181 protein-coding genes, 4 tRNA genes, 1 other RNA gene, 8 pseudogenes, 1 CRISPR repeat array and 1 other annotated feature (2 of these 196 only partly in view) are annotated in these 230,686 nt (G+C 66.6%); of the genes and pseudogenes, 97 read left to right on the top strand and 97 right to left on the bottom strand.

The genetic code is table 11. The annotated features are described in order from the left end of the window. The 6 genes from drmA to CWT10_RS01410 form a co-directional block, all read right to left on the bottom strand. Positions 1 to 1,571: the beginning of a DISARM system helicase DrmA gene (gene drmA, locus CWT10_RS01430; RefSeq protein ID WP_103061603.1), read on the bottom strand. The gene continues 2,437 nt to the left of window position 1, outside the view; the window shows 1,571 of its 4,008 coding nt (coding positions 1-1,571); it begins with the start codon at positions 1,569 to 1,571; its stop codon lies beyond the left edge, outside the window. Then, the gene (locus tag CWT10_RS01425) at positions 1,571 to 5,914 is read right to left on the bottom strand and encodes a DNA methyltransferase (RefSeq protein ID WP_218937325.1); all 4,344 of its coding nucleotides are present in this window, start codon (positions 5,912 to 5,914) and stop codon (positions 1,571 to 1,573) included. Before CWT10_RS01425 ends, drmA begins: the two co-directional genes overlap by 1 nt. Then, on the bottom strand, positions 5,911 to 6,921 hold the full coding sequence (locus CWT10_RS17020; RefSeq protein ID WP_199176284.1) for a hypothetical protein: 1,011 nt from the start codon (positions 6,919 to 6,921) through the stop codon (positions 5,911 to 5,913). The genes CWT10_RS01425 and CWT10_RS17020 overlap by 4 nt, the downstream gene beginning before the upstream one ends. A 230-nt stretch (positions 6,922 to 7,151) precedes the next feature. Next, the gene (gene drmD / locus CWT10_RS17015; RefSeq protein WP_199176285.1) at positions 7,152 to 9,173 is read right to left on the bottom strand and encodes a DISARM system SNF2-like helicase DrmD; all 2,022 of its coding nucleotides are present in this window, start codon (positions 9,171 to 9,173) and stop codon (positions 7,152 to 7,154) included. A gap of 207 nt (positions 9,174 to 9,380) precedes the next feature. Next, positions 9,381 to 9,776: a type II toxin-antitoxin system VapC family toxin gene (locus CWT10_RS01415; RefSeq protein WP_103061604.1), complete on the bottom strand. Its 396-nt coding sequence runs from the start codon at positions 9,774 to 9,776 to the stop codon at positions 9,381 to 9,383. Positions 9,777 to 9,778: 2 nt separating this feature from the next. Further along, on the bottom strand, positions 9,779 to 10,009 hold the full coding sequence (locus CWT10_RS01410; RefSeq protein WP_103061605.1) for a type II toxin-antitoxin system Phd/YefM family antitoxin: 231 nt from the start codon (positions 10,007 to 10,009) through the stop codon (positions 9,779 to 9,781). A 768-nt stretch (positions 10,010 to 10,777) separates the two neighbouring features. On the opposite strand from CWT10_RS01410, the gene CWT10_RS01405 reads away from it, so the two are divergent. From CWT10_RS01405 to CWT10_RS17840, 7 genes are all read left to right on the top strand, one after another. Next, positions 10,778 to 13,348, top strand: a complete 2,571-nt coding sequence (locus tag CWT10_RS01405; protein ID WP_103061606.1) for a heterodisulfide reductase-related iron-sulfur binding cluster — start codon at positions 10,778 to 10,780, stop codon at positions 13,346 to 13,348. A gap of 221 nt (positions 13,349 to 13,569) precedes the next feature. Beyond that, positions 13,570 to 14,178: an ABC transporter ATP-binding protein gene (locus tag CWT10_RS01400; RefSeq protein WP_128683215.1), complete on the top strand. Its 609-nt coding sequence runs from the start codon at positions 13,570 to 13,572 to the stop codon at positions 14,176 to 14,178. 90 nt (positions 14,179 to 14,268) lie between these two features. Beyond that, positions 14,269 to 15,579, top strand: coding sequence for an ISL3 family transposase (locus CWT10_RS01395; protein WP_103062545.1), 1,311 nt, complete (start codon positions 14,269 to 14,271; stop codon positions 15,577 to 15,579). A gap of 55 nt (positions 15,580 to 15,634) precedes the next feature. Continuing rightward, on the top strand, positions 15,635 to 15,922 hold the full coding sequence (locus tag CWT10_RS01390; protein ID WP_128683214.1) for a hypothetical protein: 288 nt from the start codon (positions 15,635 to 15,637) through the stop codon (positions 15,920 to 15,922). Beyond that, positions 15,919 to 16,698 carry an ABC transporter permease gene (locus tag CWT10_RS01385; protein ID WP_103061608.1) on the top strand — a complete coding sequence of 260 codons (780 nt, stop codon included), beginning with the start codon at positions 15,919 to 15,921 and terminating at the stop codon, positions 16,696 to 16,698. Before CWT10_RS01390 ends, CWT10_RS01385 begins: the two co-directional genes overlap by 4 nt. 153 nt (positions 16,699 to 16,851) lie before the next feature. Beyond that, on the top strand, positions 16,852 to 17,493 hold the full coding sequence (locus CWT10_RS01380; protein WP_103061609.1) for a hypothetical protein: 642 nt from the start codon (positions 16,852 to 16,854) through the stop codon (positions 17,491 to 17,493). A gap of 92 nt (positions 17,494 to 17,585) precedes the next feature. Beyond that, the gene (locus CWT10_RS17840; RefSeq protein ID WP_425320998.1) at positions 17,586 to 17,900 is read left to right on the top strand and encodes a transcriptional regulator; all 315 of its coding nucleotides are present in this window, start codon (positions 17,586 to 17,588) and stop codon (positions 17,898 to 17,900) included. A gap of 136 nt (positions 17,901 to 18,036) precedes the next feature. On the opposite strand, the gene CWT10_RS01370 is transcribed toward CWT10_RS17840, so the two are convergent. Then, a complete protein-coding gene (locus CWT10_RS01370) occupies positions 18,037 to 23,445 on the bottom strand; it encodes a DEAD/DEAH box helicase (protein ID WP_103061611.1) in 5,409 nt (1,802 codons plus the stop codon). A 1,559-nt stretch (positions 23,446 to 25,004) separates the two neighbouring features. Between CWT10_RS01370 and CWT10_RS16715 the strand changes: the two genes are divergently transcribed. From CWT10_RS16715 to CWT10_RS01355, 3 genes are all read left to right on the top strand, one after another. Then, the gene (locus tag CWT10_RS16715; protein ID WP_168190747.1) at positions 25,005 to 25,160 is read left to right on the top strand and encodes a hypothetical protein; all 156 of its coding nucleotides are present in this window, start codon (positions 25,005 to 25,007) and stop codon (positions 25,158 to 25,160) included. Between the two features lie 95 nt (positions 25,161 to 25,255). Further along, entirely contained in the window at positions 25,256 to 29,095 is a 3,840-nt protein-coding gene (locus tag CWT10_RS01365; protein WP_128683213.1) for an ABC transporter ATP-binding protein, read from the top strand. Between the two features lie 1,340 nt (positions 29,096 to 30,435). Continuing rightward, entirely contained in the window at positions 30,436 to 32,976 is a 2,541-nt protein-coding gene (locus CWT10_RS01355) for an excinuclease ABC subunit UvrA (protein ID WP_103062530.1), read from the top strand. A 775-nt stretch (positions 32,977 to 33,751) separates the two neighbouring features. On the opposite strand, the gene CWT10_RS01350 is transcribed toward CWT10_RS01355, so the two are convergent. Both CWT10_RS01350 and CWT10_RS01345 read right to left on the bottom strand, forming a co-directional pair. Then, positions 33,752 to 33,997: a type II toxin-antitoxin system antitoxin gene (locus CWT10_RS01350; RefSeq protein WP_103062531.1), complete on the bottom strand. Its 246-nt coding sequence runs from the start codon at positions 33,995 to 33,997 to the stop codon at positions 33,752 to 33,754. 30 nt (positions 33,998 to 34,027) lie between these two features. Continuing rightward, positions 34,028 to 34,987 (bottom strand): SPFH domain-containing protein, encoded by a 960-nt coding sequence (locus CWT10_RS01345; RefSeq protein WP_103062532.1) that lies wholly within the window; start codon positions 34,985 to 34,987, stop codon positions 34,028 to 34,030. Positions 34,988 to 35,366: 379 nt separating this feature from the next. On the opposite strand from CWT10_RS01345, the gene CWT10_RS01340 reads away from it, so the two are divergent. Next, positions 35,367 to 36,854 (top strand): replication-associated recombination protein A, encoded by a 1,488-nt coding sequence (locus CWT10_RS01340; protein ID WP_103062533.1) that lies wholly within the window; start codon positions 35,367 to 35,369, stop codon positions 36,852 to 36,854. Between the two features lie 238 nt (positions 36,855 to 37,092). On the opposite strand, the gene pulA is transcribed toward CWT10_RS01340, so the two are convergent. Then, positions 37,093 to 39,933, bottom strand: coding sequence for a pullulanase-type alpha-1,6-glucosidase (gene pulA, locus CWT10_RS01335; protein WP_103062534.1), 2,841 nt, complete (start codon positions 39,931 to 39,933; stop codon positions 37,093 to 37,095). Between the two features lie 169 nt (positions 39,934 to 40,102). Further along, complete coding sequence (locus CWT10_RS01330) at positions 40,103 to 40,660, bottom strand: TetR/AcrR family transcriptional regulator (protein WP_103062535.1); 558 nt, start codon at positions 40,658 to 40,660, stop codon at positions 40,103 to 40,105. 117 nt (positions 40,661 to 40,777) lie between these two features. On the opposite strand from CWT10_RS01330, the gene CWT10_RS01325 reads away from it, so the two are divergent. Further along, positions 40,778 to 41,893, top strand: coding sequence for a hypothetical protein (locus CWT10_RS01325; RefSeq protein ID WP_103062536.1), 1,116 nt, complete (start codon positions 40,778 to 40,780; stop codon positions 41,891 to 41,893). A gap of 1,049 nt (positions 41,894 to 42,942) precedes the next feature. On the opposite strand, the gene CWT10_RS01320 is transcribed toward CWT10_RS01325, so the two are convergent. Both CWT10_RS01320 and CWT10_RS01315 read right to left on the bottom strand, forming a co-directional pair. Continuing rightward, a complete protein-coding gene (locus CWT10_RS01320; protein ID WP_103062537.1) occupies positions 42,943 to 44,721 on the bottom strand; it encodes an ABC transporter ATP-binding protein in 1,779 nt (592 codons plus the stop codon). Then, complete coding sequence (locus CWT10_RS01315; RefSeq protein WP_103062538.1) at positions 44,718 to 46,688, bottom strand: ABC transporter transmembrane domain-containing protein; 1,971 nt, start codon at positions 46,686 to 46,688, stop codon at positions 44,718 to 44,720. The genes CWT10_RS01320 and CWT10_RS01315 overlap by 4 nt, the downstream gene beginning before the upstream one ends. Before the next feature lie 939 nt (positions 46,689 to 47,627). Between CWT10_RS01315 and CWT10_RS01310 the strand changes: the two genes are divergently transcribed. The 9 genes from CWT10_RS01310 to CWT10_RS01270 all read left to right on the top strand — a co-directional run bounded on the left by CWT10_RS01310 (position 47,628) and on the right by CWT10_RS01270 (position 57,077). Beyond that, positions 47,628 to 49,046 (top strand): MalY/PatB family protein, encoded by a 1,419-nt coding sequence (locus CWT10_RS01310; protein WP_103061947.1) that lies wholly within the window; start codon positions 47,628 to 47,630, stop codon positions 49,044 to 49,046. A 48-nt stretch (positions 49,047 to 49,094) separates the two neighbouring features. Continuing rightward, positions 49,095 to 50,324: a trans-sulfuration enzyme family protein gene (locus CWT10_RS01305; RefSeq protein ID WP_103061948.1), complete on the top strand. Its 1,230-nt coding sequence runs from the start codon at positions 49,095 to 49,097 to the stop codon at positions 50,322 to 50,324. Between the two features lie 299 nt (positions 50,325 to 50,623). Continuing rightward, a complete protein-coding gene (locus tag CWT10_RS01300; RefSeq protein ID WP_168190746.1) occupies positions 50,624 to 50,899 on the top strand; it encodes an SAV_915 family protein in 276 nt (91 codons plus the stop codon). Further along, positions 50,896 to 51,189 (top strand): hypothetical protein, encoded by a 294-nt coding sequence (locus CWT10_RS01295; protein ID WP_103061949.1) that lies wholly within the window; start codon positions 50,896 to 50,898, stop codon positions 51,187 to 51,189. Before CWT10_RS01300 ends, CWT10_RS01295 begins: the two co-directional genes overlap by 4 nt. Further along, a complete protein-coding gene (locus CWT10_RS01290) occupies positions 51,186 to 52,373 on the top strand; it encodes a hypothetical protein (RefSeq protein ID WP_103061950.1) in 1,188 nt (395 codons plus the stop codon). Before CWT10_RS01295 ends, CWT10_RS01290 begins: the two co-directional genes overlap by 4 nt. Before the next feature lie 206 nt (positions 52,374 to 52,579). Beyond that, positions 52,580 to 53,248 carry a hypothetical protein gene (locus CWT10_RS01285; protein ID WP_128683211.1) on the top strand — a complete coding sequence of 223 codons (669 nt, stop codon included), beginning with the start codon at positions 52,580 to 52,582 and terminating at the stop codon, positions 53,246 to 53,248. Positions 53,249 to 54,296: 1,048 nt separating this feature from the next. Further along, positions 54,297 to 55,178 (top strand): hypothetical protein, encoded by an 882-nt coding sequence (locus CWT10_RS01280; protein ID WP_128683210.1) that lies wholly within the window; start codon positions 54,297 to 54,299, stop codon positions 55,176 to 55,178. Positions 55,179 to 55,244: 66 nt separating this feature from the next. Continuing rightward, a complete protein-coding gene (locus CWT10_RS01275) occupies positions 55,245 to 56,099 on the top strand; it encodes a hypothetical protein (RefSeq protein WP_103062432.1) in 855 nt (284 codons plus the stop codon). Between the two features lie 327 nt (positions 56,100 to 56,426). Beyond that, the gene (locus CWT10_RS01270) at positions 56,427 to 57,077 is read left to right on the top strand and encodes a hypothetical protein (RefSeq protein ID WP_128683209.1); all 651 of its coding nucleotides are present in this window, start codon (positions 56,427 to 56,429) and stop codon (positions 57,075 to 57,077) included. Positions 57,078 to 57,227: 150 nt separating this feature from the next. Here the strand turns inward: CWT10_RS01270 and CWT10_RS01265 are convergent, their stop codons facing one another. From CWT10_RS01265 to CWT10_RS01245, 5 genes are all read right to left on the bottom strand, one after another. Continuing rightward, positions 57,228 to 58,673: a GuaB1 family IMP dehydrogenase-related protein gene (locus CWT10_RS01265; protein ID WP_103062434.1), complete on the bottom strand. Its 1,446-nt coding sequence runs from the start codon at positions 58,671 to 58,673 to the stop codon at positions 57,228 to 57,230. A gap of 647 nt (positions 58,674 to 59,320) precedes the next feature. Then, positions 59,321 to 59,393: transfer RNA gene (locus tag CWT10_RS01260), tRNA-Arg, on the bottom strand. A gap of 161 nt (positions 59,394 to 59,554) precedes the next feature. Beyond that, positions 59,555 to 63,172 (bottom strand): S8 family serine peptidase, encoded by a 3,618-nt coding sequence (locus CWT10_RS01255; protein WP_244936765.1) that lies wholly within the window; start codon positions 63,170 to 63,172, stop codon positions 59,555 to 59,557. A 257-nt stretch (positions 63,173 to 63,429) separates the two neighbouring features. Further along, a tRNA-Ser gene (locus tag CWT10_RS01250) sits at positions 63,430 to 63,519 on the bottom strand. A gap of 104 nt (positions 63,520 to 63,623) precedes the next feature. Then, positions 63,624 to 63,712 (bottom strand) — tRNA-Ser (locus CWT10_RS01245). A 274-nt stretch (positions 63,713 to 63,986) separates the two neighbouring features. On the opposite strand from CWT10_RS01245, the gene CWT10_RS01240 reads away from it, so the two are divergent. The 6 genes from CWT10_RS01240 (at position 63,987) to CWT10_RS01215 (ending at position 71,132) form a co-directional block, all read left to right on the top strand. Further along, the gene (locus tag CWT10_RS01240) at positions 63,987 to 65,396 is read left to right on the top strand and encodes an MFS transporter (RefSeq protein WP_103062436.1); all 1,410 of its coding nucleotides are present in this window, start codon (positions 63,987 to 63,989) and stop codon (positions 65,394 to 65,396) included. Positions 65,397 to 65,536: 140 nt separating this feature from the next. After that, positions 65,537 to 66,613 (top strand): zinc-binding dehydrogenase, encoded by a 1,077-nt coding sequence (locus tag CWT10_RS01235; RefSeq protein WP_103062437.1) that lies wholly within the window; start codon positions 65,537 to 65,539, stop codon positions 66,611 to 66,613. A 77-nt stretch (positions 66,614 to 66,690) separates the two neighbouring features. Continuing rightward, on the top strand, positions 66,691 to 67,605 hold the full coding sequence (locus CWT10_RS01230; protein WP_103062438.1) for a class II fructose-bisphosphate aldolase: 915 nt from the start codon (positions 66,691 to 66,693) through the stop codon (positions 67,603 to 67,605). Continuing rightward, a complete protein-coding gene (locus tag CWT10_RS01225) occupies positions 67,602 to 69,080 on the top strand; it encodes an MFS transporter (RefSeq protein WP_128683207.1) in 1,479 nt (492 codons plus the stop codon). Before CWT10_RS01230 ends, CWT10_RS01225 begins: the two co-directional genes overlap by 4 nt. Positions 69,081 to 69,103: 23 nt before the next feature. After that, positions 69,104 to 70,156, top strand: coding sequence for an alcohol dehydrogenase catalytic domain-containing protein (locus tag CWT10_RS01220; protein ID WP_103062440.1), 1,053 nt, complete (start codon positions 69,104 to 69,106; stop codon positions 70,154 to 70,156). Positions 70,157 to 70,166: 10 nt separating this feature from the next. Then, positions 70,167 to 71,132 (top strand): carbohydrate kinase family protein, encoded by a 966-nt coding sequence (locus tag CWT10_RS01215; RefSeq protein ID WP_103062441.1) that lies wholly within the window; start codon positions 70,167 to 70,169, stop codon positions 71,130 to 71,132. Between the two features lie 1,275 nt (positions 71,133 to 72,407). Here CWT10_RS01215 and CWT10_RS01210 read toward each other — a convergent pair. The 4 genes and pseudogenes from CWT10_RS01210 to CWT10_RS01195 form a co-directional block, all read right to left on the bottom strand. Further along, positions 72,408 to 73,148, bottom strand: coding sequence for a GntR family transcriptional regulator (locus CWT10_RS01210; RefSeq protein WP_103062442.1), 741 nt, complete (start codon positions 73,146 to 73,148; stop codon positions 72,408 to 72,410). Positions 73,149 to 73,257: 109 nt separating this feature from the next. Then, complete coding sequence (locus tag CWT10_RS01205) at positions 73,258 to 74,613, bottom strand: AGE family epimerase/isomerase (protein WP_103062443.1); 1,356 nt, start codon at positions 74,611 to 74,613, stop codon at positions 73,258 to 73,260. Between the two features lie 90 nt (positions 74,614 to 74,703). Next, on the bottom strand, positions 74,704 to 75,303 hold the full coding sequence (locus tag CWT10_RS01200; protein ID WP_103062444.1) for a malonic semialdehyde reductase: 600 nt from the start codon (positions 75,301 to 75,303) through the stop codon (positions 74,704 to 74,706). 353 nt (positions 75,304 to 75,656) lie between these two features. Continuing rightward, positions 75,657 to 76,966, bottom strand: a pseudogene (locus CWT10_RS01195) (ISL3 family transposase). A gap of 1,043 nt (positions 76,967 to 78,009) precedes the next feature. Here CWT10_RS01195 and CWT10_RS17740 point away from each other — a divergent pair. From CWT10_RS17740 to CWT10_RS01185, 3 genes and pseudogenes are all read left to right on the top strand, one after another. Beyond that, positions 78,010 to 78,204, top strand: a pseudogene (locus CWT10_RS17740) (transposase family protein); the annotation flags it as partial. Positions 78,205 to 78,257: 53 nt separating this feature from the next. Then, entirely contained in the window at positions 78,258 to 78,614 is a 357-nt protein-coding gene (locus CWT10_RS17215) for a hypothetical protein (RefSeq protein ID WP_233188059.1), read from the top strand. Further along, entirely contained in the window at positions 78,608 to 79,033 is a 426-nt protein-coding gene (locus CWT10_RS01185; protein WP_103062447.1) for a hypothetical protein, read from the top strand. The genes CWT10_RS17215 and CWT10_RS01185 overlap by 7 nt, the downstream gene beginning before the upstream one ends. 56 nt (positions 79,034 to 79,089) lie before the next feature. Here CWT10_RS01185 and CWT10_RS17610 read toward each other — a convergent pair whose 3' ends face one another. The 4 genes from CWT10_RS17610 to CWT10_RS01165 form a co-directional block, all read right to left on the bottom strand. Then, positions 79,090 to 79,344, bottom strand: a complete 255-nt coding sequence (locus CWT10_RS17610; protein ID WP_168190745.1) for an integrase core domain-containing protein — start codon at positions 79,342 to 79,344, stop codon at positions 79,090 to 79,092. Continuing rightward, positions 79,266 to 79,646 (bottom strand): DDE-type integrase/transposase/recombinase, encoded by a 381-nt coding sequence (locus tag CWT10_RS17835; protein ID WP_103062449.1) that lies wholly within the window; start codon positions 79,644 to 79,646, stop codon positions 79,266 to 79,268. The genes CWT10_RS17610 and CWT10_RS17835 overlap by 79 nt, the downstream gene beginning before the upstream one ends. 119 nt (positions 79,647 to 79,765) lie before the next feature. After that, complete coding sequence (locus CWT10_RS01170) at positions 79,766 to 79,921, bottom strand: transposase (protein WP_128683204.1); 156 nt, start codon at positions 79,919 to 79,921, stop codon at positions 79,766 to 79,768. A gap of 109 nt (positions 79,922 to 80,030) precedes the next feature. Beyond that, a complete protein-coding gene (locus tag CWT10_RS01165) occupies positions 80,031 to 80,231 on the bottom strand; it encodes a transposase (RefSeq protein ID WP_103062450.1) in 201 nt (66 codons plus the stop codon). Between the two features lie 220 nt (positions 80,232 to 80,451). On the opposite strand from CWT10_RS01165, the pseudogene CWT10_RS01160 reads away from it, so the two are divergent. Then, a pseudogene (locus CWT10_RS01160) lies at positions 80,452 to 80,729 on the top strand (IS256 family transposase); the annotation flags it as partial. A gap of 14 nt (positions 80,730 to 80,743) precedes the next feature. Here CWT10_RS01160 and CWT10_RS17830 read toward each other — a convergent pair. Beyond that, positions 80,744 to 82,319, bottom strand: a pseudogene (locus tag CWT10_RS17830) (IS1634 family transposase). 94 nt (positions 82,320 to 82,413) lie between these two features. Here CWT10_RS17830 and CWT10_RS01150 point away from each other — a divergent pair. Continuing rightward, positions 82,414 to 83,619 (top strand): annotated as a pseudogene (locus CWT10_RS01150) (IS256 family transposase); the annotation flags it as partial. Between the two features lie 22 nt (positions 83,620 to 83,641). Continuing rightward, on the top strand, positions 83,642 to 84,565 hold the full coding sequence (locus CWT10_RS01145) for a transposase (RefSeq protein ID WP_103064272.1): 924 nt from the start codon (positions 83,642 to 83,644) through the stop codon (positions 84,563 to 84,565). Between the two features lie 160 nt (positions 84,566 to 84,725). On the opposite strand, the gene CWT10_RS01140 is transcribed toward CWT10_RS01145, so the two are convergent. Then, complete coding sequence (locus CWT10_RS01140; RefSeq protein ID WP_103064273.1) at positions 84,726 to 84,965, bottom strand: integrase core domain-containing protein; 240 nt, start codon at positions 84,963 to 84,965, stop codon at positions 84,726 to 84,728. A 219-nt stretch (positions 84,966 to 85,184) separates the two neighbouring features. Further along, positions 85,185 to 86,442: pseudogene (locus tag CWT10_RS17825) on the bottom strand (IS3 family transposase); the annotation flags it as partial. After that, positions 86,021 to 86,149 (bottom strand) — a sequence feature (AL1L pseudoknot). Its footprint overlaps the pseudogene before it by 129 nt. A gap of 83 nt (positions 86,443 to 86,525) precedes the next feature. Here CWT10_RS17825 and CWT10_RS01130 point away from each other — a divergent pair. The 12 genes and pseudogenes from CWT10_RS01130 to CWT10_RS17000 all read left to right on the top strand — a co-directional run bounded on the left by CWT10_RS01130 (position 86,526) and on the right by CWT10_RS17000 (position 100,795). Continuing rightward, positions 86,526 to 87,011, top strand: a complete 486-nt coding sequence (locus CWT10_RS01130; protein WP_233188383.1) for an ISAs1 family transposase — start codon at positions 86,526 to 86,528, stop codon at positions 87,009 to 87,011. An 874-nt stretch (positions 87,012 to 87,885) separates the two neighbouring features. Next, positions 87,886 to 88,125 carry a DUF6968 family protein gene (locus CWT10_RS17820; protein ID WP_416171728.1) on the top strand — a complete coding sequence of 80 codons (240 nt, stop codon included), beginning with the start codon at positions 87,886 to 87,888 and terminating at the stop codon, positions 88,123 to 88,125. Positions 88,126 to 88,412: 287 nt separating this feature from the next. After that, positions 88,413 to 89,636 (top strand): ROK family transcriptional regulator, encoded by a 1,224-nt coding sequence (locus CWT10_RS01125; RefSeq protein WP_158247708.1) that lies wholly within the window; start codon positions 88,413 to 88,415, stop codon positions 89,634 to 89,636. Positions 89,637 to 89,899: 263 nt separating this feature from the next. After that, entirely contained in the window at positions 89,900 to 90,766 is an 867-nt protein-coding gene (locus CWT10_RS01120) for an endonuclease domain-containing protein (protein ID WP_233188384.1), read from the top strand. A gap of 243 nt (positions 90,767 to 91,009) precedes the next feature. Then, positions 91,010 to 92,345: pseudogene (locus CWT10_RS01115) on the top strand (DDE-type integrase/transposase/recombinase). A gap of 252 nt (positions 92,346 to 92,597) precedes the next feature. Next, positions 92,598 to 93,989 carry an extracellular solute-binding protein gene (locus tag CWT10_RS01110; protein ID WP_103063006.1) on the top strand — a complete coding sequence of 464 codons (1,392 nt, stop codon included), beginning with the start codon at positions 92,598 to 92,600 and terminating at the stop codon, positions 93,987 to 93,989. Next, positions 93,989 to 94,924, top strand: a complete 936-nt coding sequence (locus tag CWT10_RS01105; RefSeq protein WP_103063005.1) for a carbohydrate ABC transporter permease — start codon at positions 93,989 to 93,991, stop codon at positions 94,922 to 94,924. Before CWT10_RS01110 ends, CWT10_RS01105 begins: the two co-directional genes overlap by 1 nt. A gap of 1 nt (position 94,925) precedes the next feature. Beyond that, positions 94,926 to 95,801, top strand: coding sequence for a carbohydrate ABC transporter permease (locus CWT10_RS01100; RefSeq protein WP_233188136.1), 876 nt, complete (start codon positions 94,926 to 94,928; stop codon positions 95,799 to 95,801). 70 nt (positions 95,802 to 95,871) lie between these two features. Beyond that, positions 95,872 to 98,949, top strand: a complete 3,078-nt coding sequence (locus CWT10_RS01095) for an alpha-mannosidase (RefSeq protein ID WP_103063004.1) — start codon at positions 95,872 to 95,874, stop codon at positions 98,947 to 98,949. Positions 98,950 to 99,357: 408 nt separating this feature from the next. Then, positions 99,358 to 99,705, top strand: a complete 348-nt coding sequence (locus CWT10_RS17205) for a hypothetical protein (protein WP_128683201.1) — start codon at positions 99,358 to 99,360, stop codon at positions 99,703 to 99,705. After that, the gene (locus CWT10_RS17005) at positions 99,705 to 100,580 is read left to right on the top strand and encodes a DDE-type integrase/transposase/recombinase (protein WP_244936754.1); all 876 of its coding nucleotides are present in this window, start codon (positions 99,705 to 99,707) and stop codon (positions 100,578 to 100,580) included. Before CWT10_RS17205 ends, CWT10_RS17005 begins: the two co-directional genes overlap by 1 nt. Then, positions 100,550 to 100,795, top strand: a complete 246-nt coding sequence (locus CWT10_RS17000; protein ID WP_218937333.1) for an integrase core domain-containing protein — start codon at positions 100,550 to 100,552, stop codon at positions 100,793 to 100,795. The genes CWT10_RS17005 and CWT10_RS17000 overlap by 31 nt, the downstream gene beginning before the upstream one ends. Before the next feature lie 891 nt (positions 100,796 to 101,686). On the opposite strand, the gene CWT10_RS01080 is transcribed toward CWT10_RS17000, so the two are convergent. Further along, positions 101,687 to 102,166 (bottom strand): MerR family transcriptional regulator, encoded by a 480-nt coding sequence (locus CWT10_RS01080; protein ID WP_103062946.1) that lies wholly within the window; start codon positions 102,164 to 102,166, stop codon positions 101,687 to 101,689. Between the two features lie 108 nt (positions 102,167 to 102,274). On the opposite strand from CWT10_RS01080, the gene CWT10_RS01075 reads away from it, so the two are divergent. Further along, positions 102,275 to 102,811 (top strand): nitroreductase family protein, encoded by a 537-nt coding sequence (locus CWT10_RS01075; RefSeq protein ID WP_103062945.1) that lies wholly within the window; start codon positions 102,275 to 102,277, stop codon positions 102,809 to 102,811. 906 nt (positions 102,812 to 103,717) lie between these two features. On the opposite strand, the gene CWT10_RS01070 is transcribed toward CWT10_RS01075, so the two are convergent. Genes CWT10_RS01070 through serS form a run of 3 tightly spaced genes read right to left on the bottom strand, consistent with a single transcriptional unit; the run spans position 103,718 to position 107,662 of the window. Next, a complete protein-coding gene (locus CWT10_RS01070; protein WP_103062944.1) occupies positions 103,718 to 105,340 on the bottom strand; it encodes an ABC transporter substrate-binding protein in 1,623 nt (540 codons plus the stop codon). Then, positions 105,337 to 106,383 (bottom strand): HAD family hydrolase, encoded by a 1,047-nt coding sequence (locus tag CWT10_RS01065; RefSeq protein WP_103062943.1) that lies wholly within the window; start codon positions 106,381 to 106,383, stop codon positions 105,337 to 105,339. Before CWT10_RS01065 ends, CWT10_RS01070 begins: the two co-directional genes overlap by 4 nt. 4 nt (positions 106,384 to 106,387) lie before the next feature. After that, entirely contained in the window at positions 106,388 to 107,662 is a 1,275-nt protein-coding gene (serS, locus tag CWT10_RS01060) for a serine--tRNA ligase (RefSeq protein WP_103062942.1), read from the bottom strand. A gap of 431 nt (positions 107,663 to 108,093) precedes the next feature. Here serS and CWT10_RS16930 point away from each other — a divergent pair, with 431 nt between their 5' ends. The 7 genes from CWT10_RS16930 to CWT10_RS01030 all read left to right on the top strand — a co-directional run bounded on the left by CWT10_RS16930 (position 108,094) and on the right by CWT10_RS01030 (position 114,447). Then, a complete protein-coding gene (locus CWT10_RS16930; protein ID WP_174721925.1) occupies positions 108,094 to 108,378 on the top strand; it encodes a hypothetical protein in 285 nt (94 codons plus the stop codon). Positions 108,379 to 109,227: 849 nt separating this feature from the next. After that, the gene (locus tag CWT10_RS01050) at positions 109,228 to 109,698 is read left to right on the top strand and encodes a hypothetical protein (RefSeq protein WP_103062941.1); all 471 of its coding nucleotides are present in this window, start codon (positions 109,228 to 109,230) and stop codon (positions 109,696 to 109,698) included. Continuing rightward, positions 109,695 to 109,820: a hypothetical protein gene (locus tag CWT10_RS17605; protein ID WP_269843759.1), complete on the top strand. Its 126-nt coding sequence runs from the start codon at positions 109,695 to 109,697 to the stop codon at positions 109,818 to 109,820. Before CWT10_RS01050 ends, CWT10_RS17605 begins: the two co-directional genes overlap by 4 nt. Before the next feature lie 48 nt (positions 109,821 to 109,868). Further along, positions 109,869 to 110,444: a hypothetical protein gene (locus tag CWT10_RS01045; RefSeq protein WP_103062940.1), complete on the top strand. Its 576-nt coding sequence runs from the start codon at positions 109,869 to 109,871 to the stop codon at positions 110,442 to 110,444. Continuing rightward, positions 110,441 to 111,592, top strand: a complete 1,152-nt coding sequence (locus CWT10_RS01040; RefSeq protein WP_128683200.1) for a DEAD/DEAH box helicase family protein — start codon at positions 110,441 to 110,443, stop codon at positions 111,590 to 111,592. Before CWT10_RS01045 ends, CWT10_RS01040 begins: the two co-directional genes overlap by 4 nt. A 222-nt stretch (positions 111,593 to 111,814) precedes the next feature. After that, the gene (locus CWT10_RS01035; protein ID WP_103062938.1) at positions 111,815 to 112,765 is read left to right on the top strand and encodes a hydrogen peroxide-inducible genes activator; all 951 of its coding nucleotides are present in this window, start codon (positions 111,815 to 111,817) and stop codon (positions 112,763 to 112,765) included. Positions 112,766 to 113,238: 473 nt separating this feature from the next. Further along, positions 113,239 to 114,447, top strand: a complete 1,209-nt coding sequence (locus CWT10_RS01030) for a diacylglycerol/lipid kinase family protein (protein WP_103062937.1) — start codon at positions 113,239 to 113,241, stop codon at positions 114,445 to 114,447. Between the two features lie 61 nt (positions 114,448 to 114,508). On the opposite strand, the gene pheA is transcribed toward CWT10_RS01030, so the two are convergent. Beyond that, the gene (pheA, locus tag CWT10_RS01025) at positions 114,509 to 115,465 is read right to left on the bottom strand and encodes a prephenate dehydratase (RefSeq protein WP_103062936.1); all 957 of its coding nucleotides are present in this window, start codon (positions 115,463 to 115,465) and stop codon (positions 114,509 to 114,511) included. A 557-nt stretch (positions 115,466 to 116,022) separates the two neighbouring features. Between pheA and CWT10_RS01020 the strand changes: the two genes are divergently transcribed. After that, the gene (locus CWT10_RS01020; protein WP_128683199.1) at positions 116,023 to 118,422 is read left to right on the top strand and encodes a hypothetical protein; all 2,400 of its coding nucleotides are present in this window, start codon (positions 116,023 to 116,025) and stop codon (positions 118,420 to 118,422) included. Between the two features lie 50 nt (positions 118,423 to 118,472). Here the strand turns inward: CWT10_RS01020 and CWT10_RS01015 are convergent, their stop codons facing one another. Next, positions 118,473 to 119,300 carry a glycosyltransferase gene (locus CWT10_RS01015; protein WP_103062934.1) on the bottom strand — a complete coding sequence of 276 codons (828 nt, stop codon included), beginning with the start codon at positions 119,298 to 119,300 and terminating at the stop codon, positions 118,473 to 118,475. A gap of 525 nt (positions 119,301 to 119,825) precedes the next feature. Here CWT10_RS01015 and CWT10_RS01010 point away from each other — a divergent pair. From CWT10_RS01010 to CWT10_RS00980, 6 genes are all read left to right on the top strand, one after another. Then, positions 119,826 to 120,794, top strand: coding sequence for a sensor histidine kinase (locus CWT10_RS01010; RefSeq protein WP_103062933.1), 969 nt, complete (start codon positions 119,826 to 119,828; stop codon positions 120,792 to 120,794). After that, complete coding sequence (locus tag CWT10_RS01005) at positions 120,784 to 121,506, top strand: response regulator transcription factor (protein WP_103062932.1); 723 nt, start codon at positions 120,784 to 120,786, stop codon at positions 121,504 to 121,506. Before CWT10_RS01010 ends, CWT10_RS01005 begins: the two co-directional genes overlap by 11 nt. Positions 121,507 to 121,760: 254 nt before the next feature. Further along, entirely contained in the window at positions 121,761 to 122,825 is a 1,065-nt protein-coding gene (locus tag CWT10_RS01000) for an ABC transporter substrate-binding protein (RefSeq protein ID WP_103062931.1), read from the top strand. Positions 122,826 to 123,000: 175 nt separating this feature from the next. Beyond that, the gene (locus CWT10_RS00990; RefSeq protein ID WP_103062929.1) at positions 123,001 to 124,749 is read left to right on the top strand and encodes an ABC transporter permease; all 1,749 of its coding nucleotides are present in this window, start codon (positions 123,001 to 123,003) and stop codon (positions 124,747 to 124,749) included. 103 nt (positions 124,750 to 124,852) lie between these two features. Further along, on the top strand, positions 124,853 to 126,028 hold the full coding sequence (locus CWT10_RS00985) for an ABC transporter ATP-binding protein (protein WP_103062928.1): 1,176 nt from the start codon (positions 124,853 to 124,855) through the stop codon (positions 126,026 to 126,028). A 337-nt stretch (positions 126,029 to 126,365) separates the two neighbouring features. After that, positions 126,366 to 126,836, top strand: a complete 471-nt coding sequence (locus tag CWT10_RS00980; protein ID WP_128683197.1) for a hypothetical protein — start codon at positions 126,366 to 126,368, stop codon at positions 126,834 to 126,836. Here the strand turns inward: CWT10_RS00980 and CWT10_RS00975 are convergent. From CWT10_RS00975 to nrdF, 3 genes are read right to left on the bottom strand one after another with little or no spacing between them, the layout of a single operon-like run. Next, complete coding sequence (locus CWT10_RS00975) at positions 126,774 to 127,064, bottom strand: hypothetical protein (RefSeq protein ID WP_103062927.1); 291 nt, start codon at positions 127,062 to 127,064, stop codon at positions 126,774 to 126,776. The genes CWT10_RS00980 and CWT10_RS00975 overlap by 63 nt on opposite strands. A gap of 7 nt (positions 127,065 to 127,071) precedes the next feature. Further along, the gene (locus CWT10_RS16710) at positions 127,072 to 127,230 is read right to left on the bottom strand and encodes a hypothetical protein (protein ID WP_158247633.1); all 159 of its coding nucleotides are present in this window, start codon (positions 127,228 to 127,230) and stop codon (positions 127,072 to 127,074) included. Between the two features lie 39 nt (positions 127,231 to 127,269). Beyond that, positions 127,270 to 128,244, bottom strand: a complete 975-nt coding sequence (gene nrdF / locus CWT10_RS00970; RefSeq protein ID WP_103062926.1) for a class 1b ribonucleoside-diphosphate reductase subunit beta — start codon at positions 128,242 to 128,244, stop codon at positions 127,270 to 127,272. Positions 128,245 to 128,435: 191 nt separating this feature from the next. Between nrdF and CWT10_RS00965 the strand changes: the two genes are divergently transcribed. The 5 genes and pseudogenes from CWT10_RS00965 to CWT10_RS16705 all read left to right on the top strand — a co-directional run bounded on the left by CWT10_RS00965 (position 128,436) and on the right by CWT10_RS16705 (position 133,156). Then, complete coding sequence (locus CWT10_RS00965; protein ID WP_158247632.1) at positions 128,436 to 128,939, top strand: helix-turn-helix domain-containing protein; 504 nt, start codon at positions 128,436 to 128,438, stop codon at positions 128,937 to 128,939. Between the two features lie 72 nt (positions 128,940 to 129,011). Beyond that, a complete protein-coding gene (locus CWT10_RS00960; RefSeq protein ID WP_103062924.1) occupies positions 129,012 to 129,785 on the top strand; it encodes a transposase family protein in 774 nt (257 codons plus the stop codon). An 8-nt stretch (positions 129,786 to 129,793) separates the two neighbouring features. Beyond that, a pseudogene (locus CWT10_RS00955) lies at positions 129,794 to 130,459 on the top strand (IS630 family transposase); the annotation flags it as partial. Between the two features lie 1,267 nt (positions 130,460 to 131,726). Next, complete coding sequence (locus tag CWT10_RS00950) at positions 131,727 to 132,002, top strand: hypothetical protein (protein WP_128683196.1); 276 nt, start codon at positions 131,727 to 131,729, stop codon at positions 132,000 to 132,002. Between the two features lie 1,004 nt (positions 132,003 to 133,006). After that, a complete protein-coding gene (locus CWT10_RS16705; RefSeq protein ID WP_158247641.1) occupies positions 133,007 to 133,156 on the top strand; it encodes a hypothetical protein in 150 nt (49 codons plus the stop codon). 502 nt (positions 133,157 to 133,658) lie between these two features. Here CWT10_RS16705 and CWT10_RS16700 read toward each other — a convergent pair. Next, on the bottom strand, positions 133,659 to 134,144 hold the full coding sequence (locus CWT10_RS16700) for a protein kinase domain-containing protein (RefSeq protein ID WP_158247642.1): 486 nt from the start codon (positions 134,142 to 134,144) through the stop codon (positions 133,659 to 133,661). Positions 134,145 to 134,562: 418 nt separating this feature from the next. Here CWT10_RS16700 and CWT10_RS16695 point away from each other — a divergent pair, with 418 nt between their 5' ends. Then, a complete protein-coding gene (locus CWT10_RS16695) occupies positions 134,563 to 134,733 on the top strand; it encodes a hypothetical protein (RefSeq protein ID WP_158247643.1) in 171 nt (56 codons plus the stop codon). Positions 134,734 to 134,781: 48 nt separating this feature from the next. Here the strand turns inward: CWT10_RS16695 and CWT10_RS00935 are convergent, their stop codons facing one another. From CWT10_RS00935 to CWT10_RS00905, 8 genes are all read right to left on the bottom strand, one after another. Continuing rightward, positions 134,782 to 135,801 carry a PP2C family serine/threonine-protein phosphatase gene (locus CWT10_RS00935; RefSeq protein WP_244936764.1) on the bottom strand — a complete coding sequence of 340 codons (1,020 nt, stop codon included), beginning with the start codon at positions 135,799 to 135,801 and terminating at the stop codon, positions 134,782 to 134,784. Positions 135,802 to 135,823: 22 nt separating this feature from the next. Continuing rightward, positions 135,824 to 136,453, bottom strand: coding sequence for a vWA domain-containing protein (locus CWT10_RS00930; protein WP_280525567.1), 630 nt, complete (start codon positions 136,451 to 136,453; stop codon positions 135,824 to 135,826). A gap of 764 nt (positions 136,454 to 137,217) precedes the next feature. Further along, positions 137,218 to 137,679 carry a transposase gene (locus CWT10_RS00925; RefSeq protein WP_425320997.1) on the bottom strand — a complete coding sequence of 154 codons (462 nt, stop codon included), beginning with the start codon at positions 137,677 to 137,679 and terminating at the stop codon, positions 137,218 to 137,220. A 51-nt stretch (positions 137,680 to 137,730) separates the two neighbouring features. After that, positions 137,731 to 138,567: an ISAs1 family transposase gene (locus CWT10_RS00920; RefSeq protein WP_244936763.1), complete on the bottom strand. Its 837-nt coding sequence runs from the start codon at positions 138,565 to 138,567 to the stop codon at positions 137,731 to 137,733. Between the two features lie 4 nt (positions 138,568 to 138,571). Next, positions 138,572 to 139,036, bottom strand: coding sequence for a transposase family protein (locus tag CWT10_RS17200; RefSeq protein ID WP_244936762.1), 465 nt, complete (start codon positions 139,034 to 139,036; stop codon positions 138,572 to 138,574). Positions 139,037 to 139,110: 74 nt separating this feature from the next. Next, positions 139,111 to 140,571: a hypothetical protein gene (locus CWT10_RS00915; protein WP_128683195.1), complete on the bottom strand. Its 1,461-nt coding sequence runs from the start codon at positions 140,569 to 140,571 to the stop codon at positions 139,111 to 139,113. Between the two features lie 65 nt (positions 140,572 to 140,636). Further along, on the bottom strand, positions 140,637 to 141,293 hold the full coding sequence (locus CWT10_RS18115) for a variant leucine-rich repeat-containing protein (protein WP_483396348.1): 657 nt from the start codon (positions 141,291 to 141,293) through the stop codon (positions 140,637 to 140,639). Between the two features lie 246 nt (positions 141,294 to 141,539). Next, positions 141,540 to 143,246: a variant leucine-rich repeat-containing protein gene (locus CWT10_RS00905; RefSeq protein WP_128683193.1), complete on the bottom strand. Its 1,707-nt coding sequence runs from the start codon at positions 143,244 to 143,246 to the stop codon at positions 141,540 to 141,542. Positions 143,247 to 143,998: 752 nt separating this feature from the next. On the opposite strand from CWT10_RS00905, the gene CWT10_RS00900 reads away from it, so the two are divergent. Continuing rightward, on the top strand, positions 143,999 to 145,669 hold the full coding sequence (locus CWT10_RS00900) for a Na+/H+ antiporter NhaC family protein (protein WP_233188134.1): 1,671 nt from the start codon (positions 143,999 to 144,001) through the stop codon (positions 145,667 to 145,669). A gap of 551 nt (positions 145,670 to 146,220) precedes the next feature. On the opposite strand, the gene CWT10_RS00895 is transcribed toward CWT10_RS00900, so the two are convergent. Then, positions 146,221 to 146,637: a DUF2000 domain-containing protein gene (locus CWT10_RS00895; RefSeq protein ID WP_158247637.1), complete on the bottom strand. Its 417-nt coding sequence runs from the start codon at positions 146,635 to 146,637 to the stop codon at positions 146,221 to 146,223. Positions 146,638 to 146,985: 348 nt separating this feature from the next. Between CWT10_RS00895 and CWT10_RS00890 the strand changes: the two genes are divergently transcribed. Then, positions 146,986 to 147,786: a TrmB family transcriptional regulator gene (locus CWT10_RS00890; RefSeq protein WP_103062996.1), complete on the top strand. Its 801-nt coding sequence runs from the start codon at positions 146,986 to 146,988 to the stop codon at positions 147,784 to 147,786. 396 nt (positions 147,787 to 148,182) lie between these two features. Beyond that, positions 148,183 to 149,934, top strand: coding sequence for a DUF885 domain-containing protein (locus CWT10_RS00885; RefSeq protein WP_103062997.1), 1,752 nt, complete (start codon positions 148,183 to 148,185; stop codon positions 149,932 to 149,934). A gap of 114 nt (positions 149,935 to 150,048) precedes the next feature. Here the strand turns inward: CWT10_RS00885 and CWT10_RS00880 are convergent, their stop codons facing one another. The 4 genes from CWT10_RS00880 to CWT10_RS00865 all read right to left on the bottom strand — a co-directional run bounded on the left by CWT10_RS00880 (position 150,049) and on the right by CWT10_RS00865 (position 154,680). Further along, the gene (locus CWT10_RS00880) at positions 150,049 to 151,485 is read right to left on the bottom strand and encodes an amidohydrolase (protein ID WP_103062998.1); all 1,437 of its coding nucleotides are present in this window, start codon (positions 151,483 to 151,485) and stop codon (positions 150,049 to 150,051) included. A 74-nt stretch (positions 151,486 to 151,559) separates the two neighbouring features. Further along, positions 151,560 to 152,315 (bottom strand): hypothetical protein, encoded by a 756-nt coding sequence (locus CWT10_RS00875; RefSeq protein WP_103062999.1) that lies wholly within the window; start codon positions 152,313 to 152,315, stop codon positions 151,560 to 151,562. A gap of 260 nt (positions 152,316 to 152,575) precedes the next feature. Beyond that, positions 152,576 to 153,244, bottom strand: coding sequence for a hypothetical protein (locus CWT10_RS00870; RefSeq protein WP_128683192.1), 669 nt, complete (start codon positions 153,242 to 153,244; stop codon positions 152,576 to 152,578). Continuing rightward, positions 153,241 to 154,680 carry an amidohydrolase family protein gene (locus tag CWT10_RS00865; protein WP_103062509.1) on the bottom strand — a complete coding sequence of 480 codons (1,440 nt, stop codon included), beginning with the start codon at positions 154,678 to 154,680 and terminating at the stop codon, positions 153,241 to 153,243. Before CWT10_RS00865 ends, CWT10_RS00870 begins: the two co-directional genes overlap by 4 nt. A 526-nt stretch (positions 154,681 to 155,206) precedes the next feature. Between CWT10_RS00865 and CWT10_RS00860 the strand changes: the two genes are divergently transcribed. Both CWT10_RS00860 and CWT10_RS00855 read left to right on the top strand, forming a co-directional pair. Next, positions 155,207 to 155,563 carry a hypothetical protein gene (locus tag CWT10_RS00860; RefSeq protein ID WP_128683191.1) on the top strand — a complete coding sequence of 119 codons (357 nt, stop codon included), beginning with the start codon at positions 155,207 to 155,209 and terminating at the stop codon, positions 155,561 to 155,563. Positions 155,564 to 155,620: 57 nt separating this feature from the next. Continuing rightward, a complete protein-coding gene (locus tag CWT10_RS00855; protein ID WP_103062507.1) occupies positions 155,621 to 156,472 on the top strand; it encodes a calpain family cysteine peptidase in 852 nt (283 codons plus the stop codon). A gap of 22 nt (positions 156,473 to 156,494) precedes the next feature. Here the strand turns inward: CWT10_RS00855 and CWT10_RS00850 are convergent, their stop codons facing one another. The 3 genes from CWT10_RS00850 to CWT10_RS00840 all read right to left on the bottom strand — a co-directional run bounded on the left by CWT10_RS00850 (position 156,495) and on the right by CWT10_RS00840 (position 158,964). Then, the gene (locus CWT10_RS00850; protein ID WP_103062506.1) at positions 156,495 to 157,103 is read right to left on the bottom strand and encodes a hypothetical protein; all 609 of its coding nucleotides are present in this window, start codon (positions 157,101 to 157,103) and stop codon (positions 156,495 to 156,497) included. 329 nt (positions 157,104 to 157,432) lie between these two features. Beyond that, a complete protein-coding gene (locus CWT10_RS00845) occupies positions 157,433 to 157,864 on the bottom strand; it encodes a hypothetical protein (protein ID WP_128683190.1) in 432 nt (143 codons plus the stop codon). A gap of 491 nt (positions 157,865 to 158,355) precedes the next feature. Beyond that, entirely contained in the window at positions 158,356 to 158,964 is a 609-nt protein-coding gene (locus CWT10_RS00840; RefSeq protein WP_103062504.1) for a hypothetical protein, read from the bottom strand. Positions 158,965 to 159,240: 276 nt separating this feature from the next. Here CWT10_RS00840 and CWT10_RS00835 point away from each other — a divergent pair, with 276 nt between their 5' ends. Both CWT10_RS00835 and CWT10_RS00830 read left to right on the top strand, forming a co-directional pair. Next, positions 159,241 to 159,984: a nucleoside/nucleotide kinase family protein gene (locus tag CWT10_RS00835; protein WP_416171698.1), complete on the top strand. Its 744-nt coding sequence runs from the start codon at positions 159,241 to 159,243 to the stop codon at positions 159,982 to 159,984. A gap of 197 nt (positions 159,985 to 160,181) precedes the next feature. Continuing rightward, positions 160,182 to 160,703, top strand: coding sequence for a TspO/MBR family protein (locus tag CWT10_RS00830; protein WP_199176322.1), 522 nt, complete (start codon positions 160,182 to 160,184; stop codon positions 160,701 to 160,703). Here the strand turns inward: CWT10_RS00830 and CWT10_RS00825 are convergent. Further along, positions 160,688 to 162,076: a hemolysin family protein gene (locus tag CWT10_RS00825; protein WP_233188068.1), complete on the bottom strand. Its 1,389-nt coding sequence runs from the start codon at positions 162,074 to 162,076 to the stop codon at positions 160,688 to 160,690. The genes CWT10_RS00830 and CWT10_RS00825 overlap by 16 nt on opposite strands. A gap of 202 nt (positions 162,077 to 162,278) precedes the next feature. Between CWT10_RS00825 and CWT10_RS00820 the strand changes: the two genes are divergently transcribed. Continuing rightward, complete coding sequence (locus CWT10_RS00820; protein ID WP_103062503.1) at positions 162,279 to 162,881, top strand: DUF1269 domain-containing protein; 603 nt, start codon at positions 162,279 to 162,281, stop codon at positions 162,879 to 162,881. 81 nt (positions 162,882 to 162,962) lie between these two features. Here CWT10_RS00820 and CWT10_RS00815 read toward each other — a convergent pair whose 3' ends face one another. From CWT10_RS00815 to nrdH, 4 genes are all read right to left on the bottom strand, one after another. Beyond that, positions 162,963 to 163,841, bottom strand: coding sequence for an SMP-30/gluconolactonase/LRE family protein (locus CWT10_RS00815; protein WP_103062502.1), 879 nt, complete (start codon positions 163,839 to 163,841; stop codon positions 162,963 to 162,965). 759 nt (positions 163,842 to 164,600) lie between these two features. Next, a CRISPR array of direct repeats spans positions 164,601 to 164,926; the repeat unit is 37 nt; unit sequence GTCTCAATGCACCTGGAGGTGCGAGGTGCTTCCTGAC. 1,656 nt (positions 164,927 to 166,582) lie between these two features. Then, positions 166,583 to 168,772 (bottom strand): class 1b ribonucleoside-diphosphate reductase subunit alpha, encoded by a 2,190-nt coding sequence (nrdE, locus tag CWT10_RS00810; protein WP_168190743.1) that lies wholly within the window; start codon positions 168,770 to 168,772, stop codon positions 166,583 to 166,585. Then, complete coding sequence (gene nrdI / locus CWT10_RS00805; RefSeq protein WP_103062513.1) at positions 168,757 to 169,167, bottom strand: class Ib ribonucleoside-diphosphate reductase assembly flavoprotein NrdI; 411 nt, start codon at positions 169,165 to 169,167, stop codon at positions 168,757 to 168,759. The genes nrdE and nrdI overlap by 16 nt, the downstream gene beginning before the upstream one ends. A 16-nt stretch (positions 169,168 to 169,183) precedes the next feature. After that, positions 169,184 to 169,432, bottom strand: coding sequence for a glutaredoxin-like protein NrdH (nrdH, locus tag CWT10_RS00800; protein WP_103062514.1), 249 nt, complete (start codon positions 169,430 to 169,432; stop codon positions 169,184 to 169,186). Between the two features lie 606 nt (positions 169,433 to 170,038). On the opposite strand from nrdH, the gene CWT10_RS00795 reads away from it, so the two are divergent. From CWT10_RS00795 to eccCa, 6 genes are all read left to right on the top strand, one after another. After that, on the top strand, positions 170,039 to 170,539 hold the full coding sequence (locus CWT10_RS00795) for a transcription repressor NadR (RefSeq protein WP_103062515.1): 501 nt from the start codon (positions 170,039 to 170,041) through the stop codon (positions 170,537 to 170,539). 247 nt (positions 170,540 to 170,786) lie between these two features. After that, positions 170,787 to 172,295, top strand: coding sequence for a hypothetical protein (locus CWT10_RS00790; protein ID WP_103062516.1), 1,509 nt, complete (start codon positions 170,787 to 170,789; stop codon positions 172,293 to 172,295). A gap of 75 nt (positions 172,296 to 172,370) precedes the next feature. Further along, positions 172,371 to 172,679 (top strand): hypothetical protein, encoded by a 309-nt coding sequence (locus CWT10_RS00785; RefSeq protein WP_103062517.1) that lies wholly within the window; start codon positions 172,371 to 172,373, stop codon positions 172,677 to 172,679. Continuing rightward, on the top strand, positions 172,676 to 173,983 hold the full coding sequence (locus tag CWT10_RS00780; protein ID WP_103062518.1) for an EsaB/YukD family protein: 1,308 nt from the start codon (positions 172,676 to 172,678) through the stop codon (positions 173,981 to 173,983). The genes CWT10_RS00785 and CWT10_RS00780 overlap by 4 nt, the downstream gene beginning before the upstream one ends. Beyond that, complete coding sequence (locus CWT10_RS00775; protein ID WP_103062519.1) at positions 173,980 to 174,954, top strand: hypothetical protein; 975 nt, start codon at positions 173,980 to 173,982, stop codon at positions 174,952 to 174,954. The genes CWT10_RS00780 and CWT10_RS00775 overlap by 4 nt, the downstream gene beginning before the upstream one ends. Next, a complete protein-coding gene (gene eccCa, locus CWT10_RS00770) occupies positions 174,951 to 178,952 on the top strand; it encodes a type VII secretion protein EccCa (RefSeq protein ID WP_103062520.1) in 4,002 nt (1,333 codons plus the stop codon). Before CWT10_RS00775 ends, eccCa begins: the two co-directional genes overlap by 4 nt. Before the next feature lie 214 nt (positions 178,953 to 179,166). Here eccCa and CWT10_RS00765 read toward each other — a convergent pair whose 3' ends face one another. The 3 genes from CWT10_RS00765 to CWT10_RS00750 all read right to left on the bottom strand — a co-directional run bounded on the left by CWT10_RS00765 (position 179,167) and on the right by CWT10_RS00750 (position 181,235). After that, positions 179,167 to 179,751 carry a DUF3824 domain-containing protein gene (locus CWT10_RS00765; protein WP_103062521.1) on the bottom strand — a complete coding sequence of 195 codons (585 nt, stop codon included), beginning with the start codon at positions 179,749 to 179,751 and terminating at the stop codon, positions 179,167 to 179,169. Continuing rightward, positions 179,748 to 180,188 (bottom strand): hypothetical protein, encoded by a 441-nt coding sequence (locus tag CWT10_RS00760; RefSeq protein WP_233188070.1) that lies wholly within the window; start codon positions 180,186 to 180,188, stop codon positions 179,748 to 179,750. Before CWT10_RS00760 ends, CWT10_RS00765 begins: the two co-directional genes overlap by 4 nt. Before the next feature lie 849 nt (positions 180,189 to 181,037). Then, positions 181,038 to 181,235, bottom strand: coding sequence for a hypothetical protein (locus CWT10_RS00750; protein ID WP_128683188.1), 198 nt, complete (start codon positions 181,233 to 181,235; stop codon positions 181,038 to 181,040). Positions 181,236 to 181,876: 641 nt separating this feature from the next. On the opposite strand from CWT10_RS00750, the gene CWT10_RS00745 reads away from it, so the two are divergent. After that, entirely contained in the window at positions 181,877 to 182,650 is a 774-nt protein-coding gene (locus tag CWT10_RS00745) for a transposase family protein (protein WP_128683187.1), read from the top strand. A 188-nt stretch (positions 182,651 to 182,838) separates the two neighbouring features. Here the strand turns inward: CWT10_RS00745 and CWT10_RS17195 are convergent, their stop codons facing one another. The 18 genes from CWT10_RS17195 to CWT10_RS00655 all read right to left on the bottom strand — a co-directional run bounded on the left by CWT10_RS17195 (position 182,839) and on the right by CWT10_RS00655 (position 194,296). After that, positions 182,839 to 183,327 (bottom strand): hypothetical protein, encoded by a 489-nt coding sequence (locus CWT10_RS17195; RefSeq protein ID WP_233187985.1) that lies wholly within the window; start codon positions 183,325 to 183,327, stop codon positions 182,839 to 182,841. Positions 183,328 to 183,373: 46 nt separating this feature from the next. Next, on the bottom strand, positions 183,374 to 183,631 hold the full coding sequence (locus tag CWT10_RS00735) for a hypothetical protein (RefSeq protein ID WP_103061780.1): 258 nt from the start codon (positions 183,629 to 183,631) through the stop codon (positions 183,374 to 183,376). A gap of 97 nt (positions 183,632 to 183,728) precedes the next feature. After that, positions 183,729 to 183,971 (bottom strand): hypothetical protein, encoded by a 243-nt coding sequence (locus CWT10_RS00730; RefSeq protein WP_233187984.1) that lies wholly within the window; start codon positions 183,969 to 183,971, stop codon positions 183,729 to 183,731. A gap of 287 nt (positions 183,972 to 184,258) precedes the next feature. Then, positions 184,259 to 184,828, bottom strand: coding sequence for a DNA/RNA non-specific endonuclease (locus CWT10_RS00725; protein ID WP_128683186.1), 570 nt, complete (start codon positions 184,826 to 184,828; stop codon positions 184,259 to 184,261). 55 nt (positions 184,829 to 184,883) lie between these two features. After that, positions 184,884 to 185,084 carry a hypothetical protein gene (locus CWT10_RS00720; RefSeq protein WP_233187983.1) on the bottom strand — a complete coding sequence of 67 codons (201 nt, stop codon included), beginning with the start codon at positions 185,082 to 185,084 and terminating at the stop codon, positions 184,884 to 184,886. A gap of 346 nt (positions 185,085 to 185,430) precedes the next feature. Beyond that, entirely contained in the window at positions 185,431 to 185,745 is a 315-nt protein-coding gene (locus CWT10_RS00715; RefSeq protein ID WP_128683185.1) for a DNA/RNA non-specific endonuclease, read from the bottom strand. A gap of 40 nt (positions 185,746 to 185,785) precedes the next feature. Beyond that, the gene (locus CWT10_RS00710) at positions 185,786 to 185,998 is read right to left on the bottom strand and encodes a hypothetical protein (protein WP_128683184.1); all 213 of its coding nucleotides are present in this window, start codon (positions 185,996 to 185,998) and stop codon (positions 185,786 to 185,788) included. Positions 185,999 to 186,704: 706 nt separating this feature from the next. Continuing rightward, complete coding sequence (locus tag CWT10_RS17190) at positions 186,705 to 187,214, bottom strand: hypothetical protein (protein ID WP_233188116.1); 510 nt, start codon at positions 187,212 to 187,214, stop codon at positions 186,705 to 186,707. 38 nt (positions 187,215 to 187,252) lie between these two features. Further along, positions 187,253 to 187,762, bottom strand: a complete 510-nt coding sequence (locus CWT10_RS00700; protein ID WP_128683183.1) for a DNA/RNA non-specific endonuclease — start codon at positions 187,760 to 187,762, stop codon at positions 187,253 to 187,255. A 108-nt stretch (positions 187,763 to 187,870) separates the two neighbouring features. Beyond that, on the bottom strand, positions 187,871 to 188,389 hold the full coding sequence (locus CWT10_RS00695) for a hypothetical protein (protein ID WP_128683182.1): 519 nt from the start codon (positions 188,387 to 188,389) through the stop codon (positions 187,871 to 187,873). Between the two features lie 116 nt (positions 188,390 to 188,505). After that, complete coding sequence (locus tag CWT10_RS00690) at positions 188,506 to 188,937, bottom strand: DNA/RNA non-specific endonuclease (protein WP_103062878.1); 432 nt, start codon at positions 188,935 to 188,937, stop codon at positions 188,506 to 188,508. 48 nt (positions 188,938 to 188,985) lie between these two features. Continuing rightward, positions 188,986 to 189,504 carry a hypothetical protein gene (locus CWT10_RS00685; protein ID WP_128683181.1) on the bottom strand — a complete coding sequence of 173 codons (519 nt, stop codon included), beginning with the start codon at positions 189,502 to 189,504 and terminating at the stop codon, positions 188,986 to 188,988. A 33-nt stretch (positions 189,505 to 189,537) separates the two neighbouring features. After that, complete coding sequence (locus CWT10_RS00680) at positions 189,538 to 190,059, bottom strand: DNA/RNA non-specific endonuclease (protein ID WP_128683180.1); 522 nt, start codon at positions 190,057 to 190,059, stop codon at positions 189,538 to 189,540. A 116-nt stretch (positions 190,060 to 190,175) separates the two neighbouring features. Continuing rightward, positions 190,176 to 190,667: a hypothetical protein gene (locus CWT10_RS17185; RefSeq protein ID WP_233188037.1), complete on the bottom strand. Its 492-nt coding sequence runs from the start codon at positions 190,665 to 190,667 to the stop codon at positions 190,176 to 190,178. Positions 190,668 to 190,714: 47 nt separating this feature from the next. Then, positions 190,715 to 193,135, bottom strand: a complete 2,421-nt coding sequence (locus CWT10_RS00670; protein ID WP_128683179.1) for a DNA/RNA non-specific endonuclease — start codon at positions 193,133 to 193,135, stop codon at positions 190,715 to 190,717. Positions 193,136 to 193,160: 25 nt separating this feature from the next. Further along, positions 193,161 to 193,532, bottom strand: a complete 372-nt coding sequence (locus CWT10_RS00665; RefSeq protein ID WP_128683178.1) for a DUF6507 family protein — start codon at positions 193,530 to 193,532, stop codon at positions 193,161 to 193,163. 5 nt (positions 193,533 to 193,537) lie between these two features. Continuing rightward, positions 193,538 to 193,849, bottom strand: coding sequence for a pore-forming ESAT-6 family protein (locus CWT10_RS00660; protein WP_103062244.1), 312 nt, complete (start codon positions 193,847 to 193,849; stop codon positions 193,538 to 193,540). Between the two features lie 111 nt (positions 193,850 to 193,960). Further along, positions 193,961 to 194,296: a hypothetical protein gene (locus tag CWT10_RS00655; protein ID WP_103062245.1), complete on the bottom strand. Its 336-nt coding sequence runs from the start codon at positions 194,294 to 194,296 to the stop codon at positions 193,961 to 193,963. 258 nt (positions 194,297 to 194,554) lie between these two features. On the opposite strand from CWT10_RS00655, the gene CWT10_RS00650 reads away from it, so the two are divergent. The 5 genes from CWT10_RS00650 to CWT10_RS00630 all read left to right on the top strand — a co-directional run bounded on the left by CWT10_RS00650 (position 194,555) and on the right by CWT10_RS00630 (position 198,137). Then, on the top strand, positions 194,555 to 195,631 hold the full coding sequence (locus CWT10_RS00650) for a DUF6177 family protein (RefSeq protein ID WP_103062246.1): 1,077 nt from the start codon (positions 194,555 to 194,557) through the stop codon (positions 195,629 to 195,631). Between the two features lie 2 nt (positions 195,632 to 195,633). After that, complete coding sequence (locus CWT10_RS00645) at positions 195,634 to 196,107, top strand: hypothetical protein (protein WP_103062247.1); 474 nt, start codon at positions 195,634 to 195,636, stop codon at positions 196,105 to 196,107. 67 nt (positions 196,108 to 196,174) lie between these two features. After that, positions 196,175 to 196,801, top strand: coding sequence for a LytR C-terminal domain-containing protein (locus CWT10_RS00640; protein ID WP_103062248.1), 627 nt, complete (start codon positions 196,175 to 196,177; stop codon positions 196,799 to 196,801). Between the two features lie 117 nt (positions 196,802 to 196,918). Beyond that, positions 196,919 to 197,266: a DUF4190 domain-containing protein gene (locus CWT10_RS00635; protein ID WP_103062249.1), complete on the top strand. Its 348-nt coding sequence runs from the start codon at positions 196,919 to 196,921 to the stop codon at positions 197,264 to 197,266. A 133-nt stretch (positions 197,267 to 197,399) separates the two neighbouring features. Then, positions 197,400 to 198,137, top strand: coding sequence for a glutamine amidotransferase-related protein (locus CWT10_RS00630; RefSeq protein ID WP_103062250.1), 738 nt, complete (start codon positions 197,400 to 197,402; stop codon positions 198,135 to 198,137). Positions 198,138 to 198,197: 60 nt separating this feature from the next. On the opposite strand, the gene CWT10_RS00625 is transcribed toward CWT10_RS00630, so the two are convergent. The 7 genes from CWT10_RS00625 to CWT10_RS00595 all read right to left on the bottom strand — a co-directional run bounded on the left by CWT10_RS00625 (position 198,198) and on the right by CWT10_RS00595 (position 206,148). Continuing rightward, positions 198,198 to 198,884 carry an NAD(P)H-binding protein gene (locus tag CWT10_RS00625; protein WP_103062251.1) on the bottom strand — a complete coding sequence of 229 codons (687 nt, stop codon included), beginning with the start codon at positions 198,882 to 198,884 and terminating at the stop codon, positions 198,198 to 198,200. Positions 198,885 to 199,052: 168 nt separating this feature from the next. Further along, positions 199,053 to 199,784, bottom strand: a complete 732-nt coding sequence (locus tag CWT10_RS00620) for a glutamine amidotransferase (RefSeq protein WP_103062252.1) — start codon at positions 199,782 to 199,784, stop codon at positions 199,053 to 199,055. Between the two features lie 39 nt (positions 199,785 to 199,823). Continuing rightward, positions 199,824 to 200,639, bottom strand: coding sequence for a phosphorylase family protein (locus CWT10_RS00615; protein ID WP_103062253.1), 816 nt, complete (start codon positions 200,637 to 200,639; stop codon positions 199,824 to 199,826). A 418-nt stretch (positions 200,640 to 201,057) separates the two neighbouring features. Further along, positions 201,058 to 201,672 carry a recombination mediator RecR gene (gene recR, locus CWT10_RS00610; protein WP_103062254.1) on the bottom strand — a complete coding sequence of 205 codons (615 nt, stop codon included), beginning with the start codon at positions 201,670 to 201,672 and terminating at the stop codon, positions 201,058 to 201,060. Between the two features lie 2 nt (positions 201,673 to 201,674). Further along, positions 201,675 to 204,638, bottom strand: coding sequence for a DNA polymerase III subunit gamma and tau (locus CWT10_RS00605; RefSeq protein ID WP_103062255.1), 2,964 nt, complete (start codon positions 204,636 to 204,638; stop codon positions 201,675 to 201,677). A 118-nt stretch (positions 204,639 to 204,756) separates the two neighbouring features. After that, complete coding sequence (locus tag CWT10_RS00600) at positions 204,757 to 205,413, bottom strand: hypothetical protein (RefSeq protein ID WP_103062256.1); 657 nt, start codon at positions 205,411 to 205,413, stop codon at positions 204,757 to 204,759. Positions 205,414 to 206,060: 647 nt separating this feature from the next. Further along, a tRNA-Ser gene (locus CWT10_RS00595) sits at positions 206,061 to 206,148 on the bottom strand. Positions 206,149 to 206,571: 423 nt separating this feature from the next. Between CWT10_RS00595 and ffs the strand changes: the two genes are divergently transcribed. Both ffs and CWT10_RS00585 read left to right on the top strand, forming a co-directional pair. Continuing rightward, an RNA gene (gene ffs / locus CWT10_RS00590) (signal recognition particle sRNA small type) lies at positions 206,572 to 206,666 on the top strand. Positions 206,667 to 206,921: 255 nt separating this feature from the next. Next, positions 206,922 to 208,040: a YwiC-like family protein gene (locus CWT10_RS00585; protein WP_103062257.1), complete on the top strand. Its 1,119-nt coding sequence runs from the start codon at positions 206,922 to 206,924 to the stop codon at positions 208,038 to 208,040. A gap of 60 nt (positions 208,041 to 208,100) precedes the next feature. Here the strand turns inward: CWT10_RS00585 and hisC are convergent, their stop codons facing one another. Beyond that, positions 208,101 to 209,171, bottom strand: coding sequence for a histidinol-phosphate transaminase (hisC, locus tag CWT10_RS00580; protein WP_103062258.1), 1,071 nt, complete (start codon positions 209,169 to 209,171; stop codon positions 208,101 to 208,103). 80 nt (positions 209,172 to 209,251) lie between these two features. On the opposite strand from hisC, the gene CWT10_RS00575 reads away from it, so the two are divergent. After that, a complete protein-coding gene (locus tag CWT10_RS00575; protein WP_103062259.1) occupies positions 209,252 to 209,659 on the top strand; it encodes a phage holin family protein in 408 nt (135 codons plus the stop codon). Positions 209,660 to 209,680: 21 nt separating this feature from the next. On the opposite strand, the gene CWT10_RS00570 is transcribed toward CWT10_RS00575, so the two are convergent. From CWT10_RS00570 to CWT10_RS17720, 4 genes are all read right to left on the bottom strand, one after another. Next, complete coding sequence (locus CWT10_RS00570; RefSeq protein WP_103062260.1) at positions 209,681 to 211,552, bottom strand: hypothetical protein; 1,872 nt, start codon at positions 211,550 to 211,552, stop codon at positions 209,681 to 209,683. 193 nt (positions 211,553 to 211,745) lie between these two features. Beyond that, on the bottom strand, positions 211,746 to 211,964 hold the full coding sequence (locus CWT10_RS00565) for a hypothetical protein (protein WP_103062261.1): 219 nt from the start codon (positions 211,962 to 211,964) through the stop codon (positions 211,746 to 211,748). Between the two features lie 460 nt (positions 211,965 to 212,424). After that, complete coding sequence (locus tag CWT10_RS00560) at positions 212,425 to 213,207, bottom strand: hypothetical protein (RefSeq protein WP_158247593.1); 783 nt, start codon at positions 213,205 to 213,207, stop codon at positions 212,425 to 212,427. A gap of 107 nt (positions 213,208 to 213,314) precedes the next feature. Then, positions 213,315 to 213,515: a hypothetical protein gene (locus CWT10_RS17720; protein WP_158247594.1), complete on the bottom strand. Its 201-nt coding sequence runs from the start codon at positions 213,513 to 213,515 to the stop codon at positions 213,315 to 213,317. Between the two features lie 270 nt (positions 213,516 to 213,785). On the opposite strand from CWT10_RS17720, the gene purB reads away from it, so the two are divergent. Next, on the top strand, positions 213,786 to 215,210 hold the full coding sequence (purB, locus tag CWT10_RS00550) for an adenylosuccinate lyase (RefSeq protein WP_103062263.1): 1,425 nt from the start codon (positions 213,786 to 213,788) through the stop codon (positions 215,208 to 215,210). Between the two features lie 31 nt (positions 215,211 to 215,241). On the opposite strand, the gene CWT10_RS00545 is transcribed toward purB, so the two are convergent. Next, positions 215,242 to 216,240: a substrate-binding domain-containing protein gene (locus CWT10_RS00545; RefSeq protein WP_103062264.1), complete on the bottom strand. Its 999-nt coding sequence runs from the start codon at positions 216,238 to 216,240 to the stop codon at positions 215,242 to 215,244. Between the two features lie 80 nt (positions 216,241 to 216,320). Continuing rightward, entirely contained in the window at positions 216,321 to 217,904 is a 1,584-nt protein-coding gene (locus CWT10_RS00540) for a glycoside hydrolase family 16 protein (protein WP_128683176.1), read from the bottom strand. A 316-nt stretch (positions 217,905 to 218,220) separates the two neighbouring features. Between CWT10_RS00540 and CWT10_RS00535 the strand changes: the two genes are divergently transcribed. From CWT10_RS00535 to CWT10_RS00505, 7 genes are all read left to right on the top strand, one after another. Beyond that, the gene (locus CWT10_RS00535) at positions 218,221 to 219,582 is read left to right on the top strand and encodes an ABC transporter substrate-binding protein (RefSeq protein WP_199176308.1); all 1,362 of its coding nucleotides are present in this window, start codon (positions 218,221 to 218,223) and stop codon (positions 219,580 to 219,582) included. A gap of 4 nt (positions 219,583 to 219,586) precedes the next feature. Next, positions 219,587 to 220,489: a carbohydrate ABC transporter permease gene (locus tag CWT10_RS00530; RefSeq protein ID WP_103062266.1), complete on the top strand. Its 903-nt coding sequence runs from the start codon at positions 219,587 to 219,589 to the stop codon at positions 220,487 to 220,489. Then, a complete protein-coding gene (locus tag CWT10_RS00525; protein WP_103062267.1) occupies positions 220,486 to 221,370 on the top strand; it encodes a carbohydrate ABC transporter permease in 885 nt (294 codons plus the stop codon). Before CWT10_RS00530 ends, CWT10_RS00525 begins: the two co-directional genes overlap by 4 nt. 1,149 nt (positions 221,371 to 222,519) lie before the next feature. Continuing rightward, positions 222,520 to 222,801 (top strand): metal-sensitive transcriptional regulator, encoded by a 282-nt coding sequence (locus tag CWT10_RS00520; RefSeq protein ID WP_103062268.1) that lies wholly within the window; start codon positions 222,520 to 222,522, stop codon positions 222,799 to 222,801. A gap of 102 nt (positions 222,802 to 222,903) precedes the next feature. After that, positions 222,904 to 223,167, top strand: coding sequence for a heavy-metal-associated domain-containing protein (locus tag CWT10_RS00515; RefSeq protein WP_103062269.1), 264 nt, complete (start codon positions 222,904 to 222,906; stop codon positions 223,165 to 223,167). A 24-nt stretch (positions 223,168 to 223,191) separates the two neighbouring features. Further along, on the top strand, positions 223,192 to 225,951 hold the full coding sequence (locus tag CWT10_RS00510; protein ID WP_103062270.1) for a heavy metal translocating P-type ATPase: 2,760 nt from the start codon (positions 223,192 to 223,194) through the stop codon (positions 225,949 to 225,951). A gap of 162 nt (positions 225,952 to 226,113) precedes the next feature. Beyond that, entirely contained in the window at positions 226,114 to 227,133 is a 1,020-nt protein-coding gene (locus tag CWT10_RS00505; RefSeq protein ID WP_103062271.1) for a hypothetical protein, read from the top strand. A 1,385-nt stretch (positions 227,134 to 228,518) separates the two neighbouring features. Here the strand turns inward: CWT10_RS00505 and CWT10_RS00500 are convergent. Next, positions 228,519 to 230,369 carry an SGNH/GDSL hydrolase family protein gene (locus tag CWT10_RS00500; RefSeq protein ID WP_168190741.1) on the bottom strand — a complete coding sequence of 617 codons (1,851 nt, stop codon included), beginning with the start codon at positions 230,367 to 230,369 and terminating at the stop codon, positions 228,519 to 228,521. 116 nt (positions 230,370 to 230,485) lie between these two features. Beyond that, a protein-coding gene (locus CWT10_RS00495; RefSeq protein WP_103062272.1) for a flagellar basal body-associated FliL family protein crosses the window boundary here: on the bottom strand, positions 230,486 to 230,686 show its 3' portion. The gene runs 309 nt beyond the window's last position; the window shows 201 of its 510 coding nt (coding positions 310-510); the start codon falls outside the window, past its right edge — the gene reads right to left on this strand; the stop codon is at positions 230,486 to 230,488.

Genomic DNA, 230,686 nt, shown 5'->3' with positions numbered 1-230,686 from the left:
GCGAGCTGGAAGACGCGCCAGTGGTGCGGGTGGTCGCCTCCGCGCACCTGCTGCTCGGCCTGGGCGGGGGTGAGGCTGGGGTCCTTCTGGCGCGCGGCGGCGATCTGGGAGTGCACGCGCTGGTCGGCCATGACCCGGTTCATGAAGGCGAAGCAGCGGCGGGCCTCGGGGTCGGCCAGGAGGAAGTCGACGCCGTCGGCGAGCTGGTCGCGCACCTGCCGGGCCTCGGCGACCACCTCGGCGGCGGTCTCACGCAGATGGGTTGGTAGGGCGGGGATGCGTGCTTGCTGTTCGTCGAGCCAGCCCGTGTAGGCGGTGACGATGGGCCGCAGGCCGGCCTCCAGTTCGGCGGGGGTGGCGACGGCGAGGGCCTGCATGTCCAGCATGGCCCCGGGCACGTCGGCGGCCCGGGTCTGTGGGGTCTCGGCGGTGGGGATCCACTCGGTGCACACGTGGGTGGCGCGGCGCGCGCCGGGGGCGACGGTCCAGTCGGCGGAGCAGGTGCGGCCGACGGCGAATTCGAGCCGGTCCCGGTACTGCAGTTCGAGGCGGGCCTCCTCGGGGTCGTCGGGCAGGTGGGGGTCCTCGTTGGCGTCGTGGACGGGCAGGAAGACTGCCTTCCCCTCGGCGGCGCCGGCGGGGGTGACGTCGAGGCGGGTCTGGAAGAGCCAGGCGTCGACGGGGATGCGACGTAGGGTCTCGCGGTCGTTGCACAGGGCGATCTCCACCAGGCGCCGATGCGTGGTGGTGTCCAGGTGGGTGTCGACGCGCAGGGTCACCTGATCCTGCAGCGGGTAGTCGGTGTTGGCGCCGTCGCCCTGGCGGAGGGGGACGCGCACGGGAATGGAGATGTCGGTGCGGCGGAAGTGGCGCTCCTCGCCGCCGGAGGGGAGGGTACGGCCGGTCTTTTCGGGGTGGTAGACGCCCCAGGAGGCGTGTACCGTGACGGCTTCCAGGTCGGCGGGGACCTGGAAGCGCAGGCCCATGGAGGCGGGGATCATGAGGCCGCGGCGCACGGGCTCGTCGTCGCGGTCGCCGCCGGTGTCCTCGTCCCCGTCCGGGCTGGACTCGTCGACGCTGGATACCGGTACGCCGGTGGAGGCGCGGGCGTCGAGGTCGTCCCCCAGGTAAGTGGTGGAGGCCCCGGCATCCGGGTCGGCGTCGGGACCTGTGTCTGAGGTGAGGTCGGCGGCCTCGCTGGTGGGCGGCTCGGTGGCCTGCTCGCCAGTGTCGTCCAGGCGGGTGGGGGCGATGCGGCCGATGAGGTAGCGGCCGTCCGGCGCGACGGGCAATAGTTCGTCATCGCCGCCGATGGGGCCGAGTAGTTGGCGGCGCAGGATGTCGGTGAGGTTCTCGCGGGCCGCCCAGGAGCCGGAGCCGTAGGGCTCCACCGGCTCGTAGACCGGGCCGTCTGGGCGCCGGGGGCCGTTAGAGCCGGGAGAAGCTGCGTGAGGCGAGGCGCCGGGAGAGGCTGCTTCGACGGTGTCGGTGGCCTCGGTGTTTACGGCCCTGGTGGCGACGCCGTGGGGTGCGCGGTACTCCTGCCGGGGTGAGTTTGTTGGCTCGGGCATTAGAACATCTCCTCCTGTCCGGCGGTGGGCTTGCGGCCGCGGCGGGTGCGGGCGGTGGGGGCAATGGACCCGGCGGCGTTAGCGGACCGGGGGCGTTTGCCGGGCTGGGCTGGTTTGGCAGCGGCCTCGGCGGCGGCGCGGCGGTGGTTCTCCTCCAGGAGTCGGTCGAGGACTTCGACGCGGGTGGCCGGCGGGATGGTCCAGCGAGTCATCTGGCGGTAGGTGTGGAAGCCGTGGGTGAGGTCGAGGTCGTCCCAGCCGTAGGCGGCCGCGACGGCCGCGTCGAGTTCCACGTGGATGGCGCGCATGCGGTCCACGTCCGGGTCCTGCCCGGCTGCCAGCTCGGGATCGTTAACCAGGTTGTACAACTTGGTCAGGCCCAGCTGCCGCCGCAGCATGATCTCCCGCCGCTCGGCATCCAGCGTGCGACCAATGGCATCGAGTTCGGGCGTGGCCTCGGGGCGAGGGAAGGTCAAGAAAACAGTGGTTGGGATATAACGGATTCCAATGCCCAACGTGGAGCCATTCTGAACTGCCCAGTATTGGTGCAGCGATGATGACAGCGTCGCCTGCGCACTGTACGAACACTCCGCGAAAACCACGAGCATATGCGACAAGACGCAATTATTTGGAATTCTAACCGGCATTATCGCATTGCTCGTTTGAGCAATGACAAGCACCTCGTCGATCCCGGAAATTGCCTCCCGCATGGCGGGTCGCTTGTCTGCATATTGCCACCATCTATTGGGAAGCGGCTTACGAAGCACGTAAGTACCGTCCGGCCGCACGCGCTGACGTTCCGGTCTTACCACGCTGTGTAGTCGTTCGTATGGGCGAGCATACGTGCGCGCCTCTGCCTCGCTCCTCGCGTTGAAGTCGATCACCCAGCGGGAGGCAGAGCAGTCGGGACGGGAGTTGAGGTCTTCGCCATTGAGGTACGGGAAGAGCACCTCGGCATTGCGCGGGTCCTCCGCGATCCACTCCTGCACCTCCTCCGGCTCAAGGGTGAAACCCTTGCCGAGCACATAGCAGCCAATGAAGGCAATGCCCGCGTTCTCGGCAAGGCGCTCTGCCTTGCCCTCGACGCGGCCGGCGGGTTCGAGCAAGGTGCTGAGCCGCGGCACCGGCACGTCCCGCTCCCCGCTGGCAACGGCACGCACCTGAGGATCGACCTTGGCGCGGGTGCCCCAAACGGCGGCGTACTCCAGGTTGGCGCTGTTGGATGGCCAGGAGCGCGACTGCACCGCCCGGGTAATGGTGAAGCCGGAGGCGACCATCTGGTCGAGCCCGACCTCGCGGGTGGCGCCCTGCGCCACCGTATTGGTGGCCACGAGCCCCAGCGTGCCGTGCGGGTTGAGCAGGGCGTGGGCGCGCAGGAAAAAGTAGGCGACAAGATCGGCACTTCCTCGGTTCCCATCGGCGAGCACGTGCACGAACCACTCACGCAGGTTCTCGCCCATTGATCCAGTGAGTTTCTTTCCGCCCAGGAAGGGCGGATTGCCCACAATGGCGTCGAAGCCGCCGCGTGCCGGGGTCTCCGAGAAGACCTCGGGGAAGGCCAGCGGCCAGTGCAGGCACCGCCAGCGGTCGTAGTCCGTGGCCACCGTCGGGGTCAGGCCCCGCTCCGGGATCGCCTCCAGGCCCGCCGGGTCGCCGTCGCCACCGGGCGGGAAGGCGGCGCTCGCCGCGGCGGCCAAGCGCTGGTAGGCGTCGTCACGGCGTCGACCGGGCTTGCCGGCCACGTCCGGGTCCAGACCGGAGGCGATGACGGCGTCGGCCAGGCAGGTGAGTGTGGCCAGCTGCTTCTCATTGGCGCTCTGCTGGCGCAGCTTGGTGGTGGTGGAGCGGGCGGGATCGGTGTCATTCACCTCCGAGGCGAGCTGGTGGCGGCGGCCGGTGACCTCCGCCAGGATCGCGTCCACATCCAGCTCCGGCAGCATCCGACCGGCGGCGTCCAGGTCGAAGAGCCGGTCCTTCCGCGCCGCGGCCGGGTCGATGTGCAGGGCGCGCAGCTGCTCCAGGTCGGTGATGCCGAGCAGAGAATTGCCGACGAACACCTTGTCGTCCACGAAGCTGAAGGGCAGGTTCCGGTCCAGGGACACCAGCCACATGGAGAGCTTGCACATCTCCACCGCCATCAGGTTGATGTCCACTCCGTACAGGCAGTGCGCCACCACCTGGCGCAGCGCGTGCCGCTCGATCTGTTCCGGCGACTTGTCCGGCGACGTCGTGCCCTCCTGCTCCCAGGCCTCCACCAGCCTGCGGGCCAGGTAGCGGGCCGCCGCCACCAGGAAGGCCCCCGATCCGCAGGCGATATCCGCCACGCGCAGGCGCAGGATCGCGTCGGAGGCGATAAGCCGCCACTGGGAGCGGTCCTCGCTCTGGTGCGGGCCAGGGTTGTAGACCAGTGGGGCGAGCGCATGGGCCACCACGTCCTCCGCCAGGGAACGCGGCGTGTAGTGGGCGCCGGCGTCGCGCCGCGAGGGCGTCTCCACCACCAGCAGCTCGCCGGGCAGGATCACCACCGGCCGACCGCGCAGATCGCGGCGGATCGCCCCGACCCACGGCCGCAGCCGCCCGCGCAGCCCGGCGTCGCGCGTCACCGCGAGCAGGGCCCGCTCGGCGTCCTCCATGGCGTCCCCCGCCGCGAGCGCCTTGGCGAGCGCGGGCTTGGTGCGGGGCTGGGCGGACGGCTGGTCGGCCTTGATCCAGGCGAGGATGGCGGCCGCGAGATCGGCGTCGTCGCCGTGGGTCTCGGCCAGGTCCTCCAGGACCGTCAGCGGCACCTCCGGCTCCTCACCGTTCCTGCCGAGTAGCCCCAGCACCACCTGATCGCTGCGGCGGCAGGAGTAGCCGAGCAGGCCCTCGTAGATGTAGCCGATCTGCTCCACGTCGATGTCCCGGAAGGAGACCCGCTGCGCCTCACCGCCGGTGTGGGCGACCTGCACCGAGCGCAGAACCTCCAGCATCACCCGGTCGGACACGCGCACCATCAGGGCGCCGTCGGGGCCCGTGGCGGTCAGGAAGCCGAAGCGATCCGGGTCGAACAGGGAGCCGCCGTAGGCGGGCATGCGCACGTCCTCCCAGGTGGCGCCGCCGAACAGGGCGCCGGAGGTCGCCAGCAGGCGGTGCCACACGAAGTAGGTGCCGTCCAGCGACTCCTCCCCCTCCTCGCGGGCCCGCTCGTCGAGCTCGTCGAGCACCCGGGACAGGCCGTAGCCGCTGCGGTAGAGGTCCTGTGTGGGCAGCAGGCCGCGTTCCTCGGCGAACAGCAGGAACACCACCCGCATCATCACGGTGACCACGCCTTCATACACCTCGTGGGCGTCCGCCGGCAGCGGGTCGGGGCGGCCCTGGCGCACGGCGTCGGCGGCCGACCGGGAGACGGCGGAGACCACCAGCTCCACCGCGCGGCGCACCTGCGTGCCCAGGGCCTCGGTGATCTCCTCGGCGGCCAGCACCGAATCGGCGAACAGGCGGGGCAGGCGCTCCTCCGTCCTGCCGCCCAGCAGGCGCTGCACCCCCAGCAGGGTCAGGAAGGCGTCGCGGGTGGCGGGCTCCTCGATCCAGGTCTGGGCGTCCACCACGCCGGAGGCAGTGGTGGCGCCGCGCGGGGCGCTGACCAGGGCCCACCAGCGGCCGTCGGTGACCACGCCGATCGAGCAGGTCGACTCCGGGGCGCGCAGCATGGCGTCCATGCGGTCGACCGGACTGGTGGCCCAGCCGTCGTCGCACACCTCGCGCAGCGAAGCCACCGGGTCAACCACCAGCACCAGTGCGCCCACGGCCGTGCCGGTGGTGCCTGCCGCGTCTCCCGCAGTCATGGCTCCCCTACCCGTGCCGGCCGCGTCTCCGGCCTCACGCAGCAGCGCACCACTCGGGGCCACGGTCACGGCGCCGCCGTCGCTGCGCACCCGGTGGGCCTCGACCAGGGCGGGCCGGTCGGCGGCGGCCGTGTAGTAGCCGCTCCAGCCGATCACCTCGGTGAGCACGGTGCGCACCCACGCGTCACGGGCGGCACGGTACTCCGGCAGGGCCGCCTGACGGTCCCGCGCCCGATCCCACGCGTCCCAGGCGGCGTCGAAGGCCGGCTTGGCGCGGCGCAGCACCTCCTTGCGGTCGTCCTCGAGCGGCGGGACGCCCTGCGGGTACAGGCGCGTCATCACCGGCACGGACAGGAACGGGCCCTCGGTGTCCACCAGTTCCAGCCAGTCGCGGTGCATCTGCGCGGCGGAGCGAGCTCCCCTCCGGGAGCCACCCCCACGGCCCGCGCGGGCGCCCCCGGCGGGGGCGCCCGCGCTGCGGCGGGAGGTGCGGCCTCCCCTGGTGGTGTTGCGGCTCATCGGCGTCCCTCCCACTGGTCGGCATCCTGCTCGGACACGGCGAACACCAGCCCCATGGAGGCGATGAAGGGCTGCACGTCCTCGTAGCGACGTGCCACGGCGTCGGCCTCCCGCCGCTCCTCGTCATCGAGGGCGGCCAGACGCTCCGCCATGGCGTGCATGTCGCGCTCGCGCTGGCGGCGCTGGTCATCCAGCCAGGCGGCGAGCATGTCCTGGTTGCTCTGCTCCTCGGCATGTATCCGCTCCAGCGACTCGGTCAGATTGGTGCGAAAGGCCGCATAGATGCCGTGCACCCGCGCGGTGTCCGCCCGCTGCCGCTCCCGCAGCTGGTCGTCGACGGCGTGCTGCAGCCGCTGGGCGCGTCTGCTCGTCTCCTCCTCGATGCGGGTGCGCAGGTGCGCGCCGTCCGCCCGCCATGCCTGAACCAGCCGCTCGCGCACCGCCGGTGAGGCGGCCCTGAGCTCACCCGGGTCGAGCATCCGGTCCAGGACCGCGTTCAGCTTCTCCTCCGCAACCGTGGAGCCGCGCAGCCGCACGCCGGTGACGAACACCTGCTCGTGCAACCGCAGCCCGCCGCGCCCAACCAGCACCAGGCGTGACACCGACGCCGCATAGGTCTCCTCCAACCCTGGCATCACCACCGCCGTGACCCGGTTGATCTCCGACCGGGGGCTGAACAGGCGCGCACGCAGCGTGCGGGTCGCCTTGCGCATCAGCGGGTGCCCGAGGTGCACGTGCACGATGCCGGGCAGGGAGGCGGAGCGCTCATCGAAGCTGACCGGGCGGGGCCGGTCCGGGTGCAGCAGCGGCGCCAGACCCGCCACGGCCTCATCCCAGGAGCGGTCCAGCGCCGGCACCCGGAAGGCCGCAAGACCCTCGGGCACGGCGTCGAACTCCTCCAGGCCGCCGACCTCCTCCAGCGGCCCGACCGGCTCCAGGCCGGGCTGGTTGGCGAGCCGCAGAGCCGTGTCCACCACGCGCCGCCCGGCCTGCGGTGTCAGGTGCATCTGCGCCTTACGGTCCTCATAGCCGCGCGCCAGGTCCGTCAGGGAGCGGTTGAGTTCCCGGCTGCCCGCCAGGGTCTGATTGACCGCCCGCTGATCCGCCGTCTGGGTCCTGCGGGCACGGTGGGTACGACCCAGCAGGCGCGCGGTGATCTGACCGTCGACGTCGTCGATCAGCGGGTTGAGCGCGCCCAGGTCCCGGGTCTCGGTGGTGATCTTCTCCGCGAGCCGGTTCAGGAAGTCGAGCTCACCGGAGCAAAGGCCTTGAGAGGCACCCCCCCCCGCCGCGGAATGAGGTAGGTCACCTCGGGCGTGTGGTGCTGCCCGTAACGGTCGATGCGACCGATGCGCTGCTCCAGGCGGGACGGGTTGAAGGGCACGTCGAAGTTCACCAGGCGGTGGCAGTAGGCCTGCAAGTCAATGCCCTCGCCGGCGGCATCCGTGGCCACCAGCACCCGCACCGGCTCCTGCGTGGGGTCGTCGTTGAAGCGGGCCCTGATCCGCTCGCGCTCCTCCGCCGGGGTCGACCCCTGGATCACCGCCAGCCGGTCCGCGCCGTAACCCTGTGAGCCGAGCACGCCGACAATCCAATCCAGGGTGTCCGCATACTCGGTGAAGACGACGACCCGCTCATTGGTCCAGTGCCTGCCGTCAGGGCGGCAGACGGCGTCGAGCACGGATGCCAACGCCTCCAGCCGGGAGTTCGCCCGCGCCTGGTAGCCGCCCGCCCAGTCCGCCAGATTCTCCAACTCCGCCTTGGTGGCGGCACTCAGCGCGTCGCCGCTGCGGGTGGCCAGGAGCGTGTCCGTCTCGGGCTGCTCAAGGCGGCCCTCCTCCTCATCCGACTGGCCCGAGCCCATGACCTCCGCGTAGTAGTCGTCGACGTCGTAGTAGTCCGCGCCCGCCGCCACCGGATCGGTCAGGTAGTTGCCGAGTGTGCGGGCGAAGGCCCACGGGCTGGACAGGAAACGCTTCTTCAGCAGCAGGGCGGCGATGTCCAGGCTGCGCCGCCCCTGCTGGCGGCCCGAGGCGCGCAGCAGCGAGTCGAGCTTGGCGTAGGCCTCCTCCTCATCGGCGGCGGCCGTGTACTCCACGGAGTTGACCTTGCGGCGCTTGAAGTCCCGGTCCGGAACATCCGCCTTCAGCCGACGCACCGTCACCTCATCCAGGGCCTTGCGGTCGATCTCGGCGCCGCGGGCGAAGCGGCGCGTGTCGATCATCTCCAGCAAGGCGGTGAAGGACTCGGTGTAACCGTTGTGCGGGGTGGCGGACAGGAACAGGCGGTGCTCGCACTTCTCGGCCAGGCGCCGCAGCGCCCGCGTGCGCTGGGAGTCCACCGCGTAACCGCGGCCGCCGCCGATGGCCGAGGGCGCGGCCGGGGCCACGTGGTGCGCCTCATCCACCACCAGCACGTCGAAGGCGTAGTTGTGGGCGCTGCCCGGGCGACCGGCGTCGTCCAGTACCTCGCGCAGCAGCCGCTGGGCGCGCACGCCCGGCAGCCAGGCCATGGACACGATCACCCGCGGATACAGGCGCAGCGGGTTCGCGGCCAGGCCGTAGGTGCGCCGGTCGGCGGCAATCCGGGCGGAGTCGACGATCACGAACTCCAGGCCGAACTTCTCGCGCATCTCATCGCGCCACTTCAGGGCCAGGCTCGGCGGGCACACAATGATCACCGAGCGGGCGCGGTGGCGCAGCAGCAGCTCCTCAATGACCAGGCCGGCCTCGATGGTCTTGCCCAGGCCGACGTCATCGGCGAGCAGGAGGTTGGTGCGCGGCGCCTCCAGGGCGCGGCGCAGAGGTTCGAGCTGGTACGGCTCCAGGGTCGCGCCCGAGCGGAAGGGCGCCTGGTAAGCCTTGGCGTCGGCGGAGGTGACCGCACCCCAGCGCACGGCGTCCACGAAGGCGCCCAGGGTGTCCGGGTCGTCGAAGGCATCGGTGGAGATCGTCTCGGGCAGGCCGCGGTCCGGAATGACCGAGTTGCCGACCTCCAGCTCCCAGATGACGGTGAGCTCCTCGCCCATGCGGTCCTCGGCCAGCGATTGCAGAGAAACCAGGTGCTCCAGGTCGGTGCGTGAATCGTCGGCGGGACTGTGGGGCAGGCCCTGCTCGCGCACGTCGGTGACGGCCCAGGTGACGCCCCGCACCTGCACGACCTGCCCGGGTTCGGGCAGGGCCGGAGCAGCATCAGTGCCGGAATCCTGGCTGGAGCCTGCGGTCGCGCCCGTGGACTGGGGTGAGGTCTGCGTAGTCATCGGTGCCTGTTCATGCGAGAGCGCCCGTTGCTGGTGGCGGGGGGCGCGAGACGAGCACACTGTAGTCCTAGTCACCATCGTCTCGGAGCGCGCGGACTCATTTCAGGCGACCTGAGCCTTATTTGATTCCTGCCCGCACTCCCGGCCGCCAACTGACATCCCCAAAGGGCAAGTACTCACCTCGCACCCGCAACATCGTCATCCACTTCATGCGAGACTCAGGAGTTGAACGCCACGCAAGGAGCTGAACACGCGGTCGGCGCTGACCAGCTGATGCCCCCACAGCATCGCCTGAGTCGCGATGATCCGGTCGAAGGGGTCTCTATGCTCCCAGTCCAGCTGGCCAGCGGTTTGCGCATCCCTGGCATCTACACTCAGCGACTGTAGACCCACACTCTCCACCAGATCCGTCCAGTCGTCAGCCAGTTGCCTTGCCTCATTCCACTTGCCCAGACGAACCTTCTGCGCGACTTCATACGCGCTAATGGAGGAGACAAGCAGGTCCTGTACCGGGTCTGCGAATACCTCAAGGACATCATCGGGCAGGCGCTCCGGTTCCGCGATCAGCCACGCCACGACGTGTGTATCAAGCAAGTAGGCCATGCCTACTCCCACGCTTCAAGCTCGTCTTCTGGCAGGGGCTCAAAGAAGAACTCATCAGGAACCTTGAGATCGGGGCGCGCCCCGAAGGTACGACGCCCTTCCGAAACGACGGCCTTAAGCGTGGCGATGGGCCTGCCGCCCCGAGCCACCGTGATCTCCTCGCCGGCCTCGACGCGGTCTAACAGCTCCGAAAGATGCGCCTCGGCCTCGGCAACACTGACCTGCACGCTCATGTATCTAGCGTACCGCCGGTCAGCATGAGCGACCAGGCAACGCCGTGCAAGAAGCCCTCGGATGCCCCCGTTCGCACCCCGCAGGGCCTTACAACCGTCCCTGCGCGACGTCATTGCCCACAAGCACCGACGCCTCCGCACGCTTAAGGCGCCTTCACGACTCCCCCAATTCCAGACTTTTCGCTGCAATTCCGCCATTTTGTCCCAGACTGCCGAACCCACCGCCGAGGCTCCCATGTGCGCCGACGTCCCCGCCGCACGCAGGAGGCCTCACCGGGCCGCACACCGCCTACTCAAAACCGCAAAATAAAGCCATTTCCACCAATACGCTCATTTCTTAAGCGTGCGCCACACCTGCTGCTCCCCTCCGCACCAACACCACCTTCCCCGGCCACGTCCGTCCCAACACATCCGTCGGATGCGTACCTTCGTTGCTTTCACCGGGCGAACGCCCCCGCACCTGTCACAGAATGCAGCACTTTCAGATTGCACCAGTCTCGCATCCACGCAGAAACCGCAGGAATCCGCGACTACGGTGAGCGCAGGCGGCGGTGGCGGAGCTGAAAGTGCTGCATCCTATGACACCCCCACGCCACATCAGCCGCCGCCAACCGCTGCCCACACCCGAGCCGCCGCCAACACCCGAGCCGCCACCAGCCCCGCCCCAGCCGCCTCACCCGCGCCCCGCCGTGCCTTTTCACCCGCATCCCAGCCGCGCCTTGGTGACGCCTGCACACCCTCACCCGTCCGCTTGCATAGGCTGACGCCATGAGTTGGCTGATGGGCATCCGCGTCGTGTGCACCATCATCGTCGCAGTCACGACGGTGATCGGCGTCTTCGTATTCGGCCGCGCCTGTTGCACCATCGCCAACCGCATGGGCGTGGGCCGGCCCGTCCCCCGCGAGCGCCTGCTCCCGGTGGGCCGGCGCCTGGCGCGCATGCTCGGCGAGGTCCTCGGCCACACCGCCTTCAAGGGCCGCCCCTGGATCCGGGCCGCGCACTGGCTGGTGATGGTCAGTTTCCCCCTGCTGTTCCTGACCCTGGTGACCGGCTACGGCCAGGTGCTGGCCGGCCCGCACTGGGAGCTGCCGTGGCTGGGCCACCAGGCCTGGTGGGCGTGGGTGGTTGAGCTCATCGCCTGGCTGAGCCTGGCGGGCATCGTCCACCTGATCATGGTGCGCCGCCACCTGACCCGCCGCCGCGCCGCCGCGCCCCCCTTCAACACCGACTCCGCGGGCGGCACCCGCACCCGCACCTCCCGTTTCGCCGGCTCCAGCCAGGGGCAGGCGTACTTCGTGGAGGCGGTCGTGGCCGGCGTGGTGGCCTGCGTGCTGGTGCTGCGAATGCTGGAGCACGCACAGCTTGCGCTGTCCGCCGACCCAGCCGACGCCGCCCTGGCCCACTGGACGCACTTCCCACTGACCGCCTGGACCGGCTCGCTGTTGGCGCCGCTGAGCGCGAACGCCCTGGCGGCCGCGATCACGGTGGTGGCGACCATCAAGGTCGTCATCTCCATGAGCTGGTTCGTAGTGGTGGGCCGGCAGCCGTCGATGGGCGTGGCCTGGCACCGCTTCCTGGCCTTCGTGAACGTCTACGCACGCCGCAACACCGACGGCACCAAGGCGCTCGGCCCCGCCAAGCCGCTGGCACTGCCGGACGGCCGACCGCTTACCGCCGATACCCTGGACGACCTCGACGCCGCCATGGAGGCCGCGGAGGAGGCGGGCACCGAGGTCAAGCTGGGCGTGGAGCGCATCGAGGACTTCACCTGGAAGGGCCTGCTGGACTTCTCTACCTGCACCGAGTGCGGCCGCTGCCAGGACCTGTGCCCGGCGTGGAACACCGGCAAACCCCTGTCCCCCAAACTGTTCACCTTGGCCCTGCGCGATCATCACGCCGCCGCCGCCCCCTACCTGCGGGCGGCCAGTGCGCTCGGGGTCGAACCCGACGATGTCACCGATGAGATGCTGGCGCAGCGCCGCGGCGCCCGCAGGCCGCTCGGGCGGCTGGCCGGCATGACCGACGGCCTGGAGGACGACGACGATCTGGGCCTGGCCCCGGGCAGCGCCCACACCGGTGACGTGCTGGGCGCGCTGCTGGCCGCCAAGGCCGCCCCCAGCGAGACGGGTGTGGCCACGCGCCCGGCGCCGCTGAACGGCGAGGTGATTACCGCGGACGTGCTGTGGTCCTGCACCGCCTGCGGGGCGTGCGTGGACCAGTGCCCGGTGGACATTGAGCACCTGGACCACATCATCGACCTGCGCCGCCAGCAGGTGCTCATGGCCTCGGCCTTCCCCAAGGAGCTGGGGCAGATGTTCCGCAAGCTGGAGTCCAAGGGCAATCCCTGGGGGCTGGCGGCGCGCAAGCGCATGGACTGGGCCAAGGGCCTGGACTTCGACGTGCCGGTAATCGGTGAGGACATCGAGTCGGCCGAAGAGGTCGACTACCTGTTCTGGGTGGGCTGCGCGGGCGCGTACGAGGATCGGGCGAAGAAGACGACGCGGGCGGTCGCCGAGCTGCTGCACACCGCGGGGGTGTCCTTCGCGGTCCTGGGCGACGGCGAGGCCTGCACCGGCGACCCGGCCCGCCGCGCCGGCAACGAGATCCTGTTCCAGACGCTGGCGGCGCAGAACGTCGAGACGCTCAATGAGGCCGGCGCGCAGAAGATCGTGGTGACCTGCGCCCACTGCTTCAACACGCTGGCCCGCGAGTACCCGCAGGTGGGAGGGCGCTACGAGGTGGTGCACTACACGCAGCTGCTCAGCCGGCTGGTGCGGGAGGGGCGGCTGCGCCCCGTTCCCCCGCAGGCGGGGCCGACGGCGCAGCCCGCCGCGGAGGCTGGGGCCGGCGACGCTCCGGGGGAGGGCGTCGAAGGCGTGGCGGGGCTGGCGGGAGCGGCCCGAGGCACGAGGGCCGCGGATGGTAGCCGAGACGCCCTCCCACGGGACGCCGCCCCATCCCCTACCGCCCCGACCGTCACCTACCACGACGCCTGCTACCTGGGCCGTCACAACCGCATCTACTCCCCGCCGCGTGAACTGCTGGAGGCGACCGGCGCCACCACCGTGGAGATGCCGCGCAGCCGCGACCGCGGTTTCTGCTGTGGCGGCGGCGGGGCGCGGGCCTTCATGGAGGAGTCGATCGGCACGCGCATCGCGGTGGAGCGCTCGCGGGAGGCCATTGGCACCGGCGCGCAGGTGGTCGCCACGGCCTGCCCGTTCTGCACCACGATGCTCTCCGACGGCGTCGCCTCCGAGGGCGCCGACGTGCGCGTCACGGACGTGGCCACCCTCATGCTGGAGGCCGTCCACCGCGGCCAGCAGCCGACCCCCGCGTGAGGACCCGGCGGTCGGCGAAACGAACGCAGAGTCGCTCGACACCAGACTGCACGCGCCCCATCCGGAGGGCAGGGCTTAACACGCTCGCCCCGTGGCCTTCGTAACCGCCTTGCCGGAGCGACCCAACCTTCGCGCGCGAGCACCGACGCGGACCTAATGACGCTCTTGACAGGAGCCACTCTACGCCATAGAGTCCTCTACGCAATCGCGTAGGAGGTGTCATGCGGCTTCATTTCGACACACCCGTGGCGCTAGAGAATGTAGACAAGCGCTTCGGCCAGGTGCGTGCGCTCACGGGACTCAACCTCCAGATAAGCACTGGCGGGACCGTGGGCCTACTCGGGCCGAACGGATCGGGCAAGACAACACTTCTCAGCCTCATCGCCGGCCTGCGCCGCCCAAGCGCCGGTAAGGTCAAGCTGTTCGGAGTCGATCCGCGCACCCCCGAGGCCAGAGTCCACCTCGGAGTTACACCTCAAGGCCCCGGAATCGTCAAGAACATGAGCGTCCTCAAACTCGTACGGTTCGTGGCCGAACACTTCGCTGACCACGAAGCTCCCGAGGACTTGCTCAGCGCCTTCGGCCTCGACCACCTCTCCAAAAAGGCCGCAGGCTCGCTATCCGGAGGGCAACAGCGGCTCCTGTCCGTCGCGCTCGCATTCGTTGGCCGGCCTCGCCTCGTGCTGCTCGACGAGCCGTCAACGGGGTTGGACGTGAGCGCGCGACGCCACCTGTGGGACACCATCCAGGAAAGAGCCAGTCAGGGCGTCACGATTTTGCTTACGAGCCATTACCGGCTCTTCGTGTTTGAGGGTGTGGTGGTGGGGTAGTCGTGGGTGCGCGTGTCGCAGGGGCGGGTAGGGGTCGAGGTCCCCGATGATTGGTGGTTGCTGAACACCACCGATCACGGAGACCTCGACATGGCCGAGACTACCTTTGCTGCCCCTGATTTTGCTAGTTTCCTGGGCCTGGACGCGCTGGGACTGACTGTCACCGGCATGCGCATAGATGGCGGCGGTGCACTGGTGGAGTGTCGGCTGCAGGTCTGCGAGGAGGATGCGTTCTGCCGGGTCTGCGGGGCCCAGGGCGCCCCGGTGGGGACCGTCGCGAGGCGGCTGGCGCATGTTCCGGTGGGCTGGCGCCCAACCCACTTGCTGGTGCGGCTGCGCCGGTGGCGCTGCCAGGGCTGTGGGCGTGTGTGGAGGCAGGACGCGTCTCGTGCGGCCGCCAAGCGGGCGAGGCTGACCTTGGCGGCCAAGGAGTGGGCGATCCGGGCCGTGGGGGTGGAGTTCATGTCCATCTCGCGTGTGGCGGCAGCTCTGGGGGTGTCCTGGCACACCGCCAATGAGGCCGTCCTTGAGCGGGCCAAGGACCGCTTGATCAATGATCCTGGACGTCTGAAGGGTGTGGAGGTCATCGGGGTGGATGAGCATGTTTGGCGGCACACCCGCAAGGGCGACAAGTACGTCACCGTCATCATCGACCTTACACCCGTGCGCGACCGTACCGGCCCCTCCCGCCTGCTGGACATGATCGAAGGCCGCTCCAAGCAGGCCTTCAAGCAATGGCTCCAGGAACGCGACGAGGACTGGCGCAGCCGGATCGAGGTGGTCTCGATGGATGGGTTCGCGGGCTTCAAGACCGCCGCCGCCGAGGCCCTACCCGGCGCGACGGAGGTCATGGACCCCTTCCACGTGGTCGCGCTGGCCGGGGACAAGCTGGATGAGTGCCGCCGCCGCACCCAGCGCGAGACCACCGGGCGGCGGGGCCGTAAGGACGACCCCCTGTACAAGGCCCGCAGGCTGCTGCGCACCGGGGCGGGCCTGGTGAGCGACAAGGGCTGGGAGCGTCTCGAACAACTGTTCGCCGACCCCCACAACACTCCGGTAGAGATCATGTGGGGCGTGTATCAGAAGATCATGGCCGCCTACCGCGCCAAGGCCCCCGCCCAGGGCAAGACCCTGATGGAGAAAGTGATGCAGACCCTCACCACCGGCGTGCCTGACGCCCTCGAAGAGCTGAAGTCGCTGGGCAAGACCCTGGCCCAGCGGCGCGAAGACATACTCGCCTACTTCGACCACCGCGGCACATCCAACGGACCCACTGAAGCAGTCAACGGCCGCCTGGAGCACCTACGCGGCATCGCCCTGGGCTTCAGGAATCTGACCAACTACACCATCCGCAGCCTCATCCACGCCGGAGGCTTCAGACAACAGCTACTACACCCCTAAACGCGAAGAGCCCCATTACCTCGACGAAGTTCAAGCGCTCGCTGACCGCATCGTAATGATCCGGGACGGTCATATCAACGCCGACGACGACGCATCCTCCTTTGTTCGAGGTGCGGCGACTACCGTCATCCGCCTGACGACCTCCGACGACCGCGCATTAAACCTCGCGAACATCCGCAGCGCTCAGCGGGAGGGACGAGACGTCATCCTTCACGTAGACGACGCCAGTGCCGCACTCCAATCACTGGCCGACGCTGGAGTTGACTACTCCGACATCGACATCCGCAAGCCCAGCCTGGAGGAAGCGTTCGCGCAACTATCTATCGGTCAGGAGGCATCATGAGTACTGGGACAGACACGACGGTCATTCTCCAATCGCAAATAAAACTGGCCAGAGAATGGACGCGGTTCGAGCTCGCAATATGGCTGAGAGAACCTACCGCTGTAATCCTCAACATAGCATATCCGCTGATTATGCTAATGTTCTTCTTCGTCTCGCCGATGAATATTCAGTCCGACTCCAACCTTGCTCTCTCCCTAATAGGATACCTGAGCCTCGTGGGTGTACTAATGGTGTGCACGAACTTTCCCGCCACCGGAGTGCCCGAAGCACGCGAAAGCGAGTTCTACCTATTTTCGCGCACCCTACCCACAGGACCAGGCCCGCGCCTGGCAGGTTGGCTTATCGCGCCTATAGTGTGTGCCCTCATCAGCGCGACCGGAACCTTCCTCATCGGCGTACTGGTCACCGCCGCACACCCCACACTCAACCAAGCGGTAGTAATCCTCGGCGTCGCCCTACTGCTCACCCTTCCCATCACAACACTAGGCCTAGCCCTTGGATTCCTACTCTCGAAGAAGACCGCTCTCGCAGTAAGTCTAACAGTCGCGTTTGTCATGATCCTCTTCGGTGGCATTAGCGGTATGCCCATGCCAACGTGGGTCGACGCCGTTGCCAAGTTTCTACCTACAGGCGCAGCTGGCGCCATCACTTCTGATTACCTAAGCAACCGGCCATTCATCCCAAGCAACCTAGCGATCATTCTCGTATGGACCGTTGTTGCCACCATCGGCTCAGTAGCGCTGTACCGTCGCGATGAAGGAAAGAACTTCAGATAGAGCGTCGGCACATGGTTTCCACAATCCCCTCACCACCGGCATCCCGCCACGGGGAGCCTTTTGAGGAATGCCCGCATCCGCCTCGGCCGAACAACCCTCCCGGTGCGCCCGCATCATGTAGACTCGTATGTTGGCGAAGGAAGGGAGAACAGCATGCATGATGAGAGAGATGAGGCGGCAGTCATCGTCGAGCGAATCGATGAGCTCCGTATGTTTTTTCGCCGTCGCACACAGATCAACGACCGTTTCGTGTACCTGCTCCTCGCGGCGACTTACGTCTTAGGATTCGGTGGACAGTACGCCCTGCTGCAGGTATCTCCTACTGTTGGTGGTGCGGGTTGGATAGTTGCTATCGTCGGCATGGCTTCACTGCTCATGATCTTCACCCACAGCTTCAAGCAGTACCGCGGCGTTCACGGACATGCATCCAGGCGGCCCGCCATCTTCGGAACCGCCTGGTTGATTGGTCTAATACTGACGGCGTCAATCAGCACAGCGGCGGCTGCGCTGTTACGGCTCGACAGCGTAGAACACGTCGCTTATGGGACGTCCTGCATTCTCATGGGCGCCATTTATGCATTCTCAGGCACCTATCTCAACAACAGTCTCAGGGAGCGAGGCCTAGGCCTGTGGCTGATCGCAGTCGGGGTTGTCGGCATGCTACTCGGCATGCCTCTCATGCTGCCGACTATCGGCATACTCTCCGGGGCCGGATTTCTCTTCTGCGCCCTAACTACCCGGCCTCCCGGTCATAGAACGTTATCCACATCTCCGACGGCACGCGCGCGACACTAGGTTGTTCCATATGCCCAACGCCCCGTGTTCCCGCAGAGCAAGAGCGATCCCACGAATAGGCCTCGAGGTGCAGTACAGTGTCTTCCGTTGAGATGGACGAGTTGATCCATGCCCCTACGCGTCTCAAGATAATGGCGGCATTAGTTGAGTTGGGCGAGGACAGTGAGATCACTTTCTCCCGGCTCCAGGACCTCCTCGAAATGACGCCCGGAAACATGTCCGCCCATATTAAGCGTCTTGAACATGCAGGATACCTCGCGACAACCAAGACTTTCACTCGCCGCGGCGTCGCCCAGACACGAATCAGAGTCACCGGCCGGGGCATCACCGCCTTCGATAAATATGTGAACGACTTACAGGCTCTAATCGGAAGGCCTTTGGCCACTCCTACACGCACGGAACAGTGATGGCGAGTTCTTCGATCCTGCCCGCACACCGTCCACAACGTCGGTTGCCATCGGCGGGGTCCTCCAGCCAGCCGACTCCCGGCGGGACGGGCGAGTCGAAAAGCGCTCCGGTCAGCGGGTGTGGGTCGGTCACGGCTCAGCTCCGGTAGGGGTCGATGTGCAGGCGCATGCCGCGCGGGTCGCGTACCAGCCCGGCCGTCTGAAGCAGGTCGCCGACCACCCGATCGAGTGCGGTAATGCCGTTGAGCGTCTCCACCACGCGTTTGCCCGTACGAGCAGCATCCCGCAGCGCGGCGCGGGTCTCGGCGGCGACGACGGCGGCCAGCGCGCGTTCCAGCTCCGCCGTCTCGGTGGTGTAGCAGGTCAGGGCGCGCAGCCGATCGACCGCGTGCAGCACCGGCCGCCCGCCGATCAGGACGACGCGCGTGCCCTGCCGGGCGGCCGGGCGCGGCAACTCGCCGGCATCTGGGGCGCCTGCGACATCCGCGCCCCGTGCCGCCAACTCCGGCGGCAGTACCGGCTCGGGCCAGGGGACGACGCCGCCCACGAGGCAGGCGGGATCCTTCAGGTCCAAAACCACCGGCGGCTCGGGGCGGCAGGTGGGTGGGGGTGCCGACTGCCGTCCGGTCGTGGGCTCATTCGACGCCGCAGCGGCGGACGCAACGAAGTGGTCGGCCACCTCGGAGCGCCCGTCGCCGGCGGTCGTATCCCGCACGGCCAGGGCGCGCAGCCGGTCGACGGTCTCCCGGTCGGCGAACTGACTCGGCCCGAGCCCGGCGACGAATGCTCCGCGCGCCACCACACCGGCATACTCCATGCGGCGCAGCACCGGCAGCAGCGGGCCAATGCCTCCCGGCACTCCGGCGGCGAGCGCCACGTCCCGGCCGACGACGCCGTAGCGGTCGAGCAGGGATTCGACGTCGGCGACGGCCTGCTCCTCGGCCGTGACCTGCGGCGGGGAGAGTCGGCGCCAGGATGCGGTCGCGAACGCTGCGGCGAGTACCGGGTCGTAGGTGGTTGTGGTGCCGCCGAAGGTGGGAGCTCCGCCGGTCGAAGCCGACTGCCGCCGGGGACTCGACTCCGGCGGCGCCGGCGCTGCGGGCGGGGTCGACGATGTCGATGCTGTGGGCTGCGTCGACGGCGGCGAGCCCGCTGCTCCCGCAGTACGAGCGCAGCCGGTGTAGTAGCCGGTACGGTAGCCGCCGTAACGGCGGGCACGACGACTGCGCACCCGCCGGGGCGGGGCGGCGGTCGGCCGCGGCTGAAGGAGCGCCCGCGCCGGTGCGAAGGAGTCGGCCGTGAGCCACCCGGCAAGCACCAGTCCCCACTGCTCCTGCGCCTCCAGTTCGTCCCTGCCCACGGGATCACCGACCGTGGGCGCCAGCGGCGAGTCGGAGGGGAAGAAGGCGATCTCGCCCAGCACGGCACCACCCCGGCCCGGGGCCGGCAGGTCGCGGGGCGCCCCCGGGGGAATGGTCGTCGCCGGCGACCTCGGGGAGGCCCCGGCGGAGGGCATCGCAGCGTCCGCCGCCCCGGCATCTGCTTCGGCCCGCCGTCCGGCCCCGGCCCCGCCCGGTGTCCGGCAGAGCCAGACCACTTCCCCGGATCCGATGAGCTCATCCAGCATGGCGGGACGGTAGTCGGCGACCCGGGTTGGGAAGACCACCGCCTCCCACAGTCCGGCGGGCAGCCATACGCCCTCCAGGGCGGCAATCGCCTCCGCGAGCGCCTCCACGCCGTGCGCGGGCGCGACGCCGACGCCGATTTCACCGGTGCCCTCGGCGGTATCGGCCGCTGCCGGCGCCCCCGCCGCCGCTGATACGGAACCCGCCTCCTCCGCACGGCCAGTAATGCCGGCACGCTCCAGCACGAGCCGCTGCAGGGCCGCGGCCGGCACCGGCTTCACGGCGGCGCGGGCCTTGGCCAGTGAACGGTTGCGCACCCTGGTGAACACTTCGGGCGCCATCCAGCGGGACTGATCGCCGCCGCCCAGGCGCATGAGGGTGCCCTCGTCGACCAGCACCTGCAGTACCTCCACGGCCACAGCCGGGCCCAGCCCGAAGGCCTCCGCCGTCGCCTCGGCACTCACCGCTGCGTGGGTGCGCGCATAGCGCAGCAACAGGTCGGCCAATGGTGTGCGGGACACGGTGATGGGGCTCGGCGAAACGTCGGCCGCATCCGGCCCACCCGGGGCCGCGGGGGCTTCGGCGCACACTCCCGCGGCAAGGGATGCATCCGCATCGCCCTGGCGTTGCGCCCAGTCGGGCACCGCGACACCGAGAGCACTGCGCAGCATCGCCGCGTCCTCCGCGCGGGCCCAGCACTCGCGCCCACCCACGCGCACCGGGAAGGCGCGCCGCGCCCGTTCCAGCTCCGCGAGCCCGGCGCTTACGCCGGCGTCGTCGTCGGCCCGGCAGCGTGCCACGAGCTCGCCGACCGAGAGCGGGCCCAGCTCGCGCAGCAGGTCGGCCAGGCCCTCGGCGTCGGCGCGCACCCGCCGCCCGGGCGCCAGGCGCTGCAGTTCGGAGTCGACCCGCGCCATGACCTCCTGATCCAGCAGGTCGGCGATGCCACCGTCCCCAATGAGTTCGGCGACGACGTCGGGGTCCAGGGAGAGCAGCTGGGTGCGGCGCTCGGCGTGCGGCAGGTCCTCCTGGTACAGGAAGGCGCTGGTGTAGCCGAACAGCAGCGGACCGGCGAAGGGTGACGGCGTTTGCGTGACCGCCTCCACCAGGGTGGCGGTGCCAGCGGCGAGGCGCTCCATGAGGCCGCGCAGCGCGGGCAGGTCCCAGACGTCCTGGAGGCATTCTCGCGCCGCCTCCACCGACACGGGGAAGCCCGGGAACTGGCGGACGGCCTCCAGCAGTTGGCCGGCCTTCAGGCGTTGCAGCCACAGCGGGGCCCGGCGTCCGGGGTGGGAGGCCGGCATGAGCAGGGCGCGGGCGGCGCACTCACGGAAGCGGGCGGCGAAGACCGCCGTCTGGTCGACGCGGCTGCGCACCAGCTGCTCGATGTCTGCGGCGTCGAAGGTGAACAGCTCCGCCCCCGGCGGGCGCTCACTGGGCGGCGCGAGCAGCACCATGCCGTCGTCGGCGGTGGCGATCTGCGGGTCGAATCCCAGCAGGCGGCGGGCCCGCTCCTTGACGGCCAGGGCCCATGGCTCGTGCACGCGGCGCCCGAAGGGGCTGTGCAGGATCAGCCGCCAGGCGTCGTTCTCGTCGCGGCAGCGCTCCAGAACCAGGGTGGTGTCGGAGGGGACGACGCCGGTGGCCGACCGCTGCTCGCGCAGCAGCGCCACCAGATTCGCTCGGGCACTCGCATCCAGGCCGGCGCGCTCCAGGCGCCGCGTCAGGGCCGACTCCGGCGCCTCGGCGAGGCCGCCGTCGCCGAGGACCGCCGCGGCCTGGCGCAGGAAGGCGCCCTTGGCGGCACCGGTGGCCGCCGGGCGGCCCGCCCCCTCGCCGTGCCAGAACGGCAGGCGGGCGCTGCGGCCGGGGGCCGGGTCGACGATCACGCGGTCGGGCTCGATCTGGCGGATGCGCCAGGAGGCGGTGCCCAGGGTGATCACGTCCCCCACGCTGGACTCGTTGACCATCTCCTCGTCCAGTTCCCCCACGCGGCGGCGACCGGCGGCGTCGCCCTCGGGCAGCATCACCGGGAACAGGCCGCGGTCGGGGATGGTGCCGGAGGCGGCGACGGCGAGCCGTTGTGCCCCGGGCCGGGCGGTTAGCACCCCGGTTGCGTGGTCCCAGACGATCCGCGGGACCAGGTCGGCCAGGCCGGCGGAGGCGTAGCCGCCGGCGAGCAGGTTCAGGACCGCGTCGAATGCGCTGCGCGGCAGGTTCGCGTAGGGGGCGGCGCGGGTGACGGTGGCGTACCAGTCGTCGGCGGTGCGGTCCTCGACGGCGACGGCGGCCACGGTCTGCTGGGCGAGCACGTCCAGGGCGTTGGGCACCAGGGCGGTGTGCTCGATGCTGCCGGTGCGCATGCCCTCGGCGACGACGACGGCGTCCACGAGCTGGGTGCGTTGTATGGGGTAGATGGTCCCGCGGGGCCGCCCGCCGACGCGGTGCTCGGCCCGGCCCACGCGCTGCAAACCGGCGGCGACCGACGGCGGGGGCGCCACCTGGAGGACCAGGTCGATGGCACCCATGTCGATGCCGAGTTCCAGGGAGGCGGTGGCCACCACGCAGCGCAGTCGGCCGGACTTGAGCTCCTCCTCCACCTCGCGGCGCTGCTCCTTGGAGACGGAGCCGTGGTGCGCCCTGGCGATCACGGGCGCCCCCGCGGGCAGGGGCTGGGTGTGCTGGGAGGCCCCCATCTCCCAGGACTCGTGGTGGCGGACCGGCTCGCCCGTGGCGGGCGGATCGGAGAGGTCGGCTGCGACGTCCGGAGCGTGCGGGGCAGCCACGCCAGCTGTGGCGGCGGGGGCGGCGCCCCGCTCGGCCTCCGGAGCGGGATGCCGATCCCGCTCGGCCAGGTAGGCGGCGTAGTCCTCGTTCAGGTGGGCGGTGAGGCGTTCGCAGGCGCCCCGGGAGTTGACGAATACGAGCGTGGTGCGGTGGGCGAGGATCTGCTCCAGCAGCGCGTGCTCGATATGCGGCCAGATGGAGGACGTCATGCGGGCCGGAGCCCCGGCACCGGCTCTCGCCCCGGCCGTCCCGCCGCGGCGGGGCGTGCCCCGCAGGGCCCGCTCACGGCGGTCCCAGGTGGCCGGCACGCGCGTCATGTCCGCCACGGGCGCGGCGACGGTCACGTCGGGGGTGGCGTGGGCGTCGTCGTCGGCGATGACGCTCACCGGGTGGATGCCGCCCAGGAAGCGGGCGATCTCCGCGCGCGGGCGCACCGTCGCGGACAGGCCGATGCGTTGGGCGGGGCGGGGCAGGAGCTCGTCGAGGCGTTCCAGCGATAGGGCCAGGTGGGTGCCGCGCTTCTGGCCGGCGAAGGAGTGGATCTCGTCGACGATGACGGTCTCGACGCTGCGCAGCGTCTCGCGCACGGCGCTGGTGAGCATCAGGTACAGCGACTCGGGCGTGGTGATGAGGATGTCGGGCGGGCGGGTGCCAAGGCGGCGGCGCTCGGCCGGGGTGGTGTCGCCCGTGCGCATGCCCACCGTGACGGGGGCGGCCGGCTCAGCCAGGTCTTCGGCGGCCGCGGTGATACCGGCCAGGGGACGGCGCAGGTTGCGCTCCACGTCGGCGCCGAGGGCCTTCAGCGGGGAGATGTACAGGACCCGCACGCCGCGGACGCGCGGCTGCCGCGTGCGACGGCGCTCGGCCGGGGCGGCACCGGCCGGGGCGGTGCCTGCCGGAGTGGGATCATCGCCCTGGGCCGCCTGCGCCGCGGGCCGGGAGAGGCGGTCAATGGCGGACAGGAAGGCCGCCAGGGTCTTGCCGGAGCCTGTGGGGGCGATGACCAGGGCGTTCTCGCCGCGGCCGATCGCCGCCCAGGCGCGCCGCTGGACCGGCGTCGGCCCGGCCGGGAAGGCGGCGTCGAACCAGGCGCGCGTGGCGGGAGTGAAGTCATCTGGCAGCGTCGGCGACATCGGAGCCAGGATAGGCGCGGCCACCGACGGGAAACGGGGCGGCCTGGAAAGTCCGACGACGGTGCGCCAGAGTTTCACACACGCGGCAGGCAGACTTGGGACAGCACATGCGTGAGGCGCGGATGCTCAAGAGTCTGAATCAGAAGCAACTCGCGCAAGTTCGGGTTAAGTGTCGACTGGTTCCTGTCCCCGACCGCAGCAGCCGTTCCACAGCACCGAGGCGCGGATCTGGACTACCGCGTCTTGATCCGACATATAAACGTCGAACGCGAGCGCGCAGGAAGCCGACGACATCCGGCTCTTCGTGTTTGGGGGTGTGGTGGGTGGTGTGCTCTGGTCCACCCGGGGCGGACCTCTCCCGCGCCCGAAGGCGCCGTCCCGTGTCCGAGCGCGTTCTCCCATGCCCGGACGCTGTTCCCGTGTTCGGGGGCTACCCCTGTGTTCGGACGCCGTTCCCGTGCTCGGGCGCTGCCCCTATGTTCGGACGCTGTTCCCGTGCTCGGGCGCTGCCCCTGTGTTCGGACGCCGTTCCCGTGCTCGGGGGCTGCCCCCGTGTTCGGACGCCGTTCCCGTGCTCGGGGGCTGCCCCGGTGCTTGAGGGCGGCCTTCGCGTCGCTGTTCGAAGCGACAGTGCTCTCGGGCGTGAAGTGTTGGCTTTCGACCTTGGGGTGTGGTTTACGACCCCGGGGTGGTCGTGATTCGCACCCCAGGGTCGTAAATCGACATGATAAATCGACATGAACGGCCGTCCTGCGGACCATCGCCGGGGTCTATGGGTGCCACCGACCCGGGCACAGTGCCGGACGGAGCACCGAGCACGCCCCCGGACGGGTTCTGGCGCGCAGGCCATGACGGGACGGTCACCTGGGGCGATGTCACGGAGTGCTTGTATCGGGTGATGTCGCGGCGGGAGCTCGTATGGGGTGGTGTCGCGGGGGCGGACGGTTCGTACCTTCCACTGACGGTTCGTCACTTAGCACCCACGATTCGGCACTTGTTACGACGGTTCGGCACCTAGAGGTACGAACTGTCGTAACAAGTGACGAATCGTCGACCGGAACGTACGAACCGTCGCAGGAAGTGACGAACCGTCATCCGGCACACACCAATGAACACGCGAACAGCCCGCGCTCCCAGGCAGCGACACATGCGCTCACGCCACCAAGGAGGCACGACATCAAAACCACTGGAACCACCGGAGGGCTGTTCACAGGGGGCGCCCCACCACTACGCAGTTCCCACACATTCCGCACGATCATGCGCAAAGATCATGATTGCATGGGAGCGCCGGGGCAACCACCTGACACCGTCCACACCAGCCCGAGAACGTCCCCGGCACGACCAAGAACACCCCCTCCACCCCCAGACGCCCCTTCCGGCTCCAAGCCCTCTCGGGCGTGGAGGGAGGCACTCCGAAGAGGTCGTACTCGGCACCCTCCCGGCATCCGACCGGTCACCGCATACACCTCGCCCCGGCATCCTCCCCTTGTCCTTCTTCAACCAGGCCTGATCGTGCGCAGGCTCAGCGTCGGCGCCCTCCTTCATCCAGCATCCTCCCCTTGTCCTTCTTCGACGCCTTGGCATACGCCCCCGCGTACTTCCTAGTGATCTCCGCCCTGGCCCGCATTGACAACCCACTCCCCATGCCCACCACCGTCCGCGACTCTCGCGGGCAGTTCCAGATGAGGCACCGAACCTCTCGCGCGGGCGTCTGAGATGAGTCTCGTCGCCCCCTTGCCTCGCGCCACCAAGCATACTAAGGTGGAACTAAGCGATATTGATCATTATTTTCATTAGTTAGAGGTATTTCATGGCTGCTCCGGCCGTCTCCCCTCCCACCGAAGCCTCCCAGGCACCCGATTCCGCCGCGCAGACCGCTCCCGAGGACTTCGCAGACTTCGCCGACGTCGCCGACAACCGGGCCCGCGCCGCCGCCGGCAGGCGGGCCATCAAACGTCTGGGCACGCCCGTACGCGGGCGTCTGCACCTGGCGCAGGCGCTGGTCATAATCTCCGGGCTGCTGGCCGTGGCCCCCTACCTCGCGCTGGTGCGCCTGGGCGAACTGCTGCTGGCCGCCCACCGCAGCGGACAGAGCCCGGACTCCCAGCAAGTGCGCACGGTGGTAGTGGTACTGGCAGCGGCCTACACCGCCCGCCTTACTCTTCACTTCGTCGCCCTGATGGTCGCGCACTTCGCCGATCTCACCCTGCGCGACAAGCTGCGCCGCGACATCGTCGCCCGCATCTCCCGGGCACCGCTCGCCTGGTTCACCGAATCGACCTCGGGGCGGGTGCGCAAGGCGGTGCAGGACGACACCACCACCGTGCACACCGCCATCGCACACGGGCCGGTAGACCGTCTCAATGCGGCGATCACCCCGCTGGCACTATTGATATGCGCCTTCTGGATCGACTGGCGACTGGGACTGCTGTCCGTGGCCACCATCCCCGTCTACGCCTTCATCTACTCCCTGTCCATGCGCGGCATGACCGAGAAGACCATTGAGATGGACCGTCGGCTGGCCGTGGTGTCCTCCACCATGACCGAGTTCGTCGCCGGCATCGGCGTGGTCAAGGCCTTCGGGCAGGTCGGCCGCGCCCACGCCGCCTACCTCAAGGCGGCCGATGCCTTCTCCAGCGCCTACAGCGGCTGGTCAATGCCCCTGATCACGGTCAGCTGCCTCGCCTACACCTGGGTGTCCATCCCGGTGCTGCTGCTGGTCAACCTGGGCGGCGGGAGCCTGCTGCTGCGTGCCGGAGCGGTCACCATGCCGCAGGTACTCGCCGCCAGCCTGATCGCCCTGGTATTGCCGGGCACCCTCGACGCCGTCATGACCATCTCCTGGAATTACGAGTTGGCCGGCGCCGCGGCGCAGCGCCTGTGCGACATCCTCGACGCCCCCACCCTGCCCGCCGCCGTCCACCCGCGCCGCCCCGAAGGCGCCCGGGTGGAGATCGAGCACGTGTCCTACTCCTACGGCGACACCCTCGCCGTCGACGACGCCTGCCTCACCCTGAAGCCCGGCACCGTCACCGCCCTGCTGGGACCCTCCGGCTCCGGCAAGACCACCCTGGCCACCCTGATCGCCCGCTTCGCCGACCCCGACGCCGGCGCCGTACGCATCGGCGGGGTGGACCTGCGCGACATGGACGAGGACACCCTGTACGAGACCGTCTCCTTCGTCCTCCAGGACCCCCAGCTGCTGACCGCCACCATCGCCGAGAACATCGCCCTGGGCCGCCCCGGCGCCACCAGGGAGCGGATCCGCGCCGCCGCCCGCGCCGCCCAGATCGACGAGGAGATCATGGCCCTGCCCGACGGCTACGACACCGTCGTCGGCCGGGAGGTCGCCCTGTCCGGCGGGCAGGCCCAGCGCATCGCCATCGCCCGGGCCGTCCTGTGCGACACCCCGGTGATCCTGCTCGACGAGGCCACCGCCATGGTCGACCCCGAGTCCGAGAGCCAGATTCAGCAGGCCCTTTCGGAACTGGTCAAGGGCCGCACGGTGCTGGTGATCGCCCACCGGCCCGCCGCCATCCGCGGCGCCCACCGCATCGTCGTCATGGACCACGGCCGCATCACCGCCGCCGGCACCCACGACGAACTGCTGGCCGAACCCCACTACCAGGCGCTCCTGCGGCAGTCCGAACGGGCGGACGCCCCGCGCTCAGGCAGCGCGCCCGTCCCCGCCGCACCGAACACGGATGGCGTCGACGCCGCCGACGCCACCCCCGCGGTGGACGACTCCGCCCCCGTAGCCGCTGCGAACAATCCGGACAAGCCCGACGAAGCCGCCACCGCCGTCGACGCGGCCGGCGCCCCGGAAGACGGTCCGGCGGACACGGACTCCGGCCGCACCCGGGACGAGCGGCGCACCCGTCCGGGCCCTGTCGGCCGTTCCAGCGGCGGCTCCCTGCTGCGCGGCTTCCGCCGCCTGATGACGCCGTCGGCCTGGCACAAGACGGTGGTGGGCCTGTGGCTGGGCGTGGTCAACGGGGCGTTCAGCGGCCTGGCGCTGCTGTTCCTCATGCCTGCCGCCACGGCCCTGGCCACGGGCGGTACCAGTTGGGGCCTGTCATTCGGCGGGTGGATGATCGCGCTGGTCGTCTGCGCGCTGCTGGCCACCGCCAGCGACTTCATGGGGCAGCGCCTGGGCATGATGGGGGCGCTGGGCTTCATGCACGACATCCACCACGCCGTCGGCGACCAGATCGCGCGGCTGCCGCTGCGGTGGTTCACCGCCGACACCGCCGGCGTCATGTCGCGGGCCGTCACCAAGGAGATGGTCGACCTGGCGCAGTCCGCCGCGCACTTCCTGTACGCCATCGTCTCCAAGACGGCCGGATGCGCCGCCATCTGGCTGGGCGCGTGGGCGTGGGACTGGCGACTGGGGCTGCTGCTCACGGCCGCCGTGCCGGGGCTCGTCGTCATTCTGCGCGCCTCTCAGGCACTGATCGGCCGTGGCAAGGCGGTCGCGGAGCCCGCCGAGCGCGAGTTGGCGGTGCGGATCGTGGAGTTGACCCGTTGCCAGGGCGCCCTGCGCTCCTGCCACGCCGCCTCCGGCTACGGGCGGCTGGTAGCCGCCTTCGACGACGGCATCCGCGCCCTGCGTCGCGCCATGTGGTGGGAGGGGGCCGGGGGCCTGCTCAGCGGCGTCTTCACCCAGGTGATCGTCGTCGCCATGATCGCACTCACCGCCGTCCTGGCGACCTCGGGCGCGCTGGCGGCGCTGCCCGCCGTCGCCACGATCGGCATGTGCCTGCGCTTCACCACCATGCTCAATGACATCGGCACCGGCATGATCGGGGTGGAGGACCGGCGCGAGCTCATGAAGCACCTCGACGCCGTCATGGACGCCGAGGTGCAGCCGGAGCCGGCAACGGCCGCAACGCTCCCGACTCCGGGCGCGGTGGAACTGGAGGACGTCACCTTCGGGTACCGGCGCGAGCAGCCCGTGCTGCGCGGGGTGAGCATCCTTATTCCCGCACGGTCCATGTGCGCCGTCGTCGGCCCCTCCGGCAGCGGGAAGACGACGATCGCCCGGCTGGTCGCCCGCTTCTGGGACGCGGAGGCCGGCAGTGTGCGGGTCGGCGGCGTCGATGTGCGGCAGATGCCGACCGCACAGCTCATGGCGCAGGTGTCCATGGTGTTCCAGGACGTCTACCTGTTCGATGACACCCTGGAGGCGAATATCCGGGTCGGGCGCGCGGACGCCACCGACGCTCAGGTGCGGTGGGCCGCCGAGCTGGCCGGTGTCACGGAGATCGTGGACCGCCTGCCCGGAGGATGGCAGGCCCGCGTGGGAGAGGGCGGGCGGGCCCTGTCCGGTGGGGAGCGGCAGCGGGTGTCGATCGCCCGGGCGCTGCTCAAGCGGGCCCCGATCGTGCTGCTGGATGAGGCGACCAGCGCGCTGGACGCCGAGAATGAGGCGAATATCGTGGCCGCCATGGAGCAGTTGCGGCGCACCTCGACGCTGCTGGTCATCGCCCACAAGCTGGAGACGGTCGCGGCCGCCGATCAAGTGGTTGTTCTCGGCGCCGACGGGCGGGTGGCCCAGCGGGGGCGGCACGACGAACTCGTCGACGCCCCCGGCCCCTACCAGGACTTCTGGCTCCAGCGCACCCGAGCCGCCGGCTGGCAACTGGTGTAACAGCGGGTGTAACCGGCTCTTCCGGTTTGGGGGGTGTGGTGGTTCGTCGGGCGGTGGTGGCGTGTGTGTCTGGGTTGGAGGGGGCCTGGGTTGGACGGTGCCTGCGCGGCTGGGCTGGGCGGGTTGACCGCTGAGACCGGCACTCATAACACACCGATACCGGCACATGTGACGCATCGAGACCGGTGCCTGTGACGTGCTGAGACCGGTACTTGGTGTTTGAGGGCGCGTGGGCCTGACGGTTCGTGTGTTGCCGCGACTGTGTTGACGTGACGGTTCGTTCCTTCGCGTCAGGGTTCGTATGCTCTGGCCGGCGATTCGTACCTTCTTGTGACGGTTCGGCACCCAGAGGTACGTACCGTCGTCGGAAGTGCCGAAGCGTTGGTGTCTAGTGCCGAACCGTCATGCGAAGTGCCGAACCGTCACCCCGGGGCGCGCGGGCGCACACGCCACGTCCGCGCCCCGGACGGTCATGTCCGCGCCCCTGGCGGTCATGTCTTGGCCCGGAGCGTGTCGAGTAGAGCATCAAGATCACCGGCGTGCGTCGTTCATGATCGCAATCCCGGTCCGGCGCCCAGATGATCCCAACGGCCCCAACGAATCGTCCCCACAAGCCAACACCGGCCCGAAAACGTCCTGGTCCGGTGAGAACGTCCTCGTAAGCCCGAAAACGTCCTGGTCCGGCGAGAGCGTCCTTATCAGCCCCAAACCCTCACGAACGTGGAGGGCATAGGGATCACGAGGCCGTACTCTCGCCAGATCGGCGCCCACCGACAACTACCACCGCACCCTCAAACCGGAAGAGCCACACAACCGGGGCCGGGCAACCGGCGGACCAGATTCTTTGGCCGAGCGGCTGTCCTGATCTGGGCGGACACGCGGTTGCGCCGTAGTGCCGTCAGGCGCCAAGTAGGCGGGCCCATTGGGGTTCATCAAGACCACTCGGCCCGTCAAAGATGTTCTACCCCTGCAGACTCATCGGTCAGGCGGTCCAGAATCTCCGGCACCCGCTGCGTCACCGCGGCCCAGAACAGGTCGTCATTCATGGATCGGTAACCCGTGTGGGCCGCAATGTTCCGCGTCGCACTGATCGCCAGCCGCTCCGCGCGAGTGACGGCCGTTAGATACGGCACGAACTCGGGTCGCTCGAACCCAGACTCGGCTGCCGCAGGCCGGCGCGTTCAGCCAACTGAGTCTGCGTCAACCCCACGTCACGACGAGCGGCACAGATGAACTCGGGCGCCGCTTTGGTATCGAAGCGCCTCATACACCAAGCGTATAGCAGGGATGATATAGCCATTGGGGTGTTTGTGTTGGCGACTCGACGTAGCGTGAGCCCCATGCCCGCCCCCACCGGCACCGCTCCGTCCAGCCCCACCACCATCAGTGTGCGCGGCGCCCGCGTCCACAACCTGAAGAACATCGACGTCGAGGTGCCGCTCGGGAATCTGGTGGCCATCGCCGGCGTATCCGGCTCGGGCAAGTCCTCCCTGGCGCTGGGGGTGCTCTACGCCGAGGGCTCCCGGCGCTACCTGGAGGCGCTGTCCACCTACACGCGCCGTCGGATCACCCAGGCGGGCCGTGCGGACGTGGACGAGGTCCGGCATGTGCCCGCGGCCCTGGCCCTGCACCAGCGGCCGGCCATCCCCGGCGTGCGCTCCACCTTCGGCACGGCCTCGGAGCTGCTCAACAGCCTGCGGCTGATGTTCTCCCGACTCGGCAGCCACTGCTGCCCCAACGGGCACCCCTGCCCGCCGAGCATGGACGTCGCCCTGATGGTGCCGACCAGGTGCCCCGTTTGCGGGGAGGAGTTCTTCGGTCCCGGCGCGGAGGCGATGGCCTTCAACTCCGAGGGCGCCTGCCCCACCTGCTCGGGCACGGGCACGGTGCGCACGGTGGACGAGTCGACCCTGGTGCCCGACGAGTCGCTGACCATCGACGAGGGCGCCGTCGCCCCCTGGCAGAACCTGATGTGGTCGCTCATGAAGGACATCGTCCGGGAGATGGGCGTGCGCACGGATGTCCCGTTCCGCGAACTGACGGCGCAGGAGCGGGAGATCGTGTTCCACGGCCCCGCCGAGAAGCGGCATTTCCTGTACGTCAACGAGAAGACCAACACGGCCGCCGAAATGGACTTCACCTACTACAGCGCGGTGCACACCGTGGAGAACGCACTGTCCAAGGTGAAGGATGAGAAGGGCATGAAACGCGTGGAGAAGTATCTTCACGCGGCCGACTGCCCGGACTGCGGCGGCACCCGCCTGAGTCCCAAGGTGCTCTCCACCACGCTGGCGGGCAGGAACTTGGGGCAGGCCACCGCCATGACGCTGGACGCGCTGGTTCCCTGGATGCGGGGCCTTCCCGCCACCCTGCCTAAGGACATGCGGCCGATGGCGGACAGCATCATCGCCTCCTTCCTGGACAACGCCGGGCGCCTGAACGACCTCGGCCTGGGTTATCTCGCGCTCGACCGCGCCAGCATCACGCTGTCCACCGGCGAGCGGCAGCGGGTCCAGCTCGCCCGCGCGGTGCGCAACGAGACCACGGGTGTGCTCTACGTGCTCGACGAACCCAGCATCGGCCTGCACCCGTCGAACATCGACGGCCTGATGGAGGTCGTGGACAGTCTGATCGCCGACGGCAACTCGGTGGTGCTCGTCGACCACGACGTGCGCGTCCTCAGGCGGGCGGACCACATGATCGAAATGGGTCCCCTGGCCGGAAGCCAGGGCGGCACCGTCATCGCCCAGGGCAGCATCGACGAGGTCTGCCGCAATCCGCGGTCGAAGATCGCCCCCTTCCTGGCCGAGGGTGCGGAGCTGCTGAGCCGGCGCCGCACCGACCGTTCCGAGATGTTCGACCTGGGGACGATCCTGTTGGAGACCGCCCCCATACACACGGTCCACGCCTTGAACGTGGAGGTGCCGAAGGGACGGTTGACCACAGTCACCGGTGTATCCGGTTCCGGCAAGACCACCATGGTGCTGGAGAGTCTGATCCCCGGCCTCCGGGCCCGGTGCGAGGGGCAGGCACTGCCCGCTCACGTCAGGCGCATCGAGGCGGAGGGCATTCGCAGGGCGAACCTGATCGACGCCTCGCCCATCGGTACCAACATCCGCTCGACCGTCGCCACCTACAGCGGCATCCTCGACCACCTCCGAAAGACCTTCGCCGGCACGGACGACGCCAAGGCGCGGGGCCTGAAGGTCGGCGCGTTCTCCTACAACACCGGCTCACTGCGCTGCCCCACCTGCGACGGCACCGGGCAGATCTCCCTCGACGTGCAGTTCCTGCCGGATGTGACCATCACCTGCCCGGACTGCGGTGGCCAACGCTACGGCGAAGACGCCGAGGAGATCCTCTGGACGCCGCGACACTCCAAGGAGTCTTATTCGCTGCCGCAGCTGATGGGAATGGACGTCGGCGAGGCCCTGGAGGTATTCACGGGCAGTAAGAAGATCCACGAGAGGCTCTCCGTCCTGGATGATCTCGGACTCGGGTACCTGACGCTCGGGGAGGACACTCCCGCGCTCTCCGGTGGTGAGGCCCAGCGCCTCAAGCTCGCCAGCGAGATGGGCAGGCGGCAGGAGGATGCGGTGTTTGTGTTCGATGAGCCGACGATCGGCCTGCACCCACTGGACGTGCAGGAGCTGTTGGACGTGTTCGACCGGCTCGTCGGGGCCGGTGCGACGGTCGTGGTGATCGAGCACGATTTGGACGTGATCGCGAACTCCGACTACGTCATCGACATGGGGCCCGGGGGCGGCGAGGCGGGTGGCCGCGTGGTGGCCGCCGGCGCCCCGGAGCAGTTGGTCGCCGACCCGGCTTCGATCACGGGACGCTACTTGGCGGAGCATCTGGCTCAAGACGGCGGGCGCTGAGTGCCAATGGACTATCACAGCTTCTCTTCCGGCTTCCGTCTTCGCGGCGTCGAGCTGCCACCCGGAGGACCCGACTACGAGCTCGGCAAGGAATACGGTTCCTATATGGAGACGTATCTGGTGGAACCAGGTGACGCACCCGGGTCAGGCCTTGCCCCATACACTCTCGGCATTCACTCCCCAACACCGGGGATACGGGCCCTGAGCGGGGCGTTCCCCACTCCGAACCGGTGGACGGCATGCGTTGTTGCCAGGGGAATCCCGTTTCTGGGAGATGCGCGTGATCCACACTCCTTCACCGAGGTTCGCGAGGCCCGCCGCGACGTCGTCGATGCCCGAGCGCTTCAAGATCCGCCGCTGCTATTGCTCATCACCGAACTGAGCATCGTGGCGATATCTTCAGTCGGCGTCGCTTGGTCCACTCAGCGCCTGGCACTCGACGGGTTCGATGTTTCTACGACGCCGCGTGATGGGTGGCTTGTGTGTCGTCCGCGGTCGGAACCCGGCGGCGTCCTGCTGGTCAATTTGCAGGACGGTCAAGTGACTCCTCCGGTTTGAGGATGTAGAGGCCGGTTGAGGTCGGCACCATCGGAGCTGCGCTGGTATGACCTCCACCAAGCGGTGGTCCTCCTTAGCGAGAGCCGTTGGGATACGCGCATCGAGTGTGGCACAGCTCCGGAGCGCGCCGCCAGAGTCCGCTCCGGCCCCGTTGCCGTGCCTCGCGACTGCGCCGGTGTCGCTCCCGCCACCGGTCGAGCCCACGCCACTCGCACCGTCAATCCTCGGCGCCGGCCTCCTCGGCACCGCCGCCCCCGGCGCCGTCGGCGTCCTTCCGGGGCCGGCCCCTCCCCCGCATGGGTGCGGCCCTGACGCCCCGGCCGGCGTCGTCGAGGGCGCGCCGCAGGATGATCTCGATCTGTGCGTTGACCGAGCGCAGGTCGTCGGCGGCCCACTTGGCGATGGCCGCGTGGACCGCCGGGTCGAGCCGCAGCAGGACCTGCTTGCGCTTACCGCCCATCATCGGCGCCCTCCGTCACCGAGCCGACCGACCTCAGGCGTACAGGGAGCCGGCGTTTACGACGGGCTGGGTGCGCTGATCGGAGCAGAGCACCACCAGCAGGTTGGAAACCATCTGGGCGCGGCGTTCGTCGTCCATGGAGACGATGTCATCGGCCTCCAGCCGCTTGAGGGCCTGATCCACCATGGTGACCGCACCCTCGACGATCTGCTCGCGCGCGGCAATGACGGCGCCGGCCTGCTGCCGCTGCAGCATCGCCTGGGCGATCTCCGGCGCGTAGGCGAGGGAGGAGATGCGCACCTCAATGATCTCCAGTCCGGCGATCGCCACGCGCGCGGCCACTTCCTCCGCCAGCTCGGCGGAGACCAGGTCGGTGCCACCGCGCAGTGAGGTCTCACCGGGACCGGGCTCGTCGTAGGGGTGGGTGGTGGCCACATGCCGCAGCGCCGACTCCGCCTGCGCCTTGATGAAGGCCTCGTACTCCTCGACCGCGAAGACCGCCCGGGCCGTGTCGGCCACCTGCCAGACGACGATGGCGGCGATCTCCACGGGGTTGCCGTCAAGATCGTTGACCTTGATCTCGTTGGTTTCGAAGTTGTGGACCTTGATGGATACCTTCTTGCCGGACGTCAGCGGCGGCACCAGGACCAGGCCGGTGCGGCGCACGGTGCCGATGTAGCGGCCGAAGAACTGGCGCACGCTGGTCTGCCCGGGGGAGACGATGGTGAAGGAGGTGAACAACAGCAGCGGGATGATCAGGCCCACCGCACCCACGACCAGACGCAGCACCCCGCCCGGTTCACCTTTGTCAGCAGCGATAGCACCTGCAACAAATACGGCGACAGACAGGCCAAACAGCCCCAGCAGCAGGAGCAGCACCGGGAACGCCACACCGGATCCGGAACTGGGGGCGGATCGCTCCGCAATGTCGACTCGCCCCTTGACGGCGGCAGGCTCCTGCTGGACGGTGGGGACGCGGGACTCCGTGGACATGATGACCTCCGGTTCAAACCGCCGCGGCGGAGGCGAACTCCTCCCGACTCCCGCAGCTATAGCAATATGATAGCTATTTTTCGGTCGACGGCAAGCCTCTTCCCATACCGCCATCGACCCGCAGGTCCACACCTGTCACAAAATGCAGCACTTTCATACGCACCGCGCGTACTGCAACGCCAGAAACGGCCTAACTCCGCCGGACCGCCGAAGCCTCACTACCTGGCCGGCCCATAAAGTGCTGCATTCCGTGCCACCTTGACCCAGCCCGCGCCCTGGATCCGCGCTTCTACACCGGTGAACCGGGCACGGACGCCTGGTCGGCGTGCCGCAGTGGCCACGCGCATACGGTCTCCGGGCCACCCCGTAGCCTGGAGTCATGAGTCCGGAGGACGCCCCCTCGCTCTTCGACGCCGCGGCCGATGCCGGCGGCCCGATCGTCGACGACCCCACCCGGCCGCTGGCAGACCGGCTGCGGCCGCGCACACTCGACGATGTCGTCGGCCAGGACCACCTGCTGGCCGCGGACGCTCCGCTGGGGCGGATGGTGTCCGCCGGGCGCCTGGCCTCAATCATCCTGTGGGGCCCGCCCGGCTGCGGTAAGACCACCATCGCCCGGCTGCTGGCAAACCGCACCGGCCTGGTGTTCGAGCAGGTGTCGGCCACCTTCTCCGGGGTGGCCGACCTGCGCAAGGTGTTCGCCGCGGCGGCGCGCCGCCGCGGGATCGGCCAGGGGACGCTGCTGTTCGTCGACGAGATCCACCGCTTCAACCGTGCCCAGCAGGACTCCTTCCTGCCGTATGTGGAAGACGGCACGGTGGTGCTCGTGGGCGCCACCACGGAGAACCCCAGCTTCGAGCTCAATGGGGCGCTGCTGTCCCGCTGCCAGGTACTGGTGCTGCACCGGCTCAACGACGCCGCCCTCGCTGAGCTCCTCACCCGCGCCGAGGCGCTGCTCGGGCGCCGACTCCCCCTGACCGACGGTGCCCGCCGCGCGCTGCTATCCATGGCCGACGGCGACGGCCGCTACCTGCTGGGCATGGTCGAGCAGGTCATCGGCTATGCGGATTCCCAAGGGATGACGGGCTCACAGGAGAGCAGCGGTACCAGCCCAGCCGCGACCGCACCCGCTGGTCAATCTGTGAACTCTGAGCCGGCCGCGGCCGAGGACTCCACCATGCGCACAGGCACCGCCCAGACCGGACCGGTTGACCTGAATGAGGAGGACCTGGCCGCCGTCATCGCCTCCCGCGCGCCCTTGTATGACAAGTCCTCCGAGGAGCACTACAACCTCATTTCCGCACTCCACAAGTCCATGCGCGGCTCCGACCCGGACGCCGCCCTGTATTGGCTGGCGCGCATGCTGGCCGGCGGGGAGGACCCACTGTATGTCGCGCGGCGCCTGGTGCGCTTCGCCTCCGAGGACGTGGGCATGGCCGATCCCGGCGCGCTGCAGATGACTCTGGCCGCGTGGGGCGCCTACGAGCGGCTGGGCTCCCCGGAGGGTGAGCTGGCCATCGCCCAGGCGGTCGTCTACCTGGCGACGGCGCCGAAGTCGATCAGTGTCTACCGGGCCCTGGGGCGGGCGACGAAGCTGGCGCGGCAAACCGGCTCGCTCATGCCGCCGGCGCACATACTGAACGCGCCGACCCGCCTGATGAAAGAGCTGGGTTACGGCGAGGGCTACCAGTATGACCCGGACACCCCGGAGGGATTCTCCGGCGCCGACTACATGCCCGCGGACCTCCCGCCCCGTAAGCAGCGCGAGCGCCTGTACGAGCCCACCGCTCACGGCCACGAACGGCGCATCCGCGAGCGCCTGGCCTACTGGGACGGCCTGCGCGCCAAGCTGCGCTCTGAACAATGAGCCGCCGCCATATCAACCGACCTCGGCGGTTATAACTACCGACCTCGGCACGTAACTTCAACCGACCTCGGCGGTTATATCTACCGACCTCGGCACGTAACTTCAACCGACCTCGGCGGTTATATCTACCGACCTCGGCACGTAACTTCAACCGACCTCGGCGGTTATATCTACCGACCTCGGTGAAGGGCGGCGGCGGTAAGTGCTTGCGGTCGGCGCTTGTGGCCAATGCGCATGGTCAGCGCTCGTACAGGACGGCGACGGTGCGGCCGGGGATCGTGATGGCGCCGGTGTTGGCATAGAAACGAGTGCCCTTGACGACCGGGTCCGCTCCCTCCAGCTGGATGTCGCTCAGCTCGAAGTAACGGTCCACCAGCGCATCCACCCGTTGCTCCACGGTGCCGGGCGCGGGGTTGATGACCACGAGCAGGCCGTCCAGGTCAGGGTCGATGTCGCTGTCCCCGGCGCCGTCGTCGATCAGCATAACCACCAGGCCCGGAGCGTCGAAATCACCGGTGGGGAAGGACACCCGCTCGCGGATGAGCGCGGCCGATCCCAGGGAGAACAACTGACTGGAGCGCCGCAGCCGCAGCAGGTCGAGCGCCTGCTGCCGAGCCGTGGCAATGTCCGCCGCGGTGGGGCGCAGGTCCTCGCGCATGAGAATGCCCGCCTGCACCACCCAGGCATCGAAGTTGCGGGATGCGGGCGGCAGGCCCCGTCCCCAGCCGTTGTCCTGCCCGGTCCAGTCGATCGCGTTGAAATGGTCGCCGGAGTTGTAGGAGTCGGTGTCCAGCGACTTGCTGCGCAGCAGTTCCGTGCCCGCCGCCCAGAAGCAGGGGGACTGTCCGAGCGTGACCGTGGCCAGGCACAGTGTGTTCATGCGGATGCGCTCGGCCATGGGGGTATGGAGCGGCAGCTTGTAGGCGAGCCGGTCGAACAGGGTCTCATCGTCGTGGGCGTCGACGTAGTTGATGGAGTCGGTGGGGACCAGCCCGTACGCGGCGGGCTCGTCGCCGTAGCGGATCTCCTCGCCCCTGGCCCACTGCCCATGGGAACCGGGTAGCTCGAAGTCACGCAGGTTCCCGGCCAGTGCCAGACGCACCAGGTCGGTGCGCCAGGCCAGGTCGGCGCGCTTGGTCTCCTCGGAGCGGTCGTCAAAGCCGTTTGGTTCGGTCAGCTCACCGTTGCCCAGACCCTGCGGCACGCGCGGGTCGGTGTCGTCGCTGCGTCCGTGGACGGCGTCGCGAACACGGTCGTTGAAGGTGCCGATGCCCAGCAATCCTGCCTGCCCCTGGGTGGCCTGGGTGAACAGGGCGTTGTTGGCCACCTCCCCCATGTTCCAGCCCTCCCCATACAGGTAGATAGAGTGGCCGACGGCGTCGTCCGCGACCTGCGCCAACGCATCCCGGAGCCGGGCCATGGTCTCAAGCGAGTGGTAGCCCATCAGGTCGAAGCGGAAGCCGTCGACGCGGTAGTCGACCACCCAGGACACGCAGGCGTCGATCATGAGCCGTTCGGCCATACGGTGCTCGGTGGCGATGTTGTTACAGCAGGTGGACATCTCCACGTTCCCCGCGGCGTCCAGCCGGTGGTAGTAGCCGGGCACGATCCGGTCTAGGACGCTGTGTGCCTCCTGCCCGGAAGCGCCCGTGTGGTTGAAGACCTGATCGAGCACCACCTGCAGGCCCATGCCGTGAATGGCGCCGACCATCTCCCGGAACTCATATACGCGCGCCCCGCCGTCCTGGCGTCCCTCGCGCGCATAGGAACCCTCCGGGACCAGCCAGTGCCAGGGGTCGTAGCCCCAGTTGTAGGCGTCTTGATCGGCGACGGCGGTGATGGCGGCCTGCGGGCGACGCGAGGCCGGGGAGGCATCGCGGGGAATGTGTGGGGCACGCTGGGCGGCCCGGTCCTCGGGCACGGAGCAGAAGTCGAAGGTGGGCAGCAGGTGCAGGGTGTCGATGCCGGCGGCCGCGAGACTGCGCAGGTGGCGGGTGCCGTCGGAGACGACGGCGAAGGCTCCGTAGGTGCCACGCAGCTGCTCGGGCACGGAGGCGTCAGCGGCGGAGAAGTCGCGCACGTGTAGCTCGTAGATGGCGCGGGCGGCGTCATTGGCGACGACGGGGCTCAGGTTCTCCCGCCAGCTCGAAGGCTTGAGCGCGCGCTGCCCCAGGTCGACGACGACGCTCCTGCGCGAGTCCACGGTTAGCGCGCGCGAATAGGGGTCGGTTACCAGATTCGTCTCCACACGGCCGGTGGCCGGGACGTAAACGCGTACCTCCCACAGGTACTGGGAGCCGGCGTCGATGCCGGCGGCGGTGGCGGCCGGCCCGCCCACCTTCCAGCGGCCATCCCAGGATCCGGCGTCGACCCGGTCGGCGGGCACGCGGATCGGATCGGCGTCGATCAGCGGCGCGCAGCCGGTGGGGTCGCCGGTTGGCCAGGCGAGCAGGGCCACGTCGACGGCGGTGGGCGCCCACAGAGAGAAGGTGGGGACGCCGTCGGGGCCGATGCTGGCGCCCAGCGGGGCCGAGCCGTCCCGGGCGGCGGCGTCGGCGTACAGGTGGTCCAGCAGCGGCCAGGTCTGAACACCGGTGAAGGCGGTGATCCAGCCGCCGGTGGAGGCGGCGGTGCGCTGCACGACCGCCAACTGGCCGGCCAGCAGCAGTGTTATGTCCTCGCGCTCAACACTGCGTCCGCCGAACTCGTCCTCCAATGACAGGGCGAGATAGCCGCGCAGGGCGGGGACCGCGGCCATGGCCTCCTCGCCGAGCAGGTCCTCCAAGGAGCCGACAATGGCCAGGGGGATCTCCGTGCCGCCGGGGCCACGATCCAAAATGCCATCCACAATGCGCGCACCGCCTTCGGGCGCCGTGACCAGCCCGAAGGTTACGGGCATGCGGGGCTCGGTCTCCTCCGTCGCACGCACACCCAGGGAGTGAGCGTCTACCATCGCCGGAAACATGTCGGCTGGCCAGGCCAGCGTGGACTCATCAACCCAGTAGGCGCGAGCCTCCCCCACACCGGGCAGCTCATGGCGGACCGGAGCGTCGTGATGCACCGGGGTGGTGATGGCCATGGGAACACCCTCCTGCCTGTTGACAACGAGTCTAGTCAGACGCTTCCAGGAAGGCCCCACACCTGTCAAGACACCACGGCGTTGCGGCCCGAGCGGACGCGGGCAGCGCATTTGGGTGTGCTTCTGCGGGCACCGCATTTGGGCGCGCCTCTACGGGCAGCGCCGTCGCTCATGGCCGCAGCCCCCGCAGGTAGACGTCGACCAACCAGTCCTGCCAGCCGGGGGCCATTTCATCAACAACCTCCCCCAGCGGTCGAGACACCTCGACCACGCCGACTTGAAAACGGACGGGGTCCACGTCTTGACGCACCAGCCCCGCCGCGCGGGCCTTTTCAAGCACCTGCGCGATCCGCTCAAGGGCGCGCTCGCGCAGTGCGGGCCCCGGCCCGCCCACCGCGAACAGTTCAGAGTCGGCGCCGACCTGCATCAGCAGCCGCCCTAACCGCAGCGCCGCCAACTCCCGCACAAAGCCCTCCCAGGCGGATTCGGAGTCATGCTCCCAGGCCTGTTCGCAGCGCCCCGCGGACGCATCCAGATGTTCGTAAACCTTGTCGGCAACCCCGATCACCAGGCTCATCCGATCCGGGAAGTGCCGGTACAGCGTGCCCATGCCCACGCCCGCCTGAGCCGCGATTCTCCTTACCGGTACGTCCACCCCGACATCGGCAAACAGGTTCCTAGCGGCCTCGACGATCGCCTCCCGGTTGGCAACGGCGTCCACACGCATGGTGATGCTCCTCTCCCCCGCGGGGCGGCACCGCGGGCTTGCCCAGACTACATCCGGAGCGATACGCTCCGGTACACATCCGGAGCATTCCGTTCCATTTACAGAATCGAGCAAGCGATGACCACCTCAGACACCACCCCGGCGCCGGCACCCGCCGCACCCCAGGACCCGCGGCACTCCACCCGCGGGCTCCTACTGGCGACCATCGGCATTCCCATCGTCATCATCCTCATGCTCCTGGCGTTCCTGGCGCCGTCGATCAGCTCCGGAGCCAAAGACCTGCCCCTGGCCCTGGCGGCGCCCGAGGCCGCGCGTGAGCAGTTGCTGACGCAGCTAGAGACCTCCGCACCCGGAGTGTTCGACGTGACCGTCGTCGAGGACGCCCAGGCGGTGACCAGCGCGGTTGAGAACCGCGAAACCATCGGCGGGATCGCCATCACCGCCGACGAGTCGGGCCAGCAAGTCGAGGTCGTAACTGCCTCCGGCGCAGGCAGCCCCTACGCCGCGCTACTGACTAACCTCGCCACCGCGCTGGAAGCACAGCTGGACGCACAGGCCGTGACCGCCGCCCAGGCGCAGGGTGCCGACGCCGCAACGCTCGCGCAGGTCCAGCAGGAGGCAAGCGCCTCGCAGACTGTCACCGTTACCGACGTCGCACCCCTAACCGCCGAGGACCCGTCCGGCGTGGCCCTGTCCGCGGTCGCGCTGCCACTGGTGTTCGGGGGCCTCGCCTCGGGCGTGGTCCTAAGCCTGGTGCTGCGCACTTCTCCGTGGAAGCGGGCCCTGGGGGCGATCGGAATCGCCGCACTGGGCGGCCTGTGCGTAGCCGCCGTGCTGCAGACCTGGTTCGGCGCCGTCGCCGGCTCCTTCCTGCTGCTGTGGGCGGGTCTGAGCCTGGGCATCGCGGCGATTTCACTGACGCTGCTCGGCCTGCAGGAGCTCATGGGCTACGCGGGCCTGGGACTCGGCGTGGTAACCATGCTGTTCGTGGCAAACCCGCTCTCCGGGCTGGCTACGGGGTGGCAATGGCTCCCCAGCGGGTGGGGAGTATTTGGGCAGCTGCTACCCGTGGGTGCGGCCGGAACCTGGCTGCGCTCGGCCGCCTACTTCGACGGCGCTGGCATGGGGGCAAGCCCTTGGGTACTGACGGCCTGGATCGTCTGCGGCCTCGCTCTGCTGGCGCTCGGCGCATACCTAAACGCCCGCCGCAGTCGCGGCGATCGCGTGAGTTGAGTCCACTGCACCGAACCATCTTGTCAGGCCCACTGAGACGGCCCACTGAGACAGCCCGCTGGGACGGCCCACTGAGACAGCCCGCTGGGACGGCACGGAGGCGAGCGCCTTCAGGACCGTCCCGACGGGCGTCGGTGGGGACGGTGCTCAGCTCCACGGTGGAGACGGTCCACTTGCCGCCTCCGACGGCCGCATGATCGAGGCGAGGCAAGGCCCCGGTCGGAGGCGCAGCCACGTTCGTCCCAGAGTGAGCCGCCCGTCAAAATACCACCGAGTTCGGTCGACGTTACTGCCGAGTTCGGTCGACGTTACTGCCGAGTTCGGTCGACGTTACTGCCGAGTTCGGTCGACGTTACTGCCGAGTTCGGTCGACGTTACTGCCGAGTTCGGTCGAAGTTGCATGCCGAGATCCGTAAGCGCCGACTACGGCCCTAACACCCGGCACGCGAGCGCACCCTCGACCATGTGGCCAAGCCGCCGAACACCCAATCCCGCCACGTTCACTAGTTGACCGAGCACGTAATTGAGAACTATCCCCCGTGCTCGACACTCCACCTGCCTGCATACAGGACACTCAACATACACAGGACCGTCTATCACCACCCACGCACGTCTTTTCGCCTCACGCGGTTTGGAACTTCACGACGTCCTACCGCGAGAAACCCCCAGAACTCTTAGGCGAGAGCTAAACGCGCACGTGTGCGGATAAGTCCAAGACTGCACAGGGATAGATGCGCACCGGGCCGACGGCGTGCAGGCGAACAGGTCCGAGCTTCCAGGCAGTGAGGTGAACGTAGCAGGACTGGCGAGTTCTCCCGAGGCAGCGGATGGCAAGCCGAGACTCGCTCCTTCGACCCGCTCCAAAGTTGGTGCCGCGCCAACAGACCTGTGCGCGTCATCGGTGCCATCCTCGGCCCGTAACTTCGACCGAACTCGGCAGTAACGTCAACCGAACTCGGCAGTAACGTCGACCGAACTCGGCGGTTATTTCGACCGAACTCGCGGGGGAGAGGCGGTCAGTGGGCGGTCAGTGGGCGGTCAGTGGGCGGTCAGTGGGCGGCCCAGGCGCGCCACAGGCGGGCGTACTCGCCGTCGGCGGCCAGCAGCTCGGCATGCGGTCCCAGTTCCACGATCCGCCCGTCGATCATGACCGCCACCCGGTCGGCGGCAGCGGCCGTGTCCAGCCGGTGGGCGATGGCCACCACGGTGCGGCCGGCCAGGACGGCGTCCAGCGAGCGCTCGGCGGAGCGGGCGGCGCTGGGGTCGAGCAGGCTGGTGGCCTCGTCCAGCACCAGCGTGGCCGGGTCCATCAGCACGATGCGCGCCAAGGCGACCTGCTGTGCCTGCCCGGGCGTCAGCTGCACCCCGCCGGCACCTACGCGCGTGTCCAGTCCGTCGGACAGTCCTCGCACCCACTCGGCGGCGCCCACCACTCGTAGGGCGCGTTCCAGTTCGGCGTCGGCGGCGTCCGTGCGCGCCAGGCGCAGATTGTCGGCCAGGCTACAGGCGAAAACATGGTGCTCCTGGGTCACCAACGCGACCTCGCGGTGCAGGGCCTCCTCGGTGAGCGCGGTCAGGTCGACGCCGCCATCGCCGTCGTCGACGACCACCCGCCCGCGTGTGGGCGGGTGAATGCCGGCGAGCATGCGGCCCAGCGTCGACTTGCCCGAACCGGACGGCCCGACGACGGCCAGCCGCTCCCCGGGAATCAGCTCCAGGTCGACCTCGTGCAGCACGTCGCGCCCGGGCAGGTAGGCGTAAGAGACGCCGCGCACACGCGGAGGCCGGCCCGTCACCGCCCCGCTGGTGGCCTCCCGGTCGGGAGCGACCAGCTCCACGCCCACGATGCGGGACATGGCCGCGCCCGCCGTCTGCAGGGAGTCGATCCAGAAGGTCATCTCGGACACGGGCGTGCGCAACTGGACGGCGTACAGCGCCACCGTGGTGATCGCACCGAGGGTGACGGCCCCGTGGCCCGCCAGCCAAGCGCCCCAGGCGACGACGGCGATCACCGGCGCGAAGGAGCCCAGTCCCAGGGCAGTGATCAGGACGACGCGCAGCCACAGCGTGTACTGCTCGGTGGACCAGACCTCTATCATGGCGCGGTCCAGGATGCGATTGCGGCGCGCCCCCAGGCCGTGGGCATCCACGGTGGCGGCCTGGTCGGCGGTCTCGGCGACGACGCCGTCGACCTCGGCCCACATCGCGTTCATGGCCCGGTAGGCGGGCACGGCGTGGCGCAGGTACCAGCGCGCGGCGGGCAGGACGGCCACCAGTGGGAGGATCAGCGCCGGGCTGAGCCGCGGCGAGGTGAACACGGCGGCGCCCACGATCGTGAGCAGCGTGAGCACGATGACGAGGATTTGGCTCACGCCCCGCTGCACGACGTTGCGGATGGACTCCAGGTCACGGCCGGTGCGGCCCAGCAGGTCGCCGGTGCCGGCAGATTCGACCACCGACAGCGGCAGGTGCATAACCGAGGCGACCAGCCGCTCGCGCAGCTCGGCGAAAACCCGCTCCCCCAGCACGCGCGCTAGGTACTCACCGCAGCCGGCCAGGGCGGCGTTGCCGATCGCCAGGGCGATGACGACGGCGATCAGTACCTGCAGCCGGCCGGCCGCAGAGACGGCCGCAGCACCCTCGGCGCCCGCGGCGCCCGCCACCAGGTCCACCATGGAGCCCAGCACCCGCGGGATGCCCACCGAGGCCAGGGCGGCCAGCAGCTGGATCGCCGTGACCGCCGCTACGGCGCCCTTGTGCTCCCCGATCAGTTCGACGGCGCGGCGGCGCACGGCAGCGCCGTCGGCGACGGGTAGGCGCCGGTTCATCGCCGACCTCCCGCCTCGACGCCGCGCTCGACGACGGCGCGGTAGGCCTCCAGCGCGCTCAGTTCGTGGTGGGTGCCGCGCGCGAGTTCGCGCACGTCCGCGCTTTCCCGTCGGCCACCGTGCTCCACGCCTGTCGGGCCTGCGTCGGCGCGGGCCCGGCGCGCATCGGCTGCGAGCCCGTCGTCCGCGGCGACGACGTCGAGCAGCACCACCTCGTCGCAGCGTCCCAGCAGCAGCGGCGAGGCTGTGACGACGACGGTGGTGAGTCCAAGGCGATCCTCACGCAGTCGCCGGGCCACCAGGTCCTCGGTGTGGGAGTCCAAGGCGCTGGTGGGCTCGACGAGCACCAGGACGGGGGCGCGGCGGGCGACGGCCCGGGCCAAGGCCAGGCGTTGGCGCTGTCCGCCGGAGACGTTGCGGGCCTTTTCGGTGAGCTGGCCGTCCAGGCCGCCGAGGGAGTCGTGGGCGTCGCCCGCGGCGGCGACGGCGAGGGCATGCTCGGCGCGTTCCCGCTGGGCGGCGGTCAGGGGCGCCGCACCGCCGCCGGCGGCGGGTCCGTCGTCGCCGTGGGCTCCGGCCACCGCGCCGTTGCGGATGACCTCGGCGGTTGGGCGCGGTCCGCTCAGGGGGATCTCGTCGCCGAGTATCTCCTCGGCGAGCGTCCCGGCGAAGGCCTCGGCATGGGCGCCGGAGAAGACGATCGTGCGCCGCACCTCTTCCAGGGGGACCGCACGCAGGTCGCTGCCGCCGAGCGTGACGGGCCCGTCGGCGTCGTCGGCGCGGCCGAGCCGCTGAGCCAGGGCGGCGGCACGGGCGGGGTCGGCGCAGACCAGGGCGGTCATGCGTCCGCCGCGCAGCACCACCCCGGAGCTCAGGTCGGTCAGGTCGCCGGCCGGGTCCAGGCGTGCCCCGGGCACGACGCCGGCGTCGTCGGTCAGCGGCGCAACCGCCTCGATGCGGGCCACCTTGCGTGCCCCCACCCAGGCGCGGGTGGAGAACTGGATCAGGTCGGCCATCACTCCCAGCGGTCCGACCAGGAAAGTGGTGTAGCCGTAGAAGGTGACCAGCTGACCGGGGGTGATCGCCCCGGCCAGGGCAGCGCGGGCACCCGCGCCGACGACGACGGCGGTGAACACCATGGGGGCGCCGGCCTTGACGGTGGCCAGGAGCGCCTGGGTGGAGGCGACGCGAATGCCGGCGTCACGCACCCGGTGGGAGGCCTCGGCGTAGCGGGCGGTGTACACGTCCTCCCCGCCGATGCCGCGCAGCACCCGTAGTCCGGACACGGCGTCGGTGGCAATGGTGGACAGGCGTCCCTGCTCCTCGCGCTGCACTGACAGGCGCCGGTTCAGGGGGCGGATGAAGGCGCCCACCAGCGCCAGCACGACCGGCAGGCCGATCAGCACCAGCAGCCCCAGCGGCGCGGATGTGCGCAGCATGAGCACGCCGACAGTCACGACGCTTACCAAGGCGCCGATGACGTTGACGCCGAAGTACATCAACGCACCGATGTTGTCGGTGTCGGCGTCAATGGTGGCCACGACGTCACCGCTGGCGATCTGGCGTGTCACTGCCCGCGAGCGCAGGCCCAGGCGGTGGGCGGCGCCCCGCATGGTGGGCTTCCAGGCGCTGGCCCAGGCGCCCATGCCGGTGGCGTCCTCCAGGCCGGCGGTGAGCGCGCCGAGCAGGCCCAGCCCCAACAGCGCGGCCAGCCCGGGCAGCAGCCGGGTGCTGAGGCCGGCCTCGAGACCGGCGTCGAGCAGGTCGCCCAGCGCCAGCGGGATGAGCGCCTGAGCGAGATAGGAGGCGGTGGCGACCAGGACGCCGCAGGAGATGGCGGGCAGACTCATGCGGGTTACGGCGCGCAGCAGACCGCCCGGGGTGGTGGGTAGCTCCGGGGGTGGCGTCGTCTGCACCGACAAGAAGGCGGGCCACCGGCGCGGGGCGCGGGCAACGGGGATCGACACGGCCCCAAGCCTATGCGGCCCGGAACGCGTCGGCCTGGCCCGGCCCGGAACGCGTCGGCCTGGCCCGGCCCGGAACGCGTCGGCCTGGCCCCGGCCCCGGCCGCCCGGCCCGGCCCCGGCCGCCGCCGCGGCCGACACCCTCATCACGGCCACGAACACTTGCCTCCTACTACGAGCGAATGGTAGTGCCTTGGGCTCCGCTGTGGCTGCGGGCCACCGCAGCGGCGGGACCTCGGGCCACCGCGGGCGCGAGGGCGTTGTCCGCCGACAGGGGCTTGGGGCCGCGGCGCAGGCGAGCACGAGGTGCTGCCCCTGGCTCCGTACACCGCGCGCACTCCCCACTTGAGAGCAGGCCTGCGCACAGCCGTGGTCGGTCAGCTCGTCTGCTACGCCGGTTCGACCTCTACTACGCCACTTAGGCGTTTCCTGAAGGGTTCCGAGACCTTCAACAAAGGCCTAACCGGCGTACCCAACGGCGAAGTGGCGTAGTAGACGCGCCGGCAAACCCCCACCCGCGCACCACCGCGTCACGCGGCCCGCACCAGACGGCAGATCGCAGCTGGGGCGCACTTGACACGCCCGCCACCGACTCCGCTAGCCTCATCCCATGACTACTTCGACGCCCACGACCCGTACCCTGATGGTGCGCGCCGAGAGCATGCGTCGAATGCAGATGCGCTGACAGCGCCAGCCGTCGCTGTTTCAAAGTAACGGTCAGAGTCCGAGCCGCCTGCGGGCGCTCGTTGTACTCCGCGGTCGCCGATCACGTCGGCCCGTGTTTAAGCCCCCGTTATTCCTCCATTCGGCGCCGCCACGCGCCCGTGCGCACTGCACCCACCCACCTCGCCGAGGTCGGTCGAAATAACCGCCGAGGTCGGTCGAAGTTACGTGCCCAGGTCGGTCGATGTGGCGGCAGCCCCAAGCCTTACAGGAAGCATCATGACCATCTTCGCCCCCACCACAACCTACGGCGCATCCGTCCCGCCCACCCCTGAGAACCAGGGCCGACTCGTCGACGCCGCCACGACGTCGTCCGCATATTCGTCCGCCGCCTCCCCGGATGCCTCCGACCTAGCCCCGCACGCCTCCGCCTCCCCCTTCGACGTGGTCCACGACCGCGCCGGAACCGCCAGCCTGAAATGGGACTTCGCCGCCGCCCGCCGTCGCCCCGAAACCGCCCTGCCCCTGTGGGTGGCCGACATGGACCACGCCACCGCCCCCTGCGTCGTCAACGCCCTGCTGTGGCGGGTGCGACACGGCATCTTCGGTTACACCGAGCCCGACGCCGCCTATGACGCCACCCTGGCCGCCTGGTTCGCCCGCCGCTACGACTGGCACATCGACCCGGCCTGGAACGTCGTCACCCCCGGGGTCGTTCCTGCACTGGCGACGGCGGTGCGGGCCTTCACCGAACCCGGCGACGCCGTCGTCATCGAGGAGCCTGTCTACTACCCGTTCCGGGAGGTGGTCGAGCAGCAGGGGCGCGTGGTGGCCCCGGCGCCGCTGGTGCGCGGCGCCGACGGCGTCTACCGCCGCGACCTGGACGCCCTGGAGGCCGTGCTCGCCTCCTCCGGCGCCCGCCTGCTGATCCTATGCAACCCGCACAACCCGGTGGGCCGGGTCTGGTCACGCGCGGAGCTGACCGAGCTGGCCCGGATCACCGGCCGCCACGGCACGCTCGTGGTCTCCGACGAGGTGCATGCCGACCTGGCCCTGCCCGGACACCGCACCACACCCTTCGCCACTGTCTCCGACGACGCCGCCGCCCGCACCATCACCTGCACGTCGCCGTCGAAGTCCTTCAACCTGGCGGGACTGCAAGTGGCCAATATCCTCATTTCCGACGCCGACCTGCGCGACCGCTTCCGAGCGGCCGTCAGCGCCGGCGGCTACTCCCAGCCCAACACGCTGGGACTGACCGCCTGCCAGGCGGCGTACAAGTCCGGCGACGCCTGGCTCGACGCCCTGCGCAGTCACGTCGACGACGCCCGCCGGCACGTCATCCGTCGTCTGGAGCGGGTGCCCGGCATTGAGGTCTGCCCCGGCGAGGGCACCTACCTGCTGTGGCTGGATTGCACCGGGCTGCTGGAGGCCACGGGCCTGGCGGCGGCGGAGCTGGACGACTTCATCACCGCTCAGGCCGGCTTGTGGCTCGACGACGGCGCCCTGTTCGGCACCGGCGGCGCCGGCTTCACCCGGCTGAACATCGCCTGCCCGCGGGCAACCCTGGATGAGGCGCTGGATCGCCTAGAAATCGCCGTGCACGGCCTGCTCGCACGCCCCACCGCCCTTCCACCGAGATCGGTAGAAATAACCATCGAGATCGGTAGAAATAACCATCGAGATCGGTCGATATAACGACCGGCGCACAAGTCACCACCCGCCCCAGCCGGCGAGAAAGTTCTTATGCCCAACTCCAATTCCGCCCCCGCACAGCCCTCGACCCCCGCCGTCGACCCCGCCGTCGATTATTCCGGGTGTCGTACCGCCCCGATCCAGCACCACCACTCCTGGACGGACTCGCCCACCCCCTGGCGGCTCGACACCGTCTTGGCACACGTGGGCACGGGCACCGATCCTGCCACCGGCGCCATCACCACGCCGATACACCTGTCGACAGCCTTCGGGCACCCCGGACTGGGGGCATCCACCGGATACGACTACACGCGCACCGCCTCCCCCACCCGCGACGTCCTTCAGGACGCGCTGGCCCGGCTCGATAGCGGGGCCGCCGCCTTCGCCCTGGCGTCCGGAATGGCGGCGGTGCAGCTGACGGTCACCACACTGGCACCGTACGGTTCACGGATTGTCGCCCTGGAGGACCTGTACGGCGGCACTTACCGCTATTTGAAGTGCCTGGCCGACGACGGCGCCTACCAGGTGGACTTCGTCGTCGGCGAGGTCGGGCTGCGGGAGGCGCTGCGAAAGCCGGCATCCCTAGTGCTGATCGAGACCCCCACCAACCCGATGATGGCCGAGTTGGACATCGCGGAGGTGTCCGGGTGGGCGCATGCGGCCGGCGCCCTGTTGGCGGTGGACAACACCTTCTACACCCCGGTGATCTGCCGTCCGCTGGAGCTGGGGGCGGACGTGGCGGTCTACTCGGCCACCAAGTACCTGGCTGGTCACAACGACGTAATGGCGGGCGCCGTCGTCGTGGCCGACCCGACCCTGGGCGAACGGTTCCAGTATCAGCTGAACACCACCGGGCCGACGTTAGGCCCCTTCGACGCCTTCCTGCTGCTGCGCGGCCTGAAAACGCTGTCGTTGCGCATGGAGCGGCATGAGGCCAACGCCCGGAAGGTGGCCGATTTCCTGCGCGCCGACGCCCGGGTGAGGCGGGTACTGTATCCGGGGCGCTCGGGCATGGTGTCCTTCGAACCGGTCGACGGCGTCGACGTCGCCGCATTCCTGGAGGCGGTGCGCGTGTTCACCTTCGCCGAGTCGCTGGGTGGGGTGGAGTCACTGGTGACCTGTCCGAGCGTGCAGACGCATGCGGACGTCCCGCCCGCCACTCGCGCCGCCTACGGGCTCACCGATTCCCTGCTGCGGCTGAGCGTGGGCATTGAGGACGCCGAGGATCTGGTCGCCGACCTGAAGCTGGCGCTGGAGCGAGCGGCGCGACGGCGCGATTAAGGCGGCAAAGGCACTCACGGCAACACCAAATGCGGCCCAGACCACAGACGCCAAGGTAACTGCTTAGCAACACGGCTAGGTAGCATGCCGTCATGGATTCCTCCACAGGTCCGAGCTTCCTGTTCTCGGACACAGAATTACTGGCCCGCAGGGAGCATGGACAACGGCAGACCGCAGCGGCTGCGGCCATCGAGCAACACCTGGACACGAATCGTGGGCGCCATACCGCAAACCGCCCAGATAGACGGCCCTCGCGTGGCGGCCGACCGCCACGCGGCAAGAAACCTGTTGTCCCGCCAGTGCTGTACTTGCCCTCAACCGGTGCTCCGAACACCTACGGCGCCGAGATCGAGTTGCGCAAGACGAACGACGGGCGGATGGCGCTGCTGGCCTACACGGCGCTGGATCGCCTGGCGGACTGCATGGGGCCACATCAGCCCTGGGTGCTGTATCCGACCGAGAGGCTGGGGGATCTTGAGGCTGTGGAGCACTACGACGTCATCTACCTGGACCTGCCGGTGCCGCAGGAGCTCTGGCGCACGGCAGCGGACACAGATCGAAGGCCGGCGGGATGAGCGAGGAGTTCCGCTTCGAGTATGACTCCGCGACAGAAATCGCCGCGCGGTTCGCTACTGCCCAGAACGACCTAGAAGAAAACGCGCCGACCATGCCCTATTCGGTAGACGCCGGAGACGGCAGCACCTACATCACCAGCATGATCTCGCAGCTGGCGGTGGACGCCGGTACACTGGCCCTGGCCGCCGAGCTCGGCAACACCAAAATGAAGAGTGCCATCAACCGGGTCACCGGCGCCGACGACGACGTCGCGCAGACCTTCCGCGACATGGAAAAGGACATGCCATGAGCGCCATGCAGATGTACACCGATCCCGTTGGCGGCGGTACTTTACAGATCGACACCACGATGCCCGGCGACGTAGAGTCCGTCGACAGTGCCGCCGACTGGCTCAAGAAGCTCCAAGACGGTTTCTATGATGCACGCTCCATGTTCAACAACGCCGCCACGCTCGCCAACGCGAATCTATCGGGAGAACTTGCCAGTGCGGTGGTTGCATACTCGAACGATCTGACTGACGCCTGCAGCGATGCGTACGATCGTGCGAAGAACGCCGTCGATGTAATCCGCGCCTTCGCAGATCAGTTAGGGTGGCGCAAGGATGATATGGCCGAACACCGTGAGACCGCGATTGCTGGCGGACTTGAGGTGGTTGGGAACGTCATCATGGCGCCGACGCCTGTGTCTAAGCCTGCTGATCTCGGCGATGACGCCACCGCCGCCGAGAAGCAGAAGTGGACTACCGCCAATGATGCCTACGAGGACTACCAGACCAAGAAGGCCCTATTCGACGAAGTCAGTGAGGACGTCCAGGACACCTTCGACGAGCTCGACAAATGGATTGACGAGCACCTCGTCACCGCGGAGTCCGACACGCTGGCCAACGTCCTTATGGATGGGGTCAAGGCGATGGTGGAGAACGCCATCGGCGAAGGATTTGAGGTAGGAACGCAAAACGTCTACTACAACAAGGCCACCGCGCTGTACGATGCCGCCGTCGCAGCGGCAACCGCGAAGGCAATTGAGCGCTCGGGCAACCCCGCGGTCAGATCCGGCAACAAGCCTCCCAGCCAGGACGCCGTAGACAGAAACCTGCGCCGTTCCACTAAGGCTGACGCCGCCGAACAAGTAGCCAAAACCGGCAAGAAGGTCGCTAAAGGCGCTGGCGTCACCATCACCCTCGGATTCATCGGCGTCGAACTCGCAACAGGAGACTCACCATCCGAGGTACTGATTCCAGCCGCCGCTTCGGCGGCGACAGCAGCAGCTATAGCAAGCGCACCAGTAGGGGTAACTATCGTCGCAACAGCAACTGTTGCAGCTGGCGTAGGCTACGTGTACAAGACTTATGTACCTTTGGAGATTCGCGAGAAGATAGACGAAGGCCTCAATGACATATGGGACTGGGGCGCGGACCGCGTGGATGACGCGACCGACTGGGTCTCCGAGCAGTGGAACCGGATCTTCGGATGAGCCCGGATCGCCAAGTCTTCCGCTGGGGAAGGTGGAAGTATCCCCGCGTCATCACCTGCGATCATGCCGACGTCGACCGGATCAGAGCCCCCTGGTGGGACCTATTAGCAGTAGGGATGTCATTGCTACTTTCGTGGATGATGGCAGCGTTATACAACAACATAATTTGCGCCGTCTTTTTTTGTCTACTCGCCATACCATTTGCATTGTACATTCCTGTTGCGGTCGACCATCGGTGGGCGTTGCGGCGGGCGCATGAGTACTGGCGGCACACCGAGGGCGCCACACTGTTCTTCCCAGACCGGAGCATCGCCATAGCCGAGTACGCGTTCTTCGGCATGGTATTCCTTGCCGGCGCAGCCGGCATCGGCCTTGTATGGTTCATGCAACTCACCCAGACACCGATCGGCTCCACCATGCGGGGCACCGTATTCTTCGCCTCGCTGTTCATGGGCCTGGCCACCGCGTCCTGGCGCAAGACACCGTTTACCCTGCGCCCCAGCCCGGCACTGGCCCTCACTCACCACGGCATCCACATATGGCCCGGCACCCGCCACGAAACCTTCATCTACTGGGAGAACCGGCCACAAGTAACCAAGGTGGTCGCCTACCAGCTGCTCCTAACCACCACCGCCAACGCCGTCATCACCTGCTACCGCTACGGCCACGAGTTCCCCATGGGAAGCCTACCCATGGAATACAACCAGCTACGCCGCGTCGTAGAATTCTACACCCGCCACCGCCGCCTCCGCCACGAACTGGCCAAACCCGAAGGACTCGAACGCGTACGCTCCCTCATGCAACACCCCGTCTGGGAAATCGAAGAGCAACTACCCCCACCGAAACCCAAACGACCACGCAGACACCGCAAGTGAATCGATCTGCCATATGATTCGACCTTCATTTCATCCAACGCGTCACCAGGGTAGGCGGGGGCGCTTATGAGTTGGCTATACATAGTGCGTCATAGAGCCGAACGCGCCACCGAGGAAGCGCGCACCAAGATTGTCTGCTGTGATGGCACCACAGACTGGGCGTCCGAGCAGTGGAACCGGGCATTTGGATGATCTGGACAACGCCCCCGCGCGGAACGACACAGATTGCGCAGCCCCATAGGGCGGCGCATATCGTCTCATGCGAACAAGCAGACGATGGGAGTACGAAAGCCGCCAAGCTGTTCTTTCTTATTGGCGTCACGTCCCTTGCCGGGGCAGGCGCCGCCGCCACCGTCTCAAACCTATCACTCGCTATGGCGTTAACGTCATCGGCGATCGGTTACCTGCTCTACACACCAGCATTAGTGACGCAAACCAGATTGAGACGCCGCGCAGCGCGATACTGGCGACATGAACGAGAAAGCACAGTGACATCGGCGTCATGGATCCGCCTACTGTACAGCTGTTTCGTAATCACTGCCACTTCCACAGGTCTTGTATATTCAGTGTGGCTGGCCTGGAGCCAACCCACCAACGGGTTCATCACGGGGATCAGCACCACGGGGTTCGTGACACTCATATTCACCTCTGCCGGGTCATCTCTAGGTACGAGCCAAATAGCACTTCCCAGCAGTTCCGCCATCAAACTAACCCCCGAAGGAATCCTATTTTGGCCCGAGCAGAAACACGAAACATCGATCCCTTGGCATGAGGTCCCGGCCATCAACGGCACACACAACGGTGCGTTACATATCGTAACGCGGCAAAATAAGAGCTTTATTGTCCCAGTCAGCCACTTACAGCCCGGATTTGTACAGTTATGCCGCACTATCGAGTTCTACGCCCAGCATCCAGAGCTCTGCCACGAACTTGGCACTTCTGAGGGTCTGCCCCGCGTCCAACTCCTCATGAACAACACCGTCGAACAAGTCGAACAAACCTTGCTACCCCGAAAACGCGACAGGGACAACGACGACGGAGACTTCAGATGAGTTCTGCCAGTAATGCGTCCGGTTGGCTGCGACGCCGGAAATACCCCCGCATCATCACCTGCGATCAGGCAGACATTGACAGGACCAAGGCTCTCTGGTGGGACGCATTTACCTCCGCGACGCTGCTATTCCTCTCATGGGCGGTGACAGCATGGCACAATAATGTGACCCTAAGCATCGTTACTGGACTGGCCGGCTTGGCATCGATACTGCATATTCCTGTTGCGGTCGATCATCGGCGGGCGTTGCGGCGGGCGCATGAGTTCTGGCGGCACACCGAGGGCGCCACACTGTTCTTTCCCGACCGGAGCATCGCCATAGCCGAGTACGTTTTCTTCGGCATGGTATTCCTTGCCGGCGCAGCCGGCATCGGCCTTGTATGGTTCATGCAACTCACCCAGACACCGATCGGCTCCACCGTGCGAGGCACCGTATTCTTCTCCTCCATTGCGGTCAGCTTGGCCACCGCGTCCTGGCGAAAAACCCCCTTCACGCTACGCCCCAGTCCGGCACTGGCCCTCACTCACCACGGCATCCACATATGGCCCGGCACCCGCCACGAAACCTTCATCTACTGGGAGAACCGGCCACAAGTCACCAAGGTGGTCTCCTACCAACTGCTGATAATCACTACGGCCTCCGCCGTCATCACCTGCTACCGCTTGGGCAGAGAGTTCCCCATGGGAAGCCTACCCATGGAATACAACCAGCTACGCCGCGTCGTAGAATTCTACACCCGCCACCGCCGCCTCCGCCACGAACTGGCCAAACCCGAAGGACTCGAACGCGTACGCTCCCTCATGCAACACCCCGTCTGGGAAATCGAAGAGCAACTACCCCCACCGAAACCCAAACGACCACGCAGACACCGCAAGTGAATCGATCTGCCATATGATTCGACCTTCATTTCATCCAACGCGTCACCAGGGTAGGCGGGGGCGCTTATGAGTTGGCTATACATAGTGCGTCATAGAGCCGAACGCGCCACCGAGGAAGCGCGCACCAAGGTCGTCAGCTGTGATGACGCCGATGACGTCTACGGGAAGGGGTTCCTCTCCACGCTGGCCATCACGGCGCTGTACGCTCTCTGCGCATGGTTCTTCTTCGCGATTTCCGCAATCGCACTCGGTGCAGTCTTCGCCGCCCTGGCGGTCTCCTCCGCCATGGCCGCAGCTATACTTGACCGTAAGTCGCTGCTGCGCCACGGCGCCCACGAGCACTGGTACCGGGACGGATCCGGGATCGCGATTATGCCCTCGTGGCGCCTGCTCGCCTACGATTGCTTCGCGATCACCATCTCGGTGATCGGCGTCGGCGTCGGCGTGGTACTGCCGTGGTTCATTCCCCAGGAACGGATCGGCGGGGTCGGCAGCAGCGCCGTCGCGCTGCTGATACTTCGTGCAGTGATCTCCGAGCTGAGTAGGAAACCATCAGGGATGCCGACCGGTCCTGCCATCATCCTGAACCACGAGGGGATACGTCTATGGCCGGGCCAGCGCTACGAGGCCTGGATCCCCTGGGAGGAACGCCCGCGTGAGGCCGGTGTACAGAACGGGGCATTGCTCATCACCACGCGCAGACGAGACACCATCATCTTCCCGGTCAGCTATCTACGCCCCGGCTGCACCCAGATCAGCCGCGTCTTGGAGTTCTACTGCGCTCACGCGCCCCTCCGCCACGAACTCGCCAAACCCGAAGGACTCGAACGCGTACGCTCCCTCATGCAACACCCCGTCTGGGAAGTCGAACAGCAACTACCCCCACCGAAACCCAGACGACCACGCAGACACCACAAGTGAACCAATACGTGACGACGTTAAACATATCACGACGACACCATCATGTGATCACCTACATGCACACCATTAACGTTGACTCCTGACAAACGTGCGTGCGAAAGGGAAGCACATGAGGTCACGTAAGCCACCCGTCGAAGGCGTTCTCCGCGGTAAGCAGCACTACCAACATTCAACAGTTCTGACCTTCGACCAGGTCGACCGCCAGAACGACAGATGGCTACAGGCACAGGCGGTAGGTGCGGCACTGGGCATTCTCTCAGCATGGATGGCCGCGAGTCTAGCCAGAGCATTCACCCTCGCCGTGTAATTTGGATTCACCATCCTTTATTGCCTGACGTCCTGTATTTCGATACTGTCGAGCGATCCGATCACCTGTACGCTCATCATGAGTGGCGCTCCGTCCCCGAGGGCGTGGAACTCACATCGATCAAGTCCTGGCACAGCCGGGCCTGCATGAACCTGCCGAACTCGATCATGATCGTCGGCTCCCTGATCACCCTTGCCATCCCATGGTTCGTCCCTTATCGAATCCCAGGCTCTATCGGGTCATCGATGACCGCGATCAGCCTGCTGGCAATACTCGTATTCGGCATACTTGCCGATGAGCCACGGAAACCGCGCACCCGCCCCGCGATACTGCTACAACCCGAGGGCATACTCGCCTGGCCCAACGAACCCTACAGGTGCCGCATCCCATGGACCACGTCCCCGGAAGCAACAGGGATACGCCACTACGGGCTAAACATAGTCACACGCAAGCGCCTGGAATTCGCGATCCCCCTCAAGCACCTCAACATCAGCGGCAGACAACTCGCCCGCGTCATCGAATTCTACACAAAACACATCAACCTCCGCCACGAACTGGCCAAACCCGAAGGACTCGAACGTGTACGCTCCCTCATGCAACACCCCGTCTGGGAAATCGAAGAGCAACTACCCCCACCGAAACCCAAACGACCACGCAGACACCGCAAATGAGCCAAGCACACCTAACAACCTCGCCTGCAACCATTTCGACCGAACTCGGCAGTAATATCGACCGAACTCGGCAGTAATATCGACCGAACTCGGCGGGGAGGGGCGGGGTGGGGAGGGGTGGGGTGGGCAGGGAAGGCCTCCAGGGGAGGGCTACCAGCTCACCGGCACCGGGGCGCCCTCGCGGTAGCCGGAGGCGGACTGGACGCCGACGATCGCCCGCTCGCGGAACTCCGGGATGGAGCCCGCCCCGGCATAGGTGAAGGAGCTGCGCACGCCCGCCACGATGGAGTCGATCAGGTCCTCCACGCCGGGCCGCTCGGGGTCCAGGTACATGCGGCCGGCACTGATGCCCTCCTCGAACAGCCCCTTGCGGGTGCGATCGAAGGCGTCCTCCCCCTCGGTGCGGTCCGCCACCGCCCGTGCCGAGGCCATGCCGAAGCTCTCCTTGTAGGCGCGGCCGTCGGCGTCGTACTGCAGGTCGCCCGGAGACTCATGGGTACCGGCGAACCAGGAGCCGATCATCACGTTGGAGGCGCCCGCCGCGAGCGCCAGGGCGACGTCGCGCGGGTGACGCACCCCGCCGTCGGCCCACACGTGCGCGCCGAGCCGCGCCGCCTCCCGGCTGCACTCCAGGACGGCGGAGAACTGGGGGCGGCCCACGCCGGTCTGCATGCGAGTGGTGCACATGGCGCCCGGGCCGACCCCCACCTTGATGATGGAGGCGCCGGCGTCGACCAGGTCGCGCACGCCGGCGGCAGTGACCACGTTCCCGGCGACGATCGGGAAGGCGTCGGGCAGGGCGGCGCGCACGGCCCCCACCACCTCCACCATGCGGTCCTGGTGCCCGTGGGCGGTGTCGACGACGATCACGTCCACCCCGGCGCCTGCGAGTTCAGCAGCCCGCGCAGCCGGGTCCCCGTTCATACCGATGGCGGCGCCCACACGCAACCGACCGGCGGCGTCGACGGCGGGCCGGTAGATGGTGGAGCGCACCGCCCCGGAGCGAGTCAGCAGACCCACCAGGCCGCCGTCGGCCCCCACCACCGGTGCCAGGGTGCGGCGTGCGGCCCGGAGCCGGTCGAAGGCCTCACGCGGGTCGATCCCCTCCGCCAGGGTGACGAGCTCGGTACTCATCACCCGCCGCACCTGGGTGAAGCGGTCCACGCCGGAGACATCCGCAGTATTCACCATGCCGATGGGTGCGTTGGTGTCGGCGTCGACGACGACGGCGGCCCCATGCGCACGCTTGGGGATCAGGCCCAGGGCGTAGCCGCAGGTGTGGTGCGGCTTGACCGTCACCGGGGTGTCGTAGACGAGGTGGGAGGCCTTGACCTGGCTGACCGTGTCAGCGACGACGTCGAGCGGGATGTCCTGCGGGATGATGGCGATGCCGCCGCGGCGGGCGACAGTCTCCGCCATGCGCTTGCCGGCGACGGCGGTCATGTTGGACACCACGATGGGGATCGTGGTGCCGCTGGCGTCGTCGGTGGCCAGATCCACGCCCGTGCGCGATCCCACGGCGGAACGGGAGGGGACCATGAATACGTCGTCGTACGTCAGGTCGAAGGTAGGCGTCATGCCGTTGAGGAACTTCACCAGGGGATTCTACGGCGGTACACCGCCCGCCGCTGGCCCGGGCCGCCCGAATAAGCGGCTCCTCCAAACACGACCACCACACGCATCCCTTACCGAAGTCGAGTTATCGGCGTGAATGTGGCACTTAAGATCGGGGTTTGGCTGGTGTGGTGCGGCCAAGTCGGGGTGAACATAGTCAGGGCGGTGAACCCGGGCCGGTGCTTGGCAATCGCGGGCAAACGTGCGGGGCGCGAGTGGAGCGTCTGCCTGCAGTTGGACCGCCTGGCTGCCGCTGGACCACCTGGCTGCCGCTGGACCACCTGAAACGCACTCTCTCAGACGGTCCAACCGCAGGAGCCCGGTCCAACCGCAGGAGCCCGGTCCAAGCACGAGGGCGGCAGCCAGCCGGGCCCACACCCACCACCGCCAGCGCGCACCCCGCCGGATGGGGCACCATCCCCACCCCCGAAGAAGGCCTCTGGAAACACAAAGGCTGGGCCGGATGAAACAGCTAGAACATCACGACACGCCGACCTAAAGCACCACGTGCGCGCCGATAACCCGAACCTGCGCCGCCGATAACCCGCATCGTCGGGATCGCGGCAGGCACGGACAGGTATGGAAAACGCCCCGCAACACCGACTGTTCAGCCGATGACGGGGCGTCAGTGCGCCAGGAGGGACTCGAACCCCCAACCTTCTGATCCGTAGTCAGATGCTCTATCCATTGAGCCACTGGCGCAATCCGGTGCGGACATTCCGGAAGATTACTCGGACTGCGGGCAACCCACAAATCCTCAGCCAGTGAGCCTGAGCACAACCGGGGTCGACGACACTGGGGAACAGGCTGCGGCCCGGGGGAGGTTGCTCCTCTCCCCCGGGCCGCAGCCTGTTCAGGCGATCTCAGATCCGGTGGCGGCGCCGCATCCACAGCAGGCCAGCGCCGACGCCCACCAGGGCCAGGGCGATCAGCCCAAGCGCGGTGTATGCACCGGTGCGCGCCAGAGACTGGTTGCCTACCTTGCCTACCGTTCCGGCCACCGGGTCCTTCGGTCCCGGTTCAGGGGCCTTGGCCTGAGAGCCGGAGCCGCCCGTGGGGCGCCCGGCACCGGCCGCTCCCTCAGAGGGCGAAGGCGCCGCCGTTCCCGACGGGTCTGCCGGTGTGCCGGAGGAGGGCTCAGGTGCGGGTGCGCCGGTGGCCTGAGCCGTCGGAGTCATGGACGGGTTCGCCGCATCGACCTGCTCACCGGCCACACGCAGCTCGGCCGCTGTCACCCCGACCAAGTCACCCGTACGGGTGTTGTTCAAGTCCCAGCGCACGTAACGGCCACGCACCGACTGGTTGAGCTCCAGAATCGTGGGCGCCCACCTGTTGGGGTTGATCTCCACATTACCGACCGACACCCATTCCTCCCCGTCGGCGGACACCAAGGCGGTCATGTCCGTGGCGTGCGCGGCGTCGGTGGTCTGCTCGGGGGTGTAGTGGATCTTGGTCACGTCATAGTCGGCCCCAAGGTCGACCGTGTAGCTCGCCTCGGCCGTGTCGACGGCGACAGCGCTGAAGATATTGTCATCCACGGCGGCCCCTGCCCCATCGGGAGCGACCGTCGTCAGGGATGACTGCGGCAGGTAGCCGTCGGTCTTCCAGTCGATGCTGATCTCCGGGGAGGTCCAGGCGGCCCAGTCGGAGGCCACCGACCAGTCTCCGCCGAGCGGGGACACGCGCACGGTCAGCTGGTAGTCACCGGTGGGCGCCTGCTGCATGTTGCCATCGGCATCGTAGTAGCCACCATTCCAGAGGTAGGCGGGGTTCTGCCCGCGCACACGCCACTGGGTGTCGTAGCCGGCGGGGCCCAAGTAGGTGACGCTGCCGTCGTTATAGACCCGGGACACCTCCAGTACGGCGCCGCGATAGGGGATCAGCGTCTCAATCAGCACCACGGGCAGGTCCTCGTAGGCTCCCTCGGTGGTGCGAGTGGAGTCGCCGAACACGTAGTTGCCGGTGTCCACGGGCACCACATCCATGTCCACTATGCCGGTGCGGTCACCGAATACCTGCGCGGCGGCGAGGTTGCCGGCCACACCCGAGTAAGGGATGCGAATCGGCTCGGAGTCGGCGTCAACGGGGGTCGCCACCACCCAGCCGCCGTAGAGGTCGCCGTCGGCGGCATCGGCGGGGGCGGTGATGGTGACCGATACGGCGGCGGTTCCGCCGGCCGGAACAGTCACCGTGGTGCCATCGGTCGATACCGTGGCCGGCGTGGCGGTTCCCCGCTGGGGGGCGGAGGCGGGGCCAGTGACCGTGACGGCGTCGGTGTGCGACAGCGTGTAGGTAACTGGCGTGTTCGCCAGGTTGGTGAGGGTGACCTCCTGGGTGTTGCCCTGCGGGTAGTGCTCGGACTCGCCGAGGTTGAGCACGGAATTACTGGTGGAGGTGGTGGCCTGAATGGCGGCGTCGACGTTGATCAGCCCGGCGCCCTGGCGGGCGACCGGTTCAAACACACCGGTGTCCTCGGAGCCAGACCAGGCCAGCGGGGTAGCGGTGGAGCGCAGCCGCCAGGCGACGGCGTCGGTCGGGCCGGTGCCCTCGGACTCGCGGATCTCGGGGTGCGCCTGCATGATCAGTGCGGTCGCCCCGGCCAGGTACGGGGCGGACATGGAGGTGCCGGAGGAGGAGCGGTAGCCCCCCTGCTCCAGGGTCCAGGTGGACCAGATGGAACCACCGGGGGCCACCACGTCGGGCTTCAGACCGAGGTCGGAGTTCAGACCCCAGGCACTGAAGGAAGAGACCTGTCCACCGGTGGAGAGGTTGAACTCGGCCGGCTCCTCAGCGAAGGTCAGCTGTGAGTCCTCGGCAAGTTGGGCGCGAATGGCATCTCCCGACTCCTGGTCGATGGCGACGGCCGGGATGGACGCGCTGCGCCCGTCGGCACCGATCAGGCTGACGCCCAGTCGCCCGGGAAGGGAGTTATCGAACACGATTCCTACGGCACCGGCGGCCTCGGCGTTGGCGGCCTTGACATCGAAGCCGCAACCGCCGCGTCGCACCATGACGATACGCCCGGCGAAGGCGTCCGCATCGGCGGGCTGGCACAGCAGTGAGGCGTCGGTGACCTCGTCACCGCCGTCGGCCGCCAGGTCCCCGGAGGCGACCAGCGGATACTGAACGTTGTTGTCGCGCTGCACGGAGGCAGTGGTACCTTCGGCGACGGCGTACAGGAAGCGCCCTTCGCTGCCCGCAGTTTCGGAGGAGACGGTCAGGTAGTGCCCCAGCGCAATGGTGTTGTCGATACTGCCGGCGGCCAGGATGTGCTCTCCTGCGGCTGGCGCCCCCATGCTCCACACGCCGTTCTCACCGGCGTTGCCCTGGGAGGCGGTGACGACCACGCCCTGGTTGGCCAGGGTCTCGGCGGAGGAGGTGATCGGGTAGTTGGTCACCAGCATGTAGTCGGCACTGATGGACAGGTTGATGATGTCCATGCCGTCGGCGGCGGCCCGCTGCATGGCGGCGGCCATCACCTCCGCATCGGAGCTGCCCTCGCAGCCGAAGACCCGGTAGGCGCCGATCTGGGAGTCGGGGGCCACGCCGGTGACCGCCTCGGCGCCTGCGCCGCCGGAGCCGGCGGCGATACCGGCCACATGGGTGCCATGTCCACGGCAGTCATCGGGGTATGGGTCCGGCATGGGCCGATAGGAGATCTGGGGGGCTTGCGCCGCCACCGCTGGATCGCCGTAACTGTTGCCGACGAAGTCATATCCGGCAACGACCTTGGCGTTCGGGAAGGCGGTGGAGCCGTCACCCTCGGTGGTCGGCACGCCCGGGGTGCCGGTGCCGCCGAACTCGGTGTGGTCGTAGTCGACGCCGGAGTCGATGATGCCGATCTTGATGCCCTCACCGGTGTAACCGAGCTCGGACTGGACGATGCCGGCGCCGGTCAGGTCCAGTGCGGTGGACATCTGGGGGGTGAGCAGCCCCTCTTCCTGCTCGGCCTGGCTGCGCGGATCCGCGGAAACGTTCTCCTCGGGCTCCGGAATGCGGACGACGGGTTGAACAGAGGCCACCTCGTCGAGTGCGGCCAGAGCCTCGACGGAGGCGTCGTCGACGGTCAGGGCCAGCCCGTTCCACAGGTCGCCGTATGCGGTGGTGACCTCGGCCTCAATGCCTGCCTTCTGGACGGCGACCGCGAACTGGCTCCGTTCGGCGGTGACGATTGCGGCACTGCCGCCAGCGGCGACGGCGGGTGAGTGCAGTTCGACGAACCAGCGGTTCTCGATGGCCTCGGCAGCGGTGCCGTCCGGCAGGACGATGTCGCGGGTGATCTTGGCGCTTGGGTCAAATCCCGAATCGGGAATGACCGGGACGGCCGGGCTGGCGGCGATGGCGTCGGAGTCGCCGGGCGCCGCCGCGGCCGGCGCCAGCAGGGCCAGAGCGGTAAGGGCCGCCGCCGCTGCGGCCAGCGGGCGACGGCGCACCGCACCCGCAGGGCGTTGTTCAGGGTGTTCGGATCGGTGATGGCGCAAGGTTCTTCTTCCTCGGATCGGGGACGGGGAACACGTTGTTGAACCAGAGCAGGAAGCTCCACGGCCCAAGTTACCCATCCGAGACACCGAAAGTGAAGTGGCGAAGCGATACGCGAGGCGTGGTTCGCGTCACGGAACCATCTACGCCGACCGCTATCCGAGGACATCCCGCCAGGCCACGCGCCAGCCCGCCCTATTCCCCCAGCATCCCCGACCACAGGCTGGAAACACCGGGTTTTCGCTGAAATCCAGGAGTTTGGCGGAGATGGGGAGATTCGAACTCCCGAGGGGTTTTATCCCCAACCTTCTTAGCAGGAAGGCGCACTAGGCCACTATGCGACATCTCCAGTTGCCGGATCGGCCCGATGAGCCTACCCCAGCACACGGGGCGAGGCAACGACCGCCGCGAAGCCCGCGTGTGGCGCCGCCGACGGCGACACCTCGCCTCCCGTGGCGGAGAGGGAGGGATTCGAACCCCCGGTGCGCCAGGCGCACAGCGGTTTTCAAGACCGCCACATTCGGCCGCTCTGTCACCTCTCCAGGTACGGATCGGACCCTACCACCTCCCTACCCACACCGCCGAATGGGACAACACTATAACGTCGGTCACAGAACAGGACCTTCGTCCCCTGTACGTCGCACCCGGCAACGAGTATCGTCATAGGCATGACGTTATATAACGTCATGTATCGGAGCGCACCGCCGCGCTCAATCCAGGACGGCCACACCAATGACGGTGTCAGGCCCGGCGCCCTCGCCGACGGCGAGTGTGCCGCCATACGCAAGCCCACAGGCATGACACGAAAGAGACCTCATGGCGAATCCAGCGACACTCACCCCACCCGCCACCGCACTTCCAAACGCCGGTGCCCGCCTAGACCGACTGCCCACCAGCCGCTTCCACTGGTCGGTGTACTGGATGGTCGCCTTCGGACTGCTCGTGGGCTGGAGCAATGCCATCGGCGGCCTGGTTCTGGCGGTACTGACACAGATCGGATGGACCAACACCACCTCCTCCGCGATCTTCTCCTCGCTGACCACCGCCGGGATGTTCATGGGCGCACTGATCGGCGGCGCAATCGGCGACCGCCTGGGACGTCGCAACGGCTTCCTGGGATTCGTGGCCTTCCACATCATCACCATGCTGGTTGCCGCAGCCTCCCCGAACATGACCTTCCTCATCGTGGTGCGCGTCTTCATGGGAATCGCGCTCGGTGGACTGCTCACGGTGCTGTTCGCCTCCTGGACGGAGTACGTCCCCTCACGGGATCGCGGCTCCTGGTCCTCCCGCGCCTCCTTCATCGGCAACTGGTCCTACCCGATCTGCTCACTGATTGCCTCCTACCTGGTCGGCGTGGTCAGCCCCGAGGCGAACTGGCGCATCCAGTTCATCATTCCCGCCGTCACCTCAACAATCGTGCTCGCCGTGGTCTGGCGGCTATTCCCCGAATCACCCCGTTGGCTGGAGTCCAAGGGCCGCTACCGGCAGGCCAATGAGCTACTGGACAAGATCGAGGCCGACGTGGAGCGGCACAAGGGCATAACCCTGGAGCCGGTGTCTGCGGCCGCGGAGCAACACACCAAGGCCAGGGGCCAGGTGGACCTCCCCTACAGCGCCCTGTTCAAGGGCGAACTGCTCAAGCGCGTGATCGTCGGCTCTTTCGCCTTGATCGCGATGAACGTCATCCAGTACACGCTCATCAACTGGCTACCGACCATGCTGCTCTCCCAGGGCATCGATCTGGCCGACTCCGTGGTGCTGAACACCATGAGCATGTTCGGGGCTCCCATCGGCATCTTCATCGCCGTGTTCATCATCGACCGCTTCCCGCGCCGAGTCTTCGGGATCGGCCTGCTGCTGATCATCGCCGTGCTGGGGTATGTCTACTCGCTGCAGACCTCTATGACCGCCCTGTCGATCATGGGGTTCTTCTTGATCATCTTCGTCTACATGTTCGTCTGCTTCGCCTCGGCGGTGTACGTGCCGGAAATCTGGCCGACGGCGGCGAAGCTACGTGGCTCCGGGCTCGCCAACTCCGTGGGCCGCATTAGCGGAATCCTCTCCCCCTATGCGGTGGCCGCCCTGCTGGACGCCTCGGGCGTGACCGGAGTCTTCATTCTCCTCGGGGCGACGGCGGTGGTCACCGCGGTCATCATCGGCGTCTTCGGTGTGGAAAGCCGGGGAGAGTCTATTGAGTCGATTTCCGACGTCGACCTCGGCTAATACCGACGCATCCACCTCGGCTGGCGGAAACGAACGGGGTGGTCTCCCATCTCCCCCGAGCCGCTCGTCCCACCTCCCCTTTTCCCCTCATTAAACCACTCTCACTCAGTCCTTCACACACAGCCCAGAAAGGAATCATCATGAAGGCTCTTGCACGCTACGGCAAGGAATTCGGCGGATACCGCCTAATCGACGTCCCGGTCCCCCAAATCGGGGAAGAGGACCTGCTCGTCAAGGTCGGCGCCGCCACCATCTGCGGCGCAGACATGAAGCACTTCCGCGTGGACAACGGCTCGCAGGAGTTCAACTCCATCCGCGGTCACGAGTTCGCCGGCGAGATCGTCAAAGTCGGCTCCAGGGTGACCGACTGGCACGTCGGCCAGCGCGTAGTCTCGGACAACACCGGTCACGTCTGCGGCACCTGCCCCGCCTGCGAACAGGCGGACTTCTTGTGCTGCGAAAACAAGGTGAATATCGGCCTGGACAACAATCGCTGGGGCGGCGGATTCACCAAGTACACGATCATCCCCGGTGAGATCCTACGCATCCACCGGCACGCGATCTGGGAGCTGCCCGACTGGCTGCCCTATGAGCAGGCGGCCGCCATCGAGCCGCTGTGCAACTCCTACAAGGCCGTGGCCGAGCAGACCCACCTCAGGCCCGGGCAGGACGTCGTGATCATCGGCGCCGGCCCGCTGGGCCTGTACTCCGTGCAGGTCGCCAAGCTGATGGGCGCGGTCAACATTGTGCTGGTGGGGCTCGACGCCGACGTCTCCACGCGTTTCAAGGTCGCCAAGCAGCTCGGCGCCACGCACCTGGTAAACGGCTCCCAGGAGGACGTGGTCGCCCGGTGCCAGGAGATCTGCGGCAAGGACAACCTCGGTCTGGTGATCGAGTGTTCCGGCGCCAACATCGCCCTGGAGCAGGCCATCACCATGGTGCGGCCCAATGCGGAGATCGTCCGCGCCGGCATGGGCTTCAAGCCGCTTAACTTCCCGATCAACCGCATCACGGAGTGGAACATCTCGCTCATCGGCCACATGGCCTACGACTCGACCACCTGGCGCAACGTGCTGCGATTGGTCGACCACAGACTAGTCCAGCTCGAGCCGATGATCACCCATCGCTTCGGCCTGTCCGAATGGGAGAAAGGCTTCGAGGCCATGGCCGCCAAGGACGCCATCAAGGTCGTCCTCACCTATGACTTTGAGGACTGACTTTCGAGGACTGCCCTCGAAGATCGGCCTCATCGACTGATTCCACCGACCCCGGCTTAAGGAAGGAACAACACAACATGCTGGCAGATCTGGTGTGGTGGCTGCGCCACGCGCAGGCGAAGGGATACGCGGTGCCCCACTTCAACACGTGGAACGCCGAAATGCTCATGGGCGTCATGGACGCCGCACAGGAGGCCCGCTCCCCCGTCATCATCTCCTTCGGAACGAGTTTCACGGGCAACGTCGTATTCGAGGAGTTCGCCTGGCTGATGCGCAATATGGCGGAGCATGCGAATGTTCCCACCATCGTCCACTGGGACCACGGGCGCAGCTTCGACATCGTCCACAACGCCTACATCCACGGCAACAACGCCGTCATGCGGGATGCCTCGAAACTGCCCTTCGAGGAGAACATCGCCGAGACCAAACGCGTTGTGGACTACTTCCACCCGCGCGGCGTGCCGGTGGAGGCCGAGCTGGGCCATGTGGGTGACTACGGCGACTACGAGGCGGCGCTGGCGCACTATCAGTACACCGATCCCGCCCAGGCCGCGGAGTTCGTGGAGCGAACCGGCTGCGACGCCCTGGCGGTCGCCATCGGCAACATCCACGGCCCCTACAGCTCCCCGCCGCGCATCGCCCACGACGTGCTGGCGGCGGTACGTGAGGCCGTCGACGTCCCACTCGTGCTGCACGGAGCCTCCGGCATCCCGGACGACGACGTGCGCCGAACGATCGCCAGCGGCGTCGCCAAGGTAAATATCCACTCCGAGCTGGGTCAGGCGGCCATGGCCGCCATCCGGGAGGACACATCCACCAGCTACGTGGACACGCAGCTGCGTGTGCGGGCGGCGCTCAAGCAGCGCGCCCTGGAGAAGATCGAGTTGTTGGGCTCCGCCGGGCAGGCACAGGCCATGCCCGTGGTGGCCGGCGACCTCAACCGGGTCACCGGCGGGCATCCGCCGACCACCGAGGGGTTGAGGGCACAATGAGTCGAAAGATCGGTCGGCCGGATGCGGGTCCGACGGATACACAGATGGACTCCGCGCGGGCCCTGGCCACCCTGGAGCGGCTGCCGGTGTCCCGCTGGCACTGGCAGGTGTTCTGGGTGCTGGGGCTGGCGCTTCAATTCAACGGCATCCTGAACTCCTCGGGGAACTCGGTCCTGGCCGACCTGGTGGACCGGGGATGGTCGAACAACTACTGGAACGCCTTCTTCTCCTCGGCGATGATGATGGGCTTCTTCGTGGGCTCGCTGGCCGCGGGCAGTCTCGGGGACCGGATCGGTCGCAAGCGCACCTATGAGATGTGCATCCTCGTATTCGGCTCCATGGCGTTGACGGCGGCCTGCACCCCGGGCATGATCTTCCTGATCATCTGCCGGGGCCTGATGGGGATCGGTATGGGCGGCGGCATCGTCCTCGGCTACGGCACCTTCACCGAGTTCATGCCGGCCCGGGTGCGCGGCACCTGGTCGGCCCGCATCTCCCTGCTGGGCAACCTCTCCCCCCTGATCGCCGCGATCCTGGCCGCCGTGCTCATTCCGGCGTTGAGCTGGCGGGCGGTATTCGTGGTGGCCGGGACCCTGGCGCTGGCGATACTCGTCGTCGTCCATTTCCAGCTCGAAGAATCGCCCCGCTGGCTGATCGCCTCGGGCAGAGCCGACGACGGCGTCGCCATCGTCCGCAGGGCCGCCGCCCGCTCCGGTGGTGTCCTCGTCGCCAGTCCCGACGACGCAGCCACCCGCCCGCCGGCCGCCGGCGTCAGTGACACTGCTGATGCTGCGCACGGCGGCACTGCCGAAGCCGCACCCGTCCCGCAGACCGAGGTCGCGGTTCCGCTCTCGGCGTTCTTCACCGGCGAGCTGGGCCGCCGCACCCTGGTGGCCACCGCCACCCTGATCGCCATGAACCTGTCTCTGTACACCATCACCCAGTGGGTGCCGACCATATTCGTCAACCAGGGGATCGACATTTCCAAGTCGCTGGCAATGTCGATGATCATGATGATCGGCGCTCCGGTGGGGGTGTTCATCTCCACACTGATCATGGACCTGCTGCCCCGCAAGGTCCTCGGGCCGGGGCTTATCGTCCTGGTGGCCGTGCTGGGGTACGTCTACTCCCGGCAGACCTCCGAGGCCACGATTCTCGCGGTCGGCACCCTGATGATCGTGGTCCTGTACGTCTACAACAGCTTCTCCTCGGCCGTCTACGCGCCCGAGATCTGGCCGACGGCGCAGAAGATGCGCGGCCTGGGCATCGCCAATTCCATCGGCCGGGTCGTCGCCATCGCCTCGCCCTACCTGGTGGCGTGGCTGCTGACCGAGTTCGGTGTGATCGCCGTATTCGTGGTGCTGGGCCTGCTGCTCAGCGCCTGCGCACTGGTGCTGGCTCTCTTCGGCATCGAGACCCGGGGGCGCAGCGTCGAAGAGATGGCACTACCTATCCGCACGGCTAAAGCCGCTTAGTTTCTCAAAGAGGAGATACACACATGAGCACCAATTCCAAGGCCGTACTCGACCACCCCGGCCTAATGACCATCAAGGCCTGTAAGCGCCCGACGCCCGGCCCCGGCGAGGTTCTGATCAAGATCGCCCGGGTCGGAATGTGCGGCTCGGACATGCACGGTTTCAAGTCCGGCCCCTACATCCCGCCGCAGCCCGGGCAGGAGGTGGGGCTGGGGCACGAGCCCGCGGGCGTCGTCGTCGACGTCGGTGACGGCGTGGCGGAGTTGAAGGCCGGCGACCGCGTCTGCATCGAGCCCGGCATCCCCTGCTACACCTGCGAATTCTGCCTGTCCGGGCACTACAACGTGTGCCCGAGTGTGGACTTCATGGCCACCGCCCCCAACTACCGCGGCGGCTTAACCGAGTACCTGGTGCATCCGGCCGCACTGGTGTTCCCGCTGCCCGATGAGCTCAGCCTGGATGAGGGAGCCCTGGTGGAACCGGCCTCGGTGGCCGTGCACGCCGTCGAGATGGCGGGCGCGCTCCTGGGAAAGACCGTCGTCATACTCGGGGCGGGCGCCGTCGGTCTCATGGTCGCCATGGTCGCCCGCATGGCCGGAGCGCGCACGATTCTCGCCGTCGATCTGCAGGACAGCAGGCTCCGAACGGCACGCGGCCTCGGCGTCGACGTCGTTGTCAACAGCGGCGGGGGCGACCCGGTCGCTCGAATCCGGGAGGCCGTCGGCCGGTACGGGGCCGACGTCGTCTTCGAGACCGCCGGCGCGGTGCCCACCGTGAGGCTCGGTCTGCAAGTGGTCAAGCGCCGCGGCCGCTTAATGGTTGTGGGCACGGTCCCCGGCGAGGCGCCGGTGCCGTTCCTGGCGATCAACCGTGAGGTGACGATCCAGACCGTGTTCCGGTACTGCAACTCCTACCCGACCACCATCGAGCTCATCCGCTCCGGCGCTTTGAAGGTCTCGGAGTTGATCGACCGGCACTTCGCCTATCCGGACATCCAGCAGGCCTTCGAGACGGCCGTGAGTGACCCCGGATCGTTCACCAAGGCCGTCGTCGTCGTTGATGACTCCCTGAAGTGAGGCGACGACCTTGACCATCCTCGACGTCTTGTGCGTGGGCTCCGCGGTGGTCGACATCCCGCTGCACCCGGTCGACAGACGCGTTTTCGACACCGTCTCCTACCCGGTTGACGACATCTCCATGCAGGTGGGCGGCGATGCGCTGAACGAGTCCATCATCCTGTCCCGCCTGGGCGCCCGGGTGGGGCTGGTGACCGCGGTCGGCGACGACGCGGCCGGCGCCTTCATCACAACCACCGCCCGCTCCGAGGGCGTGGACGTATCCCGGGTGCGGGTGCGGCGAGGCCTGACGACGTCGTTGAATGTCGGCCTGGTCCAGCCCGGCGGTGAGCGCACCTTCATCACCAACCGCAACGGCAGCCTGTGGCTCACCGAGGAGGGCGATCTCGACGTCTCCGGCCGCATCGGATTCGCCAAGGCCCTTACCTTCGGCTCGATCTTCAACAATCCCCTGCTGTCCGGGAAGTGGATGGCCGACCTGTTCCGCCGGGCGAAGGCCGCGGGGATGCTCGTGTGCGCGGACATGGTGCCCAGTCGTACCGGTGCGGGGCTCGAGGAGATCACGGAGGCACTGAGGTATGTCGATTACTTCTTCCCCAATGCGGACGAGGCCATCGCCCTAACTGGTGCTCGCAACGAGTTCGAGGCGGCGGCCGTACTGGGCAGCCACGGGGTGACCAATACGGTATTGAAGCTCGGGGCGCGCGGCTGTCTGGTTCACAATGCCGACGCCACCGAGATTGTCCCCGCCATCGGCCGTGACGCCGTGGACACCACGGGGGCCGGAGACAACTTTGCCGCCGGATACATCCGTGCCCTGCTGCGCGGCATGAACCCGGTGGATGCGGCCGTATTCGCCAATGGGGTCGCCGGCCTGTCGGTGACCCGCGTGGGCGGCACTGCGGCCGTGCGGTCGTTGGAACAGGTCGAGGAGTTCATCGCCGGCATCGACACCTCAACCGTACCGAACAAGTGACCGAACAGAGGGGAGTGAGGGCTCTTCGGGGTTGAGGATGTAGCGGCCGGTTTAAGGTCGGCGCGAGCAGAGCTGCGCTGGCATGCTCGCCACGTGTTGGCCATTGGTCGGCACCTGTGGACTGCCAAGCTGCGGATGGACCGCAAGAACGCGGTCCATGTACGCGGCCGGCAGCCGACCGGACCCACGCCCACCACCCCCAACACCCTCAAACTGTCAAGAGCCGGATTGGGGTGCTTCGAGGGTGTGTTCGCCGAGTTCGGTAGATACAACCATCGAGTTCGGTCGGTATGACCATCGAGTTCGGTCGATATGACGATCGAGTTCGGTTGGTGGGGCCGGCAGGATGGCTTACCGTGAGTCTTGGTGGCTCGCGGTGGATCGTGTCCGATGGTTCGGGTGCTGGCCCGACGATTCGGGTGCTGGCCCGACGGTTCGTGCCCGACGGTTCGTGCCCGACGGTTCGTGTGTTGCGGTCGACGATTCGTCACTTGTTTCGACGGTTTGTCGGGTTGCACGAGCCGTGCTTGTTCATGCCAAATCGTTGGTGGCACCTGACGAACCCTCCGTCCCGCGATGCCATCTGATGAAACCGCCCCATCGATGTCGAGAACCAGCACCTCACGCCCCAGGGCGCGGCCGCCCGGAACAACCACGCGGAGGCCATCCTCGGGCGCCTGGCCGCGTTCGAACACGGGAGGCTACGTTCGAGTGAGGGAGGGGCCGTCCCAGGGCCGACCAGAACACACCGCCCGCCACACCCCCAAACACGAAGAGCCCCAAAACGTCCAGAATCGGCACAAACACCCCACCCCTCCCAGCACACGCCCTCAGACTCGTTGGAACCATGCGGACCTGGTGAGCGGCGTCGGGCGGGGGAACATCGTTCGTGCCGAATCTGAACACTTCCCCCACCCCGCCGACCCCACCAACCGAACTCGATCGTCATATCGACCGAACTCGATGGTTATATCTACCGAACTCGATGGTTATTTCGACCGAACTCGGCGAACACACCCTTTAACCGGAAGAACCACAAATGCTTCCACGCTGCCTGACTTCCGCGTGCTCGCGGGCGGCACAGGCTGGGAGCTGTGGGGCAGACTCGCCACCGAGACGGGCAAGGACTGGCGCAACAAGGGGGCGATGGGGGATGATGGCACAGCGGCGCGACCTCTCCGGTTTCGAGATTGTTTGCACCCCCATCGTCACCGGAAGGTCGCGCCGCGCCCCCACCCAGACGGAGACTTCGCCGAGCCCCTAGCTCACGGACAGCTAGCCAATGTCGTAATTGAACCGGTAACGGGCGGCCGTGATGTGTTGACGGCCCACATAAATGAGCCGCCCCGCCTCATCGAGCATTTCCCGGTAGAAGAAGAACAGCGGGTCCCCGACCAGGATCTGCAGCACCTCCGCCTGCGAGGAGGTTGCCGCAAGCGCGTCGATATAGGAGTTGCGCGATCCGCCGATCCGTACCCCATGCTCGGCCAAGACCTCGAACAGCGAGCCCTCGAGTGGCGTCTCCATCAGGAAGGCTAAGCGACTGTATGGGTAGTAGTTGTCCTCGATCATGATGGGGACGCCGTCGGCGTAGTGCACCCGCTGGATGTTCAGCACCTGCGTGTCCGCCAGCTCGAGCGGCGGGGTGAAGGCCGAGGGCGTTTCCTTGAGAAGTGCCCGGGACAGCACCTTGGCGGAGGGCGTCATACCACTGGCCCGGCAGGACTCGGAGAAGCTGGAAATGTGCTCTATCTTCTTGGCTATTTTGCTCGGGCCGACGAAGGTGCCCTTGCCCTGGCGCTTGACGAGCAGCCCGTGCTCGCACAGCTCCTCAATGGCACGCCTGATGGTGATGCGGCTGACCCCATACATAGTGGCGAGTTCCGGCTCGGTGGGGATGCGCCCGCCGGGCTGGAACTCGCCGGAGTCAATGGCCGCGCGCAAAGACTGCATGACCTGAGCGAACAGCGGACTGGTGCTCTGCCGATCCAATGGAACAGCCCGTTTCGAGCTCATCACGTCCTCCTCATGCGGCCGGGGTCTTGAGGCCGTACCGCCGCACAAGTGCCAGTATGTCCGCCCCGATGCCGCTCAGGGCATGCAGGCGGCCGCGTTCCGCCGTCGCTCATCCCCGGCCGAACAGGCCACGACGGCGAGACTGGTTCCGCAGCTCGGTCGGCGCCTCGGGCCTGACAGGAACATCCAGAAGACCCTCGCTCAACGCCTGTCCCACCGTCGGCCAAACGGGCATGCGTGCGGCCAGCGTCATCTGCAGGGCATGGTAAATGTCCGGGTGCCCCTCCCAGGTGCGGGTGGAAAGCTCATTCGCCTGGTTCAGCTCGTGGGTCCACACGCCGGGGGAGGCGATGAGAAACTCCTCGGCGTAGTCGAGCCAGGAGCGGTAGCAGTGCTCATAGTGCTCGACGTCCATCTCCCCACGACCCGCGGCAAGCAGAGCCCGACGGATGGCGGCAGCGGCCGACACCCCCTCGCAGACCACCCAATGCATGCGCTCGTGCACAATCGGACGGCCGTCGAAGTCGGTGGTGTAGACGAAGCCGGGCGCGCCGTCGACCCGCCAACCGTCGGTACGGGCGCGGTCGAAAAGCTGTTCGGCGGCCTCCATCATCCAGTCGGGAGTCGGCAGGGAGCGGGCGATCAGGGCGGCGCGCGCCTGCACGGTCAGCCGCGACCACTCCAGGCCGTGACCGGGGGTGACGCCGTAGGGGCGGAAGGGGTGGGCGGGAACGTCACGGTTGTAATCCAGGCGCGGCTTCCACTTGGTGTCGTAGTGCTCGGGCAGCCGCCAGTCGTGGGCACGAGCCTGAATATTGACGGCGTAGTCGATGATCTGAACGGCGCGGACCAGCCAGGTGGTGTCTCCGGTGACGTCGGCGGTGGCCAGGTAGGCCTCCACCGTGTGCATGGCTGCGTTGATGCCGCGGTAGTCCTCGGGCCTGGTGAAATCGGCGGCATAGGACTCGATGGGCAGCCCGTAGGTGTCGTCCCACCAGTAGCGGTTCTGGATCTCCATGGCGTCGCGCAGCAGCTCATGTGCGCCGGGCCGGTTGGCGGCGGTGGCGGTGGCGGCGGCCAGCAACACGAAGGCGTGCTGATAGCACTCCTTGCGGGCGTCGGGATCGACCGGGATGCCGTGGCCCTCGGCGTCGAGCTCATGGCGGACGGCGGAGTACCAGCCGCCGTGCTTGTAGTCGCGCATGACCCTACTGAGGGCACGCACACCGTGGTCGACGTAGCGGCGGCAGCCGGGGATGCCCAGCAGCGCCCCCAGGGAAAAAGCGAAGGTCATGCGACCGGTGATCCACAGCTCTACCGGGTGGCTGGTGTCGACGACGCCGTCGGTGCCGATCCAGCCGAAGCCTGCGGGCACTTTGGCGGCCCGCGCGTAGCGCAATAAGGCGTGTGTTTCCGCGGCCAGCCAGCGGTTGTGCTCCGGGGCGCCGAACCATCCCAGTCCCATGAGTCCTCCTCGACCCGTACTCGCTGCCCGGACCTGCGCGCCGGGGTCACCCCGAACGTTAGCAGGCCAAGCCTTGGCAGCGCACGGGCATCAGAGTATCTGGGTGACGGCGTCGAACTCGTGGCGGCCGGCGCGGGGATGGAAGGCGTCGTCGTCGCCGTGCCCGACGGTGATGACGGCGATGGCCTGCCAGGGGCGGTCGGCGTGGAACTCGGCGTCAATGCCGGGCAAGTCGGCTCCGGTCATGACGCCGACGTCGAGTCCCTCGGCGCGCAGGGCGAGCACCAGGTAACCGAGCTGGATCAGTGCGGAGTCACGGGCGAGTCCCTGACGCATCTCCATCGAGCCGGCCAGGCGCTGGAGCATCTGCTCGGAGGCACCGAGCTCCCGCATGGACTTGTCCAGGGCGAGATCGGCGGAGACGATCAGCGCCAGTGGGGCGCCGATCACCGGCTCCTGGTTGATCCCGGCCATCAGCGGCGCTAGGCGCTGGCGAGACTCCGGTGAGGCGAGCAGGTCCAGACGCATGGGCTGAGAGTTCAGGGCGGTGGGTGCCCAGCGGGCGTTGTCATAGGCGCGGCGCACCTGCTCGATCGGCGCCGGCTCGTCCCGGAAGGAGCGGGCCGTGTGGGCGTCGGTGAATAGTGCTGCGAGGAGGGATTCATCGGCGGCGGCGTCATAACTGCTCATGGAAGGACCAACCGACGTGCACTAAAGTAAATTCCGGGCCAGTCGGCAACAACCCGTTACGGTCTCGTCACAACCAGCCACACACCGCCCACGCGTCCCTGACGCGGGGCAGCCTCAGCACTACACCACGCTCCTGCGCAGCAACACGTATCCGCCCATCAACGAAACCAGGGGGTAACCCACCGCTACAACAACAAGCGCCGGATAGCTCACGGCGTTGACCACCACCACATCAGCCGACGCCAAATAACCGAACACGTTGTTGGGGAGCCATCGGCTGATGAATTACGTCACCCCGAGCGGCATGAGCCCCAATACCATAGGCGCGATAAGGGTAATCGGGCTCTTCGTGTTTAGGGGTGTAGTAGCTGGTTGCGGAAGCCGCCGGCGTGGATGAGGCTGCGGGTGATGTAGTTGGTCAGGTTTCGGAAGCCCAGGGCGATGCCGCGTAGGTGTTCCAGGCGGGGCGTTGGTGTTCTCGGTGGGTCCGTTGGAGGTTCCGGGATGGCCGAAGTAGGCCAGGATGTCGTCGCGCCGCTGGGCCAGGGTCTTGCCCAGTGAGGCAAGTTCTTCGAGGGCGTCAGGCACGCCGGTGGTGAGGGTCTGCATCACCTTGTCCATCCGGGTCTTGCCTTCGGCGGGGGTCTTGGCGCGGTAGGCGGCCATGATCTTCTGATGCACAGCCCAGGCGGTCTGTACCGGCGTGTTCTGGGGGTCGGCGAACAGTTGTTCGAGCCGGTCCCAGCCGCTGTCGGTTACCAGCCCGGCGCCGGTGCGTAGCAGCCTGCGGGCCTTGTACAAGGGGTCGTCCTTACGGCCCCGCCGCCCGGTGGTCTCGCGCTGGGTGCGGCGCCGGCACTCATCGAGTTTGTCCCCGGCCAGCGCGACCACGCGGGTAGGGGTCCATCACCTCTATCGCATCCGGTAGGGCCTCGGCGGCGGCGGTCTTGAAGCCCGTGAAGCCGTCCATAGCGACCACCTCGATCCGGCTGCGCCAGTCCTCGGGCTGGTCCTGGAGCCATTGCTTGAAGACCTGCTTGGACCTGCCCTCGATCATGTCCAACAGCCGGGACGGACCCGTCCGGTCGCGCACGGGTGTCAGGTCAATGATGACGGTGACATACCGGTCGCCCTTGCGGGTATGCCGCCACACGTGCTCGTCCACCCCGATGACCTCCACGCCCTTCAGACGGCCGGGATCATTGATCAAGCGGTCCTTGGCCCGCTCCAGGACGGCGTCGCCCTCGGTGTGCCATGACACCCCCAACCCTGCCGCCACACGGGCAACACTCATGAACTCAACCCCCACGGCCCGGATCGCCCAGTCCACCGCCGCCCGGGTCAGCCTGGAACGCTTGGCGGCGGCTCTAGCGCAGTCTTGGCGCCACACGCGTTCGCAGCCCTGGCAGCGCCACCGCCGCAACCGCACCAGCAGGTGCGTGGGCCGCCACCCCACCGGCACGTGCGCCAGGCGCCGGGCCACCGTCCCCACCGGATCGCCCTGGGCTCCACACCGCCTGCAGAACGCGTCCTCATTCAAGGCCTGCAGCCGGCACTCCACCAGCGCCTCGTCAGGCGTTATCCGCTGACCGGTCACGGTAAGCCCCAGCGCGTCCAGGCCCAGGAAACTAGCAAGATCAGGAACAGTGAAGGCAGTACTCAGCCATGTCGAGGTCTCCGTGATCGGTTGTGTTCAGAAGCCCCCCAATCATCGGGGACCTCGACCCACACCCACCACCCCGACACGCGCACCCGCGACTACCCCACCACCACACCCTCAAACGCGAAGAGCCGGTAATCGCGATGCATACTCCTAAAGCAACAGCAGCGCGCCTGAAAAGAAAAGCAAGCCCCGCGGCGAACAGTGCGCTACATACTCCCGTGAAGCACTGAACGAAGATCTGCCTCCACACCGTCGGGTCGGCCAAGGTGATTGTGTAAGCCGAACCGGAAAGCAGCAGCGCCTCGGCCGGCACCAGCAGGACCAGCATGGCGAATAGACCTGCCGCGCTGCCGAGCACCGGCGGAAGCGATTTCGCCAAAACGTACCGCAGCGTCCTTTGGCTGGCAGTGTATGTCGTGTATATGAATTCCGAGTCCCACTCCGAGCAGATGAACACAATGGATGCTAGACCGAAGAATATCTGCGCGAATGAAAACCCGAACCCGGAAATCTCGTACAGGAACGAGGCGTCAGTCAACGGCTCCCCGGACAAATACGAAGAACGCACGGAGAACGCCACCGCACATGCCATTCCACCCATTACCACCAGGCCCGTAAGAACACTCACCCACACCGCTCGATACCCGGCCAGCACGCGGCACTGGACTCGTAGCTCCGAGAAACGCGACATCGTGAGGGTTATTCATAGGGGCAACTCGCCGCCGCGGAATTCCCGCACATTCCGCACGATTGCGTGGAAAGGTCGTGATTGCATGAGGGCTCCGCCAGCGCTGTGAATAAGCCTCCGTGTAATAGCTCATTATCAAATCACCTGACCGAACCGGACGAAACAGAGGCTCGGCAAGGTTGTTGTCTGGGTTGGGGGTTGTTAGGGGTTTTCGGTGTGTTGGTGCGGGTGCGGCGCGACCCGTCGGAGACGATGGAGGTGTTCGCAAAAAGCCATTGCCTGGAAGGTCGCGCCGCCGTGTCATCATCCCCCACTCCTGCCTTGTCGCGCCAGCCCCTGACCGGAGTGTTCAAGAGTGTCCCGGACCCGCGGCATCGGCGCGGGGTGCCGTCACCGCCTGGACACCGTGCTTGCTTTGGCGGCGGTCGGAGTGCTGGCCGGGTGCCGCACCCTGCTGGCGATCTGGGAGCACGCCCAGGACCTGACCGGCGGCCAGCTACGGCGACTGGGGCTACCGCAAGACCGGGACATCCCCTCGGAGTCCACCATCCGCCGCACCCTGCAAGACCTCGACCCGGACGACTTCGACGCCAGGGTGGCGTCGTGGATGCTCACCCGCACCGGCACCATCGAAGGGCGCAGGGTGATCGCGGTCGAGCGGGCAAGACCATGCGCGGCGCCAAACCCAAGAACAACAACAGCGGCGCAGACGCCGATAATGGCGACAGTGGCGGCGGTGATGGTGGTGGGGTGCCGCACCTGCTGGCGGCGCTGGACCAGGAGGCCGGGGCGGTACTCGCCCAGCAGCGCGTGGCCGACAAGACCAGTGAGATCCCGGCCCTGAAACAGTTGCTGGCGCCCTATGACCTTCAAGGCACTGTAGTGACTGCTGACGCCCAGCGCTCACCCAGACCGACACGGCGCAGTGGATCACCTCCCACGGCGCCGACTATGTGCTGACGGTCAAGAACAACCAGCCCGGCCTGCGAGCCAGGCTCAAGGCCCTGCCCTGGACCGGCGTCCCCGCAGCATCGAGTGTGGACACCTCCCACGGGCGCAGGGTGCGGCGCACCATCAAAGCCGTACAAGCACCCAAGTGGGTCGACTTCCCCGGCGCCGCCCAAGTACTTCAGGTGCGTCGCACCCGCACCACCACCAAGCACCAGCCCGACGGCAGCAAGAAGTCCAAGACCACCACCGAGGTCGTCTACCTCATCTGCTCCATACCGCCCGAGGACGCCCAGCCCGAGCAGGCCCCGCCCGAGACCGTGGCCGCCTGGACCCGCGGGCATTGGGGCATTGAGGTGCGCCATGAGGCGCTTTGTTTCCGGACGGAGGTGAGAGGACTCCGGGGCCCGGTTGTCGCAGCAGCCGGGTGAAGCTGAGGGCAGTGGAATGCTGGGTGTTTTTTGGACTCTTGGTTGTTGTGTGTTTGTCAGGCTGCTTTCGGGGTGGCGGCCTGTTGTAGTTCGCGTTCGAACTGGTTGGGTGTGCGGTAACCGATCCCCGAGTGCAGACGTGTCTGATTATACGTCAATTCAATCCATGACGCCACATCCCGTATCGCCTTGTCCCGGGTGGGGTAGACCATACGATGCACGCGCTCATTCTTCAGTGTCGCGCCCATCGACTCCGCCCACACACTTGTCCCAGCACACCCCCGTACGCCCCACCGACGGCCGAATACCATACTTCTTCAAATGGTCGGCGAAGGCTTGGGAAGTGTACTGCGACCCCCAGTCGGAACGGGGACGCCGTCACCCCACGGGTAGGCTTGCAGTTGCGCACCGCCATGTCAATCGCCTCACGCACCAGGTCGGTGCGCATATGATCCGCCAGAGCCCACCCCACGACCTTTTTCGTACAACAATCCAGCACGGTGGCCAGGTACACGAACCCCACCCAAGTAGGAATATAGGTAATATCCCCAACCCACTTCACGCCCGGAGCATCCGCGGCGGGAGTCTCGCTGGACCAGGTCGGGGCGCTCATCCAGGTCCTGGGCCGGCACGGTGGTGCGCACCTTTCGGCGCGGCCTAGCCGCTTTCAGGCCCAGCTCACGCATGATCGACCTGACCGTGTCCGCATCGGCGGGGATGCCCTGCCAGCCCCTATGTGGCGGCCACCCGCCTGTACCCGTAGATGCCGTCGGACTCATCGAAGATCTTCTTGATGTGCCCGGCCAGCTCCCGGCGCCTGATGGCTGTGGCGGACTCGGGCCTGGCGCGCCAGTCGTGTGGTAGCCGGACTTGGAAACCTTGGCCCACTGGCACACCCCTGCCGATCGGGAAGTTGCCCTCTTCGCTGTGAATGAACTCCTAGATGCGAGTCACTCGTGTTCCTTCGCAAGCAAGGCCGCCGCTTTCTTGTGGGAACTCACTGCTCCATCCGCGCCTTGTGCAGCTCGGCCTTCAGCCGGGCCAGTTCCTGCGCCTCGGACTCGTTTTTCTGCTCCTGGGCGTCGGCGTGCTGCTTGCGGTATTTAGCGACCCAGTTGCCCACCCTCTGGGCCACCAGACCATAACAGGCCACGACCGACGCGATCGACCGGTCCCCTTCCACCACCTCACGGGCCACTTGCGCGCAGCAGCTCTTCGGAGCACTTCGCCTTCGTCATAGTCACCCATCCTAACTATCAGATCACGGGAAATGCTAGCCATCCCCCAAGTCCCAAAACAACCTCGCGTTCCAGCCAGTCAGTTTGAGGGTCACGCCCCACGACAAGCACAACCAACATAAACGTCAGATTGTTTGTGTAAGGGTGTGGTCTGACCTGTAAGGAGACGAAACTGTGAGTGTGAATGTGGCTGCTGCTGAGGAGCGGGCTGCGGCTGGTGAGCGGCAGCGTGAGATCGCTGAGGAGTTGAAGGCCTCGGGCGCGTTGGATGAGATCTTCGCGCAGATCGATGCCGGCACTCCGTTGACCGGAGAGGATGGCCTGCCCACCGGCGTGCTAAAGGCGGCCCTGGAGCGGGGTCCTGGGTGGCCGAGCTGACCGGCCATTTGGGCTACGAGAAGGGCGCTGCGGACGCCTCAGCGCATCCCAACTCCCGAAACGGCACCAGCCGTAAGACCTGAGTCCTGACGGTTTAGTGCCCTGCGGTGTTCAGGCTGTTGAGGATTTGCTGCGCGGTCTCGGTGAGCTGGGGTTGGGCGATGACGTGGTGGCCGTTGATGGTGATGGTGACTTCCTGGAGCGGCCCCAGCTCGCGTACGAGCCGTTTGATGCTGATGCCGGTGGCGGCTTGTAGGTGGCGGGCTACCGCCAGGGATGCCATCACCACGGTCAGGTGGGCCTGGATGGCGTCGTGGGTGCGGTGGAAGACGGGCCTGGCCCGCAGGTCATGCTTGCTCATGCGCAAGGGACTGCTCCACGTGCCACAACTCGTGGTACGAGGCGATCACCTCACTGGCGGGCATCACGGTGGCGGGGATGTTGCTCACGTAGCCCTTGAGCCCCGCCAAGCGGCGTGCTCGGGCCAGAGCCTTCTCGTCCAGGACCTGGTCACCCTTACTGACGGTGACGAATCTGGTGGCCTTGGGACGCCGGTCCCCAGCAACGACCGCCCGAGCCCGGTTTTCCTGCGCGGTCAGCGTCTTGCTGGTGCCGGGCGAACCGCCTGGCGGAATACGCCCATACAGCCCGCCACGAGCCCGGAAACTCCGCTGGGCTCCAGACGGGCTCATCACGCAGCTTCTCGTTCCTCTCGGTCCAGCGCGCGCCGCGGCGTGGGGTGATCGTGTCGATCACCTGCCCATCGGCCAAGGCATCCCCGTGCCAGGCGAAGTGGGCGGCCAGGTCCGCCGGCGCCTTGGTCATGCGCGAGCCCACGATGAACCCCAAGCCGGCCTGATCGAGTGCTTCAAGGTTGGCCGCGGAGAGCATGCCGGCATCGGCGACCACGACCAGGTGCTCAATCCCCGACGCCTCCCCGAACCCCTCGACCATGGGGATCAGCGTGCTGGTCTCGGCCTTGCTGCCCTCCCAGCAGCCAACACGTAACGGGAAGCCCGTCCGGTCCACCAGCAGCCCCACGATCACCTGCGGGTCGACCCTGCGCTCCTTGGAATACCCCACCCGCCGTAGGTCGTCCTCCTTCTCCACCTCGAAGTACAGGGTCGTCACGTCATACAAACACAGACTGAGGTCGCCGCGGCCGGTGACGTGCCGCAGGCAGGCCGCCTGAATGCGGGAGCGGTAGTCACCGGTAATGCAGCGTGCCAGGGACCGGAACAGGGAGCGTGGGGTTACGGCGTCAATTCCGAGCTCGCCCAGCACGGCGGGGACCTGCTCCTTACTGGTGGGCTCCACGAGTCGGGCCAGCACCATCTGCCTGAAAGCCTCATCCCCGCCAGTGGCCTCACCCAGCCCCAGGGGCCTCATACGCGCCGGCCAGCACGTCCCACAGCAGAGCCGAACGCTTAGCTTCCACCACCGCCGGCGCGGCCTGGCGGGCAGCTTGAGGTGTCAGGCCGGCCAGGTCCAGCACACCCTGGCCGCCCCGGATCTTCTCCCTGCCGGCCTGAATCAGGGCCGCCAGCTCCGCCTCACCTGTGCGCTGAGCCCAGGTGCTCCACAATCCGTCGCACCCCGCGCTCCTTAGCCACGATCTGCACCGCCGTAGCACCAGAAGCGGTACGCACCTTACGAACATACCGGCTCACACCCCCGCACCCTACCGCCAACCGGATTAGTGCCCCACAACCACCAACCCAACCACGCCACACCAACGAAAAAGCCCATCTACTGCCACCCACCGTCAGGAGTCAGGTGACCGGCCATTTGGGCTACGAGAAGGGCGCTGCGGACGCCTCAGCGCATCCCAACTCCCGAAACGGCACCAGCCGTAAGACGATCAGCACCGAGATCGGGGATGTTGACCTGGACGTGCCGCGGGACAGGGCCGGCACCTTCACCCCGATGCTGGTACCCAACGGTGCAACGCCGCCTGGACGGCCTGGACGGGATGATCATCAGCCTGTACGCCGGCGGAATGACGGTGCGGGACATTCAGCATCATCTGGCCTCGACCATCGGCACCGAGCTGAGCCACGAGACGATCAGCAAGATCACCGACCAGATCGGCGAGGAGGTCCTGGCCTGGCCCCGCCGGCCGCTGGAGGCCCTCTACCCGGTGATTCTGCCAGGGGCGCGATCGTGGTCAAGATCCGCGACGGAGCCCATGTCTCCAACCGGGCCGCACACATCGCCGTTGGCGTGGACATGGACGGAATCAAGCATGTGCTGGGGATCTGGGTGCAGGCCCATGAGGGGGCGAAGTTCTGGGCCGGGGTGTGCGCCGAGCTGGCCAACCGCGGCGTCCTAGGGGCGTGCTGATCGTGTGCCGGGCGGGCTGACCGGGTTTCCCGAGGCGATCGAGGCGACCTGGCCGCAGGCCACCGTCCAGACCTGCGTGGTGCACCTGATCCGGGCCGCCACACGGTTCGTGTCCTACAAGGACCGCAAGGCCGTGTGCGCCGCGTTGCGGCCGATATACCAGGCCGCCAACGAGGAGGCCGCCCCGGGGTGGCCCTGGCGGCCTTCGAGGCCAGCGAACTCGGCCAGCGTTATCCGGCGGCGGTCAAGACCTTCACCGACGCCTGGGGTGCGGAACACGGACGTTCCTGGCGTTCCCGCCGATGCTGCGCCGGGTCATCTCTCCCCCACTTCGTGGGAGGTACCCCCTCAACCAACTCCATCGAGTCGCCCAGCTACCAGCTGCGCAAGGTGTCGAAGAACCGGGGACAGTTCCCCTCCGACGCCGCCGCGGTGAAGCTGCTGTGGCTGGCGATCTGCAACATCGAGGACAAGCGCGCCCGAGAACGGGACAAGGAGAAGAACCTACCCGCCAGCAAACGCAAGGCCAAGGGCCGGCTCGTGGAAGGAGCGGTAACCACCAACTGGAAACAAGCCCTCCAACAACTGGCCCTGGCCTACCCGGAACGAATCAACCCCCACCTGTGACCCAAACACTTACACAAACACATTGACAGGCTCGGTCAAGGGGCTGAACGCGATCATCGTGACCGCCTCCACGACGGCCAGCGCGCCGGTGGTGGTCGGCGCCGGCCTGCGCCGCGGGAGCATCCGCTCGGGTCAGGGCGCGGCCTGGTACCTGACCCGGTCCATGCCCGCTATCGGCGGCCTGGCCCCGGACGGGACGCGTACCCTGGTGCGGGCCGACTCCGCGTTCGCCACCCACGAGCTGATCAGCGCCGTGATTGGGATGGGCGGCCTGTTCTCGGTGACCGTCCCCCAGTGGCCCACCGTTAAGAAGGCCATCACGACCATCGCCGAGGATGCGTGGGCCCCGATCCGCTACCCGCAGGCAGTGTTCGACCAGGCCGCCGGTACCTGGGTCAGTGACGCCGAGGTCGCCCAGACCCAGTTCACCGCTTTCACCTCCCACCCGGAAGCCGAGCAGATCCCCTGCCGGCTGGTGGTGCGCCGCGTCAAGGACCAGCGCCAGCAGACCGCCACGAGCGGGCAGGCCGGCGCCCAGGGCGAACTGTTCCCAGTGTGGCGCTACCACGCCTTCATCACCAACACCGACTTACCGGCCGTGGTAGCCGACCGCATCCACCGGCGCCACGCCATCATCGAGCAGGTCATCGCCGAGCTCAAGAACGGGCCGCTGGCCCACCTGCCCTCAGGAGTGTTCAGCGCCAACGCCGCCTGGCTGCAGCTGGCGGTGATCACCTTCAACACCTCCCGGGCGGCCGCCATCGCCGCGAGCATGCCGCTGGCCCGCATGCGCACCCTCCTGACCCGCATCATCTCAGTACCTGCACGCCTGGCCCACCACGCCAGGCGCACGATCGTCCATCTGCCGGCACGCTGGCCCTGGGCCCGTGCATGGCTGCGCCTGCACCACGCCGCCAACGACCCTCCCGACAGCCGCGCGGCCTGATCCACCCAGCCCCCACCCTCCCCGGCGGGCGCGCGACCCAAGGAAGGACCTAAGCGGAAAAGGTCGGTACGAGCCGACAGACTAAACACGCCCAAACACCATCAAACAGACAAACAACACATTAACCAACCCGACCACCCCCACAACGGTGGATCAGGGCTTATCTGGCGCCGGCGGTTGCCGGCTGGGGTTGGTTGATGGTGGTCTGCTCGCCGACGTCCATGGCCTCAGCCTCTGACTCGGTTTCGGGCTCGGCGATGGTGTCGGTGGTGTCGGTGGTGTCTGGTGGTGGTGGGGTGTAGGCCTGCTCGTGCTGGATCGGAGTGTGCATGCCTATGGCGGAGTGGGGGCGGACGGTGTTGAACCAGTGCACCCACTCGGCGGTAGCGAACACGGGCATCGTCGATGCCCTGCCAGGGCCCGTGGTCGTCGAGGTAGTGCCGGTTACGGATGAGCTCGGCCTTATAGAGTGTGTCAAGCCCCGGGTTTTGTGGAGGGTGTTTTATCTGGCGCCGGTGGTTGCCGGCTGGGGTTGGTTGATGGTGGTCTGCTCGCCGACGTCCATGGCCTCTGCCTCGGGCTCGGGCTCGGCGATGGTGTCGGTGTCGTCTGGTGGGGTGTAGGCCTGCTCGTGCTCGATCGGAGCGTGCATGTCGATGGCGGAGTGAGGCCGGGTGTTGTTGAACCAGTGCACCCACTCGGCGGTAGCGAACTCGACATCGTCGATGCCCTGCCAGGGCCCGTGGTCGTCGAGGTAGTGCCGGTTACGGATGAGCTCGGCCTTATAGAGTGAGTTGAGGGCCTCGGCCAGAGCGTTGTCGTATGAGTCTCCCTTGGAGCCCACCGAGGCCACAGCATCACAGTCGGATAGGGCCTGCCCGTAGCGGATGGCCCGGTACTGGACCCCGCGGTCGGAGTGGTGAATCAGGCCCTTCAGATCCGCGCCCTCGCGCTGGCGCTGCCAGATACCCATCCTCAAAGGGGGGCGCCCCTGGGCCAGGTCGGTGTACAAGCTCGTGGAGGTCTGCCAGCCGACGATCCGACGCGAGTACACGTCAGTGACAAAGGCCACATACACCCAGCCGGACAGGGTGCGTACGTAGGTTATGTCCACACGCCCACAACTCGTTGGGCCTGAACGCGCTGAAGTGTCTTTTGACCAGATCCGCCGGGCACTGCTCCCTTGGGAGCGCTGCGCGTGGTACGCGGTGATTTGGCGCGGCGGATGCCGTGCAACCCCATGGCCCGCATCAGACGCACCCGCGGTGCAGCGTGCCGCATGCCCCAGCCCATGCCGCTCACAGGACTCAGGCCGGTTCAGCATCGCATGCATCTTGCGGGCCCCCACCCGCACAGTAGTTCTTCTCATGAACCCGCCCGATCTCAGCCTTCAGGGCCTGGTCGCGCACAGCCCTTGCTGATGGGGGACGGGTCTTGGCTGCGCAAGTAGGTGCTCGGGGCGATCTTGACATCGGCGCTGGTCAGCACCTGGCAGATCGGCTCGACCCCGAACCCCTCCTTGTGGGAGTCGATGTACTTACAGATCAGCGGGACGGGCGGCCTGGCTCCGCCGCGAAAAAAGCCGACGCGCTCCTCAAGATCGCGTTCGCCCGCCTCAGTTCGCGGCTTGTCGGCCTCCAGCTGCCTGATCCGCTCAGCATCGGATGTGGTGGTTCCTGGCCGGGCGCCCGCGTCGACCTCGGCCCCTCTATCACCCAGGTACGCAGCGCCTCGGGGTGGACGCCCAGCTCCTCGGCGATCCTTCTGATCGCCCCCTTAGACCGCTCGGGGTCCCTACGGGCCTCCACACCCCATCCTGGTAGCCCGCTCCCGCAGCCCTCCTCGGGGTACTTCCTTTGTGCACTCCCGGCAGTGATCCTTCCGTGTATTCACTGCCTCCATCAAACCCGGTGCAGTTCAAGCCAAGCTCAAGGCCCTGCCCTGGAAGGACGTCCCCGCCGTGTCGGGGGTTGACGCCTCTCACGGGCGGCGGGTGCGGCGCACCATCAAAGCAGTCCAGGCCCCCCACTGGGTCGGCTTCCCCGGTGCCGCCCAGGTCCTCCAGGTGCGCCGCACCCGCACCACCACCAAGCGCCAGCCCGGCGGCAAGAACAGCAAGCGCACTACCAGGCGCACCACCGAGGTCGTCTACCTGGTCTGCTCTGTTCCGATGCAGGACGCCCAGCCCGAGCAAGTCGCCGCCTGGATCCAAGGCCACTGGAGCATTGAGAACCGACTCCACTGGGTGCGCGACGTAATCTACGACGAGGACCGCCACCAGCTGCGCACCGGCTCCGGCCCGCAGGTCATGGCCACCCTGAGGAACCTGGCCATCAGCCTGATCCGCACCGTCTACGACGACCCGACCACCACCGGCATCGCCTCAGCCAACCGCGCCATGACACGCAAACCCACCAAAGCCATCAAACTCCTAACAACCCCCTAACCACACACCAACATTGCCGAACCCCTGCCCTCGATCCAGCCCGAGACGGTGTGGACGATGGAAACAGGTACGTCTAGGAATCGCGCGCGAGAGCGGCGCGCGGTGCTCCGTCCTGGGCCTTCAGGTCGAGACGCGTGTTGGCGGAAGACCCGCGTGCACTCACCTACGACCCACCACCTACCTTCCTTCCCGGCAGCGGCGAGAGAAGAGATTCTGACACGTCGCCATTAACAACGACACAAGTCGCATCATCCGATCGGCCTAGACACTCGGACGATGTCATCCCGCCAAGTAACCGGGATTCTAGAGTTGCAGTCGGCATCTCAATCGGGGAGTGCCGCGTCTCAAGATAGGAGGTTGCCATGCGTCGGAACTTTGCCAAGGCCCTGTTGACTGCGTCTGGTGCGCTCATAGTGGCGGTCGCAAGTTCGGGTGTTGCCACAGCTCAAGAGGATCAGCGGGCCGCGGAGGCTGTGGTCGCAGCTCAGGAGAACGTCGTAATTAACACCGGGTTGTCCATCGAGGCATACGAAGCGGGAGACGCTATCGTAACGGAGGATGGTGCTTTCAAGATTTCTGGTGATGGAGCTGAATGTGCATCGACCGGTGTCGCGCCTGTGGCAGCAGCATTTGGCGTCGACCTCCAGCACGCCGCCTACGACCTAGAGATGGCAACACTCAATCTTAAGCCGGTTGACGCACAGCAATCCGCAACGCGCGAGCTAATCTCACCCGCACACACCAGAAACTCATGTGATCGACAGTACAATCGCGACGGCAACACTTGTCGTCGCATGCGGGGCGCCCGCGCAAGAGCGATCTGCTGGAGTGCCATCACTGCTAAGTACGCCGCTTGTCTAGCCTCCGCAAGCCGATGAACACTTATCGACGACACTGCACCGACAGCACTGGGACGCCCATTGAGCTCATCCTCTCAGCACCATTCCCGAACCCCAATGGCGACTCCGCCGACTGGTGCTGCCACATCGAGACCCGGGGTTTGAACAACAATTATTCTCAAACAATATGGGGCGTGGACGCAATACAGGCACTTGAGCTCGCGTGCCAAATAATCTCGGCGGTCCAGGAACGAGAGGGGCTTCAATTGACGTAGGACTCGGAGCGGGCGACCAGGCGGACGGACCGGAGTAGGCATCCGGGCGCACAACTCAAGGAGTCGGTGTAGGCGATTTCATTCTCAATGTCCACCATCTCCCCTCTACGTCTCAGGAGTTTCGACCGGGTTATCTTGTCGCATCACGGCGAGCAACAATCATGTAGCGTTGCTCTGTGATGCCTTCCTTTCTTCCTTTGTTTGACCGCAACCGCAGAGTTTCCCCGGTACGCTGCACTTCGCGCCACCCCTCGTGGTCGGGCGCGAGCACAGCAGGAGGAGGCGCCATGGGACGCGGCAGCAACCTGCCCCGGGTAGGGGGATTCAACAGGGCCGTCGTACTGGAGGCGATCCGCCACTCCGGCGACGGACTCACCCGGGCACAACTCGGACGGATCACCGGCCTGGCACCGCAGACGGTATCCAATGTGACCCGCGAACTGCTCGACCAGCACCTGATCCGGGAGACCGGCATCGTCACCCCCGGCGGCAGGGGCCGCCCCGGCGTCGCCCTCACTCTTAACCCCGCGGGCGGCTACGCCGTCGGCATTCACATCGACCCGTCCGCCCTGGGCATCGCGGTAGTGGACCTGACCGGCGAGATCGTCGCCGAGAACTACGGTCCGCTGCCCTCACCCCAGGACTCCACGGCGGCAATCGCGCACCTGCAGCGCGAGGTCGACCGCATGGTGCAGGAGGCCTCGGTTCCGCGCGGCAGGCTGCTGGGCATCGGCGTGGCCGCACCCGGCCCCATCGACGATGACGCCGGCACCGTCAGTCCGCCCCTATTGCCGGGCTGGGGCACGGTACCGCTACGCGACCTGCTGGCCCGGCAGACAGGGCTGGACGTCGTGCTGGACAAGGACGTCACGGCGGTGGCCAAGGCACACCTGTGGACCGGCGAGTCGCCGGATCCGGCCGACTTTCTGGTGTTCTACCTCGGCGCCGGCGCCGCGATCTCCCCCGTGATCGCCGGGCAGGTGGTACGAGGGACAACCGGCAACGCAGGCGAAACCATGCACCTGCCCGGCGATCCGCTCTCCGACTCGCCCCGCGGCCGCATCCTGGGCACTTCGCTGGGTGAGCGCGAATTGGTGGCGCATGCGCGCGAACTCGGCATGATGCTTCCGGGCGCGGTCGACTCCTGGGATCCCCATGAGATCGAGGAGGGGTTCACCGACCTGCTGGACCGCGCCGGTCGGGGGGAGGCAACGGCGACCGAAGTGTTCGCCTCGGCGGGGCGTGTGCTCGGCGCTGCCGTACTGGCCGTGGCCGAACTGCTGGACATATCCGCGATCGTCATTACCGGCCCGCGCTGGGCCGCCATGCGGCCGCTGTGCGAACCCGATTTGCAACACGCGATCGCCGATCACACGCTGCACGGGCAACCGCGACCGCTGACCGTGCACACCTCCTCGCTCGGCGAGCGCGCCGGAACCGTGGGGGCCGCCTGCCTGGTGCTCGACCGCGTCTTCTCGCCGACGCCATCAACGCTGCTTATCAGCGAGTGAAGCCCTCCGAAACGAGAAGGTTTCAGCCCGTCGCCGAGGGCGGACTGTCCATATTCGGGACAAACGTCGTGGAAATCGCTCGGTACCGTTTCGGCGGTCGCATGATTCCAACGTTTTGCTACGGGTGCGCGATGACCTAGGACGCGTTTGTCCCGAATCTGGACAGTTCCACCATTATCCACAGGCGTTCTTCGCGACACCCTCATTCACAGGACTCGCCAGCCTCGTTTGCGACATCGGTGTGGATCCAGCAACTTCGTCGTATGGGACGGAGGATCGATCAAGACCTTCTGGAGCTGGTACGCGGCTGCTACGGCGCTGTGCGGCTGCGGGATCTCGACCTGGACCGCACCGGTCGACGCCATGCCCATAAGCTCATCAGGGCCGGAGAGCTCAATGAGCATCCGCATGGCGTTGTAAGCATCCCGGGCACCGACCAGGCCCTGATTCTCGCCCGCATCCACGGCGGGGTCATCACCTGCCAGCATGCCGCCATGTACTACGGCTACCCGCACCCGCGCCGATGGCAGGTAGTGCACCTGGCAGTACCGCACGGTGGAGGCGTGCCCATAGTCAAGGACGAGGTGCTGCACGTCGACCGTTCCCTGCTCCCACCGTCACCGACTGAGTACCCGGTGGCACCAATCCCCTCAATGCTGGCCCACTACCTACGCTGCGCCCCCAACCGTGAAGCACCACTCATGGCCTGCGATGCAGCCCTGCATCAAGGCCACACCAGTGTAGAGACCATAGCGGCACTACTACGCGGCCCGGGCTCACGCCAGGCCAAACACCGCCTGGCCCTGACCAGTCCACGAGCGCGCTCACCGCTGGAGACACTCGCCCGTCTGCAACTGCACGACGCCGGAATCCCCTTCGTGGATGGCATGGACATTCCCAGGGTGGGGGAAGTTGACCTGCTGGTCGCGGGCTGGCTTGTACTGGAGCTCGACGGCTACACCTACCACGAGGACGAGTTTCAGTTCGGCCTGGACCGCCGCCGCGACCGGGAACTGGTCAGGCAGGGCTACCGGGTCGCCCGCTTCACCCGCCAGGACGTCGAAGCCGGTCAGGTGGGCGAAGAGATTCGGGGCCTGCTCGCCGCGCGAAGGCGGTTGGCTGGCACCTGAAAGCCAAAGTGTCCAGATTCGGGACAAACGCTCCCTCAACGTGAACAGGTGTCCTCGGAATCGTTGGTATCACGCGGCTTCGGCGGGCGGCATCGGGCGTGAGAAAACCGTTTGTCCCGAATTTGGACACTTCTGGTGGCCGCAGGGCGTGTTATGTCTCAGGACATCGGTGACAGTTCTGTGTCAGGACATCGGTGACAGTTCTGGCTGTTTGGGTGGTGACACTTCGGGTCGGATTGGGGCATGAGTTCAGCGAACCGTCGTGTCGATCCGCGTGTGCGCCTGGAGATTGTCCGGTGGCCTGATGACGCCCCGCGCGGGGCGGTCACCACCTTCTGCGCCGAGCAGTCCATCTCACGTAAGACCTTTTATGCGATCCGTGCCCGAGCTCGCGCCGAGGGCGAGGCCGCGGCCCTTGAGCCTCGCTCCACGAGACCACGTAGGAGTCCTTCGGCCATCAGTGCTGATCAGCGCACCCAGGCCCTGGACGTGCGTGCCGCGCTAGAGAGCTCTGGCCTGGACTGCGGCCCGATCAGCGTGCACGACAAGATGCAGGCCATGGGCCTTCAGGCGCCCTCGCCGGCGTCCCTGGCCCGGATCTTCCGCGCCGCCGGCGTGGCCCGCGCCGAGCCGGCCAAAAGGCCCCGGGCGGCATGGCGCCGTTTCGTCTACCCCGCCCCGAACGCCTGCTGGCAGACGGGGCGCCACCGAATACGTACTGGCCGGCGGCCGCAAGGCCGTCATCTTCCAGCTCATCGACGACCACTCCCGCCTGGCGGTTGCGTCCCTGGTCGCCGCCTCCGAGACCAGTCAGGCGGCCATCGCCACCTTCGACAAGGCCGTCGCCCGCTACGGAGTGCCCCAGCGGCTGCTGACCGACAACGGGGTCGCCTTGAATCCCACCCGACGCGGCCGCAAAGGCAAGCTGGTCGGCCACGTGCGCTCCCTGGGGGTGGAACCGATCACCGGCAAGCCGTACAAGCCCACTACCCAGGGCAAGAACGAGCGCTTCCACCAGACCCTGTTCCGCTACCTCGACGCTCAGCCCCTGGCCCTCACCATCGCCGAGCTTCAGGCACAGGTCGACGCCTTCGACCACATCTACAACACCGAACGCCGCAACCAGGCCCTTCCCGGGAGGATGACACCCCAGCAGGCGTGGGACGCCACCCCCACCGCCATCCCGCCAAGACCCGCCCCACCCGACGAGACCGTGTCCGTGGGCGGTCCGCCCGCACCCACTGTTACCGCCTCGGGCCAGCCCACACGAGGTGCCAGACCACCCGAGCGCCGCAAGACCCCACCCTCAGGGACCCGGCAGGTATGCGTCGGCGCCAACGGGACCGTCAACCTGGCCTCGATCACGTTCCTGGTCTCCAAGGCCTACGCCGGCAGCCAGGTCATCATCGACTACAACCCCGACACGATCATCATCACCACCACCGACGGCGAGGTCCTCGCTCAACACACCTGGCCCGCACCCGGCACCCGCTACGTCTCCACCCACACACACCCAACCCCACCAACCAGCACCGACCACCACACCCCACAAGACCCAGAACTGTCACCGATGTCCTGACACACCAAGTGTCACCGATGTCCTGACACACCAAGTGTCACCGATGTCCTGACACACCAAGTGTCACCGATGTCCTGACACACCAAGTGTCACCGATGTCCTGAGACATCACAGGTGGCCGCAGGGCGGCGAACACCGCAAATATAACGACTAAACAACGTCCTCAGGGACGGCTTGACAGCGTTTTATCCATTTGATGGAGTATTTAGTGACGGCGTCACAGTGGACGCCCCGGCGCAAAGGAGCCCACCCATGCCCCACTCACCCGCACCCCTAACCCGCCCGGTCCCGAGCCGCCGCAGCTTCCTGATCGGCGCCTCACTCGCCTCGGCCGCCGCCGCGCTCGCCGCCTGCTCCGGCTCCTCAAGCGAGCGCTCCAGCAACACCCTCAAGGTCGCCTACCAGAAGACCTCCGCCTTCACCCAGCTCGAGGACCTACTGACAAAAGCCAAGGGCGAGTTCGAAGCCGCCAACTCCGAAGTCACCATTGAGCTGGTGCCCATCGAGGCCGAGCAAGACCAGTACTTCACCAAGCTCGCCCTGATGAACGGCTCGGATTCCACCGCCCCCGACGTCATCTACGAGGACTCCTTCCAGGTCCGCTCCGACGCCGCCGCCGGCTACCTCATGCCCATCGATGAGTACGTGGAGGCCTGGGAGGACTGGGACCAGTTCGTGGACTCCGCCAAAGAGGCCGGACTCGGCGACGACGGCAAACTCTACGGCGTCTCCATGGGCACCGACACCCGCGGCATCTACTTCAACAAGCAGATCTTCGCCCAGGCCGGGCTGCCCGAGGACTGGCAGCCGACCACCTGGGATGAGATTCTCGACGCCGCCCGCACCATTAAGAACAAGGTCCCCGACGTCATCCCGCTGAATATTTTCGTCGCCAAGGCCGGCGGGGAGATGACCTCCATGCAGGGCTTCGAGATGCTCCTGTCCGGCACCGACTCCGAGCTGCTGTACAACGCCGATACTCAGAAGTGGGTCACCGGCTCACAGGGCTTCGTTGACTCCCTGGCCTTCATGGACACGGTCTACGCCGAGGAACTCGGCCCCGGCCTTGATGTCGCCCTGGACGCCACCATCGGCAACCGCGTCTCCACCGAGCTGCTTCCTGAAGGAAAGCTCGCCATCGCGATCGACGGCTCCTGGATGCCCGGCGGCTGGATCTCCGGCGACAACCCTTGGCCCGAGTGGGAGGAGACGATGGGGCTGGCCATGATGCCCACGCAGAACGGCCAAGGCGAGGGCTTCACCTCCATGTCCGGCGGCTGGACACTCGCCGTCGGCTCCAAATGCGCCAACCCCGACGCCGCCTTCCAGTTCATCTCGATCGCTCTGAACTACGAGAACACCCTCAAATACGACACCGAGAACGCCCAGGTAGCCGTGCGCACGGACGTGGCCGAGTCCGAGGAATACCTCTCCTACAACCCCAGTTTCGAGTTCTTCTCCGGCCTGGTTCAGTACACCCACTTCCGCCCCACCACCCCCGACTACTCACAGATCTCCGGGAACATCCAAATCGCCTGCGAATCCGTGGTCACCGGTGACGCCACCCCGGAGCAGGCCGCCGCCACCTACGACTCCGGCCTGATCGCAATCGTCGGCGAGGACGGCACCGAGGCGGCCTCCTGATGTCCGTCCCAACCGCAACCGTTACGACGGCGGTACGCACGAGCGCGTCGTCGTCCCGCCGGCATAGCCCAGGGCGAGTTCTACAGCGCACCGCCCCACTGATTCCCGCCGTCGTCCTGCTCGGCATGTTCCTGCTCGGCCCGATTCTCTACTCGCTGTACGGCTCACTGACCGACCGGGCGATGAGCGGTTACAAGGCGGCCGCGCCACAGTTCGTGGGCCTGGACAACTACGTCGCACTCCTGTCCGATCCGGCCTTCCTGAAATCGATCCTCCTGACGGCGGTGTTCGTCTTCGCCTCGGCGATAGTCGGCCAGAACGTCCTGGGCATGGCCTTGGCCGTCCTCATGCGCCACTGCGCCCGCCCGCTGGCCTCCCTGGTGGGCGGAATCGTGGTGGTGGCCTGGGCGCTGCCGGAGATCGTGGCGGCCTTCGCCTGCTACGCCTTTTTCGCCTCCGAAGGCACTCTCAACTCGATGCTCGCCTTCATCGGCCTGACCGGCCCCAAGTGGCTGCTCACCTTCCCCATGCTTTCGGTAATACTCGCCAATGTCTGGCGCGGCACCGCCTTCTCGATGATGCAGTACAACGCGGCGCTCGCGCAGGTGCCGCCGGAGGTGAAAGAGTCCGCCGCCATCGACGGCGCCTCCGCCGCGCAGAGCTTCTTCCGGATCACGCTGCCGATCATTCGACGTTCCATCGCCACCAATCTCATGCTCACCACCCTGCAGACGCTCGGGGTGTTCACCCTCATCTGGGTGATGACCGGCGGTGGCCCGGGCACGAGCTCCTCCACCCTGCCGGTGCTCGCCTACCAGGAGGCCTTCAAATTCTCCCAGGTCGGCTACGGCACGGCGATCGCCACCGTCACCCTGCTGGTGGGGGCGGTCTTCTCCGTCGTCTACATGAAACTGCTCAAGCCGGAGGTGGACTGATATGCCCCACATGCCCGACATGCCGCAGCAGACCGCGCCGCTAAGACTGAGCGCCCCGCGCGGGCGCGGGTTGAAACTCGCCGCCTCGGCGATCATGGCACTGATCGGGGTGTGCTTCCTGATCCCGCTGGCCTGGATCATCCTGTCCGCCTTCGATCCCGCGGCCACCGTGTCCATCTCCGTGCCCGAGACCTGGACGCTGTCCAACTTCACCGAGATCGCCAACGTCGATGAGACCCTGCGGCCCCTGTGGAACTCGGTGCTGATCTCCCTGGGCACGGCGACACTCACCGTGGTGGTGGCCACGCTCGCCGCCTACCCGCTGTCGCGCTTCCAGATGCGCTTCAACAAGGCCTTCATGTACACAATCCTGTTCGGCACCTGCCTGCCGATCACGGCCATGATGGTGCCCGTCTACACCCTGTTCGTCAGCTTCCAGCTACTCGACTCGGTTGCCGGCACCATCGCGTTCATGGCGGCCACATCCCTGCCCATGGCGATTTGGATGATGAAGAACTTCATGGACTCCGTGCCGCTCTCTCTGGAGGAGGCCTCCTGGGTGGACGGCGCCTCCGCCATGACCGCCCTATGGCGGATCGTAGTGCCACTGATGAAACCCGGTATCGCCGTGGTGTTCATCTTCGTGTTCACCGGTGCCTGGGGCAACTTCTTCGTTCCCTTCGTGCTGCTGTTCGCCCCCGAGCACCAGCCCGCCGCGGTGGCCATCTACAACTTCTTCGGCACTCACGGCTCCATCGCCTACGGCAAGCTGGCCGCCTTCTCCATCTTCTACTCCACTCCCGTGCTGCTGCTCTATCTCATTGTGCAGCGCCGCGCGGGCGGGGGCTTCGCCATGGTCGGCGCCGTCAAGGGCTGATACGGCGCCAACAGCTCATCGCATAGCAGGCCACCACCGCGCCGCATACAACACCAGGAAAGACCAACACATGCATTCCAATCCCCTCCTGACTGAGCAGCGCACCGCGCGCCTGCTGCGCGACCATGTGCGCCCGGCGATCCATCGGGACCGCAGGCCCCTGAAGCTGTCGACCTGGCAGGCACCGGGTGAACCGGTCCCCTTCACCCAGGCCGTCGCCGAGACCTACTCCCCCATCGCCGTCGGCGCCCCCTGGGGACCGCCGTGGGGCACCACCTGGTTCCACGCAACCGGACGGGTGCCCGCGGCATGGCGCCAGGCGGAGGGCACCCAGGTAGAGCTGAGCATCGACCTGGGCTTCACCCCCACCCAGCCCGGCTTCCAGGCGGAGGGCCTGCTGCTGCAGCCCGACGGCACGGCGATCAAGGCACTCTCCCCCCGCAACCACACGGTCCCCTGGGACAGCGGGCCGGATGCGATCGACGTCTACGTCGAGGCCGCCTCCAATCCCGACGTCGCCGGCGACTTCGACTTCTCCCCCACGCCTTACGGCTACAAGGAGACCGCGGGCAGCAACCCCCTCTACCGGCTGGGCGCCGTGGATGTGTGCCTGCGCGACGACGTCGTGTGGGAACTGACCCAGGACCTGACCGTCCTGCTGGAGCTGGCCGCTGCCCTCCCGGATGACTCCACCCGCCGCGCCCGCATCGATACGGCGCTGGAGCGCGCCGCCGACCTGATCGACCCCGCCGACGTGGCCGGCACCGCGGCTGCCGCCCGCGCCGAACTGGCCGGAGTGCTTGCCAGCCCGGCCTATGCGAGCGCGCACCATGTGCTCGCCGTCGGGCACGCGCATATCGACTCCGCCTGGCTGTGGCCGGTGCGCGAGACGGTGCGCAAATGCGTGCGCACCTTCTCCAATGCGTTGGCGCTTATGGACCAGGACCCGGACTTCGTATTCGCCTGTTCCTCCGCCCAACAGTACCTGTGGGTCAAGCAGGCCCAACCGGAGCTGTATGAGCGCATCCGGCAGCGGGTGGCCGAGGGACGCTTCGTGCCCGTGGGCGGCATGTGGTTGGAGTCGGACACGAATATGCCCGGGTCGGAGGCGCTCGCCCGCCAGTTCATTGAAGGGAAACGTTTCTTCCTGGAGGAGTTCGGGGTGGAAACGCGTGACGTGTGGCTGCCGGACTCCTTCGGCTACACCGGCTCACTGCCTCAGATCGCCCGGGCCGCAGGGTCAACCTGGTTCCTGTCCCAGAAGCTGTCCTGGAACGACACCGATCACATGCCGCATCACACCTTCTACTGGGAGGGCATCGACGGCTCCCGCGTGCTGACGCACTTCCCCCCGGTGGACGCCTATAACGCCCGGCTGACCGTGGCCGAACTGCGCCACGCCGAGGCGAACTTCGCGGAGAAAGGCATTAGCACCAGCTCGATCGTGCCTTTCGGCTACGGCGACGGCGGTGGGGGCCCCACCCGGGAGATGCTGGCAGCCGCGCACCGCTTCCGCAGCCTGGAAGGGGTGCCTACGGTGGAGCTGGGCAGTCCGAACACCTTCTTCGAACGCACCCAGGCCGAGTCCCTGGCCGCCGGGGGTGGAGGCGGCACTCGGCTACCGGTGTGGAACGGGGAGATGTACCTGGAGTTCCACCGCGGCACCTACACCTCCCAGCTGCGCACCAAGCAAGGCAACCGCCGCAGCGAACACCTGCTACGAGAGGCCGAGCTGTGGGCGGCGACGGCGGCGGTCTACGAGGGCGCGCCCTACCCCTACGAGGACCTGCAGGAGTCGTGGCGCACGGTGCTGCGCAACCAGTTCCACGACATTCTCCCGGGCACCTCCATCGGCTGGGTGTACCAGCGCACGGAGGCCGAGTACGCCGAGGTCACGCGCACGCTAGAGGCGGTGATCGGCGACGCCGTCGCCGCGCTTGTGGGAAGCGGGGATACACCGCTGCTGCTCAACGCCGGCCCGGCGCCGCGCGACGGCGTGCCCGCACTGGGCGCCGCTGAACCGGTGCCCGCCGTAGGCGAGGTGTCGGTGGAGCGGTCCGGGACCGAATGGGTCATCGGCAACGGGCTGCTCCGCCTGGTGGTCGATGCCGCCGGGACCCTGACCTCGGTGGTCGACCTGGAGGCCGACCGGGAGCTGCTTCCGTCCGGCACCCGGGCGGGCCTGTTGCAGCTGCACCGCGACACTCCGCGACAGTGGGACGCCTGGGACATCGACGTCGAGTACCGGCACACGGGCACGGACGTGCTTGACGTACGGGGCCTGGAGGTAATGCAGGACGCGGAGGGCGCCTGCGTGCGCCTCACCCGCGCCCTCGGGCGGGCCTCCACGCTGGTGGAGCGCATCCGCCTGCGCCCGGGAGCCAAGCAGGTGGTCTTCGACTTCGACGTTGACTGGCACGAGCGGCAGCAGCTGCTCAAGCTGGCCTTCCCGTTGGACCTGGTGGCGGACGCCTCCACCGCGCAGATGCAGTTCGGGCACGTGTCCCGCCCGACGCATCAGAACACTTCCTGGGACGCCGCCCGCTACGAGGTCTGCGCCCACCGCTGGATTCATGTGGGCGAGCCGGGTTACGGGGTGGCGGTGTTGAACGACTCCACCTACGGGCATGACGTCACCCGGGACGTGGACGCCTCCGGCCACCCCACGACTACGGTGCGCCTGTCCCTGCTGCGGGCCCCCCTGTTCCCGGACCCGGAGGCCGACCAGGGGCGGCACCGGCTGCGGGTGGCGCTGCGCCCGGGGGCAACGATCGACGACGCCGTGCGGGAGGGATACGCTTTCAACCTGCCCGAACGTATGGTCACCGGCGCCCGGGAGCTCGCCCCGCTTGTGTCCGTGGAGGGCGCCGGCGTGGTGGTGGAGGCGGTCAAACTCGCCGAGGACCGCAGCGGTGACGTCGTCGTCCGCCTGTATGAGTCGCTTGGGGCTCGTACCCGCGGCACACTCACCACCGGCTTCGCCGCCGCCTCGGTGGAGGCCACCGACCTGCTAGAGCGAGCGAGCGAGGATGCCCGTCTGCGCACCGTTCCCGCCGAGGGCATCGGCGGAGAGCAGACGGGCGCGCTGACCGCCGTTTTCGAGCTGCGCCCTTTCCAGATCCTCACCCTGCGGATCGCGCAGGCCTAAGGGTTAAGCATCGGTCGACGGCGGGGCCGACCACCGCCCCGCCCATGCGTCATGAAGGTCTAGCGGGTTCTGGCGGCGAAGGCGGCGGGATGCCGCGGACCGCAGTCAGCTGCTAAACCGGCTCTTCCGGTTCGAGGCCCCCAACACCGAGTCCGGCAGATATAACCAACGAGATCGGCAGAAATAACCATCGAGTTCGGTCGGTGGAGCTGGCGAGTCGGGGAAATCTGGCTCTTCGTGTTTGGGGGTGTGGTGGGTGGTGTGTTCTGGCCTGTCCGGGCGGAACTCTCCGGCGTTCGAAGGCGCCGTCCCGTGTTCGATGATTTGCTTCAGCGTTCGTGTCCGGTTTTGGGCTGAGGATCAGACCGCATGGGTAGGGTCTTCGTGACACCTTGAGGAGGGTGCGCGATGAGCAGTGATGCTGACACGACGAGGGGTTCTGGGCGTCGGGCCAAGGTGTTCTTGTCGCCTTCGCAGAAGTATGAGATCTACGTAAGGCTGATGCGAGAGGAGGTCACGGTGGGGGCGGCTGCGACCGAGGCCGGAGTGGACCGCTCCACGATCGTGAGGCTGCGGCAGGTCGCCAGGCAAGGCGCCTTGGACGCGTTGTCGGCTTCGCGTCCGGGTTCGTCTGGCAAGTCGGCTCGTGATGTCGAGCTTGAGCAGGCCAGGGCCGAGATCGACCGCTTGACCCGTACGGTGACGGAGCAGGCGGTGAAGTTGGTGGTGCTGGAGAAAAAAGGGGGCTCGGTCTGATGCCCGGTGCCCCGGTCCCCGCCCGGGTGGATGCGCCCGTCAAACAGGGGCTTTTGGAGCTGGTGGACTACGCCACCGGTCAGGGCTGGACCGTGGCTAAGGCCTGTGAGGTCCTGGGACTGGCCGAGCGACGCTACCGGCGCTGGAAACGGCGCCAGAACGGGGTAGGACTGGCCGACGCCCGGCCTGGCGCCGCTGTCAATGCCCTGATGCCGTGCGAGATCGAGGCGATTGTGGACGCCTTCGAGACTTTCGGTGAGAAGGACTTCTCTCACCGTCGCCTGGCTCACCGAGGCTCCTACAACGGGTTGTTCTGGGCGTCGGCCTCCACCGTCCGCAGGGTCCTGAATGACCACGAGCTTCGGTTCAGGCATCCCGCCCGGCCAGCGCGCTCCAAGCGTCGTCCGTTCCCCGACTGGGCGACGTACAAGCCCAACTCGATCTGGATCTACGACTCCACTCACTTCACCGCCTGCGGCATGACTGTGCTGATCATCGAGGATCTGGTCTCACGCAAGTGGATCACCCATGTGGTCTCCAGCGAGGAGACCCACCACCAGGTCCGCCTCGCCTTCGAGCAGGCCCTGGACGCCGAAGGCCTGCTCGAGGCCGCCCTGGAACGAGCCCAGGCCCTGAAGCGCCAGCTGACGCTTGACGGAGACGATGAACTGACCCCGATCCTGTTGGCGGTGTCCGACAACGGCTCCCAGATGATTGCTGCCAACACCCGCAGGTTCATGGCCATGGTCGCCATCGCCCAGCACTTCGGACGGCCGGCGACACGCGGCCGACCAGGCCCGGGGTCGAGTCCCTCAACGGAACACTCAAGGCCGAGTGGCCTCACCTGCTGGCAATCACCGATCCCGCTGTCCTGAGGGCCGAACTCGACTCTGTGCGCACCGAGTACAACAGCCAGCGCTTGCACTCCGGAATCGGCTACGTCACACCCCTGGACGAGCACACCGGGCGCGGGCCGGCCATCCGCAAGGCCCGCCAGGAAGGCCTGAAACGGGCCGCTCAGCAGCGCCTTGCCTACAACCGCAAACAACGAGACAATCAAACCAACCAAGAAGACCACGATGATGTCTGATCCAACCGCCCCAAGCGGACATTAACGCTGAAACAGGTCATTCGAGCGCGGTCTGCCGTGTCCGGACGCTGTTCCTGTGTTTGAGGACGGCCTGTCGCCGTCGACGGGCGTGGCACCCGCAAGATCGGGCGGCCCCGGTGTCTGAGGGCTGCTCTGGTGTTTGAGGGCGGTCTGGGCGTTGCTGTTCCGGTGGCCCGTACTCTCCGGCGTGAGGTGCTGGTTTTCGACATGAACGGCCGTCTTGCACACCATCGCCGGGGGTCTATGGGTGCCACCGACCCCGGGTACAGGGCCAGACAGTTCGTACGTTCCACTTTCGGTTCGTCACCCAGCACTCCCACGATTGGGCATCTGGCACACGCCAATGAACACGCCAACAGCCCACACCCACCAAGCAACGGCACATTGGGCTGCCGCCACCAAGGCGGCACGACATCAAAACCACTGAAACCACCCCAAGGTTGTCCCCCCCCAGGGGCGCCCCACCACCCCGATTCTGGACACTTCCTCCGCCCCGCCGGCCCCACCAACCGAACTCGATGGTCATATCTACCGAACTCGATGGTTATATCTACCGAACTCGGCAAACACGGCCTCGACCGGAAGAGCCGGAAATCCAGAATCGGAACAAACGGCACGACCGTACCCTATGCCACCCGCCAGACCCGCATGATTCCAGGGCAAGCCAGTGCGTCTGGTTACCGACTCGGCCTACTGCCCGACGCCTGGATGCCCACGCGATCAACTCGGCCGTGGCCCAGGCATGCCGGATCCCAACCACGCCAACGCCCACACTACCCACCCCACCACACTCCAAGCCTGAAGAGCCGCTAAGCCAAGAACTGTCCGCCCGGGTCCGTAACCGTAGTGACCCACCAATTACATACGCTCTCATCCCTGCGCCGATTCGTGCGCGTAGCCACCCACCTTTGCATAGAAATCACGAACCCGTTGAGGCACGTCTCGCTCCGAAAGTTGCCTGAACCACCATGCATCACCACGCCTCTCGGCCTCCTGCATGTACCAGCACTTATACTCCAGGATCTCGAGCGCACCCTTCAGCGCAGCTATCTTCATGCGCGTCTTTCGACGCTGATCCTCATACATTCGAAGACGTTCCGTTATTGTCGAATCGCCCTCAAAATACAGATCCATAAAGTGTTTAATGCTAGCGAGAGACATGCCCGTCTCTTTTAGCGTGTGGATAATAAAAAGAGCCTCAAAATCACTCTCCGTGAACGTGCGCACGCCCGCCGCATTCCGTGCCACGAAGTCAAGCAGTCCACGCCTGCCGTAGTACCGCAGAGTCGTCTCTGGCATGCCCGTCCGCGCGGACACTTCCTTCACCGTATAGGTCTTACCATCTCCCATGGAGCACCTCCTGAACCTTGCCTTAGACCATGGTCTCAAGTGTAGACCGTAGGTGCGGAACGCAGGCCGGGGACCGCTCCCGGCCCACCGAGAGAGGCGAGACGTACCATGGAAAACGAGCTGTTCGAACTTACCCGCAGGCGTAGGTCCATACGCCGCTACCGAGGCGGGCCTGTAGACGACGAGGTGATTCGGGAGATCATGCGTGTGGCAATGACGGCCCCGAGTTCCTTCGGACACGATGCGGTGGAGTTCGTCGTGGTGAGGGATCCGGACATGATTCGGCGGGTCGGCGCCTGCAAAACCCTCGGCGGGTCTCAGGTGGAGGGGGCGGCCGCGGTGATCGTAACTCTGGTTCACACCGCAGACAGCCGTCAGGCCGAGTTCTGGATCGAAGACGGAGCTATTGCCTCGGTGTATGTGCTGCTTGCCGCCGAGCAGTACGGCCTGGGCGCGTGCTGGGTGCAGATCCGGAACCGTACGGGCCGTCATGACACCTCCGACAAGGAGATCCGCGACCTATTGGGCGTGCCCTCGGGATTCACGGTACTAAACCTCGTGGCTGTTGGCGAGAAGGGCGAGCACAAGCCGCCTTACACGGACGCCGACCTGACGTGGGAGGACGTGCATTACGAGAAGTTCTAAGCCTCTTCCGGTTTGATGTATGCGTGTCGAGATCGGCTGCTATAACCATCGAGTTCGGTCTGTTGGGTTGGCGGATCGGAGGAAGTGTCCAGGTTATGGACAAATGCGCCGTTTACGGGCTCTTCCGGTTTAACGGTGTAGTGGGTGGGCGTGGGGCCGGCAGGGTCCCGGCCTCGTACTTGGACCGCGCTTCTGCGGATGGACCGGGCTCCTGCGCTTGGACCGTCTGAGAGTGCGTTTCAGGCGGTCCAACCGCAGCCAGGCGGTCCGGGTGCGGGGTGCTGAATCAGGCCAGTGCGATTACCTTGGACGGTTGCCACCCGCGGTCGACAGTCAAGATGCCGCAGGCCGCGAACGTGATCAGCAGCCGGCCCGGCTGAGCCACGCGCCCGGCTGATCTGCCGGCCCGGCCGAGACACGCGCCCGGCCGGGCTGTGGGACCGGCCGGGACACGGGCCCGTTTCATTGCCAACGACGTCCAAGTCGATCGGACAAGGGGGCCCGGTCGGCGACCAGACGCCCTGGCCTGCCCACCACACCGGGACGGTAGGCGAACCCCTCCAGCCACTTGGCGCGGTACCGCGGCCTGCTCACCACACCAGGACGGTAGACCAGCACCTAAGAGCCAAAGTGTCCGGATTCGGCGCAAACACCCCGTCCCGCCCAGCGCACGCCCTCGGATTCGTTGGAATCATGCGGATCTGGTGGGCGGCGTCGGCCGGGGGATCCTCGTTCGTGCCGATTCTGGACACTTCCCCCCACCACGCCGGCCCCACCAACCGAACTCGTTCGTCATATCTACCGAACTCGATCGTCATATCTACCGAACTCGATCGTCATATCTACCGAACTCGATGGTTATATCTACCGAACTCGGCGAAGACACGCTCGAACCGGAAGAGTCGCTCACTCGGGCCAGGCGGCCTCCGCCACGCCCAACGCCTCCTTGGAGTCCAGTTCACCATTAGTCCATCGGCTCAAGGCGCTCCACAACGCCTCCGTGCCCACGGTTGACGGCATCGAATCCGAGGCGTCGAAACGAATCACGGATTGACGCGATTGCAGCAGCACAGTGGCGCGCCGAGCCACATCCGAACGCAACTTCGAGGCATCCACACTCCGGTTGGCGGTGGCCACACCTCCAAGGTCAACTCGCCTCTGCGCCCACTCGGGGCTGGTCAAATAGGTCATAACCGCCTCGACGGCCTCGGGATCAGGACCACCCTGCTCGTCGTTGCCCGCAGTCGTCTTGGGTGATACGGCAGCCAGATCCACCAGGAAGTCCCCGCCAACTATCACCGGCGAACCCGCATCGTCATCGGCCGCCCCCGGCACGAGGAAAGCGGAGACAGCACCCTGCGACGACGCCTGGGAGGCGGTGGCTGACGGCTCGGCACCACTTTGAGGAACGGCCGAACCACTAGCCCGTGTACCGGAGGCGGTGCCAGTGGCGGCACCCATTCCGCCGTCGGCGCTGACCACCGTCGCACCCTCGGGCAATAGGTTCTCATAGCCGGAGGAGGCGTGCAGCATATAGCACGACCCACCCAGCAACTGCTCGGCAGCCTCCTCCACGGTCACGGCTCCGGCGCCCTCGCCCCCGCCGGGCACATGCCCATCGGTCAGCAGCAGCTCACCGACCGTGTCCAAGGCGCCCACGGCCGAGACGTCGTCGAGGGCGACGGCGTGATTCGCCCAGGCGTCGTATGCGCCGACGCCGCGCGTGGCCAGCAGAGTTTCCTCCAGCCAGTCGCTTACGGGCCAACCGCTGGAATCGCCATCGGCCACACCCAGGCACCAGGGGGTGGCACCCGGCGTCTTGTCGGTCGCGGCGCCTTCCTCCGCGGCGCCTTCCGCCGCGGCGTCCTCATCCACAGGGTCACCGGCATTGTCCGCGGCAATGCGCTCAGTCAACGCCACCAGCTCATCCCAGGTGGTGGGAACCTGGTAGTCGGCCTGCGCGAAGGCGGCCGGGGAGTACCAGATGAAGGACTTCACCGAGGCCATCAGCGGGGCGGCGTACAGGACGCCGTTCACCGAGCCGGCCTCCAGCCAGTTGCGGTCCCAGCCAAGCTCAATATTGGCGCCGACAGAGTCCGGCAGCGCCACCAACATGCCGGAACGCGCCAGGTCGCCCACCAGACCCGGCTGAGGGACCACCGCCAGGTCCGGAAGGTCCGCAACCCCTTCCTCGGACCCGGGCTGTTCCATGGACCGCCGCAGCAACACCTCCAACTCGTCCGAGCCGGAGTGGACGACGTCGATGCCGGTGCACTCCTCGAACTGTTCCAGGGAGGCCTCGAAGCGTTCCGCCTCCGTCCCGGTGAACGCGGTGGCGATGGTGACGGTCGTACCCTCGGGGAACTCGACGCCGGCCAGATCAGCGCAGGGCTGTGCGGCCGAGCCGGTGGGATCGGGGTGGTCGGCCGAGCAGGCGGCCAGACCTCCCGTCAGCGCCAGGAACGCCGCCGCAGCCGGGGCCGCGACCTTGGCGGCGGCACGCCGTCGGGTGATCCACGACCGTTTCATGTGCTCCTCCGGGTTCTCTCCACTACGGCGTCCAGTACGGCCGCACAACCATCGTGCCATACCGTATCGGTAACAAGATCCCCCTGTTCTTTAACCCACTGTGGCGCCGACCCCATTACCGCCCCGACGCCCGCCCAACGCAGCATCTCGACGTCGTTTGTGCCGTCACCCACGGCAATGGCGTGTTCGGAATCCGTTCCGAGCCGACCAACGAGCGCCTCCAGCGCGGAGGCCTTGGTGATTCCCTGCGGGGCGACGTCGAGCCACGCCGTCCAGCCGACCGCATACTCCACCGAGTGCAGGGCGGCCCGAGCGACCACGGCACTGAACTCCTCCACCGGCATGCCCGGCGCCCGCAGCACCACCCGAGTCACCTCCCCACGGCGCAGCTCCTCCAGAGGGACCACCGTCTGCTTCTCCATCAACTCGCCGTCGGGGAAGGGCCGGGACACCCGGAAGCCCGCCCCCAGGTCTTCCACGGCGATGATTCCGTCCGGCACCGCCTCCAGCAGCGCGTCGATGGCGCTGGACGGGTTGAAGGTGCGCGAGTCGACGATCTCATAGCCACCCGGGAAGGCCGGATCCAGGCGCAGCGTGATGGCGCCATTGGCGCAGACCATCCACCCGTCGGTCATCCCCAGGCGTCGGGCTACCGGCAGGGCGGCTGTGATGCCGCGCCCGGTGGCGATCACCACCTGCACGCCGCGGTGACGCATGCGGGCGATCGAGGCCATGACGCGTTCGGAAACACGACCGTCCAGGTCCAGGATGGTGCCGTCCACGTCCAGGGCCACCACCAGCCGCTCATCCGGGAGCATGCGGGCCCGGCCGCTCCCGCCGTCGGCCTCCAGGCGGTCCAGGTCGGCCATGCGGGCACGCACCAGCGCGTGGTAGTCGTCGTGGGACAGCGTGCGGTCGTATCCGGGCCCGTAGACGCCGACCGTCTGGGAGTTCCAGGCGGCCGACCCGACCAGGGCGACGCCGTCGCCACGCCTGGGGGTCTTTCGGTCGGGCTGGGGCGGGGTGGGCGTTTCCCTGTCCATACCGTCAGGCGACCGGCTCGATGACCTCAAGGCCACCCAGGTAGGGGCGCAGTCCCTCGGGCACGACGACGCTCCCGTCCGCGCGCTGCTGGTTCTCCAGGATGGCAACCATCCAGCGGGTGGTGGCCAGGGTGCCGTTGAGCGTGGCCACCGGGGCGGTCTTGCCGTCGCGGCGCTCCCGGATAGACAGGCGCCGCGCCTGGAAGGTGGTGCAGTTGGAGGTGGAGGTGACCTCCATCCAGCGATTCTGGGTCGGCAGCCAGGCCTCACAGTCGAACTTGCGGGCCGCGGAGGAACCCAGGTCGCCGGCGGCGGTGTCGATCACCCGGTAGGGCAACCCCACCAGGGCCAGCATCTCCTCCTCCATGGCCAGCAGCCGGGCGTGCTCCTCCGCGGCGTCCTCCGGGCGGCAGTAGGAGAACATCTCCGCCTTGTTGAACTGATGCACGCGGATGATGCCGCGGGTGTCCTTGCCGGCGGCGCCCGCCTCGCGCCGATAGCAGGTGGACCAGCCCATGTACCGCTTGGGTCCGGCGGACAGGTCGATGATCTCATCGGTGTGGTAGCCGGCCAGGGCGACCTCGGAGGTGCCGGTCAGGTACAGGTCGTCGGCGGGCAGGTAGTAGATCTCGTCACTGTGGGCGCCGAGGAAGCCGGTGCCGCCCATCACCTGCGGGGTGACTAGGGTGGGGGTGATCATGGGGATGAAGCCGTGCGCAACGGCCCTGTCCAGGGCGGCATTCATCAGCGCCAGTTCCAGGCGCATGCCCCAGCCCTTGAGGAAGTAGAAGCGAGCACCGGAGACCTTGGCGCCGCGGCGCGTGTCGATGATGTCCAGGCCCTCACCCAGAGCCAGGTGATCGGCCGGCTCGAAGCCCTCCGCGGCGAAGTCGCGCGGGGCGGGGCCCTCGTGACGCAAAACCACGTAGTCCTCCTCACCGCCGGCCGGCGCCCCCTCGATGAGATTCTGGAACTGGGAGGCGAGCTCCTCCAGGGTGGTGGCGGCGTCGTCGGCGGCCGCCTGCGCCTGGCGGACCTGCTCGGCCAGCTCCTTGGCGCCGCGCAGGGCGGCCTCGCGCTCCTGCGGGTTGGCGGCCTTGCCGACCGACCGGGAGACCGTTTTCTGCTCGGCGCGCAGGGACTCGAAGGCGGCCAGGCTGGTACGACGCGTCTGGTCCGCCTCAATGATGCGGTCGACGAGGGCGACGTCGGCCCCGCGGGCACGCTGGCTGGCACGGAAGGGCTCGGGGTTCTCCCGAAGCTCACGCAGATCGATCATGAGTGCGAGTGTAACCAGGCAGGGACGGTCTGCCTGAACTGGACCGGGTTTGATGGAGGCGGTGAATGTACGGAAGGATCACTGTCGGGAGTGGTACCTGTGGGAGTATCCCGGAGAGGGTCGCGGGAGTGGGCTACCCGGATGGGGCGTGCAGGGGCCTGTAGGGACCCGGAGAGGTCTAAGGGGGCGGACCTCGAGGATCGCCGATGAGCTGGGTGCCCTGCCCCGAGGCGCTGCGTACCTGGGACACACAAGGCCGAGGTTGACGCGGGCGCCCGGCCGGGAACTACGAGCGAGGATGCTGAGCGGATCAGGCAGCTGGAGGCCGACAAGCCGCGAGCCGTGATTTGCTTCAGCGTTCGTGTCCGGTTTTGAGCTGAGGATCAGACCGCATGGGTAGGGTCTTCGTGACACCTTGAGGAGGGTGCGCGATGAGCAGTGATGCTGACACGACGAGGGGTTGGGGGCGTCGGGCCAAGGTGTTCTTGTCGCCTTGGCAGAAGTATGAGATCTACGTAAGGCTGATGCGAGAGGAGGTCACGGTGGGGGCGGCTGCGACCGAGGCCGGAGTGGACCGCCCCTACGATCGTGAGGCTGCGGCAGGTCGCCAGGCAAGGCGCCTTGGACGCGCCTGCGGCCTGGGGGTGCGGGTTCGTCTGGCAAGTCGGCTCGTGATGTCGAGCTTGAGCAGGCCAGGGCCGAGATCGACCGCTTGACCCGTACGGTGACCCAGCAGGCGGTGAAGTTGGTGGTGCTGGAGAAAAAAGGGGGCTCGGTGGGATGCCCGGTGCCCCGGTCCCCGCCCGGGTGGATGCACCCGTCAAACAGGGGCTTTCGGGGGCTGGTGGATTACGCCACCGGTCAGGGCTGGACCGTGGCCAAGGCCTGCGGGGGTCCTGGGACTGGCCGAGCGACGCTACCGGCGCCGGGGCACGGCGCCAGAACGGGGTAGGACTGGCCGACGCCCGGCCTGGCGCCGCTGTCAATTCCCTGATGCCGTGCGAGGCCTGTGGCGAATTGTGGACGCCTTCGAGACTTTCGGTGAGAAGGACTTCTCTCACCGTCGCCTGGCCCCGCCGAGGCTCCTACAACGGGTTGTTCTGGGCCTCGGCCTCCACTGCCGGCCGGGTCCTAAAGTGACCACGAGCTTCGGCCCCGGGCATCCCGCCCGGCCAGCGCGCTCCAAGCGTCGTGCGTTCCCCGACCCGGCGACGTACAAGCCCAACTCGATCCTGGGTCCACCGACTCCACTCACATCGTCTCCGCCTGCTCCATGACTGTGCAGTTCACACCGTCCGCAGGCATTCTTACTGCGACAACCTGCCCCCGAACACCTACGACAACCACTACACACCCGCGACGCCAGCCACTACGCGTGGAACACGCCGCATGAACCAAACCCCCGTGTCCACAAAACAGGGGCAAGCCCCATCGTTTTCGTGTAGCGTCCGGGTCGGGAGGTCCTGATTATGAGTGATGGTGAGTCGACGTCCTCGCCCCAGCCCGGGCGGGCCGGGGACATGCCCGGCCCGGGTTCGGGACCGGTGCCGGAGGATCTGTCCTGAGTGAAGAACTCACGATTCACAATCGAGGAGATGCGAGAGACCGCATCAGAGGTTCTGGCACGGTTTGATCGTGATCGGGAGATTCAGCGGCTGCTGCGGCAGGGACTGACCCCCCAGCAGGTGATTGAACGCACCGGCTCCGAACCCAGGTTCGTGGCCCACGTGGGCCAGCAGATGGAGCGGGGTGAGCCGGTGCGTCCCGAAACCCCGGAGGAGCTGATCTTCCGGCGCTTCCTGGGGCAGATCAGCAGCCAGGAGATGATGGACCGGCTACGCACCTGGCCCTACACCTTCGGCCGCATCCGCGACTACGACGACTACGAGCGCGGCTCCTGGGACGACGTCGACGGCCTGAGCTCATTTGGGTACTTATCCGATCAGGAGTACCACGAGTTGCGGGCGATCACTGATCCGATGCCTAAGCCGCCCGACGATCCCATGCCCTGGGATGAGGACTGGAGGCCCCAGTGACACCCCCAACCCGGCACACCGGGAACACCCCGGCGCCGGAGGTTGTGGAGGCCACCGCCACCCAGATCCAGGCCATCATCGACCGCCTGCCCGGTGTTGACGGGTCCGGGTGGTGTCGGTAGGGTCACAGCATCGTTTTCGTGTAGCGTCCGGGTCGGGAGGTCCTGATTATGAGTGATGGTGAGTCGACGTCCTCGCCCCAACCCGGGCGGGCCGAGCCGCCCGGGGACATGCCCGGCCCGGGTTCGGGTCCGGTGCCGGAGGATCTGTCCTGGGTGAAGAACTCACGATTCACAATCGAGGAGATGCGGGAGCGCGCGGCCGGGGTTCTGGCGTTGATTGACAGTGATCGGCAGTTCGAGCGGCTGCTGCGGCAGGGACTGACCCCCCAGCAGGTGGCTGAGCGCACCGGGGAGGAGGAACGCTTCGTCCTGACCGTCAAGCGCATGATGGAGCGGGGTGAGCCGGTGCGTCCCGAAACCCCGGAGGAGCTGATCTTCCGGCGCTTCCTGGGGCAGATCAGCAGCCAGGAGATGATGGACCGGCTACGCACCTGGCCCTACACCTTCGGCCGCATCCGCGACTACGACGACTACGAGCGCGGCTCCTGGGACGACGTATATCGCCTCGGAATGAAAGGATATCTAAGCGATCAGGAGTACGACGAGCTGGAGGCGATTACTGATCCGATGCCTAAGCCGCCCGACGATCCCATGCCCTGGGATGAGGACTGGAGGCCCCAGTGACACCCCCAACCCGGCACCCCGGGAACACCCCGGCGCCGGAGGTTGTGGAGGCCACCGCCACCCAGATCCAGGCCATCATCGACCGCCTGAAACCAGACCACACCCTGCCCCGCAAACCCACCCGGGGTTCGTTCTGGCACCAGCTGCAAGACGCTATCTCCAACGCCTACCGGGCTCGGGCCGGGGAGCACGGCTCACGCGGGGGCCGTGCGATCATCATGGCCGGGTCCCCAGGGGCCGGTAACTCCCAGGCCGTGGCCACCGCCCGCAAGGTCCTGGGACCAGAGCGCTCCAAACAGGTGGGGGTGGAGGAGGACGGCTACACCACCATCGACGCCGACGACATCAAACAACTCCTCCTGGGCAACCCCGTGCCCGGCCTGGACGTCAACCCCGAACTACTGGCCCAGGCCCGCACCCACTGGGACACTCTCATCACCACCCACGCCCCCACCCCCCTGGCCGACGCCCGCCCCATAACCCGCAGCGAACTGGCCACCCTCGTCCACCCCCTATCCACCAGCGCCGCCGACCTCGCCCGCAGCGACCTGCTCAGTGAGCGATTCGACGTCAAGATCGAAGGCACCCTGATCGGAAAGAACAAGGGGCCCCGTCTGATTCGTGAGCTCGAAGCCGCCCGCTACACGCGGGTGACCATCGTGGCGGTAGACACCCCCGAGCACATGTGCCTCGAAGGCGCGAGGGACCGATGGGCCGGGCCCCGCTCCCAGGGCGACCCCACCGCCCGCTACACCCCACCCACAGCCATCACCACCACCTTCACCACCAGCCCCAAACGCACCCGCACCTGCCGGTGCATCGAAAACGCCCAAACAACCCACCGGCTCGCCACCACCAGCACCACCCTGACCAACACCGACCTACTAATCACCCACCGCAAAGACCGCGGCCCCACCATCATCGACCACACCGACCGCAACGGCAACACAAACTCCTACTCCACACCCCACCCCCTCCTCAGCATCATCACACCACCACACACCCGACAAACAACCACCACGAAAAGCTCCACCGCCTCCACCGCACCAAGACAGCCACCCACCCGCCAAAACCCACTACCCAACAGCAACACCCCACGCCCCTACACCCCCAAACCACCCCAACCAAACCACGGCACCGAACGCTAACGAACCCACCACTGATCAACCACCACCACACGAGCTCCGGCACCGCGCAACCGCTGTCGACACGCGCACCACGAGCCGGTGTACCCCCTCTCCCTAACAGACCACTCCCCGCCCAACGGATGTAATCCATCCGGACGTGATCTAGAGTTAATACCGATAAACCGATCCCTTACCCACCCGGCTCATCCGGCCGGGCCACCGTCTACGGATTCAGGACCCACCATGTCCAGCACCACTCCCCCGTCCTTCTCCCAGTTGAGGTCCTTCGTCGCCCTGTGCGATCACCAGCACTTCGGCGAGGCGGCATCCGCCTTAGGGGTGAGCCAACCCAGCCTGTCCCAGGCGATCACCGCACTGGAGAAGCGCGTGGACGGGGAACTCGTCGAGCGCACCACGCGCCGGGTGCTGGTAACGCCGCTCGGCCAGGCCCTGCTGCCCTACGCCCGCGAAGCCGTGCTCGCGGCCGAAGCCTTCAACGAGGCAGTCACCAACCAGGGGGCCGCCCTGGCCGGCACCCTGCGCCTGGGCGTCATCCCCACTCTCGCCCCCTACCTGGTACCACTCGTGCTGGATGGCCTGGGTCACGAGCTGCCGCTGCTGAATCCCGAACTGCGGGAAATGGTCACCGGCGATCTGCTCGATATGCTGGGGCAGGGCCGCCTGGATGCCGCAATCATCACCATTGATGTCGATCTGCGCCGCGCCACGGCCATACCCATGTTCAGCGAGCCACTGGTCATCCTTGTCCCAGCGGACCACGCCTGGGCGGGCCGCGACGATGTCGCTCCCACCGAGCTGGACGAGCAGCGGCTGCTCCTGCTCGACGAGGACAACTGTCTACGCGACCAGACTCTGGCCCTGTGTCAACGCTACGGCGCCAACCCGCCGACCGCCGTCGCCACCACCCTGTCCACGGTGGTGCAGATGGTGTCCCACGGCGTCGGCGTGACGGTGGTCCCGGAAGGCGCCTTGAGTCTGCTCGCCGGAACTGAGTACGCCATCGCCCGCTTCGCCGCCCCGGCGCCTACTCGGCGCATCGGCATGGCTCACCGCCGCTCCTCCTCCCGCGGCGCCGACTTCTCCCGCCTCGCCGAAGTCATCACCAACCTGGCCCGGCGCGCCGGCCTGCCCGGCGCCCGCAACCTGCCCAGCGCCCGCGGCAACACTCCCTGATGCCCCCCAACCACCGAGTTCGGTCGATATAACCACCGAGTTCGGTCGAAATAACCACCGAGGTCGGTCGATATGGCGGCGGCACCGAACCTGGACATCCGACCGGCGGGGCCGGCGACTGCCGGCGCCCTCGGGCGTGACGGCGCGGGTCGGCGGGAGTTGCCGGTGTTCCGCCGTCGGTGTGCTCTCCTGCGCCGGTCCGTTCCGCACGGCCGACACGCCTGCGCGGGTCCCCATGCCCCCGCCTAGAACCACCAGCCCCACCCGGCCGCCACGCCCCCGAACCGGAAGAACCGTCTCCGGCAGGTAAAGGACGCAGCCGGTGGTCATCTGCTTGAGGATCAGGCGGCCTCCGTCCCGGGAACCCCGACCTCGCGGTCATCCGTTCGTCCACGGCCTTCCCATGCCACATCTCAGAACCAAAAGTCCCTGTATCCGGGCGCCGACACAACCGCACCGGTAGCCTTGACCGCATGACCGCCGGCCCCAACCCGGCACCCATTGCCGCCGTCGTCATCAATCCCGCCAAGCCGGCGATCACACGCCCCGTCCGGCAGGCGATTGCCGATGCGCTGCATCAGGCCGGCTACAGCACCATCTGGTTGGAGACCTCCACCCGAGAGACCGGCGCCACCCAGGCCCGGTTGGCGGTCGCCTCCGGCGCTCAGCTGGTGGTTGCCGCGGGCGGGGACGGCACGGTGCGATCCGTCGCCGCAGGGGTGGCTGGAACCGACGCCGAGATGGGGATCATGCCGCTGGGGACCGCCAATCTGGCCGCCCGCAATCTCGGCCTGCCGCTGCGCAACCACGCGGAACTCGCGCGCATCGCCGCCTCCGGCCGGGCGGCGCCGACCGACCTGTTGTGGGTGCGCACCGAGGCCGTTGGGCACACGGGTCCGCTGCAATCCGACGGCGGGACTGATACTCCCGGCGCCAACGCCCAAGGTCCCGACGGCGGGGGGAAAACTTGTGGCGACGCCGGCCCGGAAGCAGCCCCCGCCCAAGCCGGTAGCCATGCCGCGGACATCGCCGAACCGCCGCAGGGATGGGCGCGGCCGACCCTGGGTGGGGAGCATGCCTGCCTAGTGGTGGCCGGCATCGGCTTCGACGCCGGCCTGGTCGCCTCCACGCGGCCGGCTTTGAAGGAGCGTCTGAGCTGGGGCGCGTACGGGATCGCTGCACTGGAGAACCTGGGGCGACGCCGCATGGACCTGGTTCTGGGGATCAAGGACGCCACCTTGGCCGCCGTCGCACAGATCTCCGACGACGCCGGGTTCCATGCCCGTGTGACGCCCGAATCGCCGCCTGCATCATCTTGGCCTGTGCGCACCGAGCGGATGACGGCCCGCACACTGCTGATCGCCAACGGCGGGCGACTGCCGGCCGGTATCACGCTGCTGCCCGATGCGCGCCTGGATGACGGCATGCTCGACGTCGCGGCCATAGACACGCAGTACGGCCTGTGGGGGTGGGCGTCGTTGGCACGCCAGGTGCTGCCGCCGCATCCGGCCACCTACTCGCAGGGACGTGCCGCCCAGGTGCTCCTGCGGCGCGGACACGAAGTGACGGTGAGGTTGGATAGAGCCACCGCGGTGGAGATCGACGGGGACCTGGTGGCCCCCACGCGCGGAATCCGTGCCCGCCTCCAGGCCGGGGCCCTGAGGGTGCGGCGCCCCGCATAGCTCAGGGTGCGGCGCCCCGCATAGCTCAGGGTGCGGCGCCCTTAAGCGCCCGTCACCTCCTTCAGAGGGTGCGTCCGTCCAGCACGTCTGCCACCCAGGAGCGGGCCACGACGAAGTCCTTGTCGCTCGTGCCCGCGGGTACCACCACCGGCAGGGAGTCCAGACGCGGATAGGAGCCGAGAAAACGCAGGAATGGGCAGGTGCGGTGCAGACCGATGAAGGCCGCCTGCACGCGCTCGTCGCGGATGTGTCCCTCCACGTCGATGGAGAAGCGGTAGCGGCCCAGAGAGTCGCCGACGGGTCGGGACTCGATGCGCGTGAGGTTCACGCCGCGGACGCTGAACTGTTCGAGCATGTCCAGCAAGGCGCCGGCCCGGTTGTGCGGCAGCTGCACCAGCAGGGTGGTCTTGTCGGCACCGGTCGGCTCACCGACTCGTCCGGGTCGGGAGACCTTCACGAAGCGGGTGACGGCCTCGGGATTGTCCGCCACTCCCCCGGCGATGATGTTCAGGTGGTACTGCTCGGCGGCAAGCGGGTTGCACAGAACCGCCTGGTAGTCCAGGGCGGCGGCCGCGGCGTCGTCGGCCTGAGCCAGGGCGCGGGCGGGCGCGGAGGTGGAGCTGCCCTCAACATAGACCGCATCCGGCAGATGCTGGTGCACCCAGCCGCGGCACTGCGCCCAGGCATGCGGGTGGGTGGAGATGGCGCGCACGTCCTCCAGACGCGTGCCCTGGCGCCCGGCCAGCACGAAGGTGATGGGCACGGCCATTTCCGCTGCTATCACCAAGGGTGCGCCGGCCACGAGGTTGTCGAGTGTGGCATTCACGCCGCCCTCCACGGAGTTCTCAATGGGGACGACGGCGGCGACGGCGGAGCGTTCCCGCACCCGGTCCAGGGCGGTGGGGACGTCCTGGCAGGGGTCTAGGACGACGTCGCGGGGGGCCACCTGCCGCAGGGCGGTTTCGCAGAAGGTGCCGCCGGGGCCGAGGAAGGACCAGGTTGGGGCTGGAGACGTCATGGGCCCAGGTTATCTGGCTCTTCCGGTTTGGGGGTGTGGGGTGTTGGTTGGGTTGGTGCGGTTGTCTGGTTTGATGTGGTTGTCGGTGGTGGCGGATGGTGCAGGTGCGCCTGTGGTCGACGGTTGAGGTGCTGTAGAGGGCGCTGCCGCGGTCGGGAGCCGGCCTGGCTGGAATGCCAGCCTGGCTGGGATGCGGGCCCGGTTCATCGGCCAAGACGCCCGTGCCGGTCGGGCCGGATCTGGACGCTTCCCCCGGGCCCGCCGGCCCACCGACCGAACTCGACGGTCATATCTACCGAACTCGACGGTCATATCTACCGAACTCGGCGGTCATATCTACCGAACTCGGCGGTTATATCTACCGAACTCGGCGGTTATATCTACCGAACTCGACGGTCATATCTACCGAACTCGACGGTCATATCTACCGAACTCGGCGGTCATATCTACCGAACTCGACGGTCATATCTACCGAACTCGGCGAACACAGCCGAAACGGAACGGCCGGTTACCCCGGAGTCGACCGGCGGTCGCGATGCTCCACGTAGGCTGGCGGCATGAGCCAACCCGCGTATGCCCGGCGACAACCTCCGCGTCGGGCCGCGGTATGGGTGGTGGCGGTGGCACTGTTCATGGGGATCGTTGGCACTATCGGGGCTACAGGGGTTGTGGAAACGGCCGTGCCGGACGCGGCTGCCGCATCCTCCACCTCCTCATCGCCGGAGCCCGGGGCCGCAACAGGGGCCGCTTCGGCCGCCGACGGGCGAAGCGCGCCGTTGGTGGTGCTGGGGGTGGACGGCCTGTCCTGGCAGAAGCTGCGTGAGCTGTCGGGAGACGCCGACGCCCGGGTCTCCGCGGCGGCCGCCTCGGTGCTGAACTACGCGGAGAAGAACACCCCGGTCAACCTGGTTCAACGCACGATCGGGGAGGACACCTGCCCGGCGGATGGCTGGCTGACGCTCGGAACCGGGACACGCGCCCGCGCCTTCCACCGAAACACCCGGGATACGGCTGCGTGCGCCGACTCCACCTGGGAGGAGGCGGCCCGGCTGGCCACCGCCGACGGTTACGGCGCCCAGCCGGGCGCGCTGGCGCAGGCGCTGGAGGCGGGTGGGGCGAGCTACGCCGCCGTGGGGAACGGCGCCGTGCTGGCACTGACCACGCAGGACGGACCGCCCGCGACGCTCGACCCCACCACCGTGTCGACTACCGCCGACGGCCAGCTGCCCGATCTGACTCTCATAGACCTCATGGACGTCGGCCTCATCACCGGCTCTTCATCCTCCGCGGCCGCCGAGCGTGCCGCCGGTGCCACCGGTGCCACCGCGGGCGAGGCCCCGGCGGCACGGGCCGTCATAGCACTGGCGAGCGCGCTTGAGACTCTGGCGGGCCGAGTGCGCGTCGTCGTCGTATCCGTTGCCGACCCGCGCGACCCCTCCCCCCAGCTGGCGATCCTGCCCGCCGACACCGGCTCTGCGCGCGGCAACGTCAATGGCCTCCTGGTCGGCCCCACCACCCACCGCCCCGGCCTCATTCAGCTGACCGACCTGGCGCCGACGCTGCTGGCGGCCGTCGTCGGAGACGGCGCCGTTGCCGCCTCAGGCCTGGGCGGTGGTGTGCTGACGCTGCCGAGCGCCCCGCCGATCCCACCCACCGATTCCGCGAGCGCGCCCGACTCCTCCTCTGCAGCGCACACCGACCGCGTCTCGGAGCTGGCCGACGACGCCGTCCACGCCGTCGCCTCTAACCGCGCCGTAATCCCGGTTACCCTGGTGCTGCTGGCGGCCGCGCTGGCCCTGCTGATCGCCGTCGGTGCGGCATTGCGCCACCCGAGCTGCGGGGAGCGTGCCTGGCTGGGCGCAGCGGCCCGCTGGGTGACCGCCCTGCCGGCCGGGCTCTGGTTGGCCAACCTGGTGCCGTGGTGGCGGGCCGGGGCGTGGGCGCCGGCGGTGGCGGTGCTGGCCGCAGCCGCCTGGGGACTGGCGCTCGCCGTCGGCGCGGGGGCGGTGGCCCGAGTGGACCGCCTGGGTCGGTCGGGTGCGGCGCTGGCGCTGGCCGCCACCGGTCCAGTGGTGATCCTGGCCGACGCCGCCGCGGGCTCACCACTCGGATTCAACGGGCCGCTGGGGATGAATGCGGTGGTTGCGGGACGTTTCTACGGGGTGTCGAATACGGCCTTCGCGCTGGCTGCGGGCGCGCTGGTGGCGGTGCTCGCCGCCGGCGCGCAGCGGCTTGCCGCCGGGCATTCGCGCCGGCTCCCGGTGGTGGCGGCCGCCGTGGGCCTACCGGGGCTGGTCGTCCTGGTTGTTGACGGCGCCCCATTCCTGGGTGCCGACGTCGGTGGGGCGCTGACGCTCATCCCGGTGCTGGTATCGCTGGCCGCGGGCCTGGCCGGGGTGAGGTTGGGGCCGCGTCGTTGGCTGGGCGTCGCGGCAGTGAGTGTGGGCGTCGTCGTCGCCTTCGCGCTTGCGGACTACGCCACCGGCTCACGCACCCACCTGGGAGGCTTTGTGCGCCAGACACTGGACGGGAGCGCGGGCAGCACCTTGATGCGCAAGGCGGACGCGCTTATCGCCCCGTTCCGCACCAGCCCATTGGCACTGCTGGCTCTCGTGTTAGGGGTCGGATTCGCCATCGGCGTCGTGTGGTGGCTGTGGCGCACGGTGCGAGTTGCCAGGTCTGGGCGCGGCCCCTATGCGTGGCTGGCGGCTACGCCCGCACCCGCCTGGCTGGAGCCGGCGCTGCGGGCACTGGTGGTGCTCATGGCGGTGGAGATGGTTGTCAACGACTCCGGCGCAACCATGCTGCTGTTCTCACTGGCTGCCGCGCTGCCGGCGCTGGTCACGTTGTTGGAATGCGGCCCGGGAGTCGACCAGCGGCTCTGCCACATCATCGCACCAGACGGCGAGAAAGCCGAAGGCCCCGAGGCCTTGCGTCAATCCGCGGTGAAGTGCTGAAGCTCCTAGATACGCAGATATTCGCCGAGGCTCCCCGCTGCCAGGCACGCTTATGACCGCTCCTGCGCCCGGGCGCGGTAGGCGCGGAAGGGCATCGGATCGTGCAAGGCGTCGACCCGCTTGTCCATGGGCACACGCACGCGGCGCAGACGGCGGGAGGCCACGGCGCGCAGCACGTCCTTGTACTGGGCGGCACGGTGTATTCGGCCGGCACGGTCGTCAAGGGAGACGCGGTGGGTGATGTCGCAGGGCACCTCAATGACGGTCATGCCGGCGACCAGCACGTCGATACTCAGCGCAACCTCAACCCCCCAGCCATCGGCGAGCGGAGAAGCCGCCTCATAGGCGGCACGAGTGATGCAGCGTTGCCCCGACAGCGGGGCCACGGGAGTCCAACCGGTCGCCGAGAAGATGGCTGAACGGGCGGCGCGCACTACGCGCCCCTTCCCGCCGGCCCCGGCCTGCTTGGGGGGGACGGCGACGGACATGTCGGCCACGCCGTCGACGATCGGCGGGACCAGCTCGGCGCAGGCAGCGGCGGAATCACCCAGATCCGCATCAATGAACAGCAGCAGACGCGCGGGGCCGTCCTCGTAGTCGCGCATGGCCACCACGCTCGCACCGGTCTCCAGGGCGGAGGCCTTGCCCCGTGAGACGGCGTGGCGGACGGTGACGGCGCCGGCGGCGCGCGCATGCTCCTGAGTGCCGTCGGTGGAACCGTCGTCGACGACGACGACCAGGTCCACCCGGGGAATAGCCCGACAGGCACGCACTGTGGCCGCAACGCGTTCAGCCTCATCCTTGGCCGGGATGACGACGGCAACGCGCTGTTCGGCGAGCGGGTCGGGGTGCGGCTCAGATGGCGGAGTCGGGCTCACGGCCCCAGGGTAGCCATATAGACGGCGACTCGTTCTCAGGCGAGACGCCGTCGGGTCACAGTCCAGTCTCACGATGCGGACGCCGGTCGGTGGCGGTGCAGCTCCCGGCGTCACCCGCGCCCGAGTCTGTCAGCCATGGGCGCACTCACCCCCGGCCAGCCGGCCATCGTCGTTCCACCACCGTTCCTCCGCGGCACGACGGGCCCGCAGCGACATGTCGGCGACCGCCGCCGGCGCCCCATGTAGGTTAAACGTGCGTCAGAGGACCTCGGTCCCGATCTCGGCCATGTAACCGCGACTGAAAAAATTTGCTTACGCCCCCGACACATTTTAGTGACATCCATCACAGAATGGCACGCCAGAAAGTGGCATGGTCACCGCAAGGGGCGCGTCAAAGGCGACGGGTCCCATCGTCGGTCTCCCGGCCCCCGCTCCCACCGGGCGGGTCCGGGGCCACCGTCGAGCCCCTCCCCACGGTTACACCCCCGCCCGGGAGCGGTGCGCCAAACCGGGCATGATGGGGACATGAGCACCTTACTGAACGCGGCCGTCGGCTGGATCCTGGTCGCCGCAGCAGTCATCGCCGCGGTGCTCGCAGCGCACTGGCGCCGGGACCTGCTGCTCGCCCGCCGTGACAACGCCCGCCTGCGGGAGTCCGCGCAGCGCCGATCCACCCCCCGGGACATCCTCGCCCACGAGATTCGCACTCCCCTGGCCCTGATCAGCGCCTCCGCCGAACTGCTCGCGGAGGAGACGCCGGGAGACCTGAACGAGGTGCAGCGCCGCTTCGTCACCACAATCCTCGACAACGCCCGTGACGCCTCCCAGATGGCCGAGGACTTCCTCACCGAGGCCCGCCTGGACCACGAGGTGCTCTCCTTGCGAACACAGCACGTGGAGCTGCGCGGACTCGTGCGCGAGCTCATCCAGGAGATGCGCCGCTCGGCCCACACCACGATCCGCCTGGAGAGCCACGGCCGGCCGGTGCGCATCGAAGCCGACCGCGGACTGCTGCGTCAGGCGGTCGCCAACACGGTGACCAACGCCCTGCGACACTCCGACGGCGGCACCGTGACTGTGCACATCAGTGCGGACACCGACGACGCCCTCATCACCGTAATGGACGACGGCGTGGGCATGAGCCGCCAGGAGCGCAGCCGGGCCTTCATCCCTTATGCGACCTCCAACCCCCTGACGGCGCCCTCCAGCCGTGGCGCCGGGCTGGGCATGATGGTCACGCAGCGGATCATGGAGGCGCACGGCGGCCGCGTACTCATCGATACGATCGCCACCCGGGGCACAACCGTCTACCTGACGCTGCCGCTGCGCCCCGACACCCCGCCGTCTGGCGCAGCGCAGGACGTGGCGGGGGATGACGCAGTGGGGGATGACACCCCGCCCGCCATTGCGGCGCAGGACGACGCAGCACCTGTGCGCCCACAGACACGCAACCACCGCAGCGTGGAAGTGAAGGAGAAATCCGATGACGCATGACCCGGAGGTCGGGCCACCACTGACCAAACCCGTGGCGCTGGTCGTCGACGACGAACCGCAAATGCGCTATGTGGTCACCTTTGCGCTGGAGACACAGGGATTTGAATGCCTGACCGCGCCCGACGCACAGACCGCCTGGGAGATGCTCTCCGCCCGCGCAGTGGACCTGGTGGTCTTGGATGTGATGCTGCCCGGCGACTCCGGGGTGAAGCTGTGTCAGCGCCTGCGCGGCACCGGCAACCAAGTCCCGATCATCCTGCTGACGGCCATGCGCGACGAGCCGGACCGGATCGCCGGCTTGGAGGCCGGCGCCGACGACTACGTCACTAAGCCCTTCTCCCCACGAGAGCTGGCCCTGCGGGCGCGCGCCGTCACGCGCCGCTCCGGCACTGGACCCGCGCCAATAACAAACGGCCCCCTGCGGATCTCAACGGAGACCGGACGCGTATCCTGGTCCGGGCGCAACGTGCCGCTGCCGGACACCGAGTCTCGTCTACTGGCGGCCCTGGCCAGGCGCCGCGACGCCGTCGTCACCTGGCAGGAGCTGCTCAACGAGGTGTGGGGCACCAGCGACGAATCCGGAGGGCGGGAAATGGTACGCACGACGATCTATCGGCTGCGCCGTCACCTGCAGGCGCATGACGTGCCCGCAGACATTGTCGTGGCCGTGCGCGGACGCGGCTACCGCATGCCTCCCTTGGACCGGGACTGACCCTCGCCGCACCACCCCCACCCGCCGAGTTCGGTCGATATGACTGCCGAGTTCGGTCGACGTTACTGCCGAGTTCGGTCGATATGACTGCCGAGTTCGGTCGACCTCGGCGGGTGGGGGTGGTGCGGAGCGACGAAAATGACACGCCTGTCACAGTTCGCGACCGTCGCCCCATCGCCCCTGGAACGTGCGCCATGCATCATGGTGGTGACTTGGCGCACAGCTGCGCCCTACACATTCCGAAAGGCACTCCCATGCGTACTTTCTCGCGGTACGGCACCGCGCTGCTAACGGCTGTCATGGCCGGCGGACTCGCCCTGTCCGGCTGCGCCGGCACCACTGACTCAGACTCATCCGCCAGCGGATCCGCCGAGGGCCCGATCACCATCGCCTGCGGCGCGATGGAGGATCTGTGCCAGGCCTGGACCGACAAGTTCACCGAACAGACCGGCATCCAGGCCACCTACGTGCGCCTGTCCTCGGGTGAGACCGTCGCCCGTCTGGCCTCCGCCAAGGACAACCCCGAGTTCGACGTCTGGCACGGCGGCCCGGTCGACGGCTATGGCGAGGCCGTAAACCAGGGGCTGATCGAGCCCTACACCTCCCCCGAGGCAGAGAAGATCCCCGACGAGTACAAGGACCCCGACGGCAACTGGACGGGCGTATACATCGGCGCGCTCGGCTTCTGCTCCAACCAGTCCCAGTTGGACAAGCTGGGAGTGGACACCCCTACCTCCTGGGACGACCTGCTCGACACGAAGCTGAAGGGCCAGATCTCCGTGGCCCAACCCTCAACCTCCGGCACCGCCTTCACCACCCTATGGACCCAGGTGACGCGCCTGGGCGGCGAGGACGCCGGCATGGAGTACATGAAGAGCATGCACAACAATGTGCTGCAGTACTCCAAGTCGGGAACCGCCCCCGGCCAGATCGCCGGGCGCGGCGAGGCCGCCGTCGGCCTGGTCTTCTCCCACGACTGCGTGAAGTACCAGGAGGAGGGCATGACGGACCTGGTCGTGTCCTTCCCCGAGGAGGGCACCGGCTACGAGGTCGGCGGCGTCGCCCTGGTGGCGGGTTCCAGCCACAAGGAGGCCGCCCAGGCCTACATCGACTTCGCCATCTCCGCCGAGGGGCAGAACGTCGGCCAGACGGTGGGCTCCTACCAGGTGCTGACCAACCCCGACGCCGACACCTCCGACAAGATGGCGAACCTGGACGACATCAACCTGATCGACTATGACTTCGCCGCCGCGGCCGATGCCAAGCCCGACCTGACTGCCCGCTTCGACGAGGAGATCGCCGCCGAACCAAAGGAGTAGGCCCGACGCGCACCACCGTCGGCCGGCGCGCTCCCCGCCCCGGGAGCCCCGGCCGACGGCGCCCAAGGAGCCCCGGCCGACGGCGCCGCCTCACCGGCCCCAAACGCCGTCGTCCCGCCCACACCACCGGCCGACGCCGCACCCAATTCAACGAGGACTACTCAGAGGACCACTCATGACCTCAAGCGCGACACCGCTGACAGCCTCCTCCCTCACCCAGGCCCCACCCGCCCGGGCCTCCGGACGCAGCCGCACCCACGTCAAACAGGATCCGGTGACCACGACGATCCTTGTGGCCGTGCTCATCGTGCTGGTGATGCTCGTCCTGCTGCCGCTGGGCCGTGTGCTGGGCGAGGCCCTCTCCGCGGACGGACTGGCCGTGCTCAGCAAGCTGGCCTCCTCCCGCACCAACCGCTCCACCGTCCTGAACACTCTGGTGCTCGGCACGGTGGTGGGCACCATCGGCACCCTGGTGGGATTCCTGCTGGCTTATGTGCAGGTGCGGGTGGCCTTCCGCGGCAAGCGCCTGTTCCACCTGATCTGCCTGCTGCCGGTGGTCTCCCCACCCTTCGCGGTGGCGACGGCGTCCATCACCCTGTTCGGCCGCAACGGCATCATCTCCACCCAGCTGCTGGGCCAGGAGTGGAACATCTACGGCCTGCCGGGACTGACACTGGTGCTGTCACTATCCTTCTTCCCGGTGGCCTACATGAACCTGGTGGGCATGCTGCGCAGCCTCGACCCGGCCATGGAGGAGGCGGCCGCTTCCCTAGGGGCCTCCAAGTTCACGGTTTTCCGTACGGTGACGCTGCCTATGGTGGTGCCCGGCCTGGGAGCCTCGTTCCTGCTGCTGTTCACCGAGGCGATCGCCGACCTGGCCAATCCGCTGGTGCTGGGCGGGGACTACACGGTGCTCGCCTCGCGCGCCTACATCGCCATCAACGGCGAGTACAACATCGCGGCGGGGGCCGCCTACTCCCTGGTGCTGCTGGTGCCTGCGCTGCTGGTTTTCCTGCTGCAGCGGTACTGGTCGGGCCGGTCCTCCACGGTGACGGTGACGGGCAAGCCGACCGGCTCCTTCGAGCTGCTGCGCGCCAATGTGGCCCGCATCCCCCTGCTGGCCGTATCCGTGGCGGTGCTGGCGCTGGTGGTGACGGTGTACGCGGCCGTGGTGGTGGGCGCCTTCGTGGAGATCCTCGGCGTGAACAACTCCTTCACGCTGCGGCACTTCGAGTACCTGCTGTCCGGCATCGGCAACGAGTCAATGATCGACACCACCATCTTGGCGCTGATCGCCACCCCGATCGCGGGCATTTTGGGCATGCTCGTGGCCTGGCTGGTGGTGGTGCGCATGCGGCGCGGCGCCGCCGTGGTGGACTTCCTGGGCATGCTGGGCCTGGCCGTGCCGGGCACGGTCATCGGTATCGGCTACCTGGTGACCTTCAACCGTCCGGTGGCGCTGTTCGGCGTCAACATCATCCCCCCGCTCGCCACCGGAAGCGCCATCGCGGGCGGCGCCGTCGCCATTGTGATGGTGTACGTGGCACGGTCCATGCCCGCCGGGCAGCGCTCCGGCATCGCCTCCCTGCAGCAGATCGACAAGGCAATTGACGAGGCCTCGACGTCGTTGGGGGCCTCGGGCGCGCAAACCTTCCGCCGGGTGACGCTGCCGCTGATCCGGCCGGCCTTCCTGACCGGCCTGGTCTACGCCTTTGCCCGCTCCATGACCACGCTGTCCCCGATCATCTTCATCACCACCCCGCACACCAAGATCATGACCTCCCAGATCCTGGCGGAAGTGGATGCGGGCCGATTCGGCAACGCCTTCGCCTTCTGCACCATCCTCATCCTGATCGTGATGACCGTGATCGGCGGCCTGAACCTGCTCATTCGCGGCACCGGCGCGGGACGGGAGCCGCGCTGAGGCAACCGTTCAGCACCGGGGCACGACGGCGTCGTCGTCCCTCCCAACCATTCCGCACCAGCCATGCCCCTGCCAATGGGGCGAGAGCCAAGGAGGCTCCCACATGACCACTTCCACCACCACCTCCACCGAGCACTCCGACAACTCCGCCGCAAGCAAGGACGCCCCCACCGGGCACCTGGAGTTGCGCGACGTCGTCAAAGTGTTCTCGAACCGCGGCAAGGACGTGTACGCCGTGCACGGGGTGAGCCTGGACGTCGCCCCCGGGGAGTTCATCACCTTCCTGGGCCCCTCCGGTTGTGGCAAGACCACCACGCTGCGCATGATCGCTGGCTTTGAGAACACCACCGAGGGGCAGGTCATCCTCGACGGGCAGAACATGGTGTCCCTGCCGCCCAACCGGCGCCCCATGTCCATGGTGTTCCAGTCCTACGCCCTGTTCCCGCACCTTTCCGTGCGTGACAACGTCGGCTACGGTCTGAAGCTGCGGCGCACGCCCGAGGCGGAAATGCGCGAGCAGGTGGACGTGGCGCTCACGTCCATGAACCTGACCTCGCTGGCGGACCGGGCCCCCAATGAGCTGTCCGGCGGCCAGCAGCAGCGGGTGGCGCTGGCGCGCGCCATGGTGGTCCAGCCCAAGGTGCTGCTGTTCGACGAGCCGCTGTCCAACCTGGATGCGAAGCTGCGCGTGCGCATGCGCCTGGAGATCCGCCGTCTGCAGCAGCGCATGGGCATCACCTCGATCTATGTCACCCACGACCAGTCCGAGGCGATGACCATGTCCGACCGGATCGTGGTGATGAACGCCGGGCGGATCGAGCAGGTGGCCACCCCGGAGGAGATCTACCGGCGGCCCGCCTCCACCTTCGTGGCGGACTTCATCGGCCGCGCCAACTTCCTGCAGGCGAGGGCGCAGGGCGTGGCCGCGGGCAAATGCGGCGTGCAGGTACTGGGGCGCGGCGTCGAGGCCGCCTGCCATGAGGCCGTGCGCGACGGCGACGCCGTCACCGTGGTGGTGCGCCCGGAGTCGGTGCGCCTGGAGCCGGTCGGTGCGCAGGATGCCGCCGCCGGGGCGGGTGAGCTCGTGGGCGACATGGGCCGGGTGCTGTCGGCCGTGTTCTACGGCGACCACGTGGAGTACGAGGTGGAAACCCAGGTGGGCACCATCGTCTGCGTGGAGTCCGATCCCGACGTCAGCGCAGTGCACGCGGAGGGTGATGTTGTGCGCGTGGGCTTCGCCGCCTCCCGCGCCTGGGTTCTGCCCGACGACGGCGAGTGAGCCGTCAGCCCTCGCCCACCATCACGTACGCAGGCATGCCGCTGATGCTTCTCTCGGTGGCCGTTAACGGCGCCTGCGCCGTGAAATTGCGCCGCTAGCGCTCAGTCGCGCAACTCCTGCGCGGCCGCAGGGCGCGTTGGGCACGCCCCTTCGGTGTTTACTACGCCGGTTAGGCCTGTGCTGAAGGCTCCGGAGCCCTTCAACAAACGCCTAACCGGCGTACTACAGCCCGAACCGGCGTAGTAGACGACCCCGGCCCCGGGCGCCGAGACACCGCCGGTGCCGCATCGTTGCGATCACACAGACACCACCCGTCACCATCCCGTAATCTAAGGGCGTGACAAATACAGCCAACACCGGCAATCCCACCGGCCCGGTTTCCGCCGGCTACCTGTATCAGACACTGCGCGGTGCCCTGCTGTGGGCGGGCCTGGCCTGCATGGTCGGCGCGGCGATCAGCCCGTGGTATCTGCGTGCCCCCACCGGATATAGCAGGGGCGACGTGGGTACGTTAGGTCTGACGGGGATGCTCTTCGGCCCGGAAAGCCTGGGACCGGCGAAATTGCATGCGGCCGTAGGCGTTGCTCTGGCCATCACGCTGTGGTTGTGCGCCCTGGGACGGGTAGGAGCCAACAGCGACCGGGTAGATGCCGCAATAGCGCTGATGACGGCACTCACCCCACTCGCACTGATCGCGTCCCACGCGGCTCTCACCAATAGTGTTGGCGCCACACCCGGCGTGGGATTACCGCTGATGCTCCTCTCGGTGGCCTTCAACGGCGTCTGCGCCGTGAAACTGCGTCGCTAGCGCTCTCTCGCGCAGCTCCTGCGCGGCCGCATACAGGGCGTCCGGGTCGGCGCGCCCATGCGGGTAGGGCGTGTCCGGGATGATGACGCCGTCGGCGTCGAGGTCGAAGGACACGCAACTGCCGGAAGAGTCCGGGCCGTCCGTCGTCTCGGAGAGCCACCTGCGGGCACAGAGCGTTACCGAATCCAGCCCGGGCGTTCCCTCCGCCGCGGCCAGAACCGCCGCCACCTGCTCCTCAACCGTCGGCGTCGGGGCGCGTGATCCGGAGGGAGTCGGGGCGGGAGACGATCTCCGCCTCCACTACGAGGCGCTCCGGCATGAGTTCAGGCATGGCCGGGTAACGGTGCGTCGTCGCCGTAAGCACGGCGTCCTGGCCGCCGGCCCAGGAGTCCACCTGCCGGCTCAGCCGACTCAGCGGTCCCTGTCCTCACCCTCAGAAGTCCCAGTCCTCGTCCTGGGTGGCCTCCGCGGTGCCGATGACGTAGGAGGAGCCGGAGCCGGAGAAGAAGTCGTGGTTCTCGTCCGCGTTGGGGGAGAGCGCGGCGAGGATCGCCGGGTTGACGTCGGTGGTGTCGGCCGGGAACAGCGCCTCGTAGCCGAGGTTCATCATCGCCTTGTTGGCGTTGTACCGCAGGAACTTCTTCACATCCTCGGTCAGGCCGAGTTCGTCGTAGAGGTCCTCGGTGTACTGCTCCTCGTTGTCGTACAGCTCCATGAGCAGCTCGATGGTGTAATCCTTCAGCTCGGCCTGGCGCTCGGGGGAGGCCTCGCGCACGGCCAGCTGGTACTTGTAGCCAATGTAGTAGCCGTGCACGGCCTCATCGCGGATGATCAGGCGGATCAGGTCGGCGGTGTTGGTGAGCTTGGCGTGCGCCGACCAGTACATGGGGGCGTAGAAGCCGGAGTAGAACAGGAAGGACTCCAGCATGGTGGAGGCGACCTTGCGCTTCTCCGGGTCATCGCCGCGGTAGTAGTCCAGGATGATGCGGGCCTTGCGCTGCAGGTTCTCGTTCTCCTCACTCCAGCGGAAGGCCTCGTCGATCTCGGCGGTGGAGATCAGGGTGGAGAAGATCGAGGAGTAGGAGCGGGCGTGCACCGACTCCATGAAGGCGATGTTGGTCAGCACCGCCTCCTCGTGCGGGGTGCGGGCGTCCGGGATGAGGGAGACCGCACCGACGGTCCCCTGGATGGTGTCCAGCAGGGTCAGGCCGGTGAACACGCGGGTGGTCATGTTCTGCTCGGCCTGGTTCAGCGTGGCCCAGGACTGGACGTCGTTGGACAGCGGCACCTTCTCCGGGAGCCAGAAGTTGCCGGTGAGCCGGTCCCAGACCTCCAGGTCCTTGTCGTCTACGAGCCGGTTCCAGTTGATGGCCTGGACGCGGTCGATGAGCTTGATGGGCTCAGGCATGGGGTCCTCCCGGGTGTGCTCAGCTGAGGCACCTCATGCTACCGACGACGGCGCCCCGCCCCCGCTCGTGCCGACGTGAGATGCCCCGCGGCCGGGGCCGGCCCCTGGTCCATCAGCTAGCAGTGGTCAAGCTTCGCGCTAGTGTCGTGTGTCGTTAATTCCTGAACGGTTGTTTGGGTGGGATGATGGGCATGGCTAATCGTCCTGCTCCTGGTGTGGTGCTGCGCGAGGGTGATCGTGGTGAGCTGGAAGGGCTGGTGCGCTCGCGCAGTGCGCGGGCGGGGCTGGTGCGGCGGGCGCGGATTGTGCTGCTGGCCGCGGACGGGGTGTCCAACACCGAGATCGCCCGGCGGGTGGGCGCCTCGCGTACCACGGTGATCGCGTGGCGGGACCGCTACCAGCGCCTGGGCATGGACGGCCTGGAGGATGCCGGGCGTCCGGGGCGGCCCCGCAAGGTGGACCACGCCGCGGTCGTGACCGCCACGCTGACCCCGCCCCCGAAGTCCTTGGGGGTCACCCACTGGTCCACCCGGCTGCTGGCCTCCCGGCTGGGAGTGTCGGCGGCGACGGTGGCCAGGGCCTGGAGGGCTTACGGGATCAAGCCGTGGCGGGAGCAGTCCTTCCGGTTCTCCACCGATCCCGGAGGGTTATTCATAGGGGGTGTGGGTGATTCGCGACACGCGCATAGAGGGTAAGGGTTAGGACGGCCTGCTCCTGAGACGCTTTGGGTGTCATAGTCCAAACTTCTCAGAAAGCAGACCGCCACCATGAACGCTAGCACGAAACTCGACCCCCACCAGCTCACTGACCTGTGCGCCATCTTGCACAACCAGGGAGATCTGCCGGTGGCCGGCAGCCGGGTCCTGGGCCTGTACCAGCGCGTGAAGCTGACCGTGATGGCGCTGCGCCACAACATCAGCCAGGAGCTGCTGGCCGAGATCTTCGACATCTCCCAGCCCACCGCCTCCCGCATCATCGGCGCCTACACCACCCTGATCGCCCACGCCCTGGGAGACAGCGTGCCCACGGTGGAGGACCTGGATCCCACCCAAACCCTGATCATTGACGGAACCGTGCTGAAGTGCTGGGACTGGAAGGGTGTCCCGGGCCTGTTCTCCGGCAAGTACCGCACCACCGGGCTGAACGTACAGGTGGCCTGCACCCCCTCCGGGGCGATCGCCTGGGTCTCGGACCCGCTACCCGGAGCCACGCATGACGCCGCCGCGCTGCGGGCCAGCGGCCTGCTGGACGTCCCACCCGACCACCTGCCCGACGGCGCTACCGCTGCCCTCCATATCGGGGATAAGGGCTACCTCGGGCTGGGCATGACCACCCCCATCAAGAAGTTACCCGGGATGCCCCTGCACGAGGCCGACAAGGCCTTCAACACCTCGATCAACCGCATCCGCTACATGGCCGAACGGACCATCGCCAACCTCAAAACCTGGCGCGTCCTACACACCGGCTACCGCCGACCCATACAAACCTTCCCAACAACCATCACCACCGTACTCGCCCTCACCTTCACATACACCCCATGAATAACCCTCCCGAGCTGGTCGGCAAGGTCACCGACATCTGCGGCCTGTACCTGGGCACCAACCCCGACGTGCCAGATAACGCGATCGTGCTGTGTGTGGACGAGAAGTCCCAGATCCAGGCACTGGACCGCACCATGCCGGTCCTGCCCATGCAGCCCGGGCTGATCGAGCGCCGCAGCAGCGACTACGTCCGGCACGGCACCACCACCCTGTTCGCGGCGCTGGAGATCGCCACCGGCAAGGTCACCGCCGTCACCAGGCCCCGCCACCGCCACGAGGAGTTCCTTGCCTTCCTGCGGCAGGTGGACAGGGCCTACAAGGACGCCGTCGACCCGGACACCGGAGAACGCGTCCAGCTGCACCTGGTCATGGACAACTACGCCACCCACAAGCACAAGGACGTGCGCGCCTGGCTGGAGGGCCGCCCCCACATACATGTCCACCACGCCCCCACCCACGCCTCCTGGATGAACCTCGTGGAGGTCTGGTTCTCCCTGATCGAGCGCCAGGCCATACGCCGCGGCGTCTTCAAGTCCGTGCAGGACCTGAACAACAAGCTCCGCGCCTACATCACCGGCTGGAACAAACGCGCCCACCCATTCACCTGGACCAAAACCGCCGAACAGATCCTCACCAAAGCCAACCGTCCAGGAATTAACAAAACACGACACTAGCATTCATAACTGACGGCTCGTTCTTTGAGGCTATTCGATGGACAAACGAACCCGGGCAGGAACGAGCCGTCCGAGCACTCGCCCACCACACGCCCGTGTTGACAATCTCCCACACCCTCATGTCAGCTCCAGATGCATGTCTACAATCACCACCAACCCAGCGGACACCCCTCTATAAAGCAACGTTAAACTCGGAGAATATCGGCTCATCTATCTTCTCATCCAGCCACCCTTGGACCTAGAGCACGCCGACGGGCGTCCCACCATGTCAAACAAGCAGCCAGAACATAGCCCACGGCGAATCCAAATGGCACCAAGTACCAAGATTCCGGCTTGAGAGACTCTTGATAAAGTTGGTACATAAAGCAGAGCAAACCAACACTAGCGCCCGCACATCCCACCGAAAACGGATCATATCGATTGGATTTACGCTGAACCAACAAGCGAGCAATGAGACAGACTAGCCATACGGCGACTACTGCCCGCCCCAGCATTCCATAAAGAGTTCCTGGGCCGTCGCCCGCGGTGGATCCTGTCTCCCCATTCATAAAGACTACATTCATCAGGCGGTCACCTAAAACCAGAGTTCCGAATGATGCAACAACTGGAGTAAAAAGCCACAATCCTGCAAGAACGAGTGCAAACTGCCCGAATTCTGAGACAGTAGTGCGTAACGGGATCCTCTCAGTCTTTGGGGACCGCGAAGAAGAGGCAGGCGACGTCGTCGACAAGTGGTTCCTCTTTGATCGACTCGCATCACCGGAAATAACTTCCTCAAATGGACTAGGCTTAGCGTTGGGCGACTGAGGCGTCCTATGATTTGCAGCCTCTGAATGAGTGGAAGCTATCTTACACCATGGACAGGCGGTGTTGTGAGGAGGGTAGACATGGCCTGGATCACGCTTACAGACGGTCATCTTTTGCCTTCGCTCGTAGTGGCGGGGTCCGGCCATGCAACAGCGAAACTTGGCACCTTGTTTCGGCGCTGTAGCCGGGAGCTGTTCGCTAATAGTACCACGCTGCAGTGAGCCTTTCTCATCAGGGTTGGGGGTGGGGTGTTGGGGATCGTTGGGGTGGTGCGGGAAGGTGGGTGTGTTGTTGGTGGGTGCACGCGGAGCCTTCCGGCAGCATGGGTTTCGGCCAAAAGAAACCATGCCCGGAAAGAGGCCCCGCGCGGGTGTCCTATCGTGCCACCCACGGGCGTGTGGTGTAGCGGTGCGGGGTCCTTCCTTGGGCTGGTTGAACTGCACCGGGTTTGATGGAGGCAGTGAATGCACTGAAGGGTCACTGCCGGGAGTGCTACCCATGGAAGTATCCCGAGGAGTTGCCGGTGGCGGGTTACCCGGATGGTTGTGGAGGGGCCCGCCGGGACCTGGAGAGGTCTAAGGGGGCGAACCTGGAGGATCGCCCAGGAGCTGGGTGCCCCGCCCCTGAGGCGCTGCGTACTTGGGTGAAGAAGGCCGAGGTCGATGCAGGCTCCAGGCCGGGAACCACCACATCCGATGCCGAGCGGATCCGGGAGCTGGAGGCCGGCAAGCCGTGAGCTACGCAGGGCGAACGCGATATTGAGGAGCGCGTCAGTTGTCTTTCGCGGCGGAGCCAGGCCGCCCGTCCCGCTGATCTGTGAGTACATCGATTCTCACAAGGGAGGAGCTGCGGGGCCTGTGCCGGTACTGCCAGGTCCTGACACAGTCAGGCACCAAGATCGCCCCGAGCACCACTTGCGCGGCCAAGTCCCGTCCCCCATCGGCAAGGAGTAGGCGCGACCAGGCCCTCAAGGCCGAGAACCGGGCGGGTTCATGAGAAGAACTACTGCGTGCTGGGCGCCAGGAAGATGCACGCGATGGGGGGCCGTCCTGAGGCCTCTGAGCGGCATGGGCTGGGACATGCGGCGCCCGCTGCACCGTCGAGCGCCTGATGCGGGCCATGGGCCTGCACGGCCACCGGCCGCTGCCCGAGTCGCCCAGGACGACCCGGTCGGCTCCCAAGGAGCAGTGCCCCGCGGACCTGGTGAACCGGCACTTGTCGGCTTTCAGGCCCAACGAGCTGTGGGCCCGTGGGCATTCCCCCACTAGGTGGGAGGTACCCCCACCTATGTGCGCCCCCTGTCCGGGTGGGTGTACGTGGCTTTCGCCCGCCAACGTGCTGCTCCCGCAGGATCATCGGCTGGCAGACCACCCGCCAGCCCGTGACGCTGACCTGGCCCAGGGGCGCCCTGAGGATGGGTGTCTGGCAGCACCCGGCGCGAAGGGGCGGACCCGGGAGGGCCTGATTCACCACACGCGGCCGGGGCGGCTGTACCGGGCGATACGTTACGGGCAGGCCCCTCCGACTGCGACGCGGTCGCCTCGGTGGGATCCAAGGGCGATCTCCTTTCGGTTTCGCGCTGGCCGAGGCCCTCAACTCGCTCTATAAGGCCGAGCTGATCCTTGGGCCGTCACTATCTCAACGAGCATGGGCCCTGGCAGGGCATCGAGGACGTGGAGCTCGCCACTGCTGAGTGGGCGCAACTGGTCGGGCAACACCCGGCCTCGCTCCACCATCGGCATGCGCGCCCCGATCGAGCACGAGCAGGCATACACCCCACCAGACGACACCGACACCACCGCCATCGGCGACACCGCCGCCGACGCCCAGGATGTCGGTGAGCAGACCACCACCAACCAACCCCAGCCGGCAACCACCGGCGCCAGATAAACCACCCTCCACAAAACCCGGGCCTTGACAACGCAGCGGCGCGACCTCTCCGGTTTCAGGATTGTTTGCACCACCTATCGTCACCGGCGGGTCGCGCCGCACCCGCACCAACACACCGAAAACCCCTAACAACCCCCTACCCTGCCACCGACTTTGCCGCCCCCCTGGCTACCGCCGCCTGACCGAGCCACCCAACACCATCACCCGGACCACCAAACTCGAACTCTACCGAACCGGACGGTGAAACCACATCAATAACAGCCGAAACGACCCAACGCGCGAGAAATACTCATCTATCACAACGTCCGATACATCTTGTCCAGCGATTCACACCATTCTCCGGGGGTAGGCCGCACCGCTGGATTTCTGGCTCCACCCGAGCCAAGGGCACGTTCTATTAGCGCCCGGATATCTCTAGGAAGAATGGACAAAGGCGGTGCAGCCCGCATCGGCTCAAATGGAGATCCTGGCCCACCGGAGTAGTATCCCATACTTATGCGCCTCAGAACTCCAGGGGATCTCCATCTCCTCTCCAAGCACCCCCTCGAAATGGTTGTGCACCATCAAGTAGCAGCATGTAAATATGCACACCAAGAGCGAACAGATCTGACTCTTGGCCGCGAACTACTTTATGGAAATCGACACCCTGCAACTCTGGGGCAGTATACTCGGGACGACCAACTTCGCAAAGGTAAGTGTGCCGCCCCCTGGTGAACTGCATGGAGTCACAATCAACCAAGGAGACCAATGCTGTGCGCATCACTAGAATATTACGTTCGTTGAAATCGCCGATCACAACTCCAGCGTTATGTATCATCTGAACCGCCGATGCCAAATTATACGCCGTTCGAGTCAGATATCTGAAATCGAAGTCCCGAGCCCACTGTGGGCAGCCAGGCATTGGGGCAAATCGATCTGCTCGATTCGTAATCTGATGGACCTCTAAAGCGTCCTTGACATCGATCTTAGGCATGACGAAACCGGCCACCGTTCCGTTCCTTAGCAGAACATCCTCCGGCCAGGCGAGGACTATGTGACCGTCGTTTCTGCGGGTCCTCGGTGTTTCCCGCACCATAGCGTGCACTTTCTGACGTTTCCTATTTAGCCCGTCGTTCTTCCTACGTCGTGCATCGATGCTAGTAATACCCCGAAACTCGGTATGAAAAACCTTAGCCACCCAGTCCGGACGACCGTGAACGTCAGCAATGTATCCCTCTCCTCCTCGCGACACCGATGCCCGATCCAGCCCGACACGGCCTCCCTGGCCGAGTTCGTATATGTCCATCGCAGATCCCCCGCCAATAAACCCTTCTTGGAAGCCAAGCATACCTGTCCCCGGCCGATACACAATCGTCAGTGTTTACATCTCGGTGCTCGACAGGGCGTAGCTATGCTTGCACATAACAATGATCACGTATTTCACCTCCTACCACTCGATGAAGATCGAAGATCGAAGCATTGAGTTTCTCGACGTATTCCTCGCCGACAGTCACCAGCGGACTGATAACGTCAACAATCCAGGTAGTGTCGCCCTGTTCACTTGCCGCTCGGACAGCAGCGATGAACGCGCGAAATGATACAGAAACCGGGAGACTTAGCTCTGAGCGTTCCGCCACCAATGTCAGTCATCCCCCTACAAAACGCATGAAACACCGAAACCAGTATAGAACCCGCTGAGTAAGTGTGCGCCTCTCATCCATCCTGTCTCGTGACTCGGGTACAACGTCAGTGGCAGCAAAAGGAGCGTTCTTTTCTTGGAGGGTGTTTACGACCACTATATGACTTGATGAAGTCGACTCGTATTGGTCAGTACCAAAGGGCGAAGCAGATTCGCCCTGGCTCCATGACGACGAATGCTCGGTAAAAGCTTCCGGATCAGTACGGGTTCCGACAACCAAAGTTTTGTCGTCTCCCGTTTGATCGTCGAGCTTATCGAGAAAGGTTTCCAAGGATTTCGTTGTAACTACCGATGGCACCGTTAGCTGTTTCCATATAGAAACGAAGAAAGGTGCGTACGCGGTGCCACCCTGCTGCTTGTTGAGAATCTTATAGCTCAATCCGTCAGTACTAATCGCAAAACTGTTTCTTCCACCTCGTATATATTCGAATCGTAAGTGACCATCCAACGCTCCCGAACTAGTAACGAAAACGGTTTCGTTGGCGTATTCACCTTTAGCTTCCGGTATTCGCGCGGATGGTTTTCCTTCAAAGTCACATACGATGATCCCATCACCAACTTGCGCGAATACCGCAGCGTTAGGTGACAGAACCGCGACCGTTAGAGTAGTAGATAGTGCTTTCGGAGAAAGATCCATGCGGCGGGATCGTCTCTCAATAGCCAGAATAACCTGCAGAAACAGCTTCTCAATGGCCAACCTTGCGGTTGCCTCGCTAGCGGCATATTTAACGAGTTCAGTAGCATGCTGCTTCACAACTTGGCACGCGGTATAGGATCCCCACGCAGACGTACCCGTTTCGCTCCCCGCGCCATCGGCAACGGCAGCAACAACCGAATCGCCTCCATTTACGAGTATGTAAGAATACGCGTCATCAGAGCCCGAGCCGACCGCTGTATGCGATTTCCCGGCTACGGACGCTCCGGAAACCGACCACACGCCCCGCTCCTCATATAGTTCGGCAACCATAGCTCTTGTAAAGAATCGCTCGTTATTGGAGAGTTCCCCACCCCACCGGTGGAAGAGCAATCTGCTCACCGGGCTCCCGGTGAGAGCTATCATCATAACCGAAGTTAACGGATTCAGATACTGACGACAGGGAGGCCGATAGCCACTGGAACATTTCCGCAAAAGCTAGCCCGTTCAGTTTAAGCGGCCCACGCTCTTTACTTACACGTTTGAGGACATCCCAATTGACGTTCTCACCTACCCCTACCGCAAACACTTCAACGCGCTTTTCTGCTTCAGCCTGATTCAGGCGTCGAAGAGCTTCTTCGAAACCCTCGTGATTAGGGGCTCCATCTGTCATGAGAAACAGCCAAGGGCGGAAGTACTCAAGATGTTGAGCTCGATATTGACTCTTTCTTTCTTCGAGTTGATCAAGAGCAAGATTAATTCCGCCAGCCATATCCGTCGACCCGTCAGTCTCGAACTCCGTCGGCTGCAATCTCTGCGCCTCTTGAAACGGTATGACAACGTGAGCAGACGTTCCGAAAGTTACCACTGACACTTCAGCTCGTTTCCGTGCGAGCGGGTCGTTCTGGATTTCATCAATGAACACCTTGTATCCATCCGAAAGAGCGGTAATTGGAGCTCCAGACATTGAGTACGATACATCCATAACTAAGACACAGGCGACCCGAGGATCATGATTCTGCTCGTTAACGGGTACGTACAGCTCAAGTTCTCTATTCATTGCGTGGACCTTTCGTTCAGAAGTGTGGGGTCGTGATGGGACCCATTTACTTGTATTCCGTGGTATTTCCAAACATAGCAACGGTGCGTTAAGTAACCGCGATAAGTCGATTACGGGATGGGACACGCCCGCCACGTCGCGGCCCTGATTGACGCTAGCTATAAGCGGCTCGAGCAGGAAGTGGAACGTCGACGTCTAAGGCATTCTGGAATGAGTGTACGGTGGCGGATCTAGGATGGTCTGGTTGATACAGGAAAAGTCACACATCGTGGCGGCCTACTTTTGAAAAGTCTTAAGACATCAAAGACAGCAAACCACTCATGGAGCTGTCCTCTACGAATGCGACCTTGGCTGGACAACCTATCGTCTACCGTGATGGCCTCCATGGTCGGGGCAAACGAGTCCGGTGCTGTTGCATGCCGAACACGTCAACGGGTCGCCTAATAGACTCAACCTGCGCTGCCCGTCACAGGCACTGCACGTAAACAGCTTCTTGAAGCACTTGGTGCACGTCATCGTGTCTCCTCCTGAGCGAGACGTTGGGACTTGAATGGCTCTCAGATTGTCAGCGGATGCTCACTTTACACCCCCCCCCCCCCCGATCGGGGCCTAGAGTGCAATGTTAATCGTTACCATACACATCATATTGTTATTTACGGTAGAGCCCAGTACATTTGTATCTAGTTCTTCTACTCGCGGGCGCTACTGCATGTCACTAGCGTACTCGCCCTAAGGGCGTGTTGTGTAAGTCGTTTGAGCCAGTGGTCGATGCTGGCGATGTGGGTGGTGGCTTGGTAGCGGACGGCGAGCTTGTCGTACTTGGTGGCCAGGGCCCGGTTCTGCTTGAGCTGGCCGAAGCAGCGCTCCACCGTATTGCGGTCCTTGTACGCCGTAGGGTCGAAGGCGGGCGGCCTGCTCCCGGCGCTGCCGCGTCGGCGGCGGTGGGCGGCCTGGTCTTTCTTGACGGGGATGGTGGCCTTGATGTGGTGGGCTCGCAGCCAGGCCCGGTTAGCACGGGATGAGTAGGCCTTGTCCGCGAGCACCATCTGCGGCCTGGTGCGGGGCCTTCCCGGTCCCGGACGCGCTACCCGGATCTTGTTCAGGACGGGGATCATCATCGGCCCATCGGCCGCCTGCCCGGCGGTGAGCAGGCGCGCCAGGACCCCGCAGGCGGCCAGGGGCTCGGCAAAGTCGTTGGGTGGTTAGGGGGTTGTTAGGAGTTTGATGGCTTTGGTGGGTCTTCGTGTCATGGCCCGGTTGGCTGAGGCGATGCTGGCGGTGGCCGGGTCGTCGTAGATGGTGCGGATGAGGCTTATGGCCAGGTTCCGCAGGGTGGCCATCACCTGCGGCCCGGAGCCGGTGCGCAGTTGGTGGCGGTCCTCGTCATAGGTCACGTCCCGTACCCAGTGGAGGCGGTTCTCAATGCTCCAGTGGCCTTGTATCCAGGCGGCGACTTGCTCGGGCGGGGCCTGCTCGGGCGGTATGGAGCAGATGAGGTAGACGACCTCGGTGCTGCGCCTGGTGCTGCGCTTGCTGTTCTTACCGCGGGTGTGGGTGGTGCGGGTGCGGCGTACCTGTAGTACTTGGGCGGCGCCGGGGAAGTCGATCCAGTCCGGCGTTGCCACGGCTTTGATGGTGCGGCGCACCCGCCGCCCATGAGAGCAGTCAACCCCCGACACGGCGGGGACGTCCTTCCAGGGCAGCGCCTTCAGTTTCGCCCTGAGACTGGGCTGGTTGTTCTTGACCGTCAGTAGGTAGTCGGCGCCCCGGGAGGTGATCCACTCGGCGGTGCTGGTCTGGGTGTGCAGGGCGTCGGCGGTGATGACCGCGCCGGTAAGGTCGTGGGGTGCCAGCAGCTGTTTCAGGGCGGGTATCTCGCTGGTCTTGTCTTCTACGCGCTGCTGGGCGAGCACCGCCCCGGTGCCCTGGTCCAGGGCCGCCAGCAGGTGCGGGGCCCCACCGCCACCATCGCCGCTGCCATCACCGCCGCCATCATCACCGTCTCCGCTGTTGTTGTTCTTGGGTTTGGCGCCGCGCATGGTCTCACCCGTCCACCGCGATAATCCTGCGTCCGTCGATGGCGCCGGTGCGGGTGAGCACCCACGAGGCGATCCGAGCGTCAAGGTCGTCGGCGTCCAGGCCGGCCAGGGCGCGGCCGATGGTGGACTCCGAGGGGATGTCCCGGTCTTGTGGTAGTCCCAGTTGCCGTAGTTGGCCGCCGGTCAGGTCCTGGGCGTGCTCCCAGATCGCCAGCAGGGTGCGGCACCCGGCCAGCACCCCCACCGCCGCCAAAGCCAGCACAGTGTCCAGGCGGTGACGCACCCCGCGCCGATCACGCGGGTCCGGGACACCCTTGAACACTCCGGTAAGGGGCTGGCGCGACAAGGGGGCGGTGGGGGATGATGACACAGCGGCGCGACCTTCCAAGGCAATGGCTTTTTCGAACACCTCCATCGTCTCCGGCGGGTCGCGCCGCACCCCCACCAACACGCCGAAAACCCCTAACAACCCACAACCCAGCCAACGACTTTGCCGAACCCCTGGTTCTCCTCCCCCGAGTCGCCGGTTCTGGGGCAAAAGGCTCAGTAGTACCAAGAACCGTGAGTTGACTCACACATACCGCCTGACCAGAGCGAGTAATCCCTGTCCCCGCAAGTCTGGCCGTACTCTCCGGCGTCGCTTCCGAGCGATGACGCGTAATAGAGACTATCGCACGCCGCCATATCTCCCGCGGTACACTGATTGTAATATTCATCCAAATAGGCGCCAGACCCATACTCGTTGTCGTCGTAGCGCGCGCCCCACTCGACGTCCTGTAGTTGCGATACGATGTCGAGAATCACGACTAATGGAGTGGCGATAGCCGTGGATTGACTAAGTACGTCCGTTAAGCCGTCGGCATTGTCGGGATCCATTCCCGCGTCCGTGAAAAGGTCATAAAGGCCGTTAATGGCGCGATCAGACGGACGCAATTTGAAAAAGTTAACCACCGTCGCAAGGCTAGATACATGCCACGTGCCACCATTCTTCTCGACGACTATCCCTAGTTGATTGGGGTTGGCGAGTTGGCGCGTGAAATCAACCGTTACCGTGTCGTTCTCTGAGGAGGGCAAACTGATGTCCACTGAACCATCCCTGAAGGACCAGGTGACCATCTCATCCTCATTAGCGGTACTAATGGTGACTGTTGAAGTACCGGGGTGGACAACGGAACGGTTGTTCCCGATATCAGTGGAAGTCAGGCCCCAATTAATCTGTACCCTCGCGGATTCGCGCTGATAGTAGGCATTGTCGTCGCCGACAAGGGTTGACCCATACACCATCGCTAGGCGGCGCTCCGGCAGAGCGAGTAGACCCGTAACGGAATCGTCGAACATGTCGCTAGGTCGGCGTGCGTTCAGGGCCGTGTCAATGACCTCTTCAACTGCGGCTTCGGGAGACTCTGCGCCCCGCGCCGTGGCGAAATCGGCCTCATAGTTGGGGGAAGCCGTACGGTCGTCCCACAGTGCCCGTCTCTGGTATTCCCATTGGGCGAGCGTCATGGTAGGTGAGATATACCAGCGCCCACCCTCCTTTACAAGTACTACCTCAAGGGGGTGGTCGCTAAAGAAGCTCTCCGTGACCTCACCGCTGTAGCGGGCCTCTGAGAAGTCAAGGCTAGAGAAGAAGTCATTCTCTTTGTCGGTGAGGGAGTTAGCTTTAGCCGCTTCGTACCGCATGCGCAGAGTATCCGCCAGACTTTGGTTAATCGTTACGTCTAGTGTCCAGGAGGAAATGGAGGCGACTGCAAGTCCGTTGGACTTCTGATCGACGGAATAGACCATTTCGGATGCGTTGATATTGAGCGAGTCCAAGTAGCTGTCGATAGCATCCTTGGAGAACATGGCGCCGGGTTCAGACTTCGATTTGCCGCCTGAATCTGAACTATTCGAACTACTAATCTCGTCGGCCGAACCTGTCAGCAGACTGGCCTCCGCCGGCGACACCATTTTGAACAAAGATATGAAGTCCTTATTAGGAATGGCCTGTGAAAAAGTACTCATTACTTCGTCGGGAGAAGAGGCTCCCAGCTGCGTCAGGTGCCGATATACCGCGATCGAGCCACCCCCTATCGCAAGGACCACCGCGAGAACAATAACAACCGGTGCCCATTTCCTCCGGTCGTGTTTGCTATCGATCTGATTCGGGGGCGGGGGAACGCTGCCAGACGGAACCGGTGCCGGGGACGGGGGCGGGGGAACGCTGCCAGACGGAACCGGTGCCGGGGACGGGGGCGGGGGAACACTGCCAGACGGAACCGGTGCCGGGGACGGGGCGGGGGAACGCTGCCAGACGGAACCGGTGCCGGGGACGGGGGCGGGGGAACGCTGCCAGACGGAACCGGTGCCGGGGACGGGGGCGGGGGAACGCTGCCAGACGGAACCGGTGGCTGAGATGTGGCTGCGTCGAAGGGCTGCTGACGAAACACAGTGGCGATCCCCGGGCCAGCAGCAACGTCAAGTGCTTTCGAGTGGTCGTCATCGGCCAGGTGAGTAGACGGAAAGTCGCCATCATATCCGTCTCGCTCCGCAGGCGCCTGTATAACCGACGTGCGATGTGCTGATGCCTGCAGAGCCTCGTGAACCACTGGGTCGTCTATCTGACCGAGCCAGTCTCGCAGATCGGGGTAGATCGCAGGATTCGCTGCCAGCGCGGCCCACAGGTCGGGGCGCTCCGCCGCCATCCGAGCCATGTCATGTGGACTAGTATTCGGATCGCTGGCCATTTCTGGAGAGAACTCTGATAGTTCTGTCATGGTGTACCTTTCTTGGACCGACGTGGTTCAGCTAGGCAGATACCTAGTTCGTGGGAGAAGCGGGGAGTACGGGGAGTGGCCGCGTAGCCACGCGCCACAGTCCACAACGCTGTTTCAGGTGCACGAGCGAAGCTCGTTCGGTGTGGAACTGGCCATTACTTAAGCCTCCTGTCATAACGGATATGACCAAACGTGCGGCGATGAGTATGAATATCACTAGCTTGCGGGAGCTAGCGCTACTAGTTCCCACTCTTCATAATCGAGGGATACGACGAGTTCCGGTGAGACTAGGTAGCCTGAGGCAATCGAGCGGTCGATAGTGATAGCTGAATCATCGATTGGGACAACGTACACAATGTTGGGCGCTACGTTGTTGTCTGACGTTGTGTAGTACACAAATAGTTTCTCGTCTGCACACATGGAGGCGCGCTCGTTATGGTGCCACCCTATTGATGATATGACGCCGTATGAGTCCGTGCCACTCCAGCTATTCGCCCCGTTGCTTATGGTGAATGTTCCGGTTATGCCATCATTGGGATCAGCTTCGTCAAGAACCTCAATCCACATATCCGACCAGGATGCGTCGCTCGCTGCGAGAACTGACCTTAGTTGCTCTCCCGTCCATTGCGACATAGGAGATAGTGCCCTGGTGGATAGACTGTCGGAAGAGCTGCCGTCAATCGTTGCGGTGATATCGCCTTGTGCCGACATTATTACATAAGTGCCCACAAAGGCGCCATCTTCGACGGTCTCTTCACGGAAAAAATACCAGCCGTCAGCCAGCAAGTGAGGCAAGTGAGAACTATTGAGTTGTTCGTGATCGACGTCGGCGTGTAGCTCGATGACTTCACCGCTTTGAATATCGATCGCTTGATGAGGCTTGACCTGCGCCACTGTTCTATCGCCCCACTTGGCGATATCTCCATCTATCGTTTCGTCACGTACGGTCCATTCTGACAAGAAAGACGTCCATTTTGGAGAACTGATATTCGGATGCTGCCAACCGCTGCAGTATCCTTCCTTCTCGCACGCGAATATGATGTCTTCATCAATTCCAAACGTTGCCAGTGAATCGCTCCAGGGCGCACGGGTGGGCGAGCCATCGTCGGAAGCCAATAACGTGTCGCCGACAACCACATAATTCCCCCAGAATCCAGTAGTGGTGCAAATGTAGAACGATGAGGCACATGCTGCGTCTTGTGTAAGTTTAGTTTGCCACTGCTTAGCTGGCTCACTTCCAGTGATGTCGTACGCTGTGACCTGGGAAAAAGAGACGGTTTCTTGATGGGCAAAGTCCGCGAGTTCTTGATTGGCGGATGCTGTCGAACGCGCCACGATCAGTTGGTCGCCAGCGGTACTTACCCAGGCATTGTCATACGGGCCAATGTCGAGTCTCCACCGTTCGCTAGTGCCGTTGGCCCAACCGGGCGAAAGCAGATCGTTCAGATTTCTGACATTGGCGTCCGAGGAGCGGTTATGTGTGGTGGCATAGATCGTGGTGGCAGCCAGGACAGCGACGACAACGGCTGCGACGACTACGAGGGGCTTGCGACGTGGTCGAGCTCCATGCGGTATTGTCAACGTGAGGCCAGGGCCGGCGTTATTGGGTGAAGGGAAGGCGGACGCCGCCCCCGGAAGAGGAAGTCTCACCGCATCTACGGCCTGTGTCTGTACAGCGGCGGATTGTGTGGTGTTGGGGTTGGTTTGGGTGTTTCGCTGTTGTAGGGCTCGTTGTACGGCGGGATCGGTCGATTGGCTTAGCCAGGTGAGTAGGTCTGGGTAGGTCGAGGGGTTGACTGCTAGTAGTGGGTGAAGATCTGGCCGGCTGGCGGCAATACGGGCGAGCTCGACCAGCGGGGTGTTGGGACATTCCGCCGCAAGGCGGTCCTGGTCGGCAGGCGGCGGAGGAGGAGGCGTTGTCATGGCGATAGGCTTGGAGTGCTGGGTGTTTTTGGACTGTTGCTTGTTGCGCGTTTGTCAGGCTGGTTTCGGGGTGGCGGCCTGCATTAGTTCGCGTTCGAACTGGTTGGGTGTGCGGTACCCGATCGACAAGTGCAAACGCCGTTGTTTATAAGAGGTCAATTCAATCCGCGCCGCCACATCCCTCGTGGCAGCCTGTTCTTGATCAGTGAACTACGTCAAGAGGACGGGTAGCTCTGAGGCCAGGCCGCGAGCGACGCAGTGATCAATCATCTACCGTGGTAGCCGCCATGCTCGGGGCAAACGAGTCCGGTGTTGTTGCATGTCGAGCATGTCAAGCGGTCTCCCAGCAGACTCAGCCCAGGCTTGCCATTGCATGCGCTGCATGTGTGTAATTGCTTGAAGCACTTAGTGCACGTCATCGTTGCTCCTCCCGAGCAGATATTGAGCCTTAGACGGCTCTCGGGTTAATGCGCTTTTTACGCTACCCCCCCCCGGCCGCCGTCAAGAACGCAAGACAAGTCGTTACACTATTCATCATGCCGTTATTTTCAGTATAGGTCCGGAACAATTTGCGGCGGTGTCGTTCGTTCATATTCAGACGACCGGCTGGTTGGAACAAGGGGGCATAGCTAGTCCTGCTTCTGGAGGGGTAATCCCACCAGGTTCAGTGGAGTCGGTGAGCGCGCGGAGAGACCTCCGTCTCCAGATGCGTGCCTGGACAACCAATCAAGTACTCTGGAGCCGCCCCGACCATGCTACGAACGGAACCGTTGATGATCGAGTCCTACCCGGTGCTGTCCCTCGTACCGCCGCTACTGGCGATCCTGCTGGTGATCGGGACGAAGAAGGTCATCGCCTCGCTGGCCGCGGGCATTCTTGCCGCCGCCGCGCTGATCGCCGACGGAGGCATTGCCGGGACCCTGACCAAGGTCTGGGAGGCCTTCTCGCAGATCTTCTGGGCTGAGGGGACGGTCAACTCCTACTACGTTCTCATCCTGGTCTTCCTGCTGACGCTGGGCGTGATCACCTCCCTGGTGCTGATGTCCGGCGGCACCCAGGCCTTCGCCGAGTGGGCCATGACGCGGGTACGCACCAGGCGCGGTGCCCAGGTCCTTGCAGCAGGCCTGGGGACCGCGATCTTCGTCGACGACTACTTCAACGCCCTCGCCGTCGGGCAGGTCGCCCGGCCCGTCTCCGATAGACAGCGGGTGTCGCGGGCCAAGCTCGCCTACCTCATCGACTCCTCCTCCGCCCCCGTTACCGTGCTCGCACCCTTCTCCAGCTGGGGAGCCTCGATCATCGGCATTATGGGGCCGATCGTGGCGGGCGTCGGCGTCCAGATCTCCGACGCCGGCGCATTCATGCGCTCCGCGGGAATGAACTACTACGCAATAGCAGCCCTGATTCTGCTGTGGGCTACGGTAGTCATGGAGATCGACATCGGTCCCATGCGGCGCGAGGAGAGCCGCGCCGTCGCCACGGGCGGCCTGTACGCGCCCAACGAGCAGATCCCCGGCCAGCTCACCGATTCTCTGCCACGCCACGAACCGGGCGCTAGGCGGGCCCTGATCGTCCCCTTCGCCGTCCTGGTGGTCGGCGTCGTTGGCGGAATCCTGGGTACGGGCCGCCGGGCGTCCGGCTCCTGGGCGATTCTCGACATGCTCGCCAATACCGATGTCGCCCTCTCGCTGAATATCGGCGGCGTCCTAGGCCTGGTGACCGCCGCCTTCTACTACTTCCACTTCACCCACGCCGACCCGGTGTTCGAGGCGAAGACGGCCGCCCGGGGTGTCATTGAGGGCGCCCGCTCCATGCTCCCCGCCATTGAGATCCTGCTGTGCGCCTGGATGCTGGGAGCGCTGATCGCCGAGCTCGGCACGGGTGCCTACCTGGGGTCGCTCGTCGAGTCGACGGCGGTCTCCGCTCAGTGGCTCATCCCGATGCTGTTCGTAGTGGCGGGGGCGATGGCCTTCGCCACCGGCACATCCTGGGGCTCCTTCGGCATCCTCCTGCCGATCGCCGGGGAGATCATGGGGTCGGTTGCCGGCGGCAGCGAGTTGCTGGTCCCCGCATTCGGCGCGGTACTCGCAGGCGCCGTGTGGGGTGATCACTGCTCCCCGATTTCGGACACGACGATCCTGTCCAGCACGGGCGCGGGCTGCAACCACATCACCCACGTCAACACGCAGCTGCCCTATGCGGGTGCCAGCGCGGCGGCGGCGCTGCTCGGATACGTGGCCTTCTCTGCAACAGGGTCCGGGGGGCTCGGAATCGCGGTCACCGTCGCCGCGCTTATCGGCTTCGCCCTAGCCATGCGCGCATTGCTGCCGCCCATCGGCCCGGCGGGAGAGAACGTGTCCATGGCCGCAGAAGCGGGCACACCCGCCAGCGAGGACCCCGAAGAGGTGCCGACCTCGGCCTGAGCGCCATCCACATCGGGCTCCACGGCGGCCTTGATGCCGAATCACGACCTTGGTGTGCGTTTCACGACCCCGGGGTGGTCGTAAAACGCACCCCAGGGTCGTAAACCGGGTCTTCCGGGCTGCACTTGGACCGCCCCGGACGCACTCCCAGACGGTCCGACCGCAGGGACGCGGTCCAACTGGAGGGACGCGGGCCGAGTGGGCCAAGTAGGGGCCCGGGAGGGTGCGGGCGCCGGGCCCGGCCGGCCTCACCGCCGTCGGCCGGCGCACCGGGCGCCGAGTCCCGCGCGCGGCGGACCGAAGTGTCCAGAATCGGCATAAACTACTCCGACGTCGCCGACGACTACGGACAGAACGTTGAAATCATGCGGTTGTCAGACACGGCCCCAGCGGTCGCCAACGGCCTTTGTGCCGAATCCGGACACTCCACCCCCACGGAGGGAGCGCCCGGACACCCACCAGGTGCTCGTCGGCCTACTCGGCATGCCCCGCACCTGAACCGATGACAACAGCCATTCGCTACACCCCCCATTTGGGAGGCGTCCATTGACTCAGCGGTACAGCGGGAGGGAGCCGGTCAGTGAGGTGACCTGTGCGCGCGGGCCGATGAGCGCCACGGCCAGGTAGTCCAGGTCCGTGGAGGCGACGGCCGCGAGCGCGCGGGTGTACTTGTCATAGGTGTGCGCCCCGGCCGCCGTCTTGGTGAAGCCGATGATCTCGATGGGAGGTTGCGCCTGCGCGAGTTCGGCCAGGCGCTCCGCTGGGGCGACCAGTACGGGGACGGGGGTGTCGGAGATGCCGGCGTGCATACGTCCGTCGGCGTCGGGCACGTCCGGGCCGATGAGGTCCCGATGCCGGGCACCGATGGTCAATGCCAACAGGGCGCTGGCGTTAGCGGCCCTGGCGGCAGTGGTGCCCTCAGCGATGACAATGACGATCTTGCGGTCGGTCGAGTTCTGCTGGCTCACAGCGGGTCTCCTCAGATGGGTTGACGGGTGTTGGGTGGCGGACGGATTTGATCCGGTCCGCGAAACGGTCAGGTAGAGCAGGAAACCGACTCGACTTCGGGCTGAGGCCGGGGCGGGCTCGACCCACGCGGAACATAGTAGTCACCCATTGGGTGACTATGCGGGCGATTTGTGGGGTGACTATGCTCCCGGCTGGGTGCTCGACGGGGTACTCGACGCCGCCCGAGCAGCTCAGGCACGTCACGCACCGGCAGACATTGGGGCCGATGCATCGTGATCGATGGCCACCGCGCGGGCGCGGCGTCGGCTCCGCCCCAGCACCAAGTTGAGGATCGGAGGACGCGGATCATGGCTTCAGTGGCGGAGCAGTTGCAGGCGCTGGGAATGACCGACTGGGAGTCTCGCGCCTACCTGGCGCTGCTGGAGGAGGCACCGGCAACCGGGTATGCCATCGCCAAGCGGGCCGGGATCGCCCGCTCCAAGATCTACGAGGTGCTCGCCTCCCTCGCCGCCGACGACTACGTCCAGGTCTCCCGCGGCAATCCCCAGATGTACGCGCCGCTGCCGCCGCGCGAACTCATCTCCCGTCTGCGCTCTCGCTTCAACGACAGCCTCGATGCCGCCGAGGCGTCCTTGTCCGCGTTCGCAGCCGATGCCGTCCATGATGGCGCCATCTGGGATCTACAGGGACGGGCCGCCATCATCGAGAGGGCCAACCGACTCATCGCCGCCGCGCAGCACCGCATCCTCGCGGAACTGTGGGCACAAGACGTGCCCGCCCTGGAAGACAGTCTGCGTCGGGCCGCCGACCGCGACGTGGAGATCATCATCGTCGGTTATGGCGAGATCGACCTCGACTGTGCGACCGTCCACCCCCACCCCGCCACAGACACCGTAACGGCCGGGCTGGGCGGCAGGTGGGTGGTCGTCTCGATCGACGACCGCGAACTCGTGGCCGGGAATGTCTCCGCCGGGGCGCACTCGCGCGCCGCCTGGACCAGCCACCCCGGCCTGGTGGTGCCCGTGACCGAACTCGTGCGGCACGACCTGTACAAGTTGGAGATGCTGGCGCGCCACGGGGACGTACTGGAGCGGAGCTTCGGCCCCGGTCTGCAGGTACTGCGAGACAAGTACGCACCCCTGAACTGAACCGAATCCCACCCAGGGGCCGGCGCAGGGACTCCGCCCTAACGTGGGCGCGCACGCTCAGACTCGATGCAGCTTCAGCGATTCCGCGGAATTACGCGGAAAACCGATGATCCACCTGAGTGGCGGGACCGCTCCTGCGTGCGCCGACATCCTCGGCGCACGCAGGAGCTGGCCGACACCCTTCACCCTGAACGGACGAACGTTGAAATATCAAGCAAAACTTGCCGACGGTCCGGATAGGCAAGAGGCATAAGCGTGCGCCGCACCCCGGACCCCGTTCGAACGCATCTGGAACCCCCGGTTCCGTACACGCGCTGACCGTTTTCGTCTGCAGCCGCACGCATCGCAAAGATCTCCGGCGCTGGAGACAGCCTCCCTGTGGCCTAGTCTCATCCCATGACCGAGACTCCCTCCGACATCCCTTCACCGGCACCCGCTGCGGCCCGGTCCGGCGGCGGCTCCGCCCGCCGCCCCACCCCCGTCGACGCCGTGGCCGAGCGCTACGTGGAGCGCCTGGTGGACCTGTCCCCCGAGTTCGCCGTGTCCGTGGGCCTGCCCGGCCGCCGCGGCGAGCTGGACGGCTACTCCCCCGAGGCGCTCGAGGCGCTGACCGACCTGGACCGCCGCGCGCTCGCCGAGCTGGAGCAGGTCACCCCGGTTGACGCGGTCGACCGGGTGACCGTGGCCGCCATGCGCGAGCGGCTGGGCGTCGCCATAGAGTCCGCCGAGGCCGGCGAGCCGCTGCGCCGCCTGGACAACATCGACTCCCCCATCCAAAACCTGCGAGACCTGTTCGACAACCTGCCCACAGCCACCGAGGCCGACTGGGCGGACTTCGCCGCCTGCCTGCGCGACGTGCCGCGGGCCCTGAGTGAGTACGCCGACTCGCTGCGCCTGGCCGCCAGCCGCGGGGACGTGGCCGCCCGCCGCCAAGTAGAGGCCTGCATCGGCCAGGCCCGCGACCAGGCGGCGGAGTCCTCCAGCTCCTACACGGCGCTCATCGACGCCGCCACCACCGCCGACGGCACCCCGCTGCCCGAGTCGCTGGAGGCGGAGCTGCGTGACGCCTCCGCACGGGCCCGCGCCGCCTACGGTCGCATCGCCGACTTCCTGGGCGAACAGCTCGCGCCGCTGGCCGGTGAGGTGGACGCCGTGGGCCGCGAGCGCTACGCCCGCTTCAGCCGCCAGTTCCTGGGTGCCACGGTCGACCTGGATGAGACCTACGAGTGGGGCCGCGAGCGGCTGGCCGCTATCGACGCCGAGCAGCGGGCGATCGCCGCGCAGCTGTACGGCCAGGGCGTGAGCGTGCGCGAGGCGATGGACCGGCTCAATGCCGACCCGGCGCGCACCATCCACGGCACCGCCGCCCTGCAGGCGTGGATGCAGCGCACCGCCGATGAGGCCGTCGCGGCGCTGGATGGCACGCACTTCGACATCCCCGCCCCGCTGCGCACCCTGGAGTGCCGCATCGCGCCGTCGGCCACCGGCGGAATCTACTACACGGGCCCGAGCGACGACTTCACCCGGCCCGGGCGCATGTGGTGGTCCGTGCCGGAGGGAACGGACACCTTCGCCGCCTGGCAGGAGCGCACCACCGTCTTCCACGAGGGCGTGCCCGGGCACCACCTGCAGGTCGGCATGCAGACCTATGTGCGCGACGAACTCAACGCCTGGCGCCGCCTGGCCTGCTGGGTCAGCGGTCACGGCGAGGGCTGGGCCCTGTACGCCGAACAGTTGATGGCCGACCTCGGCTTCCAGGACGACCCGGGCGACCGCATGGGCGTGCTCGACTCCCAGCGGCTGCGGGCCGCCCGCGTGGTGCTGGACATCGGCGTGCACTTGGGCAAGCGGCGCCCGCCGGAGCTGGCGGAGCTGCCCGGGGGCGGCGACGGCGTCTGGGACGCCGACTCTGCCTGGGCCTTCCTGCGCCACAACGTGGCGATGACGGAGTCCTTCCTGCGCTTCGAGCTGGACCGCTACCTGGGATTCCCGGGGCAGGCGCCCTCCTACGCGGTCGGCCAGCGCCTGTGGGAGGCGACCCGCGACGAGGCGCTGGGTCGCGGCGAGTCCCTGAAGGACTTCCACACCCGGGCGCTGCGCCTGGGCAGCGTGGGCCTGGACGTCATGCGCGAGGCGCTGGCCGCGTAGCGCGCCGCCAGGGACGGGGCCGGGCTAATCGCAGGCGCCGCGGCGGATCAGCTGCGCCCGACTGCGACCGGCCCCGCCAGGGGCGGGCCGCCACGGCGCGACGTCGCCCCGGGCTCACTCCTCCCAGAATCCGGCGACGTCCACGGCCCCGCCGGCGGCCTCGAAGTCGGCGCGCACGGCGTCGCGCAACTCGGCGTCGTGCAGCCAGTCCAGGGCGACGACGGCCAGCCCATAGGCGCCGTCGACGGCGGCGGCGTCACCGGTGGGTGAGCCGGCGGCCGCGGCCATCTCGCGGGTGTGCAGGGCGACGTCGTCGCGGTCGGTGACCTTGATCAGCGGGTGAATGCCGGGCACGCGCAGCGACACATTGCCGAAGTCGGTGCCCGCCGCAACCGTCTCCGTCACCACCCCGGCGGGCAGCGGGTCGCGGCCGCGCTCCCTCTGGGAACGCACCCAGGCGGCCAGCAGCGGGCCGTTGGAGCGCACCGGCATCTCGTTGGTGTTGGCGTCGGTAATGATCTCCACCCCCGTGCCGGTCATGAGCGCCGCCCCGCGCAGCAGGTCCTCCACGCGCCCCACCAGGTCCTTGAGCGTCTCGGGGTACTTGGAGCGGACCATCAGGTTGAGTTCGGCGCGCTCGGGGATGACGTTGGCGACCCGCCCGCCGTCGTCGACGACGGCGTGGACCCGGTCCATGGGCAGGATCTGCTGGCGCAGCAGGCCCAGGCCGGTCAGCGCCAGGGTGGCTGCGTCCAGGGCGTTGCGCCCCATGAAGGGCTGGGAGGAGGCGTGGGAGGGGATGCCGGTGTACACGGCGCTCATGCGGCGCACCCCCAGCCAGGTCTGGTCGACCAGGTCGTGGGCGTAGGCGTGGGTCTGGATGGCGGCGTCGACGCCGTCGAGCATGCCGCGCTGGGCCAGGATCTCCTTGGCGGTGTCGGACTCCTCGGCCGGGGTGGTCTGCAGGATGACGCGGCCGGGCAGGGTCCCGGGGCGACGGCGCTGAAGCTCCGCCAGCGCGAGGAAGGCGCCCACTGAGTTGGCGCACATGACGTTGTGTCCGCAGCCGTGGCCGACGCCGGGCAGGGCGTCGTACTCCGCCAGGATCGCCATGGTCGGGAGGCGGGAGTCGGCGGTGGCGGGCGGCTGCGGCTCATCGTCGTCTCGCGACTGCCCGCGCTCTGCGGCATCGGTCGCGGCGACAGCGCCGATTTCCGCACGCAGGGCCGTGTCCATGCCGAACACGCCCACGCTCGGGGCGATGCCGTGGGCGCGCAGCAGTTCGGCGACGGCGGCGACGGCGTGGTGCTCGGCGTAGCCGACCTCCGGGTGGGCGTACAGGTCGTGGGACAGGGCCACAAGTTCGGAGGTGAGGGAGTCGACAACCTCGGCCAGTTCGGCGCGCAGGCCGACCTCGGCGCCGGCATTCTCGGCGAGTGCGGGGGCGGGGCCGGCCGCCGCGGCGCGGGCCGCGGTCTCCTCGGCCATGCGCGCCTGCACGGCGGAGCAGGGGGTGGTGGGGCGGGACAGGTCGCGGAGGGGACGGGTCATGGGCCCGATTGTGCCGCGGCCAGGCCGCCCCGTCACGGTTCTTCCGGCCACCGGCCACGATCAGCAGGCGGCACTCATGCCCGGGTCAGTGCGGCGACGGTCTCCACGGCCCTGTTAAAGTCCCCGACCGGATCGATGACGGTCGCTACGCTCTCCACTGCCCTCAGGTCTTGCTCGTCGGAGACACTCTTCAGGTCGATGAATGCCGCGAAGTCCTCGCTCGCGCCCACCTGGCGCGCCACCATCGTCCGATAGGCGAACGCCTGCCCATTAGCCCCTAGACCGCGAGTCGACAGAACGTCGAAGAGTACCGGCCTGTCGCCCGACAGAGCGTATCCGAAGGAGACGCGAACACTCTTGTCATTGACATGCGCCTCAATGGGAACGTTCCTATCCGGCGCCAAGCCGAGTTCACGGAAGACATCATCCACCTGCTGACGCATGCGCTCTGATGCCCTCTGTTTCTTGGCGGCCGCCTTGACCAGTCGGGGGAAGTACTCATCCGCCAGACGCTCAACGTCGTCACTGTCGAGGATGGTGAGGACATGTTCCAGGTAGAAGTCCTGTGGGCGACGGCGATGCGCCCGGGCGATGTCCCCCCAACGTCCTGACTGCGTCTTGGACCGGAAGTAGTCAACCCAGCTGATGTAGACATCCCTGCGTACACCTGGCAGCGGTTTGCGCTCCACGGTGCCGTCCAGGTCAATCCCGAGGAAGCGCAGAGCGACGCGAGAACTCGGATCGTGACCGGTCGCCGCGATGACGCCGACGTTGCGCGGTTCGTTGGCGACGCGGTCGGCCAGGTGTTTCACGGTGTACAGCTCAGTCATATGAAGTCGCCTCCCTCGTCGCGGCTCCGGTCCGAGTTGCCCCACCCTCGTGCGTAAAGCGCTGGTTTACGACCTTGGGGTGTGGTTTACGACCCTGGGGTAGTCGTATATCGCACCCCAGGGTCGTGAATCGACATGACAGCCGTCTGGCGGGGCGGCATTGCGTGGCGAAGAGCCTGCCATGTTCTGGGTAAATAGGTTGTTGCTTACAGGTAGGGGCGGACGGTTCGTGTGTTTGGCCGACGGTTCGGCACTTGGCACTAACGCTTCGGCATAAACGGCGACGGTACGTATCTGTGGGTAGCGAACCGTCGCAGGAAGGTACGAACCGTCGCCCAGAACACACGAACCCTCACGGAAAGGAACGAACCGTCAGGCGAGCGCCCGAACCGCCACACCCGCACCAACACGCCGAGAATCCCAAAAACGCCTACTGAGCCACCAACTTTGCCGAATCCCTGGGGTTTGTCCCAGGGGTTTCCCGGCTCCCCGATCTTAGGCGGGGAAGCTCCTGGCCGAGTAACAGGCCCGGCCCGCGGCCGACTACCGTCCGGCGTGGCCTCCTGCGCGGTCTCCGGCAGCGGCACGACGCGTGCCGCCCCCTTGGCCGTGTCGGGCAGGCGGACGGCCCGGGCGGCGTCCCGCAGGCGGCGCTCCACCCGGGCGCGCTCGGCCAAGGCGGCGTCCCGCAGGCGGCGCTCCACCCGGGCGCGCTCGGCCAGGGCGTCGGGGCCGAGCGCCGGCAGCAGCGGACGCTCCGGGGGCGGCAGGATGCCGGTGTCCGCCGCCGCCCGCGGGTCGAGGCCCGCGCTCAGGCGGGCCAGCTCGTCGGCGATGCCCCGCAGCCGGTCCAGGGCTTCGGCGGCTTCGGTTCCCGGACGATCGGAGGCGGTCCGGTCCCGGGCGGCACGTACACGGACACGCCTCACACCTCCGGGTGTCGGGCACGTAGCACATCCCGGTTCCGCCACTGGCCGAGCACCGAGCCCGGCCCGGCGAAGGCGTCGAGGTCGGTGTCGTGCGCGAGCCCGGGCACGCGGTCCGGAATGAACTCACGTCCCCGGCTGACCACGAGCCGCAGGTCGCGCAGCACGCCCAGCCCGGCGCGTGGGTCCCCGGCGACGGCGATCAGGTCGGCGTCGAAGTCGGAGGCGAGCACGCCAGTCACGCCCGCCAAGCCGATGCCGGCGGCGGCCCGCGAGGTGGCTGCGAGCAGGACCTCCGTACGGGGCAGGCCGACGTACTCCAGCGCCTCCAAGCCACCGACGTAGCCACGGTTCGGGACGCCGGGGATACCGGCGTCGTGCCCGGCGACGATCTTGACGCCGTGCTCCCACAACATGCGGACAGGCGGGGCGAAAGTGTCGTCGCGCTCAAGCATGCGGGGCAGCTCCGCGGTGATAGTGCAGTCCACGTAGATGCCGGCCGCGGCGATCTCGTCGGCCAGGCGCGGGTCGGGTTCGGAGCGGGCGGCGGGGCTGATGAAGGAGGCATGGGCAAGATAGTCGACCCCGGCGCGCACGGCCCGCTCAATGCCCTGGGTGCCGTGGGCGTGGGCGGCGGTCCACTTGCCCAGGCGGTGGGCGTCGGCGAACAGGACGGTGAGCTCCTCCTGGCTGAACTGGGCCAGCCAGGGCACCGAGCCGGAGGTGGTGAATCCGCCGGTCGCCATCGCCTTAATGGTGTCTACGCCCCGCTTGTGGTGGAGCCGGACCTGGTGGCGGATCTCATCGAGTCCGTCCGCCTCGCTGCCCGCGTGATGGGCGTGGCCGGCGGTGACGGTGATCTGCGGGCCGGCAGCGACGATGCGGGGCCCGCGCAGGTCGCCGTTGTCGATGGCGTCGCGCAGGGCGACGTCCACGTAGTGGCGGGCGCCCAGACTCTGCGCACTGGTGACGCCGAGGGAGAGCAGCTCACGTGCCGAGCGGGCTGCGTTGAGCGTGAGTCGGGCGACCTCGTGCGCCCCGTAGTCGGGGTACTCCACGTTAGTGCCGGAGGTGGGCAGGTGGGCGTGGGTCTCGATGAGCCCGGGCATGAGGGTGGTGCCGGGCAGATTCAGGCGGCGCACCCGCTCGGGGGGCGTGCCGGCGGCGTCCGCGAACTCTCCCAGGCGGGCGGTCAGCTCGTCGGCCGTTCCGACGGCGAGGAGGCGGTCTCCGGCGACGACGACGGCGCCGCCGTCGGGAGTACCCTCACCGACACTTTCGAGACTGCCGGGGGCGTCGCCGCGGCGTCCGGTCAGCACGCGGTCGGCGGTCAGCAGGGTCACGCCGGTGCCGTCGAGGCGTTCGCCGCCGTCGGTGGGCGGGGTGATCCAGTCGGTCGAGTCCGGCTCGGGGTGGTGCGGGTCGAGGTGCTGGGACATGCGGGGTCTCCATCGCGGGTTCGTTGGGGCTCACGGGTCGGGCGCCGGTGACGCGCCCGGCGCGGCGGTCCTCGGTCCAGCCCCGCAGCTGCTCCCAGGACCCGGCTCCGCCGGGCCCGGGCAACAGCGGCGAGCCGCCGACCAGGTGTTCGCGTCCCGCGGGCGCGTGCCAGCGCTCGGTGGGGTTGCCGTCCACGGGCCTGCCGTCGCCGGGCCCGCCGAAGGCGGAGCGCCAGGTGCCGTCCTTTCTGGGCAGTATGCCATTGGCGCGGTCCTTGCGGTCTATGGCGAAGCCGGGGGTGGCGTGCAGGTCACGCGCATAAGCCCACAGGTTCGGGTAGTCGGTGATGCGGCGGGCCGGACCGATTTCGGTCGGGGAGCTGGGCCGGTACCCCTGGTCGAAGGAGGCCAGGGTGACGAACAGCCGAATGTCGGAGGCGGTCGTGCGTCGCGTCACAGGGGCCGCGTGCGGGCGATTGGAGTCTTGTGGTGGTTTTTGGTTTCGGTGGGGTTACAGTCCGTGTTCGTGGGTGATGTTGCCGTGGGTGGGTGCCGTGCCGGCCTGCTGGACGGGGCGCATCATTTGGAGGCCTACGCCCGGGTGCTCGATGAGGCGAAGGAGGCGCTGGAGCGGCTGCGCACCCTGGTCGGTGCGGCGCTGTTGGAGGCGGTGGATGCTGCGGCGCCGGCGGTGTTGGTGGCAGGGGTGCGGTATGCGGCCGCGGGCGCGGCGGTGGGTATCCGTGCGCGGGTGAGTATCGCCGCCATGCAAACCGCCGCCGCCCTGAACGCCATCAGTGTTGACAGTGGCACCGGTTCAGGTGTCGCTTCGGTGCTGGTGGTGGGAGCTGGTACGGGGGCAGTGCGGCCGGTGAGGGTATAGGGTGAGGATGACGGCACCGAGAGCAAGACTGCGTTCAGTGATGAGGACATCCGGCGGTTGCGGCGGCAGGCGGACGGCTCCGCGGACTGGGACCCCGTGCATCAGGCGAGTATTGGTGACTGCTATTTTCTGGCGACTTTGGATGCGTATTCGCTGTCTGAGGATGGTGAGCAGTTTCTGCGGGATCATGTGCGGTGGAGTGAGAAGGACCAGGCGTTCATCGTCACCCTGTACAACTTCTTCGGTTTTCCGGAGGAGATCAAGGTCACCGACTACTACACCAACGGCAACCAGGGTGATGACCTGGGAGGCGGGCGGCGGGGGCCGAACCTGATGAGCGTGTACGAGCGCGCCTACGGCCAGTACCTGGGCGACCACAACCTCCCGAACGGGAGGCCAGCCGATGCGATGCGGGCGATCTCCGGGCAGTACGGCCCGCCAGTAGTTGACACCAGAGGCACCTCGGGGTTCCTGGGGGCGGTGCGCGAGGATCATAAGTACACCGATGAGGAGTGGGCCCAGATCGAACAGGCGGTGAAGGATGGTAGGCCGGTCGTTGCAACTACGGCAGGAGGTGACTTCGGTGACGGCAACACGGCCTCGGATGCGACCGCCAACACCCACGCCCGCGCCGCCGACAAGCAGCACCCGGACACCGCGATCGACGATCGCGACAGAACCGGCGACTACCGCATTGTCGGCGGAGACTATTTCGGCGACGGCGAGTCTGGTGGACATGCCTATGTGGTGGTTGCGATTGATGAGAAGTATGTGACCCTGCGCAGCCCGTGGGGACATAACGACACAGCCGACGGCTCGGCCAGCGAGGATGACGGCATTATTCGCATCACCCGAGAAGACTTTGAGAAGTACTTTCAACACACCGATATTGGCAGAGGAATCCCCTAGTTTTCGCTCGGCGTCTACGCTGTCAATAGACGATTCTTTCGATCCCAGGGTCGAGTATGATGTAAACTTTGTAAGTCCATCCTCCGGTGCTCTGAGTGTCTGGTATTAATGGCCTGGGGTTGACGCCCAGCAATGTCACTGTTCCAAGGCCGTCGATGTGTGCCGTCTCCCCCAGGTGTAGTTCAATGATCTCTTCGGTTCTGTCTCTTCTCACCCACTTCAGTGCACCGATCCACTCATGGTTCTCCGAACGCATCCTGCTGCTCTGCAACTTGCCGTCTTCGGTCTCGACTGGCGGAATGCTACCGTGAATTTGTGCGTAGATTCCGCCCTCAACGGCGATGCCGTCGGGCAGCGGCACCTCCCGTATCGGTGGTCTGGTCCACCACAGCCAGCCACCAACACCGACCGCCGCCAACAGCGCCACTACCAAGCAGCCCGCCAGCGTCCGCAACACGCGCCGCCGGAACAACGCCACCGCCAAAGCCTCATCGTCAAACGTAGAGTCGACCGCCACGGTAGGCGCGGTAGATACGACAGGCTCGGTCTGCCCCGCACTGTCCGCCCCGGCACTATCCACTTCGGGCCGCGCATCGAAGTACTCGCCACTGCCACCGGTCGCCGATGCCACTGCCAACACGCTCCTCGCCCATCACGGGTAACCAGACGGTGACAATCATACGCCGGCTCGCGGGCCGGTAACAGTGCGCTCTGTCTGGGCCTTGGCATGTATTGGCATAGGTCCTCCGCGTCCTGGTGGGCGCCGTGCGTGAGGACCATGAGTACGCCGAACAGGAGTCGGTCTAGATCGAGCGGACGGTTAGACTGGCCTGTCGGTCGTCGCGGAGATGACCGACAGACGACGGCATTATCCGCATCACCCGAAAAGACTTTGAGAAATACTTCCAGCATGCGGATATTAGTGGGAAAATACCCTAAGTCCATCCACCGCTCTCGGTTTTATCGGTTGATCTCCTCCACCCCGGGGTCGAGTACGATATACACCTTGTAGGTCCATCCGCCGTCGTTATAGTTGGGGATGAGTGGTTCTGGGTTAACGGCGAGCAAAGTGACTGTTCCCAGTCCGTCGATGTGGGTGGTCTCTCCTAGTCGTAGTTCAGTAGGCTCTTGGACACCGTCATTGTTACGCCACAGCAGCGTGCCGATCCATTCATGCCTCTCCGAGCGCAATGGTCCCACTTGCAACCTGCCTGCTGTGGTCTCTACCGGTTCGATACTCACGTGAACCTGTGCGTAGCTTCCGTTCTTAGTGGCAAGCTCGTTAGGCAGCGGTACCGAGCGGGTTGCTGGTCTGGTCCACCACAGCCAGCCGCCGGCACTTCCCGCAGCAAGTAGCGCTACTACGAGGCAGCCCATCAGAACGCGCCGCATGATCCGTCGCCCCGGCGGGGCCACCTGGCCGGTTCCATCCGCCGGGCTCACGACGCAACACCCAGCAGGTTCACCTTCGCCCTTCGGTCCAATGGGAGCCATTTCGGACCGAGCATAGGAGTACTCACCGTTGCCACCGGTCGCCGATGCCACTGCCAACACGCTCCTCGTCAATCACGGGTAACCCGGTTGACGATCCTACGCCGACTTGCGGGCCGGCAACAGTGCGCTCTGTCCGGGCCTTGGCATGTATTGGCATCGGTACAGGCATCCCCTCAGCGTCCTGGTGGGCGCCGCGCGTGAGGACCATGAGTACACCGAACAGGAGTCGATCCAGATCAAGCGGGCGGTTAAGACTGGTCTGTCGATCGTCGCGGAGATGACCGACAAACGACGGCATCATTCGCGTCACTGACGACGACCTTGAGAAGTAGTTCGCCTGCACAGGCATTGGAAGAGAGAGCCCCTATCCCCGCCCGACACTCTCGGTATTATCGGACGATCTCCTCAACCCCGGGGTCGAGGACGATGTACACCTTGTAGATCCAGCCGCCGGTCTTGTCATCGGGGATAAGGGGCCTGGGATTAACCGCCAAAAGCGTAACATTTCCAAGGCCATCAATATGCGCGGTCTCCCCCAGGCGAAGCTCAACGACCTCTTCACTTCCATCAGTACGTATCCACCGCACTCCACCTACCCATTCGTGTTTCTCCGAGCGCAAACGGGCTGCGCGAAGTTTACCATCCTTCGTCTCAATCGGCTCAATAGCCCCGCCGTCGATCTGGGCGTAGATTCCGCCCTCAACAGCGATGCCGTCCGGCAGCGACACCTCCCGAGTTAACGGTCTGGTCCACCACAGCCAACCACCGACACCAACCACCGTAAGCGCCACGACCAAAAGACAGCCCGCCAGCGTCCGCAACACCCGCCGCCGAAACAACGCCACCGCCAAAGCCTCATCGTCAAACCTAGAGTCGACCGCCACGATAGGCGCAGTGGATACGACAGGCTCGGCCTGCCCCGCACCGCCTGCGCCAGCACCATCCACTCCGGACCGCACATCAAAGTACTCGCCACTGCCGCCGGCCGCCGATGCCACTGCCAACACGCTCCTCCCCTATCACGGGTAACCATATGATGACGATGCTACGCCGGCTCACGAGCGGGCCAAGCCAACCACACAGCCACCGGTCCGCGCCGGCGTCCGATCCCCGGCTTGAGCCGGCCAAGAGACCCACCGCCGCGACGCGTGCCAACGACGCGCGGACGTGCCCGCCGCCATATCCGCCGGTCTCGACACGTCATTAGTGCCGGTCTCGATGTGTCACTGCTGCCGGTCTCGGCGGGGAGGGCGGCAATCAGCCATAATTGTTCCGTGTCCGCTTCTCCGATGATCCGCACCGGATCCGCCGAGGTGCTGCTGTCGGATCTGATGGTCCGCCTGGAGCAGCGCCTGGGCGATGCCCCGAACACCGCCAAGGCCGGCCGACCCGGCCGCGCCCACGACGTCGAAGAAGGCGCCGGTGCCCACGGTGGCAGCCGCGTCATCGTCGGGCTAACCGGCGCGCCCGGGTCGGGCAAGTCCACCCTCGCAGCGGCCCTGCAAACACATCTGGGGCGTCGCGGCCTGCTGGCCGGAATCGTTCCGATGGACGGATTCCACATGTCCAACGCCGTACTGGATCAGCTCGGTCGGCACGGCCGCAAGGGCGCCCCGGACACCTTCGACGTTGCCGGCTACCTCTCCGTGCTTGACCGCGTGCGCTCCGCCCAGTGCCCGGACGTGCTGGCGCCCGTATACCGCCGTGATCTGCACGAGCCGGTGGCGGCGGGAACACTCGTGCACGGGCCGGGCGTGGTGGTCACCGAGGGCAACTACCTGGCCCTGGACCGGGGCGACTGGGAGGACGTGCGCGCCCGCATCGACCTGCTCGTGTTGATTGACGTGCCCGAGGACGAACTGGTGCGGCGACTGGTGGCCCGGCACCAGGACTTCGGCCGCAGCGCCGCCGACGCCGCTCACTGGGTGCGCACCGTAGATATGCCCAATGCCCACCTGGTGGCCGCCTGCGCGCACCGCTGCGACGAGGTCTGGCAGCTACACGCCGCCCGGCCCTGACCGGCCCGGCGCGGATTCGTCAGCCGCCGCGCTTAAGCTCAGATGCATCAGCCTGGCTCCAGGCGGTCCTCCGCGACTGCCTGGCACCTATCCACGCACCTGTTCGCCCACGCCGGGGTCCTGTCCACCTCGGCTCAATAGCCTCCATAAAGCAGTACTCGAAAAGCGGGTACGCGAAACCTACGGAGAGCATTCCAATGGCACATCTGAAGCTGAAGGCACTGCTGACCACATCCGCCCTGGTGGCGGTCACGGCAGCGGCGGGAACCGCCGCCTCCGACCCCGGAGGCGAATACTACGAGAGCCTCAAGAAGCCGGAGTGGAATCCTCCCAATGAGGTGTTTCCGATCGCCTGGACCACGCTGTACACGGACATCGCCCTGACCACCGGCCTCACCCTGGCCGACCTGTGGCAGGCCGGCGATCTCACGGGCAGCAACAAGGAGGCGAACCGGTTCCTGGCGGCGACCGTGGCGAACCTGGCCCTCAATGGCGGCTGGAGCTGGGCCTTCTTCCAGGCCAAGCAGCCGATGCTTGCCGCCGCCTGGGCGGGGACGCTCGCCGCCAGCTCGGCCGATCTGACCCGCCGTGTCTTCAAGGTGAGCCAGGCCCGCGGTGCGGCCCTGGCGCCGTACGCGGCCTGGACCGCCTTCGCGACGGCGCTGTCCTGCACGGTTTGGAGGCTGAACGTCCGCACATCCGGTCAGCACGCGTCCTGACCCCTGCCCCCGGGGTGACGGCCCGCCGACGGGTCGGGTGAGGCGACCTCCACCTTGCCCACCCGGCGGCCGTCCATGGCGATCACCTTCAGGCGCAGGCGCTCCCAGGAGACGACGTCGCCCGCCCGCGGCATCCGCCCCAGCTCGGCCATGACGAAGCCGCCCAGGGTGTCGTAGGGTCCGGCGGGCAGTTCATGCCCCAAAGCCCTGGCCACCTCCGCGCGGGCGGTTAAGCCGTCGATCACGACGACGTCGCCGCGGCGTACGACAGCCGGCTCCTCCCGGTCGTACTCGTCGGCGATCTGCCCGGTGAACTCCTCGACGACGTCCTCCAAGGTGACGATCCCGTCGGTGCCTCCGTACTCATCCACCACCAGGGCGATATGCGCGTGACCCGCGCGCATCTGCGTCAACGCTGACACCACCGGCACGGTAGCCGGAAGCAGCAGAATGCTGCGGGCGATTTCCCCAACCGTGCGGGCGTCGTCGGCGGGTGCGAGCAGGTCTCGCAGGTGCACGTAGCCGACGACGTCGTCATCATCCCGCCCCCGGCGCACCGGGTAGCGGGAGTGCTCCAGGCCCGACAGCGCCTTACGGGCAGCGGCCAACGAGAGCTCGGCGGCAACAAACTCCACCTCGGTGCGGGGCGTCATCACCTCCGCCACCGTGCGCTCCCCCACCGAGAGCAGGTCCACCACCATCCGCCGCTCCTCCGCGCCCAGGGCCTCCTGCGCCTGTATCAGGGTGCGCAGCTCCCCCAGTCCCACCGATTCGATCCGCGCCGCGGGGTCCTTGCCCAGCAGGCGCAGCACGCCGTTGGTGGAGGCTCCCAGAAGCCAGATCACCGGTCGCAACGCCGCAGTGATGGCTGCGAGCGGGCGCGCAGCCAGCAGCGCGACAGTGCGGGCCGACTGCATGGCGATGCGCTTGGGCACCAGCTCCCCCACCACCACCGACAGGTAGGAGATCAGCAGCGTGACCCCTATGAACGCGACCGCTAAGGCCGCCGCGTCGCCCATCCCCGCGGCCGTCAACACGGGCACCAGTGCAGGGGTGATCTGGGCGGCCCCGAATGAGGCAGAGAAGAAGCCGGCTATTGTCACGCCCACCTGGACCGCGGACAGGAACTGATTGGAATCCGCTGTCAGATTCTTGACCACCTCTCCGGCGCCACCACGTCGGGCCAGCTCATCCACCTGGGTTGGGCGCAGTGACACCAGCGCCATCTCGGAGGCCGAGAAGCAGGCGCCTATCAGAATGAATGTCAACACGAGCAGGCAGTTGCGCAGCAGCGGGTCCACGCGGGCATTGTCAAGGGTGCGACTCGCCGTCTCCTGGACGAACACTCGGACGCTCCATGAAGTCGTGCGCACGCGTCCGCCCCGCGATTCTTGCCATGCACTGACCAAAATCTGCACGAATGCTCATAGCCGCCCGGGGCATTGCCAAGAAAATACTACTAGAATGCCCGAAGTCACCCCATTCCTCTAACAACCCCCTAGCAGGAGATGTTTACTTTCCTTGTCACCAGCCCTTACGGGCCGTCAACCGACTAATGAGGCAGGAGTCAGCATCATGACCATGCACAACTTCGTCGTCGTGACCTTCGCGGAATCCAGCAAGGCTTACGAGGCACTCAGTGACATCCGACAGGCGGCGCAGGCGGACAGGATTTCCGTTCCGGCCGCCATCATCGCCGAACGGGAGCCGGACGGCCATCTGCATCTGGCCGAGGGCGCCGATTCCCGCATCGGCGACGGCGCCTTCTCCGGCGGCCTGATCGGCATGGTCATCGGCATTCTGGGCGGGCCGTTGGGGATGCTGCTGGGCTGGGGCGCTGGCGCTCTGGCCGGGGGATTCGTTGATGTGGGACGCATCAACCGCGCCGAGACGGCCATCGGCGAGTTCAGTTCGCGCCTGCCCGCGGGCACGACGGCGATCTTCGCCGAGACCCGTGAATATGCCGAGGAGGTGCTGGACGGGTTGGTCGCCCCGCTGGACGGCGTGGTGGTGCGGCGTCCCGCCGATGAGGTGCTGGCCGAGCTTGAGGCGGCGCAGGCCGCCACGGAGGCGGCGCACCGCGAGGCCACCCGGGTCATGCGCCAGGAACGGCGTCAGGAGCGCAAGGAGGCCTGGGAGGAGCGCATCTCCCGGCTGAAGGAGCGCTTCCACCGCTAGGCCGCGATGAGGCGGGCATGAGCCACAGCCGTCTCCGGGCACGGGATATCCATACCCCGATGCCCGGAGGCGGCTCTGTACTTATTGGGCGAAGGGCAGGGGCGCCAACCCGCGCACACCCGGCTCCACGGCGAAGATGGAGCCGGCGGCGGGCTCGACGTCGGCGGGCAGGTCCTCACGGGAGGTGGTGATGAACAGGGTTGTGTAGTCGTAGCCGCCGAAGGTGCAGGCGGTAACCTGCCGCACCGGCAGCTCGACGACGGCGTCCAGGCCGCCGTCGGGTCCGTAGCGGTGCACGGCCGCCCCGCCGTTCAGAGCCACCCACACCCCGCCGTCGGCGTCCACGCACAGCCCGTCCGGATGGCCGGCGGCGGGGTCGATTGACACGAAGGGGCGCGGATCGGTCAGGCCGCCGCGGTCGGCGTCGTCGGGCCGGTAGTCCATGACTACGACGGTGCCGGTGGGCGTGTCCGTCCAGTAGGCGGTGCGGGAGTCGGGGGAGAAGCCGAGGCCGTTGCAGATGGTGGCGCCGCCCCAGGCGGTCAGCGGCTCCGTGCCGGGGCCGTCCCACCGGTACATGGTGGCGTCGCCGGGGGTCTTGGCATACGGCATGGTGCCGATCCAGAAGCGGCCGCCCGGGTCGCAGCCGCCCTCGTTGGTGCGCACGGACGGGTCCGCGAAAAGCGTCGCCGCGGGGGCGAGGTCACTCAGGTCCTCGCGGCGACACAGGGAGATCCCGTGTTCGGTGGCGACGATCGCACCGCCGCCGGCGCGGGGGCGGATCACGGAGGCAACCGGGGAGCCGACGGGCAGGCGGCGGTGTCCGCCGTCGGCGGCATCGTCCAGTTCGACGACGGCGCCGGCAAGCATGTCAACGAAGCGGAGCCGCCCGGTGGCCTCCCACCAGCAGGGGCCTTCGGCGTGGTAGGCGATGGTGTCGGTGATGCGTTGGGCTCGCATGGGTCAAGGGTATGCGCCCACCGGCAGGGTCAGGGTCCCCGGTTGGCCGTTGCACGCTGTGTGCCGCACGACCGTGGCGGGATCTTCAACGACCTTCGTGACGTTTTACGACCTTGGGGTGCGTTTGACGACCACCCCGGGGTCGTAAAACGCACCCCAAGGTCGTGTTTCGTATTGCGCAGGTCGGGCCCCCATGCACCCTTTCGGGCTCTTCCGGTCTGGGAGTGTGGTGCGGGTGCTGGTGTCGGTGGTTGGCGTGGCCGGAACGCCTGCTGGGTGGTGTTGCGCGGGTGTGCGCGATGGGTCTGCACGCTTCAGGAGCGAGCGCCGTGGAGGAATCCGCGTGATTACGCGGATCTCACCGCCGATCGGAGTGTCATGACAGTGCTCCAGCGTGCATCGCGGACCCCGCTGCACGCTGGAGCGATACCACCGGATTCTGCCCCAGAAGCGGGTTCCGCGTACTTCCAAGGGAAACCGGGAATTGGGTGGGTTTGCCCTGATGGCCATTGCGTGCGCCCCGAAGCTCCGGCCCGGCCCGCCGCCCAACGCGAGGCACCGAGCCGTCACTCGCTAGTCGTCAGCACGCGAGCAGCACATCTCATCGCCGGACTCTGGCGTCGAGATCGGCCGCCGGAGAACCTCGCGGCAGCGACGCGGAGTCGGGACCAGCCGACACCCACCGCCTAACCAGCCAGCGGGGATGCGAGGTGCTTCCTGACTTGTCTTCGAGACGCAAAACGCGGCAGATGCGTGCCGGTCTCAATGCACCTGGAGGTGCAAGGTGCTTCCTGACGCCCTGGTCTTCCAGCTCAACGGGCGCCCCCCAGCGTCTCAATGCACCTGGAGGTGCGAGGTGCTTCCTGACGGCAAGACCGGGTGGGTAGAGCGACGGGTAGAAGGGTCTCAATGCACCTGGAGGTGCGAGGTGCTTCCTGACAACCCGTATGATGGATCCACCCACCTGGAGTGGTCGGTCTCAATGCACCTGGAGGTGCGAGGTGCTTCCTGACCGCTCCGTTTTTCGGTGGCCAGCACTGACGCTGCTGTCTCAATGCACCTGGAGGTGCGAGGTGCTTCCTGACCCCTGCCTCTGGAAACCGCGTCATACCGCCACTTCCAGAGGCCAGATCGCCACCGACCCCGCAAGCACCCCACGAGACCGGCTAACACCACCTCAAAACTACCACCTTTCGTTGAAAACAAGCCAAGCGCCACCGACATCCCCCATGACCCCTCCAGCCACCAACTTTCAACGAAGTCATGCGGAAAAGTCGGGGTCAAAACGCACCAAACTTTGTACCGTAGACCAAATCGCAACCTCACCGCCACACCCCACCAACACCCCACCAGCCACACACACCACACCAGCACCGCAAACCACACTCCCGGACACCACCAGCCTCCCCCCAGCCAACACCACCGACCACCCGGACACTGAACTGCACCCAACCAGCACCACCGACCACCAACGCCCCTGGCAAGCACCAACGCGAACACCCACCTACCCCGCCGGGACCTCTACTACGCCACTTCACCGTTGAGTACGCCACTTAGGACTCTGCTGAACGGTCCAGAGGACTTCAACAAACACCTAAGTGGCGTAGTAGAGCCCGAACCGGAGTAGTAGAGCCCCAACCGGAGTAGTAAACCCACCGGCCCCGGCCCCAACACGGCTCTTCCAGTTTGAGGGTGCCGGCAGTGCTGCGCGCTGCCGGCCTGTTGGGTTGGGGGCTGTTGACTGTCGGTGGTGTACGCCCGGGCGCTCCGCCGTGGGTTCGGGCCGCCACGCACGGCAACGAGCACCAACGGTCAGCTGCGTGGGTGGCCAGGCCCCCGCGCACCCGCGGTCGCCCCGCCCACCCCGCCTGATGCCGTCACGTGGGAGTACAGGCCCCCGCGCACCCGCGGTCGCCCCGCATCGCCGCCGCTCCGCCACGCCACTGATGGCCACGCCCCCACGCACCCGCGGTCGCCCCCGGAATCCAACACCCCGGGGATCTGGTTCGCGTCCGCCCGGAACTCTCCAAGGCGTTGCCGTATTCGACGGCGACCAGCACAGCCGGTTTACGTCCACCCGGGACTCTCGGCTCCGCCCGGCGCCCGGCGCGCTGACTGGCCGCGGCGAGGCCAGCCGGGACCGGCGCCGCACCTGTCCCGCACTCCCGCGCTCCTACTTGGATCACGAACCTGCGGTTGGACCGCACTCCTACTTTGGGTTGAACTGTCCGGGAGTGCGTCTGGCGCGGTCCAAGCGCAGCTAGGCGGTCCAAATAGAACCCTGTGCGGGGCTGCCGACCGAACCGCAACAGCCACACATCCCAGACACCATCCCAACCCGCACATCCCAAACCGGTAGAAGCCTCAACGCCTGCTCCCGGACAACTTCCCCCCTGGCCCATATGCGTTCGACCGAGTAACGCGTGGCTGCATCCGGCACGGGCAGCCTCCGCCTAGGTTTCGTCGAGCGCCACACACCACCTTGCCCGGAAACTGGCGCCGTAACGCCGCAACGCCGCAACGCCGTAGCACTGTAGTGCCGAAGCCCCGTCGCGCCGTTGGCGCTGGCAACATAAGAAGCTGCTCACCGCTCAGGGCAGCAGGCCTGCGAAGTGGACCCGGCAGCCTTCCGGACGGTGGGCGAGCCGGGTTTCGCGTACCGGATTCGCCCGATGGCCGCCTTCACGTCCGAATCGCCACCACCGGAGCGCCTCAACTCAACGCCTCATTCGGGCACAGCCTTACAGCATGCAGGAAACGCAGCCCTCCACCTCGGTGCCGGTCAGCGCCGCCTGGCGCAGGCGGATGTAGTACAGCGACTTGATGCCCTTGCGCCAGGCGTAGATCTGCGCGCGGTTGACGTCGCGGGTGGTAGCAGTGTCCGGGAAGAACAGCGTCAGACTCAGCCCCTGGTCCACGTGCTGGGTGGCGGCGGCGTAGGTGTCGATGATCTTCTCGGGGCCGATCTCATAGGCGTCCTCGTAGAACTCGAGGTTGTCGTTGGTCATGTAGGGCGCCGGGTAGTAGACGCGCCCGATCTTGCCCTCCTTGCGGATCTCGATCTTGGCGACGATCGGGTGGATCGAGGAGGTGGAGTGGTTGATGTAGGAGATCGACCCGGTGGGCGGCACCGCCTGGAGGTTGCGGTTGTAGATGCCGTCGCGCTTGATCTTGCCCGCCAGCTCCGCCCAGTCCGCGCGCGTGGGCACGTGCACCGACGATGCTGCGAAGACCTCCCGGACCCGCTCGGTAACCGGAACGAAGTCCTGGGTCAGGTACTTGTCGAAGAACTCCCCAGAGGCGTACTTGGAGTCCTCAAAGCCGACGAAGGTCTCCCCGCGCTCCACGGCCAGCTCGTGCGATGCGGTCAACGCCGCGAACAGCACGGAGGCGAAGTAGACGTTGGTGAAGTCCAGCCCCTCCTCGGACCCGTAGTGGATTCCCTCACGCGCAAGGAACCCGTGCAGGTTCATCTGGCCCAGGCCGATCGCGTGGGACTCGCGGTTGCCGCGGTTGATCGACGGCACCGACTCCAGCTCCGTCTGGTCGGAGACCGCGGTCAGCCCGCGCACGGCGGTGCGGATGGTGCGGGCGAAGTCCGGGGACTCCATGGTCTTGGCGATGTTCAAGGAGCCCAGGTTGCAGGAGATGTCCTTGCCGACGTGGGCGTAGGACAGGTCCTCATTGAGCACGCTCGGCTCGGACACCTGCAGGATCTCCGAGCACAGGTTGGACATGACCACCTTGCCCTTGATCGGGTTGGCGCGGTTGACCGTGTCCTCGAACATGACGTAGGGGTAGCCGGACTCGAACTGGATCTCGGCCAGTGTCTGGAAGAACTGGCGAGCGTTGATCTTGTCCTTGCGGATGCGCTCGTCGGCCACCAGCTCGCGGTACTTCTCGGTGACGTTGATGTCCGCGAAGGGCAGCCCGTAGACGCGCTCGACGTCGTAGGGGCTGAACAGGTACATGTCCTCGTTCGCGCGGGCCAGCTCGAAGGTGATGTCCGGGATGACGACGCCGAGCGAGAGGGTCTTGATGCGGATCTTCTCATCCGCGTTCTCCCGCTTGGTGTCCAGGAATCGCAGGATATCCGGGTGGTGGGCGTGCAGATAGACGGCGCCGGCACCCTGCCGTGCGCCCAGCTGGTTGGCGTAGGAGAAGGAGTCCTCCAGCAGCTTCATCACCGGGATCACGCCGCTGGACTGGTTCTCGATGCGCTTGATGGGGGCACCCATCTCCCGCAGGTTGCTCAGCAGCAGGGCGACACCGCCGCCCCGCTTGGACAGCTGCAGGGCGGAGTTGATGCCGCGGGAGATCGACTCCATGTTGTCCTCGATACGCACCAGGAAGCAGGAGACGGGCTCGCCGCGCTGGGCCTTGCCCTCATTGAGGAAGGTGGGGGTGGCCGGCTGGAAGCGGCCCGACATCATCTCACCGATCAGGTCCAGCGCCAGCGACTCATCGCCGTCGCCCAGAGCCAGGGCGACCATGGTGACGCGGTCCTCGAAACGCTCCAGGTAGCGCTTGCCGTCGAAGGTCTTGAGCGTGTAGGAGGTGTAGTACTTGAAGGCGCCCAGGAAGGTCTCGAAACGGTAGTCGTAGGCGTAGGCGGCCTTGAAGGCGGACTTGACGAACTCGGGGCGGTAGCGGTCCAGCACCTGCTGCTCGTAGTAGCCCTCTCGCACCAGGTACTCCAGCTTGTCCTCCAGGGAGGGGAAGGTGACGGTGTTGTCATTGACGTGCTGGAGGAAGTACTGGCGCGTGGCCTCCCGGTCGGCGTCGAACTGGATCATGCCGTTCGCGTCGTACAGGTTCAGCTTGGCGTTCAGGGCGTGGTAGTCGAGGTCCGGTACCGACGACGCGGCCGCCCGCGACTCCGGCGCCGCCGCGAGCGGGAAGCTCGTCGTATCCGTCAGCGTGTCTGCCAAAACTTGTCCAATCCTTCTTTGACGCGTTCGACGTCGGTGGGTGTGCCCAGCAGCTCGTACCGGTAGAGGAAGGGCACGTTCAGCTTGCTGGCGATGATGTCACCGGCGATGCCGTAGGCCTCGCCGAAGTTGGTGTTGCCCGAGGCGATCACGCCGCGGCACAGCGATCGGTTGTGGGGGTCGTTGAGGAATTTGATGACCTGCCTGGGCACCGCCCCCTTGATGGCGCCACCCCCATAGGTCGGAACAACGAGTATGTACTCCTCGTGGACGCTCAGCGGCTCATCCCCCGGGCGCAGCGGTATGCGCACACTGGGGTAGCCGAGACGCCCAACGAAGCGGTGAGTGTTCTCCGAGGTGGAGGAGAAGTAGACCAGAAGGGGGCGGTCGCTCACGAACGCCGTCCCCCGCTCAGATGACGGCGGCCTCAGCGGCGACGACGGCGAGGGCCTTGATCTTGTCCGGGCGGAAGCCGGACCAGTGCTCGCCGCCGGCCATGACCACGGGAGCCTGCGCGTAGCCCAGGGAGCGGACCTGCTCCAGGGCCTCGGCGTCGAGGGTGATGTCAACCGTCTCATAGGATAGGCCGGCCTTATCCAGGGCGCGGTAGGTCGCGGAGCACTGGACGCAGTTGGGCTTGGAGTAGACGGTGATCGCCATGTCGGTCACTTCCTGGCAGTGAGAGTGGATGGATGTTGTAGTGCGCGCGCCCCGGCACCAACACCGCGAACAGCGGCTCACCCGGGTGTAATCACACGCATGTAGTTCTCGGGAGGGCAAGCGCCCCCTGCTGCTCAAGACACTACCCCTAGGGGTGGAGGTGCGCCACTACCCCAAGATGATGTGGCTGGCGTGTCCTTGTGCATAGCGCCCTCCGAAGCTGTGGACTGTGCGCCGACCGCTGTGGACGCGCCTGTGGACTCGGCACAGACCCCCTGCGCCGACCTCTCCGGGCGGGCCAGGGTCGATCGCGCCCCGAGCTCCCCGGATCGGTGCCCCCCATGCTCCCGCAGGGGTCCGACACGAATTCCGGGCACTTAATCGCCCCCTCCTCCACAGGGACCGCACCCATCCGCATCCGCACCCGTCCCCAGGCTGGGGATGAAGTCATACAAAATGCCGCTCGAATCACGTCTCACCGGCGTGTCGCGCCGTCCTGAGTCCGAGCGCCGACCCTGCGCCCTCCCGACTCCTCAGGCAGCCGTGCTACGTTCCATGAGACGACTCACATCGGCCGACCGCGGATAACCGAGAGGACGACGCGACATGGACGCAAGCGAGCGCCGGCAGACGATCCTGGCCCGCCTTGAGGAGGCGACCGCACCCTTAGCCGCGGCGCTGCTGGGTGAGCAACTCGGCGTCTCCCGGCAAATCGTGGTCGGCGACGTGGCTCTGCTGCGCGCGGCCGGCCACGCCATTCGCGCCACCAATCGCGGTTATGTGCTGGCCCGCCCGAGCTCGCGTCCGCGTCGCGTCTTCCACGTCCAGCACGGACGCGAACAGGTCGCCACCGAGATCGCCGCGATCATCGACGCCGGCGGCACGGCGCTGGACACGATCATCGAGCATCGACTCTACGGTCAGATCACCGTGGATCTACTCATACACAACCACACCGAGCTCGAGCTCTTCATGGAACGCATGACCGAGTCCTCCACCCTGTCGGACCTGACCAACGGCTGGCACGCGCATACGGTGGAGGCCGACACCGAGGCGCAGCTGGATGACATCGAGGCGCGCCTGGACGCGCTCGGCATTCTGCGCTGACGCTCCTCGCTGGCGCCCCTCGCCTGGCGCCCCTCGCCTGGCGCCCCTCGCCTGGCGCTCCTCGCTGGCGTGGCAGCGGCCCGCACACAGCCTCCAATGCCCGCGCCGAGCCTCCGACCAGGAGCATAGGCAATCGCACATGCCAACACCCCCACTCCTTGTGCCATACTCGTGACGCAAACGATACCGCGGCCGGGTCGCTAAACGCAGTGACCCGGCCACTACCCCGAGGCGAAGGAGGCATGCCTTGACCCCGCAATACGCGAGCCGACCGCTCCCTGCCGGTTGCCGCGCAGCATCGCGTCAGCTGGTCGGCGCCAGCATCGCCATCGACATCTCAGCCGTACTACTGCCCCTTGTCACCGGACTGCTGCTGCCGAGTCCGGCTCTTGTCAGACTGGTTCTGGTGCTGGCCGCATTCGGCGTCCTGATCGCCCAGTTCACCGCCCACTGCCTTTACGGCAGGGGCGTCGGCGGCTTGCTGCTGGGTCTGCTCACGGTTGATGCCGACGCCGGACTTCCCACCGGAACTCCGCGTTGCCTACTAGCACTGATGTATTTGGGTGCGGCGCACGGCGCTGTGGTGCTCGACATCAAACATGGCCCGAATCCGTCGCAGGTGACGCTGGACGAACTCGACGAGCTGGCCGCCCACTGGCAGATAGCCACCCCCGAGTCCGCACCACGGGTGGCAGCCGAGCCGCAGGCCGCGCCCGAGCCTCCGGTGCAGACCGTCCCGCCGATTCACAACGCCACAATCGAGTTTCCGCGGCAGCCGCACCCAGCCGCCAATGCCCCTGGCGCGCCCACACAGGCCCCCTCCAGCCAGGCCCACGCTGCCCAGGCCCCTTCCAGCCAGGTACCGCCCACGCAGGCCCCTTCCAGCCAGGCCCACGCTGCCCAGGCTCCTTCCAGCCAGATTCCAGCCGCCACGGCCTTCGCCGCCAATGCCCCCGGCGCGCCCACACAGGCCCCCTCCAGCCAGGTACCGCCCACGCAGGCCCCCTCCAGCCAGGCCCACGCTGCCCAGGCTCCTTCCAGCCAGATTCCAGCCGCCACGGCCTTCTCCGCCAATGCCCCTGGCGCGCCCACACAGGCCGCCACAGAGCCCGGCTCCCATGCACCGCACGAAAGGGGCACCGAGGTCTGGCAGGCCGAGCCCCCCAAGGCGGTCAGTGCCGTTCCCGCGCCGACGCCGGATTCACCCCCCGCCGCGAGCACGTCGCCCTCGGTTGCCCACCCGTCCGCAGAGCGGGACCAGCACTCGCCCCACCCGGTGACGCGTGCGGTTCCGGATCCTCCCGCCGCCCGCCCCTCACGCCCGGCCCCCTTCCTCCGCCAAGTGCCGACGCCGCAACCCGCTCCCCTACGGGCGCACCCGGTCAACCGCACGGCCCCGATACCGTTGCCGCCCACAGTTCCGCCGTCGGCCTCCGCCCCGCCCCCTCCCACTGCGACGCCGCCGACGCCGCAGGCATCCGCACGAACTCAGCCCGCCACGCGGCCGCAGGCATCCGTGCCCGGCCCGAGCACGCCTCCCAACGGTGCGGCGGCCGCGCCCATGCGGGCGGCCTCGCCCGCCACCAAGGCCGCCCCGCCAGCGCCCTCCGATGCCACCGGCCAACAAACCGGCCCGCCGCGCGTAACACGCAAGTCCATACGCGCACGTGAAAGGGCACAGGAGCGGGCGCGCGCCCAACAGGAGTCGAAGCCGGATGACTCCGCCCAGCAGGGACCGGAAAGGATGGTCGGATGATCCCCACAAGCTCAGACGCCCGCGCCACCGGTGGCGCGCCGGCCGCCGGCCGCATCGGCCCCGAGATGAGCGTCCATGGCGCGTGAGAACGAACAGGCGGTTCTCGACTCCGCACGGGTGCACCATGCACGCCTGCGTGACGCCCTGGAGCACGGCCGCACCCCGGGCAGGAGCCGGGCGCAGGCGCCGCGACTGATCGCATCGCTGGTGGTCGCCGCCCTGGCCTGCAGCGCCTGCGTGGGTTACGCCTACGTCTCCACGCATTTCGACTCCACCCGCAACCCCTCCGGCGGGAACGCCTCCACCGACGGCGCCACCTGGCGCCCCTCACCCTCAGGAACGCCGGAGGCCGTACCGGAAGCAACCCAGGAAGCAGATCAATGATCCCCTACACGCGCGTAACGCTGGTGGCGGAGAGGTCGCGCGCCGAGATGGTGCTCCCCTCAACCGAGCCGGTAGGCACCCAGATGCCAACCCTGCTGTCCCTGCTGGGCGGCACGCCCGAGCACTCCGGAGCGCCGACCACCACTCATCTGGTGCGCGCCGACGGCCGCCTGGTGGACCCGGAACTGGATCTGGCCGCACAGGAGGTCCTGGACGGCGAGATCCTGCGTGTTGTCGCGGACGACGCAATCCCGCCGCCAGCACGCGTATCCGACCTCAGTGAGGCGATGGCGGACCTGACCGAGGCGCATGCGGGTAGGTGGCGTCCGACAGACCGGTCGCGCGGAGCCGGCATCATCATCGGTGTCCTGACCGCGCTCGCCCTGTGGCCCCAGTTGCAGGACCTGTCCGTGACGGCGCACGCCTGGGTGGCGCTGGCATCACTGGTCGTGCTGTTCGCCGTGGCTGCGCTCCACCGCGGCGGCATCGGCCCGGCGGGCGCCGACATCATCTGCCTGTGCCTGCTACTGGGGGTGCTGGCGGCACAATGCCTGACTCTGGTGGCGTTGGGAACCGAGTCCGGAGGACTGGCCGCCCTGGCCCTGCTCCTGCTGGTCACGGCCGCTATGGGGCTGGCGCGCGGGCGCACCGGATGGATCACCGGTGCTGCCGTAGGTCTCGGAGCCGAAGGCGGCTGGATACTCGTGGCCGCCCTGTCACCCAGCACCAAGCTCGCCTACGGATTCCTGGCGCTGCTGGCCCTGGTACTGACCGGCTCACTGCCGTGGATAGCGCTGATCGTCTCCGGTGCGGCCCGCCTGGACGACACGGCCCTGACCGGGGTGCTGCCGCCACGCGATCGCGCTCGCCGCAGCCTGATCGCGGCCCATGACTCCCTGCTGGTCACCTGCCTGGTGGCGGCCGCCGCCACGGCCTGGGCCACGGCGAATCTGGCATGGCAGGACGATCCGTGGGGATGGTGGCTGGCGGTGGCGGTCGTGACCGCCGTGGCGCTGCGTTCACGGGCCTTCCCGCTACGGGCGGAGGTCATCGCCCTGTGGCTGGCCTGCCTGCCGGCGCCGCTGATCCTGGCCTCGCCGCTGCCCTGGTCGCAGCGCGCCGCGCTGCTAGCCGCGGCCGTGGTGGCGCTGGCGGCCGCCGCCCTGTATCGGAGCGCGGATCAGACCCGTGTGCGCCTGCGGCGCCTAGGAGACCTGTTGGAGACCGTCGCCACCGTCGCCACGGTGCCGCTGCTGTGTGGGCTCGACGGGCTGTTCACCCACCTTCTGGGACTCTTCTCATGACCGCCCCCGTGCTCGGCCCCGCTGGCACGCGCCGCGGCGGCGCCGCCCGCATGGACAGTCTGCGCCGACCGCTCGACCTGTGCGCCCTGGCTCTGACCGGCGCGGCCGCCTGGCGCAGCACCGCCACACAGACGCACCAGGACCTGGTGCAGCCACTGCCCCTTACCTGCCGCATCGCGGTGGTGCCGACCGTGCCGGCATGCGGGTCGACCACCGTGGCCCTGCAGATCACCGGGGCGCTGACCCGCGCCAGGCGCGCACCGGCGCTGCTGCTGTCGGCCTCCCCGGGTACGAACACCGCCGCTGACCGCCTCTCCTTCTCCCGCAGGTGGCCCCTGGAGGAGCCGGTTCCCACCGCGGTTCCCCCGGCGCAGCTGGGACCGGCACTGCGCGGGGCGGCCGGCTGCGGGCCGGACGGCCTGACCTCCTGCCTACGGCTGGATCCCGGTGCCGCGCACCTACCGCCGTCGTGGCACCAGGTGCGGCGCGAACTGGGGCACTTTTTCGACGCGTGCCTGACCGAGACCGGCCTGCTGCCCCCCGAGGAATTGGCCGAGATCGCCCCACTCCACCACGCCGTGGTGGTAGTCAGTCCGGCACGACGCCGGGAGGTGGAACGTACCCGCGAGCGCCTGCAAGGGCTTAAGGCGGCCCTCGCCGACCGCGCGGCCAAGGCCAGGGCGGACGGGGCGGCTCCCACCGCGGCCGCACCTTCCGCGGGGATTGCGGGCGGGCCCCTGCCCGTGGTGCTGCACGCGATTGTCGCCACCACTCCCGGGCATCCGCTCATACCGCGCCCGGAGGCGGATGAGACGCTGATCCCCTACGACCCCGCGCTGCGGCGTCCCGGCCCCTCACCTCTGCGGCGTCGCACCGCCGTCGCCGTCGCCGCCCTGGCCGCCCGCGCCGTGGACGCGGCCGCCCAGACCGTGCGAATCACCGGAGAAGTCGCTGCGGGAGGCGAGGCATGATCCGCACTGTTCACCGCCCCGGGCGTCCGCACCGCCCCCTGGATCTGCCCGAGCCGATCGTTCTGCCGGTGCCGCCGCAGCTGACCGACACCGGTGCGGGTCAGGCCTTTCCCTTCCAGATGATGCTGCCCCTGGCCGGAGCCGGCTCGTCCATGCTGATGATGACGCTGCTGCGTTCCAACCTGATCTTCGCGGTTCTGGGCGCGGTGGTGATGCTGGTGACCATGATCGGCATGCTGGCCGCCACCATGTCCCGCCGCAACGGGCAGGCACGCCAGCGCCGTGAGCGGCGCGAACGCTACCTGGATTCCCTGGCCGACTCCGCCCGCGCCCTGGAATCCACCGCCGGACAGTTGCGTCGCCGGGCGTACCGGGCCGATCCCGCCCCGCAGGCGCTGGCGGCCTGGGCGGTGTCCTCGGGGCACCGTTGGGAGCGGCGGCGCAACGACGGCGACTTCCTGCGCCTGCGCCTGGGCACCGCCGACCTGCCCCACCCGCTGGCGGCCATGCCCCGCTCCGACGCCGTCGCCCAGGCCGACCCCCTGCTGGTGCAGGAGGCGCGGACCCTGGTTGACAGCTACGCCGTCCAGTACGCCATGCCCGCCACCATTGATCTTGACGCCGCTGGCGAGGTGTCGGTCATCGGCCCTAAGGAGGTGACGCGGGCGCTGGCCCGCACCCTGCTGGTGCAGGCCGCGGTGCATCACGCCCCGGAGGATCTGCATATGGCGCTGGCCTATGACGAGTCCGTGGCCGACGCCTGGGAGGGCGTGTCCCGACTCCCCCACCTGCGCATCCACGGCGCCTTCGACGGTCCGGTGGCCATGCGTCGGATCGGCACGGACCAGGCTGATCTGGAGCGGGTGCTGCGCCCCGAGATCGCCGCCGCCGCGAAGGCTGCCGCCCGGGTGGCGCGCATCGGGGCGGGCGGTCCGCACAACCGCCGTGCCCGTCTGCTCGCCGTCGTCGACGACGCCGGTACGGCCCAGTCCCTGACCATCCCCGACGCCTCCCTGCGCGCGCAGGACGTGGGGGCGACCATCCTGCATCTGGTCACCGACCGTTTGGATGAGCCCTCTGACCCGTCGCTGCGGCTGACGGTGCGCGAGGACGGCACGGTGCTGGTGGAGGATCTGCGGCCCGCCGTCGATGCCACAGGCAGGATCGACCCCGACGCCGCCCCGCTTCCGCCCACCGTGGTGACCCCCGACGAGCTGGGTCCGGCAGCCGCGGAGGGGGTGTGCCGGGCGTTGGCGCCCCTATCCCTGGGCGCGGCCGCCGAGCGGGAGGTGGAGGAGACCTCCGCCACCTCCCCGGCCGACCTGCTCGGGGTGGATGATCCCAGGAGCATCGACGTGCCCGCCGCCTGGCGACCCCGCCCCGCCCGCGACTTCCTGCGGGTTCCGCTGGGCACCGATGACAATCACGAGCTGGTGCTGCTGGATCTGAAGGAGTCTGCCCAGCTGGGCGTGGGTCCCCACGGGCTGTGCGTGGGGGCGACCGGTTCGGGCAAGTCGGAGCTGCTGCGCACCCTGGTCACCGCGCTCGCCGTGAGTCACGGCCCGCAGGACCTGTCCATGATTCTGGTCGATTACAAGGGCGGCGCCGCCTTCGCGCCCTTTGCCTCCCTGCCGCACGTGGTGGGGCTGATGGATAATCTGGCCGACGACGCCGGGCTGATCGAGCGGGCGCGGGCGTCGATCGCCGGTGAGGTGGTGCGCCGACAGAAGCAGCTGCGGGACGCCGGCTCCTCCCCCGATATCGCCCACTACCGGCGGCTGCGCGAGGAGCATCCACAGATGCCGCCCATGCCGCACCTGTTCGTCATCATCGACGAGTTCGGGGAGCTGCTGACGGCGAATCCTGACTTCGTGGATTTGCTGCTGACGATCGGGCGTATCGGCAGGTCAATCGGCGTGCACCTGCTGCTGTCCAGCCAGCGTATTGAGGGTGGCAAGCTGCGAGGCCTGGACACCTACCTGTCCTACCGGATCTGCCTGCGCACCTTCACCGAGGCGGAGTCCTCCACGGTGATCGGCGTGCCGGACGCCTTCCACCTGCCGGCCTCACCGGGGTATGGGTACTTGAAGGTGGACACCAGCATTTACACGCGTTTCCGGGCGGGCTACGTCTCCGGCCCCGTTGAGCAGGTGGAGGCCGAGCCCACCCCCGCCGACCGGGAGGAGCAGTTGCCGCTGCTGCTGCCGGTTCACAACGGCCTGGAGACCGAGGAGCCGGCCGCCGCCCAGATGGCGGTCCCGGAGGGGCACACCACCCGGGAGACGGTGGTTGACGCCGTCGTCTCCCAGCTCAGCCGGGCCGCCGAGCCGATGCCGCCGGTATGGCTGGAGCCACTGCCCGCGCAGCTGCCGCTGACGGCGGTGCTGGGCGGGCCGCTTAGGCGCGACGGCGTCGGCCTGCGGGCGCCGGCCCCGCCCGGCCCCGGCATCAGGGTGCCGGTGGGACTGGTGGATGATCCCGCACACCAACGCCAGCAGCCGTGGCTGCTGGACCTGACGGTGGGCGGCGGGCATGTGGCCTTGGTTGGGGCACCGCAGAGCGGCCGCACCACTTTCTTGTGGACGCTGGCCACGGCGGCGGCGCTGACGCACGGCCCCGATCGACTCGCCTTCTACGGGGTGGACGCCACCGGCGGCGGGTTGTCCCGGCTGGCGGCGCTGCCGAATGTGGGCGGTGTGGCCACACGCGGGGACCGCGAGCGCATGCGCCGCGTGCTGGAGGAGGTGGTGGCGATGCTGGATAAGCGCGAACGGGTGCTGGCGGCGCACCACATCGATTCTCTGGAGGTGCTGCGCACCCGGCATGCCGCGGGCGAGGTGCCGGAACTGGCCAGTGCCGACGTGGTGCTGCTGGTGGACGGCCTGGGCCTGCTGCGTTCGGATTTCCCGGAGTTGGAGGAGCCGTTGGATGAGGTGCTGCGCCGCGGCGGCGGCCTGGGAGTGCATGCGGTGATGACGCTTTCACGGGGCAACGATCTGCGCATGTCGCAGCAGTCGCTGGTGGGCACCCGCCTGGAGCTGCGGTTGAATGATCCGGCGGACTCCCTGGTGGCGCGCAAGCTCTCGGCCACCTTGCGGGCGGATACGCCGGGGCGGGTGCTGCGCACGGATAAGTTGTTCGCCCAGGTGGCACTGCCTGTGCCCGAGGGCGCGGACCTGTCTCGGGGCGTGGGCATGATGTTGGCGGCCATGGCGCAGCTGATCGCAAAGAGCTGGTCGGGGCCGGCGCCCGCGCCCGTGCGCATGCTGCCCGAGAGCATTGATCCAGCAGACCTGCCCGACGGCGAGCAGGCGCCGGATCTGCTGCCGTTGGGCCTGTTCCAGGACACGATGACGCCAATCAATCTGGATCTGGCCGGGCGGGATCCGCACCTGCTGGTGCTGGGCGATTCGGGCTGCGGCAAGAGCACGGTTCTGCGCGGGGTGATCGAGTCCCTGGTGGAGCGGTACACGCCCGATGAGTTGGTGATGGCCGTCTATGACGTGCGGCGGACGACGGCCGCGGCCTGTCCGGAGGCGTATTTGGGCGGGCATGCGACCTCCACTGCGTTGGCCGGCGGACTGTCGGCGTCGATCGCCGAGGAGCTGCGCCGGCGCTCCGATGCGCTGGCGGCGGGGCGTGCGGTGGACGGGCCGCGGATCGTGCTGGTGGTGGACGACTATGACATCTTGTCCTCGGGTGGCACCGGGCCACTGGGGGAGATCATTCCGTTCCTGTCCTCGTCGCGGGATCTGCGTTTGAATGTGGTGCTGGCCCGGCCGGTGGCGGGTGCGTCGCGCGCCCTGTATGACCAGTTGTTGCAGGCACTGCGGGACACCGGGGCGACGGGGTTGATCATGGACGGCGACCGCGGTGAGGGCGCACTGATCGGCGGGGTGCGGGCGGAACATCTTCGGGCCGGACGCGGCTGGTGGGTGCGCCGCGGCCGCAAGCCCCGCCTGGCTCAGGTCGGGAACTTCACGCCGACGGGTGAGTGAGCTTTACGGGCTGTTCGTGTTTGTGGGTGCGGTGGTAGGTAGGCGGTGTGACAGCGTGTACGGTGCCTGACCCCGGGCCTGTGGGCGGGACCGCCTGCTCTCCCACGTGCGCCAAGGCTGCAATGCCGGGGCCGGCGGTGTGCATAGGCCCGCACTCCCTCCGCCCCCACGCAAAGAGCCACTTCGCGCCAGCCCCCAGCTGGTGGAGTCCCGGCTATTTGATGAAGGGGATGCCGCGGAAGGGAACGACCTTGCCGCGGCTTGCCCGCACACCGAAGGCGATGGAGATGATGATGTGAAACAGGGAGATGAGCAGCCAGGCCACGACTGGCAGTCCCCATGGTAGGAAGTCATCTGAGCCTCGTCCGGGCAGGATCGCGATCATGTAGTAGAGGAAGCTGCCCAGGAGGAGCACAGTGGCCAGCAAATAGTTGAGGCCCCAGTTGGCGGCTGCCGTGCCATTCGTCCTTACGGGTTCGGGATCCTTACGGCAGTTCAAGCCGACGGCGATCATAATGACCGACGTTATGATCGCTCCGATGCCGGGATAGAAGGCGAACACGAATAGCCCCATGAACCAGGCGATTGCGGCGGTGGGCCGGGGTTTGGCCGCCGTGTAGTGCTGCTGGGCGTAGGGCGGATACGGTACCTGCTGCGGCGTCCCTGGTGGGACCGGGTACGGCGCCTGATACGCCAGGTATGGGCCGCCGGGTGTGGGCTGAGCCTGTGTTGGCGGCAGCGAGGCCTGCTGCGCGGGGTAGTGGGGAGAACTCGGATAGTCCGGGTAGGGGCTGTTCACTGGTTCAGCTTCATCCAGTCCGGCATCGCCTTGGGGTCGCGGGGGAACAGCTCCAGCTCTTGGGCGACGTCCTCGGCTGTGTAGGGCGGGTTGAGGATGGGCTCGTGGTCGTAGTCGAAGTCGGAGATCAGCTGGTAGTCCTGCTTATTCATGGTGAACACGCCCTTGGTCCAGGCGCCGCCGCCCGGCCGGGCCATGGCGATGCGCACCTTGACAGCGGGTTCGACAACCTCCCGGGGCACGATGTTGTCCTCCCAGCCGCCGCGCCGCATCAGCCCGGAGGAGCGCAGTGCGCGGCTGCGCACGCCGGCGCGGGCACCTACGGCCTGCACCTCGATTGACATCTCCTCCACATGGGCGGAGCGCATCCAACGTACGCAGGCGTCGGACAGCGTCTCGACGGCCTGCATCTGTGCTTCGAAGGACCACTCGGTCATGAGCTCCTACCTCGATCTTGCCTGCGGACGACCCGAAGTCGCTGTTTATAGAAACGACACTACCCCGAACGCGGACGCGCAGCACCATCAATCAGGGTCGTGTGCGTCACGCTCGTCCGACATGACTTCCAGGGCTGCACTTGTCACGTTCCACCGCAGCGAACACGATCTGGCCCCCGGTACCCGCGTCTGCCATCTCCTCAATCGCACGAACAGCGTCTGTCAGTCTCGAACCAGTCGAGTCGAATCCCTTCGCCCCGACTGCGATCACACAATCGCGACCGCCGGTCGGGGCGGCCAAGTCGGCCGCGGCGAACCGGCGCGCTTCACCCCGCGACACGCCGGTCACCACACTCACCAGCGCGAAGACTCGGTTTGGGCAGATTGGTGGGGCCGGTTAGAGAACTCGGCCCAGGAGCACGTCCTCGGCGGCTGGCCCGCGTTCTGAAGATGTATCGGCTCCTCGTGTTTGAGGCTGTCAGCTGGCGGGGGACTGGCGTTTGGACTACTGCCTGGGCCACCGGGCGAGGTCGACGGCGTCTTCGTGCCTGTGGACGGGGTCGTCTACCAGTCCGGTTCGTACTCTGCTACTCCGGTTAGGCCTCTGTTGAAGGGCTGCGCAGCCTTCAGCAGAGGTCTAACCGGAGTAGTAAACGCCGAAGGGACGTACGCAACACACCCCACGACGACGCTACGACTCCGCACCCAACACCTCCGGACCGCGTATCGACACCTCCAGAACACGCCGTGGAACGCCCGAGCCGAAACCACACCCCCAAACACGAAGAGTCCCTTTGGCCAACGTCGCATCAACCACCAAAGCCAGCAATCACCTCACACCCAAACGGCTCAGTCGCTGCGCTCCTGCTCACGCCTACGACGACGCGCCTCACGCCTGCGAGCATTACGCTCCTTACGCTTCTCATACGCCGCCACACGCTCAGCCAGCCAATCCGGAACAAACTCAGGATCACGCGGATAAATGTCCAACTCAATCGCATACTCGCCCGCACCCGCCGCCCCCGAGCCAAAGTCCGGCTCACGCATCCAGTCACACTCCTGGTGCAACACCCCATCAGACGCATCCATCCACAACCGACACCACGTCCACGCCCCACGACCAGGCAACACCTGCGCAGCACGAAGCTCATCAACCATAGAGGTTGCTTCGTAAGGTATCGCCACACGCTCACGCACACAGCCGCGTACCAGCCATTCTCTCATGCGCTGCGTCAAACCGATACCGACTATCTCAATCTCCAAGTAGTTTCCATCCGACTGATCACACAACCATGACGCAAGCGAGGACTCCACCCGCTTGAATACCGCGTCACCTTTAGCCGCCACGGCGCACCCCATTTCGTATCGCATCACTGGACTCACTACACCCGCCTGTTCCCGAACGACTGACCGTCAGGAAGACCTTGACGGTCAACCCAGCTGACTCTGAATTTCGTCGGTACTCTGTCCACCGGGCTCACGTCCCCCAGCCTAGTCACAGAATCCGCGTTCGCAAGCGGACCGTCGTACTCGATACATATGTCAATATACCCGTAGTTACCCGGAGGGTTATTCATAGGGGGTGTGGGGGGGTTCGCGACACGCGTATAGCGGGTGAGGGTTGGGACGGTCCGTTCCTGCGAGGATTCATTTGACCGTGAATAGCCTCGAAGAACGGACCGTCAGTAATGAATGCTAGCACGAAGCTCGACCGCCACCAGCCTCAGGACCTGTGCGCCATCTTGCACAACCAGGGGGACCTGCCGGTGGCCGGCTCCCGGGTGCTGGGCCTGTACCAGCGCATCAAGCTGACCGTGATGGCCCTGCGGCACAACACCAGCCAGGAGCTGCTGGCCGAGATCTTCGACATCTCCCAGCCCACCGCCTCCCGCATCATCAGCTCCTACACCGCTCTCATTGCCGATGCCCTGGGACGGGGCGTGCCCACAGTGGAGGACATCGACCCCACTCAAACCCTGATCATTGACGGCACCGTGCTGAAAACCTGGGACTGGAAGGGCGTGCCGGGCTTGTTCTCGGGCAAGTACCGCACCACCGGGCTGAACGTGCAGGTGGCCTGCACCCCCTCCGGGGCGATCGCCTGGGTGGGCGACCCGCTGCCCGGCGCCACGCATGACGCCGCCGCACTGCGCGCCAGCGGCCTACTGGACGTCCCGCCCCACCACCTGCCCGACAGCGCCACTGCCGCCCTCCATATCCGAGACAAGGGCTATATCGGGCTGGGCATGATCACCCCGGTCAAAAAGCAGCCCGGAGGGCCCCTGCCAGAGGCCGACAGGGCCTACAACACCTCCATCAACCGCATCCGCTACGTAGTAGAAAGAGCCATCGCCAACCTCAAGACCTGGCGCGTCCTACACACCGGCTACCGCCGCCCCATACAAACCTTCCCACAAACCATCACCGCCACACTCGCACTCATATTCACATACACCCCATGAATAACCCTCCCGGGTCGTCAGCGAACTTCTGCTCCGACTCCCAGAAGCTGCCCGGGTGATTAACGTTCACCGACTCTTTCATCGGCCACACGTTGATGTCCTCCGACGGAGCACCGAGGTGCTTGTCAGCTGCGACCACACCAACCGCAAATCTCTGAACCGGACGCAAACTGACAACCTGCAACAGTTCAGTCGCCGCGCTCCCGCTCACGCTTACGGCGACGCGCCTCACGCCTGCGAGCATTACGCTCCTTACGCTTCTCATACGCCGCCACACGCTCAGCCAGCCACTCCGGAACAAACTCAGGATCACGCGGAAACCGATCCAACTCAATCGCATACTCACCAGCACCCGCCGGCACCGAACCAAAATCCGGCTCACGCATCCAATCACACTCCTGATGCAACACCCCATCAGACGCATCCATCCACAAGTGGCACCACGTCCACGCACCCCAACCAGGAACCACCTGAGCAGCACGTAAATCATCCATCACACGGGTTACCTCGTAATCGATATCCGCGGACTCCCTCACACCATCGATCACCACCCAAGATACATGATGCTGCACCAGCCCTATTCCCACCATGTACGTGTCAACCCGCTCACCACCGACCCTCTTCAGCCAACCTGCAAGACCAACCTCAATCTCGCCGAGCATCTCCTCAGCAGACATCTCACTCCTCATAGCGCCATCCTCCTCACATACCCACGGCACAGCATCATTCACGGTTCACGAACGGCCGTCTCTGCACAACACCATTCTGGTCCACCCACTTAACAACAAACTTGGTTGGCACTCTGTCTGTTGGGTTCACGTCCCCCAACCTGCTGACTGAGCCGGCGTTGGCGGGCGGGCCATCGTACTCGATACGGATATCAATGTTCCGGTAGTTGCCCGGGTTGTCAGCGATCTTCTGCTCCAACTCATCGAAGCCACCCGGATGATCACCGTTCACCGACTCCCGCATCGGCACCACGTTAATATCCTCCGGCGAACCACCAAAGCATTTACCCGCTGCGCCCGCACCCGCCACAACTGGTTGTCACAGAACGCGGACGAACTACCCAACCAACTCAGTCACCACCCCGCTCCCGCTCACGCTTACGACGACGCGCCTCACGCCGACGAGCATTACGCTCCTTACGCTTCTCATACGCCGCCACACGCTCAGCCAGCCATTCCGGAATATACTCAGGATCACGGGGATACCGATCCAACTCAATCGCGTACTCACCCGCACCCGCACTCGAGTCCTCGAACACCGGCTCCCGCATCCAGTCACACTCCTGGTGCAACACCCCGTCAGACGCATCCATCCACAACCGACACCACGTCCACGCCCCACGACCAGGAACAACCTGCGCATCGCGGAGTTCTTCGAAAGGCAGTCGCATGCCATATGGCGGTATAACCCTTCTTGTCACACCGTCAATAGTCAGCTGCGGATCAAACTGACCATATAAACCGATATTGTTGATCGTTATATCAATACGGCTAGCACCCTCTTGGAGACTCCAAGTTCTCATAGAGTCTTCAGTTTCTCTAATGAGCCTTTCCGCGGATCGCCGCTCCCCAGACACGCTAATCATCCTCCAAATCTCCCTTACCGATTTCCGAATATCTCCGGAGTCCTTGCTACGCCATTGGCGTCCTGCGAGAGCACTCTCCACCGTGTTGGTACTCTGTCTACCGGGTTCACGTCCCCCAACCTGGTCACTGAGCCAGCATTGGCAGGCGGGCCATCGTACTCGATACGGATATCAATGTTCCGATAGTTGCCCGGGTTGTCAGCGATCTTCTGCTCCAACTCGTAGAAGCCACACGGATGATCACCGTTCACCGACTCTTTCACCGGCACCACGTTAATGTCCTCCGGCGGATCACCAAACCGCTTACCGGTAAGATGACCACCCTCGAAGCCCCCACCCAGACCGTCTCCGTAGTGGCCGATCCGCCGCTGCACCGCCTTCGACTCGTACGTCGCGTCAGAGTCTACCACGTCCATCCGGTCAACCTGAAGACGCACCGTACTACCCCACTCATCGGTCGTGTAGTGGAACTTCCCATCCACCGTATACGTCGCATTCGGCAGAGGATCCTTCAAATCCGGATTCATCGTAGTACTGCTTCTACCCAGCCACGTCTGCCGCTCCACCGCCGAGTCTGCCTTCACATGCACGATCTCCCCGGCATCAGGCGAGTCCCCCGCACCTGCACAACCCACTCAGTCAGTCACCACCGCGCTCCTGCTCACGCTTACGACGACGCGCCTCACGCCGACGAGCATTACGTGCCTTGCGCTTCTCATACGCCGCCACACGCTCAGCCAGCCATTCCGGAATATACTCTGGATCACGCGGATAGATGTCCAGCTCAATCGCATACTCACCCGCACCCGCCGCCCCCGAGCCAAAGTCCGGCTCACGCATCCAGTCACACTCCTGATGCAACACCCCATCAGACGCATCCATCCACAACCGACACCACGTCCACGCACCCCGACCAGGCAACACCTGCGCAGCCCTTAGTTTACCCTGCGGCGAACTGATTTCCCACGGAATCCTCACAGATTCCTTTTCATCGCGTCGCAGCAACAATGCAGTATTTCCCTGAGTAAGGCCTATGCCATTAGTCTCAATTTCCACTCGATCGCTTTGTGTCGTTTCTAGCCACACCCGCAATTCACCCTCAATACGGGACAATAGCTCTCCGTCGCTAGCCGTCATTTCCGCTCCAATCTCTTGTTTTCAACCCCGTCGTTGACCTCATAATCGATTAATCTCTGTTCATGAATTTCTTCTGTTCCTGCAAGCCATTCTGTTCTGTCCAACTGACGGTGAACTCCGTCGGTACTCTGTCTACCGGGTTCACGTCCCCCAACCTGCTGACTGAGCCGGCGTTGGCGGGCGGGCCATCGCACTCGATACGGATATCAATGTGCCGGTAGTTGCCCGGGTTGTCAGCGATCTTCTGCTCCAACACGTAGAAGCCACCCGGATGATCACCGTTCACCGACTCCCGCACCGGCACCACGTTAATATCCTCCGGCGAACCACCAAAGCATTTACCCGCTGCGCCCGCACCCGCCACAACTGGTTGTCACAGAACGCAGACGAACTACCCAACCAACTCAGTCACCACCCCGCTCCCGCTCACGCTTACGACGACGCGCCTCACGCCGACGAGCATTACGCTCACGCCGCTTCAACTCAGCCTCATACCCCCTACGCAACCAATCCGGAACAAACTCATCATCACGCGGATACCGCTCCAACTCACTCCAACAATCACCCGGCCCCGGACGCACATCACCAGAAGCACGACTGAAAACCGGCTCACGCATCCAATCACACTCCTGATGCAACACCCCATCAGACGCATCCATCCACAACCGACACCACGTCCACGCACCCCAACCAGGCACAACCTGCGCAGCACGCAAATGATTCATTTGTACTGCCGCAACCTCATAAGGAATATGAGCCGGCACTTCGATACCGTTCACCACCAGCGTCCCGGTTCTAAGCAGCACCCGACCGATACCGACCATGTTAATGTCCACTCGAGTTCCACGTGACTCTTCTCGCAGCCACCGCGCAAGCCTAGCTTCAATTTCCCCCAACAGCTCCCGGGGGTTTCCTGCATTAGACACCGTCTGTTGCCTCCTCGCATATTCTCATCACAAACGTCCTCAAGATCGTCTATTGCTTAACGGCAGATCCCATTGCACTCCGTTCTGGTCCACCCAACTGACAGTAAACTCGGTAGGCACTCTATCGACCGGGTTCACGTCCCCCAACCTGCTGACGGAGTCCGCGTTGGCGGGCGGGCCATCGTACTCGATACGGATATCAATGTGCCGGTAGTTGCCCGGGTTGTTAGCGAACCTCTGCTCCAACACGTAGAAGCCACCCGGATGATCACCGTTCACCGACTCCCGCACCGGCACAACATTAATGTCCTCCGGCGGACCACCAAAGCATTTACCCGCCGCGACCGCACCCGCCACAACTGGTTGTAACAGGACGCAGACGAACTACCCAACCAACTCAGTCACCACCCCGCTCCCGCTCACGCTTACGGCGACGTGCCTCACGCCTGCGAGCATTACGCTCCTTACGCTTCTCATGCGCCGCAGCACGCTCAGCCAACCACCCCGGAACAAACTCAGGATCACGCGGAAACCGATCCAACTCAATCGCATACTCACCAGCACCCGCCGGCACCGAACCAAAATCCGGCTCACGCATCCAATCACACTCCTGATGCAACACCCCATCAGACGCATCCATCCACAACCGACACCACGTCCACGCACCCCAACCAGGAACCACCTGCGCAGCACGCAAGTCAGAGATCGTAGGCTCTGCAACACCGTAGGGGATACTGCTATGGCTCTTCGTTCCGCCAACGGTTACCCACACGAGGATGTCCTGAACGAGACCAATGCCTTGAATTTCAACGTCAACGCGATCGACTTTCGACTCGCCTTTCAACCAGACGCGGATATTCGATTCAGCCTGCGTCATCAGTTCATCGGCGTTCAACAGCCTGGACACTCACAACACTCCTTTCTACGCACATCACCGGTCCACCACTACCTGTTGATGAACGGCCGACTCCTTGTCACACCATGCTCATCCACCCTACGAACCGTGAACTTCATTGGCACTCTGTCTGTTGGGTTCACGTCCCCCAACCTGGTCACTGAGTCAGCGTTCGTCGGCGGACCGTCGTACTCGATAGTAATGTCAATGCTACGATGCCCGCCCGGATTCTTGACAATCTCCTTCTCCAACTCGTAGAAGCTGCCCGGATGATTACCGTTCACCGACTCCGCCATCGGCACCACGTTAATGTCCTCCGGCGGACCCCCGTACTCCGCTCCAGCCATGTGACCACCCTGATAACCACCACCAAGGCCATCCCCGTAGTGGCCGATGCGCTTCTGCGCAGAGTCAGACCGATATCGCAAGTCCTTGTCGACAAGGTCCAGACGATCCTCCTGAAGACGCACCGTACGACCCCACTCATCAGTCGTGTAATGGAACTTTCCATCCACCGTATACGTCGCATTCGGCAGAGGATCCTTCAAATCCGGATTCATCGTAGTACTGCTTCTACCCAACCACGTCTGCCGCTCCACCGCCGAGTCCGCCTCCACATGCACAATCTCCCCGGCATCAGACGAATCCCCCGCACCCGCAGAACCTACTCAGTCACCACCGCGCTCCTGCTCACGCTCACGACGACGAGCCTCACGACGACGAGCATTACGCTCACGCCGCTTCAACTCAGCCTCATACCCCCTACGCAGCCAATCCGGAACAAACTCATCATCACGCGGATACCGCTCCAACTCACTCCAACAATCACCCGGCCCCGGACGCACATCACCAGAAGCACGACTGAAAACCGGCTCACGCATCCAATCACACTCCTGATGCAACACCCCATCAGACGCATCCATCCACAACCGACACCACGTCCACGCACCACGACCAGGAATAACCTGCGCACGACGAAGCTCATCGAACGGCAGTCGTATGCCGTAAGGCGGTATGACTCTACCCGTCACACCGTCGATAGTCAGCTGCGGATCAAACTGATCATACCTGCCGATGTTGTTGATAGTTATTTCGATACGGTTTGCGCCCTCCTGGAGAATCCAACCCCTTATAGACTCTTCAGTTTCTCGAATGAGCTTGTCTGCGGACTGCAGTTCTCCAGACACGCTAGTCATCTCCTTTGTTTTCCTTCACCGATTTCTAAACGTCTCCGGAGTCCTTGCCACCCCGTTGGCGTCCTGCGAGAGCACTCTCCACCGCGTCGGTACTCTGTCGGTGGGGTTCACGTCCCCAGCCTAGTCACAGAATCCGCGTTGGCGGGCGGACCGTCGTACTCGATACGTATGTCGATATTGCGATAGGCGTCGGGATTCTTCGCTATTTCATCCTCCAACGCCTTGAAGCTCTCAGCATAAGTGTCGCTGATACCCCGGTTCCTTTCTTCCAGCATCGGCACCACGTTAATGTCCTCCGGCGGACCCCCGTACTCCGCTCCGGCCAAGTGACCACCATCATAACCACCACCAAGACCGTCACCGTAATGGCCGATGCGCTTCTGCGCAGACTCAGACCGATACCGTTCACCCTCGGGCACCACATCCAGACGATCCACCTGAAGTCGCACCGTACGAACCCACTCATCAGTCGTGTAGTGGAACTTCCGATCCACCGCATACGTCGCATTCGGCAACGGATCCCTCAAATCCGGGCACATCGCGACACCGCCCCAGGCTCACCCAGGACGACGCAAAGCAGCACAGGCTCAGTCGCCGCGCTCCTGCTCACGCTTACGACGACGCGCCTCACGACGACGAGCATTACGCTCACGCCGCTTCAACTCCGCCTCATACCCCCTACGCAACCAATCCGGAATAAACTCATCATCACGCGGATACCGCTCCAACTCACTCCAACAATCACCCGGCCCCGGACGCACATCACCAGAAGCACGACTGAAAACCGGCTCACGCATCCAATCACACTCCTGATGCAACACCCCATCAGACGCATCCATCCACAACCGACACCACGTCCACGCACCCCAACCAGGCAACACCTGCGCAGCACGCAAACGATCCATTAGTCGCGTTACCTCATAATCGACATCCGCAGAGTCCCTCACACCATCAATCACCACCCAAGAAACAAGGTGCTGCACCCGGCCGATACCTACGATGTATGTGTCGACACGCTCTCCGCCAACCTCATTCAACCATGCATGAAGAAGATCCTCAATTGTGCGACGGAGATCATCCCATGTTAATTCCTCCACCGTGCTCACACTCTTTTCTGTACCGTCGCAATCATGTGCTAGCTATCTGTTTCCAAATGGTTCTCTGTGCACAACACCGCCCTCGTCAACCCACTTGACAACGAACTCAGTTGGCACTCTGTCTGTTGGGCTGACATCACCGAGACGAGTGACGGAGTCCGCGTTCGCCGGAGGACCGTCATATTCAATAGTAATGTCAATGCTCCAGTAGGCGTCCGGATTCTTCGCAATGTCATCCTCCAGCGCCTTGAAACTTTCAGCATAGGTGTTGCCGATACCCCGATTCCTTTCCTTCAGCATCGGCACCACGTTAATGTCCTCCGGCGGACCCCCGTACTCCGCTCCAGCCATGTGACCACCCTGATAACCACCACCAAGACCGTCACCGTAATGGCCGATGCGCTTCTGCGCAGACTCAGACCGATACCGTTCACCCTCGGGCACCACATCCAGACGATCCACCTGAAAACGCACCGTACGACCCCACTCATCAGTCGTGTAATGGAACTTACCATCCACCGTATACGTCGCATTCGGCAGAGGATCCTTCAAATCCGGATTCATCGTAGTACTGCTTCTACCCAGCCACGTCTGCCGCTCCACCGCCGAATCCGCCTCCACATGCACAATCTCACCGGCATCAGGCGAATCCCCCGCACCCGCAGAACACACTCAATCGGTCAGTCACCACCGCGCTCCTGCTCACGCTTACGACGACGAGCCTCACGCCTGCGAGCATTACGCTCCTTACGCTTCTCATACGCCGCAGCACGCTCAGCCAACCACCCCGGAACAAACTCAGGATCACGCGGAAACCGATCCAACTCAATCGCATACTCACCAGCACCCGCCGGCACCGAACCAAAATCCGGCTCACGCATCCAATCACACTCCTGATGCAACACCCCATCAGACGCATCCATCCACAACCGACACCACGTCCACGCACCCCAACCAGGAACCACCTGCGCAGCACGCAAATGGTTCATATGACGGGTTACCTCGTAATCGATGTCCGCGGACTCCCTCACACCATCGATCACCACCCAAGAATTACGATGCTGCACCAGCCCTATTCCCACCATGTACGTGTCAACCCGCTCACCACCGACCCTCTTCAGCCAACCAGCAAGACCAACCTCAATCTCGCCGAGCATCTCCTCAGCAGACATCTCACTCCTCATGACGCCATCCTCCTCACAATACCCACGGCACAGCATCATTCACGGTTCACGAACGGCCGTTCCTGCACAACACCATTCTGGTCCACCCACTTAACAACAAACTCCGTCGGTACTCTGTCTGTTGGGTTCACGTCCCCCAACCTGGTCACTGAGTCAGCGTTCGTCGGCGGACCGTCGTACTCGATAGTAATGTCAATGCTACGATGCCCGTCCGGATTCTTGACAATCTCCTTCTCCAGCTCGTAGAAGCTACCCGGATGATTACCATTCACCGACTCTTTCATCGGCACCACGTTAATGTCCTCCGGCGGACCCCCGTACTCCGCTCCAGCCATGTGACCACCCTGATAACCACCACCAAGACCGTCACCGTAATGGCCGATGCGCTTCTGCGCAGACTCAGACCGATACCGTTCACCCTCGGGCACCACATCCAGACGATCCACCTGAAGACGCACCGTACGACCCCACTCATCAGTCGTGTAATGGAACTTACCATCCACCGTATACGTCGCATTCGGCAGAGGATCCTTCAAATCCGGATTCATCGTAGTACTGCTTCTACCCAGCCACGTCTGCCGCTCCACCGCCGAGTCCGCCTCCACATGCACGATCTCCCCGGCATCATTGGTGTAGTACTTCCCACGACCCTCCACCTCGTAGCAGGTATTCGGGTCCAAGTCCACACCCTTACCAAAGGGCTTAGTCGGCTTCGGAACCAACGGACTGTCAGCATCAACCTTAACCGTCTGCTCCGTGCTGGGACGATGCTCCTGGTTGAACGCATCCTTATCCGGATCATAGTCCGGCGTGCGCTGCTCGGTGTCGGGCGAGTCCTTGACCTCCGGCGAGCGCTCCCCATCCGACGCAACCCCATCCCCGTCCGGCGTGCGGCCGCCATCAGAAGCCGCATCACCGTCAGGCGTCCGACGCACCCCATCAGGCGCATCCGCATCGGGGGTGCGCCCGTCCGGATTCACATCCCCATCAGGACTCCTGCCACCGTCGGGCGTCGCATCGGCATCCGACCTACGGCCGCCCTCCGGCACGTCGCCCCCATCACGACCGCGGGCATGTGGCGCATCGGGCGCATCAGGAGCGGCGTCCACGTCCGGGGTACGCCGCGTGCCAGGCACGTCCACGTCGCTGCGCCCCAGATCAACCCCATCCACATCCGGAGTCCGGTTACTCCCATCACCGTGGGTACGTGGGCTCCGCACCCCACCATCAACATCCACACCCACATCAGGCAGACCAGTGCGAGCCTCAACATCAACACTCACATCAGCGACGCCATCCGCCCTACCCCTGCGGCCAGGCAAGTCAAGATCAGTAAAGTTCAAATCAACCTTACCCAGAACAACCTTAAGACCCCTGCCCAACGCCACATCAACCACCATGCCCAGCGGGTCCAGGTAGTTCAGCACCTTGCCCGCCACAGCAGCCCAACGCGCGGTCCTACCCACCTTGGAGGCTCCGGAGGTGACTTTAGTTGCTATTCCCAGACCGGGCAGCACGAACGAAGCGACATTTAACAACGCTCCGCCAAAAGCTCGGGCCGGGTCATCCGCCCACAGGTCCCAGCAGACAATGCCCTTACCGGTCTCCTTCCAGGCGTCGCCCAGCGTCTCCTTTCGCCAACCGTCATAGCTACCGTCCTCATTCCAGGTGAAGCCGAGCAGCATACTCATGCCTTTCCATGTGGACGCAGCGCGATCCCAGTCGTGGGTGAAGCCATCGCTACCCTCGAACTCTAACCCGCCCAGATTCAGCACGCCGTTGACCATGCCGCCCAGACCCTCACACACCAGGCCGTCGCACAGGAAGCGCTTAGTTGACACAGCAGCCTTCTTCGGGCAGGCGTCCTGACGATCCACCGGGCTGCCCCAGGGCAGGCCCTCGGTGTCATCGGGAATCTCCGAGTAGCCGTAACCGAGCTGGTCGTCATCCCCCGTGGGGTTGGCGTGGTAGCCCTCCAGGCCGTCCAGGGCGCGGATGTTGTTGGCGCAGGTCCTCTCCGCATCCCACATGTCCACCTGGATGGCGTTGGCGGTGGTGATCAGGCCGTTGTTCTCATTGACCAGATCCTGATCGTGGTCCCACTCCGGATTGTCCTTGATCTTGGCCTTGAAGGCGATGGCATCGTTCTTCAAGGTCTGCGCCCGCGCCTTGATACCGGACATCGAGTCCGCGAAGGTGCTCAGGTAGCCGGCCATGCTCTCCAGGGCGGTGGCCAGCGTGTCGGTGTCCGTCGCCACCGGATCCATGGCGGCATACAGGGTCTCCTGCTCCGGTGCCTTGTATACGTTCTGGATACCGGCCCACTTGGTCTTCACATCCGAACCGGTAGTACGCAGGTCACCGGCCTTCGCCTTCAGGTTCGTAGCCGTCGTGCTCAGCGACTCGACGTCGAAGCCCGCCGCGGGGATCTTCGTCTCATCAAAGGGGGTAGCCATAGGGTCAACTCACTACGTCGGGGTGTCACTTGGCCTTGCGCTGAAACTCCAGCGCGGCCGCCTCATCGTGCTGCTGGTAAGCGTTAACGGCGCTGACGGTGTTGTTCAGCACGTTGCTGATCGTCGTGGTGATGGACTCGAAGTCCGGCTTGTGCGTATCGAACCAGTCGATGATCGCGCTGGCCACAAGTGCCGACTGCATGAGCTCCTCCCCGTTGGAGTTCGTACCCATGCCGCTGGCATCGGTGCATGGCGTGATCGCGTTGTTCAGTTCAGTGCCGACGCCGTTGAGGGCAGTGGTGAAATCGCCCTCCTGGCCCGGGGTTGAGTCCACCAGCGCCTGCTCCTCCGCCAGCACCTGCGCCACGCCCTCGGGGTCAATATCCCACGATGACACCGCCGTCAACCGATCTCATCCACGGCCCGGCGGGCGCGCTGCAGGGCGGACTGGGCGCCCTCATCCGTGGTCTGCATCGACTGCCGCAGCGTGGCAATGATCCCCCGCACCTCACCGGCGGCATTCTTCCAGCGCAGCTCCTTGGCCTGGTACTCATCCGACACCCCGTCCGCCTGGTACTGGGCCATGGCGGCCTTGACGTCACTGTCACGCTGGTTGATCAGGCTCTCGAGCCGGGAGGCCACCCGCTCGAAGTTCGCCTGCACCTCCTGGGATGCGCCGACGTCGTAAGAACGCTTGTCGATCTGGTTGGCCATACTCGTCCCCTCCTTGAAGACATAACTGGTGTAATCGTGGAAGTCCTGCTAAACGCCGGTCGCCGCAGCGTTCACAGATGAACCTTGCGCGGCCGGCTCGATCCGGTCGGATCAGCGACCGGTGCTGAAGCGGGCGGAGTCGAAACTCACCGAGCCCTCAGCGGCACGCGTGGAGTCGACCATCTCCTGCTCACCCTGTATGAAGGCGGTGTCCATGCCGCTGATGCCGCCCAGCACCGCAGCCAGGGAGGCGTTGAGCTCCGCCGAGACCTCATCCGTGCGGGCCTTGAAGCCGTCGAAGGCGGCCCGCCCAGAGCCGTTGAAACGGCCCTCCAATGGCTCAGCCGCCGCCACCAGCTCCTTAACCAGCGCCCCTAGGTCCTCATTGGAGGAGGAGGTCTGCTTGGTAAGCGTCGTCAGCGTGGACGCGCCCATGTCGAACTTCATGTGTCATGCCCCTCAGGAAGGAATCTAATGCGAGTGTTACGCACCCCGGCATGGTGACGAATCGGGACCGCCGGTGCCACGAAACGACTTCACGGCGTAGTCTTGCATCACGCACGCAGTCACGCAAGCGTCACGCCACCGCGAGTCGGCCAGCCCCTGCGAGCCGTAGCGGGTCGCCCGCAGTTCGGTCCGGCAGATGCGTCCGACTCCGGCGGCACACTCTTGACAGCCCAACCCGTAAAGGAGCCCATCCCGCCCATGCCCAGCGGAACGTTCACCCTGCCCGGCAGGCAGCAGCCTGAGCGCCCGACCTTCAAGATGACCCACCCCATGCTCGACGCCCAGATCGGCGCCCGGGCCAGGATCACGGTGCTCCCCGGCCCCGTCGCCGCCCTGACCGAGCCGCTGGCCGACCTGCTGCACCGCGCCGCGGGAAGCTCCCAACACACCATCCTGGTGGTCCCCGAGCACAGCACCGTCACCCCCGCCTTCGACCGCCTCACTGACGCCACCGGCACCATAGTGCTCGTCGAGGAGGATGAGGCCTACCGGGAGCTGCGCTCCGGCCGTCTGGTCCCGCAACTATCCCAGACCCTCGAGGTCCTTGCTGACCCGAAGCTGAAGATCTCCCCGCGGCACATGGTGCAAAGGGATGTGTTCCCAATCCTGACCGTCTCCATCTCCGCCTACCACCCGGCCCGGAGGACCACGCAGCTGGGCAAAATGGTCGAACTGGTCGCCGAGATTCTGCTTCCCGGCGCCGAACTGTCCTGGGGCGGTTACGAGCCCGCCGGCGCATTCTGGGACCGCGACGCCCTGACCGACTTCTGCCGCAAGCACATGCCCACCGTCCACCTGGTGGTGGCCGGCTATGGTCCCGGCGGCATGTTCACCGGAACCCTCAGCGTCTCCCGCACTGACAACGGCCTAGAGGAGTATGCGGAGCTCAACCTGGCCGGTGGCGCACCAGCAACCGAGTACCGCGACCTGGCCATGGCGGTATTCCGGGACCTGTCAACCGAGACCAAACCCCAGTTCGCCCTGGCCATGCGCACCTACGCGCGCCGGGACGCCTCCCTGCCGGTCACTATGCGGCGCCCGCCCACTCCCCTGGCCGTGCTGATCGGCGCTCCGGGCGTCCGCCGGCTCGGCGTCGATGCCGCAAAGGTGGCCTCCGCCCACGGCGGCGAGGCCACCGGTTACGGGCGGCGCCGCGGCCTGCTGGTGCCGCTCGAATCCAATTTCGACGCCGACTGGGAGCCTCTGCTGGACCTAATACACACCCTGGACGGGGGCACGGGGAACGTGCGCCGCGCCCTGGGAGCAAGGAGTTAGCCGTGCCCCGCATAATCACCGCCGTCACCCAGGAGGTTCCGGAGGTCATTGACGTGGTCAGCCTGGCACTTGTCCGCGATATCACCGCCACCTACACGCCCACCGCAGACGACTCCGGGGTAGCCATCTTCACCGATTTCTCCGATCGGCGCCCCAGCCTGCAGATCGTACGGCCGACCCTGGTAGCCGACGCACGCGAACTCACCCGCGTGCTGCAAGTGGCCTTCCCGCTGGAGTGGGAGCCGCCGTACGTGGTCAACCAGTTCCTAGTGCCGTGGGAGGAGCGCTGCGACGTGTTCACGCAGGTGCCCATCGACGTCGGCATCATGTTCCAGGGCATGGCCGTCAGCGAGGGGCGGATCCTGCCCGTGCCGGAGCCGTGGTGGTGGCGGGTCAACAGCGAGGGCCGGTGGCGTCCCACCCGCGCTGCGCAGGAGCAGTGGCGGCGAGCGACCATCGACATCCCCGGTCGCTGATCCCCCGACACCGCATCCCGTCCCCTCCCGGTCCCCGCAAATCCCGGCCGTCCACTACTCTGAGGACGTGAGTTCTTCCCCCGACCCCTACGCCGAGTACCGGCGCCGCCTCAAGCGCCGGCAGACAATCGTGATCGGTGGCACGCTGACGGTCATGGCCGCGGTGACGGCCGTCTGCCTGATGATGTGGAGCGGGATGCTGCCGACCATCTACGATCCGGGCTTTTCCGCCGCGGAGGATGATACGCAGACCTTGACTCAGCCCTGCCCGCCAAACGACGCCACCACGGTGGAGATCTCCTCCATCCCGGTCAATGTCTACAACGGCACCGACACCACGGGGCTGGCCGGCGGCGTCGCCGACACGCTCGGGGAGGCCGGCCTGAGCGTCAACAACACGGCCGACTGGCCCATGGGCGACTATTCCGGTGAGGTGCAACTGACCACATCCCCCGCCGGACTAACCAACGCCTACACGCTCAAGCAGGTATTCACCGGCTCCGTAATCGTGCAGATCGATGAGAATCAGGCCGCCGATGACCAAACGGTCAGCGTGGTGCTGGGCGACCAGTACTCCACCGGCATCCTGTCCACGGAGGAGATAGGCCAACTCAAAACCGGTCAGGTGATCTCCGCGCCCTCCGGCTGCGTGTCCGCCGTCGCCACGCCTGCGGCCCCCGAGGCCGCCGACTGACCGCGGCTCGGCGCCAAGAACTCCGGGAGACGTAATCGTGCACCGGCGCACCACCTCCCGTGAGGTGGCGGAAGATCATACAACCACCTCACACCGGATCCGTGGCACGATGGCACCATGAGCCAGGAGCAGCCCGACGTCGTCGACCCCACCCGGATCGTCCCGGCCGGTTTCGTCTTCCCGGGCACCGAACAGCTCGATTCGTATGAGATCTTCGCCGGCCCCGGCTACCAGGCTCCCCGTCATCACACCGAACCCAGCGCCGTCGCCGCCGTGGTATGCGCCATCCTCAGTCTCATCCCGGTTCTGGGCCTGTTCGCATTCGGGCTGGGCTGTCTGGCGCTGCAACGTCTGCGTGGCAGCTATAACGGCGGACACGGCCAGGCCTGGTTCGCCATCATCGTCGGCGGGGCCGCCACCATCGGCTGGCTATGGCTGTGGTGGATGATCACGTTGACGCCCTGACCCCCCACGCCGCCCTCGGGAATTATTCGGCAAGACACGGCCCACGAAGGCTTCGGCGCACCCTCATCGGCGGGTGGGGCGGCCCACCCGCTCGTGCTGCACCCGACGGCGATGAAACCCGTAAGGTAATCGCGTGAAGCCTTTCATCATGGTCTCGACGCGTCCCGAGCTGGAAGCCGCGCAGAGCGAATACGACTCCTTCCTGGCCCAGGGCGGGCTAGAACCGCAGTACCTCCAGCACATCCTCCTGGAGGAGGTCGACTACTCCGACGCCTTCTCCGCACAGGACGTCTCCGGGGTGTTCATCGGCGGCAGCCCCTACGACACCTCGACGCCGGAGTCAGCCAAGACTCGCACCCAGCTGCGGGTGGAGGAGCAGGTGCGTGAACTGCTCGCCCTCTCACTCAAAGGCGGTGTGCCCGTGCTGGCCACCGGTTTCGGGCTGGAGGTACTCGCCGGTTACCTCGGCACCCCGTCCTCCCGGGAGTTCGGCGAACAGCTGGGCACAACCGACGTCTACCTCACCGCCGAGGGCCGCCAGGACCCGCTGCTGGCTGGTATGCCGCAGACCTTTAGCGCCTTCGTCGGCCACCATGAGGGCGCCGTGGACGTGCCGCAGCACGCCACACTGCTGGCCAGCTCCGCGGACTGCCCGGTACAGATGATCCGGGTCGGCAAGAGCGTCTACGGTACCCAGTTCAATCCCGAACTCGATGCCGAACGCTTCGCCCAGCGCGTCTCGGTCTACTCCGATGCCGGCTACGGGGATCCTGGCCTGGTGGACAACATCCTGGCCGAGGCGCGTAGCTCGCAGGAACATGTGGCGGGCCGGGTCATCCGCAACTTTGTGACCCACTTCAGCCGCGAATGATTCAACCGCCTCCCGCCGGCCTCGACACGGCGGGAGGCGGCTTTCAGTCGGGCGGCCCGGTCAGGAGTCCAGGTCGGCGTACTCGTCCGGGACGTCGGCGATCGCCTCGGCGATGGGCGTATGACCGTCGCGGAAGGGGATCACCTTCCCGGTACTGGCAGGATCCACCAGTACCGCTGCGATGACGGCCGCGACATTGGCTCGTGAAGTGGGCGCCTGCGCCTCGCCGTCGAAACGGCCGACGTCGATGCGGCCGGTCGGCTCATCCAGGGTCAGCAGCCCGGGGCCGAGGATCGTCCAGTCCAGATCCGAGGCCACCAGATGGCGGTCGGCAGCAAGCTTGGCCAGCGCATAGGTGCGCAGCGGGTGATCGGCCGGAACCGGGTCCGCACCGTGCGAACCGGCGAAGGAGACCATCACGTAACGGGACACGCAGGCCGCCCGGGCGGCCTCCATAGACCGGATCGCGGCCTCACGATCAACCGCCTCGGTGCGCTGCGGCCCGCCCTTTCCACCGGCCCCGGCCGACCAGACGACGGCGTCCGCCCCATCGAAGGCGGCCGCCAGTTCCTGCTCGCTGGCCTCCTCGACGGATACGACCAAGGCGGTGGCGCCAGTGGCCTCCACATCCTCGGCCTGGGCGGGGTCGCGAATAAGGGAGACGACGTCGTCGCCGCGCTGTACCAGGAGCGGGGCGAGCAGCAGGGCGACCTTGCCGTGGCCACCTACGATCACGATGCGGGACATGTTCGAACCTTCTTCCGTGCGCCAAGGCCGCACCGTGCGCGACCATTCGCACCTGGGTTGTCCGTGAACCCTCATTCACGGGTTGCTGTCATCCTGACACCGTGCCATCGCCGTGTCCATGGCCCAACCCGCCCATCCTTCGGTTACGCCCCGGCCGAACAGGATGGTTCAGCGGGAATAGCGAGTCACAAAGTTGGACAGCACCTTCCAGGAATCCGAGACGTCCTGACGGCGCACCTCCTGTTGGATCTGGGGCAGGCGGTCGTCGTCGAAATAGCCGTGGCCGGCGTAGAAGGCCAGGCGATGAGCCAGATAGTCGCCGTCCAGTTCGGGGTGGAACTGGGTGGCGTACAGGTTGCTGCGCACCCGCAGGATCTGCACGGGGCACGTCGCCGAGGAGGCCAGCACGACCCCGCCGGCGGGTGGGGCGGCAACAGCCTCGGTGTGAGCGACGAAGGCCTGAAAAGACGTGGGCATGCCCTCCATCAGAGGATCGGTGCGGCCCGCCCGGGTCAGTTCCACCTGCGGGTAGGACACCTCCTCGCTGTAGGTGCCGTCTACCACACCGCCCTCGTGCCTGGTGAGCAGGCCCAGGCCATAGCACGCACCCATGAAGGGGAAGTCGGCCTCCAGCAGACGCGTGATGAGTGCGTCTAGTTCGCCCTCGACGCGCAGCTGCACCCGACTCTTGTCCTCCTGTGGGGTGGAGGTGTTGAAGGGCGAGCCGCCGACGATGATGCCCGACCAGTCCTCCAGGTCGATCTCCGGCATGGGCTCGGCCTCGAGACGGTGGCGGATCAGGCTGGACTCGTTCAGTCCGGTGCGCAGCAGGAAGGCCTCGTACTCAGCGTCGGCGGGCTCGTCGTCGGCGCGGGCGGCCAGCATGAGGAAGGGTTTCACGGGGCTGAGACTAGATGATTGACGCCGTGCGCGGCTTGCTCAGTCCAGGGCGTCGATAACCTTTTCCACTGCGGCGAGGACCACATCGGGGGCGGGCGCCTGCTGGAAATCGGTTGTCGGCGGCGCGACGGCACGGCGGCCCCCGCCGCGACTTTCGGTTCCCGCCACCGCATCCACATATGCCAATGCGGTCACGCGCACTCCACGCGACGCCAGGGCCATAGCCTCGGCGACCGTGTCGGTGACTACGGCGTCGGCGCCCAGGGCGGCCAGGACGCGGGCCTCGGTCGGGCTCGGGCGCACCGGCCCCGGGGTGAGGGCGACGACGGCGGAGGCACGTACGCCGTCGAGTCCCGACAGCTCGGCGAGAAGATCCTGGTCCCAGGCGGCTTCCACCGGTCCGGTAGCAGGGAACAGGGCCGCACCGGTCAGACTCATATGGTCGCTGATAGTGAGGAAGTCCCCGGGAACAAAGCCGCCGAGGCCGGCGGCTCGGGTGATGAGGATGGCGGCGCGCACCCCGGCGCCGGGGGCGATGCGTGCCAGGGCGGTGGTGCGACGGGCGGACTTACCCTCGAACAGGCTGGTGCGGCCGCGCGCCACGAGCACGCCGACGCCGTCGCGGTCATAGGAGCACAGCGTGTCCTCCTGACCGATGCCGGCGGGCGCGGACACTCCGGGGAGGAAGGATAGGCGCACGCGAGAGGTGGGCCGACCCCAGGACTCGTCCAGTTCGGTCAGCATCCCCGGCTCGGCGACCACCAGCAGATCGTGACGTGGCCGGCCGGTGGCCAGGACGATCGAGGCGCCATCGGGGTCCTCATCCCAAACTCCAGCTGTGGGCTGTGCGGCCACGTCTGCTCCCCTCTCAAGCGCGTCGTGCGTTCGTCCTCCCGGAGAGCCTACCCGGCCCGCTTGGAGCCCGTGTGCGCTCCGGGGATGAAAGTAGGCGGGCGGACACCACGGCTGGTAGCAAGCTGGTGGCAAGGAGCGCCGCCGCGCCGTACGCCGCTCGATCCGCCCACAGCCCCTACACGGGGCCTCCACGCCCCGCAGCACCAAATACACCCAGCCCCCGGCCCCGCCGACCGAATTCGATGGTTATATGGCTCTTCCGGTTTGGGGGTGTTGGCGGTGGTGGGTGCGGGTCCGGCCAGCTGCCGGCCGCGTACTTGGACCGCGTTCCTGCGCTTGGACCGCGCTTTTGCGGTTGGACCGTCTGAGAGTGCGTTTCAGGCGGTCCAACGGCAGCCAGGCGGTCCATGCACTACGCTCAGTTCTCCTCGTCTACGCGGCGACGCCCCTCGAAGGCGCGACCAAGGGTGACCTCATCGGCGTACTCCAGGTCGCTGCCAACGGGCAGGCCGGAGGCCAGTCGCGATACGGGCACGGCCATGGTGCGCAGCATGCGCGTCAGGTAGGCGGCGGTCGCCTCACCCACAACATCCGGATCGGTGGCCAGGATCACCTCCTCCACTTCACCGTCCCCCACCCGGGTGAACAGCTCGCGGATGCGCAGGTCGTCCGGCCCCACCCCGTTGATCGGGTCGATAGCGCCACCCAGCACGTGGTACAGCCCCCGGTATTCGCGGGTCCGCTCAATGGCTACCACATCCTTGGGTTCCTCCACCACGCACACGACGCTGCGGTCGCGACGCGGGTCACGGCAGACGGCGCACTGCTCGGACTCGGCCACGTTCCCGCAGGTGAGACAGAACCGCACCCGGGACTTAACGGCGCGTAGCGCCTCCACCAGCTGCTCAACGGAGTCGGCATCCGCTGACAGTATGTGAAAGGCTAGCCGCTGGGCGGATTTGGGGCCGATGCCGGGCAGTTCGCCGAACTGGTCGACCAGGTCCTGAAGTGCGCCTTCATAGGCAGCGGACAATGTCAGTGTCCTTCCTGGGTCACGGTGACTTCCTCCAGGACGGTGGCGCCCAGGAGACGTTTGACGACTTCGAGGCCGACAACGCCGGCCTCCTCGGCGTCTTCATCGTCCTCGCTGGGCAGGTCGTCCTCAAGAGCGGGACGTGCGGGCACGGGCGGGGCGTCATCGCTGTGGCTGCGGGCTGCACCGCGGGCCGCCGCCCTGGCGGCCGCCTGTGCGGCGGCCAGACGGCCGGATCCGGGCGGCCCGTCCTCCGACGGCCCTTCGGGATCACCGGGCTCCTCAGGCACAGGCACGCCGTCTGAAAAGGTCTGCTCCGGGCCGTCCCAGGCCACCGGGGACAGGCCATGTGGTCGGGAGCCCGGGTCCACGCCGACCGCCGTATCGGCGGATTCCGGCGAAACTCCAGATGACACTGTGGGTCCCTGGGCGGATTCGGCGGCGCCCAAGGAATTCGCCGTAGGCGGTGAAGCCGACGAAGACGTGGGGGTCTCAGGAAGAGGATGCAGCCGGTGCACGGTGGCCAGCGGAGCGGCATCGGGATCCTCACCCGGCTCGGCGCCGGGAACGGCGTCCACCGCCTGGGTACTCGTCGCCGCTGTTGCCGCAATATCCGACGCACCAGCCGTCGACGGTCGGTCGGGCGAGGGAGTTGCGGGCGCGCCTGCCCCGTCCGCCGCAGAGGCGCCGGTGGAATCGACGATGTTGCCCTCTGGGGTGCCCATCGGCGGGTCCTGCGACACCGGGTCCTGCGACCCGACAGTAGTGGAGGCGGGGGCCGCCAGTTCCTCGGCCCCCGGCGCCGACGGCGGTGCGGAAGGAGGAGTGCTTCGCGCCAGAGGGGCTGAACTGTGGGCCGAATCGATTATGTCGGGCGCCGGGGCGACGTCGACGGCCGCCGCCTGCTCGGTTCGGCGGTTACCGGGGACGGCGACCTCTCCCCAACCATCGTCACCGATGGAAACCGGCGCGGCTGAGGCCGGCACGGATCCGCCCACGGCGTCAGCACCGGCTTGAGTATCCTGCGAGACTCTCGGGCTTATGGGAACCTGGCCGCGGTCACCGCCCGCGTCCTCCACGTAACCGTGGGAGGGACCCGGCTCGGCGTTCACGCCCATCCCGGTGTGGGCACCGAAACCATCACGCCCGCCAGCGCTGCTACCACCGCGAGGTCCTGCCGACCCGCCAGGGCCGGCACCTGGGCCAGCAGGTCCACCGGGACCTCCCTGGGGACCGGAAAGCACCGCGTGCACCTCCACACTCAGGCCCAGCGCCTGATGGATGGCCTGGGCGAGAACCGGCCCATGCCCTCCGTTCTCGAAGGCGTTGACCAGGCCCTGACCGGTGAAGATGACCTGGAAGACGCCACCGTCCAGGCCGCCCGGCTGGGAGTTGGGTCCCACCAGGGCCCAAGTGGCCCGGCGCGAGCGCTTGGCGGCGTCGAGCACCTCCTGCCAGCGGGCACGAATCATTTCGGCGTCGGCGGCGCTGCCAGGCGGTGCCCCGGCGTCGGCGGCGCTGCCAGGCGGCACCGCAGAGGCGGACCGCGCCCCAGGTGGTGCCGCGGGGCCAGGTTGGGCGGGCGAAGCCGGGCGTCGCTCGGGCGCATCCGGCCTGGAGCCGCGCGCGGATGCGGCGGCATGGTCGGCGACCGGGGTCGCGGCGTGAGCGGCGGGCGAGTCCTGGGGGACGTTGGGTGCGACCGGGGCAGCGGCGACCGCCTCCGGTGCCGCAGCAGGCACGGTCGGGTGCGGCCGGGCCGGTGCTGCTGGCGTGGGCCGCGACGGCGTCGGGGCGGGCGCTCCAGCATTGGCGCGCGCCGGTCGGCCCGCCATCGCAGCGGGCTGCGACGCCGATGCCGCGGGTTCCGCAGGCAGCAGCAGGCGGGCCATGAGCAACTCCAGCTGCAGCCGGGGTGAGGTCGCGCCCACCATCTGGTCCAGGGCCTGGGCGGTTACATCCGCCGCCCGGGACAGCCCGGGGGCACCGATGGTGCGGGCCTGGGTCTGCATGCGGGAGAGCTCGTCGGCGGGCAGAGAACCGAGGGCAGGTCCGGCCTCACTGCCGGCCAGTGCGATCACCAGCAGGTCCCGCAGCCGTTGCAGCAGGTCCTCAACGAAGCGGCGTGGATCGTGCCCGGAGGTGACCACGCGGTCCACCACCCGGAACACACCCGCACCGTCAGCGGCGGCAACTGCGTCCACGCAGGAGTCCAGCAAAGTGGTGTCCGTGTAACCCAGGAGGGCGACTGCGCGCTGGTAGTCGACCTCGCCGTCGACGGCGCCGCCGATGAGCTGGTCCATCACCGACAGGGTGTCGCGCACGCTGCCGCCGCCGGCGCGCACCACCAGGGGGAATACACCCGGACCCACGCCGATGCTCTCCGCCTGGCACAGGCGACCCAAGTAGCCCTCCAGGATGTCCGGCGGAACCAGCCGGAAGGGATAGTGGTGGGTGCGGGAGCGGATGGTGCCGATGACCTTGTCCGGCTCGGTGGTAGCGAAGATGAACTTCACGTGCTCCGGCGGCTCCTCGACCAGTTTGAGCAGGGCGTTGAAGCCCTGTGGGGTGACCATGTGGGCCTCGTCGAGGATGAAGATCTTGTAGCGATCTCGGGCAGGGGCGAAGGAGGCTCGCTCGCGCAAGTCACGAGCGTCGTCGACGCCGTTGTGGCTGGCGGCGTCGATCTCGACGACGTCGAGCGAGCCCGTCCCGCCGGTGGCCAGGTCCCGGCAGGAGGGGCACTGCCCGCAGGGGGTGTTGGTGGGATACCGATCGCAGTTCAGGCAGCGCGCCAGGATGCGGGCGGAGGTGGTTTTGCCGCAGCCGCGCGGGCCAGAGAACAGGTAGGCGTGGGTGACGCGGTCGGCGCTCAGGGCCGCCATGAGCGGAGCAGTAACGTGCTCCTGCCCGATGACGTCCTGGAAGGTGTCGGGCCGGTAGCGGCGGTAGAGGGCGGTGGTCACGGTCCGACTCTAAACGGGAGCACCGACACGATGCGACGTCTGGCGCATTGCCAATCGCGTAACCGCCGGGCGAGAGGGAGAAGGTGCTCCCGCCCGGCGGTTACGCGGGGAGGGGTGATTACTCGGTGCCGAGCTGCGCGGCGAGTTCGTTGCAGAAGGCGGCGAGATCCTCTTTGGAGATGAAGGAGGCCTCTGCCGAGACGACGACCGTTCCGTCGGTGACCTGCAAGTAGCAGGCGAGGCTGGTTCCACCGGGCAGGGTGGTGCCGCACAAGCCGGTGCCCGCGGGAACCGTCTCGTTCAGGCGTTCAACCGACATCTCGTAGTTCATGCCCTCCCTGAATTCGACTCCTATGGCTTTTAAGAGGCTGTCCTCCTCATTGAGCTTGTACCAATCCGCGTCCCCATCCTTTCCGGTGTTGGTGTATTCGCCCAACGTCTCGGGCAGGTCCCGGCCGGACATGGCGGAGATCATCACGCCCTCGGGCGCCGGGGTCGCCTTTCCAGCAGAGCCGGCGTCGGAGTCGTTCGCGGCATCCGTTTTGGCATCATCGGCGCCGGATTCGCGAGCGTGCTCGGTCTCGGCGGCCGTCGCATCCGGCTCCTCGGTGGCCTCGACGGTCTCGACGGCGGCAGCCTCGCTCGCGGCCGTCGAAGCGTCGGCGCCGGCGTCATCGGAGGAGCCGCAGGCGGTCAGCGTCAGCGCCAGGCTGCCGGCGAGTAGCAAGGAGGTGACGGTTGAGATATTGCGATTAGAGAACTTTTGAATACCCATGCCGCTACCATATGCCGATTCGTTGGCGACGTCGATGGGGAGCGCGCCCCCTGCGAGTTCAAGTTATCGGCACACACGTATTGCTTGATTCCTGGGTTTCAGCTGGTATGGTGCGGGAAAGTCGGCGTGATTGCGGTCAGGGAGCTAATCGGATCTTCCGGTCTGGGGCGTGGTGGGGTTGCAGTCGCCGAGCGGTGGTGGCCGCGTTGGTGCCGGTGGGTCCCACCACGTTGGTGCCGGCAGGTCTCCCCCGCCCGGTCGCCGGCAGGCCTCCCCCGCCCGGTCGCCGGCAGGCCGCCCCCGCCCGGTCGCCGGCGAGGACCGTCTGGCTGCCGTTGGACCACCTGAAACGCACTCTCAGGCGGTCCAACCGCAAAAGCGCGGTCCAACCGCAGGAACGCGGTCCAAGTACGAGGCCGGCAGCCGACCGGGTCCACACCCACCACCGCCAGCACGCACCCCGCCGGATGGGGCACCACCCCCACGCCCGAAGAAGGCCTCTGGGCCCGCAAAGGCTGGGGCGGACGAACCAGCTAGAACACCACGACACACCGGTCTAAAGCACCACGTTTGCGCCGATAACCCAGGTCGGTTGGCAGGGGGACAATGAGAATCCCCGGAATCGTTGTGATTCCGGGGAAAAGTGGTGGCGGAGGATGGGGGATTCGAACCCCCGAGGGCTTGCACCCAACACGCTTTCCAAGCGTGCGCCATAGGCCACTAGGCGAATCCTCCAGGCGCCTCATGCAGCTGCTCACCGCATGTAGCGAGACGCGAATATATCGGACGGGACGGTGTCAGCGCCAACCCAGAGCGGTGGCATCCGTCACGAGGAGCTAGCGCGGGTGAGGATCCGGGACCCGATCCCGGTCTCGGCAAGACGGCGAAATGAAGGACTCGCGCACGTAAGCGCACCATGCACGCCCAGTTGGAGGTTGAGCACGCCGAAGAAGCACTCGCGCGCGAGCGCACCCACCGCTGCCATGGTCGGATACGTCGCCGCCGCGTGACGGCCTCGCACGCGTGGGCGAACCGCGGTGTTCCATACTGTGCCATGTTCGTGTCCTGTGACGGCCTCGCACGCATGAGCGAACCGGGATGCGGCCGTGGTCGAACCGCGGACTTGACCACCTTAGGGACTCATCGGGTACGCTCTGGTACGGCCCCTCGTGCGGCGTCATCCAGTGAATCCCCCAGGACCGGAAGGTAGCAAGGGTAAGCGGGCTCTGGCGGGTGCGCGAGGGGTCATACTTTCCGCGACCGTCCAGTTGCGGGTTGACGGCAACGATGCCCTCTCCGGCGCCCGTATGATCCCAACGAATAACCGGCTCTTCCGGTTCACGGGGCTCTTTGCACTTAGGAGCACCACCCGGACAAGGGCGTGAAACCGTTCGGGATCGAGAAGAGCATCTCGAACCGTCTGCCGCCCGCATGCCGCGCGGCAGACGGGTACCGTCAGTCGGACTCCGCTAGGGCGATATCACCCGGGGCCAATTAGGCTGGCCTACGTGACTCAGCAGCGCCCCTCCGACCCCGCCGACCGACACGTGGAGTACACCTCCGGCCTGCCTGATGCAGACACCTCCACGGCGCAGTCAGGACCCACAACTTCCAACGGGCGCGGGGAGCGCGGCACCATTCCTCACCACCAGTCCCGCCCCGGGCCCCAGGACGACCGCCTACTTGCCACCGGCGAACCTGTGCGCCCGTCCTCTTCCCACATCCGAGGCAACGGCGCCCCACCCCGAGGGTCGGCCTCGACTTCCGCTCGTCCCACTGCGCGTCCCGGCCGCCGCGCCTGGCTGCCAAACCAGCACGGCGCCCATTCGATGCTGCTGCTGCCGCCGCTCATCGGCTGGACTGTGGGCGGATTCAGCTGGGTAAACCTGCTGTTCATCCCCGCCTGGCTGGGCAGCTACCTGAGCTACTGGGCCTGGTCGCAGTGGACGCGCGCCCGCTCACCGCGCCGCCGGGCGCTACTGCTGCCACCGCTGGCCGTCTACACCACCTGGACGGCGCTGCTAGGCATAGTGACCCTGTCCGTGGCCCCCTACCTGGTGCAGTGGGCGGTGCCGCTGGCGCCGCTGTTCGCAATCGCCCTACTGGAGGCCTGGCGCGGGCGGGAGCGCTCCCTGCTGTCGGGTCTGGCGACCACAACCGCAGCCTCGCTCATTGCGGCGGTCACCTACTCGCTCGGCGTGGGCGGCCGCGGCGGCTTCTTGGGCCTGGGGGCCGACGCCACAAGTCTGCCCGGCAGTTCCCCGAACGGGGAACTGACCGGTTGGGCGTGGATGTGGCTGGTCACTGCCCTGACCGCCGCCTACTTCTGCGGCACGGTTCCCTACATCAAGTCGATGATCCGCGAGCGCTTCAACCGGTCCCTGCTGGCGGGAACGGTCGCCTGGCATGCGCTGGTCGCCACCGGCGCCGTGTGGCTCGCGAGCGACGGCCGACTTCCCTGGGCGCACGCCGTGCTGTGGATTGCACTCGCCATTCGCTCCCTCGCAGTGCCATTGTGGCAGTGGCGCCTGGTGCGCGCCCGCCGCCCCCCGCTGCGCCCACTGGTCATGGGCGTAACCGAGATCGTGTTCTGCCTGCTGTTCCTGCTCACCATCGCCATCCACTGAGAGTCGCTGAGAGTCGTCGCCTAATGCCGCGGACATATCCCAGGCCCGGCGCCCCAGCGGTCAGCGCGTTAGCCAGGCGGCGGTGGCGGCCAGCAGGCGATCGTTCTCGGCCGGCGTGCCGATTGATACGCGCACGCCCTCACCGGCGAAGGGACGCACCAGGATGCCGGCCGCCCGGAAGTGTTCGGCCAACGCCGTCGTCTCCTCCCCGACGGCGAGCCAGAAGAAGTTGCCCTGCGCATCGGGCACCCGCCACCCCTGCTCACCCAACCCGGCCAGCACCCGGTCGCGCTCGGCCACAACAACGGCAACACGGCGAGCGGTCTCGGCCAACGCCTGAGGGGACAGGGCGGCGCGGGCAGCGGCCTGTGCCGGCAGATTCACGCCGAACGGTGTGGATACGCTTCTGATGGCGCAGATGACGTCCTCTTCACCCACTAGGTAGCCCACGCGCATGCCGGCCAGGGCGTGAGCCTTGGAAAAGGTGCGGCTGACCAGCAGGTTGGCGTGGTCGGCCAGCAGGGTGAGCGCATCCCCGACCGCGTCATCGGTGACGAAGTCGAGGTAGGCCTCGTCCACGATCACCAGGACGCTCTGCGGGACACCCTCCACCAGTGCGGCGAGTTCGTCGGCGGTCAGGGCCGGACCGGTGGGGTTGTTGGGGGTGCAGGCAATGACCACACGCGTGCGTGGGGTGATGGCGGCGAGCATGGCGGGCACGTCGTGGCGGCCGTCGGCGGTGAGAGGAACCGGCACGGCCCGGGCCCCGGCCACGGCAATACAGATTGGATAGGCTTCGAAGGAGCGCCACGGCAGGACCACGTCGTCGCCCTCGTCGCACACCGTGTCCAGGACGTGCTGGATCAGGGCCACCGACCCGTTTCCCACCACCACCTGCCCGGCAGTGACTGCGTGGCGGCGCGCAATCTCCTCCACGAGCGTGTCCCCGGTCATCTCCGGGTACCGGTTGGCGCCGCCCGCGGCCGCGGTCAGCGCCGCGAGCACGCTGTCCTGCGGCGGAAAAGGCATCTCATTGCTGGACAGCTTGGCGGCGTTGCCCCCGGTGGAGCGGGCGCCGGGAACATAGGCGGGCAGGGTCTGGACGGCGGGACGGATGTGCACGGGGGTCATGGCCTCATCCTGGCATGCGGCGACACGCGCGGCGGCCCCCTCCAGTTCGACCCGGGCCCAGCATCTGGGAGAATTGATGCATGGACTTGATTGTTCGTACGCTCGGGAACGCGGCCGGCCTGTGGCTGGCGGTGGCCCTGTTGGACGGCATGGCCGTGCCGGGTGCCCCGACCCTGGCTCTGACCGTGGTCAACCTGCTGGTGGTCGGCCTGGTGCTGGCGCTGGTCAATTCGCTGGTCAAACCGGTGGCGCATGTGCTGGCCTTCCCGCTGTACGTGGTGACCTTCGGGCTATTCGCTCTGGTGGTAAACGGGGCGATGCTCATGCTGACCAGCCGGATCACGGATCTGCTGGCCGGCGTGAATACTGGTACGGAGGTGACGCTGGGGCTGCATGTGGGCTCCTTCGGCACCGCGATCGTGGGCTCGCTGATCGTTTCCATCGCCTCGGCAGTCATCGTCGGCGTTTTGGGGCCCAGCGACCGCTGAGCCCCGTCCCGCCCGCGCTCCTCACCCCCGCTTGCCGGTTTTTCGCGCCATCTGCTCCCACGGGCTTTCGGTGCTGTCGCGAGTGATGTCGAAAACGATCTCAGTGGTCTGAGCCCCGTCCTCACTCGCCCCAGTGATGCCTGCCAGTTCCTCGGTCCACTGGTCGATCTGTGGATTCCCGCCAATGCCGTCGACGGCGTCGGCGTAGATCTGCGGCGCGTGCGGGTAACCGTCGAAGCCGGAGGAGTGCGTGTCGATGGTGACCACCGTGCGGGTGCGTGTACGCGGGGTCGCCGCGGCGTCGAGCGCGGGCACGGCGTCGCCGGTATTCTCCAGATGCAGGGCGTTGACGTTATCGGGCAGGTCGGCACCGGCTGTCGGACTGCCCGCGGTGAGCACGTTGGTGATGTTGAACTGCCTGTTGACGGCCGGGTCCGCGGCCACGTTGACGGCGGTGATACCGCCCTGGGAGTGCCCGTACAGGCCGACCTTGTCCTCGGGGGCGATGCCCGCCTGCCGCATGGCGGTGACGACGGCGGCCTCCATATCCGAGGGTCGCCCGGACACGGCCTGCAGATTGGTCAGCAGGTCCTGCGGGTTGGTATCACCGCTGCCCCAGTCGGTGGTGCCTGGCACGGCCACGAGCCAGGAGGTGGTGCCGTCGGCGTGGTCGGTGCGCAGTATGGACACCACACCGGAGGAGACGTCATCGTCTCGGCCCTTCATGTCGGCACAGTAGCGGATTACGTCTGCGGCCGTGCCCGGCTGCGGCGCATTACCTGACGACGGCGGTAGCATGCCTGCCGCCGCGACGGCGGGAACGGCGGTTTTGAGCCCGAAGGGATCCTGCACACCGGTCGGGACCGTTACGGAGCTTCCGCCGTGCGGGGTGACCGTAACGCCGGTGGGCGCCCCGTATTGGTTCTCGCCGAACTGCTCGGCGCGCACGGCCAGGTAATAGGCCACCCGTTGCATGGGTGTCAGGAACGAGGTGTTCACCCTGCGGCTGCCGACCTGTACCTGATCGGGCAGAACGCGGGAGATGGCCGGGTCTAGTTCCGCTACCACCTGCCCGATGTAGGCCTCGACGGTAGTGGACTCCAGACCGGTCTTGGCCTGCTGAGCCCATACGGCCAGGCCGATCAGGACCATGAGGTCGGTGTTGACCCAGTCATCAAGCATCGGATCCGCTACCACCATCTGCATCCCCTGGAGAATGTCCTCAAAGCCATCCGGTCCGACGACACCGTTCATGGTGAGCACAGAAATTGCCGCCACGACCGTCCCCAACTCAGTCGCGCCCGGAATGGCACCGAGAGAACTCATCCCCCAGCTGAGCAATCGCGGCACACTGACCCAATCACCGTTCGCGGCCGACTCGGCATCGGTGTAGGTGGTGCCGGCGGAGATCACGTCGGTGGCAAGTGTGCGCAGACTCGAGACGGCGTCATCAAGGGAACCGGCTCCACTGGTGAGTGTAGTAAGGGCGGCCTCCGCATTGATGCGCTCGACGAAGGTGTACGCGTTCACCCGGGATCGGGCGTCGCCCGGGAACATGGGCCCAGATTTGGTATCGGAGCGCAGACCCAACGGGTCGTCGGGATTCAGCGAAGTGAAGACAACGGGTCTGTTGGCCAGGGAGCGCACCTCCGCCAGGCATGCCAGTGCCAGGTCGAGGGCATCCTCCAACCAATCGGCGGCACTATTGAGGGTCGCGGCGAAGTCGGTGAGGTCATCGGTGTTGACCCCGTATGCGCCCCCGGAAATGACTACACCGGTCCCAGCGGCCATACCGTTCCAGCTCAGGCTGTATGGCAGGGACGCATCCATGGTGTAAGACCCGGAGCCCGCGATCTTGCTGCTGAAGGGCGTGTCACCCTTTTTGCACACCATGTCGTTCTCGTCCCTAATCCCGGTGCCCGCCGGGGGCGCGAAGGGAGACGTTGTGGATAGCTGCCCTAACGGGCCGGAACCCACGGGAACCTCACTCGGGTCTGCATAGCTCGCCAGCGGGGTGCGTAGATTCAAGTCGTCCGGGTACAAGCTGTTTCCCGGGGCCAGCCCACTCGAGGTGGTCGCAGTCATTTCACCCCACCTCGCTTTCAGCGTTCTCCAGGGCGGTCACGGCGTCCTGAGCGTCGGTCATGAGCGTGTCCAGGCCGGCGATGAGTCCGATGGCGTCGTCGAGAGAGGTCTGGCAGGCGACAGACGCCGATCCAGTCCACTGCGATGGGACCGTCGCGGGGACCATCGCGGTTCCCACACTGACCTTGTTGGCGGCTATGGAAAGAAGAAAGGAAGACATGCCCCGACAGTAGGGGGACGGCGACGCCGCCCGCAGGGAGCCTGTGAATGCGGCGGACGCGGGGGTGCGCGAATCCGCCCTGTGGATTACGGGCTCTTCCGATTTAAAGGTGTTGGCGGTGGTGGGTGTGGCTCGGCCGGCCGCCGGCCTCGTACTTGGACCGCGATCCTGCGCTTGGACCGTCTGAGAGTGCGTTTCAGGTGGTCCAACGGCAGGCAGGCGGTCCGCCCTCAGCCCGACAGTCCACCCGCAGCCCGACAGTCCACCCGCAGCCCGACAGTCCACCCGCAGCCCGACAGTCCACCCGCAGCCCGACAGTCCAGGAACATCGTTCGTGCCGAATCCGGACACTTCCCCCGCCCCGCCGGCCCCACCAACCGAACTCGATGGTCATATCGACCGAACTCGATGGTAATAACGACCGAACTCGGCGAGCACACCGCCAACCGGAAGGGCCGGATTACGCGGAGCGGGTGCCGGAGCGGGTACCGGCGCGGTCGGCCCGGGCACCGGCCCGCAGGGCCAGCAGGCCGACACCGTCCACGACGATTGCCATCGCCAGCACCCACCACCAGGTGGGTTCGAAGCGCACGTACACGTAAGCCACTGCGACAATGATGGCCACGGCGAACGCGCCGAGCCATACAAGCGCGCCGAGAGTGCGTCCGCCACGCAGCTCCATGGCTGCGACCGCGCCGACGCCCGCGGTCAGGCCCGTGGCCGCTCCCGCGGCGGCCACCAGCAACGGCCGGTCCGCGCCGGCCAGGGCCAGGCCGGCCAGCGCGGCGGTGCCGGTGGCGGTCAGGAGCAGGTCGAGCACCACCAGCAGGGCGGCGGTGCGGCCGCCGGGGCGCAGCCCCCCGGCGGCGATTCCCGACGGCGAGGCCTTGGCCGGGGCGCCGGGTGCGCCTTGCACGTTGCCCACGCCGTCGGCCTCGGGTTGTATACGCGCCGTAGCGGCGCGGACATGGGCATTCGAGGCAGCAGCGGCAGACGCGCTCGGCCCGCCGTGCCGCAGCGCCATGACGCTGCCCAACACTGTGCACACCACAGCCACCCACGACGCCGCATACGCAACCAACTGCGGGACCACCAAGACGATGCCCATGGCAACCAGCAGTGCGGGCGCGCCCGCCCGCAGCAGTGCGCGGGCATGGGCGGCGATGGGTACCAGGTCGTAGATCCACTGGGGCACGTCGGCGGAGGTCGGCTCGGGCGAGGGCCGGTGCGCTGGCTCACTCATGGGCTCATCCTCCCCGCCGTCGGGCCGCTCACGCCCGCCCCACGCCGCGGCACAGGCAGACGAGAGCTCATGAGGCGAGGGCAGCGGCCTGTAAGCATGCCAGACGGCTACCCGGCGTCGGCGGCGGTCTGGGCGACCACCGGGGATCCCAGCCCGGCGGCCTGTGGGGACTGACCGTGGACCAGTTGGGTACTCGTGACGGCAAGTCGGCCGTCAACGAGCGCCTGTATGACATCTGTACTTTCACGACCGATACCGAAGGGCGTCGCGTTATCGAGGATCTCGGAACCGGTATCCGTGCCGTGCACAGATCGCCGAAGCGACAGGACTCACAGACCACCAGGTCAAATGGGCGCTGGACCGTCTGAAGGCGACCGGTTTCATCGTTTTCCAAGGCCGCCAGGGTTCCACCGCCACCACCCACCGTCGCGCCTGACGCGGCCCGCCCGCATCGCGAACTACTGCGCGCCTCCTGCGCGGCGCCTCCGCACGCACGTCCTGGTCCGGTCGTGCCGCGCCTGCGGCATTCTCTGAGACACCGGTCTCCGCCCACGACCACGCCTGGCAGAATCGGCATCATGGTCGACCTCGCCACCGTCTCCCCCGCCATCGCCCTCGGCCCGCTCGACGGCCGCTACCGCGCCGTCACCGCACCACTAGTCAACTACCTGTCCGAGGCCGCCCTGAACCGGGCACGCCTGCGCGTGGAGGTCGAGTGGCTCATCCACCTCACCGATCACCGGGCGCTGCCCGGTGCCCCCGTGCTGTCCGACGCCGAGAAGACCTACCTGCGCGGCGTCGTGGACGCCTTCGGCGCGGCGGAGATCGCCGAGCTGGCGGAGATCGAGGCCGTCACCCGCCACGACGTCAAGGCGGTGGAGTACCTACTCAAGCGGCGCCTGGACGCCGCCCCCGACGCCCTGGGACCCACGGCGCTGCCCCAGGTGCACGAGATCGTCCACATCTTCTGCACCAGCGAGGACATCAACAACCTCGCCTACGCGCTGACCATCCGCGACGCCGTGACGCAGGTGTGGCTGCCCGCGGCACGCGGACTCGTAGACGACCTGGCCGCCATGGCCCGCCAGCATGCCGACGCCGCCATGCTCGCCCGCACCCACGGCCAGCCGGCCACCCCCACCACGCTCGGCAAGGAGCTGGCGGTGCTGGCCCACCGGCTGCGCCGGCAGGTAACGCGGGTGGAGGGCACCGAGTACCTGGGCAAGATCAACGGCGCCACCGGCACTTTCGGGGCGCACGTGGTCGCGGTTCCCGGCGCCGACTGGGAGCAGATCGCCCGCAACTTCGTCGAGTCCCTGGGCCTGACCTGGAACCCGCTGACCACCCAGATCGAGTCCCACGACTGGCAGGCGGAGCTGTACGCCGACGTCGCCCGCTTCAATCGGATCGCCCACAACCTAGCCACCGACGCCTGGGCCTACATTTCGCTGGGCTATTTCCGCCAGCGCCTGAGCGCGCAGGGATCCACCGGCTCCTCCACCATGCCGCACAAGGTCAACCCGATCCGCTTCGAGAACGGGGAGGCCAACCTGGAGATCTCCTGCTCCCTGCTGGACACGCTCGCCGCCACCCTGGTCACTTCCCGCCTACAGCGCGATCTGACGGACTCCACCACGCAGCGCAACGTGGGCGTGGCCTTCGGGCACTCGCTGCTGGCGATCGACAACATTCGCCGCGGCCTGGCCGGGCTCGACGTCGACCACGCCCGCCTGACGGAGGATCTGGATGCCGCCTGGGAGGTCCTGGGCGAGCCGGTGCAGCAGGCCATGCGCGCAGCGTCGGTGGCTGGAGCCACCGACATGGCCGATCCCTACGAAAGGCTCAAGGAGCTCACGCGCGGCAAGCGGGTCACGGCCACCTCCATGCGGGAGTTCATCGCCTCCCTGGGTATGCCCGCCGACGTCGAGGCACGGCTGCTGGCGCTGACGCCCGCCACCTACACGGGCCTGGCCGCCCACCTGGTTGGTCACCTGGACGACTGATTTTCCACCTCTCCACCTACCGTCCTGCACGTCACGGTGCCGGCGGGGGAGCCGTGGACTGCCTGACCACAAGCTCGGTGGGCACCTCAATCAACGGGCCGTCCAGGTCTCCCAGAGCCAGCCGAGTAGCGCATTCCCCCAGTCCTACAAAGTCCATACGCACCGTGGTCAAGGCCGGGTTTGCTGCCACCGCATGCGGGTGATCGTCCATACCGATAACCGATACATCTTGCGGAACCCGCACTCCGGCGGCAGTCAGTCCCGCGATCAGGCCCATTGCCAGATCGTCGTTGCCACACAGGACGGCACTTGCACCCACCGCACATGCTCGAGCCGCCGCCCGCAGTCCCGTCTTCACCGACCATCCCGTAGCCAGCGGTTCAACCACGTGCAGCCCCTCCGCCACCAGCGTCTCCCGCCACCCGATGACCCGGGGGTCAGGGTGACCCGCAGGCGGTACCCCGACGTAGGCGATGCGCCGATGCCCCAACTCGATCAGGTGCCGTACCGCCGTGCGCGCCCCCGCGCGGTCGTTGATCCACGCCCTGGGCAGCCCGTCGGTTTCCGGATCCGGTACGCCACCGGCAACGGCGAGCGGCAGATCGGCCGGCAACTCGGACAGAATGGACACGCTCAGGGAGTCGAACTCCACCACCACGACGCCGTCGACGCGGTCTTCCAGTGCCGTCAGCAGCGCCCTGCGCCGGTGAGCAGTATCGTGAGAGAGCACATGCGCAGCCAGGCCTACACCGAGTTCCTGGCACGCGGCAAGCACTCCTGACAAGGTCGCCCAGTAACCGGTTCGACTCACATCAGTCACCAGTACGAGCAGGCGGGGAAGGTCGGCCGAACCGGATAGGTATCCGAGATCAGATATGGCGGTGAGCACGCTACTGGCTGCCGCCGGACAGTTCTTCGATCGGCCTTCTGCATAGGCCAGTACGCGTGAGGCGGTTGCCTTAGATACATCCGCCCGCGCCGCTACATCGGCTAGGGTGGGCGGACGCCACGGTCGCCGGGGCTCAGTCATGGCAAGTCTCCATGCAGCCCACCCTAACCCGGACTACCGCTCCATTCGGCTGCACCCCGCCACCACAGCCATCTAGACGACTATCCGCGCGCCTTGTCGAGATCGGCGAGTGTGCCGACCGCGGTGACGGGGGAATTCGCAGTAACTTGCAAGAACACGTGGTTGCCACGTTTGAGGGCCAGGCTGTCGCTACCGTCCCCGTTCCAGTCGCCAACGTATACGGTGTCGCCCGCCCGGCCGAGGGTGAAGGCCGCCGCTACGGGAGCGTCCACACGGTTGTCGTTGTAGAAGACCACACGCGTGCCGATACGTACTGCGTAGGTATCCACCCCGTCCCCGTTCCAGTCGCCGGTGAGAATCACGGCCCCCGGACGCTCTTTGCTGGCGGCTACGTATGCGGGCATCTGCGGTTCGGGCTCAGGTATCGGCGGGATGATTTCCTCCAGGATCCAGTCGACATCATCCTCTCCCACCAGCACGCCGTCTTCCCCGGGGGCGAGCGCCAGGCCGGCGAACTTGGACAGCAGCCTGACGCGCTCCGTCGTGCTCGTACTGGGCAGGACGTGCCACCGGTTCACACTGCCGGCGGAGTCCGCGCCGGTGACCCCGGCCTGATTGATGACGACGACGGTACCGGGGTAACCGCTCAAGGCACCCAGGCCAAGCGTGCCGACTCCATCGGGGTCGGAGACCACATAGGTGAAATCGTCCTGGCGGATCAGGCGCCACCTGGAGGCCTCGTCAACCTCGGCAGCCTTCCCACTCAGGACCGGGCCGTTCTCGGTGCGCACCAGGCAACGGCCCGTGGTCGACTCTACGATGCGGTAAACGCCGTCGGGCTGGACGGCTTCGGGCGTGCGGTAGTAGGTGTGGACGTAGTCGATGTCGAAGGAGGCTGGCAGGCCCGCGTCTCTCGGCCAACCACGGTGCGCCTCAAGGCTGAATACGACATGTCGGGACATGCGCCACAGGGAGGGGTCAGGGGCGGGCAGCTCCCATAAAAGACGCCGGTCGAAGTACAGGCGGAGCCTCCCATCGCGACGTTCGGCCCCATACAGGTGGTAGTCGGCGGTGACGTCCACACCGACGTTCGGGTTGGCGTTGCCGCCGTAGCGCACATGCCTCGCCTCATCGTTTCCGGGCCACAGGTGCAGGGCCGCCTGCATGACCCGGTCTGCGGTGTTCTCCTGGATGTCGATCTCCGGGTTGGGATCGGCCAACAGGTGGTTCACGCCGTCCAGTCGGGAGGACTGGAGCCAGATCGCTGACAAGACATTCGCGGCGCCGGCCAGGCACTTGGCACGCACCTCCACGTAGCTGCACACACCGGGGGTGTCGAACACCGACTCGACCGCACCGAAGGTGTAACCCTTGCCGGCGTAGTATTCCTTACGCGCATACAAACGCAGGTTCCCGCCCTCGGTCAGGGCATTGTCATCCCGGAAGGCATGCAGATCAGACCCCGGGTACCACAGGCCCTTGTGCCAGCGATCGGGATTCAAAGGCGTGTCGAACTCATCGCTGAGCGAATCCACCATAGTCCAGTTCGCCAGATCTAGCTCTCTACCCGCAGCCACGGCATCGGGCGAGACAGCCCCATCCATCAGCGGAACGCCGGCAAAAAGCGCGACGGATACTAGTGCGTGTCGTCGAGTAATAGTCATGGATCCACGCTCCTTCGCATGCCTACGAATACACGGGAACTATAAGGCGCTTCGGAAGCCACGTAAATCGGTCGACCACACACCCTGAAACGCAGGTTTCAAGACCTATGGACAGCGCCGTCACCAATTCCTATCGTGTCGGATGTCACCGGCGGTTCGTTCTCGGGCATAACCGAAGCCATTTCAGGAGCAACTCACAAAAGCCCAGGACGCATCGAAACCACTCGGGCGCTCGTCGCGGATCGCCCGACCAAGAGTGATTAGAACCGACGCATTCGCACGCACCCCGTCGGGCCACACCACCACAGGAGGAATAATGAATCGCAGGCACGGCCTCATGGACGCTCTCGACCGCGTCTTGCTGAGCCGCAGAAACTGGATGGGCCTGGCGGTCGGCTCGGCCGCCGTCACGGGGCTGGCTGCGTGCTCGGACCCCGGCTCCGACCGCTCGAGGGGCGAGTCTGCGCCAGCGGATTGGCCGTCCCCAACCGGCAAGCTCGACGGGGTAACCCTCACCTTTTGGGCCGCCCAGTCCTCCGCGGAAATCCCCAAGGACGTCGTCGCCGCCTTCACCAAGACGACCGGGGCGAAGGTCGAGATCGTCACCATTCCCGACCCCTACGAACAGACCGTGCAGACCAAGGTGGCCACCGGCGACATGCCCGATCTGGCGATGTGGCAGCCGACCACCTCCATGCTCACCAGCCTGGGCGCCACCGAACGTCTTCAAGTCCTTGACGGCGCACCGTGGGAGACCAAGACCGTCCCCTCCGTCATGGAGGCCGGAGGCATGCTAAACGATCACCGTTACGCCGCCTTCATCTCCGCCCCATCCGTCATGGGCGTGTGGTACAATAAGCGCGTATTCAAGGACCGTAGGGCGCAGATCCCGACGGACTTCGGCGCGCTACTGGGGCTGGCCCGGGACCTGAAGGGAAAGGGTGTCACTCCCTTCTACGAGATGGGCGGGGAGTGGTGGGCCTCCCAGTACGTGGTGCAGGTCCAGCTGGCCGACGCCGCCAAGGACGGGCTGTGGGACCGGGTCAACTCCAACCAGGACGCTTTCACCGGCACCGACATACAGGATGCCATTGATCAGTACGCCACGATGATCAAGGACGGCCTTTACAACACCAATATTAAGACCGCCACCTTCGATGACCAAGCCAAAGCTCTGCTCAACGGCGATGCGGCCATGGCGATCCACGTAAACAGCCTGCTGTCGAATATGGCCGCCCAGACCGACGCCGACGCCCTGAACGAGGCCATCGGTTTCTTCCCCATCTCCGCCAAGGGCACTATAGCCACCTCGATTCCGGAGCAGACCAACGCCGTCGTCGCCTTCAAGACCGGCGACACTGCCCGCGAGTCCGCCACCCGTCAGCTCCTGACCTACTGGCTCACCGACGGCTACGCGGACTTCGTCAAAGGTCAGAACACGGTCTCCATCATCGACGGCGTCGACACTCCCGAATCCGTTCCGACCGCAGCCGTTGAGGCCAACGAGGCCCTGAGCAATTCGGTCGGTTCCATGCAGTCGCTGGCGATCGCCAACCCCGATCTGGCCAAGAATCTCGGCGACATGATCGCCGGCACCAAGACGCCCGCGCAGGTCGGAGAGGAGACCCAGGCGCAGTTCGCCCAACTTGCCAAGGCCATTGGCGCCGAGGGGTTCTGAACCGATGCACTCACCGGGACGGTCACCGCGGGAGGCGCGCGCGGGATCCCCGCACCCCTGGGTATTCGCGGCGCCCGCCTTCGCCGTGCTCGCGGTGTTCTTCTTAACGCCCACGGTGTACAACTTCGTGTACGCCTTCACGGACTGGTCGAGCTTCAAAAGCGCCATAAGCCCGGTCGGGCTGAACAACTTCACCGATCTGGCCGCCTCCGGGGCGTTGCGCAAGGCCCTGACGATCACCCTCGTGTACGCCGCCGGAGTGGCGGTGTTCCAGAATCTGTTCGGTCTGGGATTGGCGCTCCTGCTTGAACGCGACACCCGGATCAACCGGTTGCTGCGGGTGGTGTTCTTCATCCCTGTGATCATCTCGTCCCTGGCCGCCGGCTACATCTTCCAGGCGCTACTAAGACCCGACGGCGGGCTCAATCAGTTGCTGTCAGCGCTAGCCGGGACACCGGTGCGAACGGCCTGGCTGGGATCGACCACTTGGACGATCCTGGTGGTGATCCTCATCCATTCCTGGAAATGGATGGGAATGTCGATGCTCGTCTACCTGGCGGGACTTAAGACGATCGACTCCCAGGTGCTAGAGGCAGCGCGCATTGATGGAGTCTCCCCCTGGCAGATGCTCCTGCGCATACGTATCCCGTTGATCGCCCCGGCGGTTACCTTCAATGTGGCCACGGCACTGTTGGGATCGATGAACTCCTTCGACATTGTGCAGGCCACCACCGGCGGCGGGCCGGGCAGTTCCACCGAGTTGCTCAACCTGTTCATCTTCCGCACTTTCGGGCAGGGGCTGTACGCTCAGGCAACCACCATGAGCCTGGTGCTGTTCCTGGCCGTAGTGTTCCTGGCCTTCCCGGTGATCGGCATGCTCCGGCGCCGAGAAAGGACTATGACATGAAAGATCGTGCCAGCCCGGCCGCCGTCCATGACCGCGACCGCCGCAGAACCATTACGGCCGCGCGTCTACTCCCGACCGTGGTACAGCCGGTAGTTAGCGTATTGCTGGCATTGCTCCTGGTGGGAGTTCCGCTATGGACGGTGCTGGTCACCGCCGGCAAGTCACAGGCGGAGGCGTTCTCCCCTGACCTATCGCTGCCGTCCCGGTGGCGATTGGGGGAGAACCTGGCAGAAGTGGTAGAACGCTCAGAAATCGGTCCGGCCTTCATTGGCAGTATTGTAATGCTGGTACCTTCGGTGTTGGCGGTACTCGTGCTTGGGTCCATGGCCGCTTGGATTCTGGCCCGCCGCTCGGGACGGCTAACGGCTGTGCTGTACGCTGTGGGCATCTCCGGCATCATTTTGCCACCGGCGGTGGTCACGCTGGTGCTGTTGTTGCGCCAGCTCGGATTGGCTGGAAGCGCGGTGGGCATGATCTGCACCTACACGGGCATGTACATGTCCACGGTGATCTTCTTCGTCACCGGCTTCGTACGCACCGTCCCAGAGTCTTTGGAGGAGGCCGCCAGGGTTGATGGGGCCGGACCAGTACGGGTGTTCACCATGATAATCCTGCCGCTGCTGCGCCCGGTGCTGGCGACGGCCACCATCCTGATCAGCCTGTACGTCTGGAACGACGTGTTCTACGCACTTTTCGTAGTGGGCGGCCGCATGGATACTCTGCCTCTGAACCTGTTCGCGGTGGCCAGTGCCGGTATCCACCTGAACAACTGGCACCTGATATTCAGCTACGTGCTGTTGATGAGTCTGCCGCTGATCGTGTTGTTCGCCGTCTTCCAGCGCAGCATCATCTCCGGCATTACCTCCGGTGCGGTCAAGTAGCCGTGTGGTAGGGAGCGGTCAAGTTGACTGGTTCGACGGGCTGTAATGAACAGCCTCCTGGAGTCACCCAGGCGGGCCCTACCGGGTCTACGGCCTCATAGGTTGGCAAACAGCATCATGAGCAGGACTAGGACGACCATACCGACTCCGAAGGCCACGAATTTATCGATGTCTTCTAGGCCTTCGCCCTGGGATTCACGAGGCTGCGTCGGTCTTCCCGGTGCACCCGCTTGAGGGCGGATGTAGGGTTCCGATTCACCGCCGCCGGGAGCTTGAACCGGTTGCCGTGGGGGATTATGCCAATGCACAGCAGACGGTGCTGGACGCTGAACCTGCTGCACCCGCGCATAGGGGTTTCGGGCAGACATCCTGGGCGCAGGCGACGGCGCTTGCGGTGCGGCGCCGGGGTAACCTGCGGGAACCCTGCCGACACCACCGGGAGCTTGTCGCGGCCCCCCATTCGGAGTTGTCCCATAGCCTGCAACGACGCGGGAGGGGAACCGCGGCACCGAAATCGGTGAATTAGGAGGCGGCATAGGCAGGCTACGGCCCGACGGTGGTTGAGATGCGGGCCGCGGCTGCGGCTCCCGCCCAGCAGTGGTCCGGTGGTAATCGGGCTGCGGCGGCTGGCGGGGTATAGGGCTGCTGGGTAGAGCGGCGGCCGATAGCGGAATACCGGGTTGCGGCGTGGTACGCGCACCGGCATCGTCAGATCCTGAGCCGGGAGCGGCATCAAGCACCGACACATCGAATATGGGCGAGCCCATGAGCGGGTCACCCAGGACACTGCCAAAGGGGGCGTCATCGAAGCCGATGTCACTGGGCTCCCAACCATTGGGCGCCCAGGAAGTATCGGGGATGTCCATGCCCTCGGGCGCGTGCTGCTCGCTCATATGGCTAGCATCCCACAGCCGATGCGGCTAGGCCCAGACTCGACAACCATCACTCGACCGTGGAGTGCGGGAGACTCCCGTACACCAGGGGGCGAAGGGTCGCCGCAAGCGTCCGCAGCGAGGTGCCCGAGCCGCTCGCAGTATTGCGACCCCATCCCCCAGCCATTGCAACCCCTACCCCCTAGGGGTATCGTGGGTGCGTTGGCCGGCGCTGGCCGGCCGGCACCACCCGACACGAGCGGGGGTAGGAGGAACGGTGGCCGGCTATACGGGAACTAAGGAGGACTACCTCAAGCGGCTCAGTCGCATTGAGGGACAGGTGCGCGGCATCTCGCGCATGGTCCAAGAGGACGCTTACTGCATCGATGTCCTAACCCAGGTCTCTGCCGTTACCAAGGCACTCCAGGCCGTCAGCCTGGGACTGCTCGAGGACCACATGAACCACTGCGTACTGCACGCGGCGCAGTCCTCCGACGAGGAGGGCCGCGCCAAGATCCGCGAGGCCTGCGACGCAATCGCCCGCCTGGTCAAGTCATAGCCAAGTCCTGACCCGGACTGCGCCACAAGTCCAGACGCACCCGCTCACGGCGCCCTCACCAACTTCCGCAACCCGCTAAACACACTCGATCAAGGAGTTCCAATGACCGCATTCACCGCCGACGGCATCGACCGCACCACCACCTTGAGAATCTCCGGGATGACCTGCGAGCACTGCGTCACCCACGTCACCGAGGAGCTGGAGGCCCTCAACGGCGTCAAGAACGTCTCCGTCATCCTCAACAAGGGCGGGCAGTCCGTGGCGACGGTCGTCTCCGATATGGTCCTGCCGGATGCCGCCCTGGCAGAGGCGATCGACGAGGCCGGGGACTACACCCTCGACGCCATCGAGCGCGACGCCGCCTGAACTCACACTGGAGGCCGATCGCACATGTCTGAGCCGACTCAGCCAACCCACACCGACGCCGCTCCCAGCTCGACGCCGGTCGCCACCGTCGACCTTGCGGTCGGGGGTATGACCTGCGCCTCCTGTGTGGCGCGCGTGGAGAAGAAGCTGGGCAAGCTCGACGGCGTCGAGGCCTCCGTCAACCTCGCCACCGAGTCCGCCAGGGTCACACTGAGCGCGCCGGTGAGCAATGAGGAACTGATCAATGCGGTGGCGCGAGCCGGCTACACGGCCACCGTCACCGGCCGCACCGACCTAGCGGCGCCGGCCGACGGCGATTCCGGTTCCGCAGCGCCCCGACCCGATCCCGGCTCCGACCCGGCTCCGGCGGCTGCGCCCTCCCCCGATGCGGCCGCGGCGACCGACACACCCCCTTCCACCGCGGACTCATCCGGTGCGTCCGCCGACTCCGAGTCCGCAGCGGCACCGGCCGGGGCTGAGGCAGGCTCACCGGCGCCGGTGCTGGGCCAGTCCCAGGCCGACCGGGCCGCCTACCTGCGCACCCGTCTGGTCGTCTGCCTGGTGCTGTCGATTCCGGTGATGGCGCTTTCGATGATTCCCGCACTGCAGTTCACCGGTTGGCAGTGGGTGGTGGCGGCGCTGGCGCTGCCGGTGGCCACCTGGGGCGCCTGGCCCTTCCACCGCTCCGCCCTTCGGGCGCTGCGCCACGGCGCCTCCACCATGGACACGCTCGTGTCCCTGGGGGTGATCGCCGCGACCGGCTGGAGTCTGTGGGCGCTGATCTTCGGCGGCGCCGGCCAGCTGGGCATGCGCATGAGCATGGAGCTGCTCCCGCGCGCCCAGGGGCATCAAGTGCACATGTACTTCGAGTCCGCCGCCTGGGTAACCACCTTCCTGCTGGCGGGCCGCTACGCGGAGGCGCGCGCCCGCTACCGCTCCGGCGACGCCCTGCGTGCCCTGCTTCGGCTCGGTGCCACCCGGGCCGCCCGGGTCACGCTGACCGCCCCCTCCGGCTCCACCGACGCCGTCGACGTGCTCGACGACGACGGCGCCCCCCTCCCCGAGGCCGCCCGCACCGAGGAGACGGTGGAGATCGACGCCCTGGCCGCCGGCGACCTGTTCGTGGTGCGTCCCGGTGAGAAGATCGCCACCGACGGCGTGGTGATCGAGGGGCGCTCCGCGGTGGACGCCTCCATGCTGACCGGTGAGTCGGTGCCGGTGGAGGCCGGTCCCGGCGATGCGGTCACCGGCGGTTGTATGAACACCTCCGGCGTGCTGCTGGTGCGGGCGACGGCGGTCGGCGCGGGGACCACGTTGGCGCGCATCGGCGCCATGGTCACCGAGGCGCAGGCCGGCAAGGCGCCGGTGCAGCGGCTGGCCGACCGCATCTCCGGGGTGTTCGTGCCCGCGGTGATCGTGCTGGCCCTGGCCACGGCGGCGGTGTGGCTCGCACTCGGGCACCCGGCCCAGCCCGCGTTCATGGCGGCCGTATCCGTGCTGGTGATCGCCTGCCCCTGCGCACTGGGTCTGGCGACGCCGACGGCGCTGCTGGTCGGCTCCGGGCGGGCCGCTCAGCTCGGCGTGGTCATCAAGGGCCCGGAGGTGCTGGAGTCCACCCGCACCCTGGACACAATCGTGCTGGACAAGACCGGCACCGTCACCGAGGGCCGCATGCGCCTGGACGTCGACGGGATCGTCACCTGGGACGCCGCCGAAGTAGAGGGCGGGGTGGGAGCAGCGGAGGACTCCGCATCCGCGGCGCCTGGCGCCGAGGCGGCAGGGCCGGATGCGGCCGGGGCGGGGGAGCCGCTCGAAGGCGTGGTGGGGCTGGCGGGAGCGATCCGAGGTACGAGGATCGCGGATGGTAGCCGCGAGGGGCTTCACCGCCCCGGCCCCGAGAGCACGCGGTTGCAAGCCCTCGCCCTGGCCGGGAGTGTGGAGGCCGCCAGCGAGCACCCGGTGGCCCGGGCGATCACCGAGGCCGCCAAGGAGTACCTCGAACAGGTGCCGGCGGTGCGGGACTTCTCCAACCACGAGGGTCGGGGCGTATCCGGCACGGTGGCGCTGGACGGGACCGCCTACCGGGTCCGGGTGGGCCGACCGGCCTGGCTGGCCGAGCAGGGGGTGGCCCTGCCCGCGCAGGCCACCGACGCCGTCGCCGCCGCGCAGGAGTCCGGGGCGACGGCCGTGGTACTCGCCGTGGACGACGCCTCCCGGGCGGTGCTGGTGGTGCGGGACACGGTGCGCCCCTCCTCCCGGGAGGCGGTTGCCGCGCTGCGCGAGCTGGGGGTGCGCCCGGTGCTGTTGACCGGAGACAACCGCCGCACCGCCGAGCAGGTGGCCCGAGAGGTCGGCATCGACGGCGCCGACGTGCGCGCCGAGGTGCTGCCGGGCGACAAGCGCGACGTGATCGTCGCCCTGCAGGACGAGGGCCACGTGGTGGGCATGGTCGGCGACGGCGTGAACGACGCCGCGGCCCTGGCCCAGGCCGGCACGCGCGGGCTGGGCTTCGCCATGGGGTCGGGCACGGACGTGGCCATCGAGGCCGCGGATATCACGCTGGTGCGCGCCGACCTGGACGCCGTGGTGACGGCCATCCGCGTCAGCCGGGAGACGCTGCGGATAATCAAGCAGAACCTGTTCTGGGCCTTCGCCTACAACGTGGCCGCGATCCCGCTGGCCGCGGCGGGAATGCTCAACCCGATGATCGCCGGCGCCGCCATGGCCGCCTCCAGCGTCATCGTGGTCACCAACTCCCTGCGCCTGCGCCGCGCCGGGACATAGCCGCGCCGGATGCAGCCGGGAAGCGACCGGGCGTCAGCCGTCCTTCCCTTCCGCCGAGATCGGTCGATATAACCATCGAGATCGGTTGAAGTGGCAAGCGCAGGGGAGTACTGCCCATAGGAGTCCGTTGCTCCGATTCTGGACCGTACGTAGCCTGCGGCGGTGACTTCTCAGACGCCCTCTCCCTCCACCGACTCCACCCCCGGCAAGCAGCGCGGCCATACTCGCCGCCGGGTCATCTTCGGTCTTGGCACCGCCGCAGTTGTCACCGGAGTCGGCGTGCGCAGGTGGCTGCGGACACCCGCGAAAGAGCCGGATACGACGCCTTTCGCCGACTACTTCACCGGCCGTGCGCCCGTGATGAGCGAGCCGAATGTCCACACCGAGCATGTCTCCACCAAGTCCTGGGGCGTGCGGACCTTCCTGACGTTGGAGGAGAACACGTCCGTCGATGATGCCATCGCCTTGATCCAGTCCGCCCACACCGACCTGGCCGCCAGTGTTGAGGGACTGGATCACGCCACAGTGATCATCGATTGGAGGAGCCCCGGAGCGGACGGCGAAGGCCTGTACACGGCCATTGACGTAGACCTGGTGCGCCCGCACGCAGAACTCGACCTCCAGTGCGAGCGGCTGCGCGTCGCTACCGGTCTCAACCAGGGCACGATCAGCGCTATCACCATCCCGCTGGAGACAGACGAGGCAATCGGGATCAGCCACATCGAAACGGACTCCCTTCCCGCCGACGCCGTCCTGTCGCCCCCTGCGGCCACCGACGGCACCACCCTTGCCTACGAGGACCGCCTCGGGATCGGCAACACGTCCCTGACGATCAACGCCACCTCCGACGTCGACCTGTCCGGAGTCCCGCTCGACGCCATGCTCGCCGCTCTTCCCGGCGGCGCCGAGGACCCCTCGCGCGAACCCATCGTGAAGCTGGACGCCGTCGGCCCCGGCTACGCCGACGGACTGCCCGCGATCGATATCTATGAGCAGGACCTGACACTGGATGAGGCCGAGCCCATCCTGCGCGCATTCAACGGCGCGGCCGGCCCGCACGCCATCAGGATTCAGGCCACCGAGGCCGAGATGCGGTTTCTGCTAACCGACGGCGTCCTCACCGCAGATCCCTCCTGGCACGGGGCGGAGGAGGAGACCGCCGAGCTGCTCGGTCGCCTCTAGCCACAGGGAGGCTTCCGAGCCGAAGGGGTCGGCCACCCGTGTCATCGGGTGACCGACTCCTGTTGGGCAACCGCTACCGCTTAGGCTGAACTGCACCGGGTTTGATGGAGGCAAGTGAATACACGGAAGGATCACTGTCATGAGTGCGCAAAGGAAGTACCCCGAAGAGGGCTGCGGCAGCGGGCTGCCCGGTTGGCCCTGTGCCCGGGGTCGGTGGCACCCATAGACCCCCGGCGATGGTGTGCAAGACGGCCGTTCATGTCGATTTTCGACCCTGGGGTGCGATTCACGACCACCCCGGGGTCGTAAACCACACCCCACGGTCGAAAACCACCACCTCACGCCCCACAGCACGCTCCACCGGAACAGCGACAGACCGCCCTCAAACACCAGGGGCCCCTCAAGCACAGGAGCAACGTCCGGACACGGGCAGACCACGCTCGGACGCGGGACGGCGCCTTCGAACGCCGGAGAGTTCCGCCCGGACAGGCCAGAGCACACCACCCACCACACCCCCAAACACGAAGAGCCGGAATACGACTCCCGACAGGAACAGGATGGCAACCCCCAGTATGGGGGTCAGAGCCATGGCGGCCTGCGCGGAGTTAACCGGCTCTTCCGGTTTGAGGGTGTAGTGGGTGGGTGTGGGCCCGGCCGGCTGCTGGCCGCGTACTTGGATCGCGTTCCTGCGCTTGGACCGCGCTCCTGCGGTTGGACCGTCTGAGAGTGCGTTTCAGGTGGTCTAGCCGCAGCTAGACGGTCCAACGGCAGGCAGACGGTCCAACCGCAGCCAGAGGGTCCGGGTGTGGGGGTGTTGACTCGGGCCGGTGGGGTTGCCTTGGACGCCGGCGCACCCAAGGTCAACAGTCAAGATGCTCTAGCCCCAGGCCGCGGACGTCGCCGGCATCGCCGGCAGCCAGGCCCGGCATGGCAGCGGCCGGGCTGGACTGTGGGCCGGGCCGGGCCGCGCTCCCGACTGGGCTGCGGGCCCAGTTCGTCGTCAAAGACGTCCCAGCCGATCGGACAAGGGGGCCGGGTCGGCAAACAGAAGGCCTTGGCCTGCTCACCGCATCAGGGCGGTAGGTCGGCGCCTGGGAGCCAAAGTGTCCAAAATCGGCACAAACACCCCGCCCCTCCCAGCACACACCCTCAGACTCGTTGGAACCATGCGGATCTAGTGGGCGGCGCCGGGCGGGGAACATCGTTCGTGCCGAATCTGGACACTTCCCCCGGGCCCGCCGACCCCATCAACCGAACTAGATGGTTATATCTACCGAACTCGGCGAACACACCCATAAACCGGAAGAACCAGTTAACCAGCGAACCGACGATGTAGCCAAGCCCGAGGAACAGCACTGAACTGCGGGCGAGGAAACGTTCGCCGGTCACCTCATTCGATCGGATCTGGTTTGGACGGCGCGAAGCAGGGTGGTGCCGCAGGCCGTGACGGTGAGCGCGGCGGCGAGCAGGAGCATGGTGGCACCGACTCCGGTGTTGGCCAAGCGCGCACGGTCACTGGATGCCATTGCGCTGGGCATGGTGGTCCCACTGCCAGCGGCGTCGGGCGCGGGGTCGACCGGTGCGGGCGCCGACGACGGCGTCGGCTGGGCTACGCCCTGGCCGGTCGGCGCCGGGTCCGTCGATTCCGTGGCCTCTGTCGGGCCCGAGCTGGTCGGGTCCGCCGCGGCAGTCGGGGCAGTCGGGGCAGCATCGTCGGTGCCGGTGCTGTCGGGGCGGGGGGTCGGAACGACAGCGGCGTCGTCGGGGCAGTTCTCACCGACGACACAGACTCCGGGCTGATCCTCGGTGGGGTAGCCGGGGTCGGGGTCACAGGCGTCGCCCACGCCATCGCCGTCGTAATCGGACTGACTGTAGTTTTCAATGTCAGGGCAGTTGTCGAGCTCGGGCGGGGTGTTATCGCCGTCGTCGGTGATCTGCACCTGGGTGGCGTATACGGCGGTCTGGCCGTTGTCCTGGGTCACCCGCAGGCCGATCTGACCGTCGTAGAGTTCGTTGAAGGCATGGTCGATAACCGGCTCGGTGGAGGACCGCTCGTAGGTGCCGTCTCCGTCCAGGTCCCACTCGTAGGTGGTGATAGACCCTTCGGCGGCGTAGGAGCCGCGCGCGTCCAGGGTCAGCGTGCTTCCCTCCTGGGCTACATAGGGTCCCTGAATCCAGGCCACGGGCGTATCCTGGGCGGTCGTGGCACCATCGCTCGCAGCGTTTTGTGCCGCCGGCACGACGGCGCGAGCAGCAGCGGGTTTGACGTTGCTGGGAACACCCACCCGGTTGACGATCAGGTCGGCAATCTGCTGGTGACCGATGATATTGGGGTGGTAGAACTCGGCGGCGTCCAGACTGAAGGTTGATGTCGTCTTGCCGTTGGCGGCCTGGCGGCCACGGGTCTCGAAGAACTCGTTGATCCAACGGTAGTCGTTGCGTGCATTAGTGGCCGGATCGGGCTCGTGTCCGTCGAATGCCGACACGACGCCGTCTATGTAGGCGACCTTCAACCCGGGGTGGGCGGCATTCCAATTCGCAACCAGCTCGGCCTGCTTAGTACGGGCGGTCTCACTGAGCCTGCGCACCCCGGTACCGGCGTCATAGGAAAAGGAACCGAAGAGATTCTTCAGCACATAGCTGCGGGAGGTAGCCAGTCGCGGGTAACCGACCAGGACAACCTGGGCGCCGTCGGGCAGCCGATCATCAATCTTCTGCAAAATGTTGCCGGTGGAGGCCATCACGTCGTCCATCAGCGCATTAGCGGAATCGACCTTGGACTTGCAAGACCGAGCATCACGCAGACCCAGCGTGAAACATTTACTCACAATATCGGCGAACCCGACATCATTGCCACCGATGGTCAGCATCACCAAATCGGTGTCGGTAGGAATCGCGGCCACCTGGCCCGACGCCGATAACAGATCATCGGTCACCGCCCCACTGTGAGCCAGGTTCGTCAACGTGGCGGATACATTCTGCGTATTAACCCAGTCCACATAGCGGTGTGCCCAATTATTGCGGCTGCGATAGGCTCGCCTGTCATCCCCGTAGTAGTCCCCGGCACCATTTCCGGAGGAGTAGGAGTCACCCAGCAGCACCACATGCAGGCTCCCGCCCGCCGGCGCGGCGGCCGCTGGCACCGGGTAGGCCATAATCACCGACGGCAGCAACACCATCAGGGCGCACAGGGCGACTAACAGGCTGCGTAGGAATTGAACGGGGCGGAACTTCATCGGGACGCCTTTCAAGGGAGCAAACTAGGAAGCTGAGTACAGAACAGGAAGGGAAACGAGTAGGTTTGTGGCCGGTTGAAGTGTCATGGGGCGGGCAGTGATCTGCCAGCGTCCGATCACCGGTAGTTCAAGGACACGCGCACTGTACCATGCAACACATCACCGGGACCGGTGTCATCAACCAGCGAGATCAGCAGATTCAACGGCCCCTCAAGCCGCGGATCCTGCCGGGAGGACTCCCACAGGCCAGGCGACGAGTACTTCCCGCCCGCCCAGCCGCGCTCCACGGCGTGCTCCACCAACTCGCTCATGAGGTC

This window comes from Actinomyces qiguomingii (assembly GCF_004102025.1).
Classification (GTDB): domain Bacteria; phylum Actinomycetota; class Actinomycetes; order Actinomycetales; family Actinomycetaceae; genus Actinomyces; species Actinomyces qiguomingii.
Note: the sequence above shows the minus strand (reverse complement) of the source record. Positions and strands in the feature narration are given on the sequence as shown.

Excerpts from the sequence above, each read along its gene's own strand:
- CWT10_RS01310 (WP_103061947.1), top strand. The coding sequence starts at position 47,628 with ATGACCATCTTCGCCCCCACCACAACCTACGGCGCATCCGTCCCGCCC.
- CWT10_RS17610 (WP_168190745.1), bottom strand. The coding sequence starts at position 79,344 with ATGGTATTCGGCCGTCGGTGGGGCGTACGGGGGTGTGCTGGGACAAGT.
- CWT10_RS01095 (WP_103063004.1), top strand. The coding sequence starts at position 95,872 with ATGCATTCCAATCCCCTCCTGACTGAGCAGCGCACCGCGCGCCTGCTG.
- CWT10_RS17205 (WP_128683201.1), top strand. The coding sequence starts at position 99,358 with ATGAGCAGTGATGCTGACACGACGAGGGGTTCTGGGCGTCGGGCCAAG.
- CWT10_RS00570 (WP_103062260.1), bottom strand. The coding sequence starts at position 211,552 with ATGGTGTGCAAAAAGGGTGACACGCCCTTCAGCAGCAAGATCGCGGGC.
- CWT10_RS01405 (WP_103061606.1), top strand. The coding sequence starts at position 10,778 with ATGAGTTGGCTGATGGGCATCCGCGTCGTGTGCACCATCATCGTCGCA.
- CWT10_RS17820 (WP_416171728.1), top strand. The coding sequence starts at position 87,886 with ATGAACACTTATCGACGACACTGCACCGACAGCACTGGGACGCCCATT.
- CWT10_RS00690 (WP_103062878.1), bottom strand. The coding sequence starts at position 188,937 with ATGTGCCCGGATTTGAGGGATCCGTTGCCGAATGCGACGTATGCGGTG.
- CWT10_RS01080 (WP_103062946.1), bottom strand. The coding sequence starts at position 102,166 with ATGGGAGATGGTAAGACCTATACGGTGAAGGAAGTGTCCGCGCGGACG.
- CWT10_RS00760 (WP_233188070.1), bottom strand. The coding sequence starts at position 180,188 with ATGACCGAGTGGTCCTTCGAAGCACAGATGCAGGCCGTCGAGACGCTG.
- CWT10_RS01340 (WP_103062533.1), top strand. The coding sequence starts at position 35,367 with ATGAGTCCGGAGGACGCCCCCTCGCTCTTCGACGCCGCGGCCGATGCC.
- CWT10_RS00560 (WP_158247593.1), bottom strand. The coding sequence starts at position 213,207 with ATGAGTGAGCCAGCGCACCGGCCCTCGCCCGAGCCGACCTCCGCCGAC.
- CWT10_RS00625 (WP_103062251.1), bottom strand. The coding sequence starts at position 198,884 with ATGTCCCGCATCGTGATCGTAGGTGGCCACGGCAAGGTCGCCCTGCTG.
- CWT10_RS17020 (WP_199176284.1), bottom strand. The coding sequence starts at position 6,921 with ATGCACCTGACACCGCAGGCCGGGCGGCGCGTGGTGGACACGGCTCTG.
- CWT10_RS01290 (WP_103061950.1), top strand. The coding sequence starts at position 51,186 with ATGAGCGCCATGCAGATGTACACCGATCCCGTTGGCGGCGGTACTTTA.
- CWT10_RS01220 (WP_103062440.1), top strand. The coding sequence starts at position 69,104 with ATGAGCACCAATTCCAAGGCCGTACTCGACCACCCCGGCCTAATGACC.
- CWT10_RS00830 (WP_199176322.1), top strand. The coding sequence starts at position 160,182 with ATGGCACATCTGAAGCTGAAGGCACTGCTGACCACATCCGCCCTGGTG.
- CWT10_RS01425 (WP_218937325.1), bottom strand. The coding sequence starts at position 5,914 with ATGAGCCGCAACACCACCAGGGGAGGCCGCACCTCCCGCCGCAGCGCG.
- purB (WP_103062263.1), top strand. The coding sequence starts at position 213,786 with ATGGTCGACCTCGCCACCGTCTCCCCCGCCATCGCCCTCGGCCCGCTC.
- CWT10_RS00720 (WP_233187983.1), bottom strand. The coding sequence starts at position 185,084 with ATGCGTGAGCCGGACTTTGGCTCGGGGGCGGCGGGTGCGGGTGAGTAT.
- CWT10_RS01075 (WP_103062945.1), top strand. The coding sequence starts at position 102,275 with ATGGAAAACGAGCTGTTCGAACTTACCCGCAGGCGTAGGTCCATACGC.
- CWT10_RS01275 (WP_103062432.1), top strand. The coding sequence starts at position 55,245 with ATGAGTTGGCTATACATAGTGCGTCATAGAGCCGAACGCGCCACCGAG.
- CWT10_RS00780 (WP_103062518.1), top strand. The coding sequence starts at position 172,676 with ATGATCCCCTACACGCGCGTAACGCTGGTGGCGGAGAGGTCGCGCGCC.
- CWT10_RS00905 (WP_128683193.1), bottom strand. The coding sequence starts at position 143,246 with ATGACAACGCCTCCTCCTCCGCCGCCTGCCGACCAGGACCGCCTTGCG.
- CWT10_RS01350 (WP_103062531.1), bottom strand. The coding sequence starts at position 33,997 with ATGATGGGCGGTAAGCGCAAGCAGGTCCTGCTGCGGCTCGACCCGGCG.
- CWT10_RS01320 (WP_103062537.1), bottom strand. The coding sequence starts at position 44,721 with ATGAACCGGCGCCTACCCGTCGCCGACGGCGCTGCCGTGCGCCGCCGC.
- CWT10_RS01210 (WP_103062442.1), bottom strand. The coding sequence starts at position 73,148 with ATGAGCTCGAAACGGGCTGTTCCATTGGATCGGCAGAGCACCAGTCCG.
- CWT10_RS01385 (WP_103061608.1), top strand. The coding sequence starts at position 15,919 with ATGAGTACTGGGACAGACACGACGGTCATTCTCCAATCGCAAATAAAA.
- CWT10_RS01280 (WP_128683210.1), top strand. The coding sequence starts at position 54,297 with ATGAGTTCTGCCAGTAATGCGTCCGGTTGGCTGCGACGCCGGAAATAC.
- CWT10_RS01240 (WP_103062436.1), top strand. The coding sequence starts at position 63,987 with ATGGCGAATCCAGCGACACTCACCCCACCCGCCACCGCACTTCCAAAC.
- CWT10_RS00960 (WP_103062924.1), top strand. The coding sequence starts at position 129,012 with ATGAACGCTAGCACGAAACTCGACCCCCACCAGCTCACTGACCTGTGC.
- CWT10_RS01305 (WP_103061948.1), top strand. The coding sequence starts at position 49,095 with ATGCCCAACTCCAATTCCGCCCCCGCACAGCCCTCGACCCCCGCCGTC.
- CWT10_RS01415 (WP_103061604.1), bottom strand. The coding sequence starts at position 9,776 with ATGGCCTACTTGCTTGATACACACGTCGTGGCGTGGCTGATCGCGGAA.
- CWT10_RS17185 (WP_233188037.1), bottom strand. The coding sequence starts at position 190,667 with ATGTCTGCTGAGGAGATGCTCGGCGAGATTGAGGTTGGTCTTGCTGGT.
- nrdH (WP_103062514.1), bottom strand. The coding sequence starts at position 169,432 with ATGGCGATCACCGTCTACTCCAAGCCCAACTGCGTCCAGTGCTCCGCG.
- CWT10_RS00510 (WP_103062270.1), top strand. The coding sequence starts at position 223,192 with ATGTCTGAGCCGACTCAGCCAACCCACACCGACGCCGCTCCCAGCTCG.
- CWT10_RS01065 (WP_103062943.1), bottom strand. The coding sequence starts at position 106,383 with ATGGACAGGGAAACGCCCACCCCGCCCCAGCCCGACCGAAAGACCCCC.
- CWT10_RS01140 (WP_103064273.1), bottom strand. The coding sequence starts at position 84,965 with ATGCCCGTGTTCGCTACCGCCGAGTGGGTGCACTGGTTCAACACCGTC.
- CWT10_RS00545 (WP_103062264.1), bottom strand. The coding sequence starts at position 216,240 with ATGACTGAGCCCCGGCGACCGTGGCGTCCGCCCACCCTAGCCGATGTA.
- CWT10_RS00820 (WP_103062503.1), top strand. The coding sequence starts at position 162,279 with ATGACCATGCACAACTTCGTCGTCGTGACCTTCGCGGAATCCAGCAAG.
- CWT10_RS00540 (WP_128683176.1), bottom strand. The coding sequence starts at position 217,904 with ATGACTATTACTCGACGACACGCACTAGTATCCGTCGCGCTTTTTGCC.
- CWT10_RS01200 (WP_103062444.1), bottom strand. The coding sequence starts at position 75,303 with ATGAGCAGTTATGACGCCGCCGCCGATGAATCCCTCCTCGCAGCACTA.
- CWT10_RS18115 (WP_483396348.1), bottom strand. The coding sequence starts at position 141,293 with ATGGCCAGCGATCCGAATACTAGTCCACATGACATGGCTCGGATGGCG.
- CWT10_RS01010 (WP_103062933.1), top strand. The coding sequence starts at position 119,826 with ATGAGCACCTTACTGAACGCGGCCGTCGGCTGGATCCTGGTCGCCGCA.
- CWT10_RS00900 (WP_233188134.1), top strand. The coding sequence starts at position 143,999 with ATGCTACGAACGGAACCGTTGATGATCGAGTCCTACCCGGTGCTGTCC.
- pulA (WP_103062534.1), bottom strand. The coding sequence starts at position 39,933 with ATGGCCATCACCACCCCGGTGCATCACGACGCTCCGGTCCGCCATGAG.
- CWT10_RS16705 (WP_158247641.1), top strand. The coding sequence starts at position 133,007 with ATGCGCGCCCCGATCGAGCACGAGCAGGCATACACCCCACCAGACGAC.
- CWT10_RS00845 (WP_128683190.1), bottom strand. The coding sequence starts at position 157,864 with ATGCGGCGCGTTCTGATGGGCTGCCTCGTAGTAGCGCTACTTGCTGCG.
- CWT10_RS01125 (WP_158247708.1), top strand. The coding sequence starts at position 88,413 with ATGGGACGCGGCAGCAACCTGCCCCGGGTAGGGGGATTCAACAGGGCC.
- CWT10_RS01005 (WP_103062932.1), top strand. The coding sequence starts at position 120,784 with ATGACGCATGACCCGGAGGTCGGGCCACCACTGACCAAACCCGTGGCG.
- CWT10_RS01225 (WP_128683207.1), top strand. The coding sequence starts at position 67,602 with ATGAGTCGAAAGATCGGTCGGCCGGATGCGGGTCCGACGGATACACAG.
- CWT10_RS01345 (WP_103062532.1), bottom strand. The coding sequence starts at position 34,987 with ATGTCCACGGAGTCCCGCGTCCCCACCGTCCAGCAGGAGCCTGCCGCC.
- CWT10_RS17005 (WP_244936754.1), top strand. The coding sequence starts at position 99,705 with ATGCCCGGTGCCCCGGTCCCCGCCCGGGTGGATGCGCCCGTCAAACAG.
- CWT10_RS01070 (WP_103062944.1), bottom strand. The coding sequence starts at position 105,340 with ATGAAACGGTCGTGGATCACCCGACGGCGTGCCGCCGCCAAGGTCGCG.
- CWT10_RS00880 (WP_103062998.1), bottom strand. The coding sequence starts at position 151,485 with ATGACCCGTCCCCTCCGCGACCTGTCCCGCCCCACCACCCCCTGCTCC.
- CWT10_RS00930 (WP_280525567.1), bottom strand. The coding sequence starts at position 136,453 with ATGGATGTATCGTACTCAATGTCTGGAGCTCCAATTACCGCTCTTTCG.
- CWT10_RS00670 (WP_128683179.1), bottom strand. The coding sequence starts at position 193,135 with ATGGCTACCCCCTTTGATGAGACGAAGATCCCCGCGGCGGGCTTCGAC.
- CWT10_RS01100 (WP_233188136.1), top strand. The coding sequence starts at position 94,926 with ATGCCCCACATGCCCGACATGCCGCAGCAGACCGCGCCGCTAAGACTG.
- CWT10_RS00730 (WP_233187984.1), bottom strand. The coding sequence starts at position 183,971 with ATGGATGCGTCTGACGGGGTGTTGCACCAGGAGTGTGACTGGATGCGG.
- CWT10_RS17195 (WP_233187985.1), bottom strand. The coding sequence starts at position 183,327 with ATGTCTGCTGAGGAGATGCTCGGCGAGATTGAGGTTGGTCTTGCAGGT.
- CWT10_RS17840 (WP_425320998.1), top strand. The coding sequence starts at position 17,586 with ATGGACGAGTTGATCCATGCCCCTACGCGTCTCAAGATAATGGCGGCA.
- CWT10_RS01400 (WP_128683215.1), top strand. The coding sequence starts at position 13,570 with ATGCGGCTTCATTTCGACACACCCGTGGCGCTAGAGAATGTAGACAAG.
- CWT10_RS01205 (WP_103062443.1), bottom strand. The coding sequence starts at position 74,613 with ATGGGACTGGGATGGTTCGGCGCCCCGGAGCACAACCGCTGGCTGGCC.
- CWT10_RS17835 (WP_103062449.1), bottom strand. The coding sequence starts at position 79,646 with ATGAGCGCCCCGACCTGGTCCAGCGAGACTCCCGCCGCGGATGCTCCG.
- CWT10_RS01110 (WP_103063006.1), top strand. The coding sequence starts at position 92,598 with ATGCCCCACTCACCCGCACCCCTAACCCGCCCGGTCCCGAGCCGCCGC.
- nrdF (WP_103062926.1), bottom strand. The coding sequence starts at position 128,244 with ATGCCTGAGCCCATCAAGCTCATCGACCGCGTCCAGGCCATCAACTGG.
- hisC (WP_103062258.1), bottom strand. The coding sequence starts at position 209,171 with ATGACCCCCGTGCACATCCGTCCCGCCGTCCAGACCCTGCCCGCCTAT.
- CWT10_RS00865 (WP_103062509.1), bottom strand. The coding sequence starts at position 154,680 with ATGTCCCAGCACCTCGACCCGCACCACCCCGAGCCGGACTCGACCGAC.
- serS (WP_103062942.1), bottom strand. The coding sequence starts at position 107,662 with ATGATCGATCTGCGTGAGCTTCGGGAGAACCCCGAGCCCTTCCGTGCC.
- CWT10_RS01000 (WP_103062931.1), top strand. The coding sequence starts at position 121,761 with ATGCGTACTTTCTCGCGGTACGGCACCGCGCTGCTAACGGCTGTCATG.
- CWT10_RS01370 (WP_103061611.1), bottom strand. The coding sequence starts at position 23,445 with ATGTCGCCGACGCTGCCAGATGACTTCACTCCCGCCACGCGCGCCTGG.
- CWT10_RS01395 (WP_103062545.1), top strand. The coding sequence starts at position 14,269 with ATGGCCGAGACTACCTTTGCTGCCCCTGATTTTGCTAGTTTCCTGGGC.
- CWT10_RS01105 (WP_103063005.1), top strand. The coding sequence starts at position 93,989 with ATGTCCGTCCCAACCGCAACCGTTACGACGGCGGTACGCACGAGCGCG.
- CWT10_RS00815 (WP_103062502.1), bottom strand. The coding sequence starts at position 163,841 with ATGCGAGCCCAACGCATCACCGACACCATCGCCTACCACGCCGAAGGC.
- CWT10_RS00600 (WP_103062256.1), bottom strand. The coding sequence starts at position 205,413 with ATGGGTATTCAAAAGTTCTCTAATCGCAATATCTCAACCGTCACCTCC.
- CWT10_RS00650 (WP_103062246.1), top strand. The coding sequence starts at position 194,555 with ATGCCCAGCGGAACGTTCACCCTGCCCGGCAGGCAGCAGCCTGAGCGC.
- CWT10_RS01120 (WP_233188384.1), top strand. The coding sequence starts at position 89,900 with ATGGGACGGAGGATCGATCAAGACCTTCTGGAGCTGGTACGCGGCTGC.
- CWT10_RS01330 (WP_103062535.1), bottom strand. The coding sequence starts at position 40,660 with ATGCGTGTGGACGCCGTTGCCAACCGGGAGGCGATCGTCGAGGCCGCT.
- CWT10_RS00500 (WP_168190741.1), bottom strand. The coding sequence starts at position 230,369 with ATGAAGTTCCGCCCCGTTCAATTCCTACGCAGCCTGTTAGTCGCCCTG.
- CWT10_RS00515 (WP_103062269.1), top strand. The coding sequence starts at position 222,904 with ATGACCGCATTCACCGCCGACGGCATCGACCGCACCACCACCTTGAGA.
- CWT10_RS16695 (WP_158247643.1), top strand. The coding sequence starts at position 134,563 with ATGATCACGTATTTCACCTCCTACCACTCGATGAAGATCGAAGATCGA.
- CWT10_RS00885 (WP_103062997.1), top strand. The coding sequence starts at position 148,183 with ATGACCGAGACTCCCTCCGACATCCCTTCACCGGCACCCGCTGCGGCC.
- CWT10_RS01365 (WP_128683213.1), top strand. The coding sequence starts at position 25,256 with ATGGCTGCTCCGGCCGTCTCCCCTCCCACCGAAGCCTCCCAGGCACCC.
- CWT10_RS00700 (WP_128683183.1), bottom strand. The coding sequence starts at position 187,762 with ATGAATCCGGATTTGAAGGATCCTCTGCCGAATGCGACGTATACGGTG.
- CWT10_RS00525 (WP_103062267.1), top strand. The coding sequence starts at position 220,486 with ATGAAAGATCGTGCCAGCCCGGCCGCCGTCCATGACCGCGACCGCCGC.
- CWT10_RS00635 (WP_103062249.1), top strand. The coding sequence starts at position 196,919 with ATGAGCCAGGAGCAGCCCGACGTCGTCGACCCCACCCGGATCGTCCCG.
- CWT10_RS00575 (WP_103062259.1), top strand. The coding sequence starts at position 209,252 with ATGGACTTGATTGTTCGTACGCTCGGGAACGCGGCCGGCCTGTGGCTG.
- CWT10_RS01035 (WP_103062938.1), top strand. The coding sequence starts at position 111,815 with ATGTCCAGCACCACTCCCCCGTCCTTCTCCCAGTTGAGGTCCTTCGTC.
- CWT10_RS01230 (WP_103062438.1), top strand. The coding sequence starts at position 66,691 with ATGCTGGCAGATCTGGTGTGGTGGCTGCGCCACGCGCAGGCGAAGGGA.
- CWT10_RS00985 (WP_103062928.1), top strand. The coding sequence starts at position 124,853 with ATGACCACTTCCACCACCACCTCCACCGAGCACTCCGACAACTCCGCC.
- CWT10_RS00785 (WP_103062517.1), top strand. The coding sequence starts at position 172,371 with ATGGCGCGTGAGAACGAACAGGCGGTTCTCGACTCCGCACGGGTGCAC.
- CWT10_RS00680 (WP_128683180.1), bottom strand. The coding sequence starts at position 190,059 with ATGAATCCGGATTTGAAGGATCCTCTGCCGAATGCGACGTATACGGTG.
- CWT10_RS00530 (WP_103062266.1), top strand. The coding sequence starts at position 219,587 with ATGCACTCACCGGGACGGTCACCGCGGGAGGCGCGCGCGGGATCCCCG.
- CWT10_RS00535 (WP_199176308.1), top strand. The coding sequence starts at position 218,221 with ATGAATCGCAGGCACGGCCTCATGGACGCTCTCGACCGCGTCTTGCTG.
- CWT10_RS00890 (WP_103062996.1), top strand. The coding sequence starts at position 146,986 with ATGGCTTCAGTGGCGGAGCAGTTGCAGGCGCTGGGAATGACCGACTGG.
- CWT10_RS00655 (WP_103062245.1), bottom strand. The coding sequence starts at position 194,296 with ATGAAGTTCGACATGGGCGCGTCCACGCTGACGACGCTTACCAAGCAG.
- CWT10_RS00660 (WP_103062244.1), bottom strand. The coding sequence starts at position 193,849 with ATGGCCAACCAGATCGACAAGCGTTCTTACGACGTCGGCGCATCCCAG.
- drmD (WP_199176285.1), bottom strand. The coding sequence starts at position 9,173 with ATGACTACGCAGACCTCACCCCAGTCCACGGGCGCGACCGCAGGCTCC.
- CWT10_RS01045 (WP_103062940.1), top strand. The coding sequence starts at position 109,869 with ATGAGTGATGGTGAGTCGACGTCCTCGCCCCAACCCGGGCGGGCCGAG.
- CWT10_RS01390 (WP_128683214.1), top strand. The coding sequence starts at position 15,635 with ATGATCCGGGACGGTCATATCAACGCCGACGACGACGCATCCTCCTTT.
- CWT10_RS00875 (WP_103062999.1), bottom strand. The coding sequence starts at position 152,315 with ATGACTGAGCTGTACACCGTGAAACACCTGGCCGACCGCGTCGCCAAC.
- CWT10_RS00795 (WP_103062515.1), top strand. The coding sequence starts at position 170,039 with ATGGACGCAAGCGAGCGCCGGCAGACGATCCTGGCCCGCCTTGAGGAG.
- CWT10_RS00920 (WP_244936763.1), bottom strand. The coding sequence starts at position 138,567 with ATGCGCGGCGCCAAACCCAAGAACAACAACAGCGGAGACGGTGATGAT.
- CWT10_RS00710 (WP_128683184.1), bottom strand. The coding sequence starts at position 185,998 with ATGCGTGAGCCGGTTTTCAGTCGTGCTTCTGGTGATGTGCGTCCGGGG.
- eccCa (WP_103062520.1), top strand. The coding sequence starts at position 174,951 with ATGATCCGCACTGTTCACCGCCCCGGGCGTCCGCACCGCCCCCTGGAT.
- CWT10_RS00965 (WP_158247632.1), top strand. The coding sequence starts at position 128,436 with ATGGCTAATCGTCCTGCTCCTGGTGTGGTGCTGCGCGAGGGTGATCGT.
- CWT10_RS01355 (WP_103062530.1), top strand. The coding sequence starts at position 30,436 with ATGCCCGCCCCCACCGGCACCGCTCCGTCCAGCCCCACCACCATCAGT.
- CWT10_RS00565 (WP_103062261.1), bottom strand. The coding sequence starts at position 211,964 with ATGTCTTCCTTTCTTCTTTCCATAGCCGCCAACAAGGTCAGTGTGGGA.
- CWT10_RS01410 (WP_103061605.1), bottom strand. The coding sequence starts at position 10,009 with ATGAGCGTGCAGGTCAGTGTTGCCGAGGCCGAGGCGCATCTTTCGGAG.
- CWT10_RS01380 (WP_103061609.1), top strand. The coding sequence starts at position 16,852 with ATGCATGATGAGAGAGATGAGGCGGCAGTCATCGTCGAGCGAATCGAT.
- CWT10_RS00990 (WP_103062929.1), top strand. The coding sequence starts at position 123,001 with ATGACCTCAAGCGCGACACCGCTGACAGCCTCCTCCCTCACCCAGGCC.
- CWT10_RS00935 (WP_244936764.1), bottom strand. The coding sequence starts at position 135,801 with ATGGTTGCCGAACTATATGAGGAGCGGGGCGTGTGGTCGGTTTCCGGA.
- pheA (WP_103062936.1), bottom strand. The coding sequence starts at position 115,465 with ATGACGTCTCCAGCCCCAACCTGGTCCTTCCTCGGCCCCGGCGGCACC.
- CWT10_RS16930 (WP_174721925.1), top strand. The coding sequence starts at position 108,094 with ATGAGCAGTGATGCTGACACGACGAGGGGTTGGGGGCGTCGGGCCAAG.
- CWT10_RS00750 (WP_128683188.1), bottom strand. The coding sequence starts at position 181,235 with ATGCGTGAGCCGGACTTTGGCTCGGGGGCGGCGGGTGCGGGCGAGTAT.
- CWT10_RS00915 (WP_128683195.1), bottom strand. The coding sequence starts at position 140,571 with ATGAGTACTTTTTCACAGGCCATTCCTAATAAGGACTTCATATCTTTG.
- CWT10_RS01235 (WP_103062437.1), top strand. The coding sequence starts at position 65,537 with ATGAAGGCTCTTGCACGCTACGGCAAGGAATTCGGCGGATACCGCCTA.
- CWT10_RS00775 (WP_103062519.1), top strand. The coding sequence starts at position 173,980 with ATGACCGCCCCCGTGCTCGGCCCCGCTGGCACGCGCCGCGGCGGCGCC.
- CWT10_RS01325 (WP_103062536.1), top strand. The coding sequence starts at position 40,778 with ATGACCACCTCAGACACCACCCCGGCGCCGGCACCCGCCGCACCCCAG.
- CWT10_RS01030 (WP_103062937.1), top strand. The coding sequence starts at position 113,239 with ATGACCGCCGGCCCCAACCCGGCACCCATTGCCGCCGTCGTCATCAAT.
- CWT10_RS01295 (WP_103061949.1), top strand. The coding sequence starts at position 50,896 with ATGAGCGAGGAGTTCCGCTTCGAGTATGACTCCGCGACAGAAATCGCC.
- CWT10_RS01020 (WP_128683199.1), top strand. The coding sequence starts at position 116,023 with ATGAGCCAACCCGCGTATGCCCGGCGACAACCTCCGCGTCGGGCCGCG.
- CWT10_RS00745 (WP_128683187.1), top strand. The coding sequence starts at position 181,877 with ATGAATGCTAGCACGAAGCTCGACCGCCACCAGCCTCAGGACCTGTGC.